General features: G+C 59.1%; 212 protein-coding genes, 1 tRNA gene and 2 pseudogenes (1 of these 215 running past the window's edge). 103 read left to right on the top strand and 112 right to left on the bottom strand.

The genetic code is table 11. The features are described from left to right. The 5 genes from hcnC to NK667_RS14445 all read right to left on the bottom strand — a co-directional run. Positions 1-166 carry the beginning of a cyanide-forming glycine dehydrogenase subunit HcnC gene (gene hcnC / locus NK667_RS14425; protein ID WP_054615188.1) on the bottom strand. Its footprint begins 1,094 nt before the window's first position, so only the first 166 of its 1,260 coding nucleotides appear in the window; it begins with the start codon at positions 164-166; its stop codon lies off the left edge, out of view. After that, positions 159-1,568, bottom strand: a complete 1,410-nt coding sequence (gene hcnB / locus NK667_RS14430; RefSeq protein WP_054615189.1) for a cyanide-forming glycine dehydrogenase subunit HcnB — start codon at positions 1,566-1,568, stop codon at positions 159-161. The genes hcnC and hcnB overlap by 8 nt, the downstream gene beginning before the upstream one ends. Then, positions 1,565-1,879, bottom strand: a complete 315-nt coding sequence (hcnA, locus tag NK667_RS14435; protein WP_054615190.1) for a cyanide-forming glycine dehydrogenase subunit HcnA — start codon at positions 1,877-1,879, stop codon at positions 1,565-1,567. Before hcnA ends, hcnB begins: the two co-directional genes overlap by 4 nt. Positions 1,880-2,124: 245 nt before the next feature. Beyond that, positions 2,125-2,664: a hypothetical protein gene (locus NK667_RS14440; RefSeq protein ID WP_054615191.1), complete on the bottom strand. Its 540-nt coding sequence runs from the start codon at positions 2,662-2,664 to the stop codon at positions 2,125-2,127. Between the two features lie 374 nt (positions 2,665-3,038). Further along, the gene (locus NK667_RS14445; protein ID WP_054615193.1) at positions 3,039-3,980 is read right to left on the bottom strand and encodes a hypothetical protein; all 942 of its coding nucleotides are present in this window, start codon (positions 3,978-3,980) and stop codon (positions 3,039-3,041) included. 310 nt (positions 3,981-4,290) lie between these two features. Here NK667_RS14445 and NK667_RS14450 point away from each other — a divergent pair, with 310 nt between their 5' ends. The 4 genes from NK667_RS14450 (at position 4,291) to NK667_RS14465 (ending at position 12,123) form a co-directional block, all read left to right on the top strand. Beyond that, positions 4,291-4,974: a response regulator transcription factor gene (locus tag NK667_RS14450; protein WP_054054468.1), complete on the top strand. Its 684-nt coding sequence runs from the start codon at positions 4,291-4,293 to the stop codon at positions 4,972-4,974. Continuing rightward, complete coding sequence (locus tag NK667_RS14455; RefSeq protein WP_054615194.1) at positions 4,952-6,346, top strand: sensor histidine kinase; 1,395 nt, start codon at positions 4,952-4,954, stop codon at positions 6,344-6,346. The genes NK667_RS14450 and NK667_RS14455 overlap by 23 nt, the downstream gene beginning before the upstream one ends. Positions 6,347-6,653: 307 nt before the next feature. Next, complete coding sequence (locus NK667_RS14460) at positions 6,654-11,369, top strand: Ig-like domain-containing protein (protein ID WP_254744635.1); 4,716 nt, start codon at positions 6,654-6,656, stop codon at positions 11,367-11,369. 469 nt (positions 11,370-11,838) lie between these two features. Continuing rightward, positions 11,839-12,123: a DUF3077 domain-containing protein gene (locus NK667_RS14465; protein ID WP_054615197.1), complete on the top strand. Its 285-nt coding sequence runs from the start codon at positions 11,839-11,841 to the stop codon at positions 12,121-12,123. A 477-nt stretch (positions 12,124-12,600) separates the two neighbouring features. Here the strand turns inward: NK667_RS14465 and NK667_RS14470 are convergent, their stop codons facing one another. Genes NK667_RS14470 through NK667_RS14480 form a run of 3 tightly spaced genes read right to left on the bottom strand, consistent with a single transcriptional unit; the run spans position 12,601 to position 14,855 of the window. Continuing rightward, complete coding sequence (locus NK667_RS14470; protein WP_054615198.1) at positions 12,601-13,011, bottom strand: SRPBCC family protein; 411 nt, start codon at positions 13,009-13,011, stop codon at positions 12,601-12,603. Between the two features lie 27 nt (positions 13,012-13,038). Continuing rightward, on the bottom strand, positions 13,039-13,836 hold the full coding sequence (locus NK667_RS14475) for an SDR family NAD(P)-dependent oxidoreductase (RefSeq protein WP_054052681.1): 798 nt from the start codon (positions 13,834-13,836) through the stop codon (positions 13,039-13,041). A 2-nt stretch (positions 13,837-13,838) separates the two neighbouring features. Next, positions 13,839-14,855, bottom strand: a complete 1,017-nt coding sequence (locus NK667_RS14480) for an aldo/keto reductase (protein ID WP_054615199.1) — start codon at positions 14,853-14,855, stop codon at positions 13,839-13,841. Positions 14,856-14,972: 117 nt separating this feature from the next. Between NK667_RS14480 and NK667_RS14485 the strand changes: the two genes are divergently transcribed. Further along, positions 14,973-15,950, top strand: a complete 978-nt coding sequence (locus NK667_RS14485) for a LysR substrate-binding domain-containing protein (protein WP_054615200.1) — start codon at positions 14,973-14,975, stop codon at positions 15,948-15,950. Between the two features lie 48 nt (positions 15,951-15,998). Here the strand turns inward: NK667_RS14485 and NK667_RS14490 are convergent, their stop codons facing one another. The 3 genes from NK667_RS14490 to NK667_RS14500 form a co-directional block, all read right to left on the bottom strand. After that, positions 15,999-17,102 carry an NAD(P)/FAD-dependent oxidoreductase gene (locus tag NK667_RS14490; RefSeq protein ID WP_054616268.1) on the bottom strand — a complete coding sequence of 368 codons (1,104 nt, stop codon included), beginning with the start codon at positions 17,100-17,102 and terminating at the stop codon, positions 15,999-16,001. Between the two features lie 16 nt (positions 17,103-17,118). Continuing rightward, a complete protein-coding gene (locus NK667_RS14495; RefSeq protein ID WP_054052689.1) occupies positions 17,119-18,423 on the bottom strand; it encodes an MFS transporter in 1,305 nt (434 codons plus the stop codon). A gap of 274 nt (positions 18,424-18,697) precedes the next feature. Beyond that, on the bottom strand, positions 18,698-19,480 hold the full coding sequence (locus NK667_RS14500) for an SDR family oxidoreductase (RefSeq protein WP_054615201.1): 783 nt from the start codon (positions 19,478-19,480) through the stop codon (positions 18,698-18,700). Positions 19,481-19,635: 155 nt separating this feature from the next. Here NK667_RS14500 and NK667_RS14505 point away from each other — a divergent pair, with 155 nt between their 5' ends. The 3 genes from NK667_RS14505 to NK667_RS14515 all read left to right on the top strand — a co-directional run bounded on the left by NK667_RS14505 (position 19,636) and on the right by NK667_RS14515 (position 22,265). After that, positions 19,636-20,802, top strand: coding sequence for an iron-containing alcohol dehydrogenase (locus NK667_RS14505; protein ID WP_054615202.1), 1,167 nt, complete (start codon positions 19,636-19,638; stop codon positions 20,800-20,802). Between the two features lie 13 nt (positions 20,803-20,815). Next, positions 20,816-21,130: an NIPSNAP family protein gene (locus NK667_RS14510; RefSeq protein WP_054615203.1), complete on the top strand. Its 315-nt coding sequence runs from the start codon at positions 20,816-20,818 to the stop codon at positions 21,128-21,130. A gap of 151 nt (positions 21,131-21,281) precedes the next feature. Further along, positions 21,282-22,265, top strand: a complete 984-nt coding sequence (locus NK667_RS14515; RefSeq protein WP_054615204.1) for a cyclase family protein — start codon at positions 21,282-21,284, stop codon at positions 22,263-22,265. Here NK667_RS14515 and NK667_RS14520 read toward each other — a convergent pair. From NK667_RS14520 to NK667_RS14530, 3 genes are all read right to left on the bottom strand, one after another. Then, positions 22,258-23,187: a LysR family transcriptional regulator gene (locus tag NK667_RS14520; protein WP_054615205.1), complete on the bottom strand. Its 930-nt coding sequence runs from the start codon at positions 23,185-23,187 to the stop codon at positions 22,258-22,260. The genes NK667_RS14515 and NK667_RS14520 overlap by 8 nt on opposite strands. Positions 23,188-23,445: 258 nt before the next feature. Continuing rightward, on the bottom strand, positions 23,446-24,384 hold the full coding sequence (locus NK667_RS14525; RefSeq protein ID WP_054052699.1) for a cyclase family protein: 939 nt from the start codon (positions 24,382-24,384) through the stop codon (positions 23,446-23,448). Between the two features lie 359 nt (positions 24,385-24,743). Beyond that, a complete protein-coding gene (locus NK667_RS14530) occupies positions 24,744-25,952 on the bottom strand; it encodes an NAD(P)/FAD-dependent oxidoreductase (protein WP_054615206.1) in 1,209 nt (402 codons plus the stop codon). A gap of 148 nt (positions 25,953-26,100) precedes the next feature. On the opposite strand from NK667_RS14530, the gene NK667_RS14535 reads away from it, so the two are divergent. From NK667_RS14535 to NK667_RS14560, 6 genes are all read left to right on the top strand, one after another. After that, the gene (locus tag NK667_RS14535) at positions 26,101-27,087 is read left to right on the top strand and encodes a GlxA family transcriptional regulator (protein ID WP_054052703.1); all 987 of its coding nucleotides are present in this window, start codon (positions 26,101-26,103) and stop codon (positions 27,085-27,087) included. A gap of 431 nt (positions 27,088-27,518) precedes the next feature. Then, positions 27,519-27,815, top strand: a complete 297-nt coding sequence (locus NK667_RS14540; protein WP_054615207.1) for a hypothetical protein — start codon at positions 27,519-27,521, stop codon at positions 27,813-27,815. A gap of 272 nt (positions 27,816-28,087) precedes the next feature. Next, on the top strand, positions 28,088-30,808 hold the full coding sequence (mgtA, locus tag NK667_RS14545; protein WP_054615208.1) for a magnesium-translocating P-type ATPase: 2,721 nt from the start codon (positions 28,088-28,090) through the stop codon (positions 30,806-30,808). Positions 30,809-30,932: 124 nt separating this feature from the next. Further along, positions 30,933-32,111 carry an integrase core domain-containing protein gene (locus NK667_RS14550; RefSeq protein WP_054055318.1) on the top strand — a complete coding sequence of 393 codons (1,179 nt, stop codon included), beginning with the start codon at positions 30,933-30,935 and terminating at the stop codon, positions 32,109-32,111. A 126-nt stretch (positions 32,112-32,237) separates the two neighbouring features. Continuing rightward, positions 32,238-33,887: a Na/Pi cotransporter family protein gene (locus tag NK667_RS14555; RefSeq protein ID WP_054615209.1), complete on the top strand. Its 1,650-nt coding sequence runs from the start codon at positions 32,238-32,240 to the stop codon at positions 33,885-33,887. Further along, positions 33,875-34,228 (top strand): DUF2493 domain-containing protein, encoded by a 354-nt coding sequence (locus tag NK667_RS14560; RefSeq protein ID WP_054615210.1) that lies wholly within the window; start codon positions 33,875-33,877, stop codon positions 34,226-34,228. Before NK667_RS14555 ends, NK667_RS14560 begins: the two co-directional genes overlap by 13 nt. A gap of 436 nt (positions 34,229-34,664) precedes the next feature. Here NK667_RS14560 and NK667_RS14565 read toward each other — a convergent pair whose 3' ends face one another. After that, the gene (locus NK667_RS14565; protein WP_054052714.1) at positions 34,665-35,588 is read right to left on the bottom strand and encodes a LysR family transcriptional regulator; all 924 of its coding nucleotides are present in this window, start codon (positions 35,586-35,588) and stop codon (positions 34,665-34,667) included. Between the two features lie 175 nt (positions 35,589-35,763). Here NK667_RS14565 and NK667_RS14570 point away from each other — a divergent pair, with 175 nt between their 5' ends. The 11 genes from NK667_RS14570 to NK667_RS14620 all read left to right on the top strand — a co-directional run bounded on the left by NK667_RS14570 (position 35,764) and on the right by NK667_RS14620 (position 48,183). Further along, positions 35,764-36,900: an iron-containing alcohol dehydrogenase gene (locus NK667_RS14570; protein WP_054052716.1), complete on the top strand. Its 1,137-nt coding sequence runs from the start codon at positions 35,764-35,766 to the stop codon at positions 36,898-36,900. 84 nt (positions 36,901-36,984) lie between these two features. Continuing rightward, positions 36,985-37,764, top strand: a complete 780-nt coding sequence (locus NK667_RS14575; RefSeq protein WP_054052718.1) for an enoyl-CoA hydratase-related protein — start codon at positions 36,985-36,987, stop codon at positions 37,762-37,764. Between the two features lies 1 nt (position 37,765). Next, positions 37,766-38,971: a CaiB/BaiF CoA transferase family protein gene (locus NK667_RS14580; protein WP_054052719.1), complete on the top strand. Its 1,206-nt coding sequence runs from the start codon at positions 37,766-37,768 to the stop codon at positions 38,969-38,971. 171 nt (positions 38,972-39,142) lie between these two features. Then, positions 39,143-40,186 carry a TRAP transporter substrate-binding protein gene (locus NK667_RS14585; RefSeq protein ID WP_054615211.1) on the top strand — a complete coding sequence of 348 codons (1,044 nt, stop codon included), beginning with the start codon at positions 39,143-39,145 and terminating at the stop codon, positions 40,184-40,186. Between the two features lie 15 nt (positions 40,187-40,201). Next, positions 40,202-42,100 carry a TRAP transporter large permease gene (locus NK667_RS14590; RefSeq protein WP_054615212.1) on the top strand — a complete coding sequence of 633 codons (1,899 nt, stop codon included), beginning with the start codon at positions 40,202-40,204 and terminating at the stop codon, positions 42,098-42,100. A gap of 27 nt (positions 42,101-42,127) precedes the next feature. Continuing rightward, positions 42,128-42,583, top strand: coding sequence for a thioesterase family protein (locus tag NK667_RS14595; protein ID WP_054052724.1), 456 nt, complete (start codon positions 42,128-42,130; stop codon positions 42,581-42,583). Positions 42,584-42,599: 16 nt separating this feature from the next. Then, on the top strand, positions 42,600-43,559 hold the full coding sequence (locus tag NK667_RS14600; protein WP_054615213.1) for an amidohydrolase family protein: 960 nt from the start codon (positions 42,600-42,602) through the stop codon (positions 43,557-43,559). Next, on the top strand, positions 43,552-44,496 hold the full coding sequence (locus NK667_RS14605; protein WP_054615214.1) for an amidohydrolase family protein: 945 nt from the start codon (positions 43,552-43,554) through the stop codon (positions 44,494-44,496). The genes NK667_RS14600 and NK667_RS14605 overlap by 8 nt, the downstream gene beginning before the upstream one ends. 31 nt (positions 44,497-44,527) lie before the next feature. Next, positions 44,528-46,105 carry an aldehyde dehydrogenase (NADP(+)) gene (locus tag NK667_RS14610; RefSeq protein ID WP_054615215.1) on the top strand — a complete coding sequence of 526 codons (1,578 nt, stop codon included), beginning with the start codon at positions 44,528-44,530 and terminating at the stop codon, positions 46,103-46,105. 122 nt (positions 46,106-46,227) lie between these two features. Further along, on the top strand, positions 46,228-46,800 hold the full coding sequence (locus NK667_RS14615; RefSeq protein ID WP_054615216.1) for a PPC domain-containing DNA-binding protein: 573 nt from the start codon (positions 46,228-46,230) through the stop codon (positions 46,798-46,800). 75 nt (positions 46,801-46,875) lie between these two features. Next, the gene (locus NK667_RS14620; protein WP_054052734.1) at positions 46,876-48,183 is read left to right on the top strand and encodes an OprD family porin; all 1,308 of its coding nucleotides are present in this window, start codon (positions 46,876-46,878) and stop codon (positions 48,181-48,183) included. 361 nt (positions 48,184-48,544) lie between these two features. Here the strand turns inward: NK667_RS14620 and NK667_RS14625 are convergent, their stop codons facing one another. The 3 genes from NK667_RS14625 to NK667_RS14635 all read right to left on the bottom strand — a co-directional run bounded on the left by NK667_RS14625 (position 48,545) and on the right by NK667_RS14635 (position 51,690). Next, positions 48,545-49,723 (bottom strand): integrase core domain-containing protein, encoded by a 1,179-nt coding sequence (locus NK667_RS14625; protein WP_054055318.1) that lies wholly within the window; start codon positions 49,721-49,723, stop codon positions 48,545-48,547. Between the two features lie 124 nt (positions 49,724-49,847). Further along, entirely contained in the window at positions 49,848-50,786 is a 939-nt protein-coding gene (locus tag NK667_RS14630) for a pyridoxal-phosphate dependent enzyme (protein WP_054615217.1), read from the bottom strand. A gap of 112 nt (positions 50,787-50,898) precedes the next feature. Further along, positions 50,899-51,690, bottom strand: coding sequence for an SDR family NAD(P)-dependent oxidoreductase (locus NK667_RS14635; protein WP_054615218.1), 792 nt, complete (start codon positions 51,688-51,690; stop codon positions 50,899-50,901). Between the two features lie 125 nt (positions 51,691-51,815). Between NK667_RS14635 and NK667_RS14640 the strand changes: the two genes are divergently transcribed. From NK667_RS14640 to NK667_RS14655, 4 genes are all read left to right on the top strand, one after another. Next, a complete protein-coding gene (locus tag NK667_RS14640) occupies positions 51,816-52,754 on the top strand; it encodes a GlxA family transcriptional regulator (RefSeq protein ID WP_054615219.1) in 939 nt (312 codons plus the stop codon). Between the two features lie 199 nt (positions 52,755-52,953). Further along, positions 52,954-53,613 carry a methyltransferase family protein gene (locus NK667_RS14645; protein ID WP_054615220.1) on the top strand — a complete coding sequence of 220 codons (660 nt, stop codon included), beginning with the start codon at positions 52,954-52,956 and terminating at the stop codon, positions 53,611-53,613. Between the two features lie 98 nt (positions 53,614-53,711). Next, a complete protein-coding gene (locus NK667_RS14650; protein ID WP_054055342.1) occupies positions 53,712-54,014 on the top strand; it encodes a transposase in 303 nt (100 codons plus the stop codon). 8 nt (positions 54,015-54,022) lie between these two features. Continuing rightward, positions 54,023-54,847 carry an IS3 family transposase gene (locus NK667_RS14655; protein WP_236708629.1) on the top strand — a complete coding sequence of 275 codons (825 nt, stop codon included), beginning with the start codon at positions 54,023-54,025 and terminating at the stop codon, positions 54,845-54,847. 133 nt (positions 54,848-54,980) lie between these two features. Here the strand turns inward: NK667_RS14655 and NK667_RS14660 are convergent, their stop codons facing one another. The 7 genes from NK667_RS14660 to NK667_RS14690 form a co-directional block, all read right to left on the bottom strand. Then, positions 54,981-55,649 carry an HAD-IA family hydrolase gene (locus NK667_RS14660; protein WP_054615221.1) on the bottom strand — a complete coding sequence of 223 codons (669 nt, stop codon included), beginning with the start codon at positions 55,647-55,649 and terminating at the stop codon, positions 54,981-54,983. A gap of 173 nt (positions 55,650-55,822) precedes the next feature. Continuing rightward, positions 55,823-56,230 carry a response regulator gene (locus tag NK667_RS14665; RefSeq protein ID WP_054615222.1) on the bottom strand — a complete coding sequence of 136 codons (408 nt, stop codon included), beginning with the start codon at positions 56,228-56,230 and terminating at the stop codon, positions 55,823-55,825. A gap of 112 nt (positions 56,231-56,342) precedes the next feature. After that, complete coding sequence (locus NK667_RS14670; RefSeq protein WP_054615223.1) at positions 56,343-57,950, bottom strand: GMC family oxidoreductase; 1,608 nt, start codon at positions 57,948-57,950, stop codon at positions 56,343-56,345. Positions 57,951-58,115: 165 nt separating this feature from the next. Then, positions 58,116-59,333: a mandelate racemase/muconate lactonizing enzyme family protein gene (locus tag NK667_RS14675; RefSeq protein ID WP_054615224.1), complete on the bottom strand. Its 1,218-nt coding sequence runs from the start codon at positions 59,331-59,333 to the stop codon at positions 58,116-58,118. 1 nt (position 59,334) lies between these two features. Beyond that, the gene (locus NK667_RS14680) at positions 59,335-60,654 is read right to left on the bottom strand and encodes an MFS transporter (RefSeq protein ID WP_054615225.1); all 1,320 of its coding nucleotides are present in this window, start codon (positions 60,652-60,654) and stop codon (positions 59,335-59,337) included. 192 nt (positions 60,655-60,846) lie between these two features. Next, entirely contained in the window at positions 60,847-62,271 is a 1,425-nt protein-coding gene (aldA, locus tag NK667_RS14685; protein WP_054616269.1) for an aldehyde dehydrogenase, read from the bottom strand. Positions 62,272-62,417: 146 nt separating this feature from the next. Then, positions 62,418-63,350 (bottom strand): LysR substrate-binding domain-containing protein, encoded by a 933-nt coding sequence (locus tag NK667_RS14690; RefSeq protein ID WP_054052751.1) that lies wholly within the window; start codon positions 63,348-63,350, stop codon positions 62,418-62,420. A 438-nt stretch (positions 63,351-63,788) separates the two neighbouring features. Here NK667_RS14690 and NK667_RS14695 point away from each other — a divergent pair, with 438 nt between their 5' ends. Beyond that, positions 63,789-65,024 (top strand): MFS transporter, encoded by a 1,236-nt coding sequence (locus NK667_RS14695; protein WP_054615226.1) that lies wholly within the window; start codon positions 63,789-63,791, stop codon positions 65,022-65,024. Here NK667_RS14695 and NK667_RS14700 read toward each other — a convergent pair. Further along, complete coding sequence (locus tag NK667_RS14700) at positions 64,962-65,876, bottom strand: LysR family transcriptional regulator (RefSeq protein WP_054052756.1); 915 nt, start codon at positions 65,874-65,876, stop codon at positions 64,962-64,964. The two genes, NK667_RS14695 and NK667_RS14700, sit on opposite strands and share 63 nt — an antisense overlap. Positions 65,877-65,992: 116 nt before the next feature. Here NK667_RS14700 and NK667_RS14705 point away from each other — a divergent pair, with 116 nt between their 5' ends. The 8 genes from NK667_RS14705 to NK667_RS14740 all read left to right on the top strand — a co-directional run bounded on the left by NK667_RS14705 (position 65,993) and on the right by NK667_RS14740 (position 76,259). After that, positions 65,993-66,874 (top strand): HalD/BesD family halogenase, encoded by an 882-nt coding sequence (locus NK667_RS14705; RefSeq protein ID WP_054052758.1) that lies wholly within the window; start codon positions 65,993-65,995, stop codon positions 66,872-66,874. 56 nt (positions 66,875-66,930) lie between these two features. Next, complete coding sequence (locus tag NK667_RS14710; RefSeq protein WP_054052760.1) at positions 66,931-68,160, top strand: M24 family metallopeptidase; 1,230 nt, start codon at positions 66,931-66,933, stop codon at positions 68,158-68,160. Positions 68,161-68,762: 602 nt separating this feature from the next. Continuing rightward, a complete protein-coding gene (locus NK667_RS14715) occupies positions 68,763-70,397 on the top strand; it encodes an ABC transporter substrate-binding protein (protein ID WP_054615227.1) in 1,635 nt (544 codons plus the stop codon). Between the two features lie 76 nt (positions 70,398-70,473). Further along, positions 70,474-71,427 (top strand): ABC transporter permease, encoded by a 954-nt coding sequence (locus NK667_RS14720; protein WP_054052764.1) that lies wholly within the window; start codon positions 70,474-70,476, stop codon positions 71,425-71,427. Continuing rightward, the gene (locus tag NK667_RS14725; protein WP_054615228.1) at positions 71,424-72,260 is read left to right on the top strand and encodes an ABC transporter permease; all 837 of its coding nucleotides are present in this window, start codon (positions 71,424-71,426) and stop codon (positions 72,258-72,260) included. The genes NK667_RS14720 and NK667_RS14725 overlap by 4 nt, the downstream gene beginning before the upstream one ends. A gap of 2 nt (positions 72,261-72,262) precedes the next feature. Then, complete coding sequence (locus tag NK667_RS14730) at positions 72,263-73,909, top strand: dipeptide ABC transporter ATP-binding protein (RefSeq protein WP_054615229.1); 1,647 nt, start codon at positions 72,263-72,265, stop codon at positions 73,907-73,909. A gap of 80 nt (positions 73,910-73,989) precedes the next feature. Further along, a complete protein-coding gene (locus NK667_RS14735; RefSeq protein WP_054052769.1) occupies positions 73,990-75,177 on the top strand; it encodes a hypothetical protein in 1,188 nt (395 codons plus the stop codon). Positions 75,178-75,395: 218 nt separating this feature from the next. Beyond that, positions 75,396-76,259, top strand: coding sequence for a LysR substrate-binding domain-containing protein (locus tag NK667_RS14740; RefSeq protein ID WP_054615230.1), 864 nt, complete (start codon positions 75,396-75,398; stop codon positions 76,257-76,259). Between the two features lie 161 nt (positions 76,260-76,420). On the opposite strand, the gene NK667_RS14745 is transcribed toward NK667_RS14740, so the two are convergent. The 7 genes from NK667_RS14745 to NK667_RS14775 all read right to left on the bottom strand — a co-directional run bounded on the left by NK667_RS14745 (position 76,421) and on the right by NK667_RS14775 (position 83,057). Continuing rightward, positions 76,421-77,785 (bottom strand): MFS transporter, encoded by a 1,365-nt coding sequence (locus tag NK667_RS14745; RefSeq protein WP_054615231.1) that lies wholly within the window; start codon positions 77,783-77,785, stop codon positions 76,421-76,423. 162 nt (positions 77,786-77,947) lie between these two features. After that, positions 77,948-79,381 carry an NAD-dependent succinate-semialdehyde dehydrogenase gene (locus tag NK667_RS14750; protein ID WP_054051634.1) on the bottom strand — a complete coding sequence of 478 codons (1,434 nt, stop codon included), beginning with the start codon at positions 79,379-79,381 and terminating at the stop codon, positions 77,948-77,950. Continuing rightward, positions 79,378-80,412 (bottom strand): aldo/keto reductase, encoded by a 1,035-nt coding sequence (locus tag NK667_RS14755; RefSeq protein WP_054615232.1) that lies wholly within the window; start codon positions 80,410-80,412, stop codon positions 79,378-79,380. Before NK667_RS14755 ends, NK667_RS14750 begins: the two co-directional genes overlap by 4 nt. A 10-nt stretch (positions 80,413-80,422) precedes the next feature. Then, positions 80,423-80,935, bottom strand: coding sequence for a formaldehyde-activating enzyme (gene fae, locus NK667_RS14760; protein WP_054615233.1), 513 nt, complete (start codon positions 80,933-80,935; stop codon positions 80,423-80,425). Between the two features lie 378 nt (positions 80,936-81,313). Then, positions 81,314-81,610: a pentapeptide MXKDX repeat protein gene (locus NK667_RS14765; protein ID WP_054051639.1), complete on the bottom strand. Its 297-nt coding sequence runs from the start codon at positions 81,608-81,610 to the stop codon at positions 81,314-81,316. A 53-nt stretch (positions 81,611-81,663) separates the two neighbouring features. After that, entirely contained in the window at positions 81,664-82,443 is a 780-nt protein-coding gene (locus NK667_RS14770; protein ID WP_054615234.1) for a molybdopterin-dependent oxidoreductase, read from the bottom strand. Next, a complete protein-coding gene (locus NK667_RS14775) occupies positions 82,440-83,057 on the bottom strand; it encodes a cytochrome b/b6 domain-containing protein (RefSeq protein WP_054615235.1) in 618 nt (205 codons plus the stop codon). Before NK667_RS14775 ends, NK667_RS14770 begins: the two co-directional genes overlap by 4 nt. Before the next feature lie 157 nt (positions 83,058-83,214). On the opposite strand from NK667_RS14775, the gene NK667_RS14780 reads away from it, so the two are divergent. Beyond that, positions 83,215-84,156 carry a class I SAM-dependent methyltransferase gene (locus NK667_RS14780; RefSeq protein WP_054615236.1) on the top strand — a complete coding sequence of 314 codons (942 nt, stop codon included), beginning with the start codon at positions 83,215-83,217 and terminating at the stop codon, positions 84,154-84,156. 112 nt (positions 84,157-84,268) lie between these two features. On the opposite strand, the gene NK667_RS14785 is transcribed toward NK667_RS14780, so the two are convergent. Next, positions 84,269-85,036, bottom strand: a complete 768-nt coding sequence (locus tag NK667_RS14785; protein ID WP_054615237.1) for a helix-turn-helix transcriptional regulator — start codon at positions 85,034-85,036, stop codon at positions 84,269-84,271. 111 nt (positions 85,037-85,147) lie between these two features. Between NK667_RS14785 and NK667_RS14790 the strand changes: the two genes are divergently transcribed. Continuing rightward, complete coding sequence (locus tag NK667_RS14790) at positions 85,148-86,251, top strand: polyamine ABC transporter substrate-binding protein (protein WP_054051648.1); 1,104 nt, start codon at positions 85,148-85,150, stop codon at positions 86,249-86,251. Between the two features lie 44 nt (positions 86,252-86,295). Further along, entirely contained in the window at positions 86,296-87,411 is a 1,116-nt protein-coding gene (locus NK667_RS14795) for a DmpA family aminopeptidase (protein WP_054615238.1), read from the top strand. 123 nt (positions 87,412-87,534) lie between these two features. Here NK667_RS14795 and NK667_RS14800 read toward each other — a convergent pair whose 3' ends face one another. Then, on the bottom strand, positions 87,535-88,146 hold the full coding sequence (locus NK667_RS14800) for an NAD(P)H-dependent oxidoreductase (protein WP_054615239.1): 612 nt from the start codon (positions 88,144-88,146) through the stop codon (positions 87,535-87,537). Positions 88,147-88,231: 85 nt separating this feature from the next. Here NK667_RS14800 and NK667_RS14805 point away from each other — a divergent pair, with 85 nt between their 5' ends. Beyond that, a complete protein-coding gene (locus NK667_RS14805) occupies positions 88,232-88,858 on the top strand; it encodes a TetR/AcrR family transcriptional regulator (RefSeq protein ID WP_054615240.1) in 627 nt (208 codons plus the stop codon). A 133-nt stretch (positions 88,859-88,991) separates the two neighbouring features. Here NK667_RS14805 and NK667_RS14810 read toward each other — a convergent pair whose 3' ends face one another. Continuing rightward, positions 88,992-89,624: a TetR/AcrR family transcriptional regulator gene (locus NK667_RS14810; RefSeq protein WP_054615241.1), complete on the bottom strand. Its 633-nt coding sequence runs from the start codon at positions 89,622-89,624 to the stop codon at positions 88,992-88,994. 163 nt (positions 89,625-89,787) lie between these two features. Between NK667_RS14810 and NK667_RS14815 the strand changes: the two genes are divergently transcribed. Continuing rightward, positions 89,788-90,228, top strand: coding sequence for a hotdog fold domain-containing protein (locus NK667_RS14815; protein WP_054051658.1), 441 nt, complete (start codon positions 89,788-89,790; stop codon positions 90,226-90,228). Positions 90,229-90,372: 144 nt separating this feature from the next. Here NK667_RS14815 and NK667_RS14820 read toward each other — a convergent pair whose 3' ends face one another. Then, positions 90,373-91,095 carry a GNAT family N-acetyltransferase gene (locus tag NK667_RS14820; RefSeq protein WP_054615242.1) on the bottom strand — a complete coding sequence of 241 codons (723 nt, stop codon included), beginning with the start codon at positions 91,093-91,095 and terminating at the stop codon, positions 90,373-90,375. Positions 91,096-91,461: 366 nt separating this feature from the next. Between NK667_RS14820 and NK667_RS14825 the strand changes: the two genes are divergently transcribed. The 3 genes from NK667_RS14825 (at position 91,462) to NK667_RS14835 (ending at position 97,215) form a co-directional block, all read left to right on the top strand. Next, the gene (locus tag NK667_RS14825; RefSeq protein ID WP_054615243.1) at positions 91,462-94,866 is read left to right on the top strand and encodes an Ig-like domain-containing protein; all 3,405 of its coding nucleotides are present in this window, start codon (positions 91,462-91,464) and stop codon (positions 94,864-94,866) included. A 132-nt stretch (positions 94,867-94,998) separates the two neighbouring features. Beyond that, on the top strand, positions 94,999-96,105 hold the full coding sequence (locus NK667_RS14830; RefSeq protein ID WP_054615244.1) for an alkene reductase: 1,107 nt from the start codon (positions 94,999-95,001) through the stop codon (positions 96,103-96,105). Between the two features lie 222 nt (positions 96,106-96,327). Next, complete coding sequence (locus NK667_RS14835; RefSeq protein WP_054051709.1) at positions 96,328-97,215, top strand: LysR family transcriptional regulator; 888 nt, start codon at positions 96,328-96,330, stop codon at positions 97,213-97,215. A gap of 1 nt (position 97,216) precedes the next feature. Here NK667_RS14835 and NK667_RS14840 read toward each other — a convergent pair whose 3' ends face one another. Then, a complete protein-coding gene (locus NK667_RS14840; RefSeq protein ID WP_054615245.1) occupies positions 97,217-98,437 on the bottom strand; it encodes an MFS transporter in 1,221 nt (406 codons plus the stop codon). A gap of 229 nt (positions 98,438-98,666) precedes the next feature. Between NK667_RS14840 and NK667_RS14845 the strand changes: the two genes are divergently transcribed. Continuing rightward, positions 98,667-99,770, top strand: a complete 1,104-nt coding sequence (locus NK667_RS14845) for a Gfo/Idh/MocA family protein (protein WP_054615246.1) — start codon at positions 98,667-98,669, stop codon at positions 99,768-99,770. 150 nt (positions 99,771-99,920) lie between these two features. Here the strand turns inward: NK667_RS14845 and NK667_RS14850 are convergent, their stop codons facing one another. From NK667_RS14850 to NK667_RS14860, 3 genes are all read right to left on the bottom strand, one after another. Then, positions 99,921-101,888 (bottom strand): GIY-YIG nuclease family protein, encoded by a 1,968-nt coding sequence (locus NK667_RS14850; protein WP_054615247.1) that lies wholly within the window; start codon positions 101,886-101,888, stop codon positions 99,921-99,923. 101 nt (positions 101,889-101,989) lie between these two features. After that, positions 101,990-102,553 carry a YceI family protein gene (locus NK667_RS14855; RefSeq protein WP_054615248.1) on the bottom strand — a complete coding sequence of 188 codons (564 nt, stop codon included), beginning with the start codon at positions 102,551-102,553 and terminating at the stop codon, positions 101,990-101,992. Between the two features lie 34 nt (positions 102,554-102,587). Next, complete coding sequence (locus NK667_RS14860) at positions 102,588-103,538, bottom strand: LysR family transcriptional regulator (protein ID WP_236708595.1); 951 nt, start codon at positions 103,536-103,538, stop codon at positions 102,588-102,590. A 110-nt stretch (positions 103,539-103,648) separates the two neighbouring features. Between NK667_RS14860 and NK667_RS14865 the strand changes: the two genes are divergently transcribed. Next, entirely contained in the window at positions 103,649-105,079 is a 1,431-nt protein-coding gene (locus NK667_RS14865; protein WP_054615249.1) for an amidase, read from the top strand. 177 nt (positions 105,080-105,256) lie between these two features. After that, positions 105,257-105,904 carry a VOC family protein gene (locus NK667_RS14870; protein WP_054615250.1) on the top strand — a complete coding sequence of 216 codons (648 nt, stop codon included), beginning with the start codon at positions 105,257-105,259 and terminating at the stop codon, positions 105,902-105,904. Here the strand turns inward: NK667_RS14870 and NK667_RS14875 are convergent. After that, a complete protein-coding gene (locus NK667_RS14875) occupies positions 105,901-106,557 on the bottom strand; it encodes a hypothetical protein (protein ID WP_054615251.1) in 657 nt (218 codons plus the stop codon). The two genes, NK667_RS14870 and NK667_RS14875, sit on opposite strands and share 4 nt — an antisense overlap. 225 nt (positions 106,558-106,782) lie before the next feature. On the opposite strand from NK667_RS14875, the gene NK667_RS14880 reads away from it, so the two are divergent. Further along, the gene (locus tag NK667_RS14880) at positions 106,783-108,231 is read left to right on the top strand and encodes a toxin-antitoxin system YwqK family antitoxin (protein ID WP_152980962.1); all 1,449 of its coding nucleotides are present in this window, start codon (positions 106,783-106,785) and stop codon (positions 108,229-108,231) included. 98 nt (positions 108,232-108,329) lie between these two features. On the opposite strand, the gene NK667_RS14885 is transcribed toward NK667_RS14880, so the two are convergent. Beyond that, on the bottom strand, positions 108,330-109,688 hold the full coding sequence (locus NK667_RS14885; protein ID WP_249574241.1) for an MATE family efflux transporter: 1,359 nt from the start codon (positions 109,686-109,688) through the stop codon (positions 108,330-108,332). Between the two features lie 229 nt (positions 109,689-109,917). On the opposite strand from NK667_RS14885, the gene NK667_RS14890 reads away from it, so the two are divergent. From NK667_RS14890 to NK667_RS14915, 6 genes are all read left to right on the top strand, one after another. Beyond that, complete coding sequence (locus tag NK667_RS14890) at positions 109,918-112,212, top strand: AAA family ATPase (RefSeq protein ID WP_054615254.1); 2,295 nt, start codon at positions 109,918-109,920, stop codon at positions 112,210-112,212. Beyond that, positions 112,209-114,056, top strand: a complete 1,848-nt coding sequence (locus NK667_RS14895) for a UvrD-helicase domain-containing protein (RefSeq protein WP_054615255.1) — start codon at positions 112,209-112,211, stop codon at positions 114,054-114,056. The genes NK667_RS14890 and NK667_RS14895 overlap by 4 nt, the downstream gene beginning before the upstream one ends. Before the next feature lie 176 nt (positions 114,057-114,232). Beyond that, positions 114,233-114,493 carry a hypothetical protein gene (locus NK667_RS14900; protein WP_054615256.1) on the top strand — a complete coding sequence of 87 codons (261 nt, stop codon included), beginning with the start codon at positions 114,233-114,235 and terminating at the stop codon, positions 114,491-114,493. A 101-nt stretch (positions 114,494-114,594) separates the two neighbouring features. Beyond that, positions 114,595-114,996 carry a GFA family protein gene (locus NK667_RS14905; protein WP_083471372.1) on the top strand — a complete coding sequence of 134 codons (402 nt, stop codon included), beginning with the start codon at positions 114,595-114,597 and terminating at the stop codon, positions 114,994-114,996. Positions 114,997-115,312: 316 nt separating this feature from the next. Next, positions 115,313-117,469 carry a TonB-dependent siderophore receptor gene (locus NK667_RS14910; protein WP_054615257.1) on the top strand — a complete coding sequence of 719 codons (2,157 nt, stop codon included), beginning with the start codon at positions 115,313-115,315 and terminating at the stop codon, positions 117,467-117,469. A 152-nt stretch (positions 117,470-117,621) separates the two neighbouring features. Beyond that, complete coding sequence (locus tag NK667_RS14915; protein ID WP_054615258.1) at positions 117,622-118,098, top strand: hypothetical protein; 477 nt, start codon at positions 117,622-117,624, stop codon at positions 118,096-118,098. 74 nt (positions 118,099-118,172) lie between these two features. Here NK667_RS14915 and NK667_RS14920 read toward each other — a convergent pair whose 3' ends face one another. From NK667_RS14920 to NK667_RS32560, 3 genes and pseudogenes are all read right to left on the bottom strand, one after another. After that, positions 118,173-118,538, bottom strand: a complete 366-nt coding sequence (locus NK667_RS14920; RefSeq protein ID WP_054615259.1) for an avidin-fold protein — start codon at positions 118,536-118,538, stop codon at positions 118,173-118,175. A gap of 166 nt (positions 118,539-118,704) precedes the next feature. Then, the gene (locus tag NK667_RS14925) at positions 118,705-119,007 is read right to left on the bottom strand and encodes a hypothetical protein (RefSeq protein ID WP_054615260.1); all 303 of its coding nucleotides are present in this window, start codon (positions 119,005-119,007) and stop codon (positions 118,705-118,707) included. Between the two features lie 103 nt (positions 119,008-119,110). Continuing rightward, a pseudogene (locus NK667_RS32560) lies at positions 119,111-121,689 on the bottom strand (bifunctional diguanylate cyclase/phosphodiesterase). Between the two features lie 257 nt (positions 121,690-121,946). Here NK667_RS32560 and NK667_RS14950 point away from each other — a divergent pair. Further along, positions 121,947-122,306, top strand: coding sequence for a hypothetical protein (locus tag NK667_RS14950; RefSeq protein WP_054615261.1), 360 nt, complete (start codon positions 121,947-121,949; stop codon positions 122,304-122,306). Positions 122,307-123,629: 1,323 nt separating this feature from the next. On the opposite strand, the gene punC is transcribed toward NK667_RS14950, so the two are convergent. After that, a complete protein-coding gene (punC, locus tag NK667_RS14955) occupies positions 123,630-124,829 on the bottom strand; it encodes a purine nucleoside transporter PunC (protein WP_054615262.1) in 1,200 nt (399 codons plus the stop codon). Positions 124,830-124,952: 123 nt separating this feature from the next. Here punC and punR point away from each other — a divergent pair, with 123 nt between their 5' ends. After that, positions 124,953-125,882 (top strand): DNA-binding transcriptional activator PunR, encoded by a 930-nt coding sequence (punR, locus tag NK667_RS14960; protein ID WP_054615263.1) that lies wholly within the window; start codon positions 124,953-124,955, stop codon positions 125,880-125,882. 6 nt (positions 125,883-125,888) lie between these two features. Here punR and NK667_RS14965 read toward each other — a convergent pair whose 3' ends face one another. Continuing rightward, positions 125,889-126,209, bottom strand: coding sequence for a DMT family transporter (locus NK667_RS14965; RefSeq protein WP_054054943.1), 321 nt, complete (start codon positions 126,207-126,209; stop codon positions 125,889-125,891). A 68-nt stretch (positions 126,210-126,277) separates the two neighbouring features. After that, complete coding sequence (locus tag NK667_RS14970) at positions 126,278-126,733, bottom strand: carboxymuconolactone decarboxylase family protein (protein WP_054615264.1); 456 nt, start codon at positions 126,731-126,733, stop codon at positions 126,278-126,280. 67 nt (positions 126,734-126,800) lie between these two features. On the opposite strand from NK667_RS14970, the gene NK667_RS14975 reads away from it, so the two are divergent. The 3 genes from NK667_RS14975 to NK667_RS14985 all read left to right on the top strand — a co-directional run bounded on the left by NK667_RS14975 (position 126,801) and on the right by NK667_RS14985 (position 129,645). Continuing rightward, positions 126,801-127,547, top strand: coding sequence for an FMN-dependent NADH-azoreductase (locus tag NK667_RS14975; protein ID WP_236708598.1), 747 nt, complete (start codon positions 126,801-126,803; stop codon positions 127,545-127,547). Next, positions 127,544-128,953, top strand: coding sequence for a MocR-like pyridoxine biosynthesis transcription factor PdxR (pdxR, locus tag NK667_RS14980; RefSeq protein WP_054615266.1), 1,410 nt, complete (start codon positions 127,544-127,546; stop codon positions 128,951-128,953). Before NK667_RS14975 ends, pdxR begins: the two co-directional genes overlap by 4 nt. A gap of 98 nt (positions 128,954-129,051) precedes the next feature. Continuing rightward, positions 129,052-129,645 carry an LOG family protein gene (locus NK667_RS14985; protein WP_054615267.1) on the top strand — a complete coding sequence of 198 codons (594 nt, stop codon included), beginning with the start codon at positions 129,052-129,054 and terminating at the stop codon, positions 129,643-129,645. A 316-nt stretch (positions 129,646-129,961) separates the two neighbouring features. Here the strand turns inward: NK667_RS14985 and NK667_RS14990 are convergent, their stop codons facing one another. From NK667_RS14990 to NK667_RS15000, 3 genes are all read right to left on the bottom strand, one after another. Next, on the bottom strand, positions 129,962-130,501 hold the full coding sequence (locus tag NK667_RS14990; RefSeq protein ID WP_054615268.1) for an ester cyclase: 540 nt from the start codon (positions 130,499-130,501) through the stop codon (positions 129,962-129,964). A 34-nt stretch (positions 130,502-130,535) separates the two neighbouring features. After that, on the bottom strand, positions 130,536-131,564 hold the full coding sequence (locus NK667_RS14995) for a polysaccharide deacetylase family protein (RefSeq protein ID WP_054615269.1): 1,029 nt from the start codon (positions 131,562-131,564) through the stop codon (positions 130,536-130,538). A gap of 132 nt (positions 131,565-131,696) precedes the next feature. Next, entirely contained in the window at positions 131,697-132,623 is a 927-nt protein-coding gene (locus tag NK667_RS15000; protein WP_054615270.1) for a LysR family transcriptional regulator, read from the bottom strand. Positions 132,624-132,755: 132 nt separating this feature from the next. On the opposite strand from NK667_RS15000, the gene NK667_RS15005 reads away from it, so the two are divergent. From NK667_RS15005 to NK667_RS15020, 4 genes are all read left to right on the top strand, one after another. Beyond that, on the top strand, positions 132,756-133,160 hold the full coding sequence (locus tag NK667_RS15005; RefSeq protein ID WP_054615271.1) for a RidA family protein: 405 nt from the start codon (positions 132,756-132,758) through the stop codon (positions 133,158-133,160). Between the two features lie 329 nt (positions 133,161-133,489). Continuing rightward, positions 133,490-134,866 (top strand): pyridoxal-phosphate dependent enzyme, encoded by a 1,377-nt coding sequence (locus NK667_RS15010; protein WP_054054968.1) that lies wholly within the window; start codon positions 133,490-133,492, stop codon positions 134,864-134,866. Then, complete coding sequence (locus NK667_RS15015; protein WP_054054970.1) at positions 134,863-136,041, top strand: cystathionine gamma-synthase; 1,179 nt, start codon at positions 134,863-134,865, stop codon at positions 136,039-136,041. The genes NK667_RS15010 and NK667_RS15015 overlap by 4 nt, the downstream gene beginning before the upstream one ends. A 156-nt stretch (positions 136,042-136,197) precedes the next feature. Beyond that, positions 136,198-137,331 (top strand): aminotransferase class V-fold PLP-dependent enzyme, encoded by a 1,134-nt coding sequence (locus NK667_RS15020; protein ID WP_054615272.1) that lies wholly within the window; start codon positions 136,198-136,200, stop codon positions 137,329-137,331. 390 nt (positions 137,332-137,721) lie between these two features. On the opposite strand, the gene NK667_RS15025 is transcribed toward NK667_RS15020, so the two are convergent. From NK667_RS15025 to NK667_RS15065, 9 genes are all read right to left on the bottom strand, one after another. Then, positions 137,722-138,261 carry a peroxiredoxin gene (locus NK667_RS15025; protein WP_054615273.1) on the bottom strand — a complete coding sequence of 180 codons (540 nt, stop codon included), beginning with the start codon at positions 138,259-138,261 and terminating at the stop codon, positions 137,722-137,724. A gap of 45 nt (positions 138,262-138,306) precedes the next feature. Further along, the gene (locus NK667_RS15030; protein ID WP_054615274.1) at positions 138,307-139,011 is read right to left on the bottom strand and encodes a TerC family protein; all 705 of its coding nucleotides are present in this window, start codon (positions 139,009-139,011) and stop codon (positions 138,307-138,309) included. 85 nt (positions 139,012-139,096) lie between these two features. Further along, a complete protein-coding gene (locus NK667_RS15035) occupies positions 139,097-140,413 on the bottom strand; it encodes a CitMHS family transporter (protein WP_054615275.1) in 1,317 nt (438 codons plus the stop codon). Between the two features lie 203 nt (positions 140,414-140,616). After that, positions 140,617-142,065, bottom strand: a complete 1,449-nt coding sequence (gene gabD, locus NK667_RS15040; protein ID WP_054616271.1) for an NADP-dependent succinate-semialdehyde dehydrogenase — start codon at positions 142,063-142,065, stop codon at positions 140,617-140,619. A gap of 59 nt (positions 142,066-142,124) precedes the next feature. Further along, positions 142,125-143,765, bottom strand: a complete 1,641-nt coding sequence (locus NK667_RS15045) for an acetolactate synthase large subunit (RefSeq protein ID WP_054615276.1) — start codon at positions 143,763-143,765, stop codon at positions 142,125-142,127. A gap of 144 nt (positions 143,766-143,909) precedes the next feature. After that, positions 143,910-144,695 carry a 2-keto-4-pentenoate hydratase gene (locus NK667_RS15050; RefSeq protein WP_054615277.1) on the bottom strand — a complete coding sequence of 262 codons (786 nt, stop codon included), beginning with the start codon at positions 144,693-144,695 and terminating at the stop codon, positions 143,910-143,912. A gap of 13 nt (positions 144,696-144,708) precedes the next feature. Next, positions 144,709-145,746 carry an isocitrate/isopropylmalate dehydrogenase family protein gene (locus NK667_RS15055; RefSeq protein WP_054615278.1) on the bottom strand — a complete coding sequence of 346 codons (1,038 nt, stop codon included), beginning with the start codon at positions 145,744-145,746 and terminating at the stop codon, positions 144,709-144,711. A 27-nt stretch (positions 145,747-145,773) separates the two neighbouring features. Next, a complete protein-coding gene (locus NK667_RS15060) occupies positions 145,774-146,694 on the bottom strand; it encodes an NAD(P)-dependent oxidoreductase (RefSeq protein WP_054615279.1) in 921 nt (306 codons plus the stop codon). A gap of 20 nt (positions 146,695-146,714) precedes the next feature. After that, positions 146,715-148,478, bottom strand: a complete 1,764-nt coding sequence (locus NK667_RS15065; RefSeq protein WP_054615280.1) for an IlvD/Edd family dehydratase — start codon at positions 148,476-148,478, stop codon at positions 146,715-146,717. A gap of 140 nt (positions 148,479-148,618) precedes the next feature. Here NK667_RS15065 and NK667_RS15070 point away from each other — a divergent pair, with 140 nt between their 5' ends. Next, positions 148,619-149,503 carry a LysR family transcriptional regulator gene (locus NK667_RS15070; protein ID WP_054616272.1) on the top strand — a complete coding sequence of 295 codons (885 nt, stop codon included), beginning with the start codon at positions 148,619-148,621 and terminating at the stop codon, positions 149,501-149,503. 256 nt (positions 149,504-149,759) lie between these two features. Here the strand turns inward: NK667_RS15070 and NK667_RS15075 are convergent, their stop codons facing one another. The 4 genes from NK667_RS15075 to NK667_RS15090 all read right to left on the bottom strand — a co-directional run bounded on the left by NK667_RS15075 (position 149,760) and on the right by NK667_RS15090 (position 152,249). Then, positions 149,760-150,161 (bottom strand): hypothetical protein, encoded by a 402-nt coding sequence (locus tag NK667_RS15075; protein WP_054055000.1) that lies wholly within the window; start codon positions 150,159-150,161, stop codon positions 149,760-149,762. A 161-nt stretch (positions 150,162-150,322) separates the two neighbouring features. Then, positions 150,323-150,778: a VOC family protein gene (locus tag NK667_RS15080; RefSeq protein WP_054615281.1), complete on the bottom strand. Its 456-nt coding sequence runs from the start codon at positions 150,776-150,778 to the stop codon at positions 150,323-150,325. A gap of 64 nt (positions 150,779-150,842) precedes the next feature. After that, on the bottom strand, positions 150,843-151,442 hold the full coding sequence (locus tag NK667_RS15085; protein ID WP_054615282.1) for an NADPH-dependent F420 reductase: 600 nt from the start codon (positions 151,440-151,442) through the stop codon (positions 150,843-150,845). 72 nt (positions 151,443-151,514) lie between these two features. Next, positions 151,515-152,249 (bottom strand): SDR family NAD(P)-dependent oxidoreductase, encoded by a 735-nt coding sequence (locus NK667_RS15090; protein WP_054615283.1) that lies wholly within the window; start codon positions 152,247-152,249, stop codon positions 151,515-151,517. A 110-nt stretch (positions 152,250-152,359) separates the two neighbouring features. On the opposite strand from NK667_RS15090, the gene NK667_RS15095 reads away from it, so the two are divergent. Then, a complete protein-coding gene (locus NK667_RS15095; RefSeq protein WP_054615284.1) occupies positions 152,360-152,722 on the top strand; it encodes a winged helix-turn-helix transcriptional regulator in 363 nt (120 codons plus the stop codon). 23 nt (positions 152,723-152,745) lie between these two features. Here NK667_RS15095 and NK667_RS15100 read toward each other — a convergent pair whose 3' ends face one another. After that, entirely contained in the window at positions 152,746-153,240 is a 495-nt protein-coding gene (locus NK667_RS15100) for a hypothetical protein (protein WP_054615285.1), read from the bottom strand. 122 nt (positions 153,241-153,362) lie between these two features. On the opposite strand from NK667_RS15100, the gene NK667_RS15105 reads away from it, so the two are divergent. Beyond that, the gene (locus tag NK667_RS15105) at positions 153,363-154,265 is read left to right on the top strand and encodes an AraC family transcriptional regulator (protein ID WP_054615286.1); all 903 of its coding nucleotides are present in this window, start codon (positions 153,363-153,365) and stop codon (positions 154,263-154,265) included. A 16-nt stretch (positions 154,266-154,281) separates the two neighbouring features. On the opposite strand, the gene NK667_RS15110 is transcribed toward NK667_RS15105, so the two are convergent. Together NK667_RS15110 and NK667_RS15115 are read right to left on the bottom strand one after the other, a co-directional pair. Then, on the bottom strand, positions 154,282-156,141 hold the full coding sequence (locus NK667_RS15110; RefSeq protein WP_054615287.1) for an ABC transporter ATP-binding protein: 1,860 nt from the start codon (positions 156,139-156,141) through the stop codon (positions 154,282-154,284). Positions 156,142-156,499: 358 nt separating this feature from the next. After that, the gene (locus NK667_RS15115) at positions 156,500-156,889 is read right to left on the bottom strand and encodes a winged helix-turn-helix transcriptional regulator (protein ID WP_054055015.1); all 390 of its coding nucleotides are present in this window, start codon (positions 156,887-156,889) and stop codon (positions 156,500-156,502) included. Between the two features lie 113 nt (positions 156,890-157,002). Between NK667_RS15115 and namA the strand changes: the two genes are divergently transcribed. The 3 genes from namA to NK667_RS15130 all read left to right on the top strand — a co-directional run bounded on the left by namA (position 157,003) and on the right by NK667_RS15130 (position 159,103). After that, entirely contained in the window at positions 157,003-158,043 is a 1,041-nt protein-coding gene (namA, locus tag NK667_RS15120; RefSeq protein WP_054615288.1) for an NADPH dehydrogenase NamA, read from the top strand. A 64-nt stretch (positions 158,044-158,107) separates the two neighbouring features. Further along, positions 158,108-158,491: a nuclear transport factor 2 family protein gene (locus tag NK667_RS15125; RefSeq protein ID WP_054615289.1), complete on the top strand. Its 384-nt coding sequence runs from the start codon at positions 158,108-158,110 to the stop codon at positions 158,489-158,491. Between the two features lie 228 nt (positions 158,492-158,719). Continuing rightward, on the top strand, positions 158,720-159,103 hold the full coding sequence (locus NK667_RS15130; RefSeq protein ID WP_054616273.1) for a nuclear transport factor 2 family protein: 384 nt from the start codon (positions 158,720-158,722) through the stop codon (positions 159,101-159,103). A 43-nt stretch (positions 159,104-159,146) separates the two neighbouring features. On the opposite strand, the gene NK667_RS15135 is transcribed toward NK667_RS15130, so the two are convergent. Both NK667_RS15135 and NK667_RS15140 read right to left on the bottom strand, forming a co-directional pair. Then, positions 159,147-159,437, bottom strand: coding sequence for a barstar family protein (locus NK667_RS15135; protein WP_054615290.1), 291 nt, complete (start codon positions 159,435-159,437; stop codon positions 159,147-159,149). A gap of 96 nt (positions 159,438-159,533) precedes the next feature. Next, positions 159,534-160,709: a XylR family transcriptional regulator gene (locus NK667_RS15140; protein WP_054055024.1), complete on the bottom strand. Its 1,176-nt coding sequence runs from the start codon at positions 160,707-160,709 to the stop codon at positions 159,534-159,536. A gap of 176 nt (positions 160,710-160,885) precedes the next feature. On the opposite strand from NK667_RS15140, the gene xylA reads away from it, so the two are divergent. The 6 genes from xylA (at position 160,886) to NK667_RS15170 (ending at position 167,218) form a co-directional block, all read left to right on the top strand. Beyond that, positions 160,886-162,202, top strand: coding sequence for a xylose isomerase (xylA, locus tag NK667_RS15145; protein ID WP_054615291.1), 1,317 nt, complete (start codon positions 160,886-160,888; stop codon positions 162,200-162,202). Between the two features lie 149 nt (positions 162,203-162,351). Next, positions 162,352-163,353 (top strand): D-xylose ABC transporter substrate-binding protein, encoded by a 1,002-nt coding sequence (gene xylF, locus NK667_RS15150; RefSeq protein WP_054055029.1) that lies wholly within the window; start codon positions 162,352-162,354, stop codon positions 163,351-163,353. A gap of 166 nt (positions 163,354-163,519) precedes the next feature. Next, positions 163,520-165,076 carry a D-xylose ABC transporter ATP-binding protein gene (gene xylG / locus NK667_RS15155; RefSeq protein WP_054615292.1) on the top strand — a complete coding sequence of 519 codons (1,557 nt, stop codon included), beginning with the start codon at positions 163,520-163,522 and terminating at the stop codon, positions 165,074-165,076. Further along, entirely contained in the window at positions 165,077-166,213 is a 1,137-nt protein-coding gene (locus NK667_RS15160; protein WP_054055033.1) for a sugar ABC transporter permease, read from the top strand. Between the two features lie 105 nt (positions 166,214-166,318). Then, positions 166,319-166,855: a P-loop NTPase family protein gene (locus tag NK667_RS15165; RefSeq protein WP_054615293.1), complete on the top strand. Its 537-nt coding sequence runs from the start codon at positions 166,319-166,321 to the stop codon at positions 166,853-166,855. A 114-nt stretch (positions 166,856-166,969) separates the two neighbouring features. Further along, positions 166,970-167,218, top strand: coding sequence for a hypothetical protein (locus NK667_RS15170; protein ID WP_054615294.1), 249 nt, complete (start codon positions 166,970-166,972; stop codon positions 167,216-167,218). Between the two features lie 209 nt (positions 167,219-167,427). Here the strand turns inward: NK667_RS15170 and NK667_RS15175 are convergent, their stop codons facing one another. Continuing rightward, on the bottom strand, positions 167,428-168,282 hold the full coding sequence (locus NK667_RS15175) for an SDR family oxidoreductase (protein ID WP_054615295.1): 855 nt from the start codon (positions 168,280-168,282) through the stop codon (positions 167,428-167,430). A gap of 147 nt (positions 168,283-168,429) precedes the next feature. On the opposite strand from NK667_RS15175, the gene NK667_RS15180 reads away from it, so the two are divergent. Beyond that, on the top strand, positions 168,430-168,777 hold the full coding sequence (locus tag NK667_RS15180; protein ID WP_236708631.1) for a winged helix-turn-helix transcriptional regulator: 348 nt from the start codon (positions 168,430-168,432) through the stop codon (positions 168,775-168,777). A 23-nt stretch (positions 168,778-168,800) separates the two neighbouring features. Here NK667_RS15180 and NK667_RS15185 read toward each other — a convergent pair whose 3' ends face one another. From NK667_RS15185 to NK667_RS15200, 4 genes are all read right to left on the bottom strand, one after another. Continuing rightward, positions 168,801-169,328 carry an ester cyclase gene (locus NK667_RS15185; RefSeq protein ID WP_236708599.1) on the bottom strand — a complete coding sequence of 176 codons (528 nt, stop codon included), beginning with the start codon at positions 169,326-169,328 and terminating at the stop codon, positions 168,801-168,803. Between the two features lie 49 nt (positions 169,329-169,377). Beyond that, positions 169,378-169,788, bottom strand: coding sequence for a nuclear transport factor 2 family protein (locus NK667_RS15190; protein WP_054615297.1), 411 nt, complete (start codon positions 169,786-169,788; stop codon positions 169,378-169,380). 30 nt (positions 169,789-169,818) lie between these two features. Continuing rightward, positions 169,819-170,439, bottom strand: coding sequence for an NADPH-dependent F420 reductase (locus NK667_RS15195; protein WP_054615298.1), 621 nt, complete (start codon positions 170,437-170,439; stop codon positions 169,819-169,821). 67 nt (positions 170,440-170,506) lie between these two features. Next, a complete protein-coding gene (locus NK667_RS15200; protein ID WP_054615299.1) occupies positions 170,507-171,445 on the bottom strand; it encodes an SDR family oxidoreductase in 939 nt (312 codons plus the stop codon). 171 nt (positions 171,446-171,616) lie between these two features. On the opposite strand from NK667_RS15200, the gene NK667_RS15205 reads away from it, so the two are divergent. The 4 genes from NK667_RS15205 (at position 171,617) to NK667_RS15220 (ending at position 174,820) form a co-directional block, all read left to right on the top strand. Next, a complete protein-coding gene (locus tag NK667_RS15205; RefSeq protein ID WP_054615300.1) occupies positions 171,617-172,069 on the top strand; it encodes a winged helix-turn-helix transcriptional regulator in 453 nt (150 codons plus the stop codon). 161 nt (positions 172,070-172,230) lie between these two features. Continuing rightward, positions 172,231-173,061 carry an alpha/beta fold hydrolase gene (locus NK667_RS15210; RefSeq protein ID WP_054615301.1) on the top strand — a complete coding sequence of 277 codons (831 nt, stop codon included), beginning with the start codon at positions 172,231-172,233 and terminating at the stop codon, positions 173,059-173,061. 121 nt (positions 173,062-173,182) lie between these two features. Then, positions 173,183-174,046 (top strand): hypothetical protein, encoded by an 864-nt coding sequence (locus NK667_RS15215; protein ID WP_054615302.1) that lies wholly within the window; start codon positions 173,183-173,185, stop codon positions 174,044-174,046. A gap of 207 nt (positions 174,047-174,253) precedes the next feature. Next, complete coding sequence (locus NK667_RS15220) at positions 174,254-174,820, top strand: Pycsar system effector family protein (RefSeq protein WP_054055051.1); 567 nt, start codon at positions 174,254-174,256, stop codon at positions 174,818-174,820. Between the two features lie 54 nt (positions 174,821-174,874). Here NK667_RS15220 and NK667_RS15225 read toward each other — a convergent pair whose 3' ends face one another. Then, on the bottom strand, positions 174,875-175,801 hold the full coding sequence (locus NK667_RS15225) for a Gfo/Idh/MocA family protein (RefSeq protein WP_054615303.1): 927 nt from the start codon (positions 175,799-175,801) through the stop codon (positions 174,875-174,877). A gap of 152 nt (positions 175,802-175,953) precedes the next feature. Between NK667_RS15225 and NK667_RS15230 the strand changes: the two genes are divergently transcribed. Both NK667_RS15230 and proP read left to right on the top strand, forming a co-directional pair. Continuing rightward, positions 175,954-176,859, top strand: coding sequence for a bestrophin family protein (locus NK667_RS15230; protein ID WP_054615304.1), 906 nt, complete (start codon positions 175,954-175,956; stop codon positions 176,857-176,859). A 116-nt stretch (positions 176,860-176,975) separates the two neighbouring features. Next, complete coding sequence (proP, locus tag NK667_RS15235; RefSeq protein WP_054615305.1) at positions 176,976-178,478, top strand: glycine betaine/L-proline transporter ProP; 1,503 nt, start codon at positions 176,976-176,978, stop codon at positions 178,476-178,478. 3 nt (positions 178,479-178,481) lie between these two features. Here proP and NK667_RS15240 read toward each other — a convergent pair whose 3' ends face one another. Beyond that, the gene (locus NK667_RS15240; protein ID WP_054615306.1) at positions 178,482-181,379 is read right to left on the bottom strand and encodes a sensor domain-containing phosphodiesterase; all 2,898 of its coding nucleotides are present in this window, start codon (positions 181,377-181,379) and stop codon (positions 178,482-178,484) included. A gap of 230 nt (positions 181,380-181,609) precedes the next feature. On the opposite strand from NK667_RS15240, the gene NK667_RS15245 reads away from it, so the two are divergent. Next, positions 181,610-182,281, top strand: coding sequence for a class I SAM-dependent methyltransferase (locus tag NK667_RS15245; protein ID WP_054615307.1), 672 nt, complete (start codon positions 181,610-181,612; stop codon positions 182,279-182,281). Between the two features lie 9 nt (positions 182,282-182,290). Here NK667_RS15245 and NK667_RS15250 read toward each other — a convergent pair whose 3' ends face one another. From NK667_RS15250 to NK667_RS15275, 6 genes are all read right to left on the bottom strand, one after another. Further along, positions 182,291-183,328: a GGDEF domain-containing protein gene (locus tag NK667_RS15250; RefSeq protein ID WP_054615308.1), complete on the bottom strand. Its 1,038-nt coding sequence runs from the start codon at positions 183,326-183,328 to the stop codon at positions 182,291-182,293. A gap of 213 nt (positions 183,329-183,541) precedes the next feature. Continuing rightward, complete coding sequence (locus tag NK667_RS15255; RefSeq protein WP_054615309.1) at positions 183,542-183,937, bottom strand: RidA family protein; 396 nt, start codon at positions 183,935-183,937, stop codon at positions 183,542-183,544. Between the two features lie 17 nt (positions 183,938-183,954). Next, positions 183,955-184,968, bottom strand: coding sequence for a GlxA family transcriptional regulator (locus NK667_RS15260; protein WP_177331437.1), 1,014 nt, complete (start codon positions 184,966-184,968; stop codon positions 183,955-183,957). Positions 184,969-185,444: 476 nt separating this feature from the next. Continuing rightward, positions 185,445-186,848 carry an MFS transporter gene (locus tag NK667_RS15265; RefSeq protein WP_054048760.1) on the bottom strand — a complete coding sequence of 468 codons (1,404 nt, stop codon included), beginning with the start codon at positions 186,846-186,848 and terminating at the stop codon, positions 185,445-185,447. A gap of 497 nt (positions 186,849-187,345) precedes the next feature. After that, on the bottom strand, positions 187,346-187,942 hold the full coding sequence (locus NK667_RS15270) for a hypothetical protein (RefSeq protein WP_054616274.1): 597 nt from the start codon (positions 187,940-187,942) through the stop codon (positions 187,346-187,348). Between the two features lie 29 nt (positions 187,943-187,971). Further along, positions 187,972-188,430, bottom strand: coding sequence for a metallophosphoesterase family protein (locus NK667_RS15275; protein WP_054615310.1), 459 nt, complete (start codon positions 188,428-188,430; stop codon positions 187,972-187,974). 194 nt (positions 188,431-188,624) lie between these two features. Between NK667_RS15275 and NK667_RS15280 the strand changes: the two genes are divergently transcribed. Continuing rightward, positions 188,625-188,879, top strand: coding sequence for a DUF6555 family protein (locus NK667_RS15280; protein WP_054048764.1), 255 nt, complete (start codon positions 188,625-188,627; stop codon positions 188,877-188,879). 749 nt (positions 188,880-189,628) lie between these two features. Here the strand turns inward: NK667_RS15280 and NK667_RS15285 are convergent. Continuing rightward, positions 189,629-190,504, bottom strand: coding sequence for a LysR family transcriptional regulator (locus NK667_RS15285; RefSeq protein ID WP_054615311.1), 876 nt, complete (start codon positions 190,502-190,504; stop codon positions 189,629-189,631). Positions 190,505-190,607: 103 nt separating this feature from the next. Here NK667_RS15285 and NK667_RS15290 point away from each other — a divergent pair, with 103 nt between their 5' ends. The 3 genes from NK667_RS15290 (at position 190,608) to NK667_RS15300 (ending at position 192,939) form a co-directional block, all read left to right on the top strand. After that, positions 190,608-191,543: an NADP-dependent oxidoreductase gene (locus NK667_RS15290; RefSeq protein ID WP_054615312.1), complete on the top strand. Its 936-nt coding sequence runs from the start codon at positions 190,608-190,610 to the stop codon at positions 191,541-191,543. A gap of 33 nt (positions 191,544-191,576) precedes the next feature. Continuing rightward, positions 191,577-192,446: an NmrA/HSCARG family protein gene (locus tag NK667_RS15295; protein ID WP_054615313.1), complete on the top strand. Its 870-nt coding sequence runs from the start codon at positions 191,577-191,579 to the stop codon at positions 192,444-192,446. Between the two features lie 91 nt (positions 192,447-192,537). Beyond that, positions 192,538-192,939, top strand: coding sequence for a DoxX family protein (locus NK667_RS15300; protein ID WP_054615314.1), 402 nt, complete (start codon positions 192,538-192,540; stop codon positions 192,937-192,939). Positions 192,940-193,205: 266 nt separating this feature from the next. On the opposite strand, the gene NK667_RS15305 is transcribed toward NK667_RS15300, so the two are convergent. Continuing rightward, positions 193,206-194,105, bottom strand: coding sequence for an AraC family transcriptional regulator (locus tag NK667_RS15305; protein ID WP_054615315.1), 900 nt, complete (start codon positions 194,103-194,105; stop codon positions 193,206-193,208). A gap of 156 nt (positions 194,106-194,261) precedes the next feature. Here NK667_RS15305 and NK667_RS15310 point away from each other — a divergent pair, with 156 nt between their 5' ends. Next, positions 194,262-195,020, top strand: coding sequence for an SDR family NAD(P)-dependent oxidoreductase (locus tag NK667_RS15310; protein ID WP_054615316.1), 759 nt, complete (start codon positions 194,262-194,264; stop codon positions 195,018-195,020). A gap of 134 nt (positions 195,021-195,154) precedes the next feature. On the opposite strand, the gene NK667_RS15315 is transcribed toward NK667_RS15310, so the two are convergent. From NK667_RS15315 to NK667_RS15335, 5 genes are all read right to left on the bottom strand, one after another. Continuing rightward, entirely contained in the window at positions 195,155-195,781 is a 627-nt protein-coding gene (locus NK667_RS15315; RefSeq protein WP_054615317.1) for a LysE family translocator, read from the bottom strand. 67 nt (positions 195,782-195,848) lie between these two features. After that, a complete protein-coding gene (locus NK667_RS15320) occupies positions 195,849-196,847 on the bottom strand; it encodes a bile acid:sodium symporter family protein (protein WP_054616275.1) in 999 nt (332 codons plus the stop codon). A 106-nt stretch (positions 196,848-196,953) separates the two neighbouring features. Beyond that, complete coding sequence (locus NK667_RS15325; protein ID WP_054048774.1) at positions 196,954-197,217, bottom strand: hypothetical protein; 264 nt, start codon at positions 197,215-197,217, stop codon at positions 196,954-196,956. Positions 197,218-197,238: 21 nt separating this feature from the next. After that, entirely contained in the window at positions 197,239-198,177 is a 939-nt protein-coding gene (locus tag NK667_RS15330; protein ID WP_054615318.1) for a methyltransferase, read from the bottom strand. Next, positions 198,174-199,592 carry an iron-containing redox enzyme family protein gene (locus tag NK667_RS15335; protein ID WP_054615319.1) on the bottom strand — a complete coding sequence of 473 codons (1,419 nt, stop codon included), beginning with the start codon at positions 199,590-199,592 and terminating at the stop codon, positions 198,174-198,176. The genes NK667_RS15330 and NK667_RS15335 overlap by 4 nt, the downstream gene beginning before the upstream one ends. Before the next feature lie 338 nt (positions 199,593-199,930). On the opposite strand from NK667_RS15335, the gene NK667_RS15340 reads away from it, so the two are divergent. Beyond that, positions 199,931-200,839 carry an alpha/beta fold hydrolase gene (locus NK667_RS15340; RefSeq protein WP_054615320.1) on the top strand — a complete coding sequence of 303 codons (909 nt, stop codon included), beginning with the start codon at positions 199,931-199,933 and terminating at the stop codon, positions 200,837-200,839. A 9-nt stretch (positions 200,840-200,848) separates the two neighbouring features. On the opposite strand, the gene NK667_RS15345 is transcribed toward NK667_RS15340, so the two are convergent. Next, entirely contained in the window at positions 200,849-201,250 is a 402-nt protein-coding gene (locus NK667_RS15345) for a DUF1801 domain-containing protein (RefSeq protein ID WP_054615321.1), read from the bottom strand. A 159-nt stretch (positions 201,251-201,409) separates the two neighbouring features. Here NK667_RS15345 and NK667_RS15350 point away from each other — a divergent pair, with 159 nt between their 5' ends. Further along, positions 201,410-202,072, top strand: coding sequence for a glutathione S-transferase family protein (locus NK667_RS15350; protein WP_054615322.1), 663 nt, complete (start codon positions 201,410-201,412; stop codon positions 202,070-202,072). Positions 202,073-202,086: 14 nt separating this feature from the next. Here the strand turns inward: NK667_RS15350 and NK667_RS15355 are convergent, their stop codons facing one another. The 3 genes from NK667_RS15355 to NK667_RS15365 all read right to left on the bottom strand — a co-directional run bounded on the left by NK667_RS15355 (position 202,087) and on the right by NK667_RS15365 (position 203,201). Further along, positions 202,087-202,476 carry a c-type cytochrome gene (locus NK667_RS15355; RefSeq protein ID WP_054615323.1) on the bottom strand — a complete coding sequence of 130 codons (390 nt, stop codon included), beginning with the start codon at positions 202,474-202,476 and terminating at the stop codon, positions 202,087-202,089. A gap of 66 nt (positions 202,477-202,542) precedes the next feature. Next, entirely contained in the window at positions 202,543-202,746 is a 204-nt protein-coding gene (locus tag NK667_RS15360) for a hypothetical protein (RefSeq protein ID WP_054615324.1), read from the bottom strand. Positions 202,747-202,874: 128 nt separating this feature from the next. Next, positions 202,875-203,201 (bottom strand): hypothetical protein, encoded by a 327-nt coding sequence (locus NK667_RS15365; RefSeq protein ID WP_177331457.1) that lies wholly within the window; start codon positions 203,199-203,201, stop codon positions 202,875-202,877. A gap of 156 nt (positions 203,202-203,357) precedes the next feature. Here NK667_RS15365 and NK667_RS15370 point away from each other — a divergent pair, with 156 nt between their 5' ends. After that, positions 203,358-204,293 (top strand): SphA family protein, encoded by a 936-nt coding sequence (locus NK667_RS15370; protein WP_054615326.1) that lies wholly within the window; start codon positions 203,358-203,360, stop codon positions 204,291-204,293. A 6-nt stretch (positions 204,294-204,299) separates the two neighbouring features. Here the strand turns inward: NK667_RS15370 and NK667_RS15375 are convergent, their stop codons facing one another. Then, positions 204,300-205,193 (bottom strand): LysR family transcriptional regulator, encoded by an 894-nt coding sequence (locus NK667_RS15375; RefSeq protein ID WP_054615327.1) that lies wholly within the window; start codon positions 205,191-205,193, stop codon positions 204,300-204,302. 103 nt (positions 205,194-205,296) lie between these two features. Between NK667_RS15375 and NK667_RS15380 the strand changes: the two genes are divergently transcribed. Beyond that, positions 205,297-205,959, top strand: coding sequence for an NADPH-dependent F420 reductase (locus NK667_RS15380; RefSeq protein WP_054615328.1), 663 nt, complete (start codon positions 205,297-205,299; stop codon positions 205,957-205,959). A 543-nt stretch (positions 205,960-206,502) separates the two neighbouring features. Here the strand turns inward: NK667_RS15380 and NK667_RS15385 are convergent. Both NK667_RS15385 and NK667_RS15390 read right to left on the bottom strand, forming a co-directional pair. Continuing rightward, complete coding sequence (locus NK667_RS15385) at positions 206,503-207,591, bottom strand: polyamine ABC transporter substrate-binding protein (RefSeq protein WP_054615329.1); 1,089 nt, start codon at positions 207,589-207,591, stop codon at positions 206,503-206,505. 48 nt (positions 207,592-207,639) lie between these two features. Further along, positions 207,640-208,941, bottom strand: a complete 1,302-nt coding sequence (locus tag NK667_RS15390; RefSeq protein WP_054615330.1) for an NAD(P)/FAD-dependent oxidoreductase — start codon at positions 208,939-208,941, stop codon at positions 207,640-207,642. Positions 208,942-209,097: 156 nt separating this feature from the next. Between NK667_RS15390 and NK667_RS15395 the strand changes: the two genes are divergently transcribed. Beyond that, on the top strand, positions 209,098-209,970 hold the full coding sequence (locus NK667_RS15395) for a LysR family transcriptional regulator (RefSeq protein ID WP_054615331.1): 873 nt from the start codon (positions 209,098-209,100) through the stop codon (positions 209,968-209,970). A 73-nt stretch (positions 209,971-210,043) separates the two neighbouring features. Then, on the top strand, positions 210,044-211,075 hold the full coding sequence (ahr, locus tag NK667_RS15400; protein WP_054048802.1) for an NADPH-dependent aldehyde reductase Ahr: 1,032 nt from the start codon (positions 210,044-210,046) through the stop codon (positions 211,073-211,075). Between the two features lie 360 nt (positions 211,076-211,435). Here the strand turns inward: ahr and NK667_RS15405 are convergent, their stop codons facing one another. Beyond that, on the bottom strand, positions 211,436-212,185 hold the full coding sequence (locus NK667_RS15405) for an SDR family NAD(P)-dependent oxidoreductase (protein WP_054615332.1): 750 nt from the start codon (positions 212,183-212,185) through the stop codon (positions 211,436-211,438). 143 nt (positions 212,186-212,328) lie between these two features. Here NK667_RS15405 and NK667_RS15410 point away from each other — a divergent pair, with 143 nt between their 5' ends. Further along, positions 212,329-213,201, top strand: a complete 873-nt coding sequence (locus tag NK667_RS15410) for an AraC family transcriptional regulator (protein WP_054615333.1) — start codon at positions 212,329-212,331, stop codon at positions 213,199-213,201. Here the strand turns inward: NK667_RS15410 and NK667_RS15415 are convergent. From NK667_RS15415 to NK667_RS15425, 3 genes are read right to left on the bottom strand one after another with little or no spacing between them, the layout of a single operon-like run. Then, entirely contained in the window at positions 213,198-214,175 is a 978-nt protein-coding gene (locus NK667_RS15415; RefSeq protein WP_054615334.1) for a saccharopine dehydrogenase family protein, read from the bottom strand. The two genes, NK667_RS15410 and NK667_RS15415, sit on opposite strands and share 4 nt — an antisense overlap. Continuing rightward, on the bottom strand, positions 214,172-214,573 hold the full coding sequence (locus tag NK667_RS15420; protein ID WP_054615335.1) for a VOC family protein: 402 nt from the start codon (positions 214,571-214,573) through the stop codon (positions 214,172-214,174). Before NK667_RS15420 ends, NK667_RS15415 begins: the two co-directional genes overlap by 4 nt. 16 nt (positions 214,574-214,589) lie before the next feature. Further along, positions 214,590-215,333, bottom strand: a complete 744-nt coding sequence (locus NK667_RS15425) for an SDR family NAD(P)-dependent oxidoreductase (RefSeq protein WP_054615336.1) — start codon at positions 215,331-215,333, stop codon at positions 214,590-214,592. Between the two features lie 138 nt (positions 215,334-215,471). Here NK667_RS15425 and NK667_RS15430 point away from each other — a divergent pair, with 138 nt between their 5' ends. Next, positions 215,472-216,380 (top strand): AraC family transcriptional regulator, encoded by a 909-nt coding sequence (locus NK667_RS15430; RefSeq protein WP_177331438.1) that lies wholly within the window; start codon positions 215,472-215,474, stop codon positions 216,378-216,380. Between the two features lie 125 nt (positions 216,381-216,505). Here NK667_RS15430 and NK667_RS15435 read toward each other — a convergent pair whose 3' ends face one another. Then, a complete protein-coding gene (locus tag NK667_RS15435) occupies positions 216,506-216,841 on the bottom strand; it encodes a YajG family lipoprotein (protein ID WP_054615337.1) in 336 nt (111 codons plus the stop codon). Between the two features lie 159 nt (positions 216,842-217,000). On the opposite strand from NK667_RS15435, the gene NK667_RS15440 reads away from it, so the two are divergent. Further along, entirely contained in the window at positions 217,001-217,252 is a 252-nt protein-coding gene (locus NK667_RS15440) for a hypothetical protein (protein ID WP_054615338.1), read from the top strand. Between the two features lie 66 nt (positions 217,253-217,318). Here the strand turns inward: NK667_RS15440 and NK667_RS15445 are convergent. From NK667_RS15445 to NK667_RS15465, 5 genes are all read right to left on the bottom strand, one after another. Further along, positions 217,319-217,393: transfer RNA gene (locus NK667_RS15445), tRNA-Gln, on the bottom strand. 88 nt (positions 217,394-217,481) lie between these two features. Further along, on the bottom strand, positions 217,482-218,600 hold the full coding sequence (locus NK667_RS15450) for an agmatine deiminase family protein (RefSeq protein WP_054615339.1): 1,119 nt from the start codon (positions 218,598-218,600) through the stop codon (positions 217,482-217,484). Between the two features lie 20 nt (positions 218,601-218,620). Continuing rightward, on the bottom strand, positions 218,621-219,718 hold the full coding sequence (locus NK667_RS15455; protein ID WP_054615340.1) for an extracellular solute-binding protein: 1,098 nt from the start codon (positions 219,716-219,718) through the stop codon (positions 218,621-218,623). A 2-nt stretch (positions 219,719-219,720) separates the two neighbouring features. Beyond that, a complete protein-coding gene (aguB, locus tag NK667_RS15460; protein ID WP_054615341.1) occupies positions 219,721-220,629 on the bottom strand; it encodes an N-carbamoylputrescine amidase in 909 nt (302 codons plus the stop codon). A gap of 4 nt (positions 220,630-220,633) precedes the next feature. Then, positions 220,634-221,686 carry an agmatine deiminase family protein gene (locus tag NK667_RS15465; RefSeq protein ID WP_054615342.1) on the bottom strand — a complete coding sequence of 351 codons (1,053 nt, stop codon included), beginning with the start codon at positions 221,684-221,686 and terminating at the stop codon, positions 220,634-220,636. Between the two features lie 134 nt (positions 221,687-221,820). Between NK667_RS15465 and NK667_RS15470 the strand changes: the two genes are divergently transcribed. Continuing rightward, positions 221,821-222,675: a LysR family transcriptional regulator gene (locus NK667_RS15470; protein ID WP_054615343.1), complete on the top strand. Its 855-nt coding sequence runs from the start codon at positions 221,821-221,823 to the stop codon at positions 222,673-222,675. 147 nt (positions 222,676-222,822) lie between these two features. Continuing rightward, positions 222,823-223,080 (top strand): DUF2790 domain-containing protein, encoded by a 258-nt coding sequence (locus NK667_RS15475; RefSeq protein ID WP_054615344.1) that lies wholly within the window; start codon positions 222,823-222,825, stop codon positions 223,078-223,080. 54 nt (positions 223,081-223,134) lie between these two features. Here NK667_RS15475 and NK667_RS15480 read toward each other — a convergent pair whose 3' ends face one another. From NK667_RS15480 to NK667_RS15505, 5 genes and pseudogenes are all read right to left on the bottom strand, one after another. Beyond that, the gene (locus NK667_RS15480; RefSeq protein ID WP_054615345.1) at positions 223,135-224,070 is read right to left on the bottom strand and encodes a LysR family transcriptional regulator; all 936 of its coding nucleotides are present in this window, start codon (positions 224,068-224,070) and stop codon (positions 223,135-223,137) included. A gap of 155 nt (positions 224,071-224,225) precedes the next feature. After that, a pseudogene (locus NK667_RS15490) lies at positions 224,226-225,187 on the bottom strand (aldo/keto reductase). 31 nt (positions 225,188-225,218) lie between these two features. Continuing rightward, entirely contained in the window at positions 225,219-226,685 is a 1,467-nt protein-coding gene (locus NK667_RS15495) for an efflux transporter outer membrane subunit (RefSeq protein WP_054615346.1), read from the bottom strand. A 20-nt stretch (positions 226,686-226,705) separates the two neighbouring features. After that, positions 226,706-228,178, bottom strand: coding sequence for a DHA2 family efflux MFS transporter permease subunit (locus NK667_RS15500; protein WP_054615347.1), 1,473 nt, complete (start codon positions 228,176-228,178; stop codon positions 226,706-226,708). Further along, positions 228,178-229,305, bottom strand: coding sequence for an HlyD family secretion protein (locus NK667_RS15505; RefSeq protein WP_054615348.1), 1,128 nt, complete (start codon positions 229,303-229,305; stop codon positions 228,178-228,180). Before NK667_RS15505 ends, NK667_RS15500 begins: the two co-directional genes overlap by 1 nt. Before the next feature lie 225 nt (positions 229,306-229,530). Between NK667_RS15505 and NK667_RS15510 the strand changes: the two genes are divergently transcribed. Together NK667_RS15510 and mug are read left to right on the top strand one after the other, a co-directional pair. Then, on the top strand, positions 229,531-230,154 hold the full coding sequence (locus NK667_RS15510; RefSeq protein WP_054048839.1) for a TetR/AcrR family transcriptional regulator: 624 nt from the start codon (positions 229,531-229,533) through the stop codon (positions 230,152-230,154). A 12-nt stretch (positions 230,155-230,166) separates the two neighbouring features. Then, positions 230,167-230,676, top strand: coding sequence for a G/U mismatch-specific DNA glycosylase (gene mug, locus NK667_RS15515; RefSeq protein WP_054615349.1), 510 nt, complete (start codon positions 230,167-230,169; stop codon positions 230,674-230,676). Positions 230,677-230,686: the final 10 nt, after the last annotated feature.

Below are 230,686 nucleotides of genomic sequence, written 5' to 3' on the forward strand. Positions count from 1 at the left end.
ACTCGCCAATAGCCCACAAGCCACCGGCCGAGGCCCGGGTCGCGTTGCCCGGACGCTTGAAGTCGATCAGCGCCACCTTGAGGTTTTTGCGCTTGGACAACTGATAGGCGCAGGACGCCCCGATCACACCGCCGCCGGCGATGACCACGTCATAGAACTTACTCATGGTTGGCAGTCTCCGTGGCGGCGTTGTGGAAGGCTGAAAACGGAATCGGATCGATGGGAAAACGCGGTCGCAGCCAGCCCACATCCTGACGCCCAGTGGCTTCGCGCAACCGGTCGCTGCAATAACCGACGCACATCCGGCCCTGACAATCGCCCATGCTGACCCGGGTGCGCATTTTCAGGCTGGCCATGTCTTGCACGCCTTGCTCCAGCGCCCGGTCGATGTCGGCGCGGGTTGCGTGTTCGCAGCGGCAGATCACCGTGTCAGCGGCAGGCAATGCGGTCTGCCCGGCACCGCGTTCGGTGTAGCGATCGACCGCCGCACGAAAGCGCACAATCGCCTTGAATTTCGACAGATAGCGGTCACGTCGGACCAACGCCAGTTTCTTGTCCAGTACGTCCCGTTGCAACAGGATCGATAGCGCCGCGATCCGCCCGGCGAACATTGCCGCTTCGCCACCGCGAATCCCGCCCATGTCACCGGCCAGGTGCACGTGGGGCTCGTTGCTTTGCTGCCAGATATTGGCGCTGGCCCGCAGGTAGCCGTCATCGCTGAAGCCATGGTTCAGGCCCATTTGCTGGCTAAGTTGAGTGCGTGGGATAAAGCCGTAGCCGACCGCCAGGGTCTGGACGGCAATGGTTTCGGCGCGACTCAGGTCCGGTTCCCAAGTGCGGGAATACGGCGCCACGGTGACGGATTTCAACTCGCCCTCACCCTGGGCCGCAACTACGCCCCAGCCGTAATGCATCGGGATGCCGTGCAGTTTCAAGAACGTCAACATGCTCAAGCCATCGAGAAACAGCTGCGGTTTGTTCAGCAACGCCAGGCTTTCCCGGGCGATCTTGCCAAACCCGCAGGCCTCGTAGACCCCGGCGACCGTGACCCCGGACGCGTGCAACTGACACGCCACCAGCGGCAGCAACGGACCGGTGCCGGTAATGACCACCGGGCCCTGAGGCTTGACCACGCCGCTCTTGATTTGCAACTGCAGCCCGCCGAGCAGAATCACGCCAGGCAAGGTCCAGCCGGGAAACGGCACGCTGCGTTCATGGCAACCGGCCGCCAGCAGCAGTTGCGGATACTCGAATTCGTGCAAGCGCTCGTCGCCATCCAGCACCACCAGTGCACGAGTGCCCTCGGCACCGACCACGCGATGATTGAGCCGCACATCGATCAGCCCCGACTGTTCCTGGAATTCACCGTGCAAGCGGCTCAGGATTTCTGAATAGCGTGGCCCCAGATAGTCGAGCTGAACGCCATCGCGCAACGGCCCGCGATAGACCACACCGCCAAGCCGCGAGGCTTCTTCCAGCAAGGTGCTGCGCACACCGTGCCGAGCCAGTTCAATGGCCGCGGCCATGCCCGCCGGGCCGCCGCCGACGATCACCGGATGCAGGCTCATAAGGCCTCCTGCTCGGCGATGCGATTGACCTGGGTTTCGACGATCATGCCGTCACGCGCGATCGTCTGGCACGCGCGACGCTTGTGGCGGCCGTTGATTTTCACCAGGCAGCACTGGCACACGCCCATGCCGCAATAGGCGCCGCTGATCTGATCGTGATCGTTACGAGCCACCTGGCGCAGGCCAAGGGACTGGATGACCGTGAGGACGGTTTCGCCGATGGCGGCGCTGACCGGTTGGCCGTTGATGTGCAAAGTCATATCCGCCCTGGCCAGCGGCTGGATATCGAAGGTTCTGTCTAAGCGTTGCATTGCAATGTTCTTCCGTGAAAGGTTCAGGTGGGTTCGTCAGCTCCATGCCGTACTACACCTTGCTGGCCAACTGAATACACAACAACGAGGAGGTCTGCATCGGTACTTCAACAGCGCAATAGCTGCGCATGAAAAGTACCTTAGCCGGTACAGCAGAGAGGGCCTGGATCTTTTACGTTAAGCGATATTTCAAAATTAAATATTGATCCACGCCAGTAAAAATGCCCTCCCCTCTAGCCCGGGCCTCAGTTGGAAAAAACGTACTGGCCCTTGATTTTTTTCGGCCCGATAAAATTCAGGTCAGGGAACAGCAGTGTCTTGAGCCATGCCACAAAAAACACCAAGCCCAGGCCGATCGCAGCGCCGATCAACGTCGATACCGGATCCTCGGAAAAACCCTTGAACACTTGCGAGGCCTGGCTAAGGGAAAGGATCACGTACACGGTGTAAAACTGCGCCCGGTACTTGTAGAAGCCGTAGGCGAACCACAACGGAATCAGCCCTCCAATCAACGTGAAAATCACCATCGCCTTCGGCCCGATCAGCGCGCCCAGGGAGAACCCCGTGAGTGCGCCGAGCAAGGCTTGAGCAATCATCAGCCCGAGCAACACCTTAACCTTGCCTTGATGCTGCGCATTACGTGCCGGGTCAGGGTGCGAACCGATCCAGTATGCCAACACGCGGTCCTTGACCGCCCCGCCGGAGAACGCCTTGAACGTCTCGGTTTTGGAACGCCCGGCGTCGAGCATCGCCGTGATTTGCTGTTTGATTTCCTTCTTGTTCAAGCTATTTCTCCCTGACACAACACAATTAAATGTGGGAGCGAGCCTGTGTGGCGAGGGGGCTTGCCCCCGTTGGGGCGCGAAGCGGCACTAAAACCTGCCATCACGATGCACCAGATGCACCGTATGCAAAGGCTTTACGACTTCTTCGCAGCCGAACGGGGGCAAGCCCCCTCACCACACAAGCCCGCTCCCACAGAGGATAAATCGCGTTACATATTGCCCCAGAAAGCAAAACGCCGCTTCTACCAGAGGCAGAAGCGGCAGAGGCATGAGCCTCAGAGGGATCAGTGCATGAACAGTGCGATCAAAATGATGATCGGGATTGGCACGCCAAGAAAGAACAGAAGTAGTGAGCGCATGATGATTCTCCCGGGTTAGCGAACAGGTGGCAGAGTGGTGGTGGTGACGTAGGCATCCGATTCCAGATACACCACGGCATCCCGACGACGACCGCCAAAGGTTGCGGCAAGGCTGGCGAAAAACGCACCGGCCAGCAGCGCGACGAACATCCACAACGCGGTCCAGGCAGCGACTTTGGCAGCGGTGTCAGCGGCTTGTTGAGCGGCAAGTTTGGCGTCGGCAATGGCTTTCTGAGTGCGGGCGTAAACCTCATCCACACGACGTTCGGCATCAGCCTGAGTCAAGTTGGTACGCTGGGCGACCAGTTGTGCGAGGTAGGTCCGGTCTTCAGCAGCCAGTTGGCCGTTATTGCTCAGGCTGCGTACGAAGATGCGGGTCACGGTGCCACGGGCGGCGTCATCGCTGACGGCGGCCGGACGATCATCGCGGAACAGGCTATCGATGAAGTAACCGTACTGGTCACTGTTGGTGTTACCGGCAGCTGTGCCCGCCGCTTGAGTCACGGCACTTGCAGCGCCACCGGCGACACTCGCCCCGGCCTGCACACCACCGCTGACAATGCTGCTGACCGAACCGACCACCAGGGTCGCGGTTACCAGAGTTGCCACGCACCAAGCCAGGAAGCCATGGGCGGTATCACGGAAATACACTTCATCACCGTGCATGTTGGCCCACTTCACCCGCAGGCGACCGGCGATGTAGCCGCCGAGCCCGGATGCCACGATTTGCGTGACCGCCAGCCAGATGATCGTTGAAATGCCCAGGCCCTTGGCGCTGACGCCCTCGTTGGCCCACGGTGAGACAGCCGAAAAGCCCAGGCCGAAGCCGAGCAATACCAGAATCAACGACAACGCCGCTGCGGCAGCAGCCCCGGCGAAGATCGCGCCCCAGGACACGCCCGAGAGCGTGCTTGACTCTTCTGCGGCAGGATAAAAACCCTCTGAGGATCTATTCATTATTGTTCAGCTCCAGGCATGAAAGATGGTGTTACAACTCTTCGAAAGAGGAATTGCAGGCACCGTGCCAGTCGCCTTATATAAATAAATCGTTCTATATCAACAGGTTAAAAATCCTAAAAATCCTAGGACCATGCATTTTGCAATAGCTGCTGAATATCAGCGGGTTTTATGCATTGAGACCTGACGTGCAAATAAACGCCCCACACGCAAGGTTCCTGAACCAACATGAAAGTTAATTTAATAAGCCGCGCGCATTTCTTGGCAAAATGCCCTCATTCTGTAACGAACTGAATAGCAGGCCCGCCCTATGACCCGCATCTTGACCATCGAAGACGACGCCGTGACCGCCCGCGAGATCGTGGCCGAATTGAGCAGCCACGGTCTGGACGTGGATTGGGTCGACAATGGCCGCGAAGGCCTGGCGCGCGCGGTCAGCGGCGACTACGACCTGATCACCCTCGACCGCATGCTGCCGGAGCTCGATGGCCTGGCCATCGTCACCACGTTGCGGACCATGGGCGTGGCCACGCCGATCCTGATGATCAGCGCCCTCTCCGATGTCGATGAGCGCGTGCGGGGGCTGCGGGCCGGTGGCGACGATTACCTGACCAAACCCTTCGCCACCGATGAAATGGCGGCGCGGGTGGAAGTGTTGCTGCGCCGGCAGAACACCGTCAGCGCCCAGGCCACCACATTGCGGGTAGCGGATCTGGAGCTGAACCTGATCAGCCACGAAGCCAGCCGCGACGGCGAATTGCTGACGCTGCTGCCCACCGAATACAAATTGCTGGAATTCCTGATGCGCAACACCGGGCAGATCCTGTCGCGCATGATGATTTTCGAAGAGGTCTGGGGTTATCACTTCGACCCCGGCACTAATCTGATCGACGTGCACATCGGCCGTTTGCGCAAGAAGATCGACCCACCCGGCAACGTCCCGTTGATCCGGACTGTGCGAGGCTCGGGGTATGTCATTGCTGAACCCCTCTAAAGGCTGGCGCTCTTCCAGCAGCCGCTTGCTGGCGCTCTACAGTTCACTGTTCGTGGCCTGGAGCGGGATTCTGATGGGGGTCATGTATTACGAGGTGTCCGGCTACCTGGACAACCTGGCCAAGCACTCGTTGATGCAACGCCAACACCTGTTTTCGCGCTTTCGCGGCGAACAACTGGTGGATGCCCTCGCCGCCAGCATGACTTTCGACATTCGTGGCATCGACGCCTACGGCCTGTTCGATGCCCAGCATCGCTACCTCAGTGGCGCCCTGCGCGAAATCCCGGCGGACCTGCCGCTGGATGCCCGAATTCACATGCTCGCCAACTGCGCCGAGTCCGACGACCCGACCCTGCCCGCCGACAGCTGCGACGCCGTGGCCACTCCGACGCTGGACGGTCGCTGGCTGGTACTGGTGCGCGACAACGGTTCGTTGTTCGCCGTGACCCAGATCATCCTCCACGCGTTGTTCTGGGGTGTGTCGCTGACCATCCTGCCCGGCATTGCTGGATGGCATCTGTTGCGCCGCCGTCCGTTGCGGCGCATCCGCGCGATCCAGGCCAGCGCCGAAGCCATCGTCGCGGGCGACTTGACCCATCGCTTGCCCCTGTCCAATCGCCGCGACGAACTGGACATGCTCGCCGCCATCGTCAACGCCATGCTCGAACGCATCGAGCGCTTGATGAACGAAGTCAAAGGCGTGTGCGACAACATCGCCCACGACCTGCGCACCCCGCTGACCCGCCTGCGCGCGCAGCTCTACCGAATCCAGCAACAGGCCGACGAGAGTTCGCCCCTGGTGCAGCAACTGGATTCTGTGCTGGCCGAGGCGGATACATTGATGGCGCGGTTTCGTGGATTGCTGCGGATTTCCGAACTGGAGGATCGTCAGCGACGTTCCGGTTTTGTGCAGCTCGATCCGGTGCCATTGCTGCGGGAACTGCATGACTTTTATCTGCCGCTGGCGGAGGAAGGAGAACTGTCTTTTCAGCTGCAATTGCCTGAGTCCTTGCCGACACTGAACGGCGACCGGGCGCTGTTGTTCGAAGCGGTTGCGAACCTGTTGAGCAACTCGATCAAATTCACCCCGCCCGGTGGCCAGGTAATCTTGCGCGGGATCAATCAAGGTGGGCATACGCGGATCGAAGTGCTCGACTCCGGGCCGGGAATTCCGCCGTCCGAACGGGAAGCGGTGTTCCAGCGATTCTATCGGGCCGAGGGTGGGAATCAGCAGAGCGGTTTCGGACTGGGTCTGTCGATCGTCGCGGCGATTGTCAGCCTGCACGGCTTCACCCTGGAAGTCGGCACCAGCGACAACGGCGGCGCGCGGTTGGCGCTGGATTGTCGGCAGAGTTTGATTCCACAAACCTGACTTACCTGACCTGATCGTTCCAACACAGAGCGTGGAAACGATCACCGAAACAATGAAGATCCCCTGTAGGAGCGAAGCTTGCTCGCGAAGACGGTGTGTCAGTCGATATGAATTTTGACTGATACACCGCCTTCGCGAGCAAGCTTCGCTCCTACAGGGAACCTGCAATGTGTGCAAAAAAGTGATGGTTTCGAGAGCCACTGACCACTCGTCTTAAACCCCTGCCCACCTGTAATTTCTGACAGTAGCCGCCGCGTCACCTTCGGTATTTCATAAGCCATGCCCCCACCGAATCCGCAGGTGCACCATGGCCACTGAACAACCGAACGCTGAAATCCAACTCAACTACCCGCCCACGATCCTCGGCGCCACCGAGGGCGTGACCCCCGACCCGCTGGTGCCGCAACCGGTGCGGGGGTTGCCGTTGTCGCTGTTCAGAATGGTGTTCAATCAGAAACTGGGTGTGCTGGCTAACGCGGTAACCGTCCTGGTGCCCCCACCGGCTCGTGAAGGCACCGGCAACGATCCCATTTCCATCGGCCTCGTGCTCAATGGTAATCCGTTGGGAGAGAAGCAAATTCCGGATAATGATCGAGACGAAACCACCTCGTTCTATCTGTTTGAATCGACGCTGTTGGATGGCAGCAATAACAAGCTGGAATACAAAGTCCGCCGTCCCACCGGCAATGTGGGCGACTCGGCCCCGTTGTACCTGCTCTACAGCGCCCATTTGCCCGGCGGCAATGACGTCCCCGGCAACGACGACCACCCTTACCTTCACATCAGCCTGCCGCCCGAACTGGGCAACCCGGCATTCATCGGCAAGGACGACATCGATCAAGGGGTGAAACTCAGAATCGCCTACCCGTTTTGCAAAAAGTACGACAAGTGCACTGTGAAAATGCTGCGCCCACGCTTCGACATCGCGCTGCCCCCCCCTGGGCCGGATTGCACGTACGAAGTCACCCTCACCCGCGAGATGTTCGAACAGGCCGGGGGCAGTCATCCGGCGTTTCCGTTTTCCTACACCATCGTCGATCAACTGAACAACGCGACGGATAAGTTTCGCTGGTCGGCCATCATCACGGCAGACGTGGACATGGACGTGGTGACGGTGCCGCCGCCAATCCTGCGCGAGGACAGGGACGACTCTATGGACGATCCCACGAAGGTTGATCGCAAACTGCTCGAGGGTGGGCCATTGCTGGTTGTGGTGATACCCGAGGCGCCGAAATTCGAGGTGGGCGACCGGGTTGAAGGCCTCTACACCGGGAGCCCGTCCGGGGTGAGCGTGCCGTTCAGCGGCACCATCAGCAAAGACGGTTTTAACCGATTCGATCCCTGCGTGATGGAGATCCCGAACGACAGGGTCGTGCTCAACGACAACGTGAAGGCCGAGTATTCCCTGTTCCGAGCCGGCGTGAAAGTAGGCCGGTCGAGTGTCGCCGAAGCGCTGGTAATCGATTCCACAACCGCCATTCCCTTGAACCCACCGACGTTAGAGCTACCGGCCACCAACCCGATTAATGCGCTGGATTACGATGCGGGCGTGACCGTGCGTGTGACGTTTACCGGTAATCCCGGTGATCAGGCCCGACTGAAAGAGCTCAACCCCGCGCCGGGCGCCGGGCCGTTTCCGGTGCAGGACATCGTCGGCGGGCGGTCCGATTTCACCCTCAGCCAGGCGAATCTGGCAGCCCGCCAGAACAGTGTTATTGAGCTGACCTGGGAATTGATTCGCGGCGGGATGCCGGCCGGAGAGTCGGCGGCGTTGCGGTTGAGCGTGAACCGGATGATCGATGGCGACCCTCGGTTAACAACCCCCACTGCTCCCCCCGGAAACATTACCTCTACGCTGGATCTGAGCAGTTTCACTGGCAATACCACCGCTCAGCTCAAGGCTTGGCGCGGGATTGCACTGGGACAACCGTTTTGGCTGTCGTGCGAAGGTACCAACAGCAGTGGCGCGCCGGTCACGCTGCCCCTCTATCAGGGCGTGCCCATCGGCTCGGTGGGTGATCAGAGCGGTGTGGTGACGCGGGCGTTTCTGGATCAGTTGGCGGATGGTTCGCAGATCAGGGTGTTGGCGGCGGTAAATTTTGATGGAGTGGCGAATGAAGCGACGGCGGTGAAGTTTCCGGTGCGGACTTATACGGTCAAGGCTGTTGCGTTGGAGAACCCAATCATTACCTCGGTGAAAGGTTCACCAAGCAACGTCGAGATTCCCAATGACGGCACCACCGTCGAAACCAGCGTCATCCTCACCGGCACCGCCAGCAAAAGTCAGAAGGTGCAGATCCTCGACGGGACCACCTCAAAAGGAGAAGCCACTGCTGATGCAACCACCGGCATCTGGACCCTGACGGTGTCGTCGTTGAGCGTGGCGGGCCACAGTTTTACCGCAAAAGCCTTGTATGGCAGCGGCGCCACGTCAGCGGCGCGGACCTTGACCGTAACCGCCGTTGTGGTGCCCACCCTCACCTCCGTGAAGGGTTCGCCGAGTGGCGTCGAGATTCCCGACAATACCACTACTGTCGAAACCACGGTCACCCTGACCGGTACCGCCAGCAAAGGTCAACAAGTCGAAATTTTTGACGGTTCCGGTTCAAGCGCGGTTTCCAAAGGAACCGTGACGGCTAATGCCACCACCGGGGTTTGGGAACTCCGAAACATCCCCCTAGTGCAAGGCGCACACCGCTTGTATGCGCAGTCGAAATATCACAACACCCCAATCTATTCCAACGTACGTAACTTGACCGTAACGGCGTCGAGCGCGCCTACCATCACCTCGGTCAAAGGCTCGCCCAGTGGTGTCGAGATTCCCAACGACGGCCTCACTGTCGAGACCAGCGTCATCCTCACCGGTGTGGCCAGCAAAGGTCAGAAGGTGCAGATCCTGGACGGGACCACCTCCAAAGGAGAAGCCACGGCCAATGCAACCACCGGAATCTGGACCCTGACGGTGTCGTCGTTGAGCGTGGCGGCCCACAGTTTTACTGCGAAAGCCTTGTATGGCAGCGGCGCTACGTCAGCAGCGCGGACCTTGACCGTGACCGCCGTGGTCGCGCCCACCATCACCTCGGTCAAAGGCTCGCCAAGTAACGTCGAGATTCCCAATGGCGGTACCACCGTCGAAACCAGCGTGATCCTCACCGGCGCTGCCAGCAAAGGTCAGAAGGTGCAGATCCTGGACGGGACCACCTCCAAAGGAGAAGCCACGGCCAATGCAACCACCGGAATCTGGACCCTGACGGTGTCGTCGTTGAGCGTGGCGGCCCACAGTTTTACTGCGAAAGCCTTGTATGGCAGCGGCGCTACGTCAGCAGCGCGGACCTTGACTGTGACCGCCGTGGTCGCGCCCACCATCACCTCGGTCAAAGGCTCGCCAAGTAACGTCGAGATTCCCAATGGCGGTACCACCGTCGAAACCAGCGTGATCCTCACCGGCGCTGCCAGCAAAGGTCAGAAGGTGCAGATCCTCGACGGGACCACCTCCAAAGGGGAAGCCACGGCCAATGCAACCACCGGCATCTGGACCCTGACGGTGTCGTCGTTGACCGTGGCGGCGCACAGTTTTACTGCGAAAGCCTTGTATGGCAGCGGCGCCACTTCGGCGGCGCGAACCTTGACCGTGACCGCCGTTGTGGTGCCCACCCTCACCTCCGTGAAGGGTTCGCCGAGTGGCGTCGAGATTCCCGACAATGGCGTCACGATCGAAACCACCGTCACCCTGACCGGCACCGCCAGCCGGGGTCAGATCGTTGAAGTTTTCGACGGCACTGGCCCAAGTGCAGTGTCCAAAGGAACCGCAACGGCGAATGCCACCACCGGGATCTGGACACTGAACATCCCCGTCGCGGCAGGCGCACATCGCTTCGCTGCGCAATCGAAGTATCACAGCACCCCGACCTATTCAAACGTGCGCCTCTTGACGGTGGTGGCCGTGGTGATTCCCACCATCTCCTCGGTCAAAGGCTCGCCAAGCAACGTCGAGATTCCCGACAATGGCGTCACGATCGAAACCACCGTCACCCTGACCGGCACCGCCAGCCGGGGTCAGATCGTTGAAGTTTTCGACGGCACTGGCCCAAGTGCAGTGTCCAAAGGAACCGCAACGGCGAATGCCACCACCGGGATCTGGACACTGAACATCCCCGTCGCGGCAGGCGCACATCGCTTCGCTGCGCAATCGAAGTATCACAGCGCCCCGACCTATTCAAACGTGCGCCTCTTGACGGTCGTGGCCGTGGTGATTCCCACCATCTCCTCGGTCAAAGGTTCGCCAAGCAACGTCGAGATTCCCGACAATGGCACCACGGTTGAAACCACCGTCACCTTGACCGGCACCGCCAGCCGGGGTCAGACCGTTGAGGTTTTCGACGGCACTGGCCCAAGCGCAGTGTCCAAAGGAACCGCAACGGCGAATGCCACCACCGGGATCTGGACACTGAACATCCCCGTCGCGGCAGGCGCACATCGCTTCGCTGCGCAATCGAAGTATCACAGCACCCCGACCTATTCAAACGTGCGCCTCTTGACGGTGGTCACCGCGGTCTCTGGCACCGAGTATTTTCCAAGCACGGTTAGATTTATTCTATATAAAACAGGAGAGAACCATACAAGCGCAAGTGGATTAAATTTTTATTTGCTAACACCCGCCTACCCAAACACTCCATATACTTATGGAGCCGCAGCAAACCTATATGTTTACGCCAACACCTTGAGTGTACATACAGCAATAAAAATAACCCTGACAAAAGGAGTCGCACGATCAATTGAATTTGAGCATAACTATCAAATGCCATCAGCAAAATCTGGAACTGTGACTTTTTATGATTTAAATGGGAACCCCATAACTAGCTTAGATCTTTTCAGCCCAAACACTTCGTACCCTTTTAATGCGAAATTTACTTGGACCGCACCACAAGGCACTTACTTTTCTTACTTTAAAATAGTGAGAGATGAATTCCTTCCAGCCGCCGATATCACTATTCTAAACATCAGATGGTTTGGTTTGGTTTAGAAATTTTTAAATTAGGGGGCGGCTTTATTAACAGGCTGCACACCAACTCTTTAGGAACAGCCGGAGGATGCGGTCTTTTGAACTTGATTTCCAGGGACAAGATCAAAAGATCGCAGAATTGGTTATTTCCTATGAGATCAATATCAGGCCCAGAAGATGCCTACAGGAAAAGCAGCCATTTCCGGCCCTGCCCCAGTTGACTGCCCTGCCCTCTCTCCCTATCCTCGCGCCTGTCACGACTGATTCGTGATCGGGTTTGACGGCCTGGACTTCCTTACTACGCGCATAGCCTTTCTCTGCTCGTGCACTTCTGTGCCCGTTCATTGCATATGGCGACTGTGCGTGGGGCATCTTCGGATGCGCCGGGTTAGTGAGGACCGGTCCGTCAACCTGCGCACAGTTGCCACCCTATTCGTTTGACGGCGATTTCGTGGCAGCTCTTTTTGAACCAAAAGGAGTTACCTCACTTATGACCAATCCAACCACAAAATCCACCCCCTTCGCCCGCTGCGATCACGTCGACCATCACCTCTTCGCCGTACAACCCGGCATTCCCCTTCTCGACGCGCTGGAGCACGCCTCGGTCTACCTCAGTTGCGCCGAAGCCCTCGCCCATCAAGCCCCGAACGCCACCCGCCCGGAGCACACTGCGACATTGCGTTGGGCCAGCAAGCAAATGCTCGGCACTGCGAGTTCGTTGCTTCAAGCCTCGATCGACGGCATGCACGCGGCGCAAGTGGGAGGTGAGGCATGAATTCGCATATGCCGATGACCAACAATGATTGCGATATCCCGGTGTTGCTGGTGGCCACCTAAGCACCTCTGGATGTGTTGCTCAGCAATTCCGCGACGCGTTTTTTGGCTGGGACGCAGATGATGGAGAGCCTGGCCAGTCTGGATATCACCCAGGCCAAAGGCGCGGATGTGCAGCAACTGCCCAACGCGGCGGCGCTGTTGTTGCGTGACGGCTGAGATGTGATGGATGTGTTGGGGCGGCAGATTCGGGCTCACGGGTAACAAGACCCGGATGATGGCGTTGACTGGCCGGGCCTCTTCGCGAGCAGGCTCGCTCCCACAGGGGACCTTCGGTGGAAGCAGAATCTGTGTCCGTCGCCAGCCCCTGTAGGAGCGAAGCTTGCTCGCGAAGACGGAGTGTCAGTCGATATCTATTTTGACTGATACACCGCTTTCGCGAGCAAGCCCGCTCCCACAGGGGGTTTTGCGGTGGGGCTTAGGCCGGGTAGTTGGCCCGCAGGGCTTCTAGGCCGCCCTTGTAGATCCCGTTGAACAGCGCTTCGACTTCTTCATCGGTCACGCCTTTGGCAGTGAACCGGCCGGACCAGGTCACGCGAGCGCCCTGCCCTTGTGCTTCAACACGCAACGTCGCGAGGTAGTCGGTGGCCGGGAACGGTGCTTGCTCGATCGAGTAGCTGTAGGTTTTGCCCGCGTTGTCGAACGCTTGCAGGCGCTCAACCACCACGGCGCCATCCGCCGTTTGCAGGCTGCGTACTCGGCCGCCTTCGCTCAGTTCGCTTTTTACAATAAACGGCAGCCAGTCCGGCAGCGAGTCGAAGCCGCCGATCAATTGCCAGACCTGATCGGCCGAAGCCGGGATGTCGATAGTTGCTGATGCAGTTGCCATAAATGAATGTCTCTCTATGAATTCAGTTCAGATTGCCATGCTGTCGACGACACCGCCATCCACGCGCAATGCCGCGCCGGTGGTGGCCGAGGACAGTGGCGAGGCGATGTAGGCCACCAGGTTGGCGACTTCTTCGACATCGGCCACGCGCTGGATGATCGAGCTCGGGCGCGCCTTGCGTACGAAGACATCGGCTTCTTCCCGGGCGCTGCGGCCGGACTCGGCGGTGGCGTCCTTGAGCATCTGTTCCAGACCATCGGTGAAAGTCGGGCCGGGCAGGATCGCGTTGACGGTCACACCAGTGCCGGCCAGGCGCTTGGCCAAACCGTGGGACACCGCCAGGTTGGCGCTTTTGGTCACGCCATAGTTGATCATGTCGGCCGGGATCGCCACCCCGGACTCCGAGGACAGGAAGATCACCCGGCCCCAACCATTCTTGACCATTTCGGGCGTGTAATGCCGGGACAGGCGCACGCCGGAGATCACGTTGACTTCATAGAAGCGCGTCCACTCGCTGTCCGGTGCGTCGAAGAAATCCACGTCGTCGAAGATCCCTAGGTTGTTCACCAGGATGTCAGCTCGCGGTTCGGCGGCGAACAATTGCTCGGCGCCTTCAGCGGTGCCGAGGTCGGCGGTCAGGCCACGCAATTGCGCGCCCGGCACGCTGTCGCGAATGCTCGCCAGTGCCTGTTCAACCTTGGCCGAGTCGCGGCCGATCACCACCACCGTGGCGCCGCACTCGGCCAGCGCTTTGCTGATGCCCAGACCAATGCCGGCCGTGCTGCCGCTGACGATGGCGAGTTTTCCAGTCAGATCGATTTTCATGCTCAACCTCCAATGATTGGCAGTGGTGCGCGCTCGGAAACCAGTTTCGCGTCACGCAATGCCTGCCAGAACGCCGCAGGAATGACCTCCGACAACGCGGCTACATCTTCCGCGATGCGGTCAGGACGGCTCGAACCCGGAATTACCGCTGCCACTGCCGGGTTGGCCAGGGAGAATTGCAACGCCGCCGCTTTGATACTCACGCCATGCGCCGCTGCAATTCGCTTGATTTGCTCGACTTTGTTGATGATCGCCGGGCTCGCTTTTTGATATTCGAAGTGCGTACCGCCGGCCAGGATGCCGGAGCTGTAAGGACCACCGACGACGATTTCAACGTTCTGCGCCAGGGCGGAGTCCATCAAGCGTTGCAAGGCGCGGTCATGGTCCAGCAGCGTGTAGCGACCGGCCAACAGGAAACCGTCCGGTTGGGCTTCGGTGAGGTCCAGGGTCAGTTCGCACGGCTCGACCTTGTTTACGCCCAACCCCCAGCCCTTGATCACGCCTTCTTCGCGCAAACGAGTCAGCACTTTGAACGCGCCGGTGCGGGCCTGATTGAAGTATTCCAGCCATTGATCGCCGTAGAAATCCTGGGCGATGTCGTGAATCCAGACGATGTCCAGGCGATCGGTTTGCAGGCGCTTGAGGCTGTCTTCGATCGAACGCATCGTCGCGTCGGCGCTGTAGTCGTTGACGATTTTGTTCGGGCGACCGTGTTCGAATACGCCGGCCTTCTCGCCGAGGTCACGGGCGGCGGTGTCTTCGATTTCATCGAGGATCACCCGGCCGACTTTGCTGCTGAGCACGTAGTCGTCGCGGTTGTATTGGGCCAACGCGGTGCCGAGGCGGATTTCCGACAGGCCCGAACCGTAGAACGGCGCGGTGTCGAAGTAACGCACGCCGGCATCCCAGGCGGCGTGCACGGTGGCCATCGCCTCTTCTTCCGGGATGGCGCGGAACATGTTGCCCAATGGGGCGGTGCCGAAACCCAGCGCGCCGGGCAGTTTGTCTTTCAAGCTCATGGGTGATTCCTCTTGAGTGTCGAGGTCAGCTTTGGTGACCGTTGAGCCGATCGTAGATTGCCGTGGTCGGACCGTCCAAGACATAATGCGCAGCACTTGAGTCCCCAGAGGTCTGACATGATCGACATCCGCCAATTGCGCTACTTCGTCGCCGTCGCCGAGGAAGAACACGTCGGTCGCGCCGCCGAACGCCTGCACATTTCCCAGTCGCCCCTGAGCCGGCAGATCGCCCAGCTCGAAGAACGCCTGGGCCTGACCCTGTTCGAGCGTAGCCAACAGCGCATCCGCCTGACCCGCGACGGCCAGACCTTCCTGGCTGAAACTCGCGCCTTATTGACCCACGCCAATCGTCTGGAATCGTTGGGCAAGCGCCTCGGTCGCGGTGAAGAAGGCGGCTTGTGCATCGGCTATATCGAAAACGCCATGCACGCTGGCGTGTTGCCGAATGCCCTGCGCGTGTTGCGGGTGGACCGGCCGAATGTGCACGTCGCGCTGTACAACTTGAGCTCTGCGGAACAATTGGAAGGCCTTCGCCAGCGTAGTCTGGATATTGCCCTGGTGAGCGAGCCGCCCGTCGCCGACGACCCGGACTTGTTGGGTTTTCAAGTGCTGGACGACCCGATGCTGCTGGCCTTGCCTGAGCATCACCCGCTGGCGCATCAGGCCACGTTGGGCCCAGCAGACCTGGCTGATCAGGAATGGATCGGCGTGCAGCACCGGCAGAATTGCGCGAGTCGCGAAGACTTCGTCAGCGCCTGCATTCGTGCCGGGTTTACGCCGGATATTCGGATGGAAGCGACGGAGCCATTTACTGCGCTGGGGCTGGTGGCGTCAGGGCTGGGGATTGCGATGATTCAGAAAGGGTTAAGCCGTAATGCACCGCCGGGAGTGGTGTTGCGGGAAGTGCCGTGGATTTCGTTTACCACGCCGCTGTGGGCGGCGTGGCACCGGATCAATTTGCGGCCGCTGGTGGAGACGTTCAGGAAAGTGCTGACTGAACCCGCACAGCAACCGGTCTACAACAACACCACAAAACCCTGTGGGAGCGAGCTTGCTCGCGATAGCGGACTGTCAGCCAACATCTATGTTGAATGACCCACCGCAATCGCGAGCAAGCTCGCTCCCACAGTTGATTTGTGGTGTTCAACGGATCTCGGCCAGGACCCGCTCCGCCAACGCCAGGCAACTGGTCAACCCCGGCGATTCAATGCCGAATAGATTCACCAACCCCGGCACACCATGCTGCGCCGGTCCGCTGATGATGAAGTCGGCGGCCGGTTCGGTCGGTCCAGTAATCTTCGGCCGAATGCCGCTGTAAGCCGGTTGCAGACTGCCATCCGGCAACCCCGGCCAGTAACGGCGGATTGCCTGGTAAAAACCATCCGCCCGACGTGGATCGACGCGGTAGTCGATGTGCTCTACCCATTCCACGTCCGGCCCGAACCGCGCCTGGCCGCCCAGATCCAGCGTCATGTGCACACCCAAACCAGCACTTTCCGGTGCTGGGTACACCAAGTGCCGAAACGGCGCCCGACCGCTGAAACTGAAGTAACTGCCTTTGCACAATCGCGCTTCTGGAACGTACTGCTGTGGCAAGCCGCTGATCCGGCTCGCCACCTCAGGCGCAGATAACCCGGCACAGTTGATCAACTCTCGGCAGCTCAGGTTCATGGGTTGCACGCCGCCCATTTGCAGTTCAAATCCCTGCTCAATGCAGCGCGCCGCCAGCAGTGGCGTTTGAAACGCAACCGACGCACCCGACGCTTCCGCATCCCCTTGCAGCGCCAGCATCAACCCATGGGAATCGACGATGCCGGTGGACGGCGACCAGAGCGCAGCGACGCAGGACAACTCAGGCTCAAGCGCGCGTGCTTCAGCAGCATCCAACCATTGCAAATCATCAACGCCGTTGTTCAACCCCTGCGCCAGCAACCGTTGCAACGCCGCTCGCTTATCCTCATCGGTCGCAACAATCAACTTGCCCAGCCGCTGATATTCAACGCCACGCTCATCGCAAAAGGCATACAACCGTTGCTTGCCCTCGACACACAGTTGCGCCTTGAGGCTGCCACTCGGGTAATAAATCCCCGCGTGAATAACCTCAGAATTGCGCGAGCTGATGCCCACGCCAATCCCCTCGCCGGCCTCGACCACAATGACTTCGCGCCCGCTCAAGGCCAACGCCCGAGCCACCGCCAGACCGACCACGCCGGCCCCGACCACCACGCATTCGATATCGACGCTCACCTGCCCTCCGCTCATTTCAAGCCAGACCCCGTTCCCGATAATCGATCAGGCTGGAGAAAATCGCCAGCAGCAGGGCCATGACCACAAAGAAGATCAGCACCAGGAAGTACGAGCCAGTGAACTGCACGATCAAGCCGATCAGGATCGGCACGATCACCCCGGCCATGTTGCCGCAGAAGTTCATGGTGCCGGCCAGCACGCCGGTTTTCGAGGTGCCGCCGAGGATCGACGGAATGCACCAGTACATGCCGCACCAACGAATGAAAAACATCGCCACGCAGAGCAGACCAATCGCTTTGCTCGCCTCGTTCGCGTAGGCCACCGCCAACATGCACAGCGCCGCCACCAGTGCTGAGCCGCTGAACATGCTGCGCATTACCAGGTTGGGCGAGGCGCCGCTGGATTTCCATTTGTCGCCGAGGTAACCGCCGACCAGTTCACCGACGAAGCCGCACATGAAGATCAAAAACGTCGCGCCGCCCATGCTCGAAATATTCAAGCCGTGGGTCTGGTGCAAGTAGCTGGGCATCCAGGTCAGCAAGCCGTAGAACACGCTGAGGATGCAGCAGTAACCGGCGAACATCGCCAACACCGAGCGGTCCTTGAGCAGTTCCTTGAGAGGGATGCTGGTGACTGCGCCGGGTTGGCTGGTCTGGCGATTGCCTTCAGTGATGTGCGCCAGTTCCGCAGCGTTGACGCCGGGGTGTTCGCTGGGGTGGTTGCGGATGTATTTCCAGGCCAGCACACCGGCGAGCATGGTGCCGACCCCGGCGATCACGAACGCGATGCGCCACGAGTCGAACCAGCCGATCAGGCCCGCGATGATGATCGCGCCAAACGCACTGCCCAACGGCGCGCCGCCGTCCACCAGCACCGCACCGCGCCCGCGTTCGTTGGGGGTCAGCCAGGCGCCGTTGAGTTTGGCGCCGGCGGGCATGATCGGCGATTCGGCAATGCCCAAACCCATGCGGGTGATGAGCAGGAGGATCCAGTTGTGCGCCCCTGCGGCCAAGGCCTGGAATGCGCCCCAGGCGACGGTGGCAATGACAATCACACGGCGAGTCTGGAAGCGATCCAGCAGCATCCCGCCGGGTATCTGCATCAACGCGTAGGACCAGAAAAACGCGCTGAGCATCAAGCCTTCCAGCGCGGGCGGGATCTGGAATTCACTGGAAATCAGCGGCAACGCCACCGACAGCGAGGCGCGGTCGATGTAGTTGATTGCAGTAAGCAGCAACATGATCAGGAAGATGCGCCAGCGCACGCTGGTGGGACGCTCGGCGGCGGACAGGGACAGTGTTTCGGCACTCGGGTTGTTCATGAGGGGCGCTCTTTATTGTTGTGGATGCAAGCGGCCCAATGCCCATCAGTCACGACGCTAAACCTGTAGGAGCGAGGCTTGCCCGCGAAGGCGGTGTGTCAATAACGATAATGTTGGCTGACACGCCGCCTTCGCGGGCAAGCCTCGCCCCTACAGGGGTTTGCGTCATGGCTGGCTGGCGTTAGGCAAGCAGCCCCACTCTAATCACGCGCCCGACGAGTGAATAATGATGGGATCTGATTGGGGGATTACCAAACGTCATCCCCCGCAAAGATCAGAACGTGCCGGGAAAGCTGCCGCCGTCCAGCAACAGGTTTTGCCCGGTGAGGAAACCGGACTGGGCGCCGCAGATGAACGCGCAATAGGCGCCAAACTCATCGGGCTGGCCGAAGCGTTGGGCCGGCACATGTTTGCGCCGTTGTTCACTGATGTTCTCGACGCTGGTGCCGTTGGCGTCGGCCGCAGCGCTCAGGGTCTTATGCAAGCGCTCGGTTTCGAACGGGCCCGGCAGCAGGTTATTGATCGTCACGTTGTTTCCGGCCAGCCGCGACTGACGCGCAAGCCCGGCAATAAAACCGGTAAGGCCACTGCGGGCGCCGTTGGACAAACCCAGCACATCGATCGGCGCCTTCACCGCGCCGGAGGTGATGTTGACGATGCGCCCGAACCCACGCTCGGCCATGCCATCGACGCACGCCTTGATCAGCTCGATGGGCGTGAGCATGTTGGCGTCCAGCGCCTTCAGCCAGTCTTCGCGCTGCCAGTCGCGGAAGTCACCGGGTGGCGGGCCGCCGGCGTTGTTGACCAGAATGTCCACCTGCGGACACGCCGCCAGCACCTGCTCGCGCACTACCGGTTCGCTGATGTCCCCGGCCACGGTGCGCACTTCGACGCCAAGGCTGCGCAATTCTGTAGCGGCGGCCAGCAAGGTTTCTTCGCCGCGCGCATTGATCACCAGGTTGACGCCCTCCTTCGCCAAGGCCCGCGCGCAGGCCAGACCCAAGCCTTTGCTGGCGGCGCAGACGATGGCCCAGCGGCCCGAAATTCCCAAATCCATGACGATGCTCCTGACAGTTGAAAAACCTTACGTTACCACTGCTGCCCGATACCTCAGGGGATGACAAAGGGTGATCACCGGATCAGACCTTTTCATTATCAGCCGCCCGCCCCGCTTATTACTGTCTCCCGACCAATAAGAAACCGGAGACACCCATGAACCCGTTCCAGTTTTATTTCCCCACAACTTTGAAGAGCGGCAACGGCCTGGTGCGTCAGGCCGGTGCATTGCTCAAGCCGCATGTTCGAAAAAAACTGCTGGTGGTCACCGATCAGGGGCTGATCGCGTCCGGGGTGATGGAAAGCTTTTTCGCCTCGCTGGCTGAAAGCGAAATCAGCTACGAAGTGTTCGCCGGCGTCGAACCGAATCCCACCACCGACGTGCTGGAACGCGCCGTAGCCTTCCTGAAAAGCCACGAGTGCGATGCAGTGATCGGCGTCGGTGGCGGCAGCAGCATCGACACCGCCAAGGGCGTGGCGGCCATGGCCACCAACCCCGGCAACATCCTCGACTACGAAGGCTACGACAAACTGCTGCACCCGCCGCTGCCGATTTTCGCGATCCCGACCACCTCCGGCACCGGCAGCGAATGCACCGCATCCACCGTGTTCACCAACACCAAGACCCTGTTCAAGACCGTGATCATCAGCCCGGCGCTGTTTCCGAAACTGGCGATCCTCGACTCTGAGCTGACCCTCAAGTTGCCGCCGTCGATCACCGCCGCCACCGGCATGGACGCCCTGACCCACGCCATCGAATCCTATGTGTCGAAGCAGGCCAACCCGGTCAGCCAGGCCCTGGCTCTGCAAGCGATCAAGATGATCTGCACGCACCTGCCCAAAGCGTTTTTCACCGGCTCCGACCTGCATGCCCGTGAACAGATGCTGCTTGGTTCATTCCTCGCCGGCGTCGCGTTCGCCCAGTCGAAACTCGGCAACGTGCATGCGATCTCCCACACCTTCGGCGGCGTGTTCAACATCCCCCACGGCATCGCCAACGCGACGCTGCTGCCCTACGTCATCGAATACAACCTGGCGGCCTGCCCGGAGCTGTTTCGCGAGATCGCCATTGCCATGGGCGAAGACGTCGACGGCCTGAGTCCGGCCAACGCCGGCCGCAAAGTGGTCGAGCACGTGATGGCGCTGAACCAGGCCATCGGCATCCCCGCCAACATCAAGGACCTGGGCGTGGACCTCGACTACATGCCGCAGATGGTCAGCGACTCCATGCGCAGCGGCAACGTGCTGGTCAACCCGCGCCTGACCACCGCCGCCGATATCGAACGGATCATCAACAACGCCTACCACGGCACTCATTCCTGAAGAGACCAACCCCATGTTTTACGAAATGCGCACCTACACGATCCAGATCGGAAAAATGCAGACCTACCTCAAGCACTTCGAGGAAAACGGCCTGCCGGTGATCTCCCGCTACGCCAAGTTGGTGGGCTGGTGGTACACGGAAATCGGCGAGTTGAACCAGGTAATTCATATCTGGGCCTACGAAAGCCTGGATGAGCGAATCAAGAAACGTGCGGCGCTGTACCAGGACGCGGATTGGCTGGAAGGGTTTGTGCCGATTGCGTTTCCGATGCTGGAAAAAATGGAATCAAAACTGCTGATCGCGGCGGATTTCTCACCGATCAAATAATCCCTGACCAACCACAACTCCCCCTGTGGGAGCGGGCTTGCTCGCGAAGGCGGAGTGTCAGTCGCCATAGATGTGCCTGATACACCGCTTTCGCGAGCAAGCCCGCTCCCACAGGGGACAGTGGTAACCCGTCAAATCCAAGGACAACCTCATGTGCGACCACAACACCAATAACACCGCCGCCGACCGTTCTCCCGACATCAAAAAACTCCTCGAAGGCCTGCCCACCAATTGGGGCAAATGGGGCCCGAACGATGAAGTCGGCGCCCTGAATTACCTGCAAAGCGCCGAGATCCTGCGCGGCATCGCTTCGGTGCGCCAGGGCAAGACCTTCACCCTGCAAGTGCAGATCGGCCATCCCAAAGGCGAACCGCTGTGGCCCGGCCGCCGCCCGTCGATGCGGGTCAATGTGCTGGACAAGGGGCATTTCCTCGCTGGCAAAACCCACTTCGACGGCCATGTGGAATACGCCGACGATGTGATTTTCATGCACCTGCAAGGCTCGACCCAGTACGACGCGCTGGGCCATGTGTGGCACGACAACAAATTGTGGAACGGCTACGACGCCATGAGCACCATCGGCAGCATGGAGAAGGCCAGCATTTTGCCGATTGCCGAGCGTGGAATTGTCGGGCGCGCGGTATTGATCGACATGGCCCGTCATCGCGGCAAAGCGGTGCTGGACAAGGGCGAAACCTTTAACCATCTGGACTTGCTGGCAGCGGCGAAAGCCCAGGGCATCGAGATCGAGAAACGCGACATCCTGATCATCCGTACCGGCTGGATCGGCTCGTTCTATGACCGCGAACCGGAAGAGTTCTACAAGGACTTCGCCGAGCCGGGCCTGACCTTCAGCCGTGAACTGGTGGAATGGTTTCACCAGATGGAAATCCCCAACCTGGTCACCGACACCATGGCCAACGAAGTGGCGGTCGACCCCACCACCGGCGTGCTGATCCCGTTGCACAACGCCTTGATGCGCAACCTCGGCGTGACCTTCACCGAAGTGGCGCTGCTCGATGAACTGGCCAGTGATTGCGCCGCCGACGGCCAGTGGAAGTTCCTCTACACCGCCGCGCCGCTGAAGATTGTCGGCGGCACCGGAGCACCGGTGAATCCGATCGTGATCAAGTAGTCAGGTCGTTCTGCAATTCGTTGATCAGCAGGGTCGCCGCCGGAGACAGATCGGCGCCGGCCCTGGTGATCACGCCGAAGGGTTCGTTCAGCGCACGTAACGCCACCGGTAGCTTCACCAGCAGATGGAATTGCTCGCAGTACTCGGCGACTTCCACGGGAATCACCGCCAGCAGCGTCGGGTCCTGTTGCACCAACAGAATGGTGGCGAGGATCGACGAGGTTTCCAGCGGATAACGCGGGATCTTCAGCCCTGCTTCGTTGAGCTCGCGTTCCAGGGCCTGGCGCATCGGCATGTCCTTGGGGTAGACGACCCAGCGGTAATCGCTCAATTGCGCGAGGTGCAACGCCTCTTCGCAGGCCAGCGGATGGTCTTTGCTGGCGACCACCGCCAGGGGTTCTTCGCTCAACTCGATGCAGTCATAAGCCTCGGTGCGCTGGCCAACGCTGGTGCGACAAATCGCCAGATCCAGCCGCCCTTGATCCAGCAATCCGAGCAACGTGGCGCTGGTGTTCTCCACCAGTTCCACCGAAAGATCAGGTTGCTTGAGGCGCAACGCGGTCAAGGCCCGGGTCAGCAACGGCACCGCGCCCATGATCACCCCCACCGACAATCGTCCGCCCTGCCCCTGCAGGATGCTGAGCATTTCCTCGTGCAAATGCTCGACATCACTGTGGATCAGCCGGGCGTAGCGAATCATGCAACGCCCCATTTCATTGGCCACCAGACCTTTGGGCTGGCGTTCGAACAGCGGCATACCGATCAGCGATTCGACTTCATGCAGGGCTTTCGTCGCGCCTGATTGGGAGATCGAAATCAGCTCGGCAGCCTTGTGCAAGGAGCCCCGATCATCCAGAGCGATCAGCAGGCGCAGTTGTTTGAGCCGCAGGCGTGAAGCGATGCTGGCAAGGGTAGGAACCATGTCCGTGTGTTCTCCATTCCAGGAAAAAATGCTCAGGCAAAAAACAGCCCTTGTAGCAGCTGGCGAAGCCTGCGTTAGGCCCTGTAGCAGCTGGCGAAGCCTGCGTTCGGCTGCGAAGCAGTCGCGAAATCAGTCAACGCGGTGCTTCAGCAGGACCGCATACTCTGAATTTACGACTGCTTCGCAGCCGAACGCAGGCTTCGCCAGCTGCTACAAGGGCCGAATTCAGGTTTCGTCAGCTGCTACGGGTGGTGGGTATCAGTGGATCGCTACCGGGTTGATGTTGACCTGGGTCGAGCCCTTGTACAGCGGCTGGCCGAGGACAAACATGAACTCCCAGGCCTTGTCTTTGACCAGCGCGCGGCTGTCGATCAGCTCCAGGTTGTAGATGCCGTTCTTGGCCAGCATGTACTGGTTGACCGGGAATTCCTGGCCGTCTTTGGCCGGGTAGATTTCCGACGCCCAGGTGTCACCACCGAAGGCGACGATCTGCTTGTCGACCAGCCATTTGGCCGCAGCCATGCCGATGCCCGGCTCAACCGCGAGGAACTTCTTGTTGTCCTTGCCCAGCAGCTCCAGCCAACCGGTGTTGAACAACACCACATCGCCTTTCTGGATGGTGACGCCTTGCAGGTCCAGGGCTTTCTGGATGTCGGCGACGGTGAATTCGGTTTTCTCCGGCACAATTGGCGTGCCGTACACGGCGGTCATGTCCAGCACCACGCCACGGGTGACGATCGGCGGGACCTTCTCGATGCCGAGTTTCTTCACGCCTTCGACGGTGACGAAATCCGCCGCGCGATTGCCGTTGTAGTAGACGTAGTCGATGCCGATATGGCCGATGCCATTGAGCTGAGTGCCGACGCCGGTCCAGCCCACAACCAGTTCATCGTTGAAGGTGAATTTGTTCGGGCCCGTGGTCGTGCCACCCGCTTCGCCCGGCTGGACGTTGGTCAGGTTGAAACTGCGATGACGGAAGGCCGGGAGGGTTTTGTCGATCGGCACGGCCAGCGGATAGGTCTTGCCGGTCTTGATCAGTTTGGCGGCGTTGAGCACCGAGTCGGCGTTGAGCAGATTAAGCGCGCCGATTTCATCGTTGGCACCGTATTTCGAGGGGTACCACTTTTCGGCATCCGCAGCTTGAGCGGCACTGAAGGTAAAGAGCAAGGTAAAAGGCAGTATCAAACGATTAAGCATTGGGGGCGTCCTTATGGGGTTGCAGTGACCCCAAGGTACGCAGCCCGCCTGTGCGGAAACAGACAGGTATGGGCAATACATTTGTTCTGGAAAGGCACAGGTCCCGTAGGAGCGAGGCTTGCCCGCGAAAGCGTCGTACCAGCCGACATCAATGTGTCTGACACACCGCCTTCGCGAGCAAGCCCGCTCCCACAGGGAACTGGGTCGGCTACAAATCTTGCAGACAATACCCAAATAAATGTGGGAGCGGGCTTGCTCGCGAAAGCGCAGTGCCAGTCGACATCAACGTGTCTGACACAACGTCTTCGCGAGCAAGCCCGCTCCCACAGTGGTCGGTGTGAAATCCAAATGGCGCTACATCAGCCGTAAACCATTTCCGGATTGCCAGCCTCCAGCGCCGCCGCACGATTAGCCGCCGGCGGATAAATCCACTGGGTGTTGATCATGCGTTTGCGCGCCTTGCCTTCGTCGTGGGTCAGCAGTACCTGGCGATCCCAGCCTTCGGTGTACACCGCGCCCCACTCGCCCAGGTCCAGGCAGGTGGCGTAGAACGGCTGGCGGTATTCCAGGGTCGGCACGCCCACCAGATCGGCGGCGACGTTATGCCCGGCAAAGCGGCCCATGAAGATCGCGTGCTGGCAGGACATCAGCGAGTAATGACCTTCGTCATCGGTCAGGGCCATGGCCACATCGCCCGCCGCGAACACGTGATCAGTGCCAACCACACGCAAGTCACCAGTAACTTCAACGCGGCCCTGGCGATCCAGTCGCGACGAGACTTGCGCAGTGAGACCGCTGGCGATCATGCCGCCGGTCCAGATCACAGTCTTGGCTTCGATACGTTTGCCGGCAGCAGTCAGCACACCGTTTTCATCGATCGCCACCACCCCGGAGCCGAGCTGGAACTCAATGCCCATCGACGCCAGCGCTTCAGTGATCATCGGCCGTGGTTTCGGGCCCAGGTCCGGGCCGATTTCTTCGTTGCGCTCGATCACGATGATCTTGAATCGGGCATCGGCGCCATGCAGGCTGCGCAGGCGTTCCGGCAATTCAGTGGCGACTTCCAGACCCGTGAAACCACCGCCGACGACCACGATGGTGTTGCGTGCCGGCGAATCCGGCAGGTCGCCCAACTCCGTCAAATGAAGATCCAGCTTTACCGCATCGGACAACTGGTCAACCGCGAAAGCGTTTTCCAGCAGGCCTGGCACTGGCGGGCGATTGAGTTTGCTGCCGCTGGTCAACACCAGCCGATCATAGGGCACGCTGATGTGTCGGCCATCGCTGGTCCGCGCATGCACCACCCGTTCGCTGGAGGTGTCGATGCGCTCGACTTCGGCTTCGATGAACTTGACCCCCGCCGCTTCCAGCAATGGCAACAGCGGCGAACTCATCTCGTGGGGAGCCTGTTCGTGCAGGCGCGGACGAATGACGATTTCCGGCTTGGGGGAAATCAGGGTAATTTCCACGTCGTCAGTCTTGCCGTTGAGGTCCAGCACGCGTGCCGCGCCCAAGGCGCTCCAGACACCGGCGAAACCGGCACCGACGATCAATATTTTGCGGGACATGATGGCTACCTTCGTTCTCGTGATGGAGGCAGACAATTCGCGACTGCCTGCCGGTTCGGGAATCGATGGTAGGGCTGGACGCTGGTCCCCGAAATGACATAAAACCCTGAAATCCTGCCGTTTTTACCCGGCGTTGTGGAAGCTGCCCATGAATGAAATTGCCCAGCCGCGCTCAATCGTGTTTGTCGCCTACCCCGACATGGGCTTGCTGGACCTGACCGGGGCGCAAACCGTGTTCTGGGCCGCGTCCAAAGCCATGGCCGAACGCGGTTTGCCGGGGTACGAGCGCCACACTGCAAGCCTGACCGGAGGCTTGATCCAGACCGCCGAAGGACTGGTGGTCGAGACCTTGCCGTTAAGCGATTTCGCCGAGCAGGCCATCGACACCCTGATCGTTCCCGGCGCGCCGAATATTCGCCAGGCGATGCATGATTCCCTGGAGCTGGTCACATGGTTGGCGGCGGCTTCGGCCAAAGCCAAGCGCACCGCCTCGGTGTGCAGCGGCACGTTTTTGCTGGCACAGGCCGGGTTGCTTGAAGGCCGGCGCGCGGCGACCCATTGGGCGATGTGCGACATGCTCAAGGAAGGCTTTCCATCGATTGAAGTCGACAGCGATGCGATCTTCGTCCAGCAAGGCAACGTGTGGACGTCGGCGGGGGTCAGCGCCGGGATCGACCTGGCACTGGCATTGGTGGAAGCCGATTGCGGCCGCGAAGTGGCGTTGCAAGTGGCACGCGAACTGGTGGTGTTTCTCAAGCGTCCCGGCGGCCAGGCGCAGTACAGCGAGATGCTCCAGGCGCAAACCAAGGACGGCGCGGTCTTCGACGACTTGCACCTGTGGATCGCGCAGAACCTGAGTCGTGAAAACCTCACGGTCGAGGTGTTGGCCGAACAGGTACAAATGAGCCCGCGCAACTTTGCCCGGGTCTACAAACTCAAGACCCGTCGCACCCCGGCCAAAGCCGTGGAAGTGCTGAGGCTGGAAGCAGCGCGGCGGCTGTTGGAAGACTCTGAACGCAACATTGACCAGATCGCCCGGCAATGCGGGTTTGGTGATGAAGAACGGATGCGTTTTACCTTTCAACGCAACCTCGGTGTTTCGCCACGGGATTATCGGAACCGGTTTTCCCGTTGATTCACCGCTGTATTTGTAGGAGCGAAGCTTGCTCGCGAAGGCGGCGGCACATTCAGCGATGATGTGACAGATACATTGCCTTCGCGAGCAAGCTTCGCTCCTACACTGTCATTTACCTGAACCAACTTTAACTTCAATAAAGAAATATGAAGTTTCCACATTCGATAGCGCATTAATCGAACATTTACGGTTGACTTGCCCCACCTGCCTGAGTAAATTGCGCGGGCCGGTTTCACAGGCCTTTTTTCAACTCACAAAAGAATCCAATGGACACAGTATCTAGTCGCTGTCGGGTAACTGCGAATTCGCAGGATCTGGCACATAACCCAGAACATGACGGGACTCGACTTTGCGGTCGGGTGAGCTGCGCTAGAGCTTGATGCTCCACCGTAACTTGCCTCGCCGGCGTCAGTCCGGTCCAGAGGTATGTTATGAACTTCAAATCCACTGTAATGCCCGGCGTACGCGCCTTTGCCTCGACCATGCGGGTCAAGTCCTGCCGTGAGCGTCTCGCCACCGCCGTGGCCCGCGCGCCGTTTTCCAGCCAATCCTCCCCTGCCAAGGCACACCTGCGTGCCAACTGGCGCTTCTGCCCGATGACCGGCCAGCTTCAGCAACGCTGGAGCGTCGACGACAGCCCGGAACCACCGAGTCGGCGCATCACGCGTCTGTTCCAGCAGGCGAGCCAGATGCTCGGTCTGTTCCTCGGGGCGCGCACTTTCAATTGAACTGAAGGCACTTTAAAAGTCCTTCCCCTGCGTTTTCCTTATATAGGAATTCGGCAAATTTTTATTGCCTTTTAAATAGAGAGTTAGTTATGGACGAAGCCAGTAGACGGTTCGCTGCCCACAACTATTCAGTTGCTGGACAGCGAACGTTAAACCCTGAAACGCAACTATCAGAATCGATCGCCTATTTGCGGCTCGACATACGTGCGCTCGTCTTTCATTAGCTGAGGTGCCTGTGTGTCGTGCCGCAAGCCTGCGGCAGGAGCACAGCAATGACCCTTGTAAACACCGCAAAAAAAGCCACTCGCGGCGCCAGCACCGACAACGCCAAACTGTCGATGCGCGCCGCCCGGGAAGCGCAAAACGGCCTCGCCGTGACGCTGACCAACCTCAACGCCAGCACCGACGGCCTGACCGAGCTCGAAGCCCAGGGCCGCCTGGCGCGCAACGGTCACAACGAAGTGGCCCACGACAAGCCGCCTCACGCCCTGATCCAACTGCTTAAAGCCCTGAACAATCCCTTCATCTATGTGTTGCTGACCTTGGCCGGTATCAGTTTTTTCACTGATTACTGGTTGCCGATCAGCAGCGGCGAAGCGGATGACGCCGACCTGACCAAAGTCATCATTATCATGACCATGGTCAGCCTCAGCAGCCTGTTGCGGTTCTGGCAGGAATACCGCTCGGCCAAATCCGCCGAAGCCCTGAAGGCGATGGTACGCACCACCGCCACCGTACTGCGCCGCGAGCACAACAACGGCACACCACGGCTGCGCGAAGTGCCGATGCGCGACCTGGTGGCCGGCGACATCGTGCAGCTGAGCGCCGGTGACATGATCCCGGCGGACATTCGCCTGATCGAATCCCGTGACTTGTTTATCAGTCAGGCAGTGCTGACCGGCGAAGCGTTGCCAATCGAGAAGTACGACACCCTCGGCAACGTCGCGCAGAAGTCCGCCACCAGCGCGGCGCCTGATCAATCGAACCTGCTGGACCTGCCGAACATCTGCTTCATGGGCACCAACGTGGTCAGCGGCACCGCGAAAGCCGTGGTGGTCGCCACAGGGGCGCGGACTTACTTCGGTTCCCTGGCCAAAGCCATTGTCGGTTCCCGGGTGCAAACCGCGTTCGACCGTGGGGTGAACAGCGTCAGTTGGTTGCTGATCCGCTTCATGCTGGTGATGGTGCCGATCGTGTTCCTGCTCAACGGCTTCTCCAAGGGTGACTGGGGCGATGCCTTCCTGTTCGCCCTGGCGGTGGCCGTCGGTTTGACCCCGGAAATGCTGCCGATGATCGTCAGCGCCAACCTGGCCAAAGGCGCGATGGCGATGGCCAAGCGCAAAGTGGTGGTCAAGCGCCTCAACGCGATCCAGAACTTCGGTTCGATGGACGTGCTGTGCACCGACAAGACCGGCACCCTGACCCAGGACAAAATCATCCTTGAGCACCACGTCGACAGCCACGGCCGGCGCGACGATTCGATCCTCGAACTGGCGTGGCTCAACAGCCATCACCAGAGCGGTTTGAAAAACCTGATGGATCAGGCGGTGGTGCAGTTTGCCAATGCTAACTCAGCATTTCGCGTGCCTTTCGCCTACAGCAAAGTCGATGAATTGCCGTTCGATTTTGTGCGGCGGCGCTTGTCAATCATCGTCAAAGACAGCCGCGACGATCACCTGATGGTGTGCAAAGGCGCGGTTGAGGAAATGCTGTCGATCGCCAGCCACATCAACGAAAACGGTCAGGTGATCGCCCTGGATGCACAGCGGCGCAAAGACTTGCTGGCGTTGGCCAACGAGTACAACGAGGACGGCTTCCGGGTGCTGCTGGTGGCTACTCGCGAGATCCCGAAAGCCCAGAGCAAAAACCAGTACCACACCGCCGATGAGCGTGAGCTGGTGATTCGAGGCTTCCTGACGTTCCTCGATCCGCCGAAGGAAACCGCCGGCCCGGCGATTGCCGCGCTGCGGGACATGGGTGTGACAGTCAAGGTGCTGACCGGCGACAACGCCGTGGTCACCTGCAAGATCTGCCGCGAAGTCGGACTCGATCCGGGCACTCCGCTGCTCGGCCAGGACATCGAGCACATGGACGACACCACCCTCAAGCTGCAGGTTGAGGAACGCACGGTGTTTGCCAAGTTGACGCCGCTGCAGAAATCCCGGGTGCTCAAGGCCCTGCAAGCCAACGGTCACACCGTGGGTTTCCTCGGCGACGGCATCAACGATGCGCCGGCGCTGCGCGATGCGGACGTCGGGATTTCGGTGGACAGCGGCACTGACATCGCCAAGGAATCGGCGGACATCATCCTCCTGGAAAAGAGCCTGATGGTGCTCGAAGAAGGCGTGCTCAAGGGCCGCGAAACCTTCGGCAATATCATGAAGTACCTGAACATGACCGCCAGTTCCAACTTCGGCAACGTGTTCTCGGTGCTGGTGGCCAGTGCGTTCATTCCGTTCCTGCCGATGCTGTCGATTCATCTGCTGCTGCAAAACCTGATGTACGACATCTCTCAGTTGGCGTTGCCGTGGGACAAGATGGACAAGGAGTTCCTGCGCAAACCGCGCAAGTGGGACGCGAAGAACATCGGGCGTTTCATGCTGTGGATCGGTCCGACCTCGTCGATCTTCGACATCACCACGTTTGCGCTGATGTGGTACGTGTTCGCCGCCAACAGCGTGGAAATGCAGAGCCTGTTCCAGTCCGGCTGGTTCATCGAAGGGCTGCTGTCGCAGACGCTGGTGGTGCACATGTTGCGTACCCAGAAGATTCCGTTCTTCCAGAGCACCGCGGCGTTGCCGGTGATCCTCGCGACCGGCACGGTGATCTGCCTGGGCATCTACATCCCGTTCTCGCCGCTGGGGACGCTGGTCGGTCTGGTGCCGTTGCCGTGGGAATACTTCCCTTGGCTGGTGGTCACGTTGCTCAGCTACTGCGTGGTGGCGCAGACCATGAAAACGATCTACATCCGCCGGTTCAAGCAGTGGTTCTGATCGCCTGAACACCACCATCCCCTGTGGGAGCGGGCTTGCTCGGGTAGAAACCGGAGACATCCTTTACGTTTTAAACCGGAGACATCCTTTACAGGTGTGAAATCCGGTCAGGAGGTGCCTGACCATGCCCTGGAATCGAGAGTCCCCGATGGATCAACGAATCAAACTCATAGGCGACTGGCTGCAAGGCAGCTACTCAAAAATCGAGCTGGCCCGTCACTACGGGCTCAGCCGGCCTACGTTGGACAAATGGCTTGCACGCTACGAGGCACATGGCGTTGATGGGTTAAAGGAGTTGTCACGGCGCCCGCATACGAGCCCCTTCAAAATCAGCGACGAGGTGCTTGAGTTGCTAATCGCGTACAAGCGCGAGCACCACAGTTGGGGGCCTGAGAAGCTGGTGCATAACCTCAGGATCGATCACCCAGAGTTGTCTTGGCCAGCTGTCAGCACGGCAGGCGAGTGGCTTAAACGAGCAGGCCTGGTGCAGAAACGCCGCTTTCTCAATCGTCCGCCAGCAGGGAAAAATCCGCTGCGCGATGCCACTGCGCCTAATCAGACATGGGCTGCGGACTTCAAAGGAGACTTCGCACTTCAGAACGGCCAACGTTGTTACCCACTGACCATTACCGATCATGTCAGCCGATTTTTATTGCTGTGCAGGGCTCAGAGTAGCGTTGCCGGTGCCCGCGAAGGATTTGACTGGGCATTTCGAGAGTTCGGTTTGCCTGACGTAATCCGCACAGATAATGGCTCCCCCTTTGCCTCCACCGGTATTTCACGCATATCCAGTCTGGCGGCGTGGTGGATACGACTAGGGATCTATCCGGAGAGAATCCAGCCGGGGCGCCCTGACCAGAATGGCCGTCATGAACGCATGCACCGAACGCTCAAGGCTGCATTGCTTCACGCACCGGAACGTAATCTGGTGGAGCAACAGTTGGCATTCGAACAGTTTCGACAGGAGTTCAATTTCGTAAGACCACACAAGGCTTTAGAGATGAAAGTTCCTGCGGCCCTCTACGAGCCATCTCAACGGCAGTACGACGGACACGTGCCCGAGGCCGTTTACGCTTCGGACATGACGATCCGCATGGTCAGGCAGAATGGGTCGATGAAATGGAAAGGTAAGATGATTTTCGTCAGTGAATCCCTGGCAGGTGAGGCGTTAGGGCTCAAGGAAGTGGACGATGATGTGTGGGATATTTACCTTTGTAACTACCTTTTAGGCAGGCTGAAAAGCGGCGAAACCCGCCTTTCAAGCCAGCAGAAACGTAAAGGACGTCCCCGGTTTCAATCGTAAAGGATGTGTCCGTTTCTACATCGCGAAGGCGTCGTGTCAGTCAACATTTGCGTGAACTGACACACCGCATTCGCGAGCAAGCCCGCTCCCACAGTTAAATGTCACGCTAAAAAAAGGAGAGTTCTCATGTCGGGAACGACTCTACTGATCAACCTCGCCGGCGCCATTGCACTGTTGCTGTGGGGCACGCACATGATTTCTTCGGCGCTGTTGCGTGGCTTCGGCACGCCGCTGCGTCAATGGATGGGCCAGCACCTGAGCAACCGCTGGCTGGCCTTGCTCGCGGGCATCGGCATCACCGGCATCTTGCAAAGCAGCACCGCCGTCAGCCTGATGGCTACTTCGTTCACTGCCGCCGGCACCTTGGGCCTGGCACCAGCGCTGGCAGTAATGCTCGGCGCCAACATCGGTTCCACCCTGGTGGTGCAACTGCTCAGCGCTGACATCTCGATCCTGACCCCGCTGGTGCTGCTGACCGGGTTGATCGTTTTCCGATCGAGGGATGACTCGCGTTTCGAGAGCATCGGCTGTGCGCTGATCGGCTTGGGGTTGATGTTGATGGCCCTGCACCTGCTCGGCTCGACCCTGGCGGAGGTGGAAGGCACGCCGGTGTTCCAACTGATCATGCAAAGCCTCGACGGCGATCTGTTGATCGCGTTGCTGGTGGCGCTGATCCTCACCTGGCTGTGCCATTCCAGCGTGGCGGTGGTGCTGTTGATCGTTTCCCTGGCTGCGACCGGAATGCTCTCGGTGACCACCCTTGTCGCGTTAGTGCTGGGGGTGAATATTGGCGGCGCGTTGCCGTCGGTGATCAATGCCGGCTCGAACGTTGGCCGGCGCCTGCCCCTCGGCAATCTGCTGGTGCGCACGCTTGGCGCGGCGGTGGTATTGCCGTTGGCCGGGTGGTTTGCTGGGTTGAAGCTTGATCCAGCAACGTTGGTGGTTTACCTGCACAGCGGTTTCAACCTGCTGCTGGCGCTGGTGTTTATCGGTTTCACCCAGCCGATGGCCAAATTGCTGACTCGCCTGTTGCCGGAACCGCCACGGGATGTCGATCCAGGCATGCCGCGCTACCTCGACGAGGCGGGTCTGGAGGTGGCCAACATCGGCCTGTCGAATGCCGCCCGCGAAGCACTGCGCATTGCCGATATGCTCTCGGCCATGCTGGAACGCACGCTGCAACTGTTCCACACCTCGGCGCCGGTCTGTGCCGATGAGGTGCGGCGCATCGATCAATCCCTCGACGTGCTCAGTGCGGCGATTCGTGCGTATCTGGCGGACATCGGCCAGGAAGGCATCAGCGACAGCGATGCTGATCGTGCCCAGGAAGTCCTCACGTTCGTGATCAATCTGGAACATGCGGCGGACATTCTTTCCAGCAGCCTCATGCAACTGGCCATGCGCCGTTTGCGCCGTGGCGAACATTTCTCGGTGTTCGAGCTGCGCAACATCGCGCCGTTGCACGAGGCGTTGCTGGAAAGCCTGAGTCTGGCGATCACCGTGTTCCTGCGCGAAGACATCGGCACCGCACATCAACTGGTCCAGCGCAAGGAAACCGTGAGAAAGCTGGAAGCCGACGCCAGCCGCGCGCACTTTCGCAAACTGCAGGAGGACAAAAGCACCTGGGCCGAATCCGGGGACATCTTCCAGCGCGTGCTGCGTGACTACCGTCGGGTACATCACCACATCGCCGCCCTCGCCTACCCGTTGCTGGAACGGGTCGGTGAGTCGCTGGGTGATGATCAGGTCAAGGAAACCTCGCCATGCGCGTCCTGATCTGTGCCGGCCGCCATTACACCGACAGCCGCCAGTGCCGCCGCGTGCTCGACGCCTTCCAGCGCCTGCACCCGGTGCAGGTGCTGATCCATAGCGGCAATCAATACCTGGGCGCCGACATCGAGGAATGGGCCCGTGAACACGGCGCCGATATCGTGCGCTACCCGCCCAACTGGCAACGCCACGGCAAACTCGCCGAACGCCTGCGCAACCACTTCATGCTGCGCGACAGCCGCCCCGACGTGGTCATCGCCCTGCCCGGCGGCGAAGACACCGAAGAACTCGTCACCCAGGCCCGGGCGGCGGGTCTACAAACCCTGTCGGTAACGGATCGCGATTGAACGACCAGAACACAAATCCTGTGGGAGCGAGCCTGCTCGCGAAGGCGGTGTGTCAGGCCGCATCAATGTTGAATGTGATGGCCTCTTCGCGAGCAAGCCCGCTCCCACACTGGATCTCCAGTGAACACAAAATCTGTGATCAACCTCGCCCCCCTGTGGGAGCGAGCCTGCTCGCGAAGGCGGTCTGTCAGGCAGCATCTGCATCAACTGATCCACCGCTTTCGCGAGCAAGCCCGCTCCCACAGGGAACGGAGGTTGATCACAAGTTTTGCGTCCACCAGAGATCCACTGTGGGAGCGGGCTTGCTCGCGAAGAGGCCATCACATTCAACATCAATGCTGCCTGACACCCATCCCGACATTGCGCCAAACGCAAATCAGATTTTCCGCAATTGCACGAATGCGCGATTCCAAAGCCAGTCAGTATTCCGACAGCCTCAATTCGGGTTCAACAGCGCCTCGCGTAACAGCCGGGCGGCTGGCGAGTCGGGCACGTTTTTGCGCGAGACCAGTTCATAGGGTTCGCTGCGCGACGTAATGGGCAGCGGCAGCGTGGTGGTAAAGCCGTAGCCGGAGCAAAACTTCGCCACGTCGGTGGACACCAGCGCAACAAGGGTCGGGTTTTCCTGGAGCAGCGACAACGTGGCGAACGCCGAGGTGGTTTCCAGCAGGTGCACCGGGAAGCGCAAGTCGGCTTCGTGGAATTCGCGCTCCAGCAGCAAGCGCATGGGCATGTTGGCGCGATAGACCACCCAGCGGTAATCCACCAGGTCCTTGAGCGAGAGTTGCCGCGCGTAGGCGAATGGATGTTGGGTGCTGGCGATCACCGCCAGGGTTTCTTCGACGAATGTAGAGCTCTCATATAAGTAGGGGGTGGTGCTGATCGTAGTGCGGCAGATCGCCAGATCCAGGCGACCGGCGTCGAGTTGGCTGAGCAACGCGGCGCTGGTGTCTTCGACGATCTCGATGGACAGTTTCGGGTTGTCGGCAATCACCCGGCTGATCGCGGTGGTCAGCAGCGGCACGGCGCCCATGATGGTGCCGACCGACACGCGCCCGCCCTCGCCGCTCATGATGCCGATGATCTCTTCGCGCAGGTGCGCGAGGTCGGTCTGGATCAATCGCGCGTAGCGAATTACCGAGCGTCCGGCGTCGTTCGGTTCAAGCCCCCGGTTAGTCCGGGTGAACAGCGAAGTGCCGAAGGTGGTTTCAATTTCCTGCAGCGCTTTGCTCGCGCCGGGCTGGGTCAGCGCGACCTGTTTGGCCGCGCCCAGCAAGGAGCCGTGCTCGTCCAGCGCAATCAGCAAACGAAGCTGTTTGATGTGCAGGCGGGACATGATCGAGTTCAGTGAGGGCGTCATCAGGGTTAACTAAAAGTTATAGAGGTATCGAAAGTTGTCAGTATCGGGGCTCGCCACGACGGCCCTATAGTCCACCCCACAACCAGGCAATGCAATGGGTTTGACCAGAGAGCGATAGCCCTCCTGCCGCAGGCCGATTGCAACAATAACAATCCTGTATAACTTGTGGTGAATCATGTCCCTCATCAATTACGTCACCAAAATCCAGTTCGGCTACGACAGCCTGGCGCATCTGGCCGCCGAAGCCGAGCGCGCCGGCATCACCCGGCCACTGATCGTCACTGACATTGGCGTGCGCAATGCCGGCATCGTCGACAAAGTCATCGCCGCCCTCGGTGGTAGCGCTCCAACGATTTTCGACGCCACGCCACCCAATCCCAACGAACACGCCGTACGTGAAGCCGTCGCGCAATATCGCCTCGGCGAGTGCAACGGCATCATCGCGGTCGGTGGCGGTTCTTCCATTGATCTGGCCAAAGGCGTGGCGGTCTGCGCCACCCACGACGGCCCGCTGCAAAGCTTTGCGGTGATCGAGGGTGGACTGGATCGCATCACTGCCGCCACCGCGCCGTTGATCGCGATTCCGACCACCGCCGGCACCGGCAGCGAAGTCGGTCGAGGCGCCATCCTGATTCTCGACGATGGTCGAAAAGTGGGCGTCATCTCACCGTATGTCGTGCCCCGCGTGGCGATCTGCGACCCCGAACTGACCCTCGGTTTGCCAGCGATGCTCACCGCCGCCACCGGCATGGACGCGATCGCGCATTGCATCGAAACGTTCATGGCCCCGGCCTTCAATCCCGCCGCCGATGGCATTGCCCTGGATGGCCTGTGGCGTGCCTGGGAACACATCGAACGCGCCACCACCGAGCCCGGCGACCGCGAAGCACGGATGAACATGATGAGCGCCTCGATGCAAGGCGCCCTCGCATTCCAGAAAGGCCTGGGCTGCGTGCACAGCCTGTCCCATGCCTTGGGCGGGATCAATCCGAAGCTGCACCACGGCACCTTGAATGCGATCTTTCTGCCAGCCGTCGTCGACTTCAATGCCAACGCCCCGACCGTACGTGACGAACGCAAGCTCGAACGCCTGCGCCACGCCATGGGCCTTGAGGCCGACGCCGATATCGGCGCCGCCATCGAGGACATGACCCGCCGCCTCGGCCTGCCGACCCGCCTGCACGAGATCGGTGTCGATGAGAGCCTGTTCGCCGGCATCGTCGAAGGCGCGTTGCACGATCACAGCCACAAGACCAACCCGCGCGAAGCGTCATCTGCGGACTACCTGTCGATGCTCGAACAATCGCTGTAAGCAGCCGCTATCCAACAACAATAAATCAGGAGGCAACCGCGTCGTCGAACTCACCCCACGAGCCTCGACGCCAGCGGAACTATCATGAAGCCCACCGTCCTTATCGAACGGCAAGCGTCCATTGCCATCGTCACCCTCAGCCACCCCGGAAAAATGAACGCCCTGACCCTGTCCATGTGGCAGGACCTGGGTGATGTCATGACCGAACTGTCCGCTGACACCTCCGTGCGCTGCGTGGTGTTGCGCGGTGCTGGTGAACAGGCGTTTGCCGCTGGCGCCGATGTCAGCGAATTCCCCAGCGTGCGCGCCAACCAGACCCAGGCCCGCCACTACGCCGAAATCACCTCGGCAGCCATGCGCGCCGTGGTCGAATGCCCACACCCGGTGATCGCGATGATCCACGGCGTATGCGTCGGCGGTGGCCTGGAAATCGCCGCGTTGTGCGACCTGCGCATCTGCGGCACGTCCAGCCGTTTCGGCGCGCCGGTCGGCAAGTTGGGGCTGGTCATGTCCTATGACGAAATGGCCGGTCTGGTGGCATTGGCCGGGCGCTCGACCACCCTCGAGATTCTCCTCGAAGGTCGCATTCTCGACGCCAACGACGCCTATGTGAAAAACCTCGTGACCCGGGTCGTGCCGGATGCCGAGGTCGAGTCCGAAACCCTCGCCAGCGCCAAACGCATCACCCAAGGCGCACCTCTGGTCGCTCGCTGGCATCGCCAGGCCGCGCGTCAACTTGAAGCAGGCATGGCACCCACTGCCGAGCAGATCGACGCGAGTTATTCCTGCTACGACACCAACGACTTTCAGATCGGCCTGAACGCGTTTATCGCGAAAGCCAAACCACAATTCGAGGGCAAATAACATGGGACCGCTGACAGGCATGCGCGTAGTAGAACTGGCTCACATCATGTCCGGGCCGGTGTGCGGAATGATGCTGGCCGACATGGGCGCTGACGTGGTGAAGGTCGAGAAAGTCCCGGACGGTGATGATTCGCGCCGCTTCTCACCGATCATGCAAAGCGGTGAGTCCGCCTCGTTCATGGTGGTCAACCGCAACAAGCGCGGCATCGGCCTGAACCTGAAAACCGAGGGCGGCCGCGATGTGTTGCGCCGGCTGTTGATGGACGCCGATGTGGTCACGGAAAACTACCGGGCCGGCACCATGGAGAAATTCGGCCTGGGCTACGAAGCACTGAAAGTCATCAATCCGGGACTGATCTACTGCGCGATTTCCGGCTACGGGCGCAGCGGGCCATTCGGCGAAAAAGGTGGTTTTGACCTGATCGCCCAAGGCATGAGCGGCATGATGAGCATGACCGGTGAAGCCGGGCGTGAACCGGTCAAGGCCGGCTCGCCAGTGGCCGACATCAACTCCGGCATCCTCGCCGCCCTCGGCATCTGCGCCGCCTACGCCGCCAAACAGAAAACCGGCCTCGGGCAAATGGTCGACACCTCGCTGTTCGAGGCCGGCCTGCAACAGATGTACTGGCCAGCAGCGGCGTATTTCGCCGACGGCACCATCCTGCCGAAAATGGGTTCGGCCAACTCCACCAGCGCGCCATACCAGGTGTTCCGCACCTCCGATGGCTGGATCAATATCGGCGCGGCCAACCAGGCCAACTACGAGCGTTTGGTCGAAGCCCTGGCCGTGCCGCAACTCAAGGCTGACCCGCGTTTCGCCAGCAATGCGCTGCGCATGGAGCATCGCCTGGCACTGGTGGAAATCCTCAACGAAGTGTTGGTCGCGCGCACCACGGATGAATGGATGGTGTTGTTCGACAGCCTCGGCCTGCCTGCCGGGCCGGTCCTGGACATCGCCGCCGCGCTGGCGCATCCACAAACCATTGCTCGCGGCATGGTCGTCGAAACCGAACACCCCACCGAAGGGCGGGTGCGCGGCATGGGCCTGCCGATTCACTTCTCCGACATGGACAACGGCGCCGTGCCGGCCAGCCGTCACGCGCCGCTGCTGGGCGAACACACCCGCGAAGTGCTGAAGGAAAGCGGGTATGCGGATGATGAAATCGACGAACTGATTAAAAGCAAAGCCGTGGTGGCATTGGCCTGACGCAGGCCCCCCTGTGGGAGCGGGCTTGCTCGCGAAGGCGTCGTGTCAGTCCGCATTTATATCAACTGATCCACCGCATTCGCGAGCAAGCCCGCTCCCACAGGGGAACAGGGTTTGCACATTTGATCCGCAGTTTTTTTGAACAACTACAAAAACAATAAGGTGAACATCATGAGCCGTATCTTGACCGAGACTGTCAGCCGCCGATCATTCCTGGTATCTGCCGGCGTCACCGTCGGTGGCGCGTTTGCCGCCAACCTGCTGCCGTCCAGTGTCTTCGCCGCGACCAAGCCGATTGTGTTGCGCTACACCAGCAGCCTGCCCGACACCCATCCGCTGAACAAACAGATGAAGGCCGCGTCCGAAGCGATCAAGGCTGAAACCAACGGTGCCGTGGACTTGCAGGTGTACGCCAACGGTGCCATGGGCGGCGACACCGACATGCTGTCCCAGGTACGTGCCGGGGCCATCGATTTCATTCCGTTGCCAGGTGCGATTCTCTCGACCCTGGTGCCGGCCATGTCGATCGAAAGCATGCCGTTCGCGTTCAAGGACTACGAGAGTGTCTGGGCCGCGCTGGACGGCAAGCTCGGCGAGTACGTACGCGCCAAGACCGAGAAAGTCGGTCTGATCCCGATGGAAAAAGTCTGGAACAACGGCTTCCGCCAGATCACCAGTTCGACCCGGCCAATCAACACCCCGCAAGACCTCGCCGGTTTCAAATTGCGCGTGCTGGTCAGCCCATTATGGACTTCCATGTTCAGCGCCCTCGGCGCCTCCCCGACCGGCATCAGCATCAACGAAACCTATTCCGCGTTGCAGACCAAAGTCGTCGACGGCCAGGAAAACCCGTTGGTGGTGGTCGAGTCCGCACGCTTCTATGAAGTGCAGAAATACTGCTCCATGACCGACCACATCTGGGGCGGTTTCTGGATCGTCGCTTCGGGCAAGACCTTTCCTAAACTGCCCGCCGATATTCAGGAAATTGTCTCCCGGCAGATCAACGCTGCGGCACTCGTTCAGCGTCAACAAGTCATCGACCTCAACACCAGCCTGGAGCCGTCCCTGACCGCCCACGGCATCACCTTCAACAAAGTCGACCGCTCACTGTTCCGCGCCGACCTGCAATCGAAAGGCTTCTACACCCAATGGAAAGACAAGTACGGCCCGGAAGCCTGGAGCTTGCTCGAGCAGTACGCGGGTCAATTGTCCTAAGCCGGAGACCAGGTCATGAAAAACGACATACCAATGACGGATGTTTCTCCCGCTGAAGGACTCAGCCCACGCCAGACCACTTTCCGTCTCGGCCGCGCACTCGATACCGGGTTGCGCTGGCTGACCGAAGGCAGTGCGGCGTTGCTGGTGGTGATCGAAGTCACCCTGCTGTTCTGCAATGTGTTCTCGCGCTACGTGCTGAATCAGCCGATTGTATGGGGCGATGAACTGGCCTCGCTGCTGTTCCTCTGGCTGGCGATGCTCGGTTCGGTGGTGGCGATGCGGCGCGGTGAACACATGCGCCTGACCTCGTTTATCGGGCGCTTGCCTGCGGAAAAACGCGCCTTCGTCGATACCCTGGGCGCGGTGATCGTCATCACCTTTATCGGGCTGCTGTTCACCCCGGCCTGGGAGTACGTCAGCGACGAGTGGATCATCACCACCGCCGCCCTGGAAATCCCCAACGCCTTTCGCGTGTCCGCCATCGCGGTCGGCCTGAGCCTGATGCTGATGACCTGCGTCGCCCGCCTGCTGACCAGCGCGCGGCTGATCGACTTCTCGGTGTCGGTGGCAATGCTCGGCTCCCTGGCAGCGTTGTTGTGGGTCGCGGAAGGTCCGTTGTTGCTGATGGGCAACTGGAACCTGATCGTGTTCTTCATGATTGGCGTGATGGCGATGATCGTGATCGGCGTACCGATCATGGTCGCGTTCGGCCTGGCCACGGTGGCGTACCTGTCGACCATGACCAGCACGCCCCTGACCCTGGTAGTTGGGCGCATGGACGAAGGCATGGCGAGCCTGATCCTGCTGGCGATTCCGTTGTTTGTGTTCCTCGGTGCCTTGATCGAAGCCATGGGCATGGCCCGGGCGATGATCCGTTTCCTCTGTTCGTTGATCGGCCATGTGCGCGGCGGTCTGTCCTATGTGTTGATCGGCGCCATCTACCTGATCTCGGGTATTTCCGGCTCCAAAGCCGCCGACATGGCGGCCATCGCCCCGGCGCTGTTTCCGGAAATGAAAAAACGCGGCGAGGATGAAAACGAACTGGTGGCGATGCTCAATGCCTCCGGGGCGATGTCGGAAACCATTCCGCCGAGCCTGGTACTGATCACCATCGGTTCGGTGACGGGCGTATCGATTTCGGCGCTGTTTACTGGTGGTTTTATGCCTGCGGTCGTGGGCGCCCTCGCCATGGCGGCGGTGATCTGGTGGAAGAACCGCAAAGGCGAAGCCTCCACTGGCAAACGCGCCACGGGCAAGGAAATTGGGCACTCGCTGCTGCTGGCGTTGCCAGCGCTGGCCCTGCCCTTCGTGATCCGCACTGCGGTGGTCGAAGGGGTCGCCACCGCGACTGAAGTCGCCGCGATTGGCGTGGCCTACACCTTTATCGTCGGGTTGCTGTGCTACCGCTGCTTTGACTGGCGCCGCCTGTATCCGATCCTGGTCAGCACCGCCGCGTTGTCCGGCGCGATTCTGATCATCATCGGCAGCGCCACGGCCATGGCCTGGGCCCTGACCCAGTCCGGTTTCTCCCATCAACTGGCGCTGGTGATGTCGACGGTGCCCGGCGGCGCGCTGGGCTTCCTGATCATCTCCGCCGTGGCGTTCATCCTGCTCGGCAGTTTCCTCGAAGGCATCCCGGCCATCGTGCTGTTTGGGCCGTTGCTGTTCCCGATTGCCAAGACCATGGGCATCAACGACGTGCATTACGCCATGGTCGCGATCTTCGCCATGGGCCTGGGCTTGTTCGCGCCACCGTTCGGCGTGGGTTTCTACGCCGCGTGCGCCATCGCCAAGGTCGACCCCAGCGGCGCCATGCGCCGGGTCTGGCCGTACCTCGGCGCACTCGTGGTGGCCTTGGGCGTGCTGATTGCCGTGCCATGGATTTCCATCGGTTTCCTGCCTAACGCCTGACTCATCCTTTGATATCCGAGGTTTCTCATGAATTTCTCCACGCTGGAAGCCGGTACCGCCACCGAACGCAAACTGATCGTCGATCGGGAACGCACCATTTCGTTTTTGGGCGAGGACTTGCGCATCTACGCCACGCCGCGCCTGGTCGATGACATCGAACAGACCTGCCTCGACTACCTGCTGACGTTCCTGGATGAAGGCGAAAACACTGTCGGCGCAGCCGTCGATATTCGCCACGTCGGCGCCACGCTGCTGGGCATGTCGGTGAGCATTGTCGCCACGGTCACGCGGATCGAGGGGCGCAGCGTCACCTTCAATGTCGAAGTACGCGACGACGTCGAGTTGGTGGCCACCGCCGCGCATACCCGCGTGGTGGTCAACGTCGCCAAATTGCGCAGCCGGGTCCAGGCCAAGGCCGAAGCGGCTGCCGCCGGCGAAGTCGAAGACGGCGTGCTCAGTCCTTCCCAATTCGCCTCGCGCTAAGCCAATGGACGCCCACATGATCACGCTGCACGAACGCAATGGCTTGCCGAACCTTGCCGCCGAAGATGCGCTGCCGATTGTCGATGCCCACCATCACTTGTGGGACCTCGGCAACGGTCGTTATCCGTGGTTGCAGGACGAGTACCACGAGGGGTTTTTCCTCGGCGACTATCACAGCTTGTGGCGTGATTTCTTGCCGGAAGACTTCCTCGCCCTGACCGAAAAGCAACGTCTGATCGGCACCGTACACGTCGAGGCCGAACGGGCGCGGGATGAGCAAGTCGCCGAAACCCTGTGGCTGGAACAGGTGAATGCGCGCTACGGTTTCCCGAATGCCATCGTCGCCCACGCCTGGTTCGATCGCGAAGACAGTGCCGAGATTCTTGCGGCCCAGGCTGCGCGGCCACTGGTGCGGGGGATTCGTTCCAAACCGGTGACCTCGGCGTCGCCGGATGTCTCGATTGCCGGCGCTCGCGGCACCATGCAGGACCCGAAATGGCTGGAAGGTTTTTCGCGGCTGGCTGAACACGGTTTGTCCTGGGACTTGCGCGTGCCGCCGTGGCATCTGGTGGAAGCCGCCGAAGTGGCGGCGATGTTTCCGCAGATCCAGATCGCCCTGAACCACACCGGTTTTGCCTGGGATCGCAGCCCGCCCGGCATGGCGCGCTGGCGTGAGGGGCTGGAAGCGCTGGCGATGCAGCCCAACGTGCATATCAAGCTGTCGGAGTTCGGCTTGAAGGATTCGCCCTGGAACTATCAGGACAATCGCGTGGTGGTGATCACGGCGCTGGAAATCTTCGGTCCCGAGCGTTGCATGTTCGCCAGCAATTTCCCGGTCGCCGGGTTGCGCGCGTCCTACGACACGATTGCCGACGGCATGGCCGCGATGCTCGCGCCGTTGGGCCGTGCGGTGCAGGAAGCAGTGTTCGCTGGCAATGCTCAACGTTTCTATCGCCTGGAGCCACAACATGGATGACTGGCGCGCACGCTTTCTGGCCAGCGGCGACGATGCGGACTTACCCATCGTCGACGCGCATCAGCACTATTTCGATATCAAGGCCCATTACTACCCTTGGCTCAACGACCGGCCATTGCGACCGTTTCGCTATGGCGATTACTCGTCGATCTGCCGCAACTTTCTGCCCCACGACTATCGTCGGCTGACCGGCCAGCATCGCATCGTGCAAACGGTGGTGATCGAGGGTGAATGGGACCCGGCGACTCCGGCCGAAGAAGTGGGTTTTATCGAGTCGTTGGCGCAAGACGAACCGACCCTGGGAGCCATGGTCGGGCAGGCCTGGCTGGATCGCGAGGATGCGCCGAGCCTCTTGCGGGAGTACGGCAAACACCCGCTGGTGCGCGGCGTGCGCCACAAACCCACGGTCACCAGCCGTGAAGAATGGCGCGAAGATTTCGTGGCGCCGGGCTCCATGCGCGATCCCCGTTGGCGCGAAGGTTATGCCCGACTGGCCGAAAACGGCCTGCACTTCGAATTGCAGGCGCCGTGGTGGCATTTGCCGGAAGCGGCGGAGCTGGCCAGAGACTTTCCCGACGTGACCATCGTGGTCAATCACACGGCGCTGCCGGCGGATCGCTCGGCAGAGGGTTTAGCCGGTTGGCGCGACAACCTCGCGCTGCTGGCCCGCGAGCCAAACATCGCCCTGAAGATTTCCGGCATTTGTATCCCCGGCCAGGCATGGCCCATCGAGGCCAACCGCGTGGTGGTGAACGACGCGATTTCGATTGTCGGGGTCAGTCGCTGCGCATTTGCCAGCAACTACCCGGTCGATGGCGTGGTGAACAGCCTGAGCGAAGTGTTCGACGGTTTCAAAACCATCGTCAGGAATCGCCCCCGCGCCGAACGCCTTGCCCTGTTTCACGATAACGCCCGACGCATTTATCGGCTCACTTGATCCCTATCTGAACAGCCCTTAAGGAGTTCCCATGTTTGAAGTTTCAGGCCACAACTACATCGCCGGCACTCGCTCGGCACGCGGTTCGAACACCGTGCAAAGCCACGACGCCAGCACCGGCGAAGCGCTGCCGTATCGGTTCCATCAGGCGACCGTGGAAGAAGTGAACGCGGCTGCCGAAGCAGCGGCCACGGCGTACCCGATCTTCCGTAATCTTTCAGCCGCCCGACGTGCCGAATTCCTTGATGCCATCGCCACTGAACTGGAGGCGCTGGACGATACCTTCATCGCCCTGGTCTGCCGCGAAACCGCCCTGCCCGCCGGGCGCATTCAAGGTGAACGGGCGCGCACCAGCGGCCAGATGCGCCTGTTCGCCACAATGCTGCGCCGGGGTGATTTCTACGGTGCGCGCATCGACCGCGCACTGCCAGATCGCCAACCTTTGCCGCGCCCGGACCTGCGCCAGTACCGCACCGGCCTCGGCCCGGTCGCGGTGTTCGGCGCCAGCAACTTTCCGCTGGCCTTCTCCACCGCTGGCGGTGACACCGCGTCCGCCCTCGCCGCCGGTTGCCCGGTAGTGTTCAAGGCCCACAGCGGGCACATGGCGACTGCCGATTACGTCGCCGATGCGATCACCCGTGCCGCGCGTAAAACCGGCGTGCCTGACGGCGTGTTCAGCATGCTCTACGGCAGCGTCGGCGAAGCGCTGGTCAAGCATCCGGCGATTCAAGCCGTAGGCTTTACCGGGTCGTTGCGCGGTGGCCGGGCCTTGTGTGACATGGCGGCGGCGCGGCCGCAGCCAATCCCGGTGTTCGCCGAGATGAGCAGCATCAACCCGGTGTTGCTGATGCCCGAAGCGCTCAAGGCCCGGGGCGAAAAAATCGCCAGCGAACTGGCGGCGTCCGTGGTGTTGGGCGCCGGGCAGTTCTGCACCAATCCCGGTTTGGTGCTGGGTATTCGCTCCCCAGAGTTCAGCGCTTTCCTCGAACGTTTTGGCGCGCTGATGGGCGAGCAAAACCCGCAGACGATGCTCAACACTGGCGCGTTGAAAAGCTACTGCCACGGTTTGGACAACCTGCATGCGCACTCTGGTATTACGCACCTGGCCGGCGCCGCGCAACAGGGCAATCAGGCACGGCCGCAACTGTTCAAGGCCGATGTCAGCTTGTTGATTAACGGTGATGAGTTGCTGCAAGAAGAGGTCTTCGGTCCGACTACCATCGTGGTCGAAGTCGCCGATCACGCCGAGTTGCTCCGGGCGCTTCACGGTTTACGCGGCCAGTTGACCGCGACCCTGATTGTCGAGGATTCGGAACTCAACACTCTGGCCGAAGTGCTGGCCCTGCTGGAGCAGAAAGTCGGGCGCGTGCTGTTCAACGGTTATCCGACCGGCGTGGAAGTGAGCGATGCGATGGTGCACGGCGGGCCGTATCCGGCGACCTCGGATGCGCGCGGTACGTCGGTCGGGACGCTGGCGATCGATCGTTTCCTGCGGCCGGTGTGCTATCAGAACTGCCCGAACAGTTTGTTGCCCGAGGCCCTGAAAAACGCCAATCCGCTGGGCATCGCCCGACTGGTTGATGGGGCCAGCAGCCACGCTGCGTTGTAGGTCATTCAGGCCAAGCAACACCTAACAACCAAAAGCTACTCCAGCGCCTGTTGAAAAACAGGCGTCGGACACGCTCGTCCCAAAACCGCTGTAGCCATAAAAACAACAACAGAGGAACACCGATGAAAGTTCAACTTCACCCGACACTGCGCTTGTCCAAATTGATGTTGGCGCTCACCGCAGCCGTGCTGATCAATTCAAGCGTTTCCCCATTCGCGGTGGCAGAAACCGCACCCGCCGCGACGGCCGCGCCCATGCAATGTGCAACTGAAACTACACCGCGCTACACCAAAACCCCCACCGGTTATCTCATGGTCCTGCGCATGGGCGACAACGCCTTCAAGGAGCTGACCAAACTGGCCATCGCCGAGAAGATCCCGAGCGCTTCCATCAGCGGTATCGGCTTCGGCAACGTGAAGTTCGGTTTCTGGAACAAGGATAAAAAAGATTTCGACGCCAAGATCTTCAGCAACGTCGAGATGGCCAGCATCACCGGCTCCGTGGCCTGGAAGAACGACCAGCCTTCGATCCATATGCACGGTGTCGCCGGTGACGCGACCTTTCAGGCCTATGGCGGCCACATCCTCGATTTCGACGTGACCACCGGTTCGATGGAAATCACCGTGATCGTGCACCAGCGTCGCCTGGAGCGCGGGATTGATCCGTGCATTGGCGCCAACGTCCTGGGTATCTGACGCAAGTTCCAGGCTCCCGCAACTGCGGGAGCCACCCTCCTGAATTCGAATTACAAAAAAATAGGGGCGATTTAGATGAGCCACAAAAGCACGGCTGTAACCCTCGCACTGGGCGCCATTGCGCTCAGCACCCAGGCACACGCGGACTTCCTGAGCGATAGCAAAGCAACCCTGAGCCTGCGCAACTTCTACTTTAATAACGACAACCGCGATGGCACCGCCACGCCTTCGAAAACCGAAGAATGGGCGCAGGGTTTTATGCTGGATTACAAGTCGGGCTACACCGATGGCGTGGTGGGTTTTGGCGTTGATGCGTTGGGTTTGATGGGCGTTACGCTGGACAGCGGCAAGGGCCGGCATGTGGGCAGTTCGATGATTCCTTCGGACACCGATAACAGCGCGGTCGATCAGTGGAGCCGGTTGGGGTTGACCGGCAAGGTCAAGGTATCGAAAACCGAACTGCGCCTGGGCACGTTGATGCCCAAGCTGCCGATCCTGGTATCCAACGACGGCCGCCTGCTGCCCCAGACCTTTGAAGGTGGCCAGATCACTTCGGGGGAGTTCAAGGACCTGACCTTCACCGGTGGTCGAATCGAACACGCGACAGGCCGGGGTTCAAGCGATCAGACCGGATTGGCGGCCACGGGCGGTACGCGGGAAAGCAATGCGTTCGACTTTGCCGGCGGCGACTGGAAAGTCACCAAGGACCTGACCGCGCAGTACTACTACGCCAACCTCGACAACTACTACACCCAGCAGTTTTTCGGCCTGATCCACACATTGGCGATTTCGGAAGGTCAATCCCTGAAAACTGACTTGCGCTACTTCAAGACCGACTCGTCCGGGGCCAACAGCTCGGGCACCTCGGGCTACAAGATCAGTGGCTACACCGAGGGTGGTGATGGCGAGATCGACAACAAAACCTGGAGCGCGGCGCTGATCTACAGCCTGGGCGGCCATGCAGTGACCGCCGGTTATCAAAGCGTGTCGAGCGGCAGTGGTTTCACTCAGCTCAACCAAGGCACCTTGCCGGACAAAGGTGCTGCCGGGGTCAGTCTTTATTTGTATACCGATCGCCTGATCCAGACGTTTACCCGCGCGGGTGAGCGCACGTCATTCGGGCAATACGCGTATGACTTTGCGGCGCTGGGGGTGCCGGGGTTGAAAGCGTCAGTCATGTACCTGAGCGGGGACAACATCAAGACGGTTTCTGGCGACAACCAAAAGGAATGGGAACGGGATATCAGCCTGGATTACGTCCTGCAGTCCGGCGCGCTGAAAGGCGTCGGGTTTGGCTGGCGTAACGGCAAGTCGAACAGCGAAGCGTCCCGAAACCAGGACCAGAACCGGCTGATCGTGAGCTACAGCATCCCGCTTCTATAGGAGCAAAGCTTGCTCGCGAAGGCGTCTGTACATCCAACATCTTCGCTGCTAGTTACACCGCTTTCGCGGGCAAGCCTCGCTCCTACAATTGATATGGGTTGCACCGGGTATTTGTGAACAACCCACCCCCCTGTCGGAGCGAGGCTTGCCCGCGAAGAGGCCATCACATCCACCATCCTCATCGCCTGACACACCGCCCTCGCGAGCAAGCTCGCTCCCACATTGGAGCTCGGGTGGATGCAGGATCTGTGATCAAACCCAATCCCCCTGTGGGAGCGGGCTTGCTCGCGAAGGCGTCGTGTAAGGCAACATCGATGTCGACTGTTACTCCGCCTTCGCGATGTAGAAACGGACACATCCTTTACGATTGAAACCGGGGACGTCCTTTACGTTTCTGCTGGCTTGAAAGGCGGGTTTCGCCGCTTTTCAGCCTGCCTAAAAGGTAGTTACAAAGGTAAATATCCCACACATCATCGTCCACTTCCTTGAGCCCTAACGCCTCACCTGCCAGGGATTCACTGACGAAAATCATCTTACCTTTCCATTTCATCGACCCATTCTGCCTGACCATGCGGATCGTCATGTCCGAAGCGTAAACGGCCTCGGGCACGTGTCCGTCGTACTGCCGTTGAGATGGCTCGTAGAGGGCCGCAGGAACTTTCATCTCTAAAGCCTTGTGTGGTCTTACGAAATTGAACTCCTGTCGAAACTGTTCGAATGCCAACTGTTGCTCCACCAGATTACGTTCCGGTGCGTGAAGCAATGCAGCCTTGAGCGTTCGGTGCATGCGTTCATGACGGCCATTCTGGTCAGGGCGCCCCGGCTGGATTCTCTCCGGATAGATCCCTAGTCGTATCCACCACGCCGCCAGACTGGATATGCGTGAAATACCGGTGGAGGCAAAGGGGGAGCCATTATCTGTGCGGATTACGTCAGGCAAACCGAACTCTCGAAATGCCCAGTCAAATCCTTCGCGGGCACCGGCAACGCTACTCTGAGCCCTGCACAGCAATAAAAATCGGCTGACATGATCGGTAATGGTCAGTGGGTAACAACGTTGGCCGTTCTGAAGTGCGAAGTCTCCTTTGAAGTCCGCAGCCCATGTCTGATTAGGCGCAGTGGCATCGCGCAGCGGATTTTTCCCTGCTGGCGGACGATTGAGAAAGCGGCGTTTCTGCACCAGGCCTGCTCGTTTAAGCCACTCGCCTGCCGTGCTGACAGCTGGCCAAGACAACTCTGGGTGATCGATCCTGAGGTTATGCACCAGCTTCTCAGGCCCCCAACTGTGGTGCTCGCGCTTGTACGCGATTAGCAACTCAAGCACCTCGTCGCTGATTTTGAAGGGGCTCGTATGCGGGCGCCGTGACAACTCCTTTAACCCATCAACGCCATGTGCCTCGTAGCGTGCAAGCCATTTGTCCAACGTAGGCCGGCTGAGCCCGTAGTGACGGGCCAGCTCGATTTTTGAGTAGCTGCCTTGCAGCCAGTCGCCTATGAGTTTGATTCGTTGATCCATCGGGGACTCTCGATTCCAGGGCATGGTCAGGCACCTCCTGACCGTATTTCACACCTGTAAAGGATGTCTCCGGTTTAAAACGTAAAGGATGTCTCCGGTTTCTACCCGAGCAAGCCCGCTCCCACAGGGTTTCGTGGTGGCTGCTTGTTCAGTTTGGTCTTTTTTCCGTACTGCCCGATGTACGCGCCCACCCCGCCACCAATTGCGCGGTGATGCTGACCCCGCCGCACACGATGATTACCACGTCATGAGCCTCGGCAATCGCTGGGTGATCGAGGTACGCCACCGCCAGTGACACGCCGCACGCCGGTTCGACCAACTGGCGCAGGTCGCTGGCGTAACGGACCACGCCCATGATCGCTTCGTCGTCGCTGAGCACTACGCATTCGTGGGGGAAGTCGCGAATGTGCTCCACCGGCCACGCCGCCACCTGGGCCGCGCCGAGCGAGGTGGCCACCGTGCTGATCCGCGCCAACCGCACCGGGCGTCCGGCTTCGACGGCAGCGGCAAACGACGCAGCACCTTCGGTTTCGCAGGCGACGATCCGGCAATCCATGCGTTTGTGGCGGATCAATCCAGTGAGGATCCCCGCCAGCAAACCACCGCCGCCGACCGACGTCACCACCACGTCGACCTCAGGGCAATCCTCAAGAATTTCATCAATCATCGTGCTGTGGCCTTCCCAGAGAACAGGATGATCAAACGCCGGCACATATTCAGTGTTGGCCCCCCGAGCCAGTTCCTTGGCCCGTTGATTGGCTTCGTCCCAGATTTTGCCGTGAACGAGCACCTCGGCCCCAGTCTTGCTGATCCGCACGCGGGTGCTTTCAGGCGTGGTGTTGGGCACGACGATGCAGGCTTTCAAGCCCAGACGAGCGGCGGCCACAGCAGTGGCGAACCCGGCATTGCCGCCGGACGGACACACCACTTTGCGTTTGCCCTGGGCCGCAGCCTGGCTGCACAAAAGTCCCATGCCGCGCAGTTTGAACGAACCGCTGGGTTGCAGGTTTTCCAGCTTGAGCCAGATGCGCCGGGTGGGCGTGGACAGGGTCGGGTGCAGAATCAGCGGTGTTCGGATGTGCAGCATCGAGGGCTCCTGGCAACACCCCGAGCCCGTCGAAATCCTTCAACGAGCCCGGGATGAAAAGGTGAATGGGCCTTATCCAAGCTTAGTTCACCCCTGCCCCTGCCCGACCTTTTCAACGATAACGCGGTGCCGCCGTGGAATGCCCGAACAGCCCCGACAGCGCCCGGCGTTGAGCCTCGTAAGCGTCCCATTTGTCGCCTTCGTGCAGGCTCGGAATCGTCACCACTTCGCCCTGGGCCAGCCCGGCCAGCGCAGCATCGACCATGTCCTGGGCCGACATCACGATCTCTTGCGGCAGGTTTTCCACCGGGTTGCCGGCCTCGCTCCAGAAGTCGGTGGCGGTGGCGCCGGGTAACACGGCCTGGATGCGAACGCCCTTGTCGGCCAATTCATGATGCATCGACTGGCTCAAGCCGAGCACAAAGGCCTTGGTCCCGCCGTACACGCCGTTGAGGATTTCCGGGCCGATGGCGACGATCGAGGAAATATTGATCACGGTCCCGGCGCCTCGGGCGACGAAACCCGGCACCACGGCGTAGGCCAAACGCATCAGCGCGGTGACGTTGAGGGTGATCATGTCTTCCATCTCATCCACCGGGCTGCCCAGCAGCGGCATGACCCCGCCGACCCCGGCGTTGTTGACCAGCAAGGTGATGCTGGCGTCGGTGCGCAGGATGTTTTCGACCCGCAGCAGGTCGGCCTTGTCTTTGAGGTCGGCGGCGACCACTTCCACGGCGCGCCCGGTTTCATTGCTCAAGTGGTTGGCCAAGGCGTTTAATTTGCTTTGGCTGCGGGCGACCAAAATCAGGTCGTAGCCTTGCCGGGCGAGACGGTCGGCGTAGACCGCGCCGATGCCGGAAGATGCGCCAGTGATCAGGGCGGTGCCTTTGGATGAAAGTGCCATGTCGCGTTTCCTTCACAATGAGGGCGATAAGCTCGCCGGGTGTGAACAGTTATAAAGCGACTGACACGAGTCTCAAATGACGTTTAAAGTACGTTTTCGGGACATGACCTTTTGAGGACACAAAAATGACTTCCGTGGCGTTTGTAGTGTTCGAGGGCTTCCAGTCCATGGCGCTGGCAGCCATGCCGGTGTTCGAGTACGCCAATTTCAGTGCCGGCGAGACCCTGTATGAAGTCAGCGTATTGTCCGAAGATGGCCGCACATTGCGTGCTTCCGGGGGCTTGAGCGTCGGCACTGAGGCGTTTGATAAGCGGGTGTTCGACACGGTGATTGTGGTCGGTGGCGACGCGATTCTTGAGCAAGCGCCCGAGGCGGTGCTGAGTTATGTACGTGACAGCGTAAAAACCGCGCGGCGCACGGCGTCGATTTGTTCCGGGGCATTCGTGCTGGCCCAGGCCGGGTTGCTTGAGGGACGCCGCGCCACCACCCATTGGGCGTACGCGCGGGAGTTGCAAGCACGGTTTCCGTCAATCAAGGTCGAGGAAGACCGGATCTTCGTGATCGACGGGTCGATCTGGACTTCGGCGGGCATGACCGCCGGTATCGACCTGGCGCTGGCCATGGTCGAAAAGGACCACGGCGCCGAACTGGCCCGGTCCGTGGCGCAGAAACTGGTGATGTACCACCGCCGCGCGGGTGGCCAGTCGCAGCACTCGGCATTGCTCGAACTGGAGCCGAAATCCGACCGTATCCAGACCGTGCTCGGTTTCGCCCGGGAGAACCTGGCGTCGACGTTGTCGGTGGAGCAACTGGCGGATGTCGCGCGACTCAGTCCACGGCAGTTCAGCCGGGCGTTTCGCGCCGAAACCGGGCAATCGCCGGCCAAGGCCATCGAGAACCTGCGCCTGGAAGCGGCGCGCCAAATGCTGGAACGTGGGCGATTGACCCTGGATCAGATTGCCGAGGAAAGCGGTTTTAGTGATCGGCGAAGGATGCGCGAAGCGTTTCTCAGGGCATTCGGGCAGCCGCCGCAAGTCATCAGGCGCAATGCCAGATCCGCATGACCCTGCTGCTGATGATCAGAAGCCCGACACCAAACCTGTGGCGAGGGAGCTTGCTCCCGCTGGGTTGCGCAGCGGCCCTGAAAATCTGTGAGCGCTCCGCACTCAAGCGGGAGCAAGCTCCCTCGCCACAAGAGCCCCTCAACAATCCCCCGATCCAGACGCTATCTACACTTGTCTTATGTAGCCTGTGGAGCTAGCCATGAACATCTCCCCCAAACTGGCATTTTTCGCCGTCGTGTCCACCCTCGCCTATCTCGGTCTCGCGGTGTGGGGGTTGGGTGGGTTTACGGCGTTCTTTTCGCACGGTTCGCTGGTCGTGGTGGCGTTGGCGACTATTGTGATGGCGGTGGCCTCGCTGTTCACCGAGGTCAACCTCAGTTCCGGCGAACGGGAAGACCGGGCCAATCGCTGGGTGCTGCCGGTGTTCGGGATTATCGGGTTGCTCAGCGGGTATTTGCCGGCGTACACCGACCGCATCGATTTCTGGACCTTCGGTGGCGAGGGCGTGCGTTGGCTGGGTGCGCTGCTGTTCAGTGTCGGCGGTGCATTGCGCTTGTGGCCGGTGTTTGTTTTGGGTAAGCGTTTCAGCGGACTGGTGGCGATTCAGCCGGGGCATACACTGGTCACCGACGGGATCTACCGCACCTTGCGCAATCCCAGTTACCTTGGGCTGATGGTCATTGGCATTGGTTGGGCGCTGGCGTTTCGTTCGGTGGTGGGGTTGATTCTGGCGGCGTTGACGTTGATTCCGTTGATCGCACGGATTCACTCGGAGGAAGCGCTGCTGCGGGCGCAGTTTGGGCGGGAGTATGAGGATTATTGCGGCAGGACGTGGCGGTTGCTCCCCGGCATCTACTGACACACCTCGATCTCTGTGGGAGCGGGCTTGATCAGGCCTAATGATTTTGGACACTTCAATCGGGCGTTATGATGGCGCCCAAATCTGAGGTGTTTGGTATGCGTACTTCTTATTCAACTGAATTCAAACTCAAGGCTGTCGGCATGGTGCTGGACGAGGGGATATCGGTTCCCGAGGTCTGTGCCAGTTTAGATATTGGCCCTACGGCCTTGCGTCGCTGGGTCGACCAGGTGCGTAAAGAACGCCAGGGTTCGACGCCGGTGGGAGCCAAAGCGATCACCGCTGACCAGCGAGAAATCCAGGAACTCAAAGCCTTGCTCAGGCAAAAAGACCGGGATATCGAAATCCTAAAAAAGGCCAGTGCTCTCCTGCTGTTGGACGCCAAAGATCATTCTCACTGATCAATGAGCTGGGCGAGCGATACGGCGTTAACGACTGCTGCCGGGTGTTTGAAGTCAGCCGCAGCAGTTTTTATGCCTGGCGTCAGCGCCAAGGCAAGGTGAACCCTGAGCGGGAGAAACTCAAAGCCATGCTGGTCGAGCATCACAAGGAATCCAGAGCGTCCGCGGGGGCGCGCACCCTCTCCAGGGAGCTGAAAGCCAAGGGGCATCGCGTCGGGCGGCACTTGGCTCGCAGCTTGATGCGAGAAGCCGGCGTGGTCAGTCGTCAGCGCCGGCGTCACAAATACAAGTCATCGGGTGTTGAAGCCTTGGTGGCGCCGCACGTGCTCAAGCGCGAGTTTGATGTCACGGCGATCAACCAAGTGTGGTGCGCGGACGTGACGTATATCAAGGTCGGCACGCGGTGGATGTATTTTGCAGCGGTTCTGGACCTGTTCGCCCGCCGGCTCGTGGGCTGGGCGTTTTCGATGATCTCGGATGCGGAGCTGACCTGCGAGGCCCTACGGATGGCGGTTGAGCTGCGAGGAAAACCCAAAGACGTGCTGTTTCACTCCGATCAAGGCTGCCAGTACACCAGCCATAAGTTCAGGAATGAGTTGCTGGCGAATGGGCTGCGGCAAAGCATGAGTCGTAAAGGCGAATGCTGGGATAACGCCCCGATGGAGCGTTTCTTTGGCAGTCTGAAATCAGAGTGGGTGCCTGAAGCCGGTTACCGCTCGGAGTATGAAGCCCGAGCTGATTTGCAGCGCTACGTGATGCGCTACAACAACGTCAGGCTTCATAGCTACAACGATTACCGGTCACCGGTCGCCATGGAGAAAATGGCGGCGTGAAAAACCGTAACGGGTGTCCAGAATTACTTGACCAGTTCAGCTTGCTCGCGAATGCGGCGGGTCAGCCTCTATCAATGGTGACTGACACGACGCCTTCGCGAGCAAGCCCGCTCCCACAGGGGAATGGGATGGGTCAGGAAGAATGCAGGCGGATTCGGCCATCGGCATCGGCGCGAACCACGGCTGATGCGTAATCGGCCATCGTGTCATGCGGCGTCTGGATCGGATGATCATGCGTCGATGTAATCACCAGCAAATCAGCCTCCGCCGCTTCAGCCGCCTGAATCCCCACGGTGGCGTCTTCAAAAATCAGACACTCCGTCACTTCAACGCCCAACCGCTGCGCCGCCAGTCGATAACCGGCCGGATCCGGTTTGCCCGCTTTCACATCTTCGGCCGTGACCATCACCGCAGGCTCGGGAATCCCCGCCGCCGCCATCCTGCGCAACGCCAAGGCCCGCGGTGCCGAGGTGACAATCGCCCACTGATCAGCAGGCAACGTCTTCAGAAACGCAGCCGCGCCAACCACCTCGACAATCCCTTCCACATCCTCGATTTCCGCCTCGGTAATAAACGCGGCCTCAGCCTCGGCGTCCAGCCCCGGCAAGCCCTGGCGATTGATGGTGTCGATGGCACGCGCCCCGTGAATCGTCGGCAGAAATTTCGCGACATCAATGCCATGGCGCAACGCCCACGCCGTCCAGATTCGCTCGGCGGCGGCGATGGAGTTGAGGACGGTGCCGTCCATGTCGAACAGAAAGGCGCGGTATGGCGTGTTGAAAACGGATTTTTGAGCAGGCAAAAGACAACTTCCTATCGCAAGGGGTCAGGCAGGTGTGTCGAGCAATGTACCACCGACAATTGATCACAATCGACGTAGGAACTGCCGGAGGCTGCGATCTTTTGATCTTGGTCCTCGGCGTATTCAATGCTGCCAAAAAACCAGGATCAAAAGATCGCAGCCTTCGGCAGCTCCTACAGAGGACGATGTGTCTTCAGAGCCCCTTCCACGCAATCGAGCAACTGCCCCAATGCCCACGGTTTCTTGATAAACGAAACCGCGTGCCGCACCCCGGCGCTTTCCGGGGTTTCGAAGCCGGACATGATCATGATCGGTTTTTCCGGCCAGCGGTCACCGAACTCATTGGCCAGGTCCGCGCCATTGCGCTTGCCGGGCATCGTGATGTCCGTCAGCAACAGCATGACCTTACCCGCATGTTCTTCCAGGTACAGCGTCGCCGCATCCGCGCTGATTTGCGGCTCCACGACAAAACCTTCTTCTTGAAGAATTTCGCAGAGAAATTCCAGAATCAGCGGGTCGTCCTCCACCACCAGTATCAAGCCGCCAGGTAACGACTCGCCCGCCATTGTTATTGGATTCATGACCTGACCACTCCCTGATTGCATAAATGATTTCGCAGCTCAAATCTGCCACCTATCAGGTATGAGCGGCGGACTGAGCGGAAATTCATTTTTGATACAAGCCAAGTTGAAATCAGGCGTCCTGCAGGATCAGATCGGCGCCCTTCTCCGCCACCATCAGCACGGCGGCGTGGGTATTGCCGCTGGTTACGTTGGGAAAAATCGATGCATCGACAATGCGCAATCCGTCAATTCCATGAACCTTCAACCGTTTGTCGACCACCGAACGCTGATCATCCGCGCCCATCGCGCAGGAACCGCACAGGTGATAAATCGAACCGCTGTTCTCGCGAAAGTACTGCAACATCTGTTCGTCACTTTCGACCACCGGTCCCGGCAACACCTCGGCGACGGTGATGCCCTTGAGCGCCGGCGCCTGCATGATCTTGCGCATCAGCCGACTGCCCTGGATCACCTCGTCGATGTCCTTTTGCGTGCTCAGGTAGTTGGGATCAATCAGCGCCGCGTCCCGTGGATTTTTCGAGGCGATCTCGATATGCCCGCGACTGGTGGGCCGGCACGGGTTGAAGCACAACAGGAAACCTGAATATGGCTCGGGCTTGAGGCTGGCCTTGTTGTTTTTCGGAATCTGGTACGACAGCGGGTTGAAGTACAACTGCAGATTCGGATTGGCCTGGGTGTCATCACCCCGGAAGAAGCCACCGGCCTGGTTGACGCTCATCGCCAGCGCGCCCTTGCGGGTCAGCAGGTATTTGAGCCCGAGCTTGAACTGGCCGAACAGCGAACTGAGTTGATCATTGAGGGTGGGAATGTTGGCTTTGTAGTAATAGCTGGCGCACAGGTGATCCTGCAGATTCTGCCCCACCGCCGGCAGGTGCTTGACCAGCGGGATTTGATGTTTGGCCAGCAGTGCCTGATCGGCGACGCCGGACAATTGCAGGATCTTCGGCGTGTCCACGGCCCCGGCACAGAGGATCACTTCCTTGCGCGCGGTGAAGGTACGGACCACGCCGTGCTGGGTCACGGAAATCCCGGTCGCCCGATCGCCATCGAACAAAACCAGATCCACCAGGGCGTAGTGCTCGACCGTCAGGTTCGGTCGGCTGAGCGCCGGGTGCAGGTGCGCGAAGCTGCTGGAGCAACGCTGGCCATCCTTGGTGTTGACATCGTAGATGCCCGAGCCTTCGAATTTCGGGCCGTTGAAGTCGTCGCTATGCGGGTAACCGAGTTCGTCGCAGCCCTTGAGGAACACGTCGCAGATCGGATGGGTCTGGCCTTTCATCGGGGTGATGCTGATCGGGCCGCTGCCGCCGTGGTATTCGCTGTCGCCCAGCGGATGGTTTTCCAGTTTGCGGAAGTACGGCAGCACGTCCTTGAAGCCCCAGCCGTCGTTGCCGTTGGCCGCCCAGTCGTCGAAGTCATGGGCCTGGCCACGGACGTAGACCATCGCGTTGATCGAGCCTGAACCGCCCTGCACTTTGCCGCGCGGGGCGTAGATTTCGCGGTTGTTGAGTTGCTTTTGCGGCTGGCTGTAGTACATCCAGTTGAAGGTCGGGTTGTAATACATTTTCGCGAAGCCGACCGGGATCTTGAACCACAGCGAGCTGTCCTTGCCGCCCGCTTCCAGCAGCAGCACCGTGTACTTGCCCGAAGCCGTGAGGCGATTGGCGAGGATGCAGCCGGCGGCGCCTGCGCCAGCGATGATGTAGTCGTATGTCATGCACGGTTACCGCGTAAGTCGTTATACAAAAACTGCGCACCTCTCCCTGTAGGAGCTGTCGAGTGCAACGAGGCTGCGATCTTTTGATCTTGCTTTTTAAAAAATCAAAAGATCGCAGCCTCGTTGCACTCGACAGCTCCTACGGGGGGATTGCGCCCTCTCTCGTCAGCCCCTGGCCGGCGATGTGTCTTTGACGTCGGCCGGGGTCGGCGCCATTTGCAGGTGCAAGCGCTCGCCGGTGTACGGCGAATGCCGGCGCACCACGTCCATGTTCAGTTCCACCCCAAGGCCCGGCTCGGTGGACGGGATGATGTAGCCGTCCTCCCATTGCAACGGCTTGGTCAGGACTTCGGCGTGGAATCCGCCCCAGGTCATGATGCTTTCCTGGATCAGGAAGTTCGGCGTGCAGGTGGCCAACTGGAAACTCGCCGCCGCGCCAATCGGGCCGTTATAGAGATGCGGCGCGATCTGCGCGTAATAGGCCTCGGCCATGCTCGCGATCTTCTTGGCTTCCAGCAGACCGCCGCAGCGAGCGACGTTCATCTGCAAAATCGACGCGCCGCCGGCCTGCAACAGCTTGAAGAATTCGTACTTGGTGGTCAGCCGTTCGCCGGTGGCAATCGGGATCGTGGTCTTGGCCGCGACTTGCGCCATGGCCTCTTCATGACCCGGCGGCACCGGCTCTTCGAACCACAGCGGGTCGTATTTCTCCAGGCGCTTGGCCAGGCGAATCGCCGAGGACGGAACCATTTGCCCGTGGGTGCCGAACAGCAGGTCGCACTTGTCGCCCACCGCTTCGCGGATCTTGCGGCAGAAGGTTTCGCAGCGTTCCAGCACTTCCAGCGAGATCTGGTGCCCGGAGTACGCGGTGTACGGCCCGGCCGGGTCGAACTTCACGGCGGTGAAGCCTTTATTCATGTTCTCGATGGCGCATTCGGCGGCCAGGTCCGGGTCGTCGTAGTCGTACTCGCCTTTACTGTTGACCGGGTACAGGTAGGTGTAAGAACGCAAGCGTTCGTTGACCTTGCCGCCGAGCAATTCGTAGACCGGTTTGTTCGCCGCTTTGCCGATGATGTCCCAGCACGCCATCTCCAGGCCGCTGACCACGCCCATCATGGTCAGGTCCGGGCGCTGGGTGAAACCACTCGAATAGGCCTGGCGGAAAAAGCGCTCGATGTGATGCGGGTCGTGGTTGAGCAGGTAGCGTTCGAACACGTCTTCGATGATCGGCAGCATGGCTTTGGGGCCGAAAGTCGCGGCGTAGATCTCGCCCACGCCTTCGATGCCGCAATCGGTCTTGAGCTTGACGAACAGCCAGTACATGCCGCCGATGTGCGGTGGCGGTACGGCGACGATATGGGTTTCAAGGGCGACGATTTTCATCTCAGGCACCTGTTTTTTTCAAAGATTTACGATTGATTCGGGCGCGCAAGGTCAGGGCCGCAAGGGTCCCGAGCAGGCCGACGAAAGCGATGTAGCCGAAATACAGCTTGTAACCAAAGGCACCGGGGAAATGCTCGGTGAGGTAGCCGTTGATCAAGGGAATAAAGGCGTCCGGCAGGTAACCGACCACCGAGACAATGCCGATGGCCAGGCCGGTGATGCGCAGCGGAATGTTGCAGGTGTCGAGGATCGCCCAGTACAAACCGCGAATCGCGTAGGTCATCAGGCCGATGAAGATCACCGTGCCGATCAGCAGGCCCATGCTGTTGAGCGCCGGGAACACGATCAGGCCGACCATCGCCAACGACGCGAGCAGCAACGCCACGATCAGCACCGAGATATTCGAGAACTTGTCACCGAGCCAGCCACCGCCGACGCCGCCAATCGGGCGCATCCACAGCTTGATGGTGGTGATGGTGCCGGCCATGACCGCAGTCATCCCGCCACCCTGCAGATAATCCGAGAAACTGTAGGTGGCCCAGAAGATGTGGTAACCGCAGAACACGATGGCGGTGACCAGCCACAGTTCAGGGATTTTCACCAACGTCGCCAGGTCGCTGAGCAGGTTGTACTTGCCCTTCTCCACCGCCCCGGTGTCGTCCATCGACTTCGGATCCTTGATCAGCACCAGCACACAGCCGATGGCGATACAGGTAAAGGCGTAGAGGTAAACCACGTGCTTGAAACCTTCAGCGGCGGACTCGCCACGGGTTTCGGTCGCGAAGGCAAACAGTCCCAGCGCGACCGTCGCCAGCAAGGCTTCCACCAGCCCGCGACCGCCATCGAGGATGCCGAAGAACCGGCCCTGTTCCGTGTGATGGGCAATCATCTTCACGCGCTTGAGCACCGAGGCCCAGAACGTCAGGCCGGTGGTCAGGCCCCAGCACCCGAAGATGATCATCAAACCAGTCATCGACGGCGCGGTGGAGTACCACAGGCCCAAGGCGCCAGTGGCCACCAGCGAGAAAAAGATCAGGAAACGCGGGGCAATCCTGTCCGCCAGCCAACCGCTCGGCAAGTAGCTGAGCAGGAAAATCGTGCCGAGCATCGAGTACAGATAACCCAGCTCGCTGTGGTTGATCTGGAACACTTCGAGCATGGTGGTCTGGTAGACCTGGCGCAGGTACAGGATCGGGTAGATCGCACCAGCGGCCAGTACCAGCAGCATCAATTGGATGTAGCGACTTCCCTTGTCACTGTGGCTTTTTGAACCCGCGTTCGAACCCTGAACAGCGGCAACAGTGGTTGCAGGCTTGGACATCGAGTAGACCTCTGGCGCCCAGTGGTCTGGGCGCTCTGATAATTGTTTTTATATATCTCAGGTGTACTCAGGCCTTTGTGGGAGCCGGCTTGCTCGCGAAAGCGGTGGATCAGGCTATTGATGTATCGACTGACACACCGCCTTCGCGAGCAAGCCCGCTCCCACATAAGCGAGAGAGGTGCTGCACGTGGATCAATACTTCATGACGACCAGTCGGGTCTGGGTGAACTCGAGCATGCCGTGCTTGCCGTCATCGCCGCCCAGGCCGGAACGTTTCCAACCGGCGTGGAAGCCCTGGTACGGGTCGGCCGGGGTGCGATTGACGTACAACTCGCCGGCCTCGATGGCGTTGGCGACTTTCATCGTGGTGCGGTAGTTCTCGGTGTACAGCACCGAGGACAGGCCGAATTGGTGATCGTTGGCCATGGCCAGCGCTTCGTCGATGTCGCGGTACTTGAGCACCGGCAACACCGGGCCGAAGATTTCTTCCTGGATGATTTCCATGTCCTGGCGGCAGTTGCTCAGCAGTGTCGGCGGGTAGAAATGACCGTGGCCTTCAGGAATAAAACCGCCTGTTTCCAGTACAGCACCGTCGGCGATGGCGCGCTCGACCATGGCGTGGATGTTCTGCCGAGAACTGGCGTTGACCAACGGGCCCATCAGACTGGCGTCAGTGGCGCGGTCGCCGAACTGCACGGCGCTGATCTTGGCTTTGAGCAGCGCGAGGAACTGGTCGTAGACGCTTTCCTGCACGTAGACCCGCTCCACCGCCGTGCACAACTGGCCGCAGTGGGTGGTCTTGGACGCGACGATGGCGCTGGCGGCGGCTTCCAGATCGGCGTCGGCTTCGATGATCGCCGGGGTTTTGCCGCCCAGTTCAAGCGATGGCTTGGCGATGTTGGCCTTGCAGTAATCGAGCACGATGCGCCCGGCGTTGACGCTACCGGTCAGGGTGATCAAACCGACGGCTTTGTGGGTGCAAACGGCGGCGGCAGTGGCGTGGTCCATGGTCAGGATATTCACCACACCGGCCGGCAAACCGGATTGCTGCACAGCCTTGGCGATTTCAAACGCCGAGGTCGGAGTGTTGTTGCTCGGGCGCACCACCACAGTGTTGCCGGCAATCAGCGCCGGGGCGATTTTGCGCAGCAAGGTGTAGACCGGGTAGTTGAACGGAATCAGGCACGCGACCACGCCAATCGGCTCGCGGTGCAGGAACAGGTTTTCGTTGGGGCTGTCGCTGGGAATGATCTCGCCTTCGATCCGCCGCGCCCACTCCGCGTGGTAACGGGTGATCTGCGCGGCGTAGCGGGCTTCGTTGCTCGCGTCGCTGACACTCTTGCCGGATTCGGCGGCCAGCGCTGCACCGATATTCTCGGCGCAGGCGTCCAGGGCGTCGGCGAATGCGCGCAGGTGTTCGGCGCGTTCGATGCTGGTGAGCTTGCCCCAGAGCTTCTGGGCAGCGGCTGCGGCGTCGACGGCGGCGGTGGCTTCAGCACCGGTGGCCGCCGAGACGTGGCCGACCAAGGCTTCGGTCGCCGGGTTGTAGACTGCAATCAGCGCATCGCTGGCAGGCTCAATGAAGTGACCGTTTACAAAGTTTCGCTCGAGTCGCATGTGCATCGCCCATCGTTGTTTTTATCCAGTTCCCGCAGTCTTGGCATCCGGGCCGGGTTGAACAAACGATTTATTGAGCGGGGTAACATTCGAAAAATGCAGGTTACCCCTATAGACGATGGGTTCCCACAGGGGGTTTGGTGTGGTTAGCTGGCGGCGGTGGACGGTTCGAGTTGGCGTTGCGCTAACCAGATTTCTTCCTGCAACCACTGGCTGAACACCTGCAATTGCGGATTCAGGGTCTGCTCCGGCCGGGTCACCAGCCAATAGGATTGATGCCCTTCCACGTGCACGTTCAGCACTTGGGTCAACTGCCCGCTGGCCAGTTCCGGTGCGACCATGTGCCAGTCGGCGATAGTGATGCCCAAACCGTCAGTCGCCGCGCGAATCGCCAGGTCCAGCAGATCGAATTCATAACCGCCCTGGGTGTCGACGCCGCTGATTTTCGCCGCATCCAGCCAGTGTTTCCAGGTCAGGTAGCGCTGGTCTTCCCGAGCCAGTACATGCAGCAACGTCAGGCGATTGAGGTCGATGCCACCCTCGCTCCACTCCCGTGAATACAGTGACGGCGCGCACACCGCGATGTGCCGTTCCTGGATCAGCAGCGAACTGTCCAGCCCATCCCATTCGCCATCGCCAAAACGGATCGCACAGTCCAGGGTGCTGGTTTCCGCCAGGCTGTCCTGCAGACGGGTGGTAATGCTCAACTCCAGTTCCGGGTGCTTCTCGCGCAGGCGTCCCAGGCGCGGCATCAGCCAGCGGCTGGTGAAGGTCGGCGGCGCGTTGATGTGCAGACGATTGGCGTGAGATTTCTGCTGGATGCTGCGCACCGTCAGCTCGATCTTGTCGAAAGACTGGTGCAGCGCCCGCAGCAACACCCGGCCGGCACTGGTCAGTTCGAGGTGATGATGCCGGCGTTCCAGCAGGTTTTCGCCCAGCTGTTCCTCGAGCTGGCGCACCTGGCGGCTGACCGCGCTCTGGGTGACATTGAGCAACTCCGCCGCCCGGGTAAAGCTGCCGGTGCTGCCGGCCACTTCGAAGGCTTTGAGCGCATTGAGCGCGGGCATTTTGCGTTTCATGGACAGGACTCGCGCAAGGGCTGACGAGCGCCAAGCATCCCACGGCTCGTGGGAAATTTCCTGAGTAACATGCATTTTTGTGTTGTGCACGGTGATTTGAAGCGGATGTGGGTTGGCTGTGTGTGGGAGCGGGCTTGCTCGCGAAGGCGGTGTGTCAGTCGACCTTGTTTTGGCTGATACACCGCTTTCGCGAGCAAGCCCGCTCCCACATTTGATCTGCGTTGCATCAACGGGGTCGTTTTCTGATTGGGAAACTGTCGCTCACGCATAAATAGCATGAGTATTTCGCCGCACACTCATGACTATTAAGCACTGGCTGTTTTCTTTATATAAACGCTAGTCTGCTTTTAATTAAACACCGCAATACACCGCCGCACTTACATAGGGCGAAACGTTCAACTTCGCCCCATCCTGTTGCAATTAATCCGAGCCGAATATATGCCGCCTACTGTTAATTCACCTGCCAGAAGTATTGGCCTATTGGCGCTCATCTTCACGGCCTGTAACGCCACCACCCACGGTTTCAGCATCTTCCTGTATTCGGCGTTATTACCCGAGATCCGCCAGGTGTTCAACCTGAGCTACAGCCAGGCTGCGTTTATCGCGGCGCTGTTGCAGCTGTTCTATATGGGCGCATCGATTGTCAGCGGCATCGCGGCGGCGTGGATCAGCCCGCGCAACATGGTGCGCCTGACGATGGCCTTGAGCCCGGCGCTGCTGGCCCTGGCGGTCGTTACACCCTGGGTGCTGCCGTTTGCGCTGTGCCTGGCACTGGTTTCGGCTTGTGCGGTGTCGAACTGGAACGCGATCGCGGCGCTGGCCTGCGAGGTGATCCCGGCCTCCCATCGCAGCCGCGTGCTGGGGCTGGCGTCTTCCGGGGCGGCGTTTGCAATTTGCCTCAACGGCGTGTTGATCGCTTTGCTGCACGGTATCTCGTTGACGCACTTCTGGCTGATCTGCTCCGCGCTGACGTTGATCGTCACCGCACTGACCTTCTGGGCCCTCGCCCCGCTCGCTAAACAGCAAGACCTCAAGCCCGGTCGCCCGCCTTCATTGCGCCGGGTCCTTCGGCAATGGCTGCACCTGTGCCTGGAGCACCCGGTGGCGCTGCATATTCTGCTACTCAGTGCTTTTATCGGCGGGATCAGCGGACCGTTCCTCAACTTCCTCTCAGCTTTCGCCAGCGAACGCCTGGGCGCCACCGCGCAAATCACCGGTTCACTGTGGACGCTGATCGGCATCGGCGGCGTTGTCGGTGGTTTGCTCCTGGGTGCATTGGCGGATCGCTGGGGCGCATTGCGGGTCATGGCGTTGAGCATCGGCGCGTTCGGCACGGCGATGCTGGCCCTGCTCTGGCAGCCGAGCCTGGGCCTGACTTGGTTGGCGGCCGGATTGTTCGCGCTGTTCTATTTCCCGGCCTGGGGTTTGATGGCCGCCTACCTCAGCGCACGCTTGAATCCGGTGCAGAGTCTGCAAGTGGTGAGCCTGAGCATGGTCGGTTATGGCCTGGGCAGCGCTACCGCCAATTGGCTGTGCGGCTGGCTGCTGCAAGCCACCGGGCAGTTCGCCCTGGTGCACGGCTGGATCGCCTGCTGGGTGGCGGCCAGCCTGTTATTGCTGGGGTTGATGGCCCGTCGCCAATCCCGCGAGCCCGCGCTCGGCCAGCCACTCTGAACGGCTCAACTCGCGGCTGAAAATCTCCACCAGCGCCTCGACCGCCGGCGCCTGAGACTGAGCTGAACGCCAGAACATCAACTGCGCCGGGTCGATCGGCGGGAAGCCCTGCGCGTCATCCAGCACCTGCCAACCCGGCGGCACCAGGCGTCGCGCCGTAACGCCCACAGACTGGCCCTGCTCGATGGCGATCCCGATGCCCCGCGGGCTCTGGCTGGTGTAAACCACATGCCACGGCCGCCCGGCCTCGGCCAGCGCCCGCACCGCGTTGGCCCGGAAGGCGCAGCCCTCGGCGTACACCGCCAACGGCACCGACTCGCCCTCGCCAGCGCACCACCCTTCAGCCGCCACCCACACCAGCGGCTCGTCGCACAGGTATTCCCCCGGTTGCAGATTGGCGTGCTGCACACCCAGCACCAGATCCAGTTCGCCGCGCTGCAAACGGCCGACCAGCGCGGTCGACATCTCGCAACAAATGTCCGGCCGCACCTGAGGAAACTGCGCCTGAAAGTCGCGTAGCACCCCGGCCAGGCAGAACTGGGCGTAATCCTCGGGCATGCCGACGTGAATGCACACGTGCTCGTCAGGCTGCTGCACGGCGTTGATCGCATCGGCGTGCAGCTTGAGGATCTGCCGGGCGTAGATCAGAAAGGTTTCGCCGCCGGGGGTCAGGCTCACCGAACGACTGGTGCGTTGCACCAGCGGCGTACCGACGATTTCTTCCAGCCGCTGCAAACTTTGACTGATGGTCGATTGGGTTTTATGCAGGCGTTCGGCGGCCGCGGAAAATCCGTGGCATTCGATAATCGCGACAAAGACTTTAAGTAAGGTCCCATCCAGTTCGCCTGACATAACTATCGCCCCTGCCGATGGATTCGATCACAACTTGTAATTTCCACTTCGCACCTCTTTAAGCAACTATCGATTCAACGCCAAACACTGTTAATTGATAGTTCCAGGAGACTTGCATGAGCCTTCAACTTGCCGACGCCGAAGTGGGCGATATCAGCGACATCATTAATACCGAGTTGTACCCCATACATGATTCGGGCCATGTCCAATTACAGGCGCTGATCGAACACGCCCGCGCCGAACTGGCCGAGGACGGCTGCTGCCTACTGAAGAATTTCCTGCGGCCCGAGGCGCTGGAGCAGGCCCGCGCCGAAGGCCAGGCGCTGTCGGGCAAGACGTTTTACTCGGTGCGCAAGGTCAACGCTTACTTCACCGAAGATGACCCCGCTCTGCCCCAGGATGACCCGCGCCGCACATTCATGGAGCGCACCAGCGGCTTCGTGACCCGGGACATGATCGCCCCGGACGCGATCATTCATCGCTTGTACGTCTCGCCGATGATGAAGCGCTTTATCGGCGCCTGCCTGAACGAACCGGAGATATTCGAATACGCCGACCCGTTCGCCGGCCTGGTGATTAACGTCATGCCCGAGGGCACCCAGCAGCCCTGGCACTTCGACACCAACGAATTCATCGTCAGCATGATGACCCAGAAGCCTGAGGCCGGAGGCTTGTTCGAGTACGCGCCGATGATCCGCACCCGCACTCAGGAAAACCTCGGCGCGGTGGGCAAAGTCGTGCGCGGCGATGACCGCAGCCGCGTGCAGGAACTGGAACTCAACCCCGGGGATTTGCAGATCTTCAAAGGCCGCTTCTCGGTGCACCGGGTAACCCGTGTCGAGGGCGCCACCGAGCGTAATACCGCGATCTTCGCCTACTCGGAAAAGCCCGGGATCATCGGCCGCGCCCAGCGCACCAAGCAGCTTTACGGACGTCTGTCCGAAGCCCACCTGCAAGCCGAACGCAACCTGGTGCGCAGCGACCAGTTGCTCGACTGATTCGCCCAAAAATTCCTAGAAAAAACCAACTGTATTTGCCCTGCGAGGAACACCCCATGAGTCTGTCCGGCCCTAACCGCAACCCCGCCGACTGCGAACCGACCTACGACGAAATCCAGCAAATCCAGCTCGACCGTTTGCAACGGGTGCGCAATGAACTGAAAAAACGCGACTACGCCGCGTGCGTGCTGTTCGACCCTACCCACATGCGCTACGCCACCGGCTCGCGCAACATGCAGGTGTACTCGGCGCGCAACCCGGCACGGTATGCCTTTATCCCGGCGGAAGGCCCGGTGGTGATCTTTGAGTTCGGCGGTTGCCTGCACCTGGCAGAACAGCTCAACACTGTCGACGAAGTGCGTCCGGCCAAAGCCATTTCCTATTACTTCTGCGACAGCTTCCTCAATAACGTCACCGCCGAATGGGCCGCCGAGATCGATGAACTGGTGCGCAAATGCGGCGGCGGCAACAAACGCATCGCCATCGAAAGCGCGACCTCGGCCGCCGCCTTCGAACTGCAAAAACTCGGCTATCAGATCTTCGACGCCCAGGAACCGCTGGAACGCGCGCGCTGCATCAAAGTGCCGAACGAGCTGAAGATGATCCGCGCCAGTCTGCGTGCCACCGAGGCCGGGGTGCGCCTGATGGAAAGCAAACTCGTGCCGGGCATCAGCGAAAACGAACTGTGGTCGCACCTGCACCAGCACGTGATCGCCACCGATGGCGATTACGTGGAAACCCGCCTGCTGTCCTCGGGGCCGCGTACCAATCCATGGTTCCAGGAATGCAGCACCCGGCCGATCGAGGCCGGTGACCTGGTGGCGCTGGACACCGACGTGGTCGGGCGTTTCGGCTACTACGCCGACTTCTCGCGGACCTTCCTCTGCGGTGAGCAAGCCGCGACCGCCAAGCAACAGGAGCTGTACAAACTGGCCTACGAGCAAGTGCAGACCAACATGGAAATGCTCAAGGCCGGACGCAGCTTCAAGGAATACGCCGAATTGGCGTGGAAGATCCCGGATAACTACAAGGCCAACCGTTACTTCGCCCTGGCGCATGGCGTTGGCATGACCGGTGAATACCCGTACGTGGTGCACCGCGAAGACATCGATGCGCTGGGCTACGACGGCGTGTTCGAAGCCGGCATGACCATCTGCGTGGAAAGCTACATCGGCCACGATGAAGGCGGCGAAGGGGTCAAGCTCGAAGAACAGATCTACATCCACGAAAACGGTATCGAACTGCTCTCCGACTACCCGTTCGATCCGCGCCTGATGCCGCGTTGATTCCAACGCATGGGTGACCCCACGCGGGTCCCCTGGAAACGCGAACCCCTGTAGCAGCTGCCGAAGGCTGCGTTCGGCTGCGAAGCAGTCGTCATCCAGCCAATGCGGGGCAGCAGGAAGAATGTGGTCGCACCGTTTTGCGACTGCTTCGCAGCCGAACGCAGCCTTCGGCAGCTGCTACAGGAGCGTTCGGCGGCGGCTACAGAAGACATGCATAGCGGTCGCAAACACGCGCGGTAAACGGCCGCCTCCAATTTTCCGGGCGCAACGCTTTCGAAGCGGCGTCTTCCTTACGGTCAGTAACATGCATTTATCGAACGTTTCACCGTTGAATTTATCGTTTGTCGATCTTTGCCCAGATGACAAAACTGCGGGCATCTCTAATAAAAACAACATGAGAGCAGCCCTATGTCCTACCCCATTTCCGACCTCCTGATTTCGTTGCGCCTTGATCTTCTGCTGGCTTCACGCCTGTCGTGCCTGTGCCTTCGCGGTACCTGCCACTGACAGTTTCGGTTCATCGAAAACCGACCGCGTCTGCCGCTCGCCCCACCCAGCGGCCAGTCGAAAAACGCATTTTTTGCACGTTATCGGAGAGGCATATGAAAGAGTTAATGACACTGGACGGCACCCTGCCGCATCCAGCGGTAAACGACCTGTGCACCCAAGTCAAACGTGGCGAGATCAATCGCCGGCAATTCCTGCGCACCGCCGCGCTGCTGGGCATCACCGCCGCCAGCGCCAGCACCTTCCTAGGTTCTGCGTTGCTGGGCAATTCTGCTCGTGCTGCCGATGCGGTCACGCCGCGTCAGGGCGGCAGCCTGCGGTTTGCTTGCGCCATCCAGGAAATACAGGACCCGATGTTGATCACCTGGATCGAAGCCTCGAACCTGCTGCGCAACTCCCTGGAATATCTGACCTGGGTCGACGCCGACAACATCACCCACCCGTACCTGGCCGAAAGCTGGAGCCCGTCCGAAGACCTCAAGACCTGGACCTTCAACCTGCGCCAGGACGTGAAGTGGAGCAACGGCGACACGTTCAATGTCGAGGACGTGCAGCACAACATCCAGCGCTGGATTGCCGCTGACTCCAAGTCGGTCAACCGCACCGCGTTCCAGGACATCAGCGCCTTCGAAAAAGTCAGCGACTTCCAGTTCCGCCTGGTGCTCAAGCGGCCGATGCTGGCGATCCCGGAAATGCTCAACGCCTTCACCTGCGCCATCGTCCATCGCAGCTTCAAGGCCGGTGACGATTGGGCGAAAAACCCGCTGGGCACCGGACCGTTCAAACTGGTGTCGTTCGCGGTCAACAAGCAGGCGACCTTCGCCAAGCGTGCCGATTACTGGCGCAAACCGGCCAACCTCGACGAGTTGCGTTACGTCGACATGGGCACCGACATCTCCACCCACCTCGCGGCATTACAGGCCGGGCAAGTGGACGTGCTGTACCGGGTGACCGTGGCCGAACTCGACCTGGCCAAACGCTTGCCGGGGGCGCAGTTGCTCACCTGTAAGTCGGCGCAAACCATCGTCATGCGCATGGCCTGCGACCAGAAACCGTTCGACGACGTGCGGATTCGCAAAGCCGTTGTGCTGTGCGCCGACAACGCACAGATGCTGAAAATTGCCTATCGCGGCATGGGCACCCTGGGCGAAGACCATCACGTCGCACCGTCGCACCCGGAATACTTTCCGTTGCCCAAACGAGCGAGGGACGTCGCGGGCGCGAAGAAACTTCTCGCCGAGGCCGGCCACCCGAACGGCATCGACATCGACCTGATCGTCGGCAACACCCAGGGCCGTTACGAACAGGACTGCGCGCAGATCCTGCAACAAAACTGCGCCGAAGCCGGCATCCGCATCAACCTGAAAGTGATCCCGGCCACCCAGTATTGGCCAATCTGGGACAAAGCCGCGTTCAGCCTCACCTACTGGGCGCATCGGCCACTCGGCGTGATGTCGCTGGAACTGGCGTATCGCAGCGGTGCAGCCTGGAACGAGAGCCACTACAGCGACCCGGCGTTCGATGCTGCACTCGATAATGCCATGGGCATCATCGACCCGAAACAACGCGCGGCCGCCATGCAGAACGTCGAGCAAATCCTGCAAGACGCCTGCGTCATGGTGCAGCCGTTCTGGGGCGACAAATTCACCGCCGCGAGCAAGAAAGTCCAGGGATTTCAGGTTCACCCGTCGGACTTCTACCCAATGGATGAAGTCTGGCTGAGCGCCTGATTCGAGCGCCCCTCATGCGGCTCGCCCACCTCGGTGGGTTGGGCCGCCATCCCTTGATTAGCCGGAGCGTGCGAGAATGGCTGAATTTCTATTGCGCAAGTTATTGGCGCTGGCGGCAACACTGTTGTCGGTGTCGGTGATCGTGTTCCTGGCCCTGGAACTGAATATCGAAGACGTTGCGATCAACGTCCTCGGCCCCTACTCCGCCGCCGACCAGCGCGCCGCGTGGCTGGTGGAACACGGTTACAACCAACCCTTCGTCTGGCGTTACCTGGTGTGGCTGAAGGATTTTCTCAGCGGCGACTGGGGCACTTCGGTGCACTTTCGCGAGCCGGTGATCGACCTGTTGCTGCCGAACCTCGGGCAAACGTTGATCCTCGCGGGCCTGGCCCTCGCGGTGATGGTGCCGGTGGCGTTGACCCTCGGCATTCTGGCCGGGATTCGCCAAGGCTCGGCGGTGGATCGGCTGGTGTCATTCCTGTCGATCGTCACCACTTCGATTCCGGACTTCGCCAGTGCGGTGTTCGTCTCGGCGATCTTCGTCTTCTGGCTCAACTGGCTGCCGGGCGTGAGCAGCATGAGCGACGGCTTCAACCCCGTGGAGCTGGCGCTGCCGCTAATGGTGTTGTGCCTGTTCGGCATCGGTTATCTGGCGCGGATCACCCGGGCCTCGATGGTCGAGGTGATGCAGGCGCCGTACATCCGCACCGCCCGCCTCAAAGGCGCGTCAACCTCACGAATCGTGCTGCGGCATGCCTTGCGCAACGTGTTGATCGCACCGATCACGGTGATCATGTTGTACATCCCCTGGCTGCTGTCGAACGTGATCGTGGTCGAGGTGTTCTTCGCCTACAAAGGCTTCGGTTCACTGCTCTATACCGCGTCGCTGAACCATGACGTGTACCTGATCGAAGCCTGCGCAATGATCAGCGGCATCGTGGTCGGCGCGACCAAAATCTTCTCGGACCTGGCCTACACCTGGCTCAACCCGCGCATCACCTTGCGCAGTCTTGGCGGAGGTGGCCAATGAACTTCCTCAACTCGTTCAAACATCCCTTGGCGTTGCTCGGTTTGCTGCTGGTCGGCGGCTGGGTGTTGATGGCGATTTTTGCTCCGTGGCTGGCGCCCCACGATCCCCTGGAAAGCTTTACCCCGCTGCTGACGCCGATGACCCCGGATGGCAACGGCATGAGCTTTCTGCTGGGCACTGACATGATTGGTCGGGACATTCTCTCGAGGCTGATCTGGGGCACCCGCACGGTGTTGTTCTGGTCGATTCTCGCCACGCTCACCGCATTCGCCGTGGGCATCGCCATGGGCCTGTGCGCCGGCTACTTCAATGGCTGGGTCGACGGGTTGTTGTCCTATGTCGCCGACACCGTGCTGTCGTTCCCGGTGCTGGTGTTGTACATCGTGATCATCATCGCCCTCGGCGCCTCGGCGTTGAACATCCTGATCGCGGTGACCTTCACCAGCGCCCCGGCAATTTTCCGGATCATGCGTGCGTTGACCATCGACATTCGTTCCCGGGACTACGTGCTCAGCGCCATCACCCAGGGCGAAGGCTCGCTGCGAATCATGCTGATGGAAATCCTGCCGAACTGTGGCGGGCCGTTGATCGTCGATTTCTGCCTGCGAATCGGCTACACCGCGATCATGATCGGTGCCCTCGGCTTCCTCGGCCTCGGCCTGCCGCCGCCCACACCCGACTGGGGCGGCATGATCAACGAAGGCCGCAGCATGGCCATCGCCTTCCCGCACCTGGTGATCTTCCCGTGCATTGCCATCTCCACCCTGATGCTGGGCCTGAGCCTGTTGGCGGACGGTCTGGACGAACACGCCCAGAAAGGCGCAAGGAGCTGAGCATGAGTCAGTTGCAAGTATTACGCGTGGAAAACCTCTCCATCGAATTGCCCGCCGGTGCTGATCGCAGCCACGCCGTAAAGGGCATCAGCCTCGACGTGCGCAAGGGTGAAATCCTCTGTGTGATCGGTGAATCCGGCTCCGGCAAATCGGTGCTCTCGGCGGCGATCATGGGTGATTACGCCAAGGGCCTGCGCCACAGCGATGGGGTGATCGACTTTCTCGGTGACGACATTTGCCGCATGGACGAACACTCCCTGCGCCGCTTGCGTGGCAACCGTATCGCGATGATTTTCCAGGAGCCGATGGCGGCGCTGAACCCGGCGATTCGCATCGGCCAGCAAGTCGAAGAAATCTTCGACATTCACGCACCGAGCATGCCGGCCGCCGAGCGCCGCGAACGCATGCTCGCCCTGCTCGATTCGACCCAATTGCCCGACCCGCCACGGATCGCCAACAGCTTCCCGCATCAACTCTCCGGCGGCCAATGCCAACGGGTGGTGATTGCCATGGCGCTGGCGATGAACCCGGATTTGTTGATTGCCGACGAACCGACCACGGCGCTGGACGTGACCACTCAGGCCCAAGTGTTGAAACTGGTGCGAGACCTGCGCGGTCGCGGTCAGCACGGCATTTTGTTCATCACTCACGACTTCGGCGTGGTGGCGGAAATCGCCGACCGCATCGCCGTGATGGAGGACGGTGTGTTGGTGGAAATCGGCGAGCGCGATCAAGTGCTCAATGCACCAAAACACCCGTACACCCGCAAGTTGATCGCCGCCGTGCCGGCGCTGCACCCGGAGTTGCACGCACCGTGCGCCGATGGGGAGCTGGCGTTGCGCATCGAGCACCTGACCAAAACCTACAACGTCGGCGGCCGCCTGGTGCCGGCGCTCAAGGATGTCTCGCTGCAATTGCCACGGGGCAAAACATTGGCGATTGTCGGCGAATCCGGCTCGGGCAAGAGCACATTGGTGAAAGCGGCGATTCGTCTGGTGGACAGCGACAGCGGCCACGTGTGGGTCGGTGACACGGATTTCCTCGCGCTGCGCGGCTCGGCCCTGGCGGCCAATCGGCGGCGGATCCAGATGATTTTCCAGGACCCGTACGGCTCGCTGAATCCACGGCATCGGGTCGGCGACATCATCGCCCGCGCGGCGCAACTGCGTGGGTTATCGGCCAAGGACGCGTGGACCGAGGCCGGTGACTTGCTGGAACAGGTCGGGCTCAAGCGTGACGCCCTCAAGCGCAAGCCCCGGCAGTTCTCCGGCGGCCAGCGCCAGCGCATCGGTATCGCCCGGGCCTTGGCGATGCGCCCGGAAGTGTTGATCGCCGATGAAAGCGTCTCGGCGCTGGATGTCTCGGTGCAAAAACAAGTCCTGGAGCTGCTCGCCGAACTGCAACAGCGCCTGAACCTGAGCATTTTGTTCATCACCCACGACCTGCGCGTGGCGGCGCAGATCAGTGACTACATCGCGGTGATGCGCCAGGGCGAAGTGGTGGAGTACGGCACGGCGCAGCAGGTGCTTTTGCGACCGCAAAACACCTACACCCAGACCCTGCTGGCGGCGGCGCCCGGTGCTTCGGCGATCCCGGTAGTGCCCGTCGCTGAACCACCGCTGAGGCTGATCCGACCTCAGGCCAACTGACCTCATAACCCTTTCCCCAGGTCGCAGCGTTCGCTGCGGCATGGGTTGCTGTTGCCAACGATAACTAAAAAATCAGGAGTATGACTGTGCGCACAACCACCCCGATTGCGGTCCGTTCCATCGTTTTGATTCCACTGCTCGGTGCCTTCGCGGCGCCGGCCATGGCGGTCCAAGTCACCGACAACCTCGACCTCGGCGGCGCCATTCGCGCCCGCTGGGACTACGACCCGGATCGCGACATCCAGAAGTTTGGCCTGGACACGGTGTTCCTCAGCGCCAAGTACAACTCCGACACCTGGATCGGTGAGGCGCAATACCGTTTTTACGGACGCTCCTACCCTTACCAGTACACCAAGAACTACGGCGACATTCAGTTCGCCAAGTTCGCCTGGGCCGGCTACAAGTTCAACCCCGACCAGCAAGTGCAAGTCGGCCTGAACACGGTGCCGTTCGGCTTGCAGCCGTACTTCGGCAGCACCTTCTACGAAACCCTGGGCAATGTCATCGGCCTGGAAGATGTGCAACAGGTCGGCGCCAAGTACATCCAGCAAAGCGGCGACTGGAACATCCAGGCCGGTTACTACTTGCGCCCGGCGTGGCAAGGCAAAGGCACCAGCAAAGGCGTGACCTATTCCAGCGTGGTGTCCGGGGCCGACAGCTATGTGGGCGACGGCAGCGACAACCAGGAACGCAACACCGTGGTGCTGCGGGTGGCCAAGGCGCTGGACCTGGGGCCGTGGAAATCTGAAGTCGGTATTTCCGGCCTGACTTCAACGTTAGAGAACAAGGACACCGACAACGACGGCCGGCGCAACGCCGTGGCCGTGCACTACCTCGGCAAGAACGGCCCGTGGGGCGTGCAATTGCAAGCGGCACGCCAGCAGATGTCGCCGCGCAACGCCGGCACCGATGAAGTGGTGACCCTCGGCGGTTACGACGGCACTTACAACGTCGCCAGTCGCGGCAACCTGTACGTGGCAGATCTGAGCTACGACGTCAGCGGCAAATACCTGTTCGATCTGGTCAGCGGCGTGAAGCTGTACGCCAACTACAGCGCCTTCGACAAATCCGCCGATGAGTTCAAGACCTCGCAGCGGATGATCCTCGGTACGTCGTTTTCCTTCAGCAAACTGTGGATCGCGACGGAGTGGTTGTATGGCAAGAATGATCCGTATATCGGCGGTAGCAGCTACACCCAGAGTTTGGGGGCTGGCGGGACTGACCACTGGGAGAATCAGTTGTATATGAACATTGGGTATTACTTCTGATCCGGATTCTTTGGCGTTTTTGAGGACGCCTCGCGGGCAAGCCTCGCTCCTACAGGGGATTGAGTGTTCCTTGTAGGAGCGAGGCTTGCCCGCGAAGACTTTAGCCCAAACACCACTTGCATCAGCCCCTGCCACAGGAGTCAGATACGCCCTACAAAACCATCACCAAAAACAATAAACCTGCCCCGCATCGGCGTCAGGTATGGAGTCACCCTTCCATGCGTCAACTGCCCTCGCTCAACATGCTGCGGGTCTTTGAAGAAGTCGCGCGGCATCGCAGTTTCAGCCAGGCGGCGCTGGGTCTGAACGTTACCCAAGGCGCGGTCAGCCGTCAGATCAAGCAGCTCGAAGATTACCTCGGCGTGGCCCTGTTCATCCGCACGCCGCAAGGCCTGTCACTGACCGAAACCGGCCTCGCCCTATCCCCGCATTTAAGCGACGCCTTCGATCACATCGAACGTGCCCTGCAAGCGGTGCGCGTGCCCAATCTGCGCCAGCGCCTGCGCATCGTCGCGCCACCAACCTGGGCCACGCGCTGGCTGTCGGCGCACTTGCGTGCATTCTGCCAGCGCTACCCGGACATCAGCCTGAGCGTGACCCACCAAACCGGCCACGACAACCTCGCGGAAATCGACTGCCACATCCGTTTCGGCCTCGAAGCCGACAGCCAATGCAGCAGCCAGTTACTGGTGATGGAACGCCACATGGCGGTGGCCAGCCCGGAGTTGTTTATCAATGGTCAACCGCCGGACCTGCGGCAGTTTCCGCTGCTGCACATCCTGCACGATGGCAGGCGTTTGAAGGTGTGGGAGAACTGGCTGGCGGCGATGGGCCGTGACGATATCGATGCGGGGCAAGGGCTGGAATTCAGCACCCTCGACCAAGTGATCCACACGGCGCTGGCCGGTGGCGGGTTGGCGGTGATTGATCGGCAGATGATCGAAAAGGAACTGGCCAATGGCAGTTTGTTGCCGATCACTCCCGTAGAAGTGATCGGGCCGTATGGGTATTGGCTGGATGTGGCGAATGACAAATTGGGATTGTCGAAGGTACGGTTGTTTACGGAGTGGTTGGGTCTGTAGCAGCTGCCGAGCCTGCGAGGCTGCGTTCGGCGGCGAAGCCGTCGTGAAATCCGACTCCGCGATGTGTCAGGTAAACCGCATGCATAGGGTTTACGACGGCTTCGCCGCCGAACGCAGCCTCGCAGGCTCGGCAGCTGCTACAAGATATTGGGGTGACTGGATTAAACCGGGGCTGCGACTTTGACGGCCACCGGCGCCCCACTCTCCACCGGGCTCTGCACCTTGCACGCCTGGCTCAGTGTCAGGGATTTGGTTTCCGGCGCCCACGCCCAGGAAATCATTGCGCCCAGTGCCAGGATCGCCGCAAGAATCCCCATGGTCGGGCTCAACCCGATCCCCGCCACACTCACCGGCAACAGGAACGTACTGACCGCCGAGCCCAGACGACTCACCGCCGTGGCCAGGCCAATTCCGCTAGCGCGCACTTCGGTCGGGAAGCTCTCGGCCGGGAATACGCCGACCAGGTTGCTCACCGCCGACAACACCAGCGTGAACAGACCAAACACCAACACCATCAGGAACGCCGCACTGCCCGGCAACACCGCCAGCAGAAACAACGCCACCGCCAGGATGATGAACGAGTTGATCAAGAAGCCCCGACGGGAGAACTTCACCGTGCACCAGATCCCGATCAGCGCGCCGAGGATCAGCAGCAGGTTCAGCATCAGCTCGGTACCAAACCCTTCCGCCAGGCCCATCTTCTGCAGGATCGACGGCAGGAAGGTGTAGATCGCGAAGTACGGCATCACGATGCACACGAAGAACAGGCAATTGAACGCCGTGCGTTTGCGGTATTCACGACTGAACAGCACGGCGTAGCCGGAACGGGTTTCGGTGGAGCGGGTTTCGTCGAGTTCGACGTTATCGCCCAGGTGTTTTTTGACGATGGCCCGGGCTTCGGCGATGCGTCCTTGATTGACCAACCAGCGTGGCGACTCGGGCGTGCCAATGCGGGCGATCAGGATCAACGCCGCCGGGATGGCCGACGAGGCCAGCATCCAGCGCCAGGCGTCGTCGCCGAGGTTGAGCATCGCCGTGCCGACGAAGGTCGCGGCAACGTAGCCGAAAGTCCAGATCACGCTGAACGAACCGAGCAACACGCCGCGATGTTTCTTCGGCGAGAACTCGGCGAGCATCGCGTGGCCGACGCTGAAATCACCGCCCAGGCCAATGCCGATCAGCACCCGGCAGAGGAACAATTGCATAGCGGTTTCGGCGTAGAACTGCATCACTGAGGCTATGGTGATCAGCACAAAACTGACCAGGAAGATTTTCTGCCGGCCGACTTTGTCGGAGATCCAGCCGAAGAACAGGCTGCCGAGGAACAGGCCAATCAGCGCCGAGGCACCAATCAGGCCCTGCCAGAATGCATCGAGGTGCATCTGCGGGCTGAGCAGGGTGAAGGCGATGCCGATCAGGCCGAGGATGTAGCCGTCGGTGAAGTGCGCGCCGAAGGTCAGGCCGGCGATTTTGAGGTGAAAGCGCCCGATGGGCAGGTCGTCGATTTTTACCGGTTGTACGGACATGTAAATCTCCAATTGTTGTTATTGACGGAGAAATGAAACCGATCTTTCTTTTACCTGTGGGAGCGGGCTTGCTCGCGAAAGCGGTGTGTCAGGCACCATCAATGCCAACTGATACACCGCCTTCGCGAGCAAGCCCGCTCCCACATTGGTTATGGGTGAGGGTTAGAGCCCGCCCATCAACAGGTATTTGATTTCCAGGTAGTCTTCCAGGCCGTATTTGGAGCCTTCGCGGCCGAGGCCCGATTCTTTGATGCCGCCGAACGGCGCGACTTCCGTGGAGATGATCCCTTCGTTGATCCCGACCATGCCGGCTTCCAGGCCTTCGGCCATGCGCCAGACGCGGCCGATGTCGCGGCTGTAGAAGTACGCCGACAGCCCGTAAGGCGTGTCGTTGGCCCGCTGCAACACTTCGGCCTCGTCTTTGAAGCGGAAGCACGCGGCCACCGGGCCGAAGGTTTCGTCCTGGGCGATCAGCATGTCGCTGTTGGCTTCGGTGAGGATGGTCGGCTCATAGAACGTACCGCCGAGGGCATGCCGACGACCGCCGCACAACAGCTGGGCGCCCTTCTCCAAGGCGTCGCCGACATGCAGTTCAACCTTGGCCAATGCCGCCGCGTTGATCAGCGGACCTTGCTCGGTCTCACCGTCCAGTGCACTGCCGACGCGCATTGCCGCGACCGCTTCGGCGAGTTTGCCCGTGAAGGCTTCGTAGACGCCGTCCTGAATAAAGAAGCGATTCACGCAAACGCAGGTCTGCCCGGTGTTGCGGAATTTCGAAGCCATGGCGCCTTTGACGGCGGCGTCCAGGTCGGCGTCGTCGAACACAATGAACGGCGCGTTGCCGCCCAGTTCCAGCGAGACTTTTTTCAGGGTGTCGGCAGCCTGGCGCATCAGCAGTTTACCGGTGCGGGTGGAGCCGGTGAACGACAGTTTGCGCACGATGCCGGAGGCTTGCAGCGCCCCGCCAATCGCCACCGCGTCACCCGAGACGATGTTGAACACACCGGCCGGAATGCCCGCCTGCTCGGCCAGCACCGCCAGGGCGAAGGCTGACAGCGGGGTTTCTTCCGAAGGCTTGAGAATCATCGTGCAACCCGCCGCCAGCGCCGGGCCGACCTTGCGGGTGACCATCGCCAGCGGGAAGTTCCACGGTGTGATCGCCGCGACCACACCGATGGCTTCCTTGACCACGATGATCCGCGCGTCAGCCTTGTGGCTAGGAATTACATCGCCGTAAGCGCGCTTGGCCTCTTCGGCGAACCACTCCAGAAAACTCGCTGCGTAGACCACTTCGCCCATGGCTTCGGCCAAGGGTTTGCCTTGCTCGCGGCTGAGCAATGTGGCCAAGTCCTTCTGATTGCTCAGCATCAGCTCGCTCCAGCGCTTGAGCTTCTGACTGCGCTCCTTCGCGGTCAGCTTGCGCCAGGCTGGCAAGGCACGGTTGGCGGCGGCAATCGCGAGGTTGGTTTCTTCAGCGCCAGCCTTTTGCACTTCGGCGATGAGTTCGCCGTTGGCCGGGTTCAGCACCGGGTACGTGGGACCACCGCTGGACCATTGGCCATCGATGAAATTGCCGTTACGGATCAGCGCGCTCATGCCACGGCCTCGGTCAGAGTAAAGCGTTCCAGCGCCGGACGGGCCGAGCGCAGGATGCGTTTGCCGGCGGTGTAATCGTTGATCACGTCGCACGGCGTGTAGTTGCGTTCCAGCTCATGCAGTTCTTCGGCGTCGAGCCTGGTTTCCAAGGCTGCCAGGGCACTGTCGAACTGCGCGGTGGTGTCGGCGCCGACCAGCATGCAATCGACACCCGGATGATTGGCGACCCAGGCCTGGGCGATCTGCGCGTTCGACACGCCACGGGCACGAGCCACGCGCTGCACCGAATGGGCGATCTCGAACGAGGCTTCGTCGCTGTACATTTGTTGGGTGAAAAAGTCGGTCTGGTTGCGGGTCGATTGCACGTCGCCGGTCAGCAAGCCACGGGCCAGCGGACTGAACACCGAGACGCCGAGGCCCTGGTCGCGGCAGAACGGAATCATCTCGCGCTCTTCTTCGCGGTAGGCGCAGTTCAGTTGCAGTTGCATGTTGATCGGCTTGACCCAACCATTGCGCTCGCAGGCCATGAGAATCTTCGCCAGTTGCCCGGTGAGCATGGTCGACACGCCGATGTAACGGGCCTTGCCGGAGCGCACGATGTCATTCATGGCGCTCATGGTTTCTTCAACCGGGGTGTTCACGTCGAAGTAATGCAGCATGAACACATCGACGTAATCCATGTTCAGACGCTTCAGCGAAGCGTCGATGCTGTCCATGATGTGCTTGCGTGAATGACCGCTGGCATTGATGCCGTTGCGGGTGCCGTAGCCGACCTTGGTGGTGATCACCAGGTCTTCGCGACGGGCCAGGCGTTTGACGATGCGCCCCACTACTTCCTCGCCGACGCCAGCGGAATAGAAGTCCGCCAGGTCGATGAAATTCACCCCGTTATCGAGGGCGTGAGCGACGATTGGCTCGCTCTGTTTCTCATCGAAAATCCACGGTTTCCAGTCCGGGGTGCCCATGTTCATGGTGCCCAGGCACAGGCGGGAGACTTGCAGGCCGGAGTTGCCCAAACGAATGTATTGCATGGCGCGGACCTCAGGCTTTTGGCGTGTAGAAAGGGTTGCTAATGTGATCGACCACATCCGCCAGTTGCGCGGTTTCCGGCTTGCCGGTCAGGGCGGCGCGGATCGCGGTGCGGCAGGCGTTGTAGTTGTTCAGGTACACCGCATCGAGGTCATCGCAGGCCGGGTTGACCCAGTTGGCCGTCACAATCGCCCACTCGTCCTCGGCTTCCGGCGGCAAGGTGCCGTCCAGCAGCGCTTCCAGAACAGCCTTGGCGATCCCGGCCTGGGAGGCGCCCCAAGTGGCGTTGCCGTGCAGGTCGCTGCTGATCGCGGCCTTGTTGACGTAGAGCGTCATCGGCTTGACCGGGATGTTCGGCTGCGCGATCACCATGAACGGGCAATGGCCCTGGCTTGGCGACGCCAGGCTATTGGCAAACGCCTGCCCCGCCGGACCGTTGCGCGGCCCGATCAGGATGTTGATGTGCGCGGCGTTCACGCCTGGGCCTTCGAAACCTTCACCGATGTACAGGTCGAGTTCTTTCATGGGGCAATTCTCTTTTTGGATTTTTTGGATGATCAGAAGCGCACGCGAATCGTGAAGATCGCGAGGCAAAAGTCGGGGTTCGAAGAGCGCAGCGAGGGGCTGGCGGGGACGCGGCAGTGGGGCTTGGTCATGGTTGCAAACGCTCTTTTTTGTTGTTGATGAGCTGTGTTTGCGATTTTTTAACACTGGGGGTTGGCGGGGCTGTAACCATTAAAAGTCATGAGGGTATGAGTTCAGGTAATGCCCTGTGTGATCGGCACAAAAACCTGTGGGAGCGGGCTTGCTCGCGAAGGCGTCGTGTCAGTCAGCATTTGCGTTAACTGACACACCGCTTTCGCGAGCAAGCCCGCTCCCACAGGGGATTTGGGGTGGCTTGGGTTACTGCGACATGGCGTCTTTTTTCATGGTGTCTTTGCTCATGTTGTCCTTGGACATGTTGTCTTTCTTCATGGTGTCCTTGCTCATGTTGTCCTTGGACATGCTGTCTTTTTTCATCGTGTCCTTGGCCATGTTGTCCTTTTTCATCGTGTCTTTTTTCATGGTGTCTTTGGACATGGCGTCTTTGGACATCGAGTCTTTGCTCATGCTGTCGTTGCTCATGGTGTCGGCGGCGTAGACGCTGGCGACGCCCATGGCCAGGAACAGGGACAGTGCGGCGGTGGCGAGCTTTTTCATGGTGGTATTCCTTGTAGAGTTGAGTGTGCTTGCGGTGAATTGATGGGTGTTTGTCAGCTACCGCCGAACCAGTTGTAGCCCTGGTCTTCCCAGTAGCCGCCGGTGTAGGTGTTGGTGACGAAAATCGCCTGGATGTGTTTCGGGTTCTTGTAGCCGAGCTTGGTCGGCATGCGCAGCTTCATCGGGAAGCCGTATTCGCGGGGCAGTACGGCGCCGTCGTAGGTCAGGGCCAGCAGGGTTTGCGCATGCAGCGCGGTGGCCATATCGATGCTGGTGTAGTAGTCGTCGGCGCATTTGAAGCCGACGTACTTGGCGTCGGTGTCGGCGCCCACCCGTTTGAGGAAATCACTGAAGCGCACCCCACCCCAGCGGCCGATGGCGCTCCAGCCTTCGACGCAGATGTGTCGGGTGATCTGATCGACCTGGGCCATCGCACGCAGCTCTTCGAGCTTCCAGCTGCGCTTGTCGGCGACCATGCCGGTGACTTCCAGTCGGTAGCTTTCTTCCTCAACCGTCGGCGCTTCATCGATGCCGTAAAAGGCATTGAACGGAAACGGCCGGGTGATCATCGACTCGGGATAGGTCGGCGCCATGGCGTTGGGATTGAACAGCCAGCCCTGGACCCGATCGTTGAAGCGGGACATCGAGGACAGCGCGGTTTCGACGCTGTCGTTGTCGGTGATGTTGCAGCCCGACAACATGGCCACGCCGCCAAGGGTCAGGCCGCGCAGCAGGAACGAGCGCCGGGAACGGTCTTCGATCTGCGGCGCCAGCACCTTCCGGGCTTCGCTGAGGATGGACGACTCGTCGAGTCCTTCGATGCGCTTTTTCATACGGACTCCTTGCGACCAACGATCATGTACCACAACGTTTTTGGCACCAGCAGCACCATCACCAAGTGCACCGCGATGAACGCCACCAACAGTGACATCGCAATGAAATGCACCTGCCGCGCCCCTTCGTAACCGCCGAGCAATTCACGCAACAACGGGAACTGCACGGACTTCCACAGCACCAGCCCGGAGACCACCATCAGCGTGATGTCGAGCATGACGAACAGGTAGGCAAACCGCTGGACCTGGTTGTAATGACTGAGGTCGGCGTGCCCCAGCCGCCCTCTCAATGCCGCCCACAGGTCGTGCAGGATTCCCTTCGGCGACACCGGAAAAAACCGTCGAAACAGACGACCGCTGGCGATGTTGATGATCAGGTAGATGAGGCCGTTGACGGCGAGGAACCACATCGCCGCGAAGTGCCATTGCAACGCACCGCCGAGCCAGCCGCCGAGTGTGAGCGCTTTCGGGAAGCTGAAGTCGTAGAGCGGCGAAGCGTTATAGATGCGCCAGCCGCTGGCGATCATGACCACCACGGCCAGGGCGTTGAGCCAATGGGTCAGGCGCAGCCAGCGTGGATGGCTGGCCTTGGGTGAGGCAGTTGGCTGCGACATGTCCGGCTCCCGGTTATTGTTCGTTGGGACCAAGTATGGGAGCCGGAAGATCGCCAAATCCTCACGTAAAGTTAAATTAAACGTGATAACTATCCGGGCGTTGCCGGGGTGTTTTTGTGGTTAAAATGCCGCCCACTCAATTTGCCGACGTTGCCTGATGAACCCTGACGCCCTTGCCACCCTGAACACACACCTGTTGACCGCCCTGGCCACCGCCCCAGCCGAAACCCGCCGCCTGTTTCACGGGCGCGGGCGTTGCTGGCCGGGCCTGGAGCAGTTGACCGTGGACTGGTTGCAGGGCGTGGTGCTGGTGTCGCTGTTCAAGGAGCCGGAAGCGCAGCAACTGGAAGCGTTGAAGGTTCTGTTGCTGGGCATTACGCAATCCGCCGAATGGCAACAATCCGGCGCGCACACGCTGTTGCTGCAACACCGCTACCTGCTGCAAAGCACCACCGAATGGCTGCTGGGGGATGCGCTCGATGAGATGACGATCACCGAGGGCGGCCTGAAATATCGGGTGGACCTGGGCCGCAAACAGAATGCCGGGCTGTTCCTCGATATGCGTTATGGCCGCGATTGGGTGCGGGCCAATGCCGAGGGCAAGCGGGTGTTGAACCTGTTCGCCTACACCTGCGGGTTTTCGGTGACGGCAATCGAGGGTGGCGCGGCGCATGTGGTCAATCTGGACATGTCCAGCTCGGCCCTGAGTCGTGGCCGCGACAATCACCGACTCAACGGCCACGACGTGAGCAATGTCACGTTCCTCGGCCATGACTTGTTCAAGTCCTGGGGCAAGGTGATCGGCAAGGGGCCGTATGACCTGGTGATCATCGATCCGCCGTCGTTTCAGAAAGGCAGTTTTCTGCTGACCAAGGATTACCAGCGGGTGCTGCGTCGGTTGCCGGAGTTGTTGACCGAACAGGGTACGGTGCTGGCCTGCATGAACGACCCGGCGTTTGGCTCGGACTTCTTGATTGATGGGGTTACGCGTGAGGCGCCGAGTTTGCGATTTGTGGAGCGGCTGGAGAATCCGCCGGAGTTTCCGGATGCGGATGTTGAGTGTGGGTTGAAGGCGTTGGTGTTTCGGCAGGGGGATTGAATGTGGGAGCGGGCTTGCTCGCGAAGGCGTCGTGTCAGTCGACATCTGTATTGACTGACCCACCGCTTTCGCGAGCAAGCCCGCTCCCACAAGGGATCTTCAGTGAAGCGGGTTATTTCGGTTGTAGCACCAGCGCAAACAACTCGCCATGCCCGCTGACGTTGAGCTTGTGGTAAAGATTACGCCGATGCACCTTCACCGTTTCCGGGGAAATGCTCAATTGCTGGGCGATGGCTTTGCTGGAGAAGCCCTGAAGAATCAGGCGCGCGGTTTCGACTTCACGCACCGTCAGGCGCGCATCGAAACGATCGAGCAAGGTCGCCAGATCCCCGGCCACTGCGGTCGGCCCCTCCGGAGGCACGAGTTGCAAATGTCGACCCATCGCGGCCAGCACCCAGTCCCGCACACAAAGAAGACGGCCATGTTCTTCAGGGCTGAATCGCATCGAGCGACCAAGGGACAAACCGAGCACAGCACCGTCCACATTGATCATGAACTGCATCTCGTCACCGCCCACCACCGAGCGGAAGTAACTCTGGTAGTACTCGCTCTGCTGAAACTGGTCCGGGGCCACTGAGTCGAGGCTGTGCAAGCCGTCGGTGATGCCGGCGCAGACGGCTTGATAGAAAGGATCGAGCAAGTACACGCCAGCGCTATAGCGAGCCAATTCCTCTTCTTCGGGGGCACTGGCCCGGGAGTCGAAATCAATCAGCAGCCGTGGCACTCGCTCGGCGCGCATCACCGCAACCAACGCGTTATCCAGCGGCACCAGCAAGCGCAAGGTGTCCACCAGCGCGCGCCAGAATCCGTCGTGGCCGAGGGCGCCGAACACCCGCGCCAAGCCTTGATGCACCGGCAACTCTTTCAACAACCCGTCCACGTCCTACCCCTTTCGAGTAACCCATGATGGGAATGGGTGACCACCCTCCCCCTCGATACGCTGCAAGCTCCTGATTATCACCGGCCTGCAGCAGGCCAGGAGCGCCGCATCATGAGTGGTCACCGCACGTATATCAACCTGGGACTGGGTGCCTGCCTGTCGGCCTCGTTGTCGGCATTTGCCGCCGAAGCCCCCACCGTGCACGTCTACAACTGGTTTGACTACATCGGCCCGACCACGTTGAAGGATTTCCAGCGCGACACCGGGATCAAACCCGTCTATGACACCTTCGACAGCGGCGAAGTACTGGAAGCCAAGCTGATGACTGGCCACAGCGGTTATGACGTGGTGGTGGCCAGTAACTTCATTCTGCCGGCGTTGATCAAGGCCGGAGCCTTGCAAAAACTTGACCGTAGCCAACTGACCAATCTGCAACACATTGACCCGGTCTTGCTGGAAAAGCTGCGCGCGAACGACCCGGACAACCAATACGCCGTTCCTTACCTATGGGGCACCGACGGCATTGGCTATAACGTTGACAAGGTCCGCGCAGCCCTGGGCGATCAGGCGCCGGTGAACTCCTGGGATCTGCTGTTCAAGGAAGAAAACCTCGCCAAGCTCAGCGAATGTGGCGTAGGGATTTTGGACGCTCCCGCCGAAATCATCCCGATCGCCCTGCACTATCTCGGCCTGCCGCCCAACAGCAGTAACCCCGCAGACTACAAAAAAGCTGAAGCACTGCTGCTCAAGTTGCGCCCGCACATCACCTATTTCAATTCGTCGAAGATCCAGACCGACCTGGCCAACGGCGACATCTGTGTCGCCTTGACGTGGTCCGGCACCGTGTTCGGTGCCATGCAAGCCGCCAATGAAGCCGCGAAGGGCGTAAAGATCGAATACAGCATCCCGGTCGAAGGTGCGCCGCTGTGGAGCGACAACCTGGTCATGGTCAAGGACGGCAACAATCCAGAACAGGGACTGGCCTTTATTAACTACCTGCTACGCCCTGAAGTGATCGCCCCGGCCACTAACCTGGCGCTCACCGCCAACGCCAACAAAGACGCGACCGCGTTGCTCTCGGACGAGGTGCGCGAGTTCAGCAACATCTATCCCTCGGCCGAGGTAATCGCCAAGGCATTCACCCTGCAACCGCAGCCCCATGAGATCGAACGTGTCCGCACACGCTCTTGGAGCAACATCAAGAACGGCAACTGAGCCGGCCTGCACCCCTCCTGTTTAACTTGCCTGAGAGTTCCTGCATGAAACCACGTGCCCGCGATTTGAATATCCAGTTCGGCCAGCTGCAACCCGGCCCGCTGAATGCCATCACCGACGTACCCGGCGTTCGTGTCGGCCACAGCGATGTGCGAGGCCGCACCGCTCAGGGCCGCGACATCCTGACCGGCGTCACGGTGATCGAACCTCGCCTCGGTTCCACCAGCCAACAGCCGTGTTTTGCCGGGGTCCATGTGCTCAACGGCAATGGCGATGCGACCGGGCTGGAGTGGATTCGCGAGGCCGGTCTGTTGACCAGTCCGATCGCCTTCACCAACACCCACAGCCTGGGCGTGGTGCGCGATGCGCTGATTGTGCTGGACCGCGAACAGCAACCGGATGACGGGCGTCTTTACTGGAACATGCCGGTGGTGCTGGAGACGTTCGACGGTTTGCTCAACGACATCAATGGCTTTCATGTAAAGCCCGAACACGTGGCCGAGGCCTTGCGCACGGCCGTCGGCGGACCGGTGATCGAGGGTAACGTCGGTGGCGGCAGCGGCATGATCTGCCATGAATTCAAGGGCGGGATCGGCACCGCGTCCCGGCGCCTGAGCAGCGCCCAAGGTGGCTGGACGGTGGGCGCGATCGTCCAGGCCAACCACGGGATTCGCCACGAATTGCGGGTCGATGGTTACCCTGTCGGGCGCTATATGGAAAAGGCTGACTCGCCGTTCCTCAAAGCGTCACTGCCGCATCCCGGGATGGGCTCGATTGTCGTCTGCCTGGCCACCGACGCGCCGTTGCTGCCGCACCAATGCACCCGCCTCGCGCAACGTGCCAGCCTGGGCCTGGCCCGCACGGGCGGTGGTAATGAAGATCACAGCGGCGACATCTTCATCGCCTTTGCGACTGGCAACGACGTGCCGCCCGCTGCGTATGAAAGCAAGAAAGCGCCGACCTGCGACAACCTGCGCATGGTCAACAACGACCACATCAGCGAACTGTTCCTCGCCGCTACCGAAGCGGTGGAAGAAGCGATCATCAACGCGTTGCTGGCGGGTGAAACGGCTGAGGGGAATGGGCATGCGGTGCCGGGGCTGGATGCCGCGACGTTGCTGAAAGCCCTGCGCCAGGCGGGTTGGCCGGGGGCGGTGTAGGCGACGCAAATCCACTGTGGGAGCGGGCTTGCTCGCGAAGGCGTCGTGTCAGTCGACATCTAAATTGACTGATCCACCGCTTTCGCGAGCAAGCCCGCTCCCACAGGGGGGGATCGGTGGTGCTCACACGGTCTCGGTCACTTCTGATGATTTGAAGAGCTTTCGGCCCAGATTCCGCGCTGCCTTCAAATGGATCTGCGGCGCCTGGCTTTCCGAGTCCAGCAACAATTCGGACGTCACCACCCGCGCACCGCAGTATTCGAAGATGCCATGGTCGATCTGGGTCTTCATCGCCTCGTCATAACCATGTCGCGTAAACGACCCGGCATCGGCGCCGCCCACACCGACCAGATGCACCCGCAAGTGACCCAGTTTCTGCACAAAGGGGCTGTCCAGACTGAAGTCGAACGCCCAGCCATTCGAAAACACGCGATCAATCCAGCCCTTGAGCAGCGCCGGCATCGACCACCAGTAAACTGGATAGACCAGCACCAGCGCATCGGCGCGTTCGATCCGGGCCTGTTCGGCCAGGACATCGGCGGGCGGCGGCGCTTCGCGATGATGAACCGCCATGTCTGCCGTGCCGAACCGTGGATCGAAACCTTGGGCCGAGAGGTCGGCGATTTCATAGGTGTTGCTGGAATCGACGGAGGTCAGGCCTTCGGCGATTTGCCGGGCGAGGCTGTGGGTGAGCGATTGGGGATTGGGATGAGCTACGACGATCAGTGCGTGCATGCTGAAACTCCTGATTGAGAGCACAGGGCGGACCTTATATACTCTTGGTAAGTTACGATCAGTAAGTTACTTTTGGTACATAGCCATGTCAAGCACCGAAAAAAACGAGCAGGACTCCACACCACAACCCCGCCGCCGCCTGTCCCGCGAGGACCGCCAACGCCAGTTACTGGATGTCGCCTGGCAGATGGTCCGCGAGGAAGGTACGGATGCGTTGACCCTCGGACGCCTCGCCGAACTGGCAGGCGTGACCAAACCGGTGGTCTACGACCACTTCACCACGCGCTCGGGTTTGCTGGCGGCGTTGTACCAGGATTTCGACGCCCGGCAGACCGCAATAATGGACGCCGCGCTGCTGACCTGCGAACCGACACTCGACAGCACCGCCGGGATTATTGCGTCGTCCTATGTGGCGTGCGTGCTGACCCAGGGCAACGAAATTTCCGGGGTGATTGCAGCGCTGGCGAGCTCGCCGGAACTGGAGAAGATCAAGCGCGAGTACGAGGCGATTTTCCTCAACAAATGCCAACTCGTCCTGCAGCCGTTCGCTGGAGCAAACACCATCAAACCCGCGAGTTTACGGGCGATGCTGGGGGCATCGGAGGCTTTGTCGAACGCGGCGGCGACGGGGGAGATTAGCGCTGGGCAGGCGCAGGAAGAACTGTTCGAAACGATCAGGGCGATGATCGAAAGAACAGCCCGCGGTAACTGACACCACCAATATCCCTTGTGGGAGCGGGCTTGCTCGCGAAGGCGGTGGATCAGTCAATACAGATGTCGACTGACACGACGCCTTCGCGAGCAAGCCCGCTCCCACAGGGGGATTTTCTACAGTTGGGAGATTTTCATTGGTCGCAGGTTGCGCCCGTGGAAATCGATCGCCACGCCGCCTCCGCCAGCATGTCCCTGTAGACCATCGGGCGGCCCTTCACCCTTCCCGACAACCAGGTCCGGCAGTAGCTGTCCGCCTGGCCGATGATCAGCGACAGCATCAACTCGGCCGGCACACCTTTCAACTCATCGCCCCGGTCCGGCGCCGACAGCCATTCCCAGAGCTGCCGGTTGCGGGTTTTGTTTCGGGTGGCCAGTTCGTCCTTGAACGGTCCTTTGGTCACGGCAAATCGCGCGTGGTACTGAAACCGTGCCCACTCGGGTTGGTTGTCGACCCAATCCACGTAGCTGTGCACCAACGCGTAAATCCCTTCTTGCGTGGTGCCGGCCTCGGCCAGATAGCTGTCGCGCAGCTGCGCCTGATCATCCAGCGCAGTGAAAAACAGCGCAGCCACCAAGCCTTCCTTGTTGCCGAAATGATGGTAGATCGCGCCGACGCTGGTATCGCATTCGGCGCGAATCATCTCGATGGTGGTGGCCTCGATCCCCTGTTCGTTGAACAGCCTGAGGGCTTTTCTGAAGATGTCGCGCTTGAGTTCGGCTCTTCGTCCGGGGTAGCAGCGCTCGAGTAAATCTGCGGTTTCCATGCTGAACACAGGCTCAAAAAATCAACGATAAGGCAGGCGGCTGCCCACGGATAAGTCGCGCTAGGTTGACAGATTTCCTTTCGACAGAATACTGTTCCGTTACAGAACATTATTCTGTTACGGAACATCATTCTGTAAAACGACCTTTCAAAGAGGCTTCAACATGAACCAGTTTCTCAGCATGTTCACCAGCGCCGGCCCCGAAGCATTCAGCCAAATGGCCTGCAAAGTGGCGCCCTACTTCAGCACCATCAACCCGCTGATTTCGGAACTGCGCCCAGGCTACTCGAGCGTGCAGGTGCCGTTTTCCCGGGAGATCACCAACCACTTGGGCACCGTGCATGCGATTGCGATGTGCAATGCTGCGGAACTCGCCGCCGGGACGATGACCGACGTTTCGATTCCCGCAGGCGCACGCTGGATTCCGAAAGGGATGACGGTCGAATACCTGGCCAAAGCCAAGACCGATGTGACGGCGGTGGCCAATGGGGAAGCGGTTGACTGGCTGACGGGCGGCGACAAGATCGTGCCGGTGGATGTTCACGATGCAGAGGGCAAGAAGGTATTCACGGCGCGGATCACCATGAATGTGAAGCTTTCATAAGCTTCACGGGTCAGCGCGGTCAACAATGTGGGAGCGGGCTTGCTCGCGAATGCGGTGTGTCAGTAAACGGTGTTGTCGTCTGACACACCGCATTCGCGAGCAAGCCCGCTCCCACAGGGGATTTCGGTGTTGGGTCGAGCCGGGTTAGACCAACCGCAGTCTCGGCGTCATGGCCGGCACCGCGTCATCCCCCAACCGCCCACGCACAAACTCATTCGTCTTGCGCGTCAGTTGATCCAGGTGCCGGTCCCGCTGTTTCTCGGCATCGGTCATCGCGCGCTTGCCGTTCTTTTGCAGCAGATACGTATGAATCTGCCGCACTTCCAGCGAGCTGTAGATCGGTGCGGTATCCAGCACTGCCATCAAGCCGTCGGTGCCGTAATCGCGGGTGTTCATCAGCACTTGCGTCTCGCGCACGCCCAGCACCTGGAAGCCCATCGCCTCGAAATACGGTACTTTGCCGACGCTGCAGGTCAGTTCGGTGTGAGGGTAGCGACCGACCACTTCGCGCAGCATCGTGCGCGCGATGCCCTGGCCGCGATGGCTGGCATCGACGGCCATGTAAACCACGCCGCACGCCTCGGGATCGTCCTTGACCGGCAGGTACAACACAAAGCCAATGACCTTTTCCGGATCGTCCACGTCCGTGGCCACGATCAGCTCAACCGCAATCCCCTTCGCCCCGTTCAACGCTTCCAGATAGAGGTGGACTTCATAGCCGATTGCGTACTGGTACACGTTGTACAGCAGGTTGCTCGGCGGCAGGGCCACGGCGCTGATGTCGGTCAGGTTGTCGACCACCAGTTGCAGGATCTGGCTGGTGATGTGCTCGGGGCACGGGGTTTTGAAATGGCTGATCTGGGGCATTGCAGGGGCTGACTCCGGGAAACGGTTGCGAAGAGCGGGTGGCGAGCGCGCCTATCATAACGCGCCCGCCCCCTGTGGCGAGGCAGCTTTTGTGGCGAGGAGCTTGCCCGCGTCGGGTTGCGCACGACGTGCATCTTTACGCTGGTCACCGAGACGTTCCGCCGCCGGCAGATCTGCACCGGCAGCCCCGATGCCATTCCCCGACAGTGAGGACTGTCACCCGATTTCCAGGGTTTATCGTCGCCACACCTGGAATACAATTAATTGATTTAAAACAGATTTTTAACATGACCTGAGATTGGCTCGGCTTTTGCGACAGGTACAGGGCAAATGCCGTCACACCGGCATGCCCCCGAGAGAATCACCATGAAAAGCTCAGTACCTGCGAACAAGTCGGCCGGCTTCTTCCGGGCGCAGGGCATCACCTCCGTGATGCTGATGACTTTCAGCCTGGCCACGGCCAGCGCCTCACCGCTCGATGATGTCGGGCAGCCGCCACCCACAGATCCCTCGGCGTTTGCCAATCCACCGGCCGATCCAATAGCCGCACTGGATGCGTTGGGACTCTTGCCGGAAGCCAACCAGGGCGCCATCGCCCTGCCCAACGGCGCGTTCGGCGACCGCAACACGCCCCGAGCTGACAACGTACTGCCACCGAGTGTGCAGACCTCGTTCAACTTCCCCACTAACGGCAAACCCAGCCCCTTGTTCGGGGCCGAACCGTTTACCCAGCAACTGCTGCTGTTTGAAGAATTCGGTCCGGAAAAACTCGACCCGACCACCCCGCCGCCGCTCCTGACATTCCCGGTGCCCACTACCGGCCCGGCGCCTCAGCAGGATCCGAACAACGTCGCCCGCAGTGGTCCGTCGAGTGCCGCGATGGAGGCGTTCATGCGTCAGCCGGGATTGTTTCCGTTCCCGTCGCAGTTTTCCAACGTGCTCGACCGCAACCCCTGGAAAGCGCAGATCGAAGCCTTCCTCAATCGCCATCCAGTGGGTTCGCCCGCCGAGGGTCGACCACCGGGAAAAGGCTGGTCACATCAGCGCTGGAACGAGTTTTACCCGCAGGTTCAATACAAGACCGTGCAGATGGGCGCGCGGACCAACCAGGGCCTGCGCGACCGCAAACAATTGCACAACTACGCCGTCGGCGAATTCGCGCCCGGCGGGCTCTATTACCAAACCTCGGACATCCCGGAAACCGCCGGTACCACCAAAGGCATCGACGTGCGTTTCCATTCGAAAATGCCGTTGCAAAACCACAACTCGCTGTGGACGTTCGACGGCACCGTACCGCCCAAACTGCTGATGGTTCGCTACGGCCAACCGCTGCTGATGCGTCACTACAACGCCCTGCCGATTGACCCGTCGGCCAACGCCGGTTTCGGCCTGCACACCATCAGCACCCACGAACACAACGGTCATTCCCCCGCCGAAAGCGACGGCTATGCCAACGCGTTCTTCTTTCCGGGGCAGTACTACGATTATCGCTGGCCCATGCAACTGGCCGGCTACGACACCATCAACACGACGGCGCAGGACCCGCGCGCGGCGTTCCCTTGCGCAGCGGGCGAAACCCTGTACGTCAACGACGCCACTCCCGGCCTCAAGACCTGCGACCACGGCAGCATCAAGATTCGTGGCGACTGGCGTGAAACCATGAGTACGCACTGGTTCCACGACCACATGCTCGATTTCACCGCGCAGAATGTCTACAAGGGCAACGCGGTGATGATGAACTACTACAGCGCCCTCGATCGCGGCAACGAAGCGCTCGAGGATGGCGTCAACTTGCGCTTGCCCAGCGGTTCGGCGCTGCCGTGGGGCAACCGCGACTACGACGTCAACCTGGTGGTCGCTGACAAAGCCTGGGACGAAAACGGCCAGTTGTGGTTCAACCCGTTCAACACCGACGGCTTTCTCGGCGACCAGATCCTGGTCAATTGGCAATATCAACCACGCCTGAAAGTGCGCGCGCGCAGCTATCGCTTTCGCATCCTCAACGGTTCGGTGTCGCGCTATTTCAAAATGGCCCTGGTGCGTGAAATCAGCGGCAATGGCGGCGAGTTTCCGGGGCCGGCAGGCTCGGGAGTGTCCTACAACCGAGTGCCGTTCCACCTGATCGGCAACGACGGCAACATCATGGAGCACGCCGTGCCCTTCGACGGCAGCATGGACCTGGATGGCGACGGTGATCGGCAGGACCACAATGCAATCCTCCCGACACAGGGCATCGCCGAGCGCTACGACATCATCGTCAACTTCGCGAAAAACGGGATCAAAACCGGCGACAAGCTGTACTTCGTCAACCTGCTGGAGCACAAGACCGGCAAGGGGCCGGAGAAAAACGAACTGTCGCTGGCCGATGTGCTGTCCGAAAAATACAAAGCCGTGATCAAGCAGACCAGTAAAGGTCCGCAATGGGACAAGGGCGACCCGACGGTGGGGAAATTCCTGCAACTGCTTGTTATGCCCTATTCCGGCCAGGACCAAAGCATGGACCCGGTCGCGTACGAACCAGCCAAACCAGGCAAACCCACCGGCAAGGTGATGATCCCGTTGACCATCGATCGCGACAGCGCGAGCGACCAGGCAAAACTGAAAGTGGCGCGGCACCGCGAGTTCATTTTCGGTCGCTCCGACGGCACCGATGCAGCGCCCTGGACCGTCAAGACGGATGGCGGTTTTGGCTACAACATGGACCCGCGCCGGCTCAGTGCCGCGCCGCAACTGGCCAACGGCCCGACCGATGCCGGGTTCTCCGGCGACGGCACGCTTGAAGTCTGGAAAATCAAGAACGGCGGCAACGGCTGGAACCACCCGGTGCACGTGCATTTTGAAGAAGGCGTGATCCTCAGCCGCGACGGCAAGGCGCCGCCAGAATGGGAGAAAGGCGCACGCAAGGATGTCTATCGCATCGGCGAAGGGATCGACAGTTCAGTGGATGTCGAAATGGCTATCCACTTCCGCGAGTTCGCCGGCACGTACATGGAGCACTGCCACAATACCCAGCACGAAGACAATTCGATGCTGCTGCGCTGGGATGTCGAGCACCCCGGCCAGTTCCAGTTGATGCCAACGCCTCTGCCGGGTTGGGACGGCGTCACCTATGTGAACTCCGCCGCACTGCCGACCTTCCGCAGCGGTGATCAGGACGACGATCACGAAGGCCAGAACAAGAAACCTGTGGCCAACCCTGACGTCGCTGCCAGCAACAATGGCCAGCCGCTGACCATTAACGTGTTGGCCAATGACACCGACCCCGACGGCAACCTGCCGCTCAAAGTGGTGGGCCTGAGCCAGCCGGATTCCGGTCAGGGCACGGTCAGCACCGACGGCGTGCGGGTGATCTACACGCCGCCGGCCGTGGTCGCTACGCCGTTCACCGCACTCTTCACCTACAACGCCAGTGACGCCAAGGATGCCGTCTCGGAAAACCCGGCAACCGTATCGGTAACGGTTGCTGCGACGGCAACCGTCAACGAAGACCTGCTAGTGACCAGCGCTTCCGTCACCACTCGCAGCAATAACCGCAACACGTGGGACATCGCCGGGACGACCTCGCGAGGGACGGGCAACACCATCACCGTGACGGCGGCGACTACCGGCGGACCGCTCAACCTGGGGACCGCGACGCTCACGCCGACCGGCACGGGGGCGCGCTGGAGGGTGTCCGTCACAACCACCGGCAATGGCCCGGCACCGAACCCGACGATCACCGTCACTTCGGCGCTCGGGAAGACTGTGACGGTGCCGATAGCGGCGCATTGAGAGCAGCGCCCGGTTCAAGACCGGGCGCTCATCGATTACGGATCAATTGGTCCAAAGAGAGCGGATCGCTGGCCCGTTTTTCCCATCAGGCAATGCGCCTAAGGTGGCCTCCATCACTTACCGGAGGTCACCATGAATCACCCAACCCTGCTTTCCACGATCCAGATCGGCCCACACAACCTCGCCCACCGCGTGGTCATGGCACCGCTGACGCGCATGCGTTCCGAGCCCGGCGACGTGCCCGGTGCGTTGATGGCCGAGTACTACTCGCAACGGGCTACCGACGGCGGCCTGATCATTTCCGAAGCCACGGTCGTGTCCACCACCGGCAACGGTTACCTCGGTTCGCCGGGCCTGTACAACGACGCGCAAATCCCTGGCTGGAAAGCCATCACCGAGGCGGTGCATGCCAAGGGCGGGAAGATCTTCCTGCAACTGTTCCACGCCGGGCGCCAGTCCCACAGCGACATGCAGCCCAACGGCACGCAACCGGTGGCACCGTCGGCCGTCGAGTATGACGGCGTGGCTTACACCGCCAGCGGTTGGGTGCCGAGCACACCGCACCGCGCCCTCAGTGAAGCGGAAGTCGCAGCGCTGGTGGAAGATTTCCGCAGCGCCGCACAACGAGGCCTGGCTGCCGGTTTTGACGGCGTGGAAATCCACGGCGCCAACGGTTACCTGATCGACCAATTCCTGCAGGACGGCAGCAACCGTCGTACCGACGCCTATGGCGGCACCATCGCCAAACGTGCGCGGTTTCTGCTGGACATCACCAACGCAGTGATTTCGGTCTGGGGCAGTGAGCGTGTCGCTGTGCGCCTAGGCCCAAGCGGTACGTTCGGGGACATGAAGGACAGCCATCCTGAAGCACTGTTTGTGTACGTCGCCGAGCAACTGGCGCCGTTGAAACTGGCGTATCTGCACTTGATCGAACCGCGCGTGCTGGGCAATTCGATTGATGAGAGCAAGGACCAGAACCCGGTGGCGGCGCAGTTGATTCGTCGGCACTACGACGGATTGATCATGGCGGCGGGTGGTTTTACCGCCGAGTCTGCCGAGCAGATCTTGAGCGCGGGGGATGCGGATCTGGTGGCGTTTGGTCGTGATTTTATTGCCAACCCGGATTTGCCGGAGCGTATTCGGCTGGGTCGGCCGTTGAATGCTTATGACCGGGATACGTTTTATGGCGGTACCGAGGTTGGGTTTACGGATTATCCATTTTATCAAGAGAGTGCCTGATCTGATCCGACCGTTGCTTTGAATGTCAGGCCCTCTTCGCGAGCAAGCCCGCTCCCACATTTGATCTTCAGCGAACACAGAAGGTGTGTTCGACGCAGGTCCAGTGTGGGAGCGGGCTTGCTCGCGAATGCGGCGCCTCGGTTTCTCTGACTCTCCCCTTTGCAAATCCCCCGCCCGCCTCTACTCTGCTTCAACCCTCCTGCATCGAGCACACCTCCCATGATGGACAGCCTCAGCGGTATCACGGCCTTCATTCAGGTGGCCGAAACCCGCAGCTTCACCGAAGCCGGGCGCCTGTTGGAAATCTCCTCCTCCGCCGTCGGCAAAAGCGTGGCGCGCATGGAAGAACGCCTGGGTGTGCGGCTGTTCCATCGCAGTACCCGCAGCGTCACCCTGACCACCGAAGGCGAGCTGTTCCTCGACCGTTGCAAGCGCATCCTCAGCGAAGTGGAAGCCGCGCAAATGGAGTTGCTGGAGTTGTCCGCCACGCCCAAGGGCAAGGTGCGCATCAGCGTGCCGATTCAGAACGTGCTGATCATGCCGGTGCTGGCCGGGTTCATGCGCGCTCACCCGGACATCGAGCTGGACGTGGACATGTCCGACCGCATGGTCGACGTGATCGAGGAAGGGTTCGACGCGGTGATCCGCACGGGTGCGCCGCAGGATTCACGGCTGATGGCGCGCAAGCTCGGCGGCTATCAGTTGCAGTTGGTGGCATCGCCCGAATACCTGGAACGCCACGGCGAACCGACGCACCCGGATGAACTGGTCAACCACGTGGCCCTGCTGCACAAGTTTCCGGCGACGGGGATGATCGAACGCTGGCCGCTGCGGATCGGTGAGACGCACATCGAGCCGAATCTATCGAAAGCCATGACCTGCACGACGATGGATCCGCTGACGTATCTGGCGCTGGATGGGGTGGGGATTGCCTGCCTGCCGGATTTTTCAATCCGTCAGCCGTTGGCCGATGGCAGGCTGAAAGTGGTGTTGGCGGACTACACCGACCACACCGGCAACCTGTGGATGCTCTGGCCTGCGTCGAAGCAGACCGCACCGAGGCTGCGAGTATTGATCGATTTTTTCAAAGACAACATCTTGAAGGTTTGAATCAGCGTTGCAGGGCCTCGGCAATCGGGGCCTTGCTGATGCCGAAACTGAGCATCACCGCCAACCCGAGCACCCCGATGCCGGCGCCCAGCCACAGCGCCGACGACACGCCCGCGTGATCGACCATCAAGCCACCGAACAGCGAACCCGAGGCGATCGCCACCTGGAACGTGGTCACTAACATAGCAGAACTGGCTTCCGGCAATTGTGGCGAGGTCAGTTGCATCCAGGTGCTGACGCCCAGCGGAATCGCGCCATACGCGACGCCCCAAACCAGTACCGCCAATGCCACGCCCCAGCCGTTTAAGGCAGGCAAGGCCAGTTGTGCGATCACCATCAACACCACCACCGCCCCCAAAGACAGGCGCAAATACCGCACGATGCTGCCGGCCATGGCGAAGTTGGCGAGCATACCCAGCAGACCGAAGCCGAGCAGAATCGCGGTGATCGCACTCGGCGAGTATCCAGCCTCATTTGCAAGGAACGGCGCGATGTAGGTGTACGCGGTGAAGTGAGCCGCCACTACCGTGCCCAACAGCAGCATGCTGCGCCGGGCGTTACTGCGGGCCAGGAACCCCAGCAATGCGCGCCCCTGCAAACCTTCGCGCGATGGCAGCGAAGGTAAGGTCAGCCACTGTGCCAGCAGCGTCAGCAACGCCAACCCGGCCGTGGCCGCGAACGACACCCGCCAGGAAAACAACGTGCTGACAAACGTGCCGAACGGCACCCCGAGCACTGTCGCCAGGGTGATGCCGCCGAAGATCAGCGCTGTGGCTTTCGCAGCTTTTGATTCACTGACCAAACGCCCGGCCGCCGCAATCGCCACGGCCCAGAAACCACCCAGTGCAACACCCAACAGTCCTCGTCCCAGCAACATGATTGGCAGCGACGGCGCCAGGGCCGACATCAGGTTTGAAGCCACCAGCACCAGCGTCAATAACAGCAGCAGATGGCGGCGATTCATCTTCCCGGCGCCGAGCATGATCGCCGGTGCCGAGATCGCCGCGACGATGCCCGGCACGGTGACCATCAGCCCTGCCACGCCATCGGTGATGCCCAGGCTATTGGCGATTTGCGGCAGGATGCCCACCGGCAGGTATTCGGTGGTGACAAACGCAAAGGCACCGAGGGCGACCGACGCCACCGACAGCCATTCGCGCGTTGTAGAGGGTGGCTCAAGCGCAAGCGCTGAAGTCGCTGGTATAGCGTGCATATCGTTCATGGGGGAAAGCTCCACAGTCAGAAGTGGAGCCATGGTAGGGAGCGGCGTTGCGTGGAAAAACGGTGCAAGGCTCCGATCACTGTGGAACGATCGCTCCGCAATCAAGCGCTCTGGCCTGCACATTAGCGCCGTTTCTGTCCAAAGAGTTCGGCCCTGCGACCTGTTTTTCCCCTGGCATCAGCTCCCTAGACTTGGCCTCCTCAGACATCAACCTAACGAGGCCACACCCATGACTACGTCACACTCCCCCATTCGCGTCGGCATCGTCGGCGTGGGTACCTGGGCCCGCCACGGTCACTTGCGTGTGCTGGCGCTGCTGCCGCAATACAAAGTGCAAGCGGTGTACAGCGAACGACGTGAACGCGCTGAAGCCGCGGCCAGCGAATACAACATTGTGCAAGTCGCCGACTCGCTCGACGCTCTGGTGAACAACCCCGAGGTCGACCTGGTAGTGGTGCTCAACACCGCGCCCCAGCACGAACAAACCGTGCGCGCCGCCATCGCCGCCGGCAAAAACGTCTACTGCGAATGGCCGCTGACCACCACTACCGCGGCTTCCGAGCAATTGGTGCACCTGGCCAAAGACGCCGGCGTGCGCCACATCGTCGGCCTGCAACGCCGCCATGCGCCGCACAATCGCTACCTGCAAGACTTGCTGCAGCAAGGTTACGTCGGCCAGTTGCGCTCGGTGCGCATGCACGTCAGCACTCATTACTTCCAGGCGTTGCGTGCAAATGCGCTGCGCTGGACCGCTCCTGAAGAAAACTTCTCCAGCATCGTCTCCATCTACGCCGGACACTTCCTCGACATGCTGTTCACTGCCACCGGTTGGCCGCTGAGCGTATCGGGGCTGACAGTCAGTCAGTTCCCGAAGGTCACCATCATCGAAACCGGCGAAGTGCTGGACAGCACCGCGCCGGATCAACTGGTGCTCAATGGTTTGCTGGAAAACGGCGCGGTGGTTTCGATCCATATCGAGGGCGGCAAACGCAATGGTTCGGGCGTGCAGATCGACATCACCGGCGACCAGGGCGACCTGAAAATCACCAACCGTTCGGCGTTCGGCGGCGTGGGCGATGACTATGTGATCGAAGGCGCCCACGGCGATGACTTGCCACTGCAAATCCTCCCAGTGCCGGACAGTTATCAGCGTTTGCCTGAATCGGGATTGCCGTCGGCGGTGCTGGAACTGGCGGAGTTGTATTACGTGTTTGCCCAGGATTTAGCCGATGGGACACACGCGGCGGCGACGTTTGAAGATGCGTTGCGGATGCATCGGTTGTTGGATGTGGCGAAGGTCACGAATCAACTGGCTGTTACCACCGGGGAATGAGGTGCTCGCAGAGGCTGGGGACACCCGCCATCCAAGTGTGGGAGCGGGCTTGCTCGCGAATGCGCAGGGTCAGTCGGCATCAATTCTGAATGTGCTGGCCTCTTCGCGGGCAAGCCCGCTCCCACTAGGGGTTGGGGGTGCGGGGCGATGCTACTGCGGTTCGCTGAGGGCTAGCCATTCGGGTTGGCGCCCCGCCCTTATTTGCGAGGCAATAGAGTTGGTGAAGCTGTTCACATTTTTGTATCGCTCTTGGAGAAACGGCAGGGCCCTGTAGGCACTGGCTCTTGAGTCGAACGCTTGCCACTGGTTCTCAACCAGAATCCACACCGGATTGGCCGCATTGTGCAGTCGATACCCCTTCCCGTTCGCCGTGGCGATGGATTTCGATAACGTTACATTTAGATCGACGGGATAGAGCGGCGCACCATCCAGCCCAAGCACGTTCAGTAAACTGTCGAAAGGCCGCTGATGCTTGAAGTAGGCATTACGCCTTTTGATGTACAGGGCTGAGGTTCTTCTTGGTTCAGCGCCCCTATGCTTATCAATGTCTTGTAGCTTCTTGAAAAACTGCCCCATATATAAATAACCGGACGCAGGCACGCGACCATCGACCACATCCATCTCCGGATAAAAAGCTTCCTGTGTGTTCGTCTTGTAAATATTAAAGCCCTTGGGGAAAGGCTTAGGGTTATGCGAGCGCTCGGCGTCTTTTATCCAGGCGGTAAAGTAGCTATGAATGCCTGTGCGGCTTAACCCGTAGAAGACCGATGCAGACTGCATGCTGGGGAACAGCCGATTGCACACTTTGTAATAACGATCCAGCTTGCTGCCGCTCAGCAGGAACGGATCGATTTCGGGGTAAATCGGTGCCCCGCTTTCGTCTGGTATATTCAGTCCGATCGGAAAGACCCCGGCCTCTTCGTATCGGTTGACCTGACTGGTAAAACTCCCATACACCATCTTGTTCAAGTAGCCCGTCTGGTTGTAGGCTTGCAGCCGGTTCTCGTAGAGAACGCCGTCAACAATAAGCGGCTTGGACACCAAGTCGATCAGAAACTCCGAGGCTTTCATTCGGGCGACATCCAGCAGCCCCACCTCGTTCTCTTGAAATTGCTTGCAGCCGTATTCGTCGAGCACGTTGTACCCCACGTAAAACAGATTCTTCGAGGCCATTCTTCGAAACAAGGCGGCTAGATTCGAGTGCGTGCCGACCTCTTCTTTTTCGACAGCCTCTGCAAGTGTGTTGTACGGCGTGCCCTTCACCAGGAAGCGCGGGTACGGGTACCTGGTGTTCCAGGCCTTTTGATAACCCTCGATCCGGTTGGCCCTGATTTGCTCCTGAATTTCGTCGCGGCTGATTTCCGGAAAAACCGGTTCATCATCGTTTATATAGTTGAACCCCTCCGGAAAAACCCCCTGCTTTGCCCAGTAGTGATACCAGGCTTTGAAGGTCGCGTAACTGGTGCAGTATCCGGAAATCACGTCCACCTGCAGAGCCTGGGCAATTTCAACAACACTGTGCGCCTCAAAAGCGACTTTGATTCCGGGGTACACCGTCCCGTTAAACTTGATCGGCTGGCGTGCCTTCTCCCTCAACATTTCCAACACATGCTCAGGCATGATCAGGCCTTTGACCCCCTCACCCCCGTCCGTCATGTTGGTCAGGCAACCGGTGTTTTTGTCCTTGCGTCCCCAGTGAGCGATCAGCTTGATTTCAAGTTCTTTTGAATACTCGAAAGACGGACACGGAATAATCTGGACAAGGACTTCATCCCTGCCCACTTTATTCATGACGTTGCTTTTCCAGCGGTTGCGTTTCGCTGAGTAGGCCGTCTTCGCCATAGCTTCGTAATAGTGAAACGCATAGCGCCGTCCACTGCCGATGCCGACATAAAATGGCTGCGGTGCTTGACTGTCGCCATCCGTTTCATCGGTACGCCGCAAGATATAAACATAGTCGCTAACCGAGTCATCCATTGCCAGGCTCGGATTTTTGATCGCGTCGAGATAATTGAACGTTGGCAGTCCACCAATAAACGGAACCTGATGGTGTCCCTTGTTGGAATTGGCGATGGTCTTGCTTTTCGTTGCCCCGACTTCCCGGTCGTCCATGTCCATAGTGACGCTCATTGCCTTGCCATCCAAAAGCCCCAGCTTATTTTCACTTGGCCGCCAAAGCCAGAAAAATGTCCGTCAGGCAGGCATGAACACTTGCTGCGTTACTGCTCCGGCGCAACGATCCGAAAGCGGATATTGATGTCTTTGGACACCACACCATCCGCCCACTCACCCTCGCCGATTTTGAAGTCCTCGCGGTTGAGCGCGAACTCGCCGACAAACACGCCGATGCCGCTTTCCGACTTCAGTTGGACTTGGACTTCCACTGGCCGGGTGATGGTTTTGAGGGTCAGGTCGCCGGTGAATAAATAACGGTCGCCACCCAAGGCTTTGACGCGGGTGGATTTGAAGAGGCCCAGCGGGTAGGTGGCCGTGTCGAACCACGCCGGTTTTTGCAGTTCGGTGTTGGCATCGCTGCTGCCGGCGTCAATGCTGGCGAGTTGGATGCTCAGTGCTGCATGGGCGGCCGAAGGTTGTTGCGTGTCGAAATCCAGCGTGCCTTCGAACTGGCCGAACGTGCCGTACACCCGCGAGCCGAATTGACTGTAGGTGAAGCTGATCTGGCTGGCGGCGGCGTTGACCTGATTGTATTCAGTGGCTTGAGCGCAACCCGCGCCGAGCATCGCAACAGCGATGGCGGCGTACTGCAGGAACCGAAAACGCATGGGACTCTCCGGTCAGGGGCCAGCGATAGGTGGACTAAAGCAAAGAACCGCTGTTTATGCCACTGGCATCGCCCGAGCCCGACATCCGCCCCTTCAAATACCCGATAAACGCCGTCACCTTCGGCGAGGGCAAATGCTCGCGCGCCGTAACCGCATTCAGATCCTGCGGCGGGCCGATCCACTCCGGCAATACCCTTTGCAATCGCCCTGCTTCAACGTCAATCCGCATGCTCTGGTCCATTCCCAGACTCAGCCCTTCACCGGCTAGTAATGCTTCCTTTAACAGCGCCGGGTCATTGGCGATGATCGTTGGCTCAACCCGATAGTTGCGCAACTTGGCGCCCGCCTTGCGCAACGGCCAGACGTAACCGACATCGCGCCGAGCCTGATTCAGCACCAGCGTGGAATGCTGGATCAACTCGTCAGGCGTGACGGGTTGAGCATGACGCTCAATGTATTCAGGTGCGGCGTAAATGCCCGTGGCATAACTGGCCAGCCGCCGCGCCACCAGACTCGAATCCGGCAGCGCACCGAGACGCAGCGCTACGTCTATCTCTTCCCCGACCAGATCCAGCGGCACATGGGACGCCAATATCTCAAGCTTGATCTCCGGATACGCCTGGCGAAACCCGGCCACCAACGGCGCGAACCAACTGACCCCGAACGAGTACGGCACCGTCACCCGCAACCAGCCGCGCGGGCCATCACGCAATTGATGCACGGCCAATTCTGCGTGTTCAAGGGTTGCGGCGATGTCCTTGCATTGCTCGTAGTAAACCGCGCCGGCCTCGGTCAGGCTCAACTGGCGGGTGGTGCGACGCAGCAGTTGCACGCCGATGGCCTGCTCCAACTCGCGCACGCGGCGGCTGACGGTGGTCTTGGGAATCTGCAAGGCCTGGGCCGCTGCGGTAAAACTGCCCAGGCGCACTACGCGCACGAACACCAGCGTGTCATTCAAGTCCCGGATCATCGCGCTGCCTGTCATTGGTGGAATCGTTGGATTGTGCCACCAACGGCACATTGCATACCGCTTTAATGGGCTAATCAGCGAATAGCGCTTTACCTATGATCGAGTCTCTCAACAGGAGACCGCTCATGAACCTCAACGAATACGCAGCCTACGATGGCATCGGCCTCGCCCAATTGATGGCGGCCGGCGAAGTCACCTCGGCAGAACTGGCCGAGCTCGCATTGGCCGCCGTAAACCGGGTCAACCCGCAGATCAACGCCGTTATCGAAACCTGGTCGCCCTGCGTGACCGAAGGCGCGAGCCCGTTGGCCGGTGTGCCGTTTCTGATCAAGGATTTGGCCATCACTTCGGCGGGCCGGCGCGTGGAGTTGGGCAGTCGTCTGGCCCAAGGATTGGTCGCGGAATCCGACTCGTACCTGATGCAACGTTTCAACGCCGCCGGCCTCGCCACCCTGGGCCGTACCACCACGCCGGAAATGGCCTTCAGCACCGAAACCGAATCCGTCCTGCAAGGCCCGACGCGCAACCCGTGGGACCTTCGTTTATCGGCCGGCGGATCAAGCGGCGGATCAGGCGCAGCAGTCGCCGCCGGCATCGTGCCGATTGCGCATGCCACCGACGCGGCGGGTTCGATCCGCGTACCGGCGGCCTTCAACGGTTTGGTCGGCCTCAAACCGACCCGCGGCCGCGCCTCCAATGGCCCGGCGCTGGACGAAGTATTTACCGGATTCGGCGTGCAACTCGGCCTGTCGCGAACCGTGCGCGACAGCGCGGCATTGATGGACATCGTCCAGGGCGGCGCGCCCGGCGATCCGTATTACACCGCCGCACCGGCCGAAGGCTTTCTCGCCCAAGTCGGCCGCGCCCCGGGACGCTTGCGCATCGGCCTGCTCGACACACCCTGGAACGGCGCCCCGCTCGACCCCGAAATCGCCGACGCCACCCAGGCCGTCGCCTGCGAACTCGAAGCCCTCGGCCACAGCGTCGAGCCAGTCAGCGCCCCGCTCGGCACCTCGTGGGAATCCTTCGTCGAAGCCAACGCGCACATCTGGTGCGCCACCCTCGTCCGCTGGATCGACGGCCTCGCCGCCGCCACCTCGCGCCCGATCGACCTGACCACCCTCGAACCCGCCACCCTCGCCTGCTACGCCTACGGCCAACAGGCCCGCGCCGTGGAGTTCGCCGCCGCGCTGGAAACCCGCAACCTCATAGCGCGCAGCGTGGCAGGTTGGTTCAGTGACTTTGACGTGCTGCTGACACCCACCCTGCCGCGTCTGCCTCAGGCCTTGGGCAACTACAACCTGGGCGCGGAAAACATGGACGGCCTGCAGTGGACGGCGCGGGTGTTTGACCACTCGCCGTTTACCCCGGTATTCAACGTGGCGGGGACACCGGCGATATCGTTGCCGTTGGGGATGTCGGGCGGCCTGCCCATCGGCCTACAGTTTGCAGCGCGATTCGGAGCGGAGGATGTGTTGCTGCGGCTGGCGGCGCAGTTGGAAGTGGCAATGCCATGGCATCAGCGCCGCCCCACAGTCTGGGCAGGCAACCCATAAACCCGAAAACACCCCCAAATCCCCTGTGGGAGCGGGCTTGCTCGCGAAGGCGCCGTATCAGTCAACATCTTCATCGACTGACACCCCGCCTTCGCGAGCAAGCCCGCTCCCACAATGGACGGTGTATAAACCTGAAATAGATCCCGGCAGGCAAATCCCCACAAAGGCACGGAGCACATGAACAGCACCCTCGACCACCTCGCCATCGTCGCCCCCGACCTCGACGCCGGCTGCGCCTTCGTGACCAACGCCCTCGGCGTCGACCTGCAACCCGGCGGCGCCCACCCACGCATGGGCACCCACAACCGTCTGCTGCGCCTCGGTCCCGACATCTACCTGGAAGTGATCGCCATCGACCCATCCGCCCAACGCCCCGACCGGCCGCGCTGGTTTGGCATGGATGAATTGGATTTTGATACGCCGCCACGCCTGGCAACTTGGGTCGCCCGCACCGACGACATCCAAGCCCTAAACGATGCCTGCCGCGACATCATGGGCAACCCCGAACCCATGACCCGAGGCACCTTGTCCTGGCAAATCACCATCCCCGCCGACGGCCGCTTGCCCCTGAACGGATCAGCACCGACGCTGATTCAATGGTCACAAACACCCCACCCCGCAAGTGCCATGCTGGATCGAGGCTGTTCGCTGGTAGCGCTGGAGGTGTTCGATCCCGATCCCGAAAAAGTCCAGGCGATACTCACCGCGATCAACTTTTCCGGCCCGGTTCATCTTCATGCGTTGGAGGCGACTGCGAAGCCTTACTTGGTGGCGCATATTCAAACGCCGCAAGGCTTGAAAACACTGCCGATTTCAAACCTTTAAATCGGCACCTGCGCCGATTTGGATCGTGGGTAATTAAGCGCGTCGATCTCGGACTGGCTGAGTTCGCCCGCCTCAAACTTCGCCATCATGGAACCGGCAACCTTGGCTTTCGGGTGATCGTCCTGATAAGCCATTTTGTGCTCGCCCAGATAGTCGCTCAGATTCATTGAGTAACCTATCACCTGGCAATTTTTATACTTGGCCCTGCCCATGATGTTTTTGAACCGTGCAGCAAACGACTTGTTATCGGCGTCCGGAACGCCGGAAAAACACGCATAGATTTTGATTGTTCCGGCAAACGCCTCGGTAAGCAGTAACGTCTTTGCGAATATATAAGCCAGTTCCGCAGACTTCAGGCCGACCTTGCCACCCACATCCTTGGCAATCAGGTCCACCCCCGGCGCGCAGTGACCACACACATAAATCTGATCTTCAGGGCCGGCACACCCGGCAATCGCCAGTTTGAGCTCTTCAAGTTGGCCCAGATGAAAAAACTTATAGGGTTCAAAGCCCGCAGGGATCTTTCCCGTCTCGATGTCCCTGATTTTATCCAGTTTGCTGCGTCGGGCGGCCGTCCAGTTCTTCTTTGTCTGAGTGGCCTGACCCGTCAAATTATCGAAGGGGAAAATAACAATCCGTTTGCCCTGTTTCATGATCATTCCCTGCCAGTGGGAGCACCTGAATCACAGGATCGGAGCGACCGTTTCCTGCGGTGATATCAAGCCTAGCAGCCAACCGGGAGGATGTAAGGGCTCGATCCTGAGTCTTAAACCTCTGACCAACCGCTCAACATGATGGCCTGGCAATAGGCCATACATTACAATGGCCGCCCTCTCGGTCTGGCAGTTGCTGATCGGCCAATGAATAAGGAGATTCTGGTGTTTCATCGCCCTCCCCGCGTTTTGTCTTTAGGTGTTGTCCTGTTGTCGTGCCTGTCACTGTCGGGTTGTTTTACTGAGGAAGTCGACAACCGCCAGACCCATGAAATCCAGGGCCTGATCTACAAGATTCACGAGAAAGATCCGTTTACCGGCCGAATCCTGAACTTCCCGATGTCGGTGATGGGGCTGTACAGCGTCGGGGCCTGCAGTGTCGATATCAAAAAAGGCCTGCCAGACGGCGAAATGCGCTGTTCCGACAATGCCGGTACGTTGGTAGGCGTGGCTCATTTCGAGGCTGGCAAGCGTGACGGAAGTGACGAAAAATACGATCCAAAAACCACCAAGATGACCAGCCGCGGCCACTGGGCCAAAGGTCAGTTGGACGGCGTCCAGGAATTGTTCAATGCGCAGACCGGTGACCTGATCGGCGAAACGCATTACATCGCGGGCAAGCAAGCCGGCACGGAAAAACTCTGGGACGCCTCGGGCAAAACCCTGATCACCTCGCTGGACTGGCAAAACGGCGTGCAAACCGGCTTCGACAACCGCGGCGAACACCGTCGTAACTTGCTCAATGGCAAGGAGCACGGTGTTCAGCAATCGTTTAGCATTCACAACAACAAGTACTACATCAGCGGCGAAGAAAACTACATCAATGGCGTCCAGAACGGCCCGCAGAAAGACTTCGACTACTTGGGCAACGTTCTGAAAGAAAGCGTGTTCAGTAACGGTGTTCGCCAATCCTTTATACAAAACAAGTACGAAGACGGTCGTCAGACCTACCACGTCAGTCAGATCGAAACCAAAGAAAATACCAATATCTGGGACCTCGATACCCTGGCCAAACAAGGCACAGAACAGTATTGGGATGCCAAGACCGGTGAACTGACTCGGGTGTTGGAATGGAACCGCGGCAAACTGGTCAGCGCCACCCGTACGGTGTGGCTCAACGGCAAAGTTGAAAGCCAGTACCAAGGGATCGGCAAGGATAATTACCGTACCAATCAGAGCGTCGAGAAGGACGGCATTGAACGTATCTTTGACGAAAAGGGCCAGTTACTTGCGCATCTCCAATGGACTGACGGAAAACTCACCGGCGCCATCGTAAGGCTGTCCAAAACACAGCGCCCCGACCATCCAGGCAAGATGGGTGTAATCGACTTGCGCATGTCCGGTTACGGCAGTCCGTCAGTGGAGGAAGATCCGGACTTCTTCACCGACAGCAGTTACGAAGAACCCTACAACGTTCAGTTCGTAGCATTAATCGACCCGCCCACCGCGAATCAAGCAGTCACTGCGACGGCGGCAACGGCAGTCGCCAATAAAAAGTCCCAAGCAGACATTGATGCTTGCGTACAAAAACAAGTGGACGCCATCCACGCCGAAGATGAAGAAGCGCTGATCCGCTCGGACATGCTCGAAGAGTTCGAGCAAGGCTGTAGCTGAGTCAAATCAAGCCGCACGAAAAAATGGGCCACCGTTTGCACGGTGACCCATTTTTTTTACCCGAATACTAAGCCGCGATACCCACAAACTCAGCCTGACTACACCAACCGCTCAATCTTCTGATGCTGCCAGACAAACTTGTAGTAAGCCGTCTGCAACGCCAACATCCCCAGATACGCCACCGGAAACGCCATCCACACACCCTGCAATCCGTACTTCGCGTCCAATAGATACGCCACCGGCAACTGCACACACAGCACGCAAACAATCGAAATCGCCATCGGTATCAACACCGTGCCGCTGGCGCGCATGATCCCGCCGATAATCGCCTGGAAGCCAAACACCAACAAACTCCACAACATGATGTGCAACAGATGCTCAGCCATTGCCCGAGTCGAGTCCTCGGTCAGGAACAACCCCAACAACCAGTGCGACAACAAATAACCCAACAACACCAAACCACCGGTCAAACACACGTTAATCAACAACCCGGTGCGCAAAATCGGCGTGATCCGCTCCAGCCGTCCCGCCCCAATCGCCTGCGCGCCAAGAATCGACGCGGTGATCGCAATCGACAACGCCGGAAACTGCACGTAATTCACAATCTGCGTCACCGCCCCGTACGCCGCCGTCGCCTGCGAACCGTGCTGATTCACCAACGCCAGAATCACCAACTCCGACGCCGACAACACCACCATCTGCAACCCGGTCGGCAACCCGATACGCAACACCTTGCCCAGAATCTCCAGGTCCAACCGCATCGCCGCAAACATCTCCCGATCCGGCGCCAACGGATGCCCCTTGCGAATCAACCGCCACGCCAACCACCCCATCGCCGCCAAATTCCCCGCCAACCCCGCGTACGCCGCACTCTGAATCCCCATCGGCGCAAAACCCAGCCAACCTTTTATCAAGGCGGGAGTCAGCGCCAAACCGATGCACGTCGAAACGACCAACGCCACCAACGGCGAAACCGTATCACTCACCCCGCGCAGCAACTGCGTAAACAACACGTAGACCAACAGCGACGGCATGATCCACATCATCACGTGCGCGTAAGAAACCGCGTCGTCCAGCACATCGGCTGGGGTGCCCAAGCCTTGCAAGGCAGGCCTTGCGAACACACTGCCCAACACCGCCGCGACCAACCCGATCATCGCGCCCAACAACAGGGTTGTGGCGGCGATGGTTTTCACCAGATGCGTTTCACGAGCGCCCCAAGCCTGGCCGATGAGCACACCCGCGCCCGCGCCGAGGCCGATGACCAGGGCGATGAAGAAGAAGACGATGGGGAACATGCCCGACACCGCTGCTAAAGCTTGGGTGCCTAGCATTTGGCCGATGTAGATGCTGTTTATCGTGCCCGACATGGATTGGAGGAAGTTGGAGAGGACCATGGGGGCTAGGAAAAGGAGGTAGGTTTTCCAGAGGGGGGCTGGGTGGGTGGGGGTTTGCATTGAGGCTCCGTCTCGGGGTGGGCTGGGGCTTTGGGGATTCTACGCTAGGGGGCGGGCATCGATGCGTTCCTATTTTGAAGATTTGGGTAGCGAAAAGAATGTATGGTTTCGGCACATAGCAGTCGATTAGTGCCGCAAAAATAAATATGTCTCCATTTTTTCTCTTTTATTGTTATAGGCAGCTACATTGATAGCAGACTGATACTCCTCAGGTTTTCAAGGACGATCCATGCGCATCCAGCACGTAGAGATATCCAACTTCCGAAAACTGCTTTCTGTGCGAATTGACTTTGCTAATGAGACCACGCTGCTTGTAGGTGCAAACAACAGCGGCAAATCCTCAGCCATGCTCGCACTCCGGAGATTTTTGGTTTCGAAGGCTTCTGCTTTTCGGCTCCAGGACTTGACTCTTTGTCATCTCGCCAAGCTGTACGAAATTGGTAAAGAGTGGGAGAACCCACCAGCAAACTTTGAAATTCCTACAGCCAAGGACTGGACAGACTGGCTCCCTAGTCTGGATATCTGGGTGTCGGCAGACCAAGGAGAGTTCCACTTCATTCGCGATCTTATACCCAGCTTTGCGTGGCGCGGGGGGCTTGTGGGAATGCGTTTCCTGCTTGAACCAGATGATATGAATACGCTGTACACGGACTATCGCAAGGAGCGCGCTAGGGTTGCAGAGCTTGAGGATGCTATAGGGAAGGAAGACCCGCCTGGTAGCCCGCTGACACTATGGCCGCAGAGCCTTCATGATTACTTGAACCGTCGCCTTGGAGATAAATTCAAGATTCGTTGGTACCGCCTAGATCCGCAACAACTTAAGAAGCCTGACAAGTCGACTCGAATGGCTCAAATGCAGCAACTGAGTCCTACTACCCTGCCCCTAGAAAGCAATCCCCTCAGTGGATTAATTCGAGTACATGAGATCAATGCACAGCGGGGATTCGGCGACCATTCGGACGACAATCAAGGCGACAACGCTAGACCCAGCGGCGCTCGAAAACTCTCGGAACAACTTAGATCCTATTACTCCCGACACCTTGATCCAGGTGACAGCCCAGATATCTCAGATCTCGAAGCGTTGCGGGCGATAGAAGCAGCACAGTCGGCATTCGATACCAGGCTAAGTAGCAGCTTCGACACTGCTATTAGAGAGGTCGAGGGATTGGGCTACCCCGGCCGAAATGACCCACGCATCAAAGTCAAAAGTCGCCTGGCAACAACTGACGGCATGAATCATGAAGCGGCCGTCCTTTTTGAGTTGGATTCAATTCAGGGCGCCCCAGGAGCCCCTCCACTTCATCTACCAGAGACCGCTAACGGGTTGGGATATCAAAACCTGATATCTATGATTTTCCGGCTGATGGGTTTCAGGGATGAGTGGCTAAGAAAAACCAGAGCCGCCAGCACGGAAGTTATAGACCGGGTCGAGCCCATCCACCTCGTGCTCATTGAGGAGCCTGAGGCCCACCTTCATGTTCAAGTGCAACAGGTGTTCGTGCGACACGCCTACCAAGTTCTATGCCGAGACGCTTTGCTTGAACGCTACCCAAATCTGAAGACCCAGCTTTTGGTGAGCACGCACTCTAGCCATGTAACTCATGAAGTGGAGTACCAGAACCTTAGGTACTTCAGGCGACTCCCAGCTGGAATGTATGGCATCGGCGTACCGGTGTCGACGGTCTCTAATCTCTCTAACGTTTTCGGCGAAGAAACAAAGACGAAAGAGTTCGTAACTAGGTATCTGCGGGCACAGCACGCAGACATATTCTTCGCCGACGCCGTTATCTTGGTAGAGGGCTCAGCAGAGCGAATGATGCTGCCGCATTTTTTGCGGAATAAGTTTCCATTTCTTGACCGCTGCTACATCACAACCCTCGATATCGGTGGCAGTCACGCACACCGACTAAGACCTTTAGTTGACGCCCTTGGCATACTCACCCTTGTTATTACAGACCTCGATGCAGGGCTTAATAAAGCCGCAAAACCGGTGCAAAGAAACGCAAATCAGATTACGAACAACCCGACATTGCGGAGCTGGATGAAGCTGATGCATCTGGGCAGCACAGTGGATGAGTTGCTTGAGCTGCCTGCGAACCAAAAAGAGCACGAGATCGACGAACTGTACTCGGTACGCATCGCCTATCAAACTCCTATTCCCACCCACCTGCCGGCTTCTGGTGAAGCAATACAAGCTCTTCCAAATACCTTTGAAGACAGCTTTGTGCTTAGCAACGCTGGTCACTTTGCGGAAAAGACAGGGACAACCGGTTTAATGAAGGCTTTCGTTAAAGTTTTGAATGAATCGCAAACATCGGAAGCTGTCGGGGAAGGTTTTTTCAACGAATTACGCGAAGGAAAGAAAGCAGAGTTTGTGTTACTCGTTTTAGCTGACAAAAACTTTCCCAGCCTAAAAATCCCTGAATACATCAGTGAAGGCCTCAACTGGCTTGATTCCAAATTGCGAAGCAAGCAAAGAGAGCTGCTGGTAATTCCGCCCGAGGCCGCGGAGGTAACGCCATGAGCGAGGCAGCGGTCGCGGATGCCGACACCACTATGCAGGCCTGCCTGAACTTGACAAATCCGAAGAGTTTTTTTCTTTACGCAGGTGCCGGCTCAGGAAAAACTCACTCACTAGTAGAGGCTATCCGCGAACTCAAAAATCGCGAGCGAGAACGCCTGACGTTCGAGGGCCGGCGCATTGCGGTGATCACCTATACAAATGCGGCCTGCGACGAAATTCTTCGGAGGCTAGAGTTCGATTCACTCGTGGAAGTCTCGACCATTCACGCGTTCGCATGGCGTCTAATCCAAGGATTCGACAACGAGATCAGAGAGTGGCTAAGGATCAAACTTGCCCAGGACATTGAGAAGATCGAGGGCGAGCTAGCCCGCTCGAGAGGTGACAATAAAACCTCTCGAGGAAACAGACGGAAGCTACAAAGCAAAACCCGCAGACTTGAGACTCTCGACGAGATTACGAAGTTCGTCTACAGCCCCACGGGTGACAATAGAGAGCGGCAAGCACTTAATCACGATGAGGTAATCAAATTAACTGCAGCATTCGTTCCTGAACGCCCTTTGTTGGATGTTCTGGTAGACCGCTACCCAGTTGTATTGATCGACGAAAGCCAGGACACCCACGCTCCAGTAATGCAGGCTTTTCTGAAGGTCCAGCAATTGGCGCAGACACGCTTCTGCCTAGGGCTAATGGGCGACACCATGCAACAGATTTACGGCCATGGAGTAACGCGCCTTGATAAAGCGATACCGGGTGACTGGCTGAAACCTGAAAAAGTCGTTAATCGCCGCTGCCCTCGTAGAGTGGTCGACCTGATCAACGTAATTCGAAGCACTGCAGACACTCATCAGCAGACCTCAAAGCCTGATGCCATTGAAGGTGTAGTGCGCATGTACTGCATTAGTCAAAGCCAAGAACAGGCACCAAATCTTGAGGAAGGCATCGCTCATTCGATGGCTGCAATAACCAACGACGGCGAATGGGCCACCGGCCCTGATGGCCGAAAGACCTTGATCCTCGAACATAAGATGGCTGGACGGCGGATGGGCTTCGAGAAACTGTTCACGCCCCTATACGCGGTTGAGCACCTTCAAACAGGCTTGCTGGATGGAACCCTGCCCGCACTTCGCGTTTTCAGCGAAGGCGTTCTTCCCATCCTTACCGCAAAGGATGATCACTTCCTTCTGCTTGAAGCCGTACGCTCTCGCTCACCCTTGCTCAGCAAGGACGCGATGCAATCAACAGGGGATCAATCGGCTCACATGCAGCATGTAGAGGACGCGACGCATGCCCTGCTCGCCCTTTTCGAATCAAACGATCCAACACTGATCGAGGTCGCAACGCTTCTGCTGCAAACCCAACTGCTTGATGTCCCTGACAATCTGGTTGGGGCAATGGTGTTGGGAGCTCCTGGTGAGGCTCCAGATCCTGAAGATACGAACGCGATGACCAACTACGCCTATCAGCAATTCCTTGAGCGTCCATTTTCGGAGCTGGCAGCCTTTGCGAGTTATGCGGATGGCCTTTCACCCTATGGCACACATCAAGGTGTAAAGGGACTAGAGTTTCCACGGGTCATGGTTGTCATCAACGATGAGGAGGCAGGCGGCTTCTTATTCAGCTACGACAAATTGCTGGGTGTAAAAGAACCAACGAAGACTGATCGGGACAACGAGCGTGACGGCAAGGACAATGCACTAGCACGTACTCGTAGGCTACTTTACGTGACGTGTAGTCGGGCTGAAAAAAGCCTGGCGATTGTCGTATACACACCCCAGCCGACCCTGGCCAAGCGAAACGTAGTTGCTGCTGGCTGGCTTCAGGAGAGCGAGGTCGAAATCCTGTGAGGCTTCCTCCCTGGTCTTTAGACAGGTCCATCCGAAGCCGAGATCAAAGGGCAGTTCAGCGTAACTCCAAAAAGTATTCAAGAAATTCCGATTGTAAAATGTAAACCCGTTTGGCGGCTGCTTCGGGGGGTGGCGACTTATGAGCGTTAGCTGCGCTTTGTGGGGAGTGCTAATACGTGCCTATCACCGGAATCGACCTGGTCCCGGCTTCCCTGCTCATCGACACCCACGCTCCACTCGACGTCCTGCAAGCCATGGCCGATTACCGTATTCGCACGGTCACGCAGGTACTGGAAAACATCGCCTACCGCGCCGAGGCCGGTTGCGACACGGTGGTACTGGCAGACTTCTCCAAGCTGTTAGTCATTCCATTACGCGACGGTTGCGACTTGATGGATGTGATCGGTCGGCGTTTGCGGGCGCAGGTTAAGGCGTAAATGAAAACGGGCGCTGTGATGGCGCCCGTTTTTTTGTGTCCGTGATGCCGTAGCATGGTGGGTCTTGCCTCTCCCCTTCTTTTGTCGAGTAACCGATGAACATGGATGAATTTCATCAAGGCAGCTGTCTCTGTGGCGCGGTGCGCTATGAAGTTTCGGGTCAACTAAAAGCCGTGTCCCACTGTCATTGCAGCAAATGCCGAAAGGCCCATGGCGCCGCATTCGCGACGTACGCCAGCGTTCCCCGGTCGGACATTTCCATCGCGAGCAGTGTCGACGCGCTGAAGCGTTATCAATCGTCAGCCGGGGTCACGCGGCAGTTTTGTTCGAGCTGTGGGACTTCGTTGTTCTGGTCGGATTCGAATGGTGCGTTTGCGGATTGGATTTCGATTGCGGTCGGTACGCTTGATACGCCGTTCAACCCGCCCAAGCAGAAACACGTGTGTGTCTCGTCGAAAGCCTCCTGGTTTGAAATAGAGGATCGTTGGCCTCAAGAGGGTTGATGGTTGCTTGTTCGATTTGAATGATAAAAACGGGCGCCGTGATGGCGCCCTTTTTTGGGTTTGCGCGTAATGAATTTCGGTTGTTTGCAGCGCACCCATCATCGTGATTTCCGCTCGTATTTGCGCCCCAGCGACCCCGTCTGATTGCCCGGCCAGCCCTTCCTGATGCGCCGTCCTTCACTCTGCAAATGTGAAAAATTTGTTAAATCCCTGTCCGCAAAGGGTTTTTACAAGCGAAACAATCTGACACACTCGCGAGAATAATTCTCAATACGATTATCATTGCCAAGGACGGCCGTCAGGGAGAGTCAGATTCATGCTTGGGCATCAACCGCAAAGCCGCACGCCTTTTTCACCTGGTCTTCTGGCCGTTGCCATCTACTTCGCAAGCACTCATGCCGCTATCGCCGCTGAAACCGCGAACCCGCCCGCAACGCTGGTACTGGATGCAACCAGCATCACCAGCGAGCAGCTGGGTGCGACCACCGAAGGCACCGGTTCCTACACCACCGGGCCGATGCAGACTGCCACCAAGTTGCCGTTGACCATGCGTGAAACCCCGCAAGCCGTGACGGTGATTACCCGTCAGCGCATGGACGATCAGGCCATGACCAGCGTGAACGATGTGGTGAAGAACACGCCCGGCCTGTTCCTCAGTCAGTCCAGCGGGCCGGGTCGTCAGACTTACAGTTCTCGCGGTTTCGACATCGACAACATCATGTACGACGGTCTGCCGAGTTCCTATTCGGGCTACACCATGGGCGTGCAGCCTAACCTGGCGATGTTTGATCGCGTGGAGGTGATTCGCGGTGCCACGGGGCTGGTCACCGGCGCTGGCAATCCGTCGGCGGCGATCAATATGGTGCGCAAACGCCCGACGTTCACGCCGCAGCTCAGCCTGACGGGTGCGGCCGGCAGTTGGGATGATTATCGCGGCGAGTTTGATGCTTCCGGTCCGCTCAACGACAGCGGTACGTTGCGCGGAAGGATGGTCGGTTCTTACCGGGATGCCGACAGTTTCCGCGACAAGGAGCAAAGCGACCACGGCCTGTTTTACGGGATTGCGGAAGCGGATCTGAGCGACAGTACCACCGCGTCCCTGGGCTTCTCTCGCCAAGAGGACCAGACCAATTTCTTCTGGGGCGGTTTGCCGCTCGGCACGGACGGTCACCACCTGAATCTGCCCCGCTCCACGTATCCCGGCACGGATTGGGAAAACAAAAAGCTGCGGGTCGACACGGTGTTCGGTGACATCGAGCATAGCTTCGACAATGACTGGAAATTGCACTTCGCTGGCTCGACGTCAACGCTGGACGGCATGTTCTCCGGGACTTACCTGTCGCGCTACGACGGTCCGCTGGAGACTACTGCGTGGCAATCGAGGCAGGACGAAAAGCAGACCGCGTTCGATACCTATGCCAGCGGCCCGGTGGAAGCGTTCGGGCGCACGCATGAGGTGGTGATCGGCACCAGCAAGCGCATTTACGACAACACCAGCAAAAACTACAGCCCTTACGACACCGGGTTGCCGATCGGCGCGCCGAAACCGGATTTCGTGCGTGACGGCAAAACCCACAACATCACCACTCAGGACGCCGTTTACCTGACCACTCGCTTGAGCCTGGCTGATCCGCTCACGTTGATTCTCGGCGGCCGCCTGGACTGGTATGACTACGACGACCGCTCGGGGGACGGCGACTATAAGGTCACGCGCAACCTGACGCGCTACGGCGGCCTGATCTACAAGCTCGACGATCACCATTCCGTGTACGCCAGCTACACCGACATTTTCACACCGCAAACCTCGCAGGATCTTTCCGGCAAATTGCTTGATCCGATCGTGGGAGAAAACTACGAAATCGGCATCAAGGGCGAGTACTTCGATGGCGCGCTCAACGCCAGCCTCGCGGTGTTCCAGACCGACCAGAAAAACCGCTCCACCGAAGCCGCCACTCAACTGGGTTGCCCGGTCCTGACCTGCTACGAAGCCTCCGGCCTGGTGCGCAGCCAAGGGATCGACATGGAACTGCAAGGCGCGCTGACCGAAAACTGGCAGGTCGGCGCCGGCTACACCTACACCCGCGCCCACTACATCAAGGACTCCGACCCGGCCAACAAGAATCAGCGTTTCGAGACTGACACGCCTGAGCATCTGTTCAAGCTTTCGACCGTCTACCACCTCCAGGGCCAGCTGGAAAAACTCCGTGTGGGTGGCAACGTCTATTGGCAAAGCCGCATGTACAACGACGTCGCTGTGGCCAATGGGACTTATCGGCTTGAACAAGGCAGCTACGCCGTGGCCGACTTGATGGCGGGTTATCAGGTGACCAAGCATCTGGACTTGCAACTGAACGCCAACAACATCTTCGACCGCGTTTACTACGCGGCGATTGGCAGCAGCACTGTGTGGGGCTCCACGGATACCTATGGCGATCCGCGCAGTTATCGGCTGACGGCGAAGTACAGTTTCTGACGATAAGAGAGCCGTTGGACTCAGGTGCAGGCGATGGTTGTTCAACCATCGCCAACGTCGATAGTCACCATCACGTCAATGAAGTTCTCATAAAAAATCCTCGGCGTAACATCCGCTCCATACCCAACTAACAACACCCGGAGCACACGATCATGAAACGCCAAATCCTTCTCAGCATCGCTTTCTCGGTTTTCGCAGTTAACGCTTTTGCAGCGCCTTCTCGCACAATGATCGCCGAAGGTGGTTCGGATCGGTTGATTGAAAGTCGTGTGGCTGAGGGTGGTTCGGATCGGTTGATCGAGAATCGTGTTGCTGAAGGTGGTTCGGATCGTCTGCTGGAAAAACGCGTTGCCGAAGGTGGTTCCGATCGTCTGATTGAGAACCGCGTTGCTGAAGGTGGCTCGGATCGTCTGCTCGAAAAACGCGTTGCCGAAGGTGGCTCGGATCGTCTGATCGAGAATCGCGTCGCTGAAGGCGGTTCGGATCGTCTGCTGGAAAAACGCGTTGCCGAAGGTGGCTCGGATCGTCTGATCGAGAACCGCGTCGCTGAAGGTGGCTCTGATCGTCTGCTGGAAAAACGCGTCGCTGAAGGTGGCTCCGACCGTCTGATCCAGAATCGCACCGCATAAGTAAATAGCTTTAAAGCAGTCCCCAACAAAGAGCCCGGCCTGATCAGCCGGGCTTTTTCACATCTGAAACTCCACTATGCGACTAACTCGACGTAGCTCGACTCCCCGCCCCCACTCGCGCCCGACAACCAGCCCCACACGAAAGCCAACGTGGTACGCCCTGCGTCATCAACGCCAACCGTGCCGCGAGACCAGCCGGCAAGCATCTCGCCATCCGTCGTCAAGCAGTGATAAAGCAGCTCGATGCTATCGGGACCTGTCACGCGCCCGACTTGATGCCCCATTCGTATCCGGCCGCCCTGGTAAGTACCCGAAATGGCAGCGTCTTCGACCTGGTAATGAAATACGGTGCCTGCGCCGGATACCCCGTGCGCGTTACCCGCTACCGTAAATCGGCGATTGTTCAAACGCTCGCTAATTTGAGAAAAGCCAGTTTCCATAGATGTCGCGTCCTTGAGTCGAGAGGTCCATTCCAGCGTCGATGATCTTAAGCCATTGTGTCGCGACTTATTAAGGCACTGCTTTGCCTGTCGATGACGCTGCAAATTCAAGACAATAAAAAACCCGGTCTTATAAGCCGGGCTTTTTTGTATCTGAAATCAGGTCTTAGTGCGCATTCAACAACATGAAGATACCCATCACCACCCACAGTACCGAGATGTACTGCATCGGCACAAAGAACAGCGTGTGTTTCTTGCGGAAGACAACTTCGCCGCCAGTATCTCTATCGATGTAGACCTTGCCCGGCTGGTTGTTCATCCGGTGGCCAACATAGGCGTTGACGGCCGCACCGAGCAGTAGACCGACACCCAGCCCGAGCCCATTGCCGAGCCCGGCGAAAGGTATGACGCAGAGTAGCGGGATAACAACTGCCAGAAGGCCCCATCCTTGCCAAATAACAAAAAACATAACGCATCCCTGGTTAATTTTTGAGGCGCGCAATCTAACAAAAAAACCGTGGCAGCGGTAACATTTTGAAATCAATTAGCCATCAGCATCCAACTGAGGCGATTCAAACGATGCTTTTGGCTCCTGCATGTTCCACCAACGCGTTGAACGCCCCAATCTCCAGCGGCCGGCTCAAGTAGTAGCCTTGACCTTCATCGCAGGACACCGCTTTCAGCAATCGCAGATGCTCCGCCGTTTCAATTCCCTCTGCCGTCACGGTGAGCGATAACGCACGCCCCAACCCGACGATGGCCTGGACGATCGCCTTGTCATCTTCGCTTTCAACCAGTCGACTCAAAAAGCTGCGGTCGATTTTCAGGCCGTCGAAAGGGAATTCGCGCAGGTAACTCAGCGACGAATATCCCGTGCCGAAGTCGTCCATGGATATCCGCACGCCGAGGCGCTTGAGCGTTCGCATTACCTCCAGCGCACCAGCGGCATCTTCAAGCATGACGCTTTCAGTGATTTCCAACTCTACCCGGGCGGGGTCGATGCCCGAGTCGTGCAGGGTTTGCTGAATGCGCTCGATCAGGTTGCCTTGCCTGAATTCGATCGGTGAAAGGTTGATGGAAACGAACAAACTGTTCGGCCACTGGGCGGCGCAGTTGCAGGCGGTATTGATGACCCAGTTGCTCAACGCGAGAATCAGCCCGGACTCTTCGGCAATCGGGATAAACGTGTCGGGCGGAATTAACCCGCGTACGGGGTGTTGCCAGCGAACCAACGCTTCGGCACCGACCATCTGACCGTCGGCGATTCGATAGCGAGGCTGGAAATGCAGGCGCAGTTCACCGTGTTTGATCGCATAGCGCAGGTCACTTTCCAGGCGACGTCGCTCAATGATCCTGGCGTTCATGTCACCCGCGTAGAAGCGCCAGGTATTGCGCCCTCCAGCCTTGGCCTCGTACAACGCAATGTCCGCGTAACGAAGCAGCTCGGCCGCCTCAAAAGCGTCCGTTGGCGCCATCGCAATGCCGATACTGGCGCTGACGAACACTTCTTGCTCGCCAATTACTATAGGCCGCTCAATCGACTCGATCAGGCGACGACAGAGCGCCTCGACCTCGTCCTGGGTGCTGACATCCGTGAGGATCAGGACAAATTCATCGCCCCCGACACGCGCGACAAGGTCCCCATCGCGCACGCAGTCGGCCAGGCGAGTCGATACCTGGTTAAGGACCAAATCACCGGCGGCGTGCCCGAGCAAGTCATTGACCGGTTTGAACCGATCCAGGTCCAGGCTGAGCATGATCAACGGTTGCTCCGCCGTCGGCAGCGCCTTGAGTTTGCCGTCAAGAAACTCCTGAAGACGCGTCCTGTTGGGGAGCCCGGTCAAGGCGTCGTGCTGCGAGAGGAATTCGATCCGGCGACGGGCTTCAACTTCCTCTGTGACATCGGTCGCGGTCCCGCGGAATCCGTCCCCGGTCATTTCTCGAGCCGAGAGACGGGTGATTCGCTCCTGACCGTTGCTGTCGATATAGCGACACTGGACGCTGATGTCGGGGCGGCGCTTCGGGATGCTGAGCCACTGCGACAACGTGCCGGATTCGAGATGCAACAGATCATCGATCACAGCTCCGGTCCAGGCGTCTCTGGAAAGTCCGGTAACGACTTCGAATCGCTCGGACAAGAAGGTCAAACGCCAGTCGGCATCGATCTCCCAGACCCAGTCCGAACTGGCTTCAACCACGTCGCGAAAACGCGCTTCGCTGGTAGCGAGCGCTTCCTGGCTGCGTTGCTGCAATGTGTAGCTGGCATCGAGTGCCTGCGCCGCGGCGGTCGCACGGCGCAAAATGAACCAGGTCATCAGGCACACCAACAGCGCAGCGATGCCGATCAATGGCAGCCCTACCCCCAATAAACGCAGGCCGGGCTGTGATGAACTCCAGTGCAGGCGACCGGCCGTGCCGTCATCGCCCAATGCAAGGAATGATGTTGTGCCCATTTCGTCAGGCGTGGCGGCGTGCAGGCGATCGACCCCGAAATCGTCGCCGATCAGGGCCAGCTTGGTGCTGTTCAACATATCCACGAAAATCAACACCGACGGCGGCTTCTCGTCAGGCACTACGCTCGGGTCGGTTCCCGGGGTAATGGCGGCGGCCGCGATGAGGGTGGGTATGCCTTTCACATTGATGAAGGTGGTTGTAGGCGTTTCTGTCTCGGCGCCGGCACGTGCTTTATCGAGAATCCCGGCCAGGAGGACTGCTCCAGCCACTCGGCGGCGTCAACGGGCTTGAGCTCACCCTTGATCACGGAGTAAACGGAGCGATTGGCGTCGTCGACGACAAACACCCCCTGGAAGCCAAAATCCGAGTACAGCGTTGAACCCACGTTTTGCCGGGTGTAGGCCCAGTCAATGTCTATATCCGTGTGCAGATGCTTGTAGGCATCACCCCAAAAGGCGTAGTCCTTGACGGTTGAGCGCAGGGATTTTTCCAGCGATTGCACGGCCTTCTTTGTATAGAAAGCGCTTTCGACCTCTTCTGTGCGGTCCAGATCATGCGCGAGATAAATCAGCGAACCGCTTGCCAGTAAAAACACGGCCGCCAACAGCCCCACGAATTTGAATAGAGAGGCACGTGCCAGCGAAAGGCTCGATCGATTGGCGAGCGTTGAGACGATAGGGGCGAGATTGTTCGGCATAATTTCCCGCTGGTCGTGGATGCAAGGCGCTTGCACATAAGGCTATCGGCTGTGATGACAGAATAGTGAATCATCTGACTTTTGCCTGACGGCACCTTAAATCGCGGGTTCAGGGTGGAAAATCGCCAGTGCAAAGGCGCCCTCCTCAACCATTGCCCGCGTCGATAGTCACCATCACATCAATGAAGTTCTCATAAAAATTCCGGGGCGTAACATCGCATCCATACCAACCAATAACTCCCCCGGAGCACACCATCATGAAACGCAAAATCCTTCTCAGCATCGCTTTCTCGGTTTTCGCAGTTAACGCTTTTGCCGCGCCTTCTCGCACCATGATCGCTGAAGGCGGTTCCGATCGCTTGATTGAAAGCCGAGTGGCTGAGGGTGGTTCGGATCGTTTGATCGAGAATCGTGTTGCTGAAGGTGGTTCCGATCGTCTGATCGAGAATCGCGTTGCTGAAGGTGGCTCTGATCGTCTGATTGAGAACCGCGTTGCTGAGGGTGGCTCTGATCGTCTGATTGAGAACCGCGTTGCTGAAGGTGGTTCGGATCGTCTGCTCGAAAAACGCGTTGCCGAAGGTGGTTCCGATCGCCTGATCCAAAACCGCACCGCATAAATGAATGGTTTCATCGCGGTACTCAACAAAAAGCCCGGCCTGATCAGCCGGGCTTTTTCGTGCCTTAAACCCAACCTGTAGCAGCTGGCGAAGCCTGCGTTCGGCTGCGAAGCAGTCGTAAAACCTGAGTGCACGGTTTCCCTGAAACACCGCGTTGACCTATTTCGCGACTGCTTCGCAGCCGAACGCAGGCTTCGCCAGCTGCTACAGGGAACGTGTTTTGTTTGGGATTTTCAGAGTTCCGTTACTGATCTGCCTCAATCGCTGAAGACAGTTCCGATCATCTAATCGAAAACCACTCTGCATAAATGAATGGTTTCATCGCGGTACGTGCCTTAAACCCAACCTGTAGCAGCTGGCGAAGCCTGCGTTCGGCTGCGAAGCAGTCGTAAAACCTGAGGGCACGGTTTCCCTGAAGCACCGCGTTGACCTATTTCGCGACTGCTTCGCAGCCGAACGCAGGCTTCGCCAGCTGCTACAGGGAACGTGCTTTGTTTGGGGTTTTCAGAACTTCGTTACTGATCTGCCTCAATCGCTGAAGACAGTTCCGATCATCTAATCCAAAACCACTGTGCATAAATGAATGGTTTCATCGCGGTACGCCTTAAACCCAACCTGTAGCAGCTGGCGAAGCCTGCGTTCGGCTGCGAAGCAGTCGTAAAACCTGAGGGCACGGTTTCCCTGAAGCACCGCGTTGACCTATTTCGCGACTGCTTCGCAGCCGAACGCAGGCTTCGCCAGCTGCTACAGGGAACGTGCTTTGTTTGGGGTTTTCAGAACTTCGTTACTGATCTGCCTCAATCGCTGAAGACAGTTCCGATCATCTAATCCAAAACCACTGTGCATAAATGAATGGGTTCATCGCGGTACGTGCCTTAAACCCAACCTGTAGCAGCTGGCGTAGCCTGCGTTCGGCTGCGAAGCAGTCGTAAAACCTGAGTGCACGGTTTCCCTGAAGCACCGCGTTGACCTATTTCGCGACTGCTTCGCAGCCGAACGCAGGCTTCGCCAGCTGCTACAGGGAACGTGCTTTATTGGGATTTTCAGAACTTCGTTACTGATCTGCCTCAATCGCTGAAGACAGTTCCGATCATCTGTTCCAAAACCGCACCGCATAAATGAATGGGTTCATCGCGGTACGTGCCTTAAACCCAACCTGTAGCAGCTGGCGTAGCCTGCGTTCGGCTGCGAAGCAGTCGTAAAACCTGAGTGCACGGTCTACCTGAAGCACCGCGTTGACCTATTTCGCGACTGCTTCGCAGCCGAACGCAGGCTTCGCCAGCTGCTACAGAACGTGTTTTGTTTGGGGTTTTCAGAACTCTGTTACTGATCCGTCTCAACCCGCCCAAACCGTTCCACCTCTCCTCGCTTGCGTCCCTGAATCCAATACCCCAACACCGCCACCGGCACGGTCCCCAGCATCACTATCACCGCAGTTTGCAACGGCTGCTCGATCCAGGTCGACACCAGCAAACTCGCGCCAAAGCACGCCCCCAGTTGCAACGCGTTTTGCAGTGCCGCTGCTTTGCCGGAATTTTCCGGGAATGGCATTAGCGCATTCGTAATGATGATCGGGAAACTGGCACCGTTGACCAAGCCCATCAGGCAAAACGGGATCAGTAATGTGGTCAGGGTCGGCGTGGTCAACGTCGCCACCAGGTACAGCGCGACCATGCTCAGGCAAAACGCGAGGATCAGCCACGGCAGCATCAGTTGGCCGCTGATCCGTTGCAGCAAACTGCGGCAGCTAAAGCCGCCGATCAGGAATCCCAAGGTTGGAAGTGCGTAGCTCAGGCCGATGTCGCTGGGGCTGTAGCCCATGCCGCCGAGGATGAACGGTGAGGCAGTGAGCCACGCGAAGAATGCGGCGGAGCAGGCAGCGTAGATCAGCACGTTGCCGCTGAAGGCCGGTGTCTTGAGGAGTTTTCCGAAACTGATGCGGGAACGTTCGCCGCTGGCTGTCAGGCGTTTCGGTGTGGTTTTGAGCAACGCCGTGGGCACCAGCAATGCGACGCTGATGCCGAGCAACACGGCAAAAATCGCCTGCCAGCCCCAGTGATTGAGCAGCATCGCCCCCAGCAGAGGCGCGAGTGCGGGTGACAGGGACATCAGCGGAATGATCCCGGCGAACAAGCGATTGGCCTGGTGTGGCGGGTAGCGGTCGATCACCAGCGCTTGCCAACTGACCGCCGCCGAGCACACGCCGACGGCCTGGATAAAGCGCAGCGCCCAGAGTTGCACTTCGGTTTCAACCCAAAACATACCGAGGCAGCCCAGTGCGAACAGGCTCAAGCCCATTAACAGCACAGGTTTGCGGCCGATGCGGTCGGACAACGGGCCCCACAACAATTGCCCGACGGCAAACCCGGCGAGGAAGATGCTCAGGCTCGCGCCGACCGCGCCGGCCGACAAGTGCAAATCGCCGCCAAGGACGCCGAACGCCGGGAGATACATGTCCATGCCCAGGTAGCCGAGCACGCTCAGCCCAATCAAGTAGCAGGTGAAACCAAACGAGTTTTTCATCAACGCCCTAACGGAATCTTCAAATCAAATAATTTGTTAGCAGCGTGCCATTATGGGCGGTGAGACTTTGCTGTGAAGCGATAATAATTGGACGGTCTTATCAATATTTTTGAAGGCAACTGAATGTGGTCTGAATATTCCCTCGATGTGGTGGATGCCGTGGCTCGGCATGGCAGTTTCAGTGCGGCGGCGCAGGAGCTGCACCGCGTGCCGTCGGCGGTCAGTTACACCGTGCGCCAACTGGAGCAATGGCTGGCGGTGCCACTGTTTGTGCGGCGGCATCGCGATGTCGAGCTGACGCCGGCCGGCAAGCTGTTTATCGAGCAGGCTCGCGGGGTCATGAAAAACATGCTCGACACCCGACGCCTGTGCCAGCAAGTGGCCAACGGCTGGAGCGGCCAGTTGAAAGTCGCGGTGGATGCCATCGTTAAACAGGAGCGCTGCCGGCAATTGGTTCTGGATTTTTATAAACAGTTTCCCGACGTGGAATTGCTGCTCGGCTACGAGGTGTTTAACGGTGTGTGGGACGCCCTCGCCGATGAGCGCACCGACATCGTGATCGGCGCCACCAGTGCGGTGCCGGTGGCCAGTCACTACAGCTTTCGCGACATGGGCCTGTTGAACTGGTTGTGCGTGGCCAGCGCCGGGCATCCGTTGGCGGCAATGGACGGTCCGCTGGACGACGATCAACTGCGCCCCTACCCCGCGCTGTGCATGAACGACACCTCGCGCCACCTGCCGAAACGCGATACCTGGTCGCTGGATAATCAGCGGCGGCTGGTGGTGCCAAATTGGGCCTCGGCCCTGGATTGTTTGCGTGAAGGTTTGTGCGTGGGCATGGCGCCGGCGCACCTGGTGATCCCGCTGATCAAGCAAGGCGAACTGGTCGCCCTGAACCTGCAACGGCCCTTCGCCGCCAGCCCATCGTGCGTGGCGTGGAATCAAAACAAGCTTTCGCCCGCCATGACCTGGTTGCTGGATTATTTGGGAGATGCCGAGACGATGAATCAGGAGTGGTTGAATGGCGTTCTGATCGTTGACGATGAAATGTGAACCCGATCAATTCGCCGACACCAACTTCAACCCGATAACGCCGCCCAAGATCAGCGCGATACAAAGCACCCGCAACGGCGTGGTGGAATCCCCCAATATCGCCATCCCGAGAATCGCCGTGCCCGCCGCGCCGATGCCGGTCCACACCGCGTAAGCCGTGCCCACCGGCAATGAACGCAGCGCTATGGAAAGTATGTAGACGCTCGACACCCCGGTAGCGGCGGCGATGAGTCCCGGGGTTAATCGGGTGAAGCCTTCCGAGCCTTTCATCGCAAACGCGAACGCGATTTCGAGGATGCCGGCGAGACCTAGTAATAACCATGCCATGGTGACAACTCCTATCGTTTAGCAAATGAGAAGTGAGCGAGCGCCGACGCGGCGCTCGCCTAAAGGGTTCAGGCTTTGTTGGCCGCCGCAGGGATCGAGCGGAATGTCACGCCGAAGCGGTTAAAGGCGTTCATCAAGCCGATGGCGTAAGTCAGGTCGGCCAGTTCTTTGTCGTTGAACTCGGCGGCGGTGGCTTGATAGTCCGCGTCTGGCACGCCGGTTTCGGCCACGTTCGTGACGGTTTCGGCCCAGGCGAGAGCGATGCGATCGCGGGTGCTGAATACGGCACCGGCATCGCGCCAGACCGGCACCAGCACCAGTTTTTCCACACTGACGCCGAGTTTGATCAGGTCCCGCGAGTGCATGTCGATGCAGTAGGCGCAGCCGTTGATTTGCGAGACGCGCAGGTACACGAGGTCGATCAGTTCGTGGGGCAGACCGGATTTTTGCAGGGTGACGTAGACGCCGCCGAATGCCTTGTAACCGTCGGGAGAAGCGCTGGCGTAGTCGATGCGATTAGTCATGATGAATCCTCTGTTGGCTGATTTGAGGACTCCATCGTGGTGCTTCATGGACCAGCGGTGAAGGTCCATGATCCGCCTATTGTCATGGGCCATACCCTTGATTCATGGACCAGTCACAAAGGCGTTTCATGGATCTTTTGCCTGGGTCATGGGGTTCGTAGCATGGGAGCCTCTGTCGATCATCCGGAAGGTAAACACCATGAACATCCTGCATGTCAGTTGCAGCCCTCGCGGACAATCGTCCGAGAGCTATCGGCTGTCGCAAAAAGTGATCGGGCATTTATTGCAGCGCGATCCGAACGCTGAACTGATCAATCGAGTGGTAGGCGCCGGCGGCATCGCGCATGTGGATGAGAACTACGCGATCTCCCAACAATCGCTCGAAGACGTCTCTCAAGAGGGTTCTTTTATCCAGTCCGAAACGTTGATCAACGAACTGGAAAGCGCCGATGTGCTGGTCATCAGCACGCCGATGCACAACTTCACCGTGCCCTCGGCATTGAAGGTGTGGATTGATCACGTCGCTCGGGTGCGCCGGACATTTAATGTCGGCGCCCAAGGCAAAACACCGATGCTGCGCGATCGTCCGGTGTTCGTGGCCATTGCTTCGGGCGGGCGATTTTCCGGGGAGCGTGCGCGTCAGCCGGACTTTTTGACGCCGTATCTCAAAGCCGTGCTAAACATGATCGGCCTGCATGATCTAAATTTCTTCACAGTCGAAGGCACCGCCCTGGGCCCGGATGCGATCGCACAGGCAAGGACCGCGACCGATCAGGCGCTGCACACGTATTTCCACCATCACGAGGCGCAATGACAAATCCCGGCAAGCCTTTTTCGCCCTTGGACCCGGCGTCCAAAGAACCGATCTACCGGCAAATCTACTGGCGGTTCCGCAGCGCGATTTCCGATGGCGCGCTCACGCCGGGCGAGCGGATTCCAGCGGCCCGGGCATTGGCGAAAGAACTCGGCCTGGCCCGTGGCACCATCGATACGGCGTATTCCTTGCTGACCGCCGAAGGCTACATTCAGGCGCGCGGTCAGGCCGGCACGGTGGTGGCGCCGGGGATCAATGTGCGGGCGCCCTCTTCTGCCGCCGAGCGAACGGTCGAAAACTCTTCGATCCGGCACAAGGCGCCGATCCTGCCGTTTCAAATGGCCTTGCCGGCGCTGGACGCCTTTCCCAGGAAAATCTGGGCGCAGATCGGCGCCCGTTGCGTTCGCGCCACGCAGGTAACGGACATGGCCAACCCGTCGGTGTATGGGCTGGAATCGTTGCGCATCGCGATTGCCACTTACCTGCAAGTCGCTCGCGGCATTACCTGCGCGCCGTCCCAGGTGTTCATCACCTCGGGTTATCGCAACTCACTGACGCTGATCGCCCACACCTTGCTCCAACCCGGCGACCGCGTGTTGGTCGAAGACCCTGGCTACCTGCCGACCCGGCAATTGCTCGCGCATCTGCAGATTGAAACGGTGCCGGTGCCGGTCGATCAGGACGGCATGCAGGTGGCACAAGCGGTGAACAACGCGACGGGCGCCCGTGCGGCGGTGGTCACGCCGGCGCATCAAAGTCCGCTGTGCGTGTCGCTGTCGTTGCCGCGCAGGCTGGAGTTGCTGGAGTGGGCAAGCCGCGAGCAGGCCTGGATTGTCGAGGACGACTACGACGGCGAATACCGCTACGTCAGCCGCCCGTTGCCCGCGCTCAAGAGCCTGGATCGCGACGGTCGGGTGTTGTATGCCGGCACGTTCAGCAAGGTGCTGTTTCCCGGGATCCGCCTCTCGTATCTGGTGGTGCCGCCGGCGCAGGTCGAGCGCTTCGAGCACGTCGGTCAGACCTTCCTCGGCAACTGCCCGGAACTCACCCAGGCCATCGTCGCCACGTTTCTCACCGAGGGCCATTTCGCCCGGCATATTCAGCGCATGCGAAAACTCTACGGTGAACGCCGGGAGGCGACTGCGCGGGGGCTCAAGGCTGTTTTGGGCGAGCGGATTCGCATTGATGCGCAACCGGGTGGCATGCACTTGATTCTGCGGCTGACGGATCAACAAGCTGATCGCACGCTGGTCGAGCGCCTTCAGCAGGCAGGGATTTATGCCGAAGCGCTGAGCGATTTCAGCATTCGTGGCCAGACCGATTCGGCGCTGCTGCTTGGGTTCGCCAACATCGATTCCCAGGCCACCGCCGAACGCCTCGGCCAGCGCATTCTGGAATTGTTGTAACGGCGTCATGGCCTACTCGATCACTCGATTCTTGGCGCTTTTGCATCAGTCCAACACGCCGCAGGATGAGGCGCTCAGCCCTCAAGCGGACACAATCGATGCCCTCCCCACTTCGCAGCATTGCGGTTTTCTCCGGCTCCAACTTTGGCTTCAACCCCGCCTATACCGAAGGCGCTCGTGCCCTGGGCCGGGAAATCGGCAGACGCGGTTTGCAACTGGTGTACGGCGGCACCGACCGGGGTTTGATGGGGATCGTGGCCGATGCCGTGCTGGCCGAAGGTGGCGAAGTGGTGGGCATCATCACCCGCTATTTGCATGACCTCGGCCACCTGCATGGCGGACTTACCCGGCATGAAATCACCCCGGACATGCGCAGCCGCAAGACCCGCATGAGTGAATGGGCGGACGCCTTCATTGCCTTGCCGGGTGGTTTGGGGACCTTTGAAGAATTGTTCGAAGTCGCGACATTGACCCAACTCGGCGAGCACAACAAAGGCGTCGCCTGCCTGAACATCGGCGACTTCTTCAACCCGGTGCGCAGCCTGTTTGAGCACGCGGTGAAGGAAGGATTCATGAAAACCGAACACAGCGACATGTTGATCTTCGACACCGATCCGGCGGCGCTCATTGATGCGCTGGAGCAATGGCAAGCGCCCAACGTCAACAAATGGATCGCCCCCGCACAGACCTAAAACCACCACAAATCCCTGTAGGAGCGAGGCTTGCCCGCGAAGGCGGCGTGTCAGCCAACATCAAAGTCGACTGACACACCGCCTTCGCGGGCAGGCCTCGCTCCTACAAGGTTAGTGAGACATGCCCAATTGCTCAGTGGCAGGCCCAAGCGCCAACAAACGGACCGCCCCCACACAGACCTAAAACCACCACAAATCCACTGTGGGAGCTGGCTTGCTCGCGAATGCGGTGTGTCAGACAAGTTTATGTCGACTGATACGACGCTTTCGCGAGCAAGCCCGCTCCCACAGTGGGAAATTTGCGTGACGGCAGAAGTTAGTGAGACATGCCCAGCTGCTTCATCAACGTCAGGTTGTCTTCGATGTGCCAGTTTGCGGCGATTTTGCCGTTTTCAATCTGGTAGATATCGGTGGCGATGAAGTCCACGGTTTGCCCGGTGCCTTTGGTCTCGCCAAAGGTCCCGGTGAAATGCCCGCGAAAATGCAGGTGCACCACGACCCGGTCGCCGGCGATGATCATTTGCTCGACTTCACAACTCAGGTCCGGTACCGCACCACGAAACGCCCGGGATGCCAGCAACGGCCCTTCCAGCCCTTGTTTGCGGCCTTCGGGTGGGGTCTTGTCGATGAAGTTGTTGGCTAGCGCCTCTCGGGCAAATGCTTCTTCGCCGGTGTTCCAGAACGTGTCGTAACGGCGAGCGGCGGTTTCCATGAGGTTGAGTTGCGCGGGGCTCAGGCTCTTGTCGGTGATCAACACACCGGGTTTAACCAGCTCGGTGGCGGCGGCAGTGCCGGAGACTGTCACGGCGAACAAAATACCGGCGATGAGGGACGCAGATGCGATTGAACGTGGCATCGTCAGGCTTCCTTTAAATAATGTCGGGCAAGACTCAAATCGTCTCGGTTTCCCGAATGCTGAGTGGGCTGTTGAGGGTGTATTCAGCGATGGCGTCCTTGCGCATGAAGGCGACACCGGGATGGCGTTTGGCGTAGCGCAGAAATTCGTCCCAGACCCGCACCATCTGCGGCGTGCCGCTAATCCGGTCATGCGCACTGACCGACATCATGCGCCGCCGGCTGCCGGCCTCTTCGTAGAGCTGATCGAACTCCAGTTTTATCTGCTCCAGGAATTGCCCCGGCGAGTAGTTGCGACCCTCGATCAGCACGATGTCGTTGTTGCGCAGGGTGTACGGCACCACGACAAAATCCTTGCCGTTGACCTGTTCGATAAAGGGTTCGTCGCGGCTGACATCATCGATGTGATAGACGTAACCCAGCTCCTGCAACAGCGACAACGTATTGGGGCCGCGCCGCAGCCAGTTGCAGTTGTAGCCTTTCACCGGCAGGCCAGTGACCTCGGTCAGCATGCTCGCGGCCTGCTGCAGGAAGGCGCGTTCCTCGTCCCGGCTCATGGCAAATTGCGAGCTCCAGTGCGGGCCGTGCCCCGAGGCTTCATGGCCACGGGCAACGATCTCTTTGGCCAGTGCCGGGTTGCGTTTCACCGCATCGCCGATCATGTGGCTGGTGACTTTGACGCCGTGGCGATCCCACAGGTCGAGCAGCCTCGGAACGCCTTCGCGGTAACCGTAGGCAAACCAGGTATTGGTGGCCGGGTCCGAGGGCACGCTGTCGGGGAAATTCACGCGAGGAAACGGGCTGTCGGTGTCTTTGAGCGGCTGCCCACCGGCTTCGAACTGCATGGAAATCGAAACCACCAACCGCGTATCGCCCGGCCAGAAACCACCCTTGGATTTGCTCGAAGTTGGCGTTGCCGCGCCGGTGCTTTGCGCGGCGGAAGCGTTGGCCGGACTGAGCAAGGCGCCAGCCGCCAGTACGGCCGCCCCTGCACCGGCCTGGGCCAGAAAGGTCCGGCGTTGCGGGTTTGGTGGGCTCGCAGATTCGGTGTTCGTGGGTTCCATGCTGTTGACCTCAAACAATAAGTGATGCGCCGAAGGGGAATGGCGCAACGTTAGTGCTTAAGGTTTATTTTGATAATCAGGCAAAAATCGAAAATCAATTTCGGATATGCCGAAGAATGTTTTCAACGGGCCTTATGCATCAGGTCGATCCGTGATCGGCGCATGCTGCGTCATCAGTTCCGCGACCCAATCGATAAACACCCGTAGCTTGCGGCTGATATGCCGGTTCGGCGGAAACGCTACATAAATCGGCATCGGATCAAGCTGCCAGCCACCGAACAGCCGCACCAAATCACCGCTCGCTTCATGGGCCTTGGACATGTAGTCGGGCATCCACAGCACACCGAGCCCGGCCAGGCCCGCCGCGAGATAAGCGTTGCCGTCATCGACCGCCAGCACGTAGCGACCCTTGATCTCCACGCTCTCACTGTCGCTGCGCATGGCATAGGGCAAGGCCCTGCCGGTGCGCGCCCAGAGGAAACCGACGATGCGATGCGCAGAATCCTCCAGCTCCCGTGGGTGCAACGGCATGCCGACGCGCGCCAGATAGCTCGGCGCCGCAAACACCCCGAGTTGCAGATCGCCGACCCGCCGCGCCATCAGCGACTGATCGGTGAGTTCGCCGCCGCGCACCACGCAATCGACGTTCTCGCCGATGATATCGACCATGCGATCGCTGACGCCCATGTCGATCTGGATGTCGGGATAGCGCGCATGAAACTCAGGCAGCGCCGGCACCAGAATCATGCTCGCCAACGGACTCGGCACATCCACCCGCAGGCGTCCCCGAGGCTGCACCGACGCACCGGACAAACCGGTCTCGGCATCGTCCAGGTCCGCCAGCAGCCGCACCACGCGCTCGTAAAACACCGCGCCATCGGCGGTGACGTTGACCTTGCGCGTGGTGCGATTGAGCAACTTGACCCGTAACCGCGCCTCCAGTTGCTGCACCAGTTGCGTCACGCTGGTCTTGCTCATGTGCAACGTCTCGGCAGCCTTGGTGAAGCTGCCCGCCTCCACGACTCGCGCAAAAGCCTGCATCGCATCAAAACGGTCCATATTCGCCCCGGATTGTTTGGGTTTTACAAACAGTGATAGCTACGGTTGCTCGTTTATCGGGCAGGCGCAAGTCCTTACAGTCACTTCATCGTTAATGACGGGTCACTGTTGACCTGCCGATGGAGGCACTTTATGACTCAGCGTGATGTGGTTTTCCCGCCTGGACGACAGGCACTTTACGAGCGCAATCGCTACTCGCCAGCGATCAAATCTAATGGTTTCCTGTTCGTTTCGGGGCAAGTCGGCAGCACCGAGGACGGTTCGCCCGAGCCGGTTCTGGAGGATCAGGTGCGCCTCGCGTTCAACAACTTGAACGCGATCCTGCGTGAGGCCGGTTGCACGTTTGACGACGTGATTGATGTGACTGTGTTTATCGTCAATCCGCAGGAGCGGTTTGAAAAAATCTGGAGCGTGGTGCCGGAGTTCTGGGGCAATGCGCCGCATCCGACGGTAACCGCTGTGGGTGTGACTTGGCTGTATGGTTTCCAGTTCGAAATCAAAGTCATCGCCAAACTGCCGGAAGCCACCACGAACTGACCTGCCCACCAGCGATCCCCTGTGGGAGCGGGCTTGCTCGCGAAAGCGGTGTAACAGTCAGCATCTATGTTGAATGTTAAGCAGCCTTCGCGAGCAAGCCCGCTCCCACAGGGGTTATGCGTCATGGTTAAAACCGGTGAATCTGAAGCCGCTGCCCCGTTACAGGAGCAGCGGCTTTTTCGTTGTAGGGGAACAGCGTCGCGCCATTACCGAATGGCGACACCCGGTTGCGGATGGAGCCAACCCGGCCTATGGTCCAAGCGTGATTTGCCTGCAACGGGCGGGCGACATTTCGCCGCCAGTTGCTGCCCCCCACAGGAGGTGACGCTATGCCGAATAATTCCCGCCCCGCCGTTCTTGAACTGATCGGCAATACCCCGCTGGTGCGCGTCAGCCGCTTCGACACCGGCCCGTGCACGCTTTTTCTCAAACTCGAATCGCAGAACCCCGGCGGTTCGATCAAGGACCGCATCGGCCTGGCGATGATCGACGCCGCCGAGCGCGATGGACGCCTTAAACCCGGCGGCACCATCGTCGAAGCCACCGCCGGCAACACTGGCCTGGGACTGGCGCTGGTCGGCCGTGCCAAGGGTTATCGCGTAGTGCTGGTGGTGCCGGACAAGATGTCCACCGAGAAGGTCTTGCACTTGAAGGCCATGGGCGCCGAAGTGCACATCACCCGCTCCGATGTCGGCAAGGGCCATCCCGAGTACTACCAGGACGTGGCGGCGCGTTTGGCCAAGGAAATTCCCGACGCGTTCTTTGCCGATCAGTTCAACAACCCGGCCAATCCGCTGGCCCACGAATGCAGCACCGCGCCGGAAATCTGGGCACAAACCCAGCATGATCTGGACGCTATCGTGGTCGGTGTCGGTTCCGCCGGCACCCTGACCGGCCTGACCCGTTTCTTCAAACGCGTACAACCCAACCTCGAAATGGTCCTGGCCGATCCGGTCGGCTCGGTGATGGCCGAATACAGCCGCAGCGGCATCCTCGGCAAGCCCGGCTCGTGGGCGGTGGAAGGCATCGGCGAAGACTTCATTCCGTCGATCACCGACCTCTCCAGCGTGCGCCACGCCTACTCGATCGGCGATGAAGAAAGCTTTGATCATGCCCGCCAACTGCTGCGCGCCGAGGGCATTCTCGGCGGCTCATCGACCGGCACCTTGCTGGCTGCGGCGCTGCGTTATTGCCGCGAACAAACCGAGCCGAAACGCGTGGTCACGTTCGTCTGCGACACCGGCACCCGCTACCTGTCGAAGGTCTACAACGACCAATGGATGAACGACCAGGGCCTGCTGCAGTACAAACGCTACGGCGATCTGCGCGACCTGATTTCCCGGCGCTTCGAGGATGGCCGGGTGATCAGCGTCGGCCCGGATGACACGCTGCTCACCGCGTTCCAGCGCATGCGCCTGGCGGATGTCTCGCAACTGCCAGTGCTGGTAGACGGCAAGCAACTGGTCGGGGTGATCGACGAGTCGGATATTCTGTTCGGCATGCAAGAAGATGCCTCGCACTTTCGCTTGACCGTGGCCAGCGCAATGACCGACAAAGTGCAGACCCTGTCGCCCGGCGCCAGTCTGGCTGAACTGCAAGCCGAACTCGATCGCGGGCTGGTGGCGATTATTGCCGACGCTTCAGGCTTCCACGGCCTGATTACCCGCGTCGACCTGCTCAATCACTTACGGAGATCCCTTACATGAGTCAGCACGATGAAACCGGTGCGCCGCGCGCCTTCGCCACTCGGGTGATCCACGCCGGGCAGGTGCCGGACCCGTCCACCGGGGCGCTGATGCCGCCGATCTACGCCAACTCCACCTACCTGCAATCGAGCCCCGGCGTGCACAAGGGCCTCGACTACGGTCGCTCGCACAACCCGACGCGTTTCGCCCTGGAGCGTTGCGTCGCCGACCTCGAAGGCGGCACCCAGGCCTTCGCATTCGCCTCCGGGCTGGCGGCGATTTCCACCGTGCTTGAGCTGCTCGACGCCGGCTCGCACATCGTCTCCGGCAACGACCTGTATGGCGGCACTTTCCGCCTGTTCGACAAAGTGCGCCAACGCAGCGCCGGGCATCGCTTCAGCTACGTCGACCTGACCGACCTCTCGGCTTTCGAAGCGTCGCTGCAGGACAACACGCGGATGGTCTGGGTCGAAACCCCGAGCAACCCGCTGCTGAGCCTCACCGACCTCAGCGCCATCGCCCGCCTCTGCCGCGACCGCGGGATCATCTGCGTCGCCGACAACACTTTCGCCAGCCCATGGATCCAGCGTCCGCTGGAACTCGGCTTCGACATCGTCGTGCACTCGACCACCAAATACCTCAACGGCCATTCCGACGTGATCGGCGGCATCGCCATCGTCGGGCAGAACCCGGAACTGGCCGAACGCCTGGGCTTCCTGCAAAACTCCGTCGGCGCCATCTCCGGCCCGTTCGACGCCTTCCTCACCCTGCGCGGCGTGAAAACCCTGGCCCTGCGCATGGAACGCCACTGCAGCAACGCACTGGAACTGGCGCAATGGCTGGAACGCCAGCCGCAAGTATCCCGCGTCTACTACCCGGGCCTGCCGTCGCACCCGCAGCACGAATTGGCACGCCGGCAAATGCGCGGGTTTGGCGGGATGATTTCGGTTGACCTGAACACCGACCTGGCGGGCGCCAAACTCTTTCTTGAAAGCGTGAAAATATTTGCCCTGGCTGAAAGTCTGGGTGGCGTGGAGAGCTTGATCGAGCACCCGGCGATCATGACTCACGCGAGTATTCCGGCGGAAACGCGGGCGCAGTTGGGGATTGGCGATGGCTTGGTGCGGTTGTCGGTGGGGGTTGAGGATGTGGAGGATTTGAGAGCGGATCTGGCGCAGGCGTTGGCGCGGATTTGAATCGAAGGCTGGACTGCGAGCATTGCCAAGTCCAGCAATCGACCTGATGAGATCAGCCGCTCGATAGAGTCGCCATTCAATCCCGAGCAATTTGTCATTTGCCAAGGCTTAAGGCAGGGTCGAAACCACTGAGATCCCTGCCAAAGGAGTTACCCCATGTCAAAGCTCTATCCCAGTATCGATCCCGAGGGGCTGGTCGAGTACTCAGTGGTCTATACCGACCGTTCGCTCAACCACATGTCGCAGTCGTTTCAGGACGTGATGAAGAACATTTCCAGGACCCTGAAACAGGTCTACAACGCCCAGGCTGTGGCGGTGGTCCCGGGCAGCGGCACATTCGGCATGGAAGCGGTGGCGCGACAGTTTGCCACCGACCAGCAATGCCTGGTGATACGCAACGGCTGGTTCAGTTATCGCTGGAGCCAGATCCTTGAGATGGGCAAGATCCCGGCGGCCACCACGGTGCTGAAAGCCCGACCGGTCGACACGGGTCACCAGGCTGCCTACGCCCCACCGCCTCTGGACGAAGTGCTGGCAGCCATTGCGGCGCAGAAGCCGCAGATTGTCTTCGCGCCCCACGTTGAAACCTCATCAGGGATTATCCTGCCCGACGAGTACCTGCGGGCCGTCGGCGACGCCGTGCATGCGGTGGGCGGCCTGTTCGTGCTGGACTGCATCGCCTCGGGCACGCTTTGGGTTGATATGCAGAAATGCGCAGTCGACCTGCTGATCAGCGCACCGCAGAAAGGCTGGAGCGCCTCCCCTTGCTGCGCGCTGGTGATGCTCAGTTCTTTGGCCCTCGAGCGCATCGAACAGACGCAAAGCAGCAGCTTCGCCTGCGACCTGAAAAAGTGGCTGCAGATCATGCAGGCCTACGAACAGGGCGGACATGCCTACCATGCGACCATGCCCAGCGATTCCCTCGCGCGATTTAACGAAGTGATGAAAGAGACGCAAGCCTACGGCTTCGAAAAGGTCCGCGACGAACAACAGGCTCTGGGCGATCGGGTGCGCGCAATGTTGACCGGCAAAGGCATCAAAAGCGTGGCCGCAGCCGGCTTCCAGGCCCCTGGCGTAGTGGTGAGCTACACCGATGACGCCGACATCAAGAGCGGTAAGAAATTTGCCAACCACGGCCTACAGATCGCCGCCGGAGTGCTGTTGCAATGCGACGAGCAGGCCGATTTCCAGACCTTCCGCATCGGTCTGTTCGGACTGGAAAAGCTGCACAATATCGAGCGCACGGTCAGCACCCTGGAGCAGGCACTGGACGAGGTGATGGGTAATTAAGGCCGATTCGGGCCGACAGCAGATAGCGAACTTGTGAACTCCAGGAAGGCATTCGGCGTTGGGCACTGCCGGCCCATGGCGCTGATCTTTGGCGAGTTTGACGCTGGTCGCCGGGATGTGGTGTTAGAACCATAAGGGAAAGCCCGTGGACGTGTGTTACTGACACGGGTGCCCTTTTGCGCTAATAGAAAAGGTTTCCAACGAAGCCTTTTCATGGGACGGAGAATTGGCGGCTGAATGAGTTGGATTGACTTGAGGCTGAGGTTTGCCAAGGTCTGCAATCGGCCAAAAGCAGCCCGTCTCCAAGTGCAGATCACGGTTAGGCACATCCTCGGAATATCCTCTACTTACCAGCTTTTCCATCGTCATGCGAGCCGAAAAAAGTTCCCCTTAGGCTTCTCCGCTTTGGGCAATCCACGTAAGCACCTCGGTTGCATTGGCACCGGGGTCCTGAATGTCCTCAAATGTGTTTACAACAAGCCCGTCATGAATGATTAGCGTTATTCGAGCGTAAAATGTTTGTCCCTCCACATCAAAGGTTTTCAGCCCTAAGCTTGATGCCAACTTGCAATGGGGATCAGAGAGTAACGAGTAGTTGAGACTCATACGCTGTACGAGTTCTTGCTGGTACGCACTTGCCTGAGTAGAAAGTCCAAACACATTCAAGAAGCCTGAATCGACCAGTTGATCGCGACTGTCTCTGAACCCGCATGCCTGAGGGGTACAGCCTCTGGCGCCAGGAATTTCCGAAAGCCCCTCAGGTGCCGTCTCGTTGGGATTTCCGGTTCGGGGGTAGATAAAAATCACGCACCACCCTGAAAGGCTGGTCAAATCGATATCCATGCCCGTTGTACATGGCAATGAAATCGCGGGCAGACGCCGGCCGATTAAAACGTTAGTACTGTGATCGATAGGCAAGTTGATGTTCATAAAGCTCTCGTATTGTTGATTATTAACGGCGACGTATTGCGTTTGTCAGAGCGGTGGACACTCTTCCTGGTCAGTTTTCGTCTTGATTCGGGCGTAGAAAGAGCCCACGCAAACAACGAAAACGGCGCCAATGCTTGAAGCAACGTAGTACAGGGTTTTATCCGCGTTCATGCTTGGTTGCACCAAGGTGTCCAAACTTGCCATGCCGCCAGCTATCCACCCGAGCAACCCGGCGCCAAATAGGACCACCTGCGGAAATCGCTCTATCAGATCGAGAACAAACCCGCTGCCCCAGACGATGATGGGGATGCTGATCAATACTCCAAGTGAGACGATAAACATATCCCCTCCCGCGGCGCCCGCTATAGCCAAGACGTTGTCCAAAGACATGACAGCGTCGGCAATGACAATCGTTTTTATCGCATTCAGAAGTAAGACAGTCCCCTTGATAGAATCGTAGTGATCCTCCTCTGCCTTCATCATTTTGATCCCTATCCATAAAAGCAAGATCGCCCCGACGATTCTCAAGCCCGGAAGTGCCAACAACTGCATGGCAAAGAAGAGCATGACGATGCGCAGCACAATGGCCCCCGCCACGCCAGAGATGACGGCTTTGCTTCTTAGATGCCTGGGGAGATTTCGACAAGCCATGGCGATAACCACGGCATTGTCAGCCCCCAACATAATGTCAATGGCTATGATTTGCCCGATCGCCAGCCAAGGACCTGGCAAGTTCAAGAACTCAATCAACTGGAAACTCCTGGCTGCGGCGCAGCGAGCATGATTTTTAAACCCAAGTACTTCTAGCAGATCGCTTTGGGCGTCGGATTGACTTCTAACTCAAGTGGTAAAGCGGAAAGGCGCCGAATAGAAGTCCGCCAGCCAACAGGCTCAAACTGGAAAGAATTGCCCACTTCAGTGCAAAGCGCTGGTGGTCACCCAAATCGACTTTCGCCAAGGAAATCAGTAGATAGAGAGCAGGAACCAACGGGCTCAACAGGTGCACGGGTTGACCCACTATGGAGGCACGAGCAATCTCCAAAGGCGTGATGCCATATTGAGCGGCTGTGTGGGCGATCACAGGCAGGATGCCGAAGTAAAAGGCATCATTGGACATGAAGAACGTCAAAGGCATGCTGATCAGCGCGGTGAACACCGCAAGAAAAGGACCAAAGCTGTCAGGGATGATGCTAAGCAAGCTTTTAGCCATGGCATCGACCATGCCTGTACCCGATAGAATCCCCGTAAATATGCCCGCCGCGAATATAAGCGCAGTCACCGCCAATACATTTGAGGCGTGGGCAGCAATCCGTTCCCTCTGTTGTTCAATCCTTGGGTAGTTGATCACTATCGCGATAGCAAACCCCACCATAAACAATATCTGGATAGGCATTGCACCGACGACGAGGCAGGCAATCAATACGAGCGTAACGATCAAATTGGGCCAGAACATTTTGGGACGTCGAAGTTTTTCACACTCTTCTGCCGAACCATGCCCCAAGGCCAACGAGCCGTTATGAAAATCCTCCAGATGGATAACGCCAAGCCGAGCACGCTCGCGGCGGCCGAGAACTATAGCGGTGAACACCAGGGTCGCCGCGGCAATCAGCAGGGCAGGAATCATCGGGAGAAATATCTCCAGCGCGTCCACGTGCAGCGCGGCGGCAGCACGTGCTGTAGGGCCTCCCCATGGTGAGATATTCATGATTCCGGTAGCGATGCTAAGTATGCAAGTCAGGCCGAGAACATTCATGCCAAGGCGCTGGTAAAGTGGCAAAAATGCTGCGCAGGCGATCATGTACGTCGTGGAGCTGTCGCCATCCAGAGACACGAGCATGGTGAGTATTGCGGTACCCACTAGCACTTTCAGCGGATCACCTTTCACCAACTTTAGAATATTGCGTACCAGCGAATCGAAAAGCCCGGCGTCGATCATGATGCCGAAATAAAGGATTGAGAACGTCAACATGACACCTGTAGGGGCCAATGTCTTTACCCCATCCAGCATCATTGATCCCAGTCCTGCGTAGTGACCTCCCAGAACGGCAAAAACGATAGGAACGATGATCAAGGCAATTAGCGCCGACAGGCGCTTCGTCATGATCAGGTACATGAAGCAGATAACCATTGAAAAGCCGAGGATTGCCAACATGGCCGGACTCTCTTTTTTTATTAGGCGCACAGAGTCCCCAGCGGCCACATCTGGCCGTTCTGAAGACGGTTTCTGGTGGGAAGCGGGTCAGGCTATGGCGGAGGTGCCGCGCTGGATGGCAAGACGTGGATCATGGGAAAACCTCGCATGTTGTTATGTTTGTTTTATGCAGTTCAATGTCATCAAGTGAGCAGGCTGCTTGTTCAAATGCTCAAGCAAATGTATTTGATCTCCAGGTACTCCTCGATCCCGTACTTGGAGCCCTCACGACCCAGCCCGGAGGCTTTTACTCCACCGAAGGGTGCGACCTCGTTTGAGATAAGCCCGGTGTTAATGCCGACCATGCCGTACTCCAGCGCTTCGGCAACGCGAAACACACGGGACAGGTCGTGGGCATAGAAGTAGGAAGCCAGGCCAAATTCAGTATCATTCGCCAAGTCGACGACCTCCGCTTCATCCATAAAGCGAAACAGCGGCGCAAGTGGGCCAAAAGTCTCTTCCCTGGCGACCTTTGCGCTATTAGGGACATCCACCAAAATGGTCGGTAAAAAATAGCCGCCACCCTTGGAATGGGCCTCTCCACCCGCAACGATCCGGGCGCCTTTGCTCACAGCGTCATCAATGTGCTCTTTGATCTTCGCGACGGCCTTGGCATCAATCAAAGGGCCAACGCTTACGCCTTCGTCCAGACCGTTGCCGACCCTCAGTTTCGCGACGGCAACCCTTAGTTTTTCGCAGAACGCATCGTAAACGCCGTCCTGCACATACAGTCGGTTAACGCAGACACATGTCTGCCCCGCATTGCGATACTTCGAAGCAATGGCGCCTTCCACGGCTTTGTCCAAATCAGCGTCATCAAAGACGATGAAGGGCGCATTCCCCCCCAACTCAAGGGACAACTTCTTCAACGTCGGTGCGCTCTGCGCCATCAACCTGGAGCCAATTTCAGTAGAGCCAGTAAAGGAAATTTTGCGCACGATGGGGTTTTCAGTCAGCTCGGCACCAATCTCAGTGGCCGAACCCGTGACAACGTTGAGCACACCTTTGGGGATGCCAGCGCGCTCCGCCAATTCGGCCAGGGCCAGTGCCGTGAACGGTGTCTGACTGGCAGGCTTGACCACCATCGTACATCCGGCCGCCAGCGCCGGCCCCGCTTTGCGGGTGATCATCGCCGCTGGAAAATTCCACGGGGTAATCGCGGCGGTGACACCGATCGGCTGCTTGATGACAAGGAGGCGTTTGTCGGCCTGATGTCCTGGAATCGTATCGCCATAGACCCGCTTGGCCTCTTCGGCAAACCACTCTAGAAACGAAGCGGCATAGATAATCTCGCCCTTGGCCTCCAGTAGCGGTTTTCCCTGCTCAAGGGTCATGAGCCGGGCCAAGTCATCCTGGTTCTCAAGCACCAGCTCGTACCAGCGACGCAACTTGATTGAGCGCTCTTTTGCGGTCAGCGAACGCCAACCTTGCAATGCGCGTTGGGCTGCATCAATGGCGCGTTGAGTCTCGATACGCCCCAACCCGGGAACCGTACCAAGCGTCTTTCCATTGGCTGGATTGTCCACGGCAAACGTGGCGCCGTTGTCGGCATTGATCCAGATGCCGTCCACATAGGCTTGTTGTCGAAACAGGGAAGCATCTTTGAGCTGCATGACGTTCTCTTCTTGTTGGAGGGCCGGGGTCCCTGAGGTTTGCGTGACGAGGAGCGATTTCATACCGCAGCACTCAACGCCTTGATCTCCTGATGCAGGATGCGGTCGTTCTCCGAATAGTCGACCGGGCAGTCGATCACATGCACACCGGGGGTCTCCAGGCAGTGCTGTACCAACGGCGCGAAAGCGGCTGCGCTGTTAACCCGGTGGCCAAAGGCACCGTAGCTTTGGGCGTAAAGCACGAAGTCCGGGTTTCCGTAGTCCAGACCAAAATCCTCAAACCCCATCTGTGCCTGCTTCCAGCGAATCATTCCGTAAGCGTCGTCGCGCAGGATGATGACCACCAGATTCATCTTCAAACGCACGGCGGTTTCAAGCTCCTGGCTGTTCATCATGAATCCACCATCGCCACACACCGCCACAATCGGAATCTGGGGATAGACGAGGCGTGCCGCCATCGCCGAAGGCAGACCGGCTCCCATGGTTGCCAATGCGTTATCCAGCAATACGGTGTTCGGCATGTAGGCCTTGTAGTTGCGGGCAAACCAGATTTTGTAGATACCATTGTCCAAGGCAACGATGCCGTTGGCCGGCATGACCTGGCGCAGGTCCGCGACCAGTCGTTGCGGGTAAACCGGAAAACGATCGTCGGTAGCGCCTTCGGCTACGTGAGCTTCGTTGGCTTCACGAATCGCCAGCAAACGTTTGAAATCCCAGGTTGGCTGCGCAACTAGTGCATCGTTGATCTCCCAGATCGCATTGGCGATATCACCCACCACCTCGATCTGAGGGAAATACACAGGATCAACCTCGGCGGAACGGAAACTGACATGGATTACTTCGGAGCCACCACGAACCATAAAAAAAGGCGGCTTTTCAATCACGTCATGGCCGATGTTGACGATTAGATCAGCCGCCTCCAGCGCACGGTGAACGAAGTCATTGGCCGACAACGCCGCATTGCCCAAAAAACGCGGATGGCGTTCGTCGACGACGCCCTTGCCCAACTGCGTCGTTACGAACGGAATGCCGGTTTTCTCTATCAGTTGAAGTAGCACCCGGGCAGTCGACTTGCGGTTAGCCCCGGCACCGATGACCAACACCGGACTGCGTGCGGCTTGCAACTTGGCAACCGCGGCACGGATGGATTTTGCTTCGGCCACTGGGCGACGGCTGAGGCTTGGCGCAATGGGCGTGCTGTCGGTGTCTTCGGCGGCGATATCTTCAGGCAGCTCCAGGTGCACCGATCCTGGTTTTTCTTCTTCGGCCAGCCGGATTGCTTCACGGATACGCGACGGAATGTTATCGGCGGAAGCCAGTTGATGGGTGTACTTGGTCAGGGGCGCCATCATCCCGCAGACATCGAGAATCTGGAAACGGCCCTGCTTTGATTTTTTGATAGGCTTCTGACCTGTGATCATCAGCATCGGCATGCCTCCCAGATAGGCATAGGCTCCGGCGGTGACCAGGTTGGTCGCACCCGGGCCAAGCGTCGAGAGGCAGACACCGGTCTTGCCTGTGAGACGACCGTAAGTGGCGGCCATGAAGCCAGCGGGCTGCTCGTGGCGCGTCAGAATCAGCTTGATCGGCGAACGGGACAGCGAGTCCAGTAGGTCGAGGTTTTCTTCGCCGGGGATGCCGAATACATATTCAACACCCTCGTTTTCCAGACAGCGCACAACCAGCTCAGCAGCTTTCATTTTTTTACGCTCTTCGATAATTCAGTGAACAACCACGTTCTAATGGCGTGCATCAATCGGCGGAGCTTATCCAGCCAGGTAACGGCCTGGGCAGGTTTCGCCGTCAATGCATTGGCTTGCGCTATGACTGATGCGTCCTGAGTTTCACAGGGAGAACGTCAGCTCTTTATTGAAGTAACTCACCGACAGGACATGACCGGGCCCTTTGATATCGAAGGGCTCGCACATAGCCCCAGTCGACACTAGGTGACCGGCACGCAGCGTCACGCCCCGCTCGGCGGCATGCTGGTAGAGGGCAGCCAGCGAACTCAGAGGATCTGTAGCCGTGTCACCAAACAGACCTTTTGCCCTGGGTACGCCGTCCAGATTGACGACGGCCGTTTCCGCCAGCTCGCGCATGGCGTGCAGGTCTATGCCTTCACAAATCGACTTGCCCACAACCAGCGCTTCAAAACCGACGTTATCCGCAGCAAAGCTTGGCCATCCGACTGTTTTGCGGTCGGTGAAGCGCGAGCGCACCACCTCAAAGGTCACGCAAGTGGAGCGGATGTCCTCAGGGTTGACCGTTCTGCCCATCACAGGAGGCAGGTCCCGATCCAGGACAAAAGCAATTTCGCACTCGATCGTCACCGGCGTATCGGCAGGCAGTTGCAGGTGAATGCCAGTCCCATGCAGGCGCGCTCTTTCGAGCTGTCCTACCAGAGGCCGTGACAATTTCGCGGCGCGCATCGCAGCGGGGCTGCCCACGCCAAGCTTCCAGCCCGCCTGAGTACCGCCGGCCAATTTGAATAGCTCGTCCTGTGCGTCATAACCCTGTTTGAGCGTTTCCGGTTTGACTTCAGCAGGCAGCAGGTTTAACAGCTCGCCACTGCGCCACGCCTTCAACAAAACCGCTGCGGTCGCATTTGGATCAAAAAGAGAAGTTGGCATGTTGATCTCCTGATTATTGAGCGCGCAGTCGTTGGCAGACGGCGTCAGCAAATTCGAGTGTGGAGGCCTGACCTGTCAGGTCCCGAGTCCGTACATTGTCGGTATTCAAGGTTTCGTCGATGGCAACGCGCAGCCGCTGGGCGTCTTGTTCCAGGCCTACATGAGTCAGCATCATGGCCGCGGCCAGCATCAACGAAATCGGGTTGGCGATACCCATGCCGGCGATATCTGGTGCAGAACCATGAACCGCCTCGAAAATCGCGGTATCGGTGCCAAAGTTGGAGCCAGGCGCCATGCCCAGACCGCCCACCAAGCCGGCCAACTGGTCGGAGAGAATGTCGCCAAACAGGTTGGTGCAAAGCAACATGTCGAAACGCCAAGGGTTGAGCACCAGTTGCATGGCGCAGGCATCCACGATCATGTCCTCTATCTCGACCCGTCCTTCGTACTCCTTTGCGACTTCCCGAGCGGCTTCAAGGAACAACCCCGTCAGCTTCTTGAGTATGTTGGCCTTGTGCACGACCGTGATTTTCTTACGGCCATTTTTAATGGCGTACTCAAAGGCAAACCGCGCAATGCGCTCGCTGCCTTCACGTGTGTTGATGCCACTGGAAACGGCGATCGCCCGAGGATCGTTACCCACCGGGATGTAATACTCATTGGCGACGTAGAAACCCGCCAGGTTCTCCCGAATGAGGACCAGATCGATGTCCTGATAGCGTCCCGGGATCAGCGTCTTGGCTGGACGGACATTGCCGAACAATTCAAACGTTTCGCGCAGTCGCACGTTGGATGAGCGGAAACCTTCGCCGACTGGCGTCGTCAGCGGGCCTTTGAGCACTAGCTTGCGTGCACGGATACTGTCCAGGGTGGCGGTCGGCAGTGGATCGCCCACCGCTGCGACGCCGGCCATCCCCGCCACTTGGACATCCCAGTCGAAAGGGCTTCCCAGCGCGTCCAGAACCCTGACGGTGGCTTCGACCACTTCCGGCCCGATACCATCACCTGGAATCAGCGTTGCCGGAATTTTGTTTGAAGATGTATTTTCCACGATGGTTTCTCTTTAGAAGGTGCCGGGTTACTGAAGATGAGCGGTGGAGCCACCTGCTGACGGGGCTGTGGCGCGAAACTCCACGCCCAGCAGCCGCTCATACACTTTGATCATCGCGCCCTTGTCACTGTCGCCATGGCCCTGGAGTACGGCGGTCTGGTAGGTCGCCGTGGCGGCGGATAACACGGGTAGCGGAATGCCCATCTTCGTGCTCAACCCGGCGCCACTGACGAGATCCTTGTAGGCATGTTTAAGCGGGTATCCGCTGCTGAACTGGCCAGCCAGAATATGGGGCACGAAAAACTCTGAGGCGTAGCTACGCCCTGTTCCGCTGTTCACGATCGCCGCCACTTTCTCGGCGTTGAGGCCAAGCTTGACGGCCATCGGTAAGATTTCAGCAATGGCCGCGCAGTTAATATCGAACAACAGCTGATTGATGAGTTTGGCCAGTTGACCCGCACCCGCCGCCCCCATGTAGAGAATATTGGAGGCCATTTTTTCCAGGTAAGGAGCGACCTCGTTGAATACCTGCTCGTTCCCGCCACACATGGCAGTCAATGTCCCGTCAACGGCCCGGGAAGCCATGCCGGAAACCGGGGCGTCGAGAAAGTGGATACCTAGTGCGGCCAATTTCGCTTCGATACTCACGGTCAGCGCATAACTGATCGTGCTGGTATCGACGACGATGCTGCCGGGACGCATCCATTGCGCGAGACCTTCGGCACCAAACAGGAAGTGATCGACCACTTCATCATCAGGCAGTGACAAAAACACCAAGTCGCAGTCGGCCAGGGCGCGGCGATCGTCAGTCGCTATCGCTCCCAGCCGTTCCAACTCGGCGTAGGCCCGGCCACTGGCCGTATTGACCAATAAACCGGGGTGAGAACGCAGCAGGTTGATTGCCATGGGCCTGCCCATTTGGCCAAGCCCGATGAATGCCATTTTCATGTTGAATTTCCCTGATTCGATCATGTACGCGGAACAGCGCCATTGAGCGTCGTGGCCTGCAAGAAATCAAAATCCACACCGGTGTCAGCTTGAGTGACCGATTGCAGGAACAACTTGTGGTAGCCACGATCGCCTGTCGGTATCACGACCGGCCTGGCTTCGGAACGCCGGCGCATTTCCTCATCCGAAATCAGCACCGATATCTCCCGATTCGATAGGCTGAGACGAATGCGATCTCCGTTCTGGACATAGGCGAGCGGACCGCCGACCGCCGCTTCGGGGGTGACGTGCAGGACGATGGTGCCGAATGCCGTTCCGCTCATGCGTCCATCGGAAATTCTGATGATGTCCTTCACGCCGGCCTTGGCCAGTTTTTGCGGGATGGGTATATAGCCCGCCTCTGGCATACCCGGTCCGCCCTTGGGGCCAATGTTCTTGAGCACCAGGACATCCTCTGGAGTGACGTCCAGTTCATCGCTGTCGATGCGGGCGGCGAGATCCTCCATATTCTCGAAAACCACGGCACGGCCTTCATGCTCCATCAGACCTGCGTCAGCCGCCGATTGCTTGATGATTGCACCGCCTGGCGCCAGATTACCGCGAAGTACTGCAATGCCTCCCTGGGGATAGATGGGCTGCAAGAAGGGGCGCACTACATTTTGATTGAACGCCGGTTCGCCTCGTTCGAGTTCTTCGCCCAAGGTCCGCCCGGTAACGGTCAGCGCTTCAAGGTTGAGTAAGGGTTTTAACTCACGCAGCAGCGTGGTCATCCCGCCGGCATCGTGAAAATCCTCCATGTACTGGGTGCCAGAAGGCTTGAGATCCACCAATACGGGCGTCTCACGACTCATCCGGTCCAAGGCGGCCAAATCCACTTCCAATCCCATGCGACCGGCAATGGCCGTGAGGTGGACAATACCGTTGGTGGATCCACCAATGGCCAGCAGCACACGCATGGCATTTTCGAACGCGGCCGGGGTCAGGATCTTGTCGATGGTTCGACGCTGGCGAGCCATATCGACGATGCACGTGCCGGTTTCCTCAGCAATGCGCATGCGATCCGAGGTAACGGCTGGAGGTGTCGCGCAACCCGGCACGGTCATGCCCAGCGCTTCAGCGATACAGGCCATTGTGCTGGCGGTGCCCATGACCGAGCAGGTCCCCACACTCGCGACCAGCCGGCTGTTAACGTCGGCGATTTCAACGCCGTCTATTTCGCCGGCACGGAATTTACCCCAGTAGCGTCGGCAGTCAGTGCACGCCCCTACCCGCTCGCCCCGGTGACTGCCCGTGAGCATTGAACCGGTAATCAACTGGATGGCGGGGATACCGGCCGAGGCGGCTCCCATCAACTGCGCTGGGACGGTTTTGTCGCAGCCACCGATCAGGACGACTGCATCCATAGGCTGAGCCCGAAGCATTTCCTCAGTGTCCATCGACATCAGATTGCGCAGGTACATGCTGGTGGGCGCCGAAAAGCTTTCACCGATCGAGATCGTTGGAAATTCCATTGGCAAGCCACCAGCGTGCTGGATACCACGCTTCAGCGCTTCCACCAGTTGGGGCATGTTTCCGTGACAGGGGTTGTACGCACTACCGGTGGAGGCGATGCCTATGACGGGTTTCTCAAGCGCACCGTCGGTGTAACCCGATCCTTTGATAAACGCTTTTCGTAGAAACAGCGAAAAGCCTTTGTCTCCATAGTTGGTGAGGCCACGGCGAAGGCCCGAGGTTTCACTCGAATCTTTCGGGGCACTGGAAGGCAAATCATCGTCAAAAGGCATGGCGTCATATTCCGGGTTGCGTAGGGAACGGGAATGCTGTGTCGCCATACTAGGAACGCTTACTCATCATGTGAAATATATTGTTATGATCAGTTTCATCACAAAGTGTGATGTGGAATCAGAAAGTGGAGTGCGCGGAAGTGAATTTGAAAGCGCTCAGATGCTGTGTCGAAATAGCCCGTCAAGGCAGCTTTACCAAGGCGGCACACACGCTTCATATCGCCCAGCCTGCATTGAGCATGGCCGTGACTCGCCTTGAGGAAGAGTTGGACGTCATCCTTTTCAACCGTGCGCCACGACAAATCACGGTCACGGCTGAAGGGCAATGCTTTCTGGCCCGTGTCGAAGTGGCGCTGTTGGAGTTGGACATGGCGCGCCAGGAACTGCGTGACATGGCTCAACTGCACAGTGGCGAAATAAAGGTGGGCGTACCGCCGATGTTCGGGATCAACTATGTCCCGGATCTGCTCAGCGCCTTCCGACGCGAGTACCCCGGGATCGTGATGACCGTCATCGAAGGCAGCGCGGACGCGATTGGCCAGCGCCTCGAAAATCGCGAAATCGACGTGGCGTTGCTCGAATCCCGGCGAGTGGGAAGCGCATGGGAATCGGTGTTGCTGGGCAACGACGAAATGGTGCTGTGCATGAGGGAGGATCATTCACTGGCTACTGAACCTCACCTCGAAGCCCATCAATTACAAGGCGCAGAGATGGTGGTATTCGATCAGACATTCCTGCAACGCCATCTGCTCGATGCCTTCTGCAACGCCTCCGGCATCAGCTATCGGATTGCACTGCAAAGCAATTTTGTATCCCTTGTGACAAAAGCGACGTTCGACGGAATGGGGATATCCACGCTCCTGCGCTCAGTTCAGGAACGCGAGCCGGGGATCGTTGGGGTGCCGTTCAAACCAGCCCAGACCATGAGCTTCAGGTTATGTTGGCGAGCTAACGAATACCTTTCCCTGGCGAATAAGCGTTTCGTCGACTTTGCCCAGACTGCTGGTTTCTTCAACAGACCGTAAGTTTGAGATGCAACCAAACAAGCGAGCGCCTGAACCAAAGCTTTGCACACTGGGCGTGCCCTTCAATCCATTGCAGATCATGAGCTTCAGCTTGTGCTGGCGCGCCAATGAATACCTTTCATTGGCGAACAAACGGTTTATTGAATTTGCTCAGAAGGCTGGTTTTTTTATTAACCAAGAGACGCATCCATCTCACAAAAAAAAGCCCGGCGGATAAGGCCGGGCTATCGTCGAGTACTGCGGTAGAACCATGCATTCAGGCGGCACGGCGTTCAATCAGGCGGTCAGAACCACTTTCGGCAACCTGGTTGCCTTTCAGATGATCCGAACCATCAGAGGCAACAGAATCGCTGAACAGTGGATCGGTTTCAGTCGAGGCAACGGCGTCGCTGAACAGCGGGTCAGTCTCATTAGCGGCAACGGCGTCGCTGAACAATGGATCGGTTTCAGTAGCGGCTACGGCGTCGCTGAAAAGACGATCCGAAGCATCCGCAACAGCGCGTTTTTCCAGAAGACGATCTGCGCCACCTTCGGCAACACGATTCTGCATCAGGTGATCCGAGCCGCCTTCAGCGACCACAGGTTGAGTAGAAGTGGCAGCGAATGCATTCAGTGCGAAGATCGAGAACGCGATGCCGAGGATGGTTTGGCGTTTCATGATGGTGTGCTCCGGGGTGTAGTGGTTGGGTATGGAGCCGATCTTACGCCGCGGTATTAATAAGAGAACTTCATTGAGTCAATGGTTGTTATTGACACGATTAATGAGTGATCGGCAGATGCGAGAAACACATCTGTTGGCCGCAAGCCGGTGCGCCTCTCTCAGGCAAACGCCGCCTCGACAAATGCCTCCAGCGCCTTGTCTTCCAGGATCTCGATGGAGAAGTGACCAAAGCGTTTGGGCAGCCAGATGATGCGTTTCCCGGACGGAGATTGCAGGTTCTCCAAGGCCAGTGGCTTGCCGTTTTCGTCCTCTGGCTGAACACCGGCGAGGATCAATTCGTCGTAGGTTTTCTCGATGTCCGGTGTCGTGTAGCAGTGACGGTAAATCATCCCTTCGCCCACAGTGTCCAACAGCTCCTTCAGGTTCCCCGCCAGCGGCTGTACCAACATGAAACGCTCTTGCCCGATCAGCGCAATCGCGTAGCGCACGTGCAGGCCGCCTCGTTCCCAGATGAGGGTTTTGGAAATCCTGGCTTGCAGTATCTGCGCGTAGTAAGCACAGGCTTCTTCCAGATTCTTGACCAGTACATCGACGTGACTGAACTTCAATTCCATTGCATGCCTCCTGCCCACCGGTGTCGTATTGACCCATCCTACAAGCGATTGCGATCACGATTCATCAGTCGAATTTGATCAAGTCCTTGAAGATCAACTGACCCCAGCTATTTCCGCGTGCCTGCACCAGCAGTCCACCTTCCGAAAGCCCGCCCAGTTTAATCGGCGAGAATCCGAGATTTTCCGCGAGCGTAGCAATCTCCGCTGCGGCGCCGTCATCGTCGCTCGCCAGGAACACGACTCGCTTGCCACCTTTTACCGCCGGATCCTGGTCAAGAACGCCAGCGACCAAATGGTTGAAGCCCTTGACCAGTCTTGCACCCGTGAAGGCCTGCGCGATGAACTTGGAAGAAGGCTGTCCTCCCAGTTCCTCGGGAGGTACGCCGTAGGCATTGGTCACATCGATGAGGGTCTTGCCCTTCCAGCTCGGCAGGGCCTTCGCGACATCCCGATAGGACTCGAATCGGACAGCCAAAAAGATGATGTCTGCCTTGAGGGCATCTGCCAGTGTTTTGGGAAGGATCTCGGGGCCGATTGCGGCCGTAGTGGAGGCAAAGCTTTCCGGGTCGCGAGTGGTTGCGACGGATACTTCGATGCCGCTGCGGGCAAATGCCTTGGCCAGCGCCTGGCCGAGTTTGCCGAAGCCGATAATTGCGTAGCTCATGTATTTTCCTCAGGTTTTATTGCGCCCAGCAGGCTCCGAATATCGATGGAGTAACCGGCCGGGCGTAGGGATTCAGATTTGCGCCAGACCGCCGTCGACGGCGACCTCGCTGGCGGTCATAAAGCTACTGTCTTGCGACGCGAGAAACGCGGCCGCCGCGCCGATCTCTGTCGGATCCGCCATGCGCTGGAGTGGATTCATCGAAGCGAAGAGCTTCATGCCTTCTTCGCCTAACGCTGCCTTCGCGAGTTCCGTCGCCGTCGGGCCGGGCGACAGCACGTTGACCCGGATGCCGGTGCCCTTCAGGTCCTCGGCCCAGGTCCGCGCAAGGTTGCGTACTGCCGCTTTGCTTGCGCTGTAGACGCTGAATGCCGGGGCGCCTGTGGTGCCGGCGCTCGATCCGGTGAGGATGATCGAACCGCCCTGCCCCATCAGCGGCAGCGCCTGCTGGACCGTGAAGATCAAGCCCTTCACGTTGGTTTCAAAGGTTTCGTCAATGTGCTCGGCGGTGATCTTGCCGAGCGGAAGTTGGCTGCCCGCCCCGGCATTGGCGAAGACGATGTCGAGGGTTCCGCGCTCGGCCTTCACCGCCGCGTAGAGCCGGTCGAGATCGGCCAGCTCGGAGACCGAGCCCTTCACTGCGCGGGCATTCGGCCCGAGTTCCGCCACAGCAGCGTCGAGCGCTTCCTGTCGGCGGCCGAAGATGAAGACGAACGCGCCCTCCTCGATGAAGCGTTTTGCTGCGGCGAGGCCGATGCCGGTAGCGCCGCCGGTGATCACCGCGGTCTTTCCATTCAGTCTGGTCATGTCGTGCATCCTTCGTTGGAGTTGTGCCCAAGCAGGATTGCTTGCTTGAGACGAGGATGCAGCGCTGATAACCTAAGGACAAGTATGCACCTTTTGGTAAGTATCAAAATATGACGACGACTTCTGAAATCTGTGGCACCGGTTGCGGGCTCAACGCCACGCTGCGCATCATCTCGGGCAAGTGGAAACCGCTGGTCTTGTTTTTCCTGCGCGACGGCCCGAAACGCTACGGAGAACTCAAACGTTTGATCCCGGGCGTCAGCGACAAGGTGTTGATCCAGCAATTGAAGGATCTGGAAGCCGATCGCGTGCTGGCGCGGAACGACTACAAGGAAGTGCCGCCACGCGTGGACTACACGCTGACCCCGCTCGGTCGCAGCCTGGCTGACGCGATCATGCCGCTGTGCGCCTGGGGCACCGAGAACGCCGCGCAAATGGCCAGCATCTTTGCCGAGCGCGACGCTCTGGCCTAGCGGGATGCTGAAGTACCGCTGTGTCAGGCGACCCTGCGCAGGCGCGCGCCATCTTTTCGCAGAGCGAACACCTGAGCCGCCACACCAACCACCAGCGCCAGGGCGATGAAACCCAGCGCACCTTTGAGCAACGGGGAATTCGGGTCGGTGACGATGGGGTGGCCATCGGGGACTCGACGCAACGTTTCGGAGACGGTCGGGACCATCAGCAAGAACGCCGTCAGGCTCAGAAGAATGGTTTCAAGGTACACCCCTGCCCGGCCCAGCCAGGCAATGAAGCCTACCCCGTAACCGGCGAGCAACAACACGATCGTGACCGCGCCGATCACCGGGCTGATCGGTTGATGGGCCACCAGAAACACAGTCAAGCCGCCGATCAGCATCGAGACGAAATACGCAAGGCCGGCACGCGAGCGAGGCACGATTCGTCCGTGCTTGATGAACATGTAGGCCGCCAATGGAATGGCTGGCAGGCTTCCAAGGGTGTGAACCCAGCCAAGGGTAGAGATCCCGAACATTCGACTATTCCTTCTTTGATTGGATGATGTACATCACGCAGCGCACGCTGTGCGTTGTCGATCAACCGCGTGAAAGCGTTATGCTTCGGGGCTCAGACTATTGAAGGCGTGGCCGGACTGACATGACGGATCTACTTGAAGACTTGACCATTCGTCCAGAGATGCAGCTGGAGGGGCTGGCCACAGGGGATCTGCTCTCGCAGGTATTGGCGCAGATTCGTCTGACCGGGGATCGCGTCTACTCCACCACGCAGGCCTTGGGTCAACGCCTGAAACTGGACGAAAAAAGCTCGCACATCTGCGTCCTGCAACAGGGACAGCTGCACATTGAAGGCGCTGACGGGCAGGTCCAGACGATCGAACAGGGCGACATCCTGCTGCTGCCCCACGATCCATCATCGCTGAACATCACCGTCTCCGAGGGACCTGCGTCGCTCGTCATCTGTCGCTTCTGGTTCGATGCCAGCAGCTTCCAGGCCATGCTGTTCGCCCTGCCGTGGCTGATCCATATCAAGCACGCCGAAGCTTCGGCGTGGTCGGAAGGTATCCTGCATTTCATGCTGATCGAGGCCAATGACACGCAGCCTGGCGGCGCGTTGATGATTTCGCGCCTGATTGACCTCACCGTCATTCGTATCCTGCGCACCTGGGTTCAGCACGGCATGGCGTCAGGCTGGCTAGGCGGCTTGTCCGACGAGCGCATCGCCCGAACCCTCAGAGCCATCCATGAAAAGCCCGGGCAACAATGGCGCATCGAGGCACTCGCCACGATCGCCGGCATGTCACGCTCAAGCTTCTGCGATCGGTTCAGCGCGCTGGTGGGACGCTCGCCACTGCGTTACCAGAATGAATGGCGCCTGACCCTGGCAAAAACCATGCTGGCCAAGCACAACAGCCGCATCGGCGAGGTCGGGTTTGCAATTGGCTACGAGTCCGAGGCTTCTTTCAGCCGCGCCTACAAGGCGTATTTCGGACGCTCGCCACGGGACGACAACAGCCAGGGTGGGGTTGAAGAACAGGTTTGAATCAGACGCGGCGTCCTCAGAACTGATCCACAGCCTCGAACACGCCCTTATCCTCCCCCAGGAACCCGCCGCTTTGATGCTGCCACAGCCGCGCATACACGCCGTTCTTCCCAAGCAATTCGGCGTGAGTGCCCTGTTCGATGATGCGTCCATCATCCATGACGATAAGCCGGTCCATGGCCGCAATCGTGGACAGCCGATGGGCGATGGCGATCACGGTCTTGCCCTGCATCATTTCATCGAGGCTTTCCTGAATCGCCACTTCGACTTCCGAGTCCAGCGCGCTGGTAGCCTCGTCGAGCAGCAGGATCGGGGCGTTCTTGAGCATCACCCGAGCAATCGCGACCCGTTGGCGCTGGCCGCCCGACAGCTTGATGCCGCGCTCACCCACCAGAGTGTCGTAGCCGGTGTGGCCTTGTCGGTCGCTCAGTTGGCTGATGAACCCATCGGCCTGGGCATTCGCCGCGGCGTTGCGGATCTGCGCGTCGGTCGCATCGGGACGGCCGTAAGCGATGTTGTCGCGAATCGAACGGTGCAGCAGCGAGGTATCCTGCGTGACCATGCCGATAGCGCCGCGCAGGCTGTCTTGCGTCACGTGTGCGATGTTTTGGCCGTCGATGCGAATCACCCCGCTGTCGACGTCGTAGAAGCGCAGCAGCAGGTTGATCAGCGTGGATTTGCCGGCGCCGGAGCGGCCCACCAGGCCAATCTTTTCGCCCGGGCGAATGCTCAGGCTCAGGCCATCGAGCACCTGGCGTTCGCCGTTGTAGTTGAAGCTGACGTTGTCGAAAGTGACCGCGCCGCCGGAGGTCGCCAGCACGCCCGCGTCCGGCGCATCCTGCACCTTGGCGCCCTGAGTCAGCGTCGCCATGCCATCCTGTACGGTGCCGATGCTCTCGAACAGCGAAGTCATTTGCCACATGATCCAGTGCGACATGCCATTGATCCGCAACGCCATGGCAGTGATCGCCGCCACGGCACCTGCGCCGACCTCGCCCTGGTGCCATAGCCACAGCGCATAACCACCGGCGGCCATGATCAACGCCACGACCAATGCCTGGTTGACGATCTCGAACAGGCTGACCAGGCGCATCTGGCGAAAGCCGGTTTGCTTGAAATCCTCCATCGCAGCACGCGCGAAGTGCGCTTCACGATTGGAGTGGGAGAACAGCTTCACCGTCGTGATGTTGGTGTAAGCGTCCGAGATACGCCCGGTCATCATCGACCGCGCATTCGCCTGTTCCTGCCCGACTTTCCCCAGGCGCGGCACGAAGTACAACATGGCCACGCCGAACAACACGACCCAGGCAACAAAAGGCAGCATCAGTTTCAGCGCGAAGCCACCGGCCAACGCGATGATTGCGATGAAATACACGCCGATCCCGGGCAAAATCTCGATCAGCGTGAACAGCACGTCGCGCACCGCCAGCGCAGTCTGCATGACCTTGGTCGTGACCCGGCCGGAGAACTCATCGGAAAAAAACGAAAGGCTTTGCCGCAGCATCAAGCGATGGAAATCCCAGCGCAGCCGCAACGGCAAGTTAATCGCCAATATCTGGTGCTGCACCATCGTGCGCAACGCCACCAGCCCGACGCTGGCCACCATGACAATGCCCATGCCCCACAACACGCGACTTTCCTGCGCTGCCGCCTCACCGCCGGCCTGCCAGGTCGAGAGCAGGTCCACGACCTGCCCGAGGAAGGAAAACAGCCAGGCTTCGTAAATCGACACCGCTGCACTGAGCAGCGCCAGCGCCAGGATGTAACCGCGAGCACCCCGGGTGCAGGCCCACAGGAAGCGAGCCAGGCCGTTGGGTGGCGGTGGTACCTCGTCAGGAGGAAAAGGGTCGAGTCTTCGTTCAAACGCACGAAGCATGGTGTTCTCCAAAACGATCAAGTTGAGGAGATTCTGCCATTGATCGGTTGCGTTGAGGGTTTTGCGGAGTTGAGGTTGCTTGTGAACAGCAGCAGACCACTTGACCGGTTACATCGCAATGCGTCGCAACGGCCAAGCTTTTTCGATGCTTGCTGGAGCCCGAGCACGCAAGGCCAGACGGCGCAAACGGCTGATGTCATTGGCGACAATTTTGAAACTTGGGCGACTGACTGCAACGGGTCGATAGCTGCCTGTCGTGAAGGACAGCTATCGGCCATTAGCTGCCACTCAAGATCGACAGCAGTTGGCCACTCTCTGCCCCACGCATCGATTTCCAGCGTCGCCCAGCGTTAAAAACTCAAGCTAAAGATTCTAACTTGTCGTCATAGACGGCAGAGCGCCTGAGCTCCAGGATCGTGCGCTCATGCACTGCGCCCCACTCTCGCATCGCACTCACCAACGGCGCGAGTGAGTTACCCAATTCTGTGAGCGAATACTCCACCTTTGGCGGCACCTCGCGGTAGATTTCGCGATGAATAACCCCGTCAGTTTCCAGTTCTCTCAACTGGAGTGTCAGCATCCTTTGAGTGATATCAGGGATTAGCCTACGTATCTCGTTGAAGCGCTTCGTTCCTGACATCAGGTGAAAAAGTATGAGTGATTTCCATTTTCCACCAATGACATCGACAGTAAACGCGACGGGACAAGCGAAAGCCTCAATTTCATCCTGAGGGTTACATTTTTTCACTGATATCACCATGGTATAAAAAGTGTGCCTACAGCACAAAATTGTGCGTACTTACCGAAATGTACTGTGCAAGCTAGCATGATTCCATATCAACCACTATGGAATCCCCCCCGATGAGCTTGTTGCTATCCCCCCACGAAATCAAAGGTCTCAAACTGAAAAACCGGGTCGTCATGTCCCCTATGTGCATGCACATGGCAGCGGATGATGGCTTCGTGACTGACTGGCACCGCGTTCATTATGGAGCTCGTGCCTTGGGCCAGGCGGCGCTGATTTTTCCCGAAACGCTGGCTATTCAGGCTGACGGTCGTATCGGAGCCGGTGACCTTGGGATCTGGAGCGATGAGCACGTTGTTGGCTTAAAGGCGCTGACGGAACTGCTTCACAACTTTGGTGCAAAAGCCGGCGCTCAGATCGGTCATGCCGGGCGCAATGCTGACCTGCCCAATCTCATTCACATCGCTCCCTCGGCGATTCCGTTCACGGAAGCCAGCCCTGTTCCTCGCGAACTCGCGGCTGATGAAATTCCGGGTCTGGTTAAGCTTTATGGGGATGCCGCACGGCGTGCCAGCGACGCTGGATTCGATGTGCTTGAGATCCATGCCGCGCACGGCTACTTATTGAGTGAATTCCTCTCGCCGCTGGCTAACACCCGTGACGATGAATATGGCGGTGATGCCAAGCGTCGCTATCGCTTCCTGCGCGAGGTGCTGGAAGAGGTTAAAACTCATTGGGGAAATCGCCCTCTATTCGTTCGCATCTCCAGTTCTGATTACGCCGAAGGCGGAAACACGCCCGAGTCGTTCCTCGAATATGGTCGCTGGATGAAAGAGCAGGGGGTTGACTTGATCGATTGCAGCTCCGGTGGGATCAAGATGGTCAAGGTCGAGACCTACCCAGGTTACCAAGTACCGGCCGCTGAATTACTGCGTAAGGAGTTGCATATTGCGACAGGCGCTGTGGGTGTAATCCAAAGTGGGCGTCAGGCCGAAGAAATCTTGCAGAACGGCCGAGCTGATCTGGTGTTCGTCGGTCGGCAAATGCTCCGAGATCCATTCTGGGTTCGCACTGCTGCAGATGATTTAAAAGAAATCATTGAGATTCCTAAAGCCTATACGCGTTATGGATCTACCTGGCTTGATACCAAAGCCTGATGCTTTTTTTTTGCACTAATCAGATCAGTTATAGACAGCAATCCGATAAAGCAGGAAGAAAACCATGAGCAAACCTACTTACGTGGAAGAATACCAAGCCATTTCCGAGGTGCTTAACAAGTACATTGAGGGCTGCAAGCAGGCCAAAAGCAGCATCATGAAGCCAGCCTTCAGTGAGCAAGCGACGATGTACAGCGTCGATGGCGACGGTAAGCTGGCTGGCGGCGCAATTCCAATCCTGTTCGAAGGAATTGACAAGGGTTTCCACCCCTCTCCTGACGCACCGGCTGCTATCGTCCGTATAGACGTCGTGGGAACCGCGGCTAGCGCTCGCATCGACGCCAATGAAATGTCAGGCATCTCTTTCACTGACTTTTTTCATCTGCTGAAGGTTGATGGCAAGTGGACTGTGGTCAGCAAGATTTTCCACACCCTCGTCGCGCCTTGATCCTTTCCCTCTTGGGGTATGTGTGGGGGGAGTGATTCTCCCCAACATGCAAGCTGTGCTATTTGCAGTTGATCATGAGTTAACAACCGTAGTCCCTACTCAGTTAAGAGTGAGCAAATGAAAGTTACTTCGACCATGAGTTTGTTTTTTGTCGCCCTGATTTTGAGTTTAGGCCCAACCGTTCAAGCTAATAACTTACCGGACGACAGACAAGTTAATAGCAAGGAAGTGAGCAAGTCCACGTATGCAGAAGAGTACCAAGCCATTGCTGAGGTGCTTAACAAATATATTGAAGGTTGCAAGCAGGCTAAGAGCAGTATCATGAAGCCCGCTTTCAATGAACTTGCGACTATGTACAGCGTCGGCGCCGATGGAAAACTGGCAGGCGGTGCGATTCCAATATTGTTCGACGGGGTAGATAGGGATTTCCGTCCATCCCCTGACGCAAAGGCCGCTATCACCCGCATAGAGATCGTCGGTACTGCCGCTAGTGCTCGCATCGACGCCAACGATATGTCAGGCATCGCCTTCACCGACTTTTTTCATCTACTGAAGGTTGAGGGCAAGTGGACTGTGATTAGCAAGATTTTTCAAGCGCATGTAGCGCCTTGATGACGTGTGCCGTCCGGCGGCTATGTGTTCGACTTTCTAGTGGTTATGCGTTGACCCAGGCGTCCATATTGCGGCCGTAGAAACCAGGGAAACCGAATTCTTCTGCGAATACGCTGTGGAATGTTTGCCAGTCAGTTATCAGGTTTGCATCCACTCGCACCATTGTCAGATCAACCTCCGTCGAATTGGAAAAAACAGGTATGGCGGTCTCGCGAGGTGAAGTCAATTGCTGACAGCATATTTGCGCAACCGTGGGCTCGATCCGCGACGAACGAAGTTCCAGCGGCCGTTGCTGGCCATAGCAGCCTTTCTTGAAGGTCTGCTTTCGCCCCATAGTGGACACTCACAAATGGAGAGGTTGACTGTCCGTCTCTGGCCGAAATCACCCCTCCGCCCCCCCACAACAATCAACCAATCGCACCCCGCATCACTACCTGGCACCCTGCTGATACTCACGAGGCGTACACCCAAACTCGCGACGAAACACCGTGTGCAGATACTGTGCAGATTTGAAACCACAATCGCGCGCAACGTCTGCAATCGCTGTCTCGGTATTTTCCAACCCGCTGGTAGCCGCCGCCAATTTGAAACGCAAAATCTCGTCGTGCACGCTGCAGCCCCTCTCAGTGCGAAAGTGCGACTCCAGCGATGAGCGCGACACGCCGACATAAGCCGCCACCTGCGCGGTCTTGATGCCCTGGCAGGCATATTGGCGGATGAACAGTAGCGCTTGCATGACGTAGGGGTTGCCCAACGGTTGGTGCAAGCTCGACACCTGCACGTTGATCGCGTCAGGCGGAATCAGGATGTGCGTGCCGGTGGACGGCATGCCGTGCAGCATCTGGTGCAGTAGTTGCGCGGCGGTGCGGCCCATGGTTTCGGTGCCCTGGATGACCGAGCTCAGTGGGACGCGGGTCAGGCTGCGTGTCAGGGGGTCGTTGTCGATGCCGATTAACGCGACCTGCTCCGGCACGGCGATTCCGGCGGTCAGGCAGGCTTGCAGCAGCTGCCGGGCGCGGGCGTCGCTGACGGCGATGATGCCGATGGGCTTGGGCAGGCTTTGCAGCCAGGCGATCAGTTGTTCGACGGCGCTGTCCCAGAGCGGTGCGCTGGTGCCCATGCCGCGATAGACCTCGGCGTGCAAGCCGTCACGTTGCATCAGTCGTCGAAAGGCTTTTTCCCGCTCCTGAGCCCAACGATTGGCCTGCGCTTCAGGCAGGCTGAAACAGGCAAAACGCTGCAGCCCGGCCTCGATCAAGTGCGCGTAAGCCAGGGTGATCAGTGCGTTGTTGTCGGTGGCGACGTACGGAATCCCTTTCGGGTAGGCGCGCTCATCCTGATAAGAACCACCCACCGCCACCACCGGCAACTTGATGTCGGCCAGCGCCTCGCCAATCAGCGGGTCGTCGAAGTCGGCAATGATCCCGTCACCTTGCCAGCGCTCGATCCCTTTCAACCGGCAGAGAAAATCCTCTTCCAGGAATAGGTCCCAGGACGCGCGAGTGCTGCTCAGGTAGTTGCCGATGCCGCTGATGATGCCCCGGTCATAGATCTTGCTCCCGTTGAACAACAGCGCGATGCGGTGAACAGGCGGTACTGTTTTCATTGTTTTCAGGCTTGTTCCGGGGCCCCTTCTCACGGAGGCGGTTTGCACAGACTAGGCGCGCAGACGACGAATCTCAATACGCAAAATCGCACCCTGTGTTGGTGATTTTCATAATCAGCAGGCATGGGGCCGTTGCTAGTATCGAGACACCGCCAAGAACAACAAGGACATTGCCAATGCTGTACTTCCCCGATGTCGACAAGATTCGCTACGAAGGCCCTGCCAGCGATTCTCCCCTCGCCTTCCGTCACTACGACGCCGACAAAATCATCCTCGGCAAACCCATGCGCGAACACCTGCGCATGGCCGCCTGCTATTGGCACACCTTCGTCTGGCCGGGCTCCGATGTGTTCGGCGCAGGTACTTTCAAGCGCCCGTGGCAACACGCCGGCGACCCGATGGAACTGGCCATCGGCAAGGCGCAAGCCGCGTTCGAGTTCTTCTCCAAACTGGGTATCGACTATTACTGCTTCCACGACACGGATGTCGCCCCGGAAGGCAATTCGCTGAAGGAATATCGCAACCACTTCGCGCAGATGATTGATCACCTGGAGCGACACCAGGAAGAAAGCGGGATCAAGCTGCTGTGGGGCACCGCCAACTGCTTCAGCAATCCGCGCTTTGCCGCCGGCGCCGCCAGCAACCCGGACCCCGAAGTGTTTGCCTTCGCTGCTGCCCAGGTCTTCAGCGCAATGAACGCGACTCAGCGCCTGAAAGGCTCCAACTACGTGTTGTGGGGTGGTCGCGAAGGCTACGAAACCCTGCTCAATACCGACTTGAAACGTGAACGCGAACAACTGGGCCGCTTCATGCGCATGGTGGTCGAGCACAAGCACAAGATCGGCTTCAAAGGCGACCTGCTGATCGAGCCCAAGCCGCAGGAGCCGACCAAGCACCAATACGATTACGACAGCGCCACCGTGTTTGGCTTCCTCCAGCAGTTCGGCCTGGAAAAGGAAATCAAGGTCAACATCGAAGCCAACCACGCGACCCTGGCCGGTCATAGTTTTCATCACGAGATTGCGACGGCCGTCTCGCTGGGGATTTTCGGCAGCATCGACGCCAACCGTGGTGATCCGCAAAACGGCTGGGACACCGATCAATTCCCCAACAGCGTCGAAGAAATGACCCTGGCCACCTATGAAATTCTCAAGGCCGGCGGGTTCAAGAATGGCGGGTACAACTTCGACTCCAAGGTGCGCCGCCAGAGCCTCGATGAGATCGATCTGTTCCATGGTCACGTCGGCGCAATGGACGTCCTCGCCCTGTCCCTGGAGCGGGCAGCCGCCATGGTCCAGAACGATCAACTTCAACTGCTCAAGGATCAACGCTACGCCGGGTGGCAGCAGCCGTTCGGGCAAGCTGTGCTGACGGGTGAGTTCAATCTCCAGTCATTGGCCGAACATGCCTTCGCCAACGAACTGAATCCGCAGGCCGTCAGCGGCAGGCAGGAAATGCTCGAAAACGTCGTCAACCGCTTTATCTATCGCTAATCGCCAACGGAGTCTGCGGGCGCAACAACGCTGTGACATTCGCACGACAAATCTGTGTCCGCTGCGTCTGCCGATTCTCTACAGTTCTACCAGCCCGAGACTCATCGTCAGGCAGTGTCTTTCAAACAAAAATAAAAGGACGCACCACCATGAAGAATGTAAAACGCGCGCTATTGGCCAGCGCCCTGGCGCTGCTGTCGCTGCCAGTAATGGCCGATGCTGCCCACCCGAAAATCGGCTTCTCCATTGATGACCTGCGGCTGGAACGCTGGTCGCGTGACCGCGATTACTTCGTCGCGGCGGCGGAGAAAATGGACGCCAAGGTCTTCGTACAGTCGGCCGATGCCAACGAGCAAAAGCAGATCTCGCAAATCGAAAACCTCATCTCACGTGGCGTCGATGTGATCGTCATCGTGCCGTTCAACGCCACGGTGCTGACCAACGCGGTGGCCGAAGCGAAGAAGGCCGGGATCAAGGTCGTGTCCTATGACCGCCTGATACTCAACGCGGATATCGACGCCTACATTTCCTTCGATAACGAAAAGGTCGGCGAGATGCAGGCCAGTGGCGTGCTGCACGCGGCGCCCAAAGGCAATTACTTTCTGCTCGGCGGCGCGCCCACCGACAACAACGCAAAAGTCCTGCGCGAAGGTCAGATGAAAGTGCTGCAACCGGCCATCGACAAGGGCGATATCAAGATCGTCGGCCAACAATGGGTGAAGGAATGGAACCCTACCGAAGCGCTGAGCATTGTTGAAAACGCCCTGACCCGCAACGACAACAAAATCGACGGCATCGTCGCCTCCAACGACGCCACGGCAGGCGGCGCCATCCAGGCACTGGCGGCTCAGCAACTGGCCGGCAAGGTGCCGATTTCCGGGCAGGACGCAGACCTCGCAGCGGTCAAGCGAGTGATCGCCGGCACGCAAACCATGACCGTGTACAAACCGCTCAAACTCATCGCCTCCGAAGCCGCCAAGCTCTCGGTGCAACTGGCGCGTAACGAGAAACCCGCCTACAGCTCGCAGTACGACAACGGCAGCAAAAAAGTCGACACCATCCTGCTCACTCCGACTCCGTTGACCAAGGACAACATTGACTTGCTGGAACAGGACGGGTTCTACACCAAGGCGCAGATTGCCGGGCAGTGACCAAGGCACCAATCCCTGATTATGCGAAACCCCTTGTGGGAGCGAGCCTGCTCGCGAAGACGGTGGTTCAGCCTACATCGCGTTTGAATGTGCTGACGCCTTCGCGAGCAGGCTCGCTCCCACAAAGATGAGTGCCATGTGAGTCTTTGTTATACGAGCCCTCTCCATGTCCGACTATCTGCTGCAAATGAACGGTATCGTCAAAACCTTCGGCGGTGTCAAAGCGCTCAATGGCATCGACATCAAGGTCAAGCCGGGTGAGTGCGTCGGGCTGTGCGGCGAGAATGGCGCCGGCAAGTCCACGCTGATGAAGATCCTCTCTGCGGTCTACCCCCATGGCACCTGGGACGGTGAAATCCTCTGGGAAGGTCAACCGCTCAAGGCGCAATCGATCAGCGAAACGGAAGCTGCCGGTATCGTCATCATTCACCAGGAACTGACGCTGGTTCCCGACCTGTCGGTGGCCGAGAACATTTTCATGGGCCATGAACTGACGCTGCCCGGTGGGCGGATGAATTACCCGGCGATGATTCACCGCGCCGAAGCCCTGATGCGTGAATTGAAAGTGCCAGACATGAACGTATCGCTGCCGGTATCGCAGTACGGCGGCGGCTATCAGCAACTGGTGGAAATCGCCAAGGCACTGAACAAGCACGCGCGCCTGCTGATCCTCGACGAGCCTTCATCGGCCTTGACCCGTTCGGAAATCGAGGTGCTGCTGGACATCATCCGCGACCTCAAAGCCAAGGGTGTTGCCTGTGTCTACATCTCCCACAAGCTCGATGAAGTGGCCGCCGTGTGCGACACCATTTCGGTGATCCGTGACGGCAAACACATCGCCACGACCGCCATGGCGGACATGGATATTCCACAGATCATCACCCAGATGGTCGGACGGGAAATGAGCAACCTCTACCCCACCGAGCCGCACGACATTGGCGAGGTGATTTTCGAGGCGCGCCACATCACTTGCTATGACGTCGACAACCCCAGGCGCAAACGGGTCGACGATATTTCGTTCAGTCTCAAGCGCGGGGAGATCCTCGGCATCGCCGGGCTGGTCGGTGCAGGCCGCACGGAACTGGTGACAGCGCTGTTCGGCGCCTACCCCGGTCGCCACGAAGGCGAGGTCTGGCTGGATGGCCAACTCATCGACACCCGCACGCCGCTCAAGTCAATCCGTGCCGGCCTGTGCCTGGTGCCCGAGGACCGCAAGCGCCAGGGCATCATTCCAGACCTGGGCGTCGGCCAGAACATCACCCTGGCCGTGCTCGACAGTTACTCGAAACTGACCCGCATCGATGCCGAAGCCGAACTGGGCAGCATCGGTCGAGAAATTTCGCGCCTGCACCTCAAGACTGCGAGTCCGTTCCTGCCGATCACCAGTCTGTCCGGTGGCAATCAACAAAAAGCCGTATTGGCGAAGATGCTGCTGACCAAACCCCGGGTGCTGATTCTCGATGAGCCCACCCGCGGTGTGGATGTCGGCGCCAAGTACGAGATCTACAAGCTGATGGGGGCGCTGGCGGCCGAAGGTGTGTCGATCATCATGGTGTCGTCGGAGCTGGCCGAAGTGCTCGGCGTTTCCGACCGCGTACTGGTGATCGGTGAAGGCCAGTTGCGGGGCGACTTCATCAACCACGGACTCACCCAGGAACAGCTGCTCGCCGCCGCACTCAGCCAGCCTGATGGCCATAACAATAATGATCGGAAATCCGCGTAAATGAATCAGGTCAAACAACTCTTCACCCGCTACAAGATGCTCGCGCTGGTATTTGCCGTGGCGTTTATCTGGCTGTTCTTCAGTTGGCAGACCGAGGGCGGATTCCTTACACCGCGCAACCTCTCCAACCTGCTGCGCCAGATGTCCATTACCGGGATTCTCGCCTGCGGCATGGTGCTGGTCATCATCAGCGGCGAGATCGATTTGTCGGTCGGCTCATTGCTGGGCCTGCTCGGTGGCGTCGCGGCTATTCTCGACGTTGTCTACCACATACCGCTGCTGGCGAACCTGAGCCTAGTCGCCCTGTGCGGACTGCTGATCGGCCTCGCCAACGGCTACATGGCCGCCTACCTGCGCATTCCGTCTTTCATCGTCGGGCTGGGAGGCATGCTGGCTTTCCGGGGCATTTTGCTGGGGATTACCGGCGGCACGACCATCGCCCCGGTGTCGCCGGAACTCGTCTACATCGGCCAGGGTTATTTGCCCCACACGATCGGCACGGGCCTGGGCGTTCTGCTGTTCGCACTGACGTTGTTCCTGACCTGGAAACAACGGCGCAATCGCGCCCTTCACGGCCTTGCGGCACATTCACTGGTGCGTGACGTCGTGCGCGTGCTGTTGATCGGCGCGGTGCTGGCTGGCTTCGTCCAGACCCTCAACAGCTATGACGGCATTCCCGTACCAGTCCTGCTTCTGCTGGTTCTACTAGGAGGGTTCAGCTACGTGACCAGCCAGACCGTCTTCGGCCGACGCGTGTATTCCGTGGGCAGCAACATGGAAGCGACACGCCTGTCCGGTATCAATGTGCAGGCCGTGAAGCTGTGGATTTTCGGGATCATGGGCGTGATGTGCGCCCTCGCCGGCGTGGTCAACACCGCACGCCTGGCCGCCGGTTCACCCTCGGCCGGCAGCATGGGCGAACTCGACGCCATCGCCGCCTGCTTCATCGGCGGCACCTCCATGCGCGGCGGCTCCGGCACCGTCTACGGCGCCCTCCTCGGCGCGCTGGTCATCACCAGCCTGGACAACGGCATGTCTATGCTCGATGTCGACAGTTACTGGCAGATGATCGTCAAGGGCAGCATTCTGGTGTTGGCCGTGTGGGTCGATGTGAGCACTCGGACCGGGAGACGTTGATGCGCTGAGGATGAAGTGATCCTCGGCAGTTTGCTTCTGGCCAGACTTTAATTGCCCATGCAAAACCTGCACAATCGCCGGCTTTTTCTGTGACAGGACGTCCCCATGCAACGGATTGTAATCCTGGGCAATGCCGGTAGCGGCAAATCTACCCTCGCCCGCGCCTTGGGCAAGCGCCTCGACCTTCCCGTTGTGCACCTGGACACCCTGTTCTGGGAGCCCGGCTGGGTCGAGCCCGATGCCGAGCAATTTCGCTTACGCGTCAGCGAAGCGATCGCTACGGATGCCTGGATTTGTGAGGGCAACTATGCCCGGCGCACATTCGACCTGCGCCTGCCCCGTGCCGACCTGATCATTTGGCTCGATACGCCACGGCTCACCTGTTTCACCCGGGTGATCCTGCGCAGCATCATGAACCGCCCTCGCTCAGACCTTCCAGCAGGCTGCACAGAAAAGCTCGACCGGGCGTTCCTGACCTTTCTGAACTTCGTCTGGAATTTCGATCGTGGCTACCGCCCAGGTATCGACGCGGTGCGCCAAGCCATTGGCCCGCAGATTCCTACGGTGCATTTGCGGGGCCGGCGTCAGATTGAGGCATTTCTAGGTAGCTTGCCTGGGGCGCCTGAGGCCTGCTTTGAATAGATGACCCATCTCGACGCATCAAAAAAATTTGAACCGCTTTTTGACGCGCTCTCCTAATGATCAGCATGTGGAGAATCCCACAGGCAATGTGCCAATACCGGCATACTTCGAAAGGTGGTCAACGTGGCTAAAGATGAGAAGAAAAGCAAAGGCGAGTCTTCAAAAGCCAGCAAGGATTTGAAAGACAAAAAGTCATCACCGGCAAAAAAATCAGCTGCGGCGTCGGCTCTTTCGAAAGCTTCCGATAAGAAAGACAAGAAAAAAGATGCCGAACCAAAGAAATCTGCAAAAAAAGCTGATAGCAAGCCAGAAAAGGCTAAAAAATCAGAGAAGGCAGAAAAGCCGGCGAAAAAGAAAAAATGACATCTACTATCTGCTAGGGCTTTACCCCCTAGCATCCTCACGCTGTGTTGCCTTCAATGTCGCCACCGGTAGCAATAGGTTGGAAACGGCCAATCGCGACAGGCTCCGATCGGTCAGAAGCGGACGTTCACCCGGTCCTCGATGGTTGGCGTGGGTGGCTTTGCTCAATGCGGCTTGGAAGCATTAAGCAAAGCTGCTGCTGGCTAGTTTTAGTACTTAAGCGCCGCGCTAACGGATTGAGCAATCAGGGTCGTTGGACGTCCCAACAACTCACTCAGTTGGCGAGAGTCATCAAACAGATCGCCTTTAGCTGCTGCGGCATCAGAATCAGCCAGCAGCCCGGCGAACTCTGCCGGCAGGCCCAATCCAATGAGTACTGCCTTGTATTGCTCTTGTGGAAGATCGTTGTAAACAACGGTCTTACCGGATTGTTTGGCGACTTCCGTGGCCAGTTCGGATAACGAGTAACTCTCATCACCCGCCAGTTCGTATACCTTGCCTGCCTGACCTTCGCTGGTCAGTACAACGGCTGCCGCGTCAGCATAATCTTTTCGCGCTGCGGAGGAGATTCGACCCTCTTGCGCACAACCCAGAATGGCTCCGTGCTCGACCGCAGGCGACACGCTGGCGGTGTAGTTCTCGCTGTACCAACCATTACGCAGCAGTACGTAATTCAATCCAGACTCTACCAACGCCCGTTCGGTATCCCGGTGCTCGACAGCCAGGCCAAGTGTCGACTTGTCTGCGTGCAGCATGCTGGTGTACGCCAGAAGTTGAACGCCCGAAGATTTGGCCGCCTCAATGACGGCACGATGTTGTGCCGTACGCTGGCCGACTTCGCTTGACGAAATCAGCAGCAGACGCTGAACACCGACCAAAGCACCAAGGAGGGTTTCAGGCTGGTTGTAATCTGCTTGGCGGACGTTAACGCCTTTCGCGCCAAGATCTTGCGCCTTGAGTGGGTCGCGCACCAACGCGACGATTTCGTGTGGGTTGACGGTTTTAAGCAGCGAATCGATAACGAGACGGCCCAATTGGCCGGTAGCACCTGTGACGGCAATCATAATGAAGCACCTTGATTCCAAAGGAAGGAGTGATCATCCTATGGCACAGGCTAACTAATAGTAAGTACGTACAAAAAGGTAAGTATCATGAGCCGCCAAGATTATGTCCCTCACCTTGTTTCCGACAAAATACGTCGCGGCGAACTTATGCATGCTGATTGCCCTTCGCGAGAGGTCCTCAAGCATATGACCAGCCGCTGGGGCGTCCTGGTGCTAGTTGTTTTATTGGGGGGCACGCATCGTTTTAGTGAGCTGCGTCGGAAAATCGGTGGAGTGAGTGAGAAAATGCTTTCACAGACACTCCAGGGGTTAGAGGGCGATGGGCTCGTCAACCGGCTCTCTCGACCGATAGTGCCACCCTATGTGGAATACACGTTGACTCCCCTGGGAGAGGCAGCAGCGACCAAGGTAGAAGCAATGGTCGACTGGATTGAAAACAACCTGCCCGAGATTATGCAGTTCAGGAGCGAAAACGCGGACGCAGAAAAGAGCTGACCTCCGCGAAGGACCGCTTTGGGTCAATAGCTGCTTTCCACGGAGGGCACTCCGGGTCGCATATTCGAGAGTGCCCTCCCCCCCATAGAAGCAAAACTTGATGCGCCCCCCAGCATCACCCATCCCCCCCCAACAAGCCCAAGTTGCTGCTGCATGACGGAAGCCGCGTTGTAGCAATTAAAAGAGATGACCTTTCCACCCTCCAGGTGAAAAACGTCACAACACGGAACATCAATTACCTTGCCCGTTGGGGCGACAGGCCCTGAGGGAAGTGTCAGCTCACCTTTATGCGTCCCCCGAATGGCGAGTTCGACGACTACGACATTCTCCGCGACGTAGATGTTGAATAGCTCGCGGTGAACATCAGGGAATGCACTTGCGAATGCGTCGATTGCATCGCCAATCGCCTGCCCGCGCAACGTCATGCCGGTAGGAATGTCGCGCATGTATCCTTCTTTCGAGAAGAAGGAGACGAACTTCGCAATGTCTTTTCCGCTTCCCTCCCCGGCGGCGTACAGTTCTGTGACGATTTGTTTATTGTTAAACATCATCAATCCTCCACGTAGTGGGTACAGACTAAGTTGGCGCTGTAGCCGCTGCTCAACGGCTGGCGTTCGGCTCGGAGGCCCGTGCCAGTGCTTGTGTATCGATATATTCCCGGATGTGCGTCACTTTTCCATTGCGTACAGTAATGGCGAAGACCCAATCGTCCTGCCACGTCTTGTTCGTCGCTTTAATTTTGCCTCTGGCGAAGCCGAGGACCAGGACGCGGTCGCCCTGCGCTATGAATTCTCGGGGTTCCAGGAGTGAGGTTTCCATCGTTTCGGATTGCGTCTTGAACAAATTTGTCAATCCGGCGTGTCCGCGGTGTGTGCCGGCCAGCGGCCATTTCTCGCCGGGAATGACCCACTCGATATCTTCGGCAAACAACGCCAGCAGACCTTGCCTGTCGCCGCTGCCGATGGCTGCAAACGCATCCTTCACAATCTGGACATTCTCTTGCTCGTTCATCGAAATCTCTCCGTTTCTCGGGCGTCTGACTCAGCCGATATCGACGTTCAAGGCGATGTCCCAACTGCCGGCACCGTTTTTCGCCAGGCCGATCATCATCAGGCCGAGCGCCTCGAGCGTTTGGGCCATGTGCAGGCCGCCGACGTCCAGCGGGCGCAGCCCGATACTCTCGATGAACGTCGAGACGCGCGCCTTGGCCTGCGAATCGTCGGCTGCAATAAAGGCGTCGAGGCGTCCACCCTTGGCTAGAACGTGGCCGAACAGGGTGTTGAACGCCTTCACCACATGCGCGCCGGCGGGGGCGATTTTGGCGATTTCCTGTGCACCGGAACTGCCGGCCGGAGAGACGAGTCCCGTGAGGTCCGGGGAGGCTGTGTTGGTGATGTCGATGATCACTTTGCCGTCGAGCGCGTCGCCGTAGTCGGCCACCACCGACTCCGCACCGGTGTATGGCACGGCGAGGATGACGATGTCGCCAGCCGGCGCGGCCCCGTAGATTCCAGTGGTCGCGCCAGCGGCGAGTTTGTCGGCCAGCGCCTGCGCCTTGGCCGGGTCGCGGCTGATCACCTCAACGGTATGTCCGGCTTTGGCGGTACGACCGGCAATCGCCGCGGCCATGCCGCCCGAGCCGATAATGCTGATAGTGCTCATGGGTATTTTCCTAGTGAAATTGTTGTCCGCCGGGCCAGTGGCGGCCCGGTTGCCTGCTCGACTCAAATCAGTCGGCAGGGAAGTAATGACCGTTGTCCAGGTCATCGAGCAGGCCAGGCTGAGCAGGCTTCCATCCGAGGGTCTGGCGGGTGATGAGGTTGGACGCCGGCAGGTCCAGCGTGACCATATTCGCGAGGAACCCGAAGTACCCCGGCAGCATCAGTACGTCCGCGGGAATGCTCACGGCCGGCATGCCCAGACGGCTGCCAATGGCCTCGGCGATCTCGCGGAAGCGGATGCCCTCGCCTTCAATCCCGTGCCAGGATTTGCCAGCGGGACCTTTCTCCAGCGCGAGGCGGAACAACGAGGCGAGGTCGCGGGCGTGCACGGCAGGCCACAGGTTCGCGCCGTCTGCGGGATAGCCGATGACGCCCTTCTCCTTCGCGAGCCCGATCAGCAGCGTGAGGAAGCCGGCATCGGTCGTGCTGTGCGCGATCGGAGGAATACGCACGACCGACGACCGCACGCCCCGCTCCGCGAGGCCGATTACGGTAGTTTCCACAACGTTACGCACCCGCAAAGTCCCTTTGTACTGGTCGCCGCCGGGAAGAGCCGGGTCCTCCTCAGTGGCTGGCCGGCCGAGGTTTTCCCACCCCGGCGAGCCAATGCTCCCGGATACAACCAGCGGCTTTCCGGTGCCGGCCAGTGCCTCGCCGTACGCGAGCATGATCTGGCGCTCCGCGATCGCCACGGCGTCAATGCCGCCGGAGGGAAGCAGGTCTTGCCGGTGCGCAACGTGGATAACGCCGTCTGATTCCGATGCTGCCGACTTGAGCACGTCGAGGTCGGAAATATCCCCGCGACGCACCTTGGCGCCGAGTGCGGACAACGCCGCCGCGGACTCGTCGGACCGGGCCAGGCCAGTGACTTCGTGGCCGGCGGCGATAAGGTCGGGGATGATGTACGAACCGATATGGCCGGTTCCGCCAGTGACTAAAACGTGCATGTTAAGGCTCCATGGGCGAGATGTGATGCGAGAAAGAGTGATGCGGGAACGCTCAGCCGAGATGGCTGACGTCGATTGAGAATGTAAAACCATGCTGGTCTCTTCACTTGCAAAAAGCAAGCAATCAGCCGAATTTTACTTGCAGCATGCAAGCGATGCTAAGATCCCGCCATGAAGAAAACTCTTAAAGAAGACATTCGATCCCATTGCGCGGTGAACTACGGCGTGGAGATCTTCGGTGACCGCTGGTCGCTCTTGATCATTCGCGACATCGTTTTTGTTGGAAAGAAAACCTATGGCGATTTCCTGAAATCGGAAGAGGGAATCGCGACCAATGTTCTGGCTTCCCGACTGGCCTTTCTGGAGGAACAAGGCGTTCTCTCGAAGGCGCCCAACCCCAACGACAAGCGCAAGGATTTCTACACGCTGACCGAGAAGGGCCTGGACCTCATTCCTGTTGTGATCAGCATCGTGCTGTGGAGCGCGAAGCATGATTCAAAGTCGTATGTGCGGCGCCAAGAGGATTTGATTGCTCGATTGAGCCAAAACCCCATGCAGGCGAGCGAGGAAGTGAAAGCGCTGGTCCGCAATGGCGGGTGCATCTTTCCTGAGAACGGGAATTGAACAACGCGGCAAACGCGCCCTGCCCCACCCATCGCTTCAAAGCCCCTCTCTCCATCCGTCTTCTACACTGACCAAGCCCGCTCGTGCCCCTTGGCGCACGACTGCGGGCTCACTGCCTTTTGCACGCCCCACACCCACCAAAACGCGAGGGGACACACGCCATGAACTCAATTACGACCAAAGACGGCACGCAGATTTTCTACAAGGATTGGGGGCCGAAAGACGCGACGCCCATTGTGTTTCACCACGGCTGGCCGTTGAGCGCGGACGACTGGGACAACCAGATGATGTTCTTCCTGCTAAAAGGCTTCCGGGTGATCGCCCACGACCGTCGCGGTCACGGACGCTCGACCCAGACCTGGGAAGGCAATGAAATGGACACCTACACCGCCGACGTCATCGAGCTGACCGATGCGCTCGACCTCAAGGGTGCGATTCATGTCGGCCATTCCACCGGTGGCGGTGAAGTCGCACGCTACGCCGCCCGGGCCAAACCGGGACGGGTGGCCAAAGCGGTGCTGATCAGCGCGGTTCCGCCGATCATGGTCAAGTCGGAAAAGAACCCCGGCGGGTTACCCCTGGAGGTGTTCGACGGGTTCCGCGCGGCATTGGTCGCCAGTCGCGCGCAGTTTTACGTGGACGTGCCGGCGGGGCCTTTCTATGGGTTCAATCGGCCAGGCGCCAAAGTCTCGCAAGGCGTCATCGATAACTGGTGGCGGCAAGGCATGATGGGCGGCGCGAAAGCGCATTACGATTGCATCAAGGCGTTTTCAGAAACCGACTTCACCGAAGACCTGAAAGCGATTCAGGTACCGACGTTAGTCATGCATGGTGAGGACGATCAAATCGTGCCGTTCGCCGACTCGGCGCCGCTGTCGGCCAAACTGTTGAAGCATCCGACGCTCAAGACCTACCCGGGCTTCCCGCACGGGATGCCGACGACGAATGCGGATCAGATCAACGCGGATCTACTGGCGTTTATTCGCGGCTGAAGATAAGGGGCCACGTTGGTTTTCAAAGAAAATTGATCTGTGCCCTTTTTCTCCCATGCAGCATTTATCGCCATCTGGGCGAAACGTCAGACTCCAGGCCAAGGTAATGGAGATGCTTTAAATGGAAATCAATGACAAGGGTTTATTCGACCGAATCACCTTGGCCAACAGAGTGATCAAAGTCGTTCAGGGGTTGCTGGGAGATACGCCACTCAATCGAAGGGGAAAACTTGAAGAAGTTGAAAGTCTGACCGTTGATGTTCTCGGCGACATGAACACTTTCTTCAAAGTAGTGGCGGTCCGAGAGTACCTTCATACGCGAAGTGACCAACTTCGAACGCGACCGGCACAGCAGAGACACGAGACACGAGTAGCTAACAAACAAATCCGGGCATATGACCCCACTGAAACAGCGAACCGGCCCAAAGTAGTTCTGGGGTCACTTTCGGTTCCTGGCAGCAAAGGTATGTGCCAGGAATACGCAGCGCTGACGTATGGCCTACTTCGGTATTTGCTGCCGCAGACCGATAAGGTTTGTTATGTCTATGAGGACCATATCAAGCATTACTTTTGCACAATTGGCGATCATGACACCCGTGACAGCATCCCTGAAAATTTGATTGTGGTTGATGCCTGGTATACCAAATCAGAGGCGGTCCTCTGGAAAGACAGTGATCATAAGAACAAGGGATACACAGGCTCCGCCATTTATTGCAAACCCGGTAAGAGCGCTGTCAATTTCAACGAGGCCGTAGTCAATGAAGCGTTAGCCCGAGATTTGATCGCCAAAGCCAGACACTCTTACATGGGTCGATTCATGGAAGAGAATTACGAGAGGACCATACAGGGGAGAATTAACGAAGCGAAGGTGGTTCAAAAATCACCTACCACCTTAGTGCTACATGATAGAAATCAATACCCTGGCCATATGTCCACCTTTGCCCGATCGGATAATTATGTGGGCTACGAATTTGTGGCTAAGTAAAAAAGAGGACAGGTTTTTTTTCAAAAAAATAAACCTGTCCTCTTTTCAGTCCAAACCTTGACCCATCCTTTGGTCGACTCGCGCCTGGGCCCCCTAGCACAAATGGCTTATCTGGCTAGCCTATCCATCAAGAGCCACATGTGTCAGGCAACGAAATGTGGATGCCCGCCAGTGGAAGCAAGTACCACAGGGCATCAGAGGGCGAACATGGACAATCAAGAGCGCGCCGCGAGACAGTACGAAATCGCACGCGATTTGCACAATCACGTGGAAGGCCAGGCGTCACTCGCCGTCATGAAATCAACGGTGCTGTTGGCGGCCCATGCATTGCTTTGCACGGCCTATATTCAGGTGGGAATAAAGCTCAAGATATTCGCTAAGTCAGAATATAGTCCCCCAGAAGCGCTGTTCGTTTTCTCAGGAATATTGATCCTCGCCGCCTTATTGGTGTCATTGCGGTCCATCTGGCCAAAACTCGAATCCACAGATGACGGTAGGCTCATGTTTTTTGCAGGTATCCAACGGTACCCACAGGCCAGTGACTATGTGAAGGATTACAACAAAACGTCTGAGGCGTTACTCAAATCAATGCTTTTATCAAATATCTACGGAAAATCAGTTTGGCTTTACAGCACCTTTTTGGCGATTCGAATCGCGATCTGCTGCTCGGGTGCCGGCACCTTGCTTTGCGTTATTGCGTTGTGGCTAATAGGGTTTCCCGATGCCCCGGCCCACTCTCTATCATGGCTTTTACATGTGTTTGCAAATGGGTGACTCAGATAAGGGGGCCGATTTACTTTCGAAGTAAATAGATCGGCCCTCTTTTTCTCAATCGAAAAACGCCTCAACCAACACCCGACTCCCCACAAAAAAACTATCCGCAACCAGCCGCAACGGCTGCAAGTCCAAGTCACTGGCCTTGTCGCCAATCAACTGCTGAAAATGCCGATACACCGCCGCGTACTCGCCCTCTTCCGACACCGCCTGGCGCACGCCATCGATGCTCAACAGCGCACCGCCATTGTCCAGGCGCAGCACGCCTTCGGCGCAGCGGATTTCGATGCTCCAGAGTTCATCATGGCCGTGGTCGAAGTCGAACTCCGCGCGGATATCGAGCTGGCGTGCGTCGGACATTTTGATGTCCGCAGCAATCGGCGACTGGCAGTTGTTGGGGACGCGCAGTTCGGCGGATTCGACAAACAGCGGCGACGGCAGCAGATGAGTAACTATCGACAAGGCATTGATGCCCGGATCGAACACGCCCAGGCCGCCGGGCTGCCAGATCCACGCCTGGCCGGGGTGCCATTTGCGCACGTCTTCCTTCCAGTCGATCTGCACGCTTTGCAAGGTGCGGGTGGTCAGCCAGTCGCGGGCGGCTTCGATGCCGGGCGCGTAGCGCGAATGCCAGGCGAACAAACCACTGACGCCTTGTTCCGCGACCTGATTCACCAGCGCCATCGCTTCACCCAAGGTGGCGCACGGCGGTTTTTCCACCAGCACGTGTTTGCCAGCGGCCAGCGCCTGCTGCACCAGGGCGAAGCGGCCTTGCGGGGGTGTGCAGAACGCAATCGCATCGACGGGCGGGCCGTTTTCCAACAGCTCGCCCAGGGACTTGAAGTTCTCCACCCCGGCGCACGGTTGCCCTTGGGTGGCGACAGACACTAACTGGAACGCGGGATTGGCATGGATCGCGGGGACGTGTTGATCCTGGGCAATCTTGCCGTAGCCCACCAGACCGAGACGGATCGGTTGCATCACTGACTCCTGATTGTTTTTCTTATCTTGATAAGCGAACGCGCAAGATTACACCTCTCGGATCATTGATCGCAGCCCCCACCGAACCTTTACCCGGCAACTACCGTCCGAGTTAGAGCGTTAATGCCAAACACTCGCCGCGAGGTCGCCGCTTGAAAGCCGCTGTCATCAAAAAATACCGCCTGATCATCAAGACCATGGGCTATGTGGGTTGGGCCCTGTTCTGGTTATTGTTGTGGGATATCGCCGTCACCGTGGACTTCATGCTGTTTCTCAACAGCAAGATCAACTTGCCGCTGATGCCTTTGACGTTGCTGGGTTCGGCGTTGGTGGTGCTGATCAGTTTTCGCAACAGCAGTGCCTACAATCGCTGGTGGGAAGCGCGCACGTTGTGGGGCGCGATGGTCAATAACTCCCGCAGCTTTGCGCGGCAAGTCCTGACGTTGCTGGATGACCGGGGTAACGAGGTCAATCCGATGAAGGCCACCTTGTTGCGACGCCACGTGGCGTATGTGAATTGCCTGGCGGCGCACTTGCGAGGCCAGCCGTGTCCGGACGAGATACGCGCGTTTATTCCCGCCGAAGAGTTCGCGCGCAGCGGCACCACCAATAATTTTTCCAACGATATTCTCAACGGAACGGCGGCGTTGCTGGCCCAGGAATACAAGGCCGGGCGCCTCGACAGTATTCGTCTGGCGCGGCTCGAATCGACCCTGGTTGACCTGTCCAACAGCCAGGGCGGCATGGAGCGGATTGCCAATACGCCTCTGCCCTACCCTTACGTGTATTTTCCACGGCTGTTTATTTCGCTGTTTTGCCTGATTGTGCCGGTTGGGCTGGTCGAGTCCCTGGGCTGGTTTACTCCGCTGGCCTCGACGGTGGTGGGCTTCATGCTGCTGGCCATCGAACGCATCGGCACCGATCTGCAAAGCCCGTTTCGCGACAGCGAGCACCAGATCCAGATGGAAGCCCTGTGCGAAACCATCGAGAAAAACCTGCAATCGATGCAGCGTGATTCGCTGCATGGCGATCGACTCGCGCCCCCCGCTGTCGCGTAGGGCTGATAAAAAAAGCGCTGGGCGGTGAATTATTCAGTGTCCTCATGTATCTGAACCAAAGAGTACGTGCCATTAAAACAATGGCAATGAAATGGATCAGCAACAGAGTAACTCGGATGAAATCACGCAAAAAAACCGTCAATCCGATCGGATTGGAAGACATCACCATTGTCGACGACGCCAAGATGCGCAAGGCGATCACCGCCGCCGCACTGGGCAATGCCATGGAATGGTTCGACTTCGGCGTCTATGGCTTTGTCGCCTATGTGCTCGGCAAGGTGTTCTTTCCCGATGCGTCCCCCAGCGTTCAGATGATTGCCGCACTGGCGACCTTCTCGGTGCCGTTCCTGATCCGTCCCCTGGGCGGTCTGTTCTTCGGCGCATTGGGCGACAAATACGGGCGACAGAAAGTCCTCGCGGCCACCATCGTGATCATGTCCCTCAGCACCTTTGCCATCGGACTGATTCCCTCCTATGCCTCGATCGGCATATGGGCGCCGATCCTGCTGTTGCTGGCCAAGATGGCCCAAGGCTTCTCGGTGGGCGGCGAATACACCGGCGCCTCGATCTTCGTCGCCGAGTATGCCCCGGACCGCAAGCGCGGCTTTCTCGGGAGCTGGCTGGACTTCGGCTCGATCGCCGGCTTCGTCCTCGGCGCAGGCCTGGTGGTGATGATTTCTGCGGTAGTCGGCGAAGAGAAATTCCAGGATTGGGGCTGGCGCTTGCCGTTCTTCCTCGCCCTGCCCTTGGGCATGATCGGCCTCTACTTGCGTAACGCGCTCGAAGAGACCCCGGCGTTCCAACAGCACGTTGAAAAGCTTGAGCAAGGCGACCGTGAAGGCTTAGCGCGCGGCCCGAAAGTGTCGTTCAAGGAAGTCGCCACCAAGCACTGGCGCAGCCTGATGACCTGCATCGGCGTGGTGGCCGTGACCAACGTCACCTACTACATGCTGCTCACCTACATGCCGAGCTACCTCTCGCACAACCTGCACTACAGCGAAAACCGTGGCGTGCTGATCATCATCGCGATCATGGTCGGCATGTTGTTCGTGCAGCCCCTGATCGGTTTTATCAGCGACAAGATTGGCCGCAGGCCCTTCATCCTGTTTGGCAGCATCGCGCTGTTCTGCCTGGCGATTCCGGCCTTCATGCTGATCAACAGCGGCAAGCTCGGGCTGATTTTCTCGGGTCTGCTGATCATTGCCGTGGTGCTCAACTTCTTCATCGGCGTAATGGCTTCGACCCTGCCGGCGATGTTCCCCACCCACATCCGCTACAGCGCGCTGGCCAGTGCGTTCAACGTTTCGGTGCTGATCGCGGGTTTGACCCCGACCCTGGTGGCGTGGCTGGTGGAAAGCACCAACAACCTGTACATGCCGGCGTACTACCTGATGGTGATCGCCATTGTGGGTCTGGTGACCGGCATCACCATGAAGGAAACCGCCAACATGCCCTTGCGCGGCGCAGCCCCGGCGGCGTCCGACTTAGAGGAAGCGAAGGAACTGCTGCAGGAGCACGAAGATAATATCGAGCAGAAAATCGAAGACATCGACGCGCAGATCGCCGAACTGGAAGCCAAGCGCAAGAACCTGGTGCAACAGCATCCGCGCATCAACTAAGCCCTAGTGACCGATCAGGGTTGTCGCCAACAACGCCTTCAACCCCATCGGTTTGGCAAAGTAATAACCCTGGGCCTGCCCCGCGCCCATTTCGCGCAGCAGGTCCAGGGTCGCTTCATCCTCGACACCTTCCGCCACCACGCTCAGGTCCAGCGATTCGGCCATGCGCACAATCGCCCGGACGATTGCGCGACTGCGCGGGCTGGTGGTCAGTTCGAGGATGAACGACTTGTCGATTTTCAAGCCACTGAAACGGTATTGATGCACGTAGCTCAGGGATGAAAACCCTGCGCCGAAGTCGTCGAGCACCACCGACATGCCGTTGTCGGCCAGTTGCTGCATGGTCAGTCGCGCAATCGCCGGCTCGGCGACCAGCGCACCCTCGGTCAATTCCAGGCAGATCCGCGACGGCGCGACCCCGTGCTGCGCCAGCAGAGCCAGCACGTCACTGGCGAAGTCCGGACGCGTCATGCTGTAGCTGGAACAGTTGACGTGCACTGGCGGCCAATTGGCGTGCTCGGGTTGGGCGAGGATCACGGCGATGCTGGTCAGCATGTACAAATCCAGTCGGCCGATCAGGCGCAAGCCCTCGACATCCGGCAAAAACTCGCCCGGCGCGATCACCCGGCCGTCCGGCTGATGCCACCGGATTAGCGCTTCGAGGGCCAGCAGTTCGCCGGTTTCGACGCTGACTATCGGTTGGAAATACGGCAGCAATTCGTTGGTGCGTTTGAGCGCGTTGCGCAAGGCGCCTTCTCGTTCGACCTGGTCCGAGACTTCGCGGCGCACTTCCTGGTTGAACACCGCGTAGCTGTCGCGCCCCGCACTCTTGACCCGGTACATCGCCGCATCGGCATCGCGCAGCAAGTCCGCGGGCTCGTGATGGAACTGACTGTCGGCGCTGACAATGCCGATACTGCAGGATGAAAAAACCTGGTGGCCATTGATGTTAAACGGCAGGTCAAACGCCACCAGGATCCGTTCGGCGATTTCGATCACCACCTCCAGCGGCGCCTCGGGCGCGAGCACCGAAAACTCATCGCCCCCCAACCGCGCGAGCATGTCGGTGTCGCGCAGGCAGCCACGCAGACGCTGGGCGGCCTGCATCAACAGCAGGTCGCCGAAATGGTGGCCGAGGCTGTCGTTGACCATTTTGAAACGGTCGAGGTCGATGAACATCACGGCCAGGTGCCCGCCCTCGCTGCCAAACTGCGACCAGGCCTGATTAAGGCGCTGTTGCAGGTAGGTACGGTTTGGCAGCCCGGTCAGCGCATCGTGGGAATTTTCGTGTTGCAACTTGGCATTGGCGTGATCGAGTTCACGGGTGCGGTTCTGCACCCGGGCTTCGAGCTTGAGGTTGGCGGCATGGATTGCTTCAGCGGCGGTGCGGCGCGACAGGGCGGTGTCGATGTGTCGCGACACGAACGTCAGCAGTTCCTGATCGCGCAGGGTGTAGCGCACTTGCGAGGTATAGCTTTGCACCGCCAGCACGCCGCGCACCACATCGCCATCGAACAACGGGATGCCCAGCCAGGAATAGGATCGGTAATACACATCGGCGGGTTCGATTTCAGCGTCCACCGTCAATCGTTCAGCCTCATCGGCATCGATCAGGCAAGCTCGACGCTGACGGATCACGTACTCGGTCAAGCCCCGGCTGCCACGCCGTGCTAGCGGGCGAACCGTTTGCCGCTCATCGACGTAATACGGAAAGGTCACTTCAGTGGTCGCGTCGTCGAACAGCGCAATATAGAAGTTCTGCGCGAACAACAGATCGCCGACGATGCCATGTAAGGTTTTAAACAACTCGGCCATGTCGCCGGGCTGGCTCGACAGTTCAGCGATCTGGAACAGCGCGCTCTGCAGATGTTCGGCGCGCTCCCGGTCGGCCACTTCCTGGCGCAAGGCGTCGTTGAGTGCCGAAAGCTCCAGGGTGCGACGCATTACCGTCTCTTCCAGGTCGGCGCGGTGCAGAATCCGGTCCAGTGCCATCGCCACGTGGCGGGCCACCACCAGAAACAGCGCGCGGTCTTCAGCGCTGTAGGCACGGGAAACGTCGTAGACCTGCATCGCCAGCATGCCAAACACGTCGTCTGAGGCATTTTTCAGCGGTGCGCCCATCCAGAACTCGGGACGATCACCCACGCAGTAGAAACGCCCCTCGGCCTGAGCCGCGAGAATGCCCGCAGAGTCGATCAGTAACGGCTGGCCCGTGGTCAACACATAAGCGGTCAGCGACAGGTGCGCAGGGTCGAGGTATTCGTAGTTCTCAGACTCCAGGGCTTCAACATCGATGATGTCGACGTAATACGGGTAGTCCATCTTACCGGTGCGCGGGTCATACAGCGCGAGGTAGAAGTTCTCAGCGTCGATCAGGCTGGCCAGTAGTTGGTGAACCCCCACCAGAAACACCGAGCGGTCGCGGGTCGAACTGGCCAGGTAAGTGATTTCATACAGCACGCGCTGGGTAATCTGCGCGCGGGCCAGGGTATCGGTCTGGACCTGAATGCCCAGGCGCTGGGCAAATTCGTCGAGCGCCGGTTCTTCGGCATCGTCAATCGGCGCGAGCAACCAGCCGAGCACACTTTCGCCGCGACCGGTCGGCCAGCGATGCAGGCGCCAGGTCTGGCAGAAGGCTTCAAAGTCTTCATTCGCAACACTTGATGGCCACTGCACCCGAGGGTCGCCTTGCCCGACCAGGTGCATTTGCTCACCGGCGCGATAAACCACCCACGAGGTGGTATACGTCCAGTTGCGTGCTGATTCCAGCAAATGTTCGATGGTATCCCCGTTGCCAGCGTAGGCCATGCCGAGCGTATCCACGTTCCCTTTTAGTTGAGAGGTGGTAACGCCGCAATCGTTCGATTGCCGCGCAGAGTCGGTCAATGGACGAAAACTCATTAGCGCTCCCTGAGCTAAAAAACTGGCGATACTTTCTTATTGAAAACTAGCAATGTGCCAGTGATCTTTCCGTTTAAAGCTTATGGCAACTTTTATCAATAGTTTTATGCGCTTTAGTGCCAACTATGGGACAGACGATGACTTATTCGCTAGTTATTGCTCAGAACAACCGCTTCCTGGCAAAACAACGTGTCCTATCCTTTATCCAACCAACCACTCTGGACACCGACATGCCCGCCCCAGAATCCACCCTTCTCGACAGTTGGCACCACAACGCCCAACCGTGGATTGATGCCATCCGCAACGGCACGATCGAAAGCCGCCTGCAGGTCACCGACCAGGCGATCCTGCTGGCGGTGCTAAGCCGTCAGCCCGAACGGGTTCTGGACCTCGGTTGCGGTGAGGGCTGGTTGTTGCGTGCATTGGCTGATCGAGCCATTGAGGCGGTCGGGGTGGATGGCGATGCGACGCTGGTCGAGGCGGCACGGGCGGCGGGTTCTTCGCGGGTACAGGTGGCGAGCTATGAAGCGTTGGTGGAGGCGAAGATTGATATCGGCAGCGGCTACGACCTGATCTGCGCCAACTTCGCCCTGTTGCACCAGGACATCATCCCGCTGCTTGCCGCCATGAACGCCCTGCTCGCCCCCGGCGGCGCAATGGTGATCCAGACGCTGCATCCGTGGACTGCGGCGGCAGGTGACTATCAGGACGGCTGGCGCGAAGAGACGTTTGCCGGGTTCAAGGGCCAGTGGCAGCCCATGCCGTGGTACTTCCGCACCTTGTCGAGTTGGCTCAATGCACTGGACATGGCCGGTTTTCGGCTGGTCGGCCTGCAAGAACCGCAGCACCCGCAAAGTCCGGTGCCGCAGTCGTTGTTGTTGGTAGCTGAGCAACGGGGCTGAGCGCTGGCCTCACACGACTTGATTACGCCCATTGCGCTTGGCCTTGTACAGCGCGTCATCGGCCCGAACCACCAGGCTTTCCACCGTGTCGTTCGCGTTGGCAAGGGCGACTCCGAACGACGCCGTCACTGTATCCAGCACTTCATTAGTGCCGCGCGCCTTGATCCGCAGCGCCTGAATCTTCTGGCGCAGCAACTCGGCAACGTCACGGACAGCCGAGAGGTCGGCGCAACCACGCAAGATCACGCAAAACTCTTCGCCGCCATAACGGGCCGCCAGGGCTTGGGGTGGCAGTGAGTTGCGCAGCACCTGCCCCACATGTTCAAGCACGCGGTCGCCCAGCGGGTGGCCGTACTGATCATTGAATTGCTTGAAGTGATCGATATCCAGCATGACCAGCGCGACACCCTGCGCCTCGGTGCGCAACGCTTGCTCCAGCACGCGAGAAAAGGTGTTGCGGTTGAGCACTTGGGTCAGGCCGTCGAGCGTCGCGTCGAGTTGGGCTCGCTGCAGTTTATCGCGCAGGCTTTTGATCTCGTTTTGCGCCGAGTGCAGTTGAGCGAGGAAGCGCTCTTGCTGATCGTGCATCGCCTGAGTGCTCTGTTGCAGCTCGATGAGGATGGTCGGCAATCGCTTGTCGTCCGGCTCTTCGAGCATTTCCAGGCATTGTCCGAGGCTGGCCTTGAAGTTGAGACTGCCACTGACGCTATGGGAGACGTCGCGCTCCATGCCATCAACCAGGTTGATCGCTTGTTGCTGGCCGGCGCGGGCATCCTCCAGTTCGTCGCGAATGATGAAGTCGCGGAACAACTTGGATGCGGACTCCGAAGGGAAATAGTCGAAGTCTTTGACCACCCGATCCAGATGACGATTGAGCTCCGGCTCCAGGCCTTTGCTGTAGGTGTACCACAGCGCGTAGTGCACCGGATTCGGCGCAATGTTGTGTCGCACCATGAGCGGCACGGCTTGTTTCAACAACGCGGCCGCCTCGCGGTAGTCCTCTGGATACAGTGCTAAAGCAGTCGCATGCAGCTCTGATTGGCTCATGACTTCACTATTATTGGTTGTTGTTGGCGAACTCGAATGCGCGGCAGCATAGCGTTACGTAAATCAAACGACCATCCCACCGAGCCTTTATCGTCAGCCCTTAACCTGTGGGAGCGAGCTTGCTCGCGATGGCGGTTTTACCTTCACAGGTGAGTTGCCTGTTGGTCCGCAATCGCGAGCAAGCTCGCTCCCACAGTGAATGTGGATGCCCGGCTATTTGCGTCGCACCGCTATGCACTTGATTTCAACCAACAACCCCGGATGAGCCAGTTCACTCACACCGATACACGTCCAGGCGCACAGTCCCTTGGGGAACAGACGGTTTTTCACGTCCCGGAACACTGCCATGTGCTTCGACATATCGACGTGATAGGTCGTCATCTCGACCACGTCCTCGAAGGTACAACCGCCCGCCTCGAGCACCTGGCCGAGGTTTTCCCAGGCGCACATGAACTGCTGCTCGGGGTCTTCGATGACTTGCAGGTCAGGTGTCCGTCCCACCTGGCCGGCACAGTAGAGTGTGTCGCCGACCTTGACCGCTGGGGCATAACCCGCGCGTTCGACGATGGCTTTCATGGCGGCAGGAATGATGATTTCACGGTCAGGCATTACGGGGCTCCGGGAGGTTATTTGACCAACCGCGTTTCCTTGGACGGTCGGTAGCCAAAGTACGAGCTGTAGCATTTGCTGAAATGGCTAGGCGACACAAAACCGCAAGCCACCAGCACGTCCACCTGGGACAGTTCGGTGTGCTGCAGCAAGCGCCGCGCCTCGGTAATGCGCAGTTCCATGTAATAGCGTTGCGGCGTGGTGCCCAGTTGCTCCTTGAACAGACGCTCGAGTTGGCGACGGGAACGACCGGCATAAACCGCCAGTTGTTCCAGCTCAAGCGGTTCTTCGAGGTTGGCATCCATCAGCTTCACCACCTCGCGCAAAGGTGCGCTGACGCAGATGTTTTCCGTCGGTTTGATGCGCCGGTAGCGGGATTCTTCGAAGGCCAGGATGTCTTCGATGCCTTCGACCAAGGCCTTGTCGTGCAAGCCTTTGATCCAGTCCAGCGCCATGTGAAAGGCCCCGGAAGGACTGGATGCCGTGAGCCGGTCGCGATCAATCACGTAGGGTTCGCTGGTGACTTGCGCGGCTTTGGCAATTTCCGCCAGTGCGGGGCGATGTTCGGGGTGAATGGCGCAACGGTAGCCGTCGAGCAAACCGGCGCTGCCGAGGAACCACGCGCCGTTCCACAATCCGGACAGGATTACGCCGTGGTCTGCCGCGCTTCTGAGCAAGTGGATCAACTCATCGCTGGCTTTGAGTTCAGTGCGGTAGCCACCACAAATGACCAGCAGGTCCAGGTCTTGAATCGCGACACCGTCGAAACGCGCATCGGGCCGGATCACCAGGCCCAGGTCGCTGATGACTTCGCCATCGTGCAAACCGAACGTTCGGGTGGAAAACAACTTGGGGCGAAGCAGGTTCGCGGTGACGATCGTGTCCAGCGCTTGCGTGAAGGCCGGCAGTGAAAAATGCTCCAGCAGCAAAAAACCTGTGCGCGCCATGGGGACTGGCTCACCAGATTGCTCATTCAAATAGCGGAGATTTTTCCCCTTCATGCCTCCGCTGAATTGGCGTCGTTCGATCAAGGTCTGGGTTACTCGGTGATGAGGGCTGATAACCCCACATGCTAACCCCCAGACTGGTGTTCGGGCTATCGGGCTGAATCCCTGACCTTTCTTTTGATCTTTGTAGGAGCGAGGCTTGCCCGCGAAGAACGATGACGCGGTGTGTCAGACCTGACGCCTTCGCGAGCAAGCTTCGCTCCTACAGGGTCTGGTGTTGGCCGCAAATCCTGTGACCAACACAAACCCCATGTGGGAGCGGTGCTGGCCGCAACTCCTGAGACCAACACAAAACCAATGTGGGAGCGGGCTTGCTCGCGAAAGCGGTGTGTCAGATGGCAGAGTTTTCGGCTGGGCTGACGCCTTCGCGAGCAAGCCCGCTCCCACAAAGGGATCGATGTGTTGGCCGCAATTCTTGCGAACGACACCTAACCCATGTGGGAGCGAGCCTGCTCGCGATGACGGTGGCACAGCCACCCTCGATCCAGCTGAAGAACCGCTTACAGATCAGTAATTTCCTTATGCTGCGGCACCAGCGCTTTCATCACGCTCCACGCCACCAGATAGGCCAGTGCGCAGATGGCGAACATGATCATGTAGCCGGTGTGAATGTCGTTGATCGATTTGTAGTAGTCGAACACCCAACCGCCGATCTTGGTCATCACTACGCCGCCCAAACCACCGGCCATGCCGCCAATCCCCACCACCGACGCCACGGTTTTTTGCGGGAACATGTCGGACACGGTGGTGAAGATGTTGCACGACCAAGCCTGGTGCGCCGACGCGCCCACACCGATCAACAGCACCGGCACCCAGAAGCTGATGTAGCCGAACGGCTGCGCCAGCAACACCAGCAGCGGGAACAGCGCGATCACCAGCATGGCTTTCATGCGGCCGTCATACGGCTTGTCGCCGCGTGCCATGAAGTAGCTCGGGAACCAGCCGCCACCGATGCTACCGACCATGGTCATGCTGTACAGCACCGCCAACGGAACCACGATGTCCGAGCCTTTCATGCCGTATTGCGCCGACAGGTAGGTCGGCAGCCAGAACAGGAAGAACCACCACACGCCATCGGTCATGAACTTGCCGAACGCAAAAGCCCAAGTCTGGCGATAAGTCAGCAACTTGAACCACGAGACTTTCTTCACTACCTCGCCCGCCACCGGCGTAGCGATCACTTGCACCGGTTCATCGCTGCGGATGTAAGCCAGCTCCGCCGCCGACAGACGCTTCTGCTGCTCCGGCTTCTGGTACAGCGTGATCCACACGGCCACCCAGACGAAGCCCAACATGCCGATCACGATAAACGCCGCTTCCCAACCCCACAGGCCCGCAATCAACGGCACGCAGATCGGCGCCAGGATTGCACCCACGTTGGCACCGGAGTTGAAGATGCCGGTCGCGAACGAGCGTTCTTTCTTCGGAAAATATTCCGCAGTGGCCTTGATCGCGATCGGGAAGTTACCCGCCTCACCAATCGCCAACACCGCGCGGGACAACATGAAACCGGCAATCGACACCGGAATCACCGCCAGGCCGAACGCGCTGCACACCGCGGCGATCCCCTCGCCCATCGGCACCGCAAACGCATGCATCATCGCCCCGGTCGACCAGATGCAGATCGCCACCACAAACGCGGTCTTGGTGCCGATTTTGTCGACCACACGACCCGCGAACAACATGGAAATGGCGTAGACAAACTGGAACACCGAAGCAATGTTGGCGTAATCGGTGTTACTCCAACCGAACTCCGTCGACAAACCCGGCGCCAACAGGCTGAGCACCTGGCGGTCGAGGTAATTGACGGTGGTAGCAAAAAACAACAGCGCGCAGATCGTCCAACGGTATTTGCCTACGGCTTGGCCGACACGTTGCGCATTGATGGGCTCATTCAGATTCATAGCATCACTTTATTATTGGATTAGGGTGATGAACTCTCGACAACCGGACGAGAGCACAGGTGCACGTTCTCCATACCCGGGGGCTGGAGTCAGACCTGTAGCAACTGCTATGGGGTGTTTGTTGAAACCGTTGCCTGCAACGGACCGGACTGTGCATCAAGGCATGCAGTCAGGAGCGAACCACGGGGAGCGGCATTCGGGGAGACGAGTACGCAGGTTGGATTCATGATGGGGCCGACACTCATTTTTATTTTTAGGGTTCAACAGTCGATCTATCGTCTGTCGTCGTACAACTATGCCTTTTATATCGAGGCTCATAGCTGGCTGTCAATCTGAAAGATGGCCGTTCGTCATGACACGACCTCTCGATCCAGATCCAGCTCTGTAGGGAATACGACGGGTACAGGCAGGTTCAGTGCTGTGATTTACTGCGCGAATAGCAGATGCGATGGAAAAATCCGTTGTACGACAACGAAAGATCTAACTGACGCGGGATATCATTCCTCGGCGCTGCAATCGACATCCCCTGCGCCCATATGATCGAAGCCAGTCAGCACGACCGAAGTAACTCCTGAAGACGGATCGCTTGGGCGTTTACCCGTCGAATCATCAGTCGATTCATATTGAACGCTGGTGTCCATGATATTTTCCGGCACTGTCCCCTGCTCTGCTTCTGACAACAAATAGGCTTCGGCACGCGGCAATTTAAAGGCGTTGCGGACCTCGGCCTCGTTGAATGTGCCCTTGAGCAAGAGCGTCACCTGCTGCAACTCCCCATGCTCCCAGCTCAATTGCACCTGCGTCGCGAGCGGATGAATCCGGGCAGCCAGGTTTGCGGGCAATTCCGGGCCTTCGGTGTAGACGTCATCATTGCTGCAGGGGTCGCCTTGATTTTCGTAGCCCTTCAAGCTGCAGTTGAAGCGCTTGTCGCGATGCCCCAGCGACTGCTCCATATAGCAACCAAACTCGCTCGAGGACATGCGCGGCCATGCCAGCACATCGACGGTGGGCGGCGGCAGTCCAGCCCCCAAGGTCTGCCCTGCACAGGCGAGCAACGCGATGAACATCGCCATATCGGTATTGATCTTGAGCATGTTTTTTTGTACCAAAGGGCCAGGGTCGATCATTCCACCAACGATACCAGACGCGGCTCCATCGACGTCGCCAGCACCTCAAGCAGCGCCAACGTCACCGGCAACTTGAAGCGCCGCCGCCCTGCACTGCCGGGATTGAGATAAAGCCGCTCGCCCCGCCATTCAATCAGTGGCTTATGCGAATGGCCGGTGATCACCAGCCTGACGTCCGCATCGAGTGCAACGGGGACGTCGGCAATGTCATGCACCAACAGCGTCCTCCAGCCATTGAGGTCGAAATACAGAAGATCGGGAATCTGTTTTGCCCACGGCGCTTCCAGGTCGTTGTTACCCCGCACGACGTACAGCGGAGCGATGGCCGTCAGTTGCTCAAGGATTTGCGCGCTGCCAATGTCACCCGCATGAACGATCCGCTCACAGCCCTGCAGCGCCGCAACCGCTTCATCACGGAGCAAACCATGGGTGTCAGAAATCACACCAATTTTCATGTATCGCTCCAGATAAATGAGTGACCTCGCCACCGGTCATTGCCATTGAACTCTTGCATCACAGCACCGTCCAGCAGCGCCTGCAAACCCGCAATCTTCCCTTCAGAAATCAATCAGTAACAACAACCGAAAACGCTTTGAATTTTTTTCTGACGCCACCACTCCTTTATCTATGAGCAAATGGAGGGGGCCTCATGAAGACCGATCTTTACATCATTGAATACAAGCTTCACGGGCAAACAAAATCATTCATCATCCGCGCGCAAAGCATGACCAATGCCCAGGCCTGGCACTGGGCGAGTTGTGATGCGGGGATAGCGCCGATACCGAAACCTGGCAGGCCACCACTCAAAGTCGTGTCCAAACCCCAGGCGGAAAAGTATGGGCTAACCGAGGTGAAATGGCGGGAGTCGGCGACGTTGAACTGGACGGAGGTTTCGACATCATGACCTCGAAACGTTGATCTACGCAGTGCACAAGGCGGCGCGGTGGTCGAAGGTTGATTGAATCGGGGGGTTGAGGTGTGAAAAAAGCCGAGCAAGGCGATGACGCACCGTTGCGCGCCGCCTTGTTTGCCCACCTCAACCCAAGCTGAACCATGTAAGCCAAAAAAACACAGCCCCGCCTTTATGCCCTTTGTACTCCGCTTGCATTCCAAGCTGCTTGCGACAACGAAATAAACTGATCGTGGCGGGAATGAGTAATAGATTAAACATCCACTGAAATGCATTAGTTGATTCGAAGATGATGATCGCAAGAACATTAATCAGAATCATGCCAATGATTAAGAGGTTGTATCGAATATGTCGGCGTTGAATTGAAGCAAAACCTTCCCAATCGTAAATCAACCAGTCGTGGGAAAAATTCTCGCATTCGGGGCATTTGTGAGTTGGCGGAGGACTGTTTGCGATGTAACCACAGCTGGGGCATCGAGCTTTCATCGAGCTAACCATTATTAGATAACCTGCGATGCCACATTGACCTTCGCGATCCAGTCGCGGTAGGTCCGAGCTCTGTTGAGCAAGGCGTGACTAGGGAAAGAGTAAGCCCGACTGCGGTGGTGAGATTAGCAGTGCATCCACTGTTTTCCACTGTCTGTTCAGCGATTGATTCCAGCCAAAATCAGCCGTCCAATTTGTTGAAAAATCGATCCCCAACCAGACGCTTGAATCAATATCCGAGACCAGTAAGCGGCCTTCTATCCTGTCAGCACCAGAGACATGTCCGGATACTTCGCGCATATGAAATCAACGAATGCTCGAACTTTTGGAGTAATCAGGCGCCTGGAGGTATGCAAGACCCAAAGCTCGGGTTCTACACCCGATACCGTGCCCCACTGGACCAACTCGCCACGGGCGAGCTGGTTCCATGCGATGGACTGTGGAATCAGGGCAACACCACCACCGGCGACAGCCGCATCGCGGACCATCAGTAAGGAGGAGAATCGCAGCTTTGGAATAGGCTCCAGAACCAAACGCCCTCCGTCGAGACTCCAGTGGGTCGGCTGGAAGCTCGACGTTACGATGCCAGGAATGGGCCTGATTTCTCCGGGATCGGGCTTAAGCACTTCTGGCGCCGCCACTACTACCAGCCGGTCTTTGGCGAAGCATCGGCCTACCAAATTGCTGTCTGGGCTCGGGTTGATCCGAATGGCGACGTCGAATTGTTCCTCCACAAGGTCGACCAGGCGATCCTCCGCCACGACTTCGATTTCGACCTCCGGGTAGGCGGCGCAGAATTCTGCTCCGATGCGGCCCATTGCGAGCTGGGAGAACAGGACTGGGGAGGCGACACGCAAGCGTCCGCGAGGCGTCGATACGCCCTCGCGAGCCGTTGTCATGGCATCGGCCACCTCGCTCAACGGTCCTTCTGTTCGAGCCATCAACATTTCGCCAGCTTCGGTCAGCTTCAAGCCGCGAGCGCTGCGCTCGATGAGCCTCACCCCGAGTTGCTCCTCAAGGTCGGAGATTCGACGCGACAAGGTGGCTTTGGATATGCCGCTCGCACGGCTCGCCTTTCCAAGGCCCTCATTCGTTGCGACGAGTATGAAGTCGATCAGAGCGTTCAGATTCATGGTGTTCCAATTTTGAAACGAAGTGTCTGCATTTTGGTGTCTGCACATCATCCGTGCAACAGCCTATCTTCTCGTCATCGGAACTCGATACGAGGAACTGCAAATGAGCACCCTGCAACGAGCTGTACTGATCCGGGCATACGGCGGCGCTGGCGTCGTGGAAGTGGCCAAAATCCAAAAACCGGAACCTGAACAGGACGAGGTTCTCGTCCGGGTTCGTGCCGCCGGCGTAAACGGCATTGACTGGAAAGTCCGCGAAGGTCATGTCCGAAACGCGTTTACGCTTCCGTTGCCAATAGTGCTGGGCGCCGAAATTGCGGGGGTTGTCGAGGCTGTCGGCCCCGGTGCCTCTCGCTTTCGCATCGGCGATCGTGTCATGGGCGCGATAGGGAAACTGGGCGCCTACGCCGAATTCGTGAGCGTCAGTGAATCGAGCCTCTCCCTGACGCCTGAGAATATTGATGATATGCATGCGGCTGCGGTTCCTGTCGCAGCCGTGGCAGCCTGGAAGAGCCTCCATCATGCGGGGCCGATTCATCCCGGCCAGCGAATCCTTGTCCACGGTGGTGCCGGTGGGCTGGGCGCCTATGCCGTGCAGTTTGCCAAGCGGGCAGCCGCCGAGGTCTTCGCAACGGCGGGCGCGGCGGACCTGGATTATGTGCGCAGCCTCGGCGCCGATCATGTCATCGACTATCAAGCCCAACGTTTCGAGGAAGTCATCCGGGACATTGACCTGGTGCTCGACTACGTCGGGGGTGAAGTGCTGGATCGCTCCTGGCAGGTGCTGGCTGAGAACGGCGTCATTGTCGGCACGTCCTCACCTGACATTCTGGCGCGCACGCCGGCGAATCGCCGAGGCCTGTGGTTCATGAACAAACCTGATCCCGAACTTCTGGCTTCGCTGGCAAAAGAAATCGCCAACGGCACGCTGCGGTCCAGGATCGGCGAGGTCATTGGCTTCGCAGACATACCCACGGCGATTGAACGCAATCGCACCGTTTCCGGAACTGGAAAAGTCGTTGCGGACTTCTCTCGCTGATCCACTCCCTCTAATCACCGCAGGAGATTCAAAATGAGCATTCTCGTTATTGGCGCCACGGGCACTATTGGTTCACTCGTCACTCAGGGTCTTGCCGACGCGGGCGCCGAAGTCAAAGCGCTCGTGCGCCAAGCGGGTAAACGCGACTTCCCGGCAGGCGTCACTGAAGTTGTCGCAGACCTCACCGATGTACCTTCGATGCGTGCTGCGCTGTCTTCGGTACGGACGCTGTTTTTGCTCAACGCCGTTACGCCCGACGAGGTCACGCAAGCCCTCATTACGTTGAACCTCGCTCACGAGGCTGGCATTGAGCGCATCGTTTACCTCTCGGTGATTCATGCCGACAAGTTCACCAATGTTCCGCACTTCACTGGCAAGCATACCGTTGAGCGCATGCTCGAAAGCCTCGACATCCCCGCGACTATTCTGCGTCCCGCTTACTTTATGCAAAACGACCTGATGGTCCAACAGACGATCCAGAACTACTCGGTGTACCCGATGCCGATCGGCTCGGCGGGCGTCTCGATGATTGATGCACGCGACATTGCCGATGTCGCCGTGGCAGAACTGCTGCGACGCGACAAGGCATCTTCGGCTCTCGATCGTGTAACACTGGAGTTGGTTGGGCCACAAGCACTGACGGGTGCATCCGTGGCCAAGACCTGGAGTTCAGCCCTGGGTCGTGAGATCGCTTACGGCGGTGACGATGTAGCGGCTTTCGAAGGGCAACTGGCTTCGTACGGCCCCGGCTGGTTGGCATACGACATGCGCCTGATGATGGCGGGTATCCAGACGTTCGGCATGCAAGCCGCTGAAGGAACCGTGAACCGGCTGGAAGCCATCATTGGGCACCCGCTGCGCTCTTATGAAGACTTCGTCCGCGAAGCGACTGCTGGCGTTTAAAACAGGGCGGGGGGCATTATTTTCAACCAATGCATTGCCCCCTGTTAACCCATCTTCGTTGGGCTCCGCGCCGTCTAAAGTGGACACTGAAATGAGTAATAAAGCGTTCAATCAATCCGCCAGCACGAGCACGGCGTTGAAGTACACGTCCCTTGGATTACGCCTTATAGCGGCCTTGGTGTTTTTGGCAGCTGGCGGCGCCAAGCTCGCTGGCGTGCCAATGATGGTCGAGATCTTCGAACATATTGGCTTGGGTCAGTGGTTTCGTATCGCGACGGGGCTGATCGAAATCAGCGCTGCTGTCGCTTTGTTCATACCCGTCACTATAGGATTGGGAGGGCTGCTGCTGGCGATCACTATGTGCGTTGCAATTTTCACCCACCTCTTCGTTATCGAGGGCCGCCCTGTACCGGCCATCTTGTTGCTACTCATCACAGCCAGTATTGCCTGGCTCCATCGCGACAGTACTTTGAGTCTGATCCGTCGAGTGTAAGCCTCACCTTGCGGGAATCAACGCGATGACTACTTCCTCAACCCCTCCTGACACCCGAGTGTCCCGGCCTATTACTCATCGCACTCGAGAAGCGGCAGGTCATGAGCCTATAACCCGTCTGATGAGTCCTTCTGTCTGGGTCAGCGCCTCAAGCCCTTCGTGTTCCTTGATATCTTTGACGTCAGGGGCAACGTCATGCGCGAGTTATTGCCAATAAATTCGGCCTGACTAGTCAGTCGTCAAGACTCCAAAAGTCAGTCTGCCCTTTACGTCCTTGTTGAATTGGCGATCGCTTGCCGTACCTCGCGCACGTCGCGTGCAGGCGATACGCCGAATTGCCTTAGGTACTCGCGGCTAAACTGTGATGCGCTCTCATAGCCGACAGCGAACGCCACGTCAGACGCGCGATGCTCGCCAGCAAGCAAAAGCTGGCGAGCTTCCTGCAATCTGAGCTGTTTCTGATATCGGAGGGGACTGAGGCCGGTCATCGACAGAAAATGGCGATGCAGACTTGCCCGGCTCATGCCGCTTGCATCGCACAACGCATCGATGCGAAGTCGGACATTGTAATTGTCTCGGATCCACGCAACGGCCCGCCGGATGCTACCCAGTGCGCCTTCGGGTTGGGCAATCTGACGCAGTAGCCGCCCCTGAGGGCCTAGTAGAAGACGATAGAGCAACTCCCGTTCAACCATGGGGCCGAGCACCGGGATATCGGCAGGCGTGTCAAGCAATGACAATAAGCGCAGCAACGTGTCACGTAGCGAAGCGGTCATCGGGTTAATCGTGATGCCTATCCCCTTTTGTTCGCTCTCGCGAACCGGCGGCATGGTGGTCGCCAGTTCCGCCAGTATGGCCGGATCCAGAACGAGCGATACCGCAACGTAGGGCTGCCCTCCTTCAGCATCTATAATCTGCCCGATCAACGGCAGGTCCAGGGCGCTGATGAGATATTGCTCACTGTCGTAGCTTAGAAGATTGTCGTTAATCGCAACGCGCTTCGAACCTTGCAGAATGAAGCAGATCATCGAGCGATACAGGCATGGCGCCTTGTCTGTAGAGCCTTGTCCGACGCAGATGTCCACACGCGGAATCGGTGTAAAAGTCAAACCCGGTGGCGCATGGCGCAGGGCTATATCAAGATGCGGTGCAAGATCATTGGTCATGAGCCGATTATGCCTACGCCCCGCTACCGCGCAATGTGATTGATACAATCAGGCAATAAACTGAGCTTATTGGGTGTGGGTTACAAACCTGTCATTGCCTATCTTGAGCGGGTCAAAAACGCGCAGAAAAGCGCGCTTACCTAGCAGAGACAATCCATGACCAATCAGATCGCACTCATCACTGGCGCCAGCCGTGGCCTTGGCCGCAACATGGCGCTTCACCTAGCCAAGCGCGGCGTCCACATCATCGGCACCTATCGTAGCGGCGAGGCAGAAGCCGAATCGCTGATGCGAGAAATCGAGGCACAGGGCGGCAAGGCCGCGATGCTGCCGCTAGACATCACCGATACTGCCAGCTATCAAGATTTTTCTAACGCACTGACTGATACGCTGAAGACAGACTTCGGCCGCGAGCGCTTCGACTTCCTCATCAACAATGCCGGCAATGGCCTCTTTGCGAACTTTGTTGACGCGACCGAGGACCAGTTCGGTTCACTGGTCGCCACACACCTTCGCGGGCCGATTTTCCTGACACAGAAGCTGTTACCGCTCGTGGAAGACGGCGGTCGTATCCTGAACGTTTCCTCTGGCTTCGTGCGCTTTACTCTGCCGGGCTACAGCATTTATGCGGCGGTTAAGGCTGCAGTCGAGGTGCTGACCCGTTTCATGGCCGTAGAACTCGGTTCGCGCCGAATTCGGGTGAATGCAATTGCCCCAGGCGCCATCGCAACCGATTTTGGCGGTGGTGCGGTGCGCGACAACAAGGATGTGAACGCCTATGTGGCACAGGGCATCGCGCTGGGCCGTGTCGGTCTGCCGGATGATATAGGCGGTGCGGTTGCCGCCATCCTGTCCGATGACATGGCCTGGGCTAACGGGACGACTTTTGACATCTCGGGCGGGCAGTTGCTGTAGCCACCGCTGCCTTCACTCCATCCTGTCGCCGCCCTATCGAGAGACAACCCGATGGGAAAGGTGCCGTTGCCCAACGGTGGAACTGCCGGATAGGACGCAGGCAATACAATAGCGGTAGGCTCCCCACCCCCACCCTACCGCTGCTGAAAAGCCACCTTGACCCCAAGCCCGACAAACATCGTCCCGATGATTTTCCCTTCCCACCGACGCAGACCCGACAGGCCTTTGATCAACCGGCTCAAAGGACGAATGCTGAGTGCAAGAACGCTGGTATAGGTCGCGCTGAGCGCCGAGAAGAGCAAGCCAAGCACCGCGAATTGAATCAAGGACGAGCCCGACTCCGGGTGAATGAATTGAGGCAGGAAGGCCAGGAAGAAAATCGCGGTTTTCGGGTTCAGCACTTCTGCGCCGACCGCTTGGAAAAAAGCCTGGGTCGAGGTCACGTCAGCCAATTGCTTTCGCTCAGTGGCGCCTGGCTTGGCCAGAAAGGCGCGCACACCCAGGTAGATCAGATAGCACGCGCCCACCGTCTTCACGACATTAAACGCGAGCGCCGAGGTCATCAAAATGGCCGATAGCCCCAGCGCAGCGCTCAGCGTATGAATCAGGTCCCCCGATGCAACGCCCAGCCCCGTGGCAATCCCGACTTTGCGTCCACCCTGAATGGTGCGCGTGATGACCAACAGCACCGCAGGGCCAGGGATTAGAAACAGACCGATCACGACGGCTACGTACGTCACGATAGAGGGCAGATCAAACATCGCGGGTCACCTCGAGGCAGGACAGAGCCACAGTTATCCTGATACGAGGTTCGAAAGCAACAGGTGCTTATGGATCAACTTGCCCCATCATTTCCGCGACCGTTTCCGTGCGATTGGCGTAGCGCTGCGCCAACACCGCACACACCATCAATTGAATCTGATGGAACAACATCAACGGCAGAATCAGCACGCCCAAGGTGCTTCCGGCAAACAGCACCTGGGCCATCGGCACGCCGGTGGCCAGGCTTTTCTTCGAGCCGCAGAAGAGGATGGTGATGCGGTCTTCCTGGCTGAAACCGAAGGCTTTACCGAGTACCGTGGAAGCCAGCAACACCAGCCCCAGGACGATGCAGCACACCACCACCAGGCCGCCCAGTTCCCAGAGCGGAATCTGATGCCAGATGCCTTCGTTCACTGCCTCGCTGAAGGCACCGTAGACCACTAACAGGATCGAGCCCTGATCGACGAATTTCAGCCAGTTCTTGTTGCGCGCCACCCAGTTGCCGACCCAGCGCCGCGCGATCTGCCCGGCCACGAATGGCAGTAGCAGTTGCACACTGATCTTCAGGATCGCATCGATGGTAGAGCCACCATCGCCGTGCACATCCAGCAGCAAGGTGACCAGCAGCGGTGTGAGGAAAATCCCGAACAGACTGGACGCCGCCGCACTGCAAATCGCCGCCGGGACGTTGCCCCGCGCCAGCGAGGTGAAAGCAATTGCCGACTGAACGGTGGCGGGCAGCGCGCAGAGGTAGAGCATGCCCATGTACAGATCGTTGCCGATGAGCGGCGACAGCAATGGTTTGAGCGCCAGCCCGATGATAGGAAACAGGATGAAGGTCAGGCTGAACACCAGCAGGTGCAAGCGCCAGTGGCCCGCGCCGGCGATGATTGATTCACGGGAGAGTTTGGCGCCGTGCAGGAAAAACAGCAGGGCAATCGCGATGTTGGTCAACCAGCCAAAACCGACCGCGACCTGGCCGCTGGCGGGCAGGAGACTGGCGAGAATCACCACGCAGATCAGGGTCAGGGTGAAGTTGTCGGGCAAGAAACGGGGGCGGGTCATCAGTAGGGTCATCCGGGCGCCAGGAACATAGCGACCACTCTATCCCGATGTCCAGTGACCGACTAACGCCAACGGGCCAGCAGATAGCGCCAAAAGGACAGAAAACCTATCGGCTGACCACTGAGTGGTAATCCCCTCCCGCCACCGCGCGCGAATAAGCCGCATCCGCCTCCAGCCGCAAGTCTCGCCACTCCTCCCAATTCACAATGCCCTGGCGATCCATTTCATCCGCTTGGCGAAGCAGCTCCTCATGATAGGCATCTGGGCAATCCATCCGCAGCGCGCAGTTCTCGAGCGCACAGTGCCAGGCATCCAGGGCACAGAGCCGCTGTTCTTGAGCAGGAGTCAGCTGGTTTTGGAATGATTTCATGACGGTATCCTGAGAAAGGAACTACACCGGTAGACGTCGCGTGACGATCAGTTCCACGGCCGCGATGCGATCAACCTGTTCATAGCCGGCCTCCAGCAACTCCTCGCCGAAGACGTCCGGGTCAAGCTCACGGTAACTCCAGTCCAGCGCCGGTTGATCCAAAGCCTCTTTGACTGAGGCGAGAAACGGATCCTGGACATCCACAATGGCAACGCCGGTATACAGCAGCAATGACCCGCCCACGGCCAAGCGCTCAATCGATTCGTGAACGATCCGCACCGACAGGTCCGCACCCAGCGCATCACCGCCATGGCGATAGGCCCGTTGCCTGGAATCCTTCATGTACGGCGGATTGGCGACGATCAAGTCGAAGCGCCCTTCTACATCATTCAGCACATTGCTGGCGTGGCAGACCACGTTGTTCAAGCCTGCCAGTTTGGCGTTGATCGCGGTGAATTCGAGCGCCTTGGGGTTGATGTCCACTGCGAAGACTTCAGCCTGGGGCTTCGCCTGGGCGATAAGCATTGCGCCGGCGCCTGTGCCGCAACCGATGTCGACGGCGCACTTGATGGCGCAATCGGTGGTTTGCAAATGGCGGTTTATGGTTTGAGCAAAACGATAGGTATCCGGGCCGAAGAACACCGAGTCTTCCTGGGTGGTCGGGAAGGCAGAATGAACCAGCAACAGGTTATCCAGCGATGACCATCTGACGGTACTTTTGAGCTGCTCATGATCACGTTCCAACACACCGCTTTCGATCAGTTCGCTCTCTTCTTGGCGTGGCAGCAAACCTTGCGCGAATGGCCGATTCCAGCCAAACGCATCGCGCAGTGTGCTGCCGATGGCATTGCCAGCCCTGTCGTTGACCCGTTGATGAGTGATCGGCGTTGGCGTCACGAACGTGTATCCGCTAGCTCGCAGCAGCTTGCCCAATTGCAACAGCGCGGTTTGTCCGCTCATACCGCTTGCCCCTTTACGTTTTCGCTCATCACCTTGACGAACTCCCGAGTGGCGTAGAGCCCGGCCGGTGTCGCATGCATGGCCGGGCACATGAACGCGCCAAGCACAGCCATTTTTTCACTGGCCGCGCAGTGTTCGAGATCGCTGAGCAGCCCTTGCAGGTCCGGGTCGGTTGGAATGGCCGGCGACGCTACATCCGCATCTGCAGAGGTCTTGCTCCTGAACTGAAATCGAAAGGCGTTGGCAGCGCTTTCGTCCACGATCCGTTCGCCAGCAATCCAATCCCACAGCAGCTGTTTTTCGTAACCCGAGAAAACGCCAAACATCGGCGCGCCCGCTCCGTCGATCAGCTTCCAGAACCGACTGTTGGCCGGGTCTTCATCGCGCTTGATCCAGCCTTTGTTCAGCAAGACGTCGAGGAATGCTGGGATCTGATCGGGTTCCGCCAGCCACTCATTCACGGTCTTGCCTTCCAGACGGCAATAGTCGGAATGCATGTGCTGGCCGAACGAGCGTTTGCGTTCGAGCATGGCGATGACTTGCTGGTCCAAGTCGAAGGACTTGATGATCGCCGTCGAGCCAATTCCGAGTTCATTGAGCTTGTAGCCTTGCACGACACGCCGATAAAACTCATCGCGCTCCGCCCCCATCGGCATCAGCGACAGCACACTCTGGGCGGCCTTGCGCGCATGACCGGTGCTGGCGTTGTCGATGGTCACGTGCAGCGAAAAATAGTACGGATCGATGCCGAGTTCATTCAATTCGAACGAGGTAATCAGCAAGTGCAACGGCAGTTGTTCATAGCCCAGGTTGTAGCCGATGACTTCGGGCAGGAACGCCGCGCCGTGCTGCCCCAGCGCCAGCTGGATCGCGCCCTGCTCGTAATAGATATCCGCCAGCGTATAGCCGGGGTCGCAATCCAGATCAGCGATGAGTTTTTTATACAACGCCACATGGTTGAGCGCCGGTTCGCCGTCGCCCAATTCTTCCAGATACGTACGAATCAGCCCATGAAACCGATAATCCGCCCACTGCGGCAGCAGGCCGTAGAGCCACGCGCCGTCGACTAACTTGGTCGGTGCGACATGCTGCAAGAAGTACAGCGCATGGCTGCGCCCCGTGAAGAAACGTCGGGGACCGCCGGCATGTCGTTCTTGCAGATACGCCGAGTATTGCTCGGCGACGTTCGCCACACCCTGGCCGATCCAGTCTTCAAGCACCTGCGGGTTGCTCGGCACTTCGCAAACTGTGTGCTCGGCACGGGCCAGCTCGTGGTGCAGAAAGTCGACAACATCGACATCGCGCAGTGCTTCGCTCGGCTGCATCAAGGCGTCATAAACAGTCTTGGCCTGATTGCTGTCGGTGGCTACCGGGCTACCTATTGGCGTGCCTGTAAGGGTCTGAAGGTGTGTCATGGGGGTGTACCTGGCAGTCATCTCAAAAGAATCCCGGCTTTGTACCTGATGCCGACCCGTTAACTACTGAACGCGGAAATTCATGTGGGAGCGAGGTTGCTCGCGATAGCGGTATCACGTTCAACATTGATGCTGACTGTTACGCCGCTATCGCGAGCAAGCTCGCTCCCACAGGTTCCGCGCCTTACTTAACTGACGGGCATCAGGCTTTGCGCCGCTCTAATTCTTACGATTCACCCCTATTCAGAAGATTCATTGAATTTCACGAATGTCCGTTGGACGGCAATTTGCACAACCCCAGCTACCCTTCCATGAGCCCGCCCCTTTGGAGAACGCTGATGATCCGCGCCTTGCTGACCGCTTCCCTGCTGCTAGCCCTGAGCCTTCCGGCACTGGCTGATGTAACGCCATTCCCCGCTGCTTTCCTGACCAAGGACATTCCCGTGGAAGGGGTCACGATGCATGTGCGCGTCGGTGGCAAGGGACCGGCGGTGGTGCTTTTGCATGGTTTCGGTGATACCGGCGACATGTGGGCGCCGCTCGCAGCGGATCTCGCCAAGGATCACACCCTGGTGGTGCCCGACCTGCGTGGCATGGGGTTGTCGTCGATCCCGGACAGCGGATTCGACAAGAAGACCCAGGCGGGCGATATTCGTGGAGTGTTGGCGGCGTTGGGCATCGAGCATTCGGTGGTCATCGGCCATGACATCGGCACCATGGTCGCCTTCGCCTACGCCGCGCGTTACCCGCAATTGACTGATCGACTGGTGGTGATGGATGCGCCGGTGCCGGGCATTACGCCCTGGAACGAGATCGTCCGCTCGCCGATGCTGTGGCACTTCGACTTTGGCGGCCCGGATGCCGAGCGCCTGGTTGCCGGCCGTGAGCGCATTTACCTGGACCGCTTCTGGAACGAGTTCGCTGGCGACCCCAGCAAAGTCGACGAAGCCACCCGTCAGCATTACGCCAAGCTCTACGCCCGCCCCGGCGCCATGCACGCGGCTTTCGCGCAGTTTCGCAGCATTCGCCAGGACGCCGTGGACAATGAAGCAACAATGAAGAACCGGCTGAAGATGCCGGTGCTGGCCATCGGCGGTGAAAAATCCTTCGGCAACAACGAAGCGATCGTGATGCGCAATGCCGCGGACAAGGTCACGGAAGTGGTGATCCCAGGGGCCGGCCATTGGTTGATGGAAGAAGCGCCGACCGCGACCATTCGGGCGATTCGCGACTTTATTGCGCAGTGACGGGGCCGCTCATTTCGCCGCTTTCGAAGTATTGAGTTTCACGGCCGCACGAATCAGCGCCTTCAACGCGGCCTCATCAATCTTCTCGTCCTGGTGAATATCAATCGCGCGCCGGGTGTTGCCTTCGAGGCTGGAATTGAACAGGCCTGAAGGGTCCTCCAGCGAGGCGCCCTTGGCGAAGGTCATTTTCACCACGGCCTTGTAGGTCTCGCCGGTGCAGAGGATGCCGGCGTGGGACCACACCGGCACGCCGCGCCATTTCACTTCTTCGACTACTTCGGGGTCGGCCTTGTGGATCAGCGCGCGGATATGCGCCAGGGTTTCGCCTCGCCAGTCGTTCAGTTCGTGGATTTTTGCGTCGATCTGCGCAGCGGCGCTAGCGCCCTCTTCTGCGTCCGTTGCCTTTTTCATGCTGTTCGCCTCGCGGGGTGGTTGCCGACCCTTGAGTATTGCTGACGACGGATTTTTCTCCAGGCGCCGCGACCGCTGGGTAGGCTCGCCTCGCACATCCCTGAACCTCGGTCGATACTACAACGTTGTGGGCTGCACACGTTCATCGAGGACTGAAAGATGCCGCTGACTCTTTACTACCATCCGCTCTCGTCGTACTGCCACAAAGTGCTGATTGCGCTGTACGAAAATGGCCATGAATTCGAAAAGAGGATTGTCGATCTGGCGAGCGAGGCCGACCGCGCCGAGCTTCAGGCGCGCTGGCCGATCGGCAAGTTTCCGGTGGTCCACGATCACACGCGCGAGCGCGACGTGCCGGAGTCCACGATCATCATCGAATACCTGAACCGCTTTTATCCTGGTCCGCAGCCGTTGGTTCCCGAAGATTGGGAGGCTGCGCTGGAGGTGCGTTTGTGGGATCGCTTTTTCGATCTGTACGTTCAGGGGCCGATGCAGCGGATTGTGGCGGATCGTCTGTTCTCCCTGCATGGCGATTTGACCAAGGAGCGTGCGCTGCTGTCGACGGCGTATCACATGCTGGAGCGGCGGATGGCGTCGAGGATCTGGGTAGCCAGCGAGGCCTTCAGCCTGGCCGACTGCGCGGCGGTCCCGGCGCTGTTCTACGCCAGCACGCTGCTACCGTTTCCCAACGACTGCGGGCATCTGAGTGCAAACTTTGAACGGTTGATCCAGCGACCGTCGGTGCAGCGGGTCATCGAGGAAGCCAAGCCGTACTTTCAGTTTTATCCGTTCGCGGAGGCGATTCCGTTGCGGTTTCGCTGATGCACAGATTCGGATTACTGCGGCTGAAAGGTTTGCAGGTAGGCCAACAGGTTTTCGATCTTTTCCGGATCGCTGATGCCCCAGAAGATCATGCGGGTGCCGGCCACTACGCTTTTGGGGTCTTCGATGTACTTGGCCAGGGTTTCGCGGGTCCAGATCACGCCGGAGGATTTCATCGCCTCGGAGTATTGGTAACCCGTGGTGCTGCCGGCGGTGCGGCCGATCACGCCATTGAGTTCTGGACCAAAGCCCGGCCGCGCCGATTCGCCGACTTGATGGCAACCGCCACAGGTGCGGCTGAACAGCTTGCCGCCCGCCTCGGCATCGCCGGCCGCGTAGGCCTGGGTGCCGAGCAATCCGGTGGTGAGCATCAGGGCGAGGGTCAGGATGGCAGCGCGGTTCATGTAACGGCTCTCGAAAAAACGAGCGGCTATTTCATCACGACCCGCGTCGATACCGAAGCCTTCAATTTAATCGTGCAGCAAACCCGAGCTGTACTCGCTGAAGTTGCTACCGATAGCGCTCCCGCCGAAATTCAGCTTGTTCGAAGTGCGGCCATCAAACTGCTGGCAGCCATCGGAAAAACAACTGCTGGTGGTCACGCCGGAACCGGAACATGCGCTCAGGAGCAAAGCACCGGCGATCAACACGACTTTAAAGAGATTCGATTTCATTGTTCTGTTGCCTCTGGCTGCAAGCATGGCCACGCACCACCCGAAGCCATCATCCTAAGCCGCTCGCAGCTGAACATTCATGAAACTTCAAAGCTCGACAGCATCGGTTCAGCAATCCAGGCGACGGCTCATTTACGCGCCAATTTGTAGCGCACGCAGTCCTCATAAAAGCTCTTGCGGATCGCTTCGGGCTTGAACCGCGACTTGCTGTCGTAAGTTTGCTCGGTAATCCCCATGGCCATCATGCGCATCCATGATTTGTCGAACTTGTAACCCTGAATCTTCTGGCGCGCGGCGTACAGCGAAACGCCTTGCAGTTTCAGTTCCTGAGCCCTCGCCGCTGTCCCTGCGCCCCAGCTGCACATGTACCGATCATTGGGTTTCAGCTCTTTGGCTTCAACCGGGATGGCAACGCTCGCCAGGGCCAGCGAGATCACTAGATTGCGCAATTGAATTCACCTAACCATCTGAAAGTGCGGCGATTCTGGCGATTAGTCGAAGGTTTGGGGGCCAGCAAAATGCCTTACCTGAGGAAGCCAAATCCGCACATTCGCCTACACTTGCTTCCCGTGCATGGATTATTCAAATAACGGTCGGCAATTGAGGCCCTGATGACAACAGCAAAGAGACTGATCGGCTTGATGGCCTTATTGCCCGCGATCACCGTACAGGCGGACGACGGCGGCATCAGTTTCTGGCTGCCTGGCCAGTTCGGTGCACTGGCAGCGGCGCCAACCGAGCCGGGCTGGAGCCTGCCGCTGGTTTATTACCATGTCAGTGCCAGTGAAGGCGGGAGCAAGCCGTTTCCACGGGGCGGCCGGACCACAGTCGGGCTGGATGCGAAAGCGGATTTGCTGTTTGCCAGCCCCACCTACACCTTCGCCGAACCGCTGTTGGGTGCTCAAGCCGCGGTCTCCGTGGTTGCCGCCGTCGGCCGGTCCGAAGCCAGTGTCGATGCCACGTTGACCGGCCCGCGCGGCCGGAGCTTTTCCGGCGGGGTGGACGATAGCCTCAAGGGCGCGAGTGACGTTTATCTGCTGGGCACAATGAAGTGGAACCATGGCGTGCACAATTTCATGGCGTACACCATGGGCAACGTGCCGGTCGGAGCCTACGACCCGGATCGCCTGGTCAACACCGGGCTTGGCCATGCCTCGATGGACGCGGGCGGCGGTTACACCTACTTCGACAAGACCAACGAGTTTTCCGCCGTGGCGGGCATGACCTACAACTGGGAAAACACCGATATCGATTATAAAAACGGTATCGACGCCCACCTCGACTTGAGCGCCTCGCACTTCATCACCAGCCAGACGCACCTGGGCGTGGTCGGCTACGTTTTCCATCAAGTCACGGGGGACAGCGGCAGCGGCGCGACCCAGGGCGATTTCAAATCCAAAGTCAGTGCCGTCGGCCCTCAGGCCGGGCACTTCTTCAAAGTTGGCAAAGAACTCTGGTACGCCAACCTCAAGGGCTACTACGAGTTTGATACCGAGAATCGCGCCGAAGGCTGGAACAGCTGGCTGACGCTGGTTGTGCCGCTTTAAGCCTGCTCAAGGCGCAGCAAAATGCACCAGCGCCGCATCGATAAATCGTCGGAGTTTGGCGGTTCTCTGACGATTGGCCGTGTAGAGCAAATGCATCTGCCGGCTCGGTGCTTCGTAATCGGCTAACAGTCGCACCAACTCACCGCTACGCAAGGCAGGCTCAAGAAAGTCTTTGGGCCCAAGGACAATCCCGAATCCGTCCAGCGCGGCCGACAGCAGTGCCTTGCTTTCATTGACGTGCAATCGACTGGCAACTTGCACGCGCTCAACCGTCGAGCCCCTGCAGAACACCCATTCGCGGTCTGCCGGCCGGGACCAATAGGCATAACCCAGGCACTCGTGGTGCTTGAGATCATCCGGGGTTTGCGGCGTCCCGCGTTCAGCCAGGTAACTTGGCGCGGCGCAGGTGATCAATCGATAAGGCGCCAGCGGCCTCGCGGTCAAACTTGATGTGGCCAGCGGGCCGATCCTGAACGCGACCTCATAGCCCTCCTCCACCAGATCGACGAAGCGATCGGTCAGATGCAGATCGATTTCCACCTCGGGATGCTGACGCAAAAACTCCGTGACAAACGGCATCAGGCTGTAGGAGCCGAAGGTCACGGGTGCGCTGACTTTCAGCTTGCCCCGGGGGGTGTCGTTCATGATCTGCGCCAGGGAGTCGGCAGCCTGGGCCTCGCTCAAGATGTGTTTGCAGCGTTCGTAATAAGCGCTGCCCAGTTCCGTCAGGCTCTGGCGTCGGGTCGTGCGGTTCAGCAGTCGTGCGCCCAGCCGCTGTTCCAGCGCGGCGACATGCTTGGCGACCATCTGCGGCGACATGTCGAGACGTTCGGCGGCGCTGGCATAGGAGCCGGATTCGGCCGCCATCACAAAGGCGCCCATGCTCGTCAGGCGATCCATTATTCGACACTCCTGGTAACGAGACTAAGTAGCCGATGATTATTTATCTGCGCCTGGTTGGCAATCATCATGGTTTCTCCTTACCAACCAACGGAGTACGGACATGCGAATCGGGATCATTGGAGCAGGCTTTATCGGACGCACAGTGGCGCAATTGGTCATCGCGGCGGGACATGAAGCGATGCTCAGCAATTCACGCGGCCCGCAAACCCTGAGCAGTGTGCTCAGCGGCATTCGTGGCAGTCAGGTCGGCACTGTCGAAGAGGCAGCACAGTTTGGCGAGGTGGTGTTGGTGGCCATTCCACTGGAGCATTACCGCAGCTTGCCGGCGCGGTTACTGGAGGGCAAAACCGTGCTGGATGCCAACAACTATTACCCGGCACGCGACGGCCATATCGACGCGCTGGATCATTTCGAAACCACTACCAGCCGCCTGCTCGCCGAGCAACTGCCCCACTCCAGTGTGGTCAAGGTGTTCAATGCCATCCTGGCCCAGGATTTGTTGCAAGACGGCCGCGCCAAAGCGGCACCGGACCGACGCGCACTGCCCGTCGCGGCGGATGATCGGGTGGCGAAAGCGTTGGTAATCCAGTTGCTGGATGAGATTGGATTCGACGCGGTGGATGCCGGTGGCCTCGATGAGAGCTGGCGGTTTGAACGGGCGAAACCTGCTTACTGCATTGCATTGGATAAAACAGGGCTGAAGGCTGCGTTGGCGGCTGCCGAGCGGCAGGTCGAAATGCCCGAGGGGTCGTGGCGCCATTGAGCGGATTGCACACAAGTCCGGTAGCTTGTTGGCTGTGAGGGCCTCTTCGCGGGCAAGCCCGGCTCCCACAGGGATCTGCGGTGAACACAAAATCTATGGTCGGCGACGATCCACTGTGGGAGCGGGCTTGCTCGCGAAGGCGTCGTGTCAGCCAATATCCATGTTGAATGTGAAGCCGCCTTCGCGAGCAGCTTCGCTCCTACAGGAATCTGCGGTGAACACAAAATCTATGGTCGGCGACGATCCACTGTGGGAGCGGGCTTGCTCGCGAAGGCGTCGTGTCAGCCAGTACATCTGTTGAATGTGAAGCCGCTTTCGCGAGCGCTCCTACAGGGATCTGCGGTGAACACAGAATCTATGGTCGGCGACGATCCACTGTGGGAGCGGGCTTGCTCGCGAAGGCGTCGTGTCAGCCAATATCTATTTTGAATGTGAAGCCGCCTTCGCGAGCAAGCTTCGCTCCTACAGGGGATCTGCGGTGAACACAAAATCTATGGTCGGCGACGATCCCCTGTGGGAGCGAGCCTGCTCGCGAATGCGGTTTCAGGTGTTGGTCTTCAGCTTGTTCCACAGACGGGTGGTCAACCGTGCGATGGCAGGCGGCAGGTCTTCCACGGTGAACAGTTTTTCCAGCACGCTTTTCGGTGGGTAAATCGCCGGGTCTTGCTTCACCTCCGGCACTACATCGATGTCCGCCGCCAGGTTGGCATTGGCGTAGTGCACGCTGCTGCTGATGTTGGCAATCACCTTGGGCTCAAGCAGGTAGTTCATATAGGTGTAGCCATTTTTCTCGTGGGGCGCGCTCTTGGGCATGACCACCATGTCCATCCACAGGGTCGAGCCTTCGTCCGGGATCGAATAGGCGATGTCGATGCCGTTCTTGGCTTCCTTGGCGCTGGCGGCGGCTTGCACGATATCGCCATTGAAACCGATCACCGCGCAGATGTTGCCGTTGGCCAGATCGCTGACGTATTTGGAGGTGTGGAAGTACTGAACGTACGGCCGGATCTTCAGCAGCGCCTGCTCGGCCTTGGCGTAATCCGCCGGCTCGTGACTGTGGTGCGGCAAGCCCAGATAGTTAAGGGTGATCGGCAGAATCTGCGTCGGATTATCGATAATCGCCACGCCGCACTGGCTGAGTTTCTTGATGTTGTTCTCATCAAAAAACAGGCTCCAGGAATGGGTGACATCGGTGTTGCCGAAGATCGCTTTGATTTTCTCGACGTTGTAGCCAATACCCGCCGTACCCCACATGTAGGGATAGCCGTACTGGTTGCCGGGGTCGTTGACCTCGAGTTTTTTCATCAGCGCCGGGTCGAGGTTTTTCCAGTTCGGTAGTTGGCTTTTATCAAGCTTCTGAATCGCCCCAGCCTTGATCAACCGCGACATGAAATGGTTCGACGGACTGACCACGTCATACCCGGTATTGCCCGTCATCAACTTCGATTCGAGGACTTCGTTGCTGTCGTGGATGTCGTAAGTCGCCTTGATCCCGGTGGCCTTGGTGAAACTGGGCAGCGTGTCGTCGGCGATGTAGCCGCTCCAGTTGGAAATATTGACCTGTTCGTCGGCGTAGGAGACTGCCGAAAACGTCGTGAGTAAGACCGCCAGGGAAACAGGATGGACGCGCATGTTCGATCACCTAGTTTTGGAGAATTTTTGTTGTGTGATTGCCGTTTTCTAGATTTCTGTTCTGGCCCTGACCGCTTCCACGCGCATACGCAGCATGGCACCGATATCGAGCAAAGGTTTGGGCGGCAGCCAACCGGGCTGGGCTCTTTGCATCACTGAGGCCAACAATGGCGAACTGGCGCCCGAGGCCAGTTCGGCGAGCAAGCGTCCCCAAAGGGTGCCGCGCGCGACGCCTGAACCGTTGCAGCCGGCCACGGCAAACACGCCCTCCTCGACCTTGGCGAAAAACGGTTGCCCGGAACGCGAGGCGCTCAAATGACCGGTCCAGGTGTAGCGAATGTCCTGCTCGGTCAACCACGGGAAGCGACGCTGCAAACCCAGCGCGTGATGTTTTCGGCGCAGCAGCAAATCGCTGTTGGACAGGTCCTGGGAACGGTATTCGGCGGTGTTGCGGATCATCACGCGACGGTCCGGGGTCAGCCGCACCGTGGCGCCGAGTGGCCGGGTGGACAGCACGCCCCAGGGCTCGACGCTGCCCATCGCTTTGAACTCATCGACGGTCAGCGGCCGTGTCAGGCTGGCGCTGAGTTCCATCGGGAACGTGCCGCTGTCGGCGATTCCCGAGCGCGGGATAAAGGCGTTCAGGCACACCAGCACCTGTTTCGCCTCGATGTTGCCCTCGACGCCTTGGGCACGAACTCGTCCTTGAGCTGAACGTTCCAGCCCAGTGATATCGGTGTTTTCGTAGAGGGTGACATTCGGCGGCAACGCATCGAGCAAGCCCTTCACGTATTTGGCCGGTTGCAGCAAGGCGTTGCCATTGCCGCACCAGATCGCAGCCTGATAATGCCCGGTGCCGAGTTTTTGCTTGAGCTGTTCACCTTCCAGAAACTGTGCCGAGGCGCCCACGGCGTGCAGCGTTTGCAGCTTGGCTTCAACGTGAGTCAACTTGGCCGGATCACTGACGGCGAAGAAATAACCCGAGTCCCGGAAGTCGCACTCGATGCCGTGACGAGCAATCCGCTGGCGGACTTCCTCGCTGGCAGCGCGGGAGATTGCGGTATCGACTTCATAACCGGCGAAACCCTGATTCCCCGACAACTCATCCGTGGCCGGATGTTCATGGGCCACGACAAACCCGGAATTACGTGCCGACGCCCCCTGCGCCGCGCGCTGCCGGTCGACGATCACGATGCGGCTCTGAGGGTGCATTTCGGCGAGCGAATGAGCGGCGCACAGCCCCGTAATCCCGGCGCCAATGATCAGCCAATCGGCTTTTTGCGTACCGCTCAAACGATCACGAACCGGGGCGTTTCCCGCCTGCGCAATCCAGCCACATACGTTTTCCATGCATCACCTCATTGACTGTCATTCGGCTAACCGCATCTGTCGCCACATGCAGTAATCGCATGAGCCGGTTAAGATAACGGCAGCCAGAGCTAGAATCTATAAGGTCTGTAGTGATACAACCAACGTTATAAAATCATCGGGCTATTCTGAAAACGCATGGATAAAATTCGCCACGCTCCTTCCCTCCAAGGCCTTCAGGCATTGGTGGAAGTTGCAGATTCGGGCAGCTTCACCCAAGCGGCGCAAAAGCTTTGCCTGACCCAAAGCGCGGTCAGCCGCCAAATCCAGCAACTGGAGAGTCACTTCGGTGTGCCTCTGTTTGTCCGCAGCAGCCGCAGCCTGCAATTGACCATGGAAGGCGAACAGGTACTGGCCAGCGCGCGGCAGATACTTGAGCAACTGAAAACCCTGGAAGATCGGCTTTCCCCACAGAAGCGTCCCTTCCGCATTCGCATGCACGTGTCCCTGGCGGTCCGCTGGTTGTTGCCGAAACTGAACGACTTCTACCTGCGCTACCCGGAAGTTTCCCTGTCGATTGAAACCGTCGCGACAGAGATCGTCGAACCGGCCAGCGACAGCGACGCCTACATCCTTTACCTGCCCGAACCGTCGAACGATCCGGCCAGCCTGACCCTGTTCGACGAAGCCCTGGTGCCAGTGTGCGCGCCGGGCCTGAGCCCACTGGATTCGATGGACGATCTTGTACGCTTCGCCCTGCTGCATCGCTCGGCGGACAAACAGGCATGGATCGATTGGCTGGCGGCCAATGGCGGCAAGTCGCTGGAAGATTACCGGCACATCCCCTTCAACCTCGACGAGTTGGCGCTGGATGCGGCGGCACGCGGATTGGGGGTGGCGATGACGGATCTGACCTTGGCCCAGGAATCGCTGGATCGCGGGGTGCTGGTGGTGCCGTTCGGTCAGCCGTTGAAGACGCGGGGGATTTATTCGCTGTGCCCACAGCCGTCGGCAGCGAGCCATCCGGCGTGTGCGGTGATCATGGGGTGGTTTGCGGAGCAGGCCAGTTAGTCAGATTGATCTGACCCGCTACACTTCTCTGGCTTCGCCAAAAAAACCTCGTTTTCTGATAAGGAGGTATCCCATGAGCGACCATCCCGAACTCACAAAATTCACTGGCTGGGCTGCAACGGCGGCCGGCGCGCCACTTGAGCGTTTCAGCTACGACCCCGGCCCGTTGGGGGAAGAAGAAGTGGAAGTGGCCGTGGAGTATTGCGGTGTCTGCCACTCCGACCAATCGCTGATCGATAACGATTGGGGCGTCAGCCGATACCCGTTTATTCCCGGTCATGAAGTGGTCGGCAAAATCGTGCGAGTGGGCACGCAGGTACGCGGTCTCGAAGTGGGACAGCGGGTGGGAATCGGCTGGTACAAGGGCAGTTGCATGCATTGCACCTCGTGTATCGGCGGCGATCATCACCTGTGCGGCACCGTCAAACCCACCATCATCGGCAGCAACGGTGGCTTCGCCGACCGCTTGCGTTCGCACTGGGCCTGGGCCCTGGCGATACCGGACAACCTCGACCCCGCCATGGCCGGACCGCTGTTCTGTGCCGGTTCGACCGTGTTCAATCCGCTGGTGGAATTCAACATCAAGCCTACCGACCGGGTCGGTGTGGTCGGCATCGGCGGCCTCGGGCACCTGGCCTTGCGCTTCCTAAACGCCTGGGGCTGCGAAGTCACGGCGTTTACCTCGTCGCTGAACAAGGCCGACGAAGCCAAGCGCCTGGGTGCGCACAATGTAATCGCCTCGACCGACAGTGGCGCGCTGAAAGCCATTGCCGGCACCCTCGACTTCCTGCTGGTCACCGCCAACGCCAATCTCGACTGGACCGCCATGCTCGGCACCTTGCGTGGCAAGGGTCGCCTGCATTTCGTCGGTATCGTCCCCAGCGCCATTCCCGTCAGCGTGTTTGACCTGATTCCCCAGCAAAAGATTTTATCCGGCTCGCCAGTCGGTTCGCCCAGCAACACGGCGACCATGCTGGAATTCTGCGCCCGGCATCAGATCCTGCCGCAGGTGGAGATGTTTGGAATGAGCCAGGTCAACGAAGCCGTCGATCACCTGCGCAGTGGCAAGGCGCGCTATCGAGTGGTGCTGGACGCCAGTAAATAACCAGGCGCACACGCTAATGCCAGTCAGTTAAGCGGTGGGTTTAGCGCAGAACCATTTGTGGCGAGGGAGCTTGCTCCCGCTGGGCTGCGAAGCGGCCCCTTCTCTACCTGAAAAGAAGGGGACTGCTGCGCAGTCCAGCGGGAGCAAGCTCCCTCGCCACAGGTTTGGCGACGTTCGGCTGATCGCCCTTCAGTGACCCAGGTGTCGCTGAACATCATTGCCCTGACACGCCTGACTCAAGCCGCGTTGCCGGCCTTCGTGTCACGCAACACGGGCCCCGGGCCTCGAGTAAGACCCCGTGATGAGCGCTGAAAACTGCGTCGACGCGGCCCTGGTATTCAGGGCCGCTTTTTTATGCTTTCAGTAACCGACCCCGCGCACGCCACCCGAAGCCCGGATGGATTCTCCGGTGATCCAATGCGAATCCCCGGACGCCAGGAATACCGCCAGCGGTGCAATGTCTTCGGGCTCGCCAAAACGGCCCAGCGGCGTGCCCGCAATCAGTTTGTCGCCAAACTCACCGGCGAAATTACCGTCGGTGGCGGGCGTGTTGGTGTGGCCGGGCAGAATCGAGTTGACCCTGATCCCGCGTGGCCCAAGCTCCCGGGCCAGGGCGAAGGTCAACGTATCGACCGCGCCTTTGGTCGCCGAATAGACACTGGAGGCCAGATAGGGATCGGTGCTGAGGATCGAACTGATGTTGATGATGCTGGCCGAGGCGCCAAACAGTTTGACCGCCTCGCGAACTGCCAATAGATACCCGAGCACGTTGAGGTTGAATTGCTGATGGAACGCTTCTTCGGTGAGGTCTTCAATCATTTGAAACACCGCAACGCCTGCGTTGTTCACCAGAACATCCAGCGTCCCGTATTCGCTTCTGACCTTGTCGAATAATCGCGTGACGTCAGCTGCTTTGCTCATGTCCGCCGGAATGGCGACGGCTTGACCGCCCTGCTCCCGGATCTGTGCAACCACTGCGTCGGCGTCGGACTGGCTCGATGCGTAGTTCACAATGACCGTGGCGCCCGCCGCGCCGAACGCTCTGGCGATACCGGCGCCGATGCCTTTTGATGCGCCAGTGACAACTGCAATTTTGCCTTCGAGTTTCATGCAATGACCTTTGAAGATGATGAATGGGTGGCCCCCAGTATTCGGGCAACCGTCGGTGAAACGGTTGCCGGTTCTTCTCGGATGCTTGCCTATTCTTCTCACCCGCCTTGCTTTGCACTCAGCGCTGCTGCATGTTCAGTCCCATGAACGACGTGATGAATGAACTGCGCAGCATCGTGATGCGCGCGCAAAACAAGTGGACCGACACCGGACTGCCACGGGTGGCAATGGTGCGGGCCGAGGCGTGTGCGAGTCAGGTCTATCAGCCGATGCTGCATCTGGTGTTGCAAGGCACCAAGACCTTGTCGATTGGCGATCAGGTGTTGGAATACCGGCCGGGCACCTGTTTCCTCGTGCCCGTGGACGTGCCCGCCACCGGCGAGATTTACCCGAGCGGACCCGACCTGCCCTATCTGGCGCTCTGCCTGACGCTGGACCCGAACGTCATCGCCACACTGCTCGCGGACGAGATCAAAACTGCGGCGCAACCCACCGCGAATCGCTTCGCTGCGGTCGCCGCACCGGCCGAAATGCTGGATGCGTGGCTGCGCATGATGCGGCTGATGGATCGGCCGAACGAAGCCGCTGTGCTGGCGCCGATGATCGAGCGAGAGATTCTGTTTCGCGTCTTGCAAGGACCGCTGGGGCCAATGCTGCGTGAGATCGCGCGCCCGGACGGACGCCTGGCGCAGATCCGCCGCGCCACTCTATGGATCGGCGACCACTACACCGAACCCTTTCGCGTGGAACCGCTGGCGACGATGAGCGACATGAGCGTCGCGGCGTTCTATCGGCATTTCAAAACCATCACTGGCATGACGCCCATCCAGTATCAAAAGCGTCTGCGCCTGCTCAGGGCGCGCTGGTTGCTGCTGTTCGAGCCCCGCGACGCCGCTTCCATCGCGTTCACCGTGGGCTATGAAAGCGCATCGCAATTCAGCCGTGAATACGCGCGCCTGTTCGGGATGCCGCCGGCGCGGGATGCGGCCAGGTTCAAGGTGCCCGTAGCGTCCTAATAATCGGTGATGGTCGTCCCGGCGATTGTCTCGGCGAAACCCATTCCGAATACGCGCGCAGGGGTTTCAAACCCGGCTCGCCGTTCACCGGCCAATACCCGGCGCGCCGCTTCCACGGCAGCCAACGGCGTGTAGCTGTAGCCATTGACGGTCTCGATCACCGAGCGCGCGACACTGCCGTCAGCGCCGGTGACTTCAGCCACTGCCCGGGCGCGATGAGCTTCACGCTGCTCGGTGCTTGGGCCGTCGGGCAGCAGTGACAAGTCTCCCTCGGGAAACGCATCGCCGCTGATGTGCACGAACATCGCGATATTGGCGATGCCGGTGGAATGCCAGCCAGTGACCAGGTCACCAAAGGACAGCGGCGCGCAGAGTGCCGGGCCGTCACCGAAATCGAAGTGTTGGGGCTGCGCATCCGGTGTGGCCACCAGTTGTCCGTCAATCCGCGCGAGAAGGCCCGCGCCAATGATTTCGCTGACACTCATGGCTGATCCCCGAGACATGGAGCCCGCGACCTGCAGCGCCACCCTCAGTGCTTGCGGGTTTTGCACGCGGCGCGCGACATGCATCGCCAGGCAATCGGTCGGCACCACGTCCCAGCCAACGCCGGGCAGCAACATGACACCCGCTTCGGCGGCTCGCGCGCCCAGTCGTTCGGCCAGTCGATAGACATTGATCTCGGCCGTGATGTCGAGGTAATCGACCCCGGCCTGGATACAGGCCTGCATTAGCGCCTCTGCGGTCTTGGCGAAAGGCCCGGCGAAATTCAACAGCACGCTGATGCCGTCCAGGGCTTGCGAAGCGTGGGCATCGGCGGTGAAGACGCGGTAGGGAACGTCGAGCTGTGCGGCGAGGGATGCCAGTCTTTCGGCATTGCGCCCTGCGATGACAACATTCAATCCCTGTGCCTTGGCGTGCTCGGCAGCCATGCGACCGGTGTAGCCCGTCGCGCCGTAGATCATCAGTGTTTTCATTGGGTGTGCTGCCATTTTTTGTAGACGAATTCGAGGCTGTAACCGTCCGGGTCAAGGACATTGCCGGCGTAGTAGTTCGGGTCGTAATGCAGGCGCGCGCCAGGCGCACCATTGTCGACAGCACCGTTTTCCATGGCTGCGGTGTAAGCGGCGCGGACCTCGGCCTGACTGTTCGCCACGAAGCCGACATGCACGGCACGCCCTTCCACCACGCCCTCGCGCAGCCAGAAGAACACTCGCCCATTGGCGCCGAACCCCTTGAGGTCCGGGTGGCCGGGAGGTCCGTCCTTGCCGTCGTAATCGAGCCGCGCCGTAATGCCGAGCGGCGTCAGTGCTGCGGTGTAGAAACGAATGGAGCGATCAATGTCACTGACCGAGATAAAGATATGGTCAAGCATGGGGCAACCTCGCTAATCAGATGATGTAGCCGCCCGAGACTTCAATCGTCTGGGCATTGATCCAGCGTCCTTCTTCGGACAACAACATGGCGATAACGCGAGCGACGTCCTGTGGTTCGCCCACCCGGCCGAGGGCAGTTTGCGAGGCGAGCAGCGCCTCGAACTCATCATTCAATCCGCCGCCCAGTTCGGTGCGGATCGCGCCCGGCGACACGGCGTTGGCACGGATGCGCCGAGGGCCGAATTCCTTGGCCATGTAGCGAGTCAACACGTCGAGCCCGCCCTTGAACGCCGCATACGGTGCGACGCCGGCCGTGGCCACGCGGGTCGTGGCGCTGGTGAGATTGACGATGCTGGCGCCCTCTTCCATCAGCGGCAGCAAAGCCTGGGTCAGGAAAAACGGGCCTTTGAGGTGTACATTCAACAAGCCGTCAAACTGCGCCTCGGTGACCGATTCGAGGGGATTGAACAAGCCATGCCCGGCGTTGTTCACCAGACCGCCGAGCGTCGCCACGCCCCAGGTAGCCTGCAAGGCTTGTTGCACGGCCTCTCGGAAACGCGAGAAACCGCTGACCTCCGCGACGTCCAGTTTCAGCGCGACAGCCTTGCCGCCCGACGCATGGATACGCCGAACGACGGCGTCGGCTGAATCAGCATTGTTTTTGTAGGTCAGGATCACGCCCATGCCGCGCTCGGCACACAGTTCGGCGGTGCTGGCGCCGATGCCCCGGCTGCCTCCGGTGATAACGATTACGCTCATTCGTTGCTCCAATGTCGCTGGGATGAGTCACCACAGTAATCATCGCCGTCACCACGAGCGCAGCCGTTCCTGCCCGAATCCTGCCTGTTTCTGCTTTTTGCTTGCCGGGGCGCATCACCTTGAGTTCAGATGGTCCCTATGACAAACCCACTGAATGAACTTCGCGCCCTGGCTTCCCGGGCCGAAAACCGCCGCACGGAGACGGGCATCCCGCGCGTCGCCATGGTCCAGGGCGCCATCCCGGAGCATATGCTGGCCGCGGTTTACGACCCGATGATCAATCTGATCCTGCAGGGCAGTAAATCCATGACCGTCGGCGATCGCACGCTGCGCTACGACCCGGCGACGTACTTTGTCATGTCCATCGAGTTGCCGGCGGTGGGCACCGTGCACCCGGCCGCCACGGGCGAACCCTATCTGGCGGTCAGCCTGACGCTGGACCCGACGGTGCTTTCAACGTTGCTGGCAGACGTGCCTATGCCGGCCAGACGCTACGAACACGACGCCGGATTTTCCGTGGCTGCTGTCACGCCGGAACTGATGGACGCCTGGCTGCGCATGCTGCGATTGATGGACCATCCTGAATCCATTGCGGCCCTGGCGCCCGCCTATGAACGGGAAATCCTCTACCGCGTGTTGCAAGGCTCGCATGGCTGGATGCTGCGTGAAATTGCGGCGCCGGACACTGCCATGGCTCGGGTCAGCCTGGCGATTCAGTGGATCCGCCGCGACTTCGCCGAACCGATCCGGGTTGAAGCCCTCGCCCAGAAAGCGGCAATGAGCGTGTCCGCGTTCCACCGGCACTTCAAAGCCGTCACCACGTTGAGCCCGTTGCAATATCAGAAACGGGTTCGACTGCTGCAGGCCCGATCGCTGATGGTGGCCAGCGCCAAAAGTGTGACCAGCGCGGCGTTCGAGGTCGGCTATGAAAGCGCGACCCAGTTCAGCCGTGACTACGCGCGGATCTTTGGCCTGCCGCCGGCACGGGACGCCGCGAGGATCGTCGGCGAAACCAAAGGTCTGATTGATTCATCGGCCTTCAACTAAGCGAACTGGATGCTGCGGCGTAAAAACCTGCACGCAAAAAAAAGCCCCGCGACCCAATGGGGTGCGGGGCAAAAAATTGGTTGGTTGCGGCCAACCAAAGGAGCATCGGTAAAAACGTTGGTCGGTTACAGGCATTCCTGCGCGGCGCGCTCGAAACTCGATGGCATGAAGCTCGACGCCAGCAATTGGCGCTCATACACAAACACTTTGCCGCCGCTCGGTGTCTTGTAGGCTTCCAGCACATTGTTCGCCGTGACTTTGCTCGGCACCACGATCCGGTAGCTGCGCTGGGTTTGCGAGACCGTCGGGGCCAGTGCATTGCCTTGAAGTTTGGGCACGACACAATCAGCGTATTCGGCAGGCGTTTTTTTCGTCTGCAGGGTCAGCGTCGGGTCATTAGGCGCCGAGGCGCAACCGGCTAGCAGCAGGGTCATGACAGCCAGTTGGCTCAGTGTCTTCATCGCACATGTTCCTTGAGCAACGTTTTCGATGGAGGCGATTTTCGACGTTTACCCGGCAAAGCAGAACTTGTGATTCTTGATTGTCACTATTGCTTGAACCAATAGTTGCGCCGCGTGCAGACTGCTAGCCAGCCCGACTACAACTAAAAGGATTTCCCCGTGCGTACTTTTGACCTGATTCGCGATGCCGTGCTGCCCGAGTTCCGCGACCGGGTGGCTGAATACCTGGTCGAGTACGAAACCGTTCTGGGTGAAAACCCGTCCGATTCGGAACAAGTGCGCGCCACGGCTCATCAGTTGCGCGGCTATCTGCGCGGCTTGAACACTACGCGGGTGCTGGGGATGGCGGATTGGGAGGAGCTGGATCGGCGCGTGGTGGGAACGTGGCTGACGCAGCCGGATCAGCTATAAGCTTTGACAATGCAGAACAAAAAAGGGGACAGATCAGCCGATCTGTCCCCTTTTCTATAAGGAATATGGCAGGGGCGGCTGGATTTGAACCAACGCATGGCAGGATCAAAACCTGCTGCCTTACCGCTTGGCGACGCCCCTGCAAGAGCGGGCGGAAATTTAGCAACTTTCGCCGCGTATGAAAAGCCCCCTTACGCATATTTTTTTGTTTTAAAACAGCCACTTGTCACTAGACGAACGGTTGATGGCTGGTTACGCAGTGAATTCCACCACCTCCGGCAGACACAGCATCGATATTGAGCTGCACCACTTCGCGGTCCGGATAGAGCCCGGACAACAGCTCAAAAGCCTTGGCATCCGCCGCTTTGTCACCAAACTCGGGCGCAATGATCGCCCCGTTGATCACAAAGTAATTGATGTAGCCAGCCGCAAAGTCCGGGTTGTTGCGGTTGAACTTGCTTTGGCGCGGCTTGAGCGGTGGCGACACGGTATGCACCTGGAGCTTGCGACCATCGGCGTCCGTGGCGTTTTGCAGAATTTGCAGATGCGCTCGGGTGACCTTGTAATCGTATGACGCGGGATCGTTGTCGAGGTTGGCGATCACCACGCCCGGCTTGATGAAGCGCGCATAGAAATCGACGTGGGCGTCGGTGATGTCCTTGCCTTTGATCCCCGGCAGCCAGATGATTTTGCGCAAACCCAGGCGCGTCTTCAGTTCTTGCTCGACCTCGGCCTTGCTCCAGTCGCGATTGCGGTTGCTGTTGATCCAGCTGCTTTCGGTCATGATCCCGGTGCCGTGACCGTCCACTTCGATCGCACCGCCCTCGCCCACCAGTTCGCTGCGCAGATAATCGGCTTCGGCGTTGCGCGCGACCAGAGCTGCCAGTTTTGCGTCCTTGCGATGCTGCTGTTTGTTGCCCCAGCCGTTGAAGTTAAAGTCCACGGCGCCCAACTCGCCTTGCCCATCGACCACAAAGTTGGCACCGATGTCGCGCATCCAGATGTCATCGAGTTCAGTGGTCACGTAGGTGATGTTGGTGGTGCCGCAGTGCTCTTCAGCCAGATCCCGTTCGCGCTGGCGACAGAACACGGTCACCGGTTCATAACGGGCGATGGTGCGCGCGATCAAGCCGATGGCTGCTTGCACGTCGGTGGTGAAATCCTCCCAGATTGCGTCCTGAGCGCCAAACGCGATGAAGGCCCGCTCATGTTTATCGCCCTCGTCCGGCATGCGCCAAACACCCGTGGTGGCCGCGTGCAAGAGCGATGGCGTCAGGCCCATGGACACAGCAGCGCCGAGGCTGGCAACCACCGAAACCTGTTTGATGAACTCACGACGCGTCGACATGTGTTGCTCCCTTTTTGAAGTCATTTTGCGGTGGCCGTTTTGAACTTGGTCCAGGTGCGCATCCGCGCGCGCATATCGGATTGGGGAATGTCCTTGCCGGTAATCAGCCGCGCATAGGTGGCCTCGTCGAGGTAAATATCCGGGTTGTTGCGCATCGCGGCATCGACGCTCGGGCGTGCCTTGGCATTGGAAGTCGGGTAGCCGGTGAAGTTACTGATGGCAGCCATGTTCTCCGGGCGCATGACGAAGTTGATGAACGCATAGGCGTACTCAGGATGTTTGGCATCCACCGGAATCGCCATGGTGTCCATCCACACCGTGGTGCCTTCGCGAGGAATGCGGTACTGGAATGAAGTGGTCTTGCCGGCGCTGTCGGAGGTGCGTTGCGCCTGGGTCATGTCGCCGCTATAGCCGAGGGACAGGCACAGGTTGCCGTTCACCAGATCGGTAACCGGTTGCGACTGGAACTTGCGAATGTACGGGCGCAATTTCATCAGCAGCTCACTTGCTGCGGCCAGGTCTTGCGGCTTGGCGCTGCGCGGATCGCGACCAAGGTAATTGAGCACCACCGCCAGCACCTCGTCGGGCGAGTCGATCATCGAGATGCCGCAGTCGGCAAATTTGGCCGCCAGTTCCGGTTTGAACAGCATGTCGAGGCTGTTGACCGGCGCATCCGCCAGACGCTGTTTGATCTGCTCGGCGTTGTAGGTCAGGCCGATGGTGCCCCAGGTATAGGGCACGGTGGCTTTGCCCGAGTACTCGTAATGGGTGCGCAGTTTCTGCAAGCCGGGTTCGATGTCGCCCACAGCGGTGAGTTTGGATTGATCCAGCGGCAGCAAACTGCCGGCACGCATCAGGCGCTCGGACACCGTATCTCCGGGGAAGATCAGGTCATAACCGCTGCCGCCGGCGAGCATTTTCGCTTCCAGGGTTTCGCTGCCATCCATGACGTCGTAGATCACCTTGATCCCGGTTTCGGCGGTGAATTTGCTCAGGGTGTCTTCAGCAAAATAATCGGCCCAGTTGTACAGCCGCAGGGTTTTCTCTTCGGCATGCAGCGACGGCGTAGCACACGCCAGCGTCAGGGCTGCGAGCAACAGTTGGTTGGCAATGCGCATGATCAAACCCCTTGAGTGGCCCAGCGAGAATGGAGATGACGACCGTCCTGGCTCAACAGCGCGCCGTACATGTCCGGGCGGCGGTCGCGGTAGATGCCCCAACTCAGGCGCTCTTCGCGCATCAGCGACAAGTCCAGGCTGTGCACCAGCACGCCGGTGCCGTCGCGGTCGGCCTCGGCGAGCAACTTGCCCTTGTGATTGCAGATAAATGACGAGCCATAGAAGCTCATCTGCAAGGTCGGATCGGTAGTCGCCGTTTCGCGGCCAACGCGATTCGACGCCACCACCGGCAGCAGATTGGCCGCCGCATGCCCGCGCATGGTCATCTGCCAGTGATCGCGGGAATCCAGCGCAGCGCAGCCCGGTTCGGAGCCGATGGCCGTGGGAAACAGCAAAACCTCGGCGCCCATCAATGCCAGGCAGCGTGCGGTTTCGGGGAACCACTGATCCCAGCAGATGCCCACGCCGATGCGGCCGAACGCGGTGTCCCAGACGCGGAAACCGGTATCGCCGGGGCTGAAGTATTCCTTCTCCTGGTAACCGATGGCGTTGGGGATGTGGGTCTTGCGATACACCCCCAGCAAGCGCCCGTCGGCATCGGCCACGCACAGGGAATTGAAGTAGGCATTGCCGGCCTTCTCAAACCAACTCAGCGGCAGCACAACACCCAGTTCCTTGGCCAACGCGGCAAAGCGCTTGAGTACGTGGCTGTCCCGGTATTCTTCGGCCAGCGCCAGATGCTTGTGGCTTTGCTCGATGCAGAAATACGGCGTGGCAAACAGCTCCTGCAACAGGATGACCTGGGCGCCTTTGGCTGCCGCGTCACGCACCAATTGCTCGGCCTGATCGAGGTTGTGTTGCAGGTCCCAGGTGCACGGCATCTGGGTGGTCGCAATCGTCAACAGGGTCATGATCTCAACCCTCCATCGGCCAGGCTGGCTGCTGCTGGGTGATGCAATGCACCCCGCCGCCGCCATGGGCCAGATGATTGATCCGCACCGGCACCACTTCGCGGCCCGGGAACGCTTGGGCCAACACTTCGGCCGCCGCGTGGTCGGCGTCGATACCGTAGGCCGGCATGATGATCGCGCCGTTGGCGATGTAGAAGTTGGTGTAGGACGCACAGAACACTTCGGCTTCGGTGTCCACAGCATCGGTGGCTTCGTACAACTCGATCAGCTCGAATTTGCGCCCCTGGGCATCGGTGGCCAGTTCGAGTGCACGGCGGTTTTCGCGAGCGACTTCGGCGTACACCGACTGCTTGTCGTGGGTCGCGTCCACCAGCAACACACCGGGGCGAGCGAAGGCGCAGACGCCATCGACGTGGCCGTCAGTCATGTCGCCAGTCACGTAATCCGGATCGCCCGGCAGCCAGATGGTTTTCTTCACGCCCAGCAAGCGGGTGAAGATTTCCTCCATCTCGGCTTTGCTGGTGTCCGGGTTGCGATTGGCGTTGAGCAACACCGACTCGGTGGTGATCAGCGTGCCTTCGCCGTCGACATGAATCGCCCCGCCTTCGTTGCTCAACGGTGTGCCGAAGCACGGCACGCCGAGGTGATTGAGTGCACGGCGCGCCAGACCTTCATCCAGGTCGTGGGCCGACTTGCCGCCCCACGCATTGAAGCGCCAACTCACGCCGGCCAGTCCGTGTTGCGGATGGCAGACGAAGCTCGGGCCGGAGTCGCGGCACCAACTGTCATTCACCGGCAACGGAATCAATTCGATGTTGGGCCCGCACAGCGCTTTGGCACTGGCGATAGCCGAAGGATCGACGACCATTTTCACCGGTTCGAAACGGGCAATCGCATTGGCCACGCGAGCGAAATCCTCTTGCACCTCCGACAAGGTCACGCGCCAACCCGATTCCCAGAGTGCCTGGTTATGCGGCCAGACCATCCAGGTCGCAGCGTGCTTCACCCACTCTGCCGGCATCATCCAGCCATTGCCTTGATTATTTTCTTGCTGCATGACAAACACCTTTTAGTTAAGTCATTGTGTTCAATGAAAACTGCCTCGATGGGCTTGGCATGCATGCTACGGCTGTAAAATCGGGCGAACAAACGATGGATTTAGTGGAAAACTGATTAGAGGAACTTATCGATATGCTCAAGCACTGGCCCCCGCTCAGCACCCTTCGCGGCTTTGAAGCCGCCGCGCGACTGGGCAGTTTTCACAAGGCCGCCACCGAGCTGAACCTGACCCAATCGGCGATCAGTCAGCAGATTCGCAGCCTTGAGGCCTACCTCGAACAACCGCTGTTTTTCCGCAGTGGGCGCAGCGTCAGCCTGACCGATGCCGGCCAGGATTTGCTCAGCACCACCCAGGCACTGCTGCAACAATTGGCCGTCGGTATTCGCCGCCTCGGGCAGTACCAGAAACCCAATCAACTGGTGCTCAACACCACGCCGGCGTTCACCCGTCACTGGTTGCTGCCGCGCCTGGGGGATTTTCGTCGCCAGCATCCAGAGGTCGATCTGTGGATCTACAGCACCGACGAAGTCCCGGACATGACCACCCAGACCATCGACATCGCGGTGCGTGACGACATCAGTTCCCAGGCCGAGTGCAGCTTCAAAGTGCTGCACACCGATCGCCTCTACCCGGCCTGCCATCCGAGCGTGTTGGCGTTGCCGCAGGAGCAGCGCACCACCCTGCACGGCGAGCGGGAAATGGATTGGAGTCACTGGGCGGTGGAGGCTGGCGTCGATGTCGGCCAGCAGGATCAGGGGCTGAATTTTTCTGATCCCGGCCTGTTGCTTGATGCGGCGTGTACGGGACTGGGTATCGCGCTGGTCAGCCAACTGTTGAGTTGTCAGGCCCGTGCCAATGGCTTGTTGCAACCCTTGGTGGAGCAAACCATTCGCGGCCCGAATTGGGCGCTGCTGACCCATCGCGACAGTGAAAGCAATGCGCGGAGTTTCACTGAGTGGCTGCTGAGTCAGTTGGAGGCGGCATAACGATTCAATTCATGCGGAATCCGGCAACAGTGTTTGTCCTGTGCCCCGCTGTTTGGGGCAAACCCAAACACCTAGCATCGTCTCTACCCGGTGAGCAAACAGCTCCCCGAGGTAAACAACCAATCCTTGGACGAGACGGTGAACATCATGAAACTTTCAAGTGCTGCAATTTTTCTGGCCCTTATCGGTATCGGCGCACCTGCCTTTGCAGACGACGCGACCAGCACCACACCGGTAGAGAGTTATAGCTACGGCATGAAACTGGATATTCAAAAAGTCATTTCGATTTCAGATACCGCCGATACATGTGGCCCGGTGCCGACCCAGATGACTTATGAAGACTCGAAAGGTCAACGGCACATCCTGCAGTATTCCGTGATGGGCACTGGCTGTTCGAACGGTTGAGCCCGGTGCAGAAGATGGAGGGTCGACACTCCATACCTGCGGCGCTAGCGACAATTACTTGTTTGATGACCCGACGACTTTTGCATCTGCGGCCAACATGCCCGGAATGTAGTCTTTAAGAAACTCCACCCATGTCCTTATCTTCGCGTCCACGAACTTGCGCGACGGGTAGATCGCAAACAGATTCAACTCTTCCAGATGGTAGTCCGGCAGCACGCGCACCAACTTGCCGCCCCGCAAGCCATCGACCGCCGAGGCAATCGGCTGAATCCCGATTCCCATCCCGCTGAGTATGGCAACCGTCATAGCGTCCGCCGTGTTGACGTGAATGGGCGACTCGGGAATAGTCACCGTTACCCCGCCGTCCGGCCCCTCGAATGCCCAGTTTTCAACCGGCATTACCGTGTTCACAATCCGCAAGCAATCATGTGAGACCAACGCATCCGGCAACTCGGGGGTTCCGCGCTTCTTCAGGTACGCGGGCGACGCGCACAGAATGCTGAACGTGATGCCGAGCCGCTGGGCGACGAAACCTGAGTCGGGCAGATCCCGAGCCAGGACAATCGACATGTCATAGCCCTCCTCCAGCAAATCCGGCAGCCGATTGGTCAGGGTCAGATCGAACATGACCGAGGGATGCGTCTCCCGGTATTTGGCGATGGCGTCGATCACGTAATGATTGCCGATGGCGGCCATCGCATGAATCTTCAGCCGGCCCACTGGCATAACCTGGGCGGTGCCCGCCTCTTCGTCGGCCTCGCGCACCTCGTCCACAATTTTCTCGCAGCGTTGTAGATAACGATGGCCAGCTTCGGTCAGGGCCAGGCGTCGGGTGGTGCGGTTGATCAGGCGTGTTTGCAGCCGAGCTTCCAGACTGGACACCGCTTTGGACACGTTGGTCGTGGTGGTGTCCAGCAGGTCGGCCGCCGCCGTGAAGCTGCCGCTTTGCGCGACGGCGATGAAAACCCGCATGGTTTGGAAAACGTCCATCGATTCGCCTCAACGGTATGGCCAAAATAAGAGTGATTTATTGTGGGAGCGGGCTTGCTCGCGAAGTCGGTGTGTCAGGCAACATCTTTGTTGACTGGTACGCCGCCTTCGCGAGCAAGCCCGCTCCCACAGGTTTTTCGCCAGGCAGACCGGGTTTACTCGGGTTTCTTACGCGGAATAAACCCAGGCACTCCAGTCTCCACCACTGAGTTGAAGCGCACCCGGGTGGTAATGTCTTCCTTGATCTCACGCATGGCCCTTTGCGGCAAGGTCTCGATATTGATGTTTTCCTGGATATGGCTCGGTGTCGCCGACGTGGTCAGGAACGCCACGCCACGCCACGCTGCACTGCCCAGGCCAACGCCACTTGCGCCGGGGTCTTTTGCAGGCGCTTGGCGATGCCGGTGATCACCGTATCCTCCAGGACGTTCGGCTCCATGCCGTGGCCCAGTGGCGCAAACGCCAGGACGATGATGCCGTGTTGCTGACAAAACTCCAGCAGTTCCCATTCCGGCAGATACGGATGGGATTCCACCTGCACCACCGCAGGCTTGATCCGTGCCACCGCCACGATCTCTTTCAAAGCCTCCAGCGTAATATCCGACAAGCCGATGGACCTGCACCGCCCTTCATCCACCAGGCGCTCAAGCGCGCGCCAGGTCTCAAGCAACGTCACGCCCGAATCGTAGATCACATGCCCGAACGCATCCCGCGGATCCTGGTTATCACCCGGCTGAAAGGCAAACGGCGTATGGATCAGGTAGCAATCAATGTAGTCAACTTGCAGGCGCCGGCAACTGGCCTCGAATGCAGGTTCGACCCGCTCGGGACGGTGGTTGGTGTTCCACAGTTTCGTGGTGATGAACAAATCCTCGCGTCGGATCGTGCCCGCCTCCAGCGCGTCCTTTATTGCAACGCCGACCTGGTCTTCATTGCGATACCGTTCCGCACAATCGAAATGGCGAAACCCGGCGTCCAGCGCATGCTTGACCGCTTGCGTGGTGACGCTCAGATCGCGAAACAGCGTGCCAAACCCTACGGCCGGCATTTCAACCGACCCGTGATTAAGCGCGAACCGGGTATCGCGAAGTCCATCGTGAAACGCTTCGTATGACATGTCGTTACTCCACAACTTGGGGCCGCAGCCGTTATTGATACGTATGTTTCGGTGCTTCGCGAGACGCGACTTTCTGCTCGAACACGCCGACGGAGTTGCCGCCGAGTGCCACGTACAACCGCACCGTGTCGAGGTACTGCGCCGTCTTCACGCGGATTTGCCCCAACAGCGCCTGCTCATAGGCACGCTCTGCTTCCAGCACTTGCAGGATGCTGTTCTCGCCTTGGGCGTAGGCTTGCTGGTTCAAGCGAAAACTCGTGTCGGCGGCGCGCAACGCGTCTTCCTGGGCGAGGTTTTGCTCGGCGTCATGGTTGATCGCTTGCAGGGTGTCCGCGACCTGGCCGAACGACTGGATAACAGTTTGCTGGTAACCGGCGAGAGACGCCTGGTAACCATCGACGGCAGCCTGACGTTCAGCCTTGAGCGTTCCGCCATTGAAAATCGGCGCCGTCAGCCCTGCAGCAAAACCCCACAGCGCCGCGCCGCCATTGCCGGACGCCGCTTGCGCCAGTGAGGCCGAAAGCTCGACATGCGGATAGAGGTTGGCGGTGGCGACACCTACCGCCGCGCTGGCCATGTGCAGTTCGGCCTCGGCCTGCAGGACATCCGGCCGGTTGCGGGCCATCTCCGAAGGCAAACTGACCGGCACGTTGGACGGCAAGGCAAATTCGGCCAGTTCGAACTCAGGCGCGATCCAGTCAGCCGGGCCTTTGCCCGTCAGGATCGACAACGCATGACGAGCCGAATCGCGCTGCTGTGCGAGGGGCGGCAACAGCGTGCGATCCTGGGCCAGACGGGTCTCGGCCAGTGACACGTCAATCTGGGTGGTGGCGCCATTGGCATGCGCCGCGCGGACCAGTTCGAGGTTTTTGGCGTCATTGGCCAGCAACTTTTCGACAGCCTTCATCTGCGCGTTGGCGGACGCCAGCAACAACGCCTGACTGGTGACATCACCGGTCAAGGTCAGGTACGCCGCTTCGTAGCGATGCTTTTGCAACTGGGTAAACGCTTGCTGTTGTTCGACCAGACGCTTGTTGCCGCCGAATGCATCCAGATCAAAGCCAACTCGCGGCCCGATTGCGTAGAAGTTCGAAACGCTTGGCTCAGGGCCGTTATGGGTGCGTTGACGACCCGCCTGAGCGCCGAAATCGACCTGCGGATAAAGCGCCCCTTCCGCCGCCGCGACCGAGGACGCTGCTTGCCGAATCGTTGCATCCGCCGCTACGAGATCAAGGTTGCCATCGATGGCGCGGCGCACCAGCGTGTCGAGCTTTGGCGACCGAAAAGCAGTCCACCAATCACCGTTGATGTTCTTGCCGTAGCTGATGTTTTGAGCGAGTTGCTGTTCAGCCTGTTGGTCATAGTGTTGCGACTCGCCGGCCTCAGGGGTTTTAAAGTCCGGGCCGACGGTGCAGGCGGACAGGAACACCATGAACGACATCGCACCGACCACTCTCGGGAGTTGATGTCTGTTGATGAAAAGCGCAGGGGATTTCATTGGGCACACTCCACGACAAATTAGTTGGTCGGAACGGGTTTACGAAGAAAGACAACCAGTGGGCTCACCACCAGCATCGCCACCATCAAAATCTTGAATTGGTCGACCACCGCGATAAAAGCCGCCTGCCCGGTGATCATTTCGTTGAGTCCCGCCAGCGCTTGCAGGGACGGCATCTCGGCGCGATACGGCGTTATGTTGCTGACCAGCGCCAGGTGCATCGCGTGGGTGTTGTTGAAGAAAAACAGCTGCACAATCGCCACGCCCAAGGTGCTGCCGTAGACCCGTGACAGATTGAATAGCCCCGTGCCTTCCGGGCGCAGCGCCGGGTCGAGGGTGCTGAACGCAACCTTGGTCAGCGCCGGCATCAAGATGCCGATACCGATCCCCTGAACAGCGCCCGCAACCGCCACTGGCGTCCAGTCCATCAACGGCGAATAGCCGAGCATCATCCAGTTGGCATAAATCACCAGGGCCACCCCCGCTGCGACAAACAACCGACGGTCAAAACGCTCGGGAACCTGGCCCATCAGCAGGAACGCGCCAACCAGTCCGATGCCGCGCGGGATCGTCAGCGAACCGGTGGTGTCAGGCGGGTAGCCGAGAATCTCGTCGAGCATTGGCGAGGTCAGGGCCATGGTCGACAACAGCACGAAACCGACGGCGAAAAAGATCACGGTCGACAACACGAAGTTGCGGTCGTCGAACAAACGCTTGTTGAGGAAATGCACCTTGGCGGTGAACACATGCACAAGGAACAAGTAGAAGCCCAGCGCAGCTCCCAGCGCCTCCAGCCAGATTTCGGTCGAGGCGAACCAGTCCAGGCGCTCACCGCGATCGAGCAACAACTGTAGGCTGATCAACCCCAGCGTGAAGGTGCCGAAGCCGAAAAAGTCGAACGTCGGGCGCTTCTCGGCCTTCTTCTCGATGAGCAACAACGCCATCGCCAGGAAGACAAACGCCGACACCGGCAGGCTGATGTAGAAGATCGGGCGCCAGCCGAAATGCTCGCCGATCCAGCCGCCGATGCTCGGGCCGCTGACGATGCCAATGAGCACGATGGCCGTCCACGTCGCGCCAAATTTGGCGCGCTTGGGCAGTGGCAACGTCTCCATGGCAATCGCCATCGACAGCGGCGCCAGCACACCACTCGCCAGTCCTTGAACAATCCGTGCGCCGATGAATTCCAGCGAAGTTGTCGCCTGCGTCACCAGCAGCAGGCCAAGGACGAAACACGCCAGCGCGATCTGGTAAACCCGTTTCAAGCCGTAACGCCCGGCGAGCCACTGCGCAATCGGCAACGTGATCGCGCTCGCCGCGAGGTACGAAGTGAAGATCCAGCCTGCCTGATCATCGGTCATCGACAGGCTGCCCTGAATCAAGCGCAGTACAGCATTGGGTAATGGCAGGTTCGCCGACTGCATGTAGGTTGCGAGCAGTGCGGCGAACCTTAATGCCCCCGCACCTTTAGGCCCGGCAAGATGGGTGTTCATCAGAAGGCTCCTGCGGTCAGCAGCGTTTTGAACGGACGCCACCATGGCGAGCGGAAACCGGTATCGACCTTGACCGTGGCGCTGGTGCCGGAGAACAACGGCAGCGCCGGATTGGCCTCATCGAGCTCAAGACGAACCGGCACCCGCTGGACCACCTTGACCCAGTTGCCAGTGGCATTTTCCGGCGGCAACAGGGCGAAATCCGCGCCGGCACCCGGGCTCATGCTGGTGACGTGAGCCTTGAAAACGTGATCAGGGTAGGTGTCGATGCTGATAGTGGCTTCCTGGCCGGGGCGCATATGAGTGACGTCGGTCTCACGGAAGTTGGCTTCGATCCAGACCTCACGATCAGACAGCAGCGCAAAGGCTGGCGCGCCGTTGTTGACGTAGTTGCCCACCTGCAAATCATCGACCTTGGCGACGATGCCATCGTCCGGCGCATACACCGTCGCGTACGACAGGTAGAGCTGCGCTTCGTCGAGCTGGGCCTTGGCCTCATGCACCGTCGGGTGGTTGTCGGCGTCGATGTCGGGGTCGCCGTTCAAGGCAACCACGGTGCTGGCGATCTGTTGTTCGATCGACGCGATCCGCTGACGGGAAACCTTGAGGTCGGTGTCTGCGCGCTCATAAATAGCCCGGGAGACGAACTCGGTCGCCACCAGCGCTTTCTTGCGGGCAAATTCCTTTTGATCGAAACCGGCCGATTCTTTGGCCGATTGCAGTTCGGCCTGTTGCTGGCGGTAACTGGCCTTGAGGCCATCGATGCGCAGCCGGGCGACGCTCAATTGTGCTTGCGCTCGATCAACCGCGATCTGCAACGGTTTCGGGTCGATGCGAAACAGCACCTGGCCCTTGTGAACCGGCTGGTTGTCCTCGACTGCGATCTCGACGACTTGCCCGGAAATCCGCGCATTGATCGAAGCTTTGGCCACCCGGGCGTAGGCATTATCAGTGGTGATGAAGGGTTCGCCGGCCACGTAGTGCGCATACCCGACGGCTGCGAAAAGTACCGGAAAACCAATCATCAGAAACGGCCGCAGTTTCTCTCTGAGCGGCTTCTTGATGGGCAGGTCCGGGCCTGGATGCTCGATGGCCTGTGTTGCTGAGATGTCGAACTGTTTAGTCATGATCGAATGCACCTATAACCGGGGAATTGGGGATAGCACCCATAAAAAACAGCCATTCCGTGTGCGGTCTGGAGGATCGCTCCACCGCACTTGTTTCGTCGCCGCAACACCCAGTTCGAGCTCCGCTACAACAAACCTGAAGCCAAGGAATTTTTGGTTCCTTATTTTTGTGCGATGATGTAAGAATATAGACGTACCCACCTTCCATCAAGAGTTTTATACGACATGGCACAAAAAAAGATCAGCGAAGGAAAAGGACGTGGTCGCCCTCGCGCGTATGACCCGCAAACAGCCTTGCAGCAAGCGCTTGGTGTGTTCTGGAACACCGGCTATTCCGGCGCGTCGCTGGACAGCATCGCCACCGCCGCCGGGATGAATCGCCCCAGCCTGTATGCGGCGTTCGGTGACAAGCACGCGCTGTACATCAAGGCGCTTGAGCAATATTGGGAGTTCGCCGCAGCGGCCATGCACGAGGCGCTGACGGACAGCACGCTGACCTTGAGCGAGGCGCTGATGCGTTTTTACGAGGGGCAGTTGTCGATCTACTTCTCGGGTGAAGGCCAACCGCGTGGCTGCTTTGCGATTGGTACGGCGACCACTGAAGCGGTGGAGGATCAAGAGATTCGCGACGTGCTTTCCGATCGACTGAGTCGGCTGGATGCCGATCTCGAAGTGCGTCTGCAAACCGCCGTCAGCGCGGGCGAACTGAAAGAAGGCGCAGACCCGGCCGCCCTCGCCGTTCTCGCCTCTTCCTTGCTGCACAGCATTTCGATTCGTGCACGAGCAGGCAAATCCCGGGATGAACTGACGGAACTGGCGCGCAACGCGGTCAGCGTCATTTGCGGATGAGAGGCTTTTAAGGTGGGACTCGAAGACATTCTGGCCGAGCAGTTGGCGGTGGTGTTCTGCGGGATCAACCCGGGAATGCTGGCTGCAGCGCAGGGACATCATTTTGCCGGCCGGGGCAATCGCTTCTGGCGCACGCTGCATCTCGCGGGCTTCACGCCGCAGGAAGTGCGTCCGGAACACGATCGGACGATCTTGCAACACCAGTGTGGATTAACCGCCGTGGTTGACCGGCCCACGGCGCGGGCGGATCAGCTGTCGCAACATGAATTCGCCGCAGCGGCCGCGGCCTTCGAACAAAAGATCACTCGTTATGCGCCGCGTTTCGTCGCGTTTCTCGGCAAAGCGGCGTACTGCGCGTTATCCGGCCAGCGAACAATTGCGTGGGGACTTCAGCCAAGGACATTTGCAGGTGCAGCGGTGTGGATCCTGCCGAATCCGAGCGGACGAAACCTGGCATTCACGCAAGATCAACTGGTGCACGCGTACCGCCAGCTCTATTTAGCCGCGATAAACGGAGCCTGACTCCGGTAGC

The organism is Pseudomonas nunensis, from assembly GCF_024296925.1.
In the GTDB taxonomy this organism is placed as follows: domain Bacteria; phylum Pseudomonadota; class Gammaproteobacteria; order Pseudomonadales; family Pseudomonadaceae; genus Aquipseudomonas; species Aquipseudomonas nunensis.

Coding starts and splice junctions, on each gene's coding strand:
- NK667_RS14595 (WP_054052724.1), top strand. CDS start 42,128: ATGAATTTCTCCACGCTGGAAGCCGGTACCGCCACCGAACGCAAACTG.
- NK667_RS15245 (WP_054615307.1), top strand. CDS start 181,610: ATGCCCGCCCCAGAATCCACCCTTCTCGACAGTTGGCACCACAACGCC.
- NK667_RS14505 (WP_054615202.1), top strand. CDS start 19,636: ATGAACCCGTTCCAGTTTTATTTCCCCACAACTTTGAAGAGCGGCAAC.
- NK667_RS15495 (WP_054615346.1), bottom strand. CDS start 226,685: ATGAAATCCCCTGCGCTTTTCATCAACAGACATCAACTCCCGAGAGTG.
- NK667_RS14845 (WP_054615246.1), top strand. CDS start 98,667: ATGACTACGTCACACTCCCCCATTCGCGTCGGCATCGTCGGCGTGGGT.
- NK667_RS15390 (WP_054615330.1), bottom strand. CDS start 208,941: ATGGAAAACGTATGTGGCTGGATTGCGCAGGCGGGAAACGCCCCGGTT.
- NK667_RS15105 (WP_054615286.1), top strand. CDS start 153,363: ATGACGGATCTACTTGAAGACTTGACCATTCGTCCAGAGATGCAGCTG.
- NK667_RS15505 (WP_054615348.1), bottom strand. CDS start 229,305: ATGACTAAACAGTTCGACATCTCAGCAACACAGGCCATCGAGCATCCA.
- NK667_RS14920 (WP_054615259.1), bottom strand. CDS start 118,538: ATGGAAACTGGCTTTTCTCAAATTAGCGAGCGTTTGAACAATCGCCGA.
- NK667_RS14860 (WP_236708595.1), bottom strand. CDS start 103,538: ATGACAGGCAGCGCGATGATCCGGGACTTGAATGACACGCTGGTGTTC.
- NK667_RS14590 (WP_054615212.1), top strand. CDS start 40,202: ATGAAAAACGACATACCAATGACGGATGTTTCTCCCGCTGAAGGACTC.
- NK667_RS15500 (WP_054615347.1), bottom strand. CDS start 228,178: ATGAACACCCATCTTGCCGGGCCTAAAGGTGCGGGGGCATTAAGGTTC.
- NK667_RS14550 (WP_054055318.1), top strand. CDS start 30,933: ATGCCCTGGAATCGAGAGTCCCCGATGGATCAACGAATCAAACTCATA.
- NK667_RS15275 (WP_054615310.1), bottom strand. CDS start 188,430: ATGAAAATTGGTGTGATTTCTGACACCCATGGTTTGCTCCGTGATGAA.
- NK667_RS15380 (WP_054615328.1), top strand. CDS start 205,297: ATGCGAATCGGGATCATTGGAGCAGGCTTTATCGGACGCACAGTGGCG.
- NK667_RS15125 (WP_054615289.1), top strand. CDS start 158,108: ATGAGCAAACCTACTTACGTGGAAGAATACCAAGCCATTTCCGAGGTG.
- NK667_RS15480 (WP_054615345.1), bottom strand. CDS start 224,070: ATGGACGTTTTCCAAACCATGCGGGTTTTCATCGCCGTCGCGCAAAGC.
- NK667_RS14600 (WP_054615213.1), top strand. CDS start 42,600: ATGATCACGCTGCACGAACGCAATGGCTTGCCGAACCTTGCCGCCGAA.
- NK667_RS14925 (WP_054615260.1), bottom strand. CDS start 119,007: ATGTTTTTTGTTATTTGGCAAGGATGGGGCCTTCTGGCAGTTGTTATC.
- NK667_RS14970 (WP_054615264.1), bottom strand. CDS start 126,733: ATGACTAATCGCATCGACTACGCCAGCGCTTCTCCCGACGGTTACAAG.
- NK667_RS14510 (WP_054615203.1), top strand. CDS start 20,816: ATGTTTTACGAAATGCGCACCTACACGATCCAGATCGGAAAAATGCAG.
- hcnB (WP_054615189.1), bottom strand. CDS start 1,568: ATGAGCCTGCATCCGGTGATCGTCGGCGGCGGCCCGGCGGGCATGGCC.
- NK667_RS14495 (WP_054052689.1), bottom strand. CDS start 18,423: ATGAACAACCCGAGTGCCGAAACACTGTCCCTGTCCGCCGCCGAGCGT.
- NK667_RS14725 (WP_054615228.1), top strand. CDS start 71,424: ATGAACTTCCTCAACTCGTTCAAACATCCCTTGGCGTTGCTCGGTTTG.
- mgtA (WP_054615208.1), top strand. CDS start 28,088: ATGACCCTTGTAAACACCGCAAAAAAAGCCACTCGCGGCGCCAGCACC.
- NK667_RS14720 (WP_054052764.1), top strand. CDS start 70,474: ATGGCTGAATTTCTATTGCGCAAGTTATTGGCGCTGGCGGCAACACTG.
- xylG (WP_054615292.1), top strand. CDS start 163,520: ATGTCCGACTATCTGCTGCAAATGAACGGTATCGTCAAAACCTTCGGC.
- NK667_RS14745 (WP_054615231.1), bottom strand. CDS start 77,785: ATGTCCGTACAACCGGTAAAAATCGACGACCTGCCCATCGGGCGCTTT.
- NK667_RS15270 (WP_054616274.1), bottom strand. CDS start 187,942: ATGCTCAAGATCAATACCGATATGGCGATGTTCATCGCGTTGCTCGCC.
- NK667_RS14585 (WP_054615211.1), top strand. CDS start 39,143: ATGAGCCGTATCTTGACCGAGACTGTCAGCCGCCGATCATTCCTGGTA.
- NK667_RS14815 (WP_054051658.1), top strand. CDS start 89,788: ATGAACCAGTTTCTCAGCATGTTCACCAGCGCCGGCCCCGAAGCATTC.
- NK667_RS14910 (WP_054615257.1), top strand. CDS start 115,313: ATGCTTGGGCATCAACCGCAAAGCCGCACGCCTTTTTCACCTGGTCTT.
- NK667_RS14800 (WP_054615239.1), bottom strand. CDS start 88,146: ATGCACGCACTGATCGTCGTAGCTCATCCCAATCCCCAATCGCTCACC.
- NK667_RS15410 (WP_054615333.1), top strand. CDS start 212,329: ATGAACGACGTGATGAATGAACTGCGCAGCATCGTGATGCGCGCGCAA.
- NK667_RS15405 (WP_054615332.1), bottom strand. CDS start 212,185: ATGAAACTCGAAGGCAAAATTGCAGTTGTCACTGGCGCATCAAAAGGC.
- NK667_RS14515 (WP_054615204.1), top strand. CDS start 21,282: ATGTGCGACCACAACACCAATAACACCGCCGCCGACCGTTCTCCCGAC.
- NK667_RS14700 (WP_054052756.1), bottom strand. CDS start 65,876: ATGTCAGGCGAACTGGATGGGACCTTACTTAAAGTCTTTGTCGCGATT.
- xylA (WP_054615291.1), top strand. CDS start 160,886: ATGCTGTACTTCCCCGATGTCGACAAGATTCGCTACGAAGGCCCTGCC.
- NK667_RS14475 (WP_054052681.1), bottom strand. CDS start 13,836: ATGAAAATCGATCTGACTGGAAAACTCGCCATCGTCAGCGGCAGCACG.
- NK667_RS15290 (WP_054615312.1), top strand. CDS start 190,608: ATGAGCACCCTGCAACGAGCTGTACTGATCCGGGCATACGGCGGCGCT.
- NK667_RS14680 (WP_054615225.1), bottom strand. CDS start 60,654: ATGTCCAAGCCTGCAACCACTGTTGCCGCTGTTCAGGGTTCGAACGCG.
- NK667_RS14480 (WP_054615199.1), bottom strand. CDS start 14,855: ATGAGCTTGAAAGACAAACTGCCCGGCGCGCTGGGTTTCGGCACCGCC.
- NK667_RS14620 (WP_054052734.1), top strand. CDS start 46,876: ATGAGCCACAAAAGCACGGCTGTAACCCTCGCACTGGGCGCCATTGCG.
- NK667_RS15325 (WP_054048774.1), bottom strand. CDS start 197,217: ATGAAATCATTCCAAAACCAGCTGACTCCTGCTCAAGAACAGCGGCTC.
- NK667_RS14965 (WP_054054943.1), bottom strand. CDS start 126,209: ATGGCATGGTTATTACTAGGTCTCGCCGGCATCCTCGAAATCGCGTTC.
- NK667_RS14675 (WP_054615224.1), bottom strand. CDS start 59,333: ATGAAAATCGTCGCCCTTGAAACCCATATCGTCGCCGTACCGCCACCG.
- proP (WP_054615305.1), top strand. CDS start 176,976: ATGAAATCACGCAAAAAAACCGTCAATCCGATCGGATTGGAAGACATC.
- NK667_RS15385 (WP_054615329.1), bottom strand. CDS start 207,591: ATGCGCGTCCATCCTGTTTCCCTGGCGGTCTTACTCACGACGTTTTCG.
- NK667_RS14750 (WP_054051634.1), bottom strand. CDS start 79,381: ATGAGCGCGCTGATCCGTAACGGCAATTTCATCGATGGCCAATGGTCC.
- NK667_RS15025 (WP_054615273.1), bottom strand. CDS start 138,261: ATGAACATCAACTTGCCTATCGATCACAGTACTAACGTTTTAATCGGC.
- NK667_RS14885 (WP_249574241.1), bottom strand. CDS start 109,688: ATGCAAACCCCCACCCACCCAGCCCCCCTCTGGAAAACCTACCTCCTT.
- NK667_RS15335 (WP_054615319.1), bottom strand. CDS start 199,592: ATGACACACCTTCAGACCCTTACAGGCACGCCAATAGGTAGCCCGGTA.
- NK667_RS14895 (WP_054615255.1), top strand. CDS start 112,209: ATGAGCGAGGCAGCGGTCGCGGATGCCGACACCACTATGCAGGCCTGC.
- NK667_RS15005 (WP_054615271.1), top strand. CDS start 132,756: ATGACTCAGCGTGATGTGGTTTTCCCGCCTGGACGACAGGCACTTTAC.
- NK667_RS15205 (WP_054615300.1), top strand. CDS start 171,617: ATGAAGAAAACTCTTAAAGAAGACATTCGATCCCATTGCGCGGTGAAC.
- NK667_RS15180 (WP_236708631.1), top strand. CDS start 168,430: ATGCATGCTGATTGCCCTTCGCGAGAGGTCCTCAAGCATATGACCAGC.
- NK667_RS14780 (WP_054615236.1), top strand. CDS start 83,215: ATGAACCCTGACGCCCTTGCCACCCTGAACACACACCTGTTGACCGCC.
- NK667_RS14610 (WP_054615215.1), top strand. CDS start 44,528: ATGTTTGAAGTTTCAGGCCACAACTACATCGCCGGCACTCGCTCGGCA.
- NK667_RS14635 (WP_054615218.1), bottom strand. CDS start 51,690: ATGGCACTTTCATCCAAAGGCACCGCCCTGATCACTGGCGCATCTTCC.
- xylF (WP_054055029.1), top strand. CDS start 162,352: ATGAAGAATGTAAAACGCGCGCTATTGGCCAGCGCCCTGGCGCTGCTG.
- NK667_RS14445 (WP_054615193.1), bottom strand. CDS start 3,980: ATGAATAGATCCTCAGAGGGTTTTTATCCTGCCGCAGAAGAGTCAAGC.
- NK667_RS14810 (WP_054615241.1), bottom strand. CDS start 89,624: ATGGAAACCGCAGATTTACTCGAGCGCTGCTACCCCGGACGAAGAGCC.
- NK667_RS14770 (WP_054615234.1), bottom strand. CDS start 82,443: ATGAAAAAGCGCATCGAAGGACTCGACGAGTCGTCCATCCTCAGCGAA.
- NK667_RS14990 (WP_054615268.1), bottom strand. CDS start 130,501: ATGCCACGTTCAATCGCATCTGCGTCCCTCATCGCCGGTATTTTGTTC.
- NK667_RS15095 (WP_054615284.1), top strand. CDS start 152,360: ATGACGACGACTTCTGAAATCTGTGGCACCGGTTGCGGGCTCAACGCC.
- aldA (WP_054616269.1), bottom strand. CDS start 62,271: ATGCGACTCGAGCGAAACTTTGTAAACGGTCACTTCATTGAGCCTGCC.
- NK667_RS15295 (WP_054615313.1), top strand. CDS start 191,577: ATGAGCATTCTCGTTATTGGCGCCACGGGCACTATTGGTTCACTCGTC.
- NK667_RS14705 (WP_054052758.1), top strand. CDS start 65,993: ATGAGCCTTCAACTTGCCGACGCCGAAGTGGGCGATATCAGCGACATC.
- NK667_RS15080 (WP_054615281.1), bottom strand. CDS start 150,778: ATGGAATTGAAGTTCAGTCACGTCGATGTACTGGTCAAGAATCTGGAA.
- NK667_RS14520 (WP_054615205.1), bottom strand. CDS start 23,187: ATGGTTCCTACCCTTGCCAGCATCGCTTCACGCCTGCGGCTCAAACAA.
- NK667_RS15370 (WP_054615326.1), top strand. CDS start 203,358: ATGACAACAGCAAAGAGACTGATCGGCTTGATGGCCTTATTGCCCGCG.
- NK667_RS14570 (WP_054052716.1), top strand. CDS start 35,764: ATGTCCCTCATCAATTACGTCACCAAAATCCAGTTCGGCTACGACAGC.
- NK667_RS14530 (WP_054615206.1), bottom strand. CDS start 25,952: ATGTCCCGCAAAATATTGATCGTCGGTGCCGGTTTCGCCGGTGTCTGG.
- NK667_RS14580 (WP_054052719.1), top strand. CDS start 37,766: ATGGGACCGCTGACAGGCATGCGCGTAGTAGAACTGGCTCACATCATG.
- NK667_RS14870 (WP_054615250.1), top strand. CDS start 105,257: ATGAACAGCACCCTCGACCACCTCGCCATCGTCGCCCCCGACCTCGAC.
- NK667_RS15340 (WP_054615320.1), top strand. CDS start 199,931: ATGATCCGCGCCTTGCTGACCGCTTCCCTGCTGCTAGCCCTGAGCCTT.
- NK667_RS15085 (WP_054615282.1), bottom strand. CDS start 151,442: ATGAGCTACGCAATTATCGGCTTCGGCAAACTCGGCCAGGCGCTGGCC.
- NK667_RS15375 (WP_054615327.1), bottom strand. CDS start 205,193: ATGGATCGCCTGACGAGCATGGGCGCCTTTGTGATGGCGGCCGAATCC.
- NK667_RS14765 (WP_054051639.1), bottom strand. CDS start 81,610: ATGAAAAAGCTCGCCACCGCCGCACTGTCCCTGTTCCTGGCCATGGGC.
- NK667_RS14775 (WP_054615235.1), bottom strand. CDS start 83,057: ATGTCGCAGCCAACTGCCTCACCCAAGGCCAGCCATCCACGCTGGCTG.
- NK667_RS14630 (WP_054615217.1), bottom strand. CDS start 50,786: ATGCTGCACATCCGAACACCGCTGATTCTGCACCCGACCCTGTCCACG.
- NK667_RS15395 (WP_054615331.1), top strand. CDS start 209,098: ATGGATAAAATTCGCCACGCTCCTTCCCTCCAAGGCCTTCAGGCATTG.
- NK667_RS14605 (WP_054615214.1), top strand. CDS start 43,552: ATGGATGACTGGCGCGCACGCTTTCTGGCCAGCGGCGACGATGCGGAC.
- NK667_RS14995 (WP_054615269.1), bottom strand. CDS start 131,564: ATGGAACCCACGAACACCGAATCTGCGAGCCCACCAAACCCGCAACGC.
- NK667_RS15110 (WP_054615287.1), bottom strand. CDS start 156,141: ATGCTTCGTGCGTTTGAACGAAGACTCGACCCTTTTCCTCCTGACGAG.
- NK667_RS14795 (WP_054615238.1), top strand. CDS start 86,296: ATGAAACCACGTGCCCGCGATTTGAATATCCAGTTCGGCCAGCTGCAA.
- NK667_RS14905 (WP_083471372.1), top strand. CDS start 114,595: ATGGATGAATTTCATCAAGGCAGCTGTCTCTGTGGCGCGGTGCGCTAT.
- fae (WP_054615233.1), bottom strand. CDS start 80,935: ATGAAAGAACTCGACCTGTACATCGGTGAAGGTTTCGAAGGCCCAGGC.
- NK667_RS14455 (WP_054615194.1), top strand. CDS start 4,952: ATGTCATTGCTGAACCCCTCTAAAGGCTGGCGCTCTTCCAGCAGCCGC.
- NK667_RS15140 (WP_054055024.1), bottom strand. CDS start 160,709: ATGAAAACAGTACCGCCTGTTCACCGCATCGCGCTGTTGTTCAACGGG.
- NK667_RS14460 (WP_254744635.1), top strand. CDS start 6,654: ATGGCCACTGAACAACCGAACGCTGAAATCCAACTCAACTACCCGCCC.
- NK667_RS15065 (WP_054615280.1), bottom strand. CDS start 148,478: ATGCCTTTTGACGATGATTTGCCTTCCAGTGCCCCGAAAGATTCGAGT.
- NK667_RS15160 (WP_054055033.1), top strand. CDS start 165,077: ATGAATCAGGTCAAACAACTCTTCACCCGCTACAAGATGCTCGCGCTG.
- NK667_RS14575 (WP_054052718.1), top strand. CDS start 36,985: ATGAAGCCCACCGTCCTTATCGAACGGCAAGCGTCCATTGCCATCGTC.
- NK667_RS14535 (WP_054052703.1), top strand. CDS start 26,101: ATGAATGAAATTGCCCAGCCGCGCTCAATCGTGTTTGTCGCCTACCCC.
- NK667_RS14615 (WP_054615216.1), top strand. CDS start 46,228: ATGAAAGTTCAACTTCACCCGACACTGCGCTTGTCCAAATTGATGTTG.
- NK667_RS15000 (WP_054615270.1), bottom strand. CDS start 132,623: ATGGACCGTTTTGATGCGATGCAGGCTTTTGCGCGAGTCGTGGAGGCG.
- NK667_RS15015 (WP_054054970.1), top strand. CDS start 134,863: ATGAGTCAGCACGATGAAACCGGTGCGCCGCGCGCCTTCGCCACTCGG.
- NK667_RS15355 (WP_054615323.1), bottom strand. CDS start 202,476: ATGAACCGCGCTGCCATCCTGACCCTCGCCCTGATGCTCACCACCGGA.
- NK667_RS15465 (WP_054615342.1), bottom strand. CDS start 221,686: ATGCAGCAAGAAAATAATCAAGGCAATGGCTGGATGATGCCGGCAGAG.
- NK667_RS15425 (WP_054615336.1), bottom strand. CDS start 215,333: ATGAGCGTAATCGTTATCACCGGAGGCAGCCGGGGCATCGGCGCCAGC.
- NK667_RS15475 (WP_054615344.1), top strand. CDS start 222,823: ATGAAACTTTCAAGTGCTGCAATTTTTCTGGCCCTTATCGGTATCGGC.
- NK667_RS14665 (WP_054615222.1), bottom strand. CDS start 56,230: ATGAATCCAATAACAATGGCGGGCGAGTCGTTACCTGGCGGCTTGATA.
- NK667_RS14755 (WP_054615232.1), bottom strand. CDS start 80,412: ATGCAATACATTCGTTTGGGCAACTCCGGCCTGCAAGTCTCCCGCCTG.
- NK667_RS15010 (WP_054054968.1), top strand. CDS start 133,490: ATGCCGAATAATTCCCGCCCCGCCGTTCTTGAACTGATCGGCAATACC.
- NK667_RS15240 (WP_054615306.1), bottom strand. CDS start 181,379: ATGAGTTTTCGTCCATTGACCGACTCTGCGCGGCAATCGAACGATTGC.
- NK667_RS14450 (WP_054054468.1), top strand. CDS start 4,291: ATGACCCGCATCTTGACCATCGAAGACGACGCCGTGACCGCCCGCGAG.
- NK667_RS14975 (WP_236708598.1), top strand. CDS start 126,801: ATGATCCGCCTATTGTCATGGGCCATACCCTTGATTCATGGACCAGTC.
- NK667_RS15075 (WP_054055000.1), bottom strand. CDS start 150,161: ATGAAACGCCAAACCATCCTCGGCATCGCGTTCTCGATCTTCGCACTG.
- NK667_RS15190 (WP_054615297.1), bottom strand. CDS start 169,788: ATGAACGAGCAAGAGAATGTCCAGATTGTGAAGGATGCGTTTGCAGCC.
- NK667_RS15090 (WP_054615283.1), bottom strand. CDS start 152,249: ATGACCAGACTGAATGGAAAGACCGCGGTGATCACCGGCGGCGCTACC.
- NK667_RS15430 (WP_177331438.1), top strand. CDS start 215,472: ATGACAAACCCACTGAATGAACTTCGCGCCCTGGCTTCCCGGGCCGAA.
- NK667_RS14790 (WP_054051648.1), top strand. CDS start 85,148: ATGAGTGGTCACCGCACGTATATCAACCTGGGACTGGGTGCCTGCCTG.
- aguB (WP_054615341.1), bottom strand. CDS start 220,629: ATGACCCTGTTGACGATTGCGACCACCCAGATGCCGTGCACCTGGGAC.
- NK667_RS15135 (WP_054615290.1), bottom strand. CDS start 159,437: ATGGGGCGAAAGCAGACCTTCAAGAAAGGCTGCTATGGCCAGCAACGG.
- NK667_RS14735 (WP_054052769.1), top strand. CDS start 73,990: ATGACTGTGCGCACAACCACCCCGATTGCGGTCCGTTCCATCGTTTTG.
- NK667_RS15415 (WP_054615334.1), bottom strand. CDS start 214,175: ATGAAAACACTGATGATCTACGGCGCGACGGGCTACACCGGTCGCATG.
- NK667_RS15315 (WP_054615317.1), bottom strand. CDS start 195,781: ATGTTTGATCTGCCCTCTATCGTGACGTACGTAGCCGTCGTGATCGGT.
- NK667_RS14825 (WP_054615243.1), top strand. CDS start 91,462: ATGAAAAGCTCAGTACCTGCGAACAAGTCGGCCGGCTTCTTCCGGGCG.
- NK667_RS14850 (WP_054615247.1), bottom strand. CDS start 101,888: ATGGACATGGACGACCGGGAAGTCGGGGCAACGAAAAGCAAGACCATC.
- NK667_RS15100 (WP_054615285.1), bottom strand. CDS start 153,240: ATGTTCGGGATCTCTACCCTTGGCTGGGTTCACACCCTTGGAAGCCTG.
- NK667_RS15060 (WP_054615279.1), bottom strand. CDS start 146,694: ATGAAAATGGCATTCATCGGGCTTGGCCAAATGGGCAGGCCCATGGCA.
- ahr (WP_054048802.1), top strand. CDS start 210,044: ATGAGCGACCATCCCGAACTCACAAAATTCACTGGCTGGGCTGCAACG.
- NK667_RS15470 (WP_054615343.1), top strand. CDS start 221,821: ATGCTCAAGCACTGGCCCCCGCTCAGCACCCTTCGCGGCTTTGAAGCC.
- NK667_RS14640 (WP_054615219.1), top strand. CDS start 51,816: ATGACTTCCGTGGCGTTTGTAGTGTTCGAGGGCTTCCAGTCCATGGCG.
- NK667_RS15185 (WP_236708599.1), bottom strand. CDS start 169,328: ATGATGTTTAACAATAAACAAATCGTCACAGAACTGTACGCCGCCGGG.
- NK667_RS15420 (WP_054615335.1), bottom strand. CDS start 214,573: ATGCTTGACCATATCTTTATCTCGGTCAGTGACATTGATCGCTCCATT.
- NK667_RS15215 (WP_054615302.1), top strand. CDS start 173,183: ATGGAAATCAATGACAAGGGTTTATTCGACCGAATCACCTTGGCCAAC.
- NK667_RS15455 (WP_054615340.1), bottom strand. CDS start 219,718: ATGCGCATTGCCAACCAACTGTTGCTCGCAGCCCTGACGCTGGCGTGT.
- NK667_RS14555 (WP_054615209.1), top strand. CDS start 32,238: ATGTCGGGAACGACTCTACTGATCAACCTCGCCGGCGCCATTGCACTG.
- NK667_RS14650 (WP_054055342.1), top strand. CDS start 53,712: ATGCGTACTTCTTATTCAACTGAATTCAAACTCAAGGCTGTCGGCATG.
- NK667_RS15330 (WP_054615318.1), bottom strand. CDS start 198,177: ATGAGCGGACAAACCGCGCTGTTGCAATTGGGCAAGCTGCTGCGAGCT.
- NK667_RS14950 (WP_054615261.1), top strand. CDS start 121,947: ATGAAACGCAAAATCCTTCTCAGCATCGCTTTCTCGGTTTTCGCAGTT.
- NK667_RS14540 (WP_054615207.1), top strand. CDS start 27,519: ATGAACTTCAAATCCACTGTAATGCCCGGCGTACGCGCCTTTGCCTCG.
- NK667_RS14820 (WP_054615242.1), bottom strand. CDS start 91,095: ATGCCCCAGATCAGCCATTTCAAAACCCCGTGCCCCGAGCACATCACC.
- NK667_RS15195 (WP_054615298.1), bottom strand. CDS start 170,439: ATGAGCACTATCAGCATTATCGGCTCGGGCGGCATGGCCGCGGCGATT.
- NK667_RS14465 (WP_054615197.1), top strand. CDS start 11,839: ATGACCAATCCAACCACAAAATCCACCCCCTTCGCCCGCTGCGATCAC.
- punR (WP_054615263.1), top strand. CDS start 124,953: ATGTGGTCTGAATATTCCCTCGATGTGGTGGATGCCGTGGCTCGGCAT.
- NK667_RS15280 (WP_054048764.1), top strand. CDS start 188,625: ATGAAGACCGATCTTTACATCATTGAATACAAGCTTCACGGGCAAACA.
- NK667_RS14730 (WP_054615229.1), top strand. CDS start 72,263: ATGAGTCAGTTGCAAGTATTACGCGTGGAAAACCTCTCCATCGAATTG.
- NK667_RS14805 (WP_054615240.1), top strand. CDS start 88,232: ATGTCAAGCACCGAAAAAAACGAGCAGGACTCCACACCACAACCCCGC.
- NK667_RS14840 (WP_054615245.1), bottom strand. CDS start 98,437: ATGAACGATATGCACGCTATACCAGCGACTTCAGCGCTTGCGCTTGAG.
- NK667_RS14500 (WP_054615201.1), bottom strand. CDS start 19,480: ATGGATTTGGGAATTTCGGGCCGCTGGGCCATCGTCTGCGCCGCCAGC.
- NK667_RS14645 (WP_054615220.1), top strand. CDS start 52,954: ATGAACATCTCCCCCAAACTGGCATTTTTCGCCGTCGTGTCCACCCTC.
- NK667_RS14525 (WP_054052699.1), bottom strand. CDS start 24,384: ATGCTTAATCGTTTGATACTGCCTTTTACCTTGCTCTTTACCTTCAGT.
- NK667_RS15035 (WP_054615275.1), bottom strand. CDS start 140,413: ATGTTGGCAATCCTCGGCTTTTCAATGGTTATCTGCTTCATGTACCTG.
- NK667_RS15175 (WP_054615295.1), bottom strand. CDS start 168,282: ATGATTGCCGTCACAGGTGCTACCGGCCAATTGGGCCGTCTCGTTATC.
- NK667_RS14560 (WP_054615210.1), top strand. CDS start 33,875: ATGCGCGTCCTGATCTGTGCCGGCCGCCATTACACCGACAGCCGCCAG.
- NK667_RS15265 (WP_054048760.1), bottom strand. CDS start 186,848: ATGAATCTGAATGAGCCCATCAATGCGCAACGTGTCGGCCAAGCCGTA.
- NK667_RS15255 (WP_054615309.1), bottom strand. CDS start 183,937: ATGCCTGACCGTGAAATCATCATTCCTGCCGCCATGAAAGCCATCGTC.
- NK667_RS14740 (WP_054615230.1), top strand. CDS start 75,396: ATGCGTCAACTGCCCTCGCTCAACATGCTGCGGGTCTTTGAAGAAGTC.
- NK667_RS14915 (WP_054615258.1), top strand. CDS start 117,622: ATGAAACGCCAAATCCTTCTCAGCATCGCTTTCTCGGTTTTCGCAGTT.
- NK667_RS14830 (WP_054615244.1), top strand. CDS start 94,999: ATGAATCACCCAACCCTGCTTTCCACGATCCAGATCGGCCCACACAAC.
- NK667_RS14565 (WP_054052714.1), bottom strand. CDS start 35,588: ATGACGCCCTCACTGAACTCGATCATGTCCCGCCTGCACATCAAACAG.
- NK667_RS14835 (WP_054051709.1), top strand. CDS start 96,328: ATGGACAGCCTCAGCGGTATCACGGCCTTCATTCAGGTGGCCGAAACC.
- NK667_RS15045 (WP_054615276.1), bottom strand. CDS start 143,765: ATGAAAGCTGCTGAGCTGGTTGTGCGCTGTCTGGAAAACGAGGGTGTT.
- NK667_RS15285 (WP_054615311.1), bottom strand. CDS start 190,504: ATGAATCTGAACGCTCTGATCGACTTCATACTCGTCGCAACGAATGAG.
- NK667_RS14695 (WP_054615226.1), top strand. CDS start 63,789: ATGCCGCCTACTGTTAATTCACCTGCCAGAAGTATTGGCCTATTGGCG.
- NK667_RS14855 (WP_054615248.1), bottom strand. CDS start 102,553: ATGCGTTTTCGGTTCCTGCAGTACGCCGCCATCGCTGTTGCGATGCTC.
- NK667_RS14670 (WP_054615223.1), bottom strand. CDS start 57,950: ATGACATACGACTACATCATCGCTGGCGCAGGCGCCGCCGGCTGCATC.
- punC (WP_054615262.1), bottom strand. CDS start 124,829: ATGAAAAACTCGTTTGGTTTCACCTGCTACTTGATTGGGCTGAGCGTG.
- NK667_RS15225 (WP_054615303.1), bottom strand. CDS start 175,801: ATGCAACCGATCCGTCTCGGTCTGGTGGGCTACGGCAAGATTGCCCAG.
- NK667_RS14710 (WP_054052760.1), top strand. CDS start 66,931: ATGAGTCTGTCCGGCCCTAACCGCAACCCCGCCGACTGCGAACCGACC.
- NK667_RS15220 (WP_054055051.1), top strand. CDS start 174,254: ATGGACAATCAAGAGCGCGCCGCGAGACAGTACGAAATCGCACGCGAT.
- NK667_RS15200 (WP_054615299.1), bottom strand. CDS start 171,445: ATGCACGTTTTAGTCACTGGCGGAACCGGCCATATCGGTTCGTACATC.
- NK667_RS14485 (WP_054615200.1), top strand. CDS start 14,973: ATGATCGACATCCGCCAATTGCGCTACTTCGTCGCCGTCGCCGAGGAA.
- NK667_RS15165 (WP_054615293.1), top strand. CDS start 166,319: ATGCAACGGATTGTAATCCTGGGCAATGCCGGTAGCGGCAAATCTACC.
- namA (WP_054615288.1), top strand. CDS start 157,003: ATGAGCTTGTTGCTATCCCCCCACGAAATCAAAGGTCTCAAACTGAAA.
- NK667_RS14985 (WP_054615267.1), top strand. CDS start 129,052: ATGCCCTCCCCACTTCGCAGCATTGCGGTTTTCTCCGGCTCCAACTTT.
- NK667_RS15320 (WP_054616275.1), bottom strand. CDS start 196,847: ATGACCCGCCCCCGTTTCTTGCCCGACAACTTCACCCTGACCCTGATC.
- NK667_RS15450 (WP_054615339.1), bottom strand. CDS start 218,600: ATGTCGACGCGTCGTGAGTTCATCAAACAGGTTTCGGTGGTTGCCAGC.
- NK667_RS15020 (WP_054615272.1), top strand. CDS start 136,198: ATGTCAAAGCTCTATCCCAGTATCGATCCCGAGGGGCTGGTCGAGTAC.
- NK667_RS14890 (WP_054615254.1), top strand. CDS start 109,918: ATGCGCATCCAGCACGTAGAGATATCCAACTTCCGAAAACTGCTTTCT.
- NK667_RS14715 (WP_054615227.1), top strand. CDS start 68,763: ATGAAAGAGTTAATGACACTGGACGGCACCCTGCCGCATCCAGCGGTA.
- NK667_RS15305 (WP_054615315.1), bottom strand. CDS start 194,105: ATGACCAATGATCTTGCACCGCATCTTGATATAGCCCTGCGCCATGCG.
- NK667_RS15210 (WP_054615301.1), top strand. CDS start 172,231: ATGAACTCAATTACGACCAAAGACGGCACGCAGATTTTCTACAAGGAT.
- NK667_RS15360 (WP_054615324.1), bottom strand. CDS start 202,746: ATGAAATCGAATCTCTTTAAAGTCGTGTTGATCGCCGGTGCTTTGCTC.
- NK667_RS15050 (WP_054615277.1), bottom strand. CDS start 144,695: ATGCCAACTTCTCTTTTTGATCCAAATGCGACCGCAGCGGTTTTGTTG.
- NK667_RS15310 (WP_054615316.1), top strand. CDS start 194,262: ATGACCAATCAGATCGCACTCATCACTGGCGCCAGCCGTGGCCTTGGC.
- NK667_RS15350 (WP_054615322.1), top strand. CDS start 201,410: ATGCCGCTGACTCTTTACTACCATCCGCTCTCGTCGTACTGCCACAAA.
- NK667_RS15510 (WP_054048839.1), top strand. CDS start 229,531: ATGGCACAAAAAAAGATCAGCGAAGGAAAAGGACGTGGTCGCCCTCGC.
- NK667_RS14690 (WP_054052751.1), bottom strand. CDS start 63,350: ATGAAACGCAAAATGCCCGCGCTCAATGCGCTCAAAGCCTTCGAAGTG.
- NK667_RS14470 (WP_054615198.1), bottom strand. CDS start 13,011: ATGGCAACTGCATCAGCAACTATCGACATCCCGGCTTCGGCCGATCAG.
- gabD (WP_054616271.1), bottom strand. CDS start 142,065: ATGCAGCTCAAAGATGCTTCCCTGTTTCGACAACAAGCCTATGTGGAC.
- NK667_RS15300 (WP_054615314.1), top strand. CDS start 192,538: ATGAGTAATAAAGCGTTCAATCAATCCGCCAGCACGAGCACGGCGTTG.
- NK667_RS15435 (WP_054615337.1), bottom strand. CDS start 216,841: ATGAAGACACTGAGCCAACTGGCTGTCATGACCCTGCTGCTAGCCGGT.
- NK667_RS14865 (WP_054615249.1), top strand. CDS start 103,649: ATGAACCTCAACGAATACGCAGCCTACGATGGCATCGGCCTCGCCCAA.
- NK667_RS14875 (WP_054615251.1), bottom strand. CDS start 106,557: ATGAAACAGGGCAAACGGATTGTTATTTTCCCCTTCGATAATTTGACG.
- pdxR (WP_054615266.1), top strand. CDS start 127,544: ATGACAAATCCCGGCAAGCCTTTTTCGCCCTTGGACCCGGCGTCCAAA.
- hcnA (WP_054615190.1), bottom strand. CDS start 1,879: ATGCAACGCTTAGACAGAACCTTCGATATCCAGCCGCTGGCCAGGGCG.
- NK667_RS15345 (WP_054615321.1), bottom strand. CDS start 201,250: ATGAAAAAGGCAACGGACGCAGAAGAGGGCGCTAGCGCCGCTGCGCAG.
- NK667_RS15250 (WP_054615308.1), bottom strand. CDS start 183,328: ATGAGCCAATCAGAGCTGCATGCGACTGCTTTAGCACTGTATCCAGAG.
- NK667_RS14625 (WP_054055318.1), bottom strand. CDS start 49,723: ATGCCCTGGAATCGAGAGTCCCCGATGGATCAACGAATCAAACTCATA.